This is a genomic window from Polaribacter cellanae (genome assembly GCF_017569185.1).
In the GTDB taxonomy this organism is placed as follows: domain Bacteria; phylum Bacteroidota; class Bacteroidia; order Flavobacteriales; family Flavobacteriaceae; genus Polaribacter; species Polaribacter cellanae.
In genome coordinates this window covers 3,017,817-3,248,502 of the sequence record NZ_CP071869.1, presented here as the reverse complement: position 1 = coordinate 3,248,502, position 230,686 = coordinate 3,017,817, and the positions used below count along the sequence as shown (strand labels likewise).

Genomic DNA, 230,686 nt, shown 5'->3' with positions numbered 1-230,686 from the left:
TAATTGAAAAAATAATTCCTATATGTAAACCTTCATGGTAATTGTTAAAAGGAATTGCCATATTCATGGAATCTAAAACGACACCTGCACTTGTAGGATATTCGTGATATTCCTTAAAAATACCAGCTTTATAATCTTCTTCTAAGGTATCTGGTAAACCTGTAAAAAGGTCTAAAACTTCATCAAATTCTTCTTGTGTGAAGTTTTTTGTTGGAAAAGTTCCTTTTCTGTGCGTTTCTATTAATTCATCTGGACATAAACAGTTTAAGCCCGATAATTTATAGTGCAATAATTGCTGTGTAACTACTAAATGTGCAATATTCCAAGCGATGTTATTTTTAAAACCTTCAGGAATTTTATGTAATTGTTCTAATGTTAAGCCTTCAATTGTTTTTAATGTTAAAGCTCTCGATTTTCTTAAAATATGGAATTGTTTCTTCATTTTTATTGTTAATTTTGGACTGTAAATATAATGATATAAATAATGAAGAAAGTCTATTTTTTGCAAACATGTGATACCTGTAAAAGAATTTTAAAAGAAGTAAATACAGCTGGTTTTGAGCAACAAGAAATAAAATCGAATCCTGTAAATGAACAACAATTGGCAGAAATGTATGCACTTTCTAATAGCTATGAAGCCTTATTTAACAAACGTGCAAGATTGTATAAATCTATGGAATTAAAGAGCAAATCTTTAACTGAAGAAGATTATAAAAAATACATTTTAGACGAATATACGTTCTTAAAAAGACCTGTTTTTATGGTAGATAACGAAATTTTTATTGGAAATAGTAAGAAAGTTGTGGAGGAATTGAAAGAGAAGATTGGGTAGTATTTGCGAATAAAAAAAGAGGCTATCTTAAAAGTATTAGAATTTCTTTCGACTGTAATAGAGAAATCTTATCTATTGAGTTTTCAATATTTTGGGTTTTTAGAATTCGCTCAAAACGACAGGTAAATTTACTTTTAAGACAGCCTCTTTTTTTTTAAAACGTCATAGAAATTCCCATAGACATTCCTTTTATATTTAAATTAAATTGTGGACGAAAATTAGAACTTACAGTTGACTGATTTGCATTGTACAATTCTACTGCTTTTTTAGTTTTTCTATTAAACCCTTTTATAATAGGTATTGTAGCAACAATAAAAGCTGCCCCAACTCCAGCTAAAACCCATTTAGGATTACCTCCTCCAATAGCTGTACCTATTGGATAACCTATTAATCCTCCACCAATTCCACTTAAAATCATACCCCAAGTTTGGTTCGATTTTGCAGATTTCACTAAATCGAAAGCTTCTTGATTATTTTTCATAACTTCTTGCATTTGGTTTAATGATAATTCTTTATCATTTTGAGAAAATTTGTAACCACCAAATACTTTTTTCATTTCAATTTTTTGAGCATTTATTGATGAAAATGCAATTACTGAAAGTAGGATTGTTAAAAATACTTTTTTCATTTTTTAAAAATTTTGAGTTATTAATTAATTTGATTTATAAACGCGTATTAAATTTTCGGCTTCTTTTTTTGCACTCCAACTTTTAAGAATTGTTTCTCTTGCTTCAGTTCCAAATAATGGCAATTCGCCTTTTATTTTTTGGAGCAAAATAGTTTCTAATTCAGCTATATTTCCTGCTTCAAATAAATAACCGTCTTTTTTATCTTGAATTAATTGAGAATGCACACCCACATTTTTAGTTGCAATTACAGAACAACCACAAGACATGGCTTCTGCTGTAACTAAAGAAAAACCTTCAGAAAAACTCGGTACAACCACAATTTTTGAGGCTTGGTAATAAGAAACAATATCCGCAGTTTCATCTATGAAATAAACTTGCTTTTCTATGGAATGTTTTTCTGCAATTGCTTTTAATTCCTTCAAAAAATCTGGTTTATCAACTTTCCCAACAATTAACAAAGCCCAATTTTCGTGGCCTTTTAAAATTTTGGAAGCTTCTAATAAAACAACTTGTCCTTTTGCTTTTCTAACTCTTCCTGCACATAAAATAATATTTTCTTGCGGGATATTTTTTAGCGAAACATTTTCCTTCGGAATAAATTCGGCTACATTTACTCCATGACCAACAATGGTATTTTTAATGCCTAAATTATCGCTCATCGATTTTATAAGCGTAACAACTTTATCTGCACTTTTTAATAATTTTAAAGTAAGATTCGAAGGTTTAGATTCTGCATGTCGAGTGGCAATCAGCTTAAATTTTGCGCCCAAAGCTCTAAAAATAAGCATCCGGATTATCTCATTATTTCTATGACAATGCACTACCACTTCTCTTTTTGAAAAAAGTATTTTCTTTAATTCCGTAAAAGAAATCTTTTTCCCTTTTGCAGTATTTCCATAAATATAAGCCTCATATTCATCAGAAAAAAAAGGAAAAACATTTTCGATGCTTCTGGTAACACCAGTTCTTCTTTTGTGAAAATGGGTATGAATTAAAACGGGCTTCAAAATTTTTGTGTAATTGTTTAAAGGTTTAATTGTGTAAAAGATTTCTCCATAAAGTCGAAATGACAAGTGTACATATTTTTTTTAGCTTTAACAAACTTACAATTACACTTTTAAGCAATTCAACATTTACACAAAATTATGCGAATTTTCGTTCTATTATTTCCATAAAACGCGCTTCTAATTCTTCGTGTTTCGTCCAATTATAATCTGGTTTTACCATTTTATTAATAAAGTTTTTAGCCTCTTTTTCTGTCTTGGTTGTGTTCAATTGAGAAACTACTCTATTAAAATCTTCTTGGCTACCTTCAAATAAATTCTTCACAAAAGCAATTCTATCATTTAACCCAATTTGAATGTTGCCAGATAATTTATCGTTTAAAGATTTTGGTTTTGCTGGCTCAAACAAATTCGCCATTACATCTACAGGAATGGTATCTTGCAATTCTTCTTCTAATGTTTTAGAAAAACGCTCGCCAACATCTTTTGGATCGTCTTTAAAACTGGTTGGAGAAGCACTATTTTCTTCATGGATTTTTTTTACATCTTCTAAGGTTAATGGTGCTTCTTCTTCAACTTCTTCTATTTTTTCTTCAACATTTACGGGTTCAGATGCTAATATTTCTTCCAACTCATCAAAAGGCTGCTCAATAGGTTCTTCTTTTTTGGTCTCTAAAGACTCTTGAAGTTTTTCAATTTTATCAATACCTTTTTCGTCCTCTTCATTAAATCCATCTCCAATTTCTGCCTTTAATTTTTCATTTTCAAGTTCTAAATAATCATCATCTAATTTATGGATAATTGATGGTTCTTCAGTTTTTACTTCAATATTATTTTCTTCAGCAATAAAATTCGCTTTCTTTTCGAATGCTTTTTCAACTGTAAAAAGTAATTCTTCTTTTGTTTCCTTTACGTTAACTGTGGAGTTTACATATTCTTCGACAAATGCTAAAACAGCTAATTTTTCGTAAATTTCTTTCGATTTTTGCTTTAATAAAAACACATTGTCTTTATTTTTCATCTGTAAAATGCTGTGTGCTAAACTTATTAAATCGGCTTCTAATTTTTTGTGCATAAGTTGTAAGTTGAATTTATTTTTTACTCGTAAATATTCCTAAATTTGTTGAAACTCAAAGTAACGTAAATTTACAAAAATATAACGCCTAAAATTACAAAATGTTTCTTGAAAATACAGTAAATCATACAGAACAATTTGGTTGGATAGAAGTAATTTGTGGTTCTATGTTTTCTGGTAAAACAGAAGAATTAATAAGACGTTTAAAGCGTGCTCAGTTTGCAAAACAGCGTGTAGAAATTTTTAAACCTGCTGTAGATACTCGTTATGACGAAGAGGAAGTTGTTTCGCATAACGACAATCGAATTCGTTCTACTCCTGTGCCTGTTTCTTCTAACATTCGTCTTTTGGCAAACGATGTAGATGTTGTTGGTATTGATGAAGCACAGTTTTTTGATGATGAAATTGTGGCTGTTTGTAACGATTTGGCAAATAGAGGTGTTCGTGTAATTGTGGCTGGTTTAGATATGGATTTTAAAGGAAATCCTTTTGGACCAATGCCAGCTTTAATGGCAACTGCAGAATATGTTACCAAAGTACACGCAGTTTGTACGCATACAGGAAATTTAGCACATTATAGTTTTAGAAAAACAAAAAGTGATAAAATTGTTATGCTGGGCGAAATGCAAGAATATGAGCCTTTAAGTAGAGCTGCATATTATAAAGCCTTGCAAAAACGAAAAGCAACATCTGTTTCTATAGAAAATGTTGAAGCTTCTAAAAAAAATGCTGATAATAATTTAGAAGATACTGAAATAAATTCAAATTAACAGATACTGAATCTAAATAAACAGATACTGAAACAAGTTCAGCATGAATCTAAATAATCACGTAACCGTTTTAGAAATTGATGGAAATGCTTTAGAGCACAACCTAAACTATTTTAAAGGAAAATTAAACCCAGAAACCAAAATTTTAGCAGTTGTAAAAGCGTTTGGTTATGGAAGTGATGCTGTGCAAGTTGCCCATTTTTTAGAAGATAAAGTAGATTATTTTGCGGTTGCTTATGCTAATGAAGGTATTGCTTTGCGTGAAACAGGTATTAAAACTCCTATTTTAGTTTTACATCCACAAACCATTAATTTACAAAATATTGTAGATTATCGATTGGAACCGAATTTGTATAATTTTAGCATTTTTGATGCTTTTTTAAAATTAGCAGACGAAGCTCCTTTGATGAATTATCCAATTCATATAAAGTTCAACACAGGATTAAATAGATTGGGTTTTTGGCATACAGATATCCCTAAAATAATTTCAGAATTAAAAGAAACGAATCACGTAAAAGTACAATCGTTATTTTCTCATTTGGCGGCAAGCGAAGACTTAGAAGAACAAGATTTTACCATTAACCAAATTAATAATTTCGCATACATAGCTAAAGAATTTTACAAACATTTGGGTTACGAACCAATGTTGCATATTTTAAACACTTCTGGTATTATAAATTTCCCACAAGCACAATTCGATATGGTTCGAATTGGAATTGGTTTGTATGGTTTTGGAAACGACGAAAAAGAAACTGTACAATTAAAAAATACACACAATTTAAAATCGATTATTTCTCAAATTCACCTTATAAAACCAGGAGAAACTGTTGGATATAATAGATCTTTTGTTGCAAAAAGACCTACAAAAACTGCTACAATTCCTGTGGGCCATGCAGATGGCTTGTCAAGAAAATTAGGAAATAAAAAAGGCTATGTTTTTATAAATAACCAAAAAGCACCCATTATTGGGAATGTTTGTATGGACATGATTATGGTAAATGTTACAAAAATTGATTGTAAAGAAGGCGATGAAGTTATTGTTTTTAATCATCAAAATACGATACAACATATTGCAAATGTTTCTGAGACAATTGTATACGAAACGCTCACTGCGATTTCACAACGTGTTAAAAAAGTGTTAAAGAAATGATTATTTTTAGTATTTTAGCAACTTAATTAACTAATTAAAAAACACAATAAAATGGGAAAGCTTAAGGAGTTTAAAGACTTTGCAATGAAAGGAAACCTTGTAGATATTGCAGTAGGTTTTGTTATGGGTGCAGCTTTTAAACAAGTTGTAACATCTTTTACTGGAGGAATTGTTTCTCCGCTAATTGGTTTAATATTTAATGCCGATTTTAAAGATTTAAAATACATCGCTAAAGAAGGTGTTGTAGATGAAACTGGCAAAGTTGTTGGAGAAGTTGCTGTTTTGTATGGAGATTTCTTAACAAATGTAATCGACTTTATTATTGTTGCTTTTGTAATGTTTATGCTTGTAAAAGGTATTAATGCAACTAAAAAGAAAGAAAAACCAGCACCAGAAGCTCCAAAAGGACCAAGCCAAGAAGAATTGCTAGAACAAATTAGAGATTTGTTAGCAAAACAAAAGTAATTCTTCCTTTTAAATACATCTAAAATCCTGAGTTAACGCTCAGGATTTTTTGTTTTTATATTTTTTAACTAAAAATGTAACCTTTTTGTAAATTGAAGGTTTTAATAATAGAAACCAACCAAAACAAACACCTTGAAGCATTTAACTGACGAGGAAATAATGTTACAAATTGCAGATGGTAAACTAGATTTGTTAACCATTCTGTTTAATAGATATCATGTACGTATCTATAATTTTTTCAATAAAATGACACATAATAAAATGGTGAGTGAAGATTTAACGCAAGATGTTTTTTTAAAAATAATTAAATACAAAGCATCTTATAAAAATGGAAATTTTGCAGCTTGGGTTTACACAATTGCAAGAAACATTTTTTCAACCCATTATCAAAAAACGAAAAAACAAAGAGCGAATGAAATTGGCGACGATCTATTAAAATCAGACGAAACAACAGTTTCCGAAAACAGAGAAGATGAATTAGACCATTTACAAAAAGCTTTGCAAAAGCTTAAAAGTTCCGAAAGAGAATTAATTGTAATGCATCGTTTTCAGGAAATAAAATACGACCAGATTGCACAAATTATTGGTAGTAGCGAAAATGCAGTAAAGGTAAAAACGCACAGAGCCATTAAGAAATTAAAAGAAATCTATTTTCAAATATAAGAGTATGAAATGTAACGACATTCAACATAAATTTACAGGATTTTTAGACAAATCTTTAACGGAAGTTGCAAATTCCGAAATAAAAAAGCATTTAAAATCTTGTACAAATTGTAACCAAGAATTAGAAGAACTAAAATCTTTTTTAGCAGTTCTAGACAGCCAAGAAATGGAAACTCCTTCTGCTAATTTGCGTAGCAATTTTAATAAGATGTTAGCCCAAGAAATAGAAACTGTAACCCCAAAAGTAATTCAATTAAAACTGCAACAAGATTGGAAATCTTATTTAAAAATTGCTGCAAGTATTGTTATTATAATTGGCGCATTTCTTTTTGGAAAACATCAATCTAACATCCCACAAATAGTAAGTATAAAAAACGAAAACCAAGAAGAAGTTTTGGCATTATTAGAAAACAGTTCTGCAAGCAAGAGAATTTTAGGAGTCTCAGATGCAGAAGAATTTACTAAAAAAGACACCAAAATTATTGAAGCTTTAATTAATAGATTGTTTTTTGATAAAAATGCAAATGTACGTTTAGCTGCAGCAGAAACGTTGTCTAAATTTTCTTCAGAAATTATTGTAAGAGATGCTTTAATTAAGTCTTTGGAAACCGATGAAAACTCTACTGTACAAATAGAGTTGATTCGAATTTTAGCAAAAATTCAAGAAAAAAGAGCGATTGAATCTATGCAAAAGTTGTTAAAAAACGAGGAAACTCCTCAATTTGTAAAACAACAAGTCGAATTAAATTTACCAAATTTATTATAAAAAATAAGAAACCATGAAAAAAATATCAATCCTATTATTATTTATTACAAGTATTCTATCTGCACAAAAAAAAGAATTTAAATACTCCTTGTCTGGCATTGAAAAAGTAGTTTTAGCAAGTGGAACAAAAATTGTTTTAACGGCTGGGAACACATCAGAATTAGTACTTACAGACAATAAAAAAGTACGAAAAAATCATTCTGCTCACGAAAATCATCAAAAAGAAAAAGCAGATAAAAGAAAAGGCTTAACAGCTGTGTATCCAAATGGAAGAGATAATTCAAATGGTTTTGGTTTCTCTATTACAAAAGAAGATGCCATTTTATATGTTACCGATTTAAAATCGATGTATCAAAGAAGTGGTATTAATTTAACGCTACCAAAATCGATAAATATTTCCGTAAATGCTGGGAGTTTAGGCTCTGTTTCTTTAGAAGGTTTTACTGGTGAAGTAGAAGTTGCTACAAATACTGGAAAGATAGAAATGAAAAACGTAACCGGCCCAATTACAGCAAATACAAGTGTTGGTGAAATTAATGTTGACTTCGATAAAGTAAGCCAAACTTCTCCGATAACTATTAGTTCTTCTGTTTCGGAAATTGATGTGGCAATTCCTGCAAATACAAAAGCCGATTTAGAATTAAGAACCCAAGGGACTGTGTATACAAATTTCGATTTCGACACTCCAAAAAAGAAAGGTTTGCCAAATGTTAGTGGTAACAAAAGCATTAACAGTAAACTGAATAATGGTGGAGTAAAAATTTACATTAAATCTTCTATGGGGAATATCTACCTGAGAAAAAAATAGTCATGTCATCCTATGTTTGTTAATTAATAAATCTAAATTAATTTTTTTTAAAACAAATATTAATAATTAACAAACATAGGATAGCCGCTTAACAATAATTTATTCAATTTAAAATACTAAGAATGAAAAGTTTACTCTTATTCATAGGATTGTTATTGACTTTTAACAACCTAACAGCACAAAAAAAAGTGACAGAAAATATCAATAGTAAAAACATTGAAAACGTTTACGCAAACCTAAAGTTTGCAAACAACATTATTATTAAAAACTGGAATAAAAACGAAATATCTGTTGAAGCCACAGTAAACATCGATGATAATAAACACAACAATTATTTTAATTTTAAAACCTATAAAATTGGTGGAACTTATAAAATAAGTTCTGATTATGGCGATTATTTTAAGAAATACAGAAGCTATTATTCTCATTCGCACAAACAAGGAGAAGAAATTAAAGATGATGAAGATTGTTGTAAACACCAACATTCTAACATTGTAAATTATGTGATTTACGTTCCAAAAAATATGGAACTAAAAATAAAAAGCATTTCAGGAAGTGTAGAAGCAGAAAACTATATTGGCGAATTAAATTTAGATTTAATTAGTGGAAACATCACCATTAAAAAACACTCTAAAAATATGCAACTAAAAACAATAAGTGGAGATATTGATATTTATGTTTCTGATGCAAAATTCGAAGCAAAAACCTTAACTGGAGCTGTATATTCCGATTTAGATCTCGATTTTGATAAGAAGAGAAAAAGTGGTTATGGTTCTAAAATTGTTGCCACAATTAATAAAGGAACTTCTTCTTTAAAACTAAATACCATTAGTGGAGATATTTTTCTTCGAAAGATTTAAAATCTTTATTTTAAATTAATTAGTAACAACCATTTTTATTTGAGAATGGTTGTTTTTGTTTGGTTTGTTTCTAAACCTAAAAAACATTAACTTCGTTATCGAATAATATAACAGATTGCAACTTGTTGTGTTATAACTTTAGAAAAGAAAAATTATTAACAAATAAATAAAATGAATCTTATAAAATTACTTTTTGCTTCATTAGTATTTTCATCACTAAGCTCATTCGCACAACAATCAATTTCTGAAAAAACTAAATCAGAATTATTAAAACAAAACACTGAACTGAATGTTCAAATTGAAAACTTAAAAAATGAAAATGAAAAACATAAAAGAATAGTTAATATTAAAGAAAATGAAATTTCCAAGTTAAAAAAGAAAATCAAATATTATAAAGAAACTCTAAGTTTGTTAAGCTCTAAAATTGAAGCAACCGATAAAAATGTTAACTTTAAAATTACTTCAGTAAATGGAAACACAAATACTGGGGAAATTGTAATTGAAGGAATAGCAATAAATAAAGGCATTTTAAGAACACTTCAAGGAAAATCAAGTATAATTTATGATCCAAAAGGAAATACAACAAGAGGTTATAAAATGTCTTTTGGAGAAGTTACACGAATAGAAAAATTTCATAAAGATATACCAACAAAATTTAAACTTCTAGTTAAGGAAATAGTTCCAAAAACACCAATGTTAAAATCTGTGAACATTGAGTTTTATTCAACAATAGGTTATAAAAATGATCATCTATATATTGTATTTAATAATTTAAGAATAAAATGGAAATAATATTACTAACAAAATTTATATAATTAATTGCTAGGATTTAGCCAATTTACGAAAGCCTCAAGGACTTTTTATCTGTGCTGGTTACTAACTTTAATGCTTAAAAAATCTAACAAACCATACACAAATCCAACAACAAAACTACCCTTTCAAAATCTCCAAAAACAACTCTCTATCAATTTCTTTCGCTCCTAAACTTGCCAAATGCTCGTTATAAATTTGGCAATCTATTAATTTGTAGTTTTTATTTTTAGCTAAATGTATAAAAGCCAATTTAGAAGCATTGGAAACATGGCTAAACATACTTTCTCCACAAAAAATAGTATTAATTTCCAAACCATACAAACCACCAACTAACTTCCTGTTAGATTGAGTGCAGCCAAAATCTTGCCAAACTTCAATAGATTTTGCAACTCCTTTTTTATGTAAATTGATGTAAGCTTGCTCCATATCATCTGTAATCCAAGTACCAAAACCATCTTTTCTTTCGATGTTTTTACAATTGTAAATCACTTCTTCAAAAGCGGTATTTTCTGTAATTGTAAACGCACATTTATTAATTATTTTTCGCATCGATTTAGAAATTTTTATTTCTTCAGGAAACAAAACCATTCTTTTAAAAGGACAATACCAAACAATTGGATCGTCTTCCGAAAACCAAGGGAAAATCCCGTTTTTGTAGGCATAAATTAATCTTTCTGCACTTAAATCTCCACCCAAAGCAATAATACCTTCTTTGGAAGTAAGTTCGTAGGGTGGAAAAACTATTTCGTTAGTAAGCCAAATCAATATAAAAATCCTTTAAATATTAGGCAAATTTAAAGAAATCATAAAAAATAGTTAATCTAAAATTCTACTATCTTTTTATTTAGAATTTGTTTCTATTTTTGTAGCTTCACAAAAACAAAAGTTTCTTGGAAAAAAAACAAAAAAAGAGAAAGAAAAACACGGCATTTATAGGCAAAAGACTCCATAATTATTATGGAAGAACTGGCTTTTATGTGTTTGTTTGGGAAAGTGTAAAAAAGGCATTTATCCCAATTGTTTTGGTGGTTTTAGGTTTGTTCCTATTCAATAGATATGTATATGACATTAATGAGGGTTTAGAAAACATTACTGAAACCTTTTCTAGATTGGGTATTTTAATAACCTTCTTTATTTCTGAAACCCTTTTAGGATTAATTCCACCAGAAATATTTATTGCTTGGACAAAAAAAACAGATGAGCCTATTTTAAACCTATCTCTTTTAGCCTTACTTTCTTATTCTGGAGGATTAATTTCCTATTTTTTAGGAAGAATGACACTAAAAATACATTCCGTAAAAATGTATTTAGAAGTTAAAATGGCTGCCAATTTAAAAAACACTCGTAAATGGGGCGGTTTTTTAATTTTAGTAGGTGCATTGTTACCTCTGCCTTTTTCGATTGCTTGTTTGGCTGCAGGTATGATTAAATATCCGTTTAAAAATGTAGTAATTTTTGGATTGTTTCGTTTGTTACGATTCGCAATTTATGGTTGGGCAATTTTTAAAGTAGTTACATAATAAAGTATATTTGCAGTATGGGATTAACAAATAATGATATTTTAAAAAAATTACGTGTCGCACATAAATTGCGTGATACAGATATTGTAGAAATTTGCGCTTTGGTAGATTTTAAAGTTTCTAAGGCAGAGTTAGGTGCTCTTTTTAGAAGTGAAGAACACGATAAATATGTAGAATGTGGCGACCAAATTTTACGAAACTTCTTAAATGGTTTAATTATTCACTTGCGTGGACCAATGCCTAAGAAAAAGATAGAAAAGAAGTAGTTGGAAGTTGGAAGTTGGAAGTTGGAAGTTGGAAGTTGGAAGTTGGAAGTTGGAAGTTGGAAGTTGGAAGTTGGAAGTTGGATAATAAATTTTCAAAATATAATTGCATAAAAAAAAGAGTGTAGATTAAATTTACACTCTTTTTTATTCTTAATTCTTGATTCTAAAAATCTTAATTCTTTTTTTAAAACGGTAAATCGTCTGGCTCTGCATCAGAAACATTAGATGCTTGTTGAAATTGATCTACTGGAGGTAAATTTCCTTGGTTTGGAGCAGATTGAGATAAGTTCTCGATTCTCCAACCTTGTATAGAGTTAAAATACTTCGCTTCTCCTTGTGGATTTATCCACTCTCTACCTCTTAAATTGATAGAAACTTTTACATCTTGCCCAACAGCATAATTGTTTAATAAATCGCACTTATCTTGTATGAATTCAATCATAATCATCTGTGGATATTGCTCGTCTGTAGTAACTACCAGCTCTCTTTTTCTAAAACCATTAGAACCAAATGTTTGAACCTCTCCAATTAATTTTATTTTACCTATAACTTCCATAATATAAACCTTAACTATTTAATTAAAAGCACTTTCCAAGCACTTTCTACATCATTTTTTTCTAAAAACTCTTGCGCAAATGTATGTTTTTTTGTGGTTTCTAACCCCATAAAATGCGGATGTTCTTTTGCAAAGTTATCAACATTTTTTTTATTTGGCAGTTCTTCTACATTGCCTAACATTCCTAAATTATTTCCTGTTAAAACAGTACTGTTTCTAATTTCTAATGGAATTGCGTCTACTCCAATTCCTAAAGTAGATATCGGTTTTGGAATTTCGAAAAAACCATCTCTGGCTCTCGAATAATAACTTCCTCCTGCTCTCGCTACTAAATCTATTTTATATTGATCGATGGCACCATTTTCGTCCAAAACATCCTCAGAAATATGAATTTTTACAACCTCGCAAACGATTAAATTTCCTGATCCACCTTTATCTCCAGTAAAAATAACATCATTTACCTTGCATTCGAATTGTACAGGAGATTCTGCAACTCTAAAAGGTTTTATTTGGTCGGATTTTAGCATGGTAAAACCTGCTTTTTCGAACTCATTTACGCCTTTTGGATATTCTGTAGAGCTCAAAGACATTTGTTGTACAATACTATAATTTACCATATTTATAACCACTTCTTTGGTTGCCAAGGCATTTTCTAACGTGTGTTTTATGGTATTATCTCGAACTCTTCTGGCTGGAGAAAAAATCATAATTGGCGGATTTGAGCCAAACACATTAAAAAAACTAAAAGGCGATAAATTTGCATTTCCATCTTCATCTATTGTACTCGCAAAAGCAATAGGTCTAGGAGCAACTGCACCTAATAAATAACCATGTAATTTGCTTGTAGAAATTTTATTTGGATCTATACTTAACATATTATATTAAAACTTTAGAGTGTCTGTTCGAGCGCAGTCGAAAACTAAAACCTTTCGTAAACTGCGTTTTATCTTCAAATTAAAATACTTTTTAATTTTTAATAATGCTCAAAGAGACATTTAGTTTATAAAAATTGTTTTGTAAAGATACTATCAAAATCTCAAATGAGTTATATAATGGAAACCATTATATTTGTTTTAATGAAATTTACAACCAACACACTTTTCTTTAAAAGAACCGCAATTATTATTTCTCTTGCGATTGTTTCTTTAATTCTTTGGAATACATATATGTTTTTTCAGAATTTTAAACACGAAGAACGTTCTAAAATGGAAATTTTTGGTGCTGCAATAAAGGAGTTTGCTACAAACCCAAATTTAGACGATAGTTTTTATATTGAAGGGATGATTATCGAAAACAACACAAATATTCCTTCTATTTTGGTCGACGAAAATGGAAAAATTTCCTCTTGGCAAAATTTAGATTCTGTAAAAGCCAAAAAACCTGCCTATTTACAAGCACAGTTAAAGAAAATGATGCGTGAAAACAATCCAATTGTTATTAACCTTTCAGACGATAAAACAAACAAAGTTTATTACAGAAATTCCGATTTATTAAATAGATTAACATATTATCCTCTTGCACTTATTTTAATTTTATTTCTTTTTTTAAGTGTTATTTACTTGTTCTACAATACCAATAAAATTGCTGAAACTAACAAATTATGGACAGGAATGGCAAAGGAAACTGCGCATCAAATTGGCACACCTTTATCTTCTTTATTAGGTTGGATTGCCATTTTAAAAATGGAAAAAGTAGAGGATAAATATGTGGAAGAAATAGAAAAAGATGTCCATCGATTAAATACCATTGCCAATCGTTTTTCTAAAATTGGTTCTGTACCAGAATTAAAAAAACAGAATATTGTAGAAATTACTAAAACTGCGTATGATTATTTGGAATCTCGAAGTTCTAAACAAATAACGTTTTCTTTTTCATCTTCAGAAAAAGAATTATTCGCAAACATAAATACCGAATTATTTGGTTGGGTAATCGAAAACTTAATTAAAAATGCGATTGATGCAATGTTAGGGAAAGGCGAACTAAAATTAGCCATAGAAACCAAGCAACAGAAAATAAAAATTACAATTACAGATACTGGAAAAGGAATGTCTAAAAAATTATTTAAACAAATCTTTAAACCTGGTTTTACCACAAAAAAGCGTGGTTGGGGCTTGGGTTTATCACTTTCCAAACGTATTGTAGAAGATTATCACAAAGGAAAAATTTTCGTAAAGAAATCAGAAATTGGAAAAGGGACTACGTTTCAGATTTTGTTGGATAAGGTTTAGTTTAAGAATATTGAAGCTAAAGAAATAACAAATATTGTAAAAAAGAACCACATTAAATTGTTCTTAAATTCTCGTATCAACTTGTTAGCATCTGATAAAAATGGATTTTCTTTTTGTAAATAACTCTCTATTAAATCCTTATCTTTATTTAAAATAAAAGCAGTTTTTATAAAAAAATAAGAAGCTAATAAACTTAAAGCTATATAAATTATTAATTTCATTAATTATTAAAGTTAGTCTCATTTGTCATTCCTGCGAAAGCAGGAATCCATAATTATAATTAAAATAAACCATCAATATTAAATAAAAAAACAACGTATCTTAAAAATTAACCACATAGAATCATAGAAAACATAGCTAATCTTTGCGAAAATCTAAACTAATTATATTCTATAAATTCTTTTACTTTTAGGAAATAAAAAAACTTAGTTTGGATTCCTGCCAGAGTTTATCTTGAGCGAAGACGAAAGACAGGAATGACAATTACTACTAAAATTTAGAAGCAATTTTTTCAGCCAAAACAACAAACTCGTCCTTTGTTAACTTTACTTTTTTATCGAACTGAATGTCTGCCATTTCATTTAAAGGAATTAAATGCACATGTACATGTGGTACTTCTAAACCAATAACACTCATTCCAACTCTTTTACAAGGAATCGCTTTTTCAATCGCTTTTGCAACATCGTAAGAGAAATCCATTAAGTTTTTATATTCGTCTTTAGACAAATCGAAAATTTTATTTTCTTCCTTTTTTGGAACAACCAAAGTATGCCCTTTTGCATTCGGGTTGATATCTAAAAAAGCAAAAAAATCGTCGTTTTCTGCAACTTTATAACTTGGAATTTCTCCTGCAATTATTTTTGTAAATATGCTCATGGTTTTTCAGTCTTCAATAATCAGTTCTCAGTCTTCAGTCAGTTTTAAAAATGTTTATCTAGAAATCTCAACAATTTCGAATTTCATAATTCCATTTGGAACCTGAATTTCCGCAATTTCTCCAACTTTTTTACCTAACAATCCTTTTCCAATAGGAGAATTAACAGATAATTTTCCATTTCTAACATCGGTTTCAGAATCTGCAACTAGTCTATATTTCATTTCCATTCCGTTAGTCGTATTTTTTATAACTACGTTCGAATGAATTAATATTTTTGAGGTATCTAATTGAGATTCATCTAAAATACGTGCCTTAGAAATTACATTTTTTAACTTCGCAATCTTAAATTCTAAGTGAGATTGTTCTTCTTTTGCTGCATGGTATTCCGCATTTTCACTTAAATCTCCTTTATCTCTTGCATCTGCAATTTCTTGTGTTACTCTTGGTCTTTCTACTTGTTCTAATTGAACCAATTCGTCTTTCAACTTCTTTAATCCTTCTGCTGAGTAATAAGATATTTCGCTCATAATAATTTATTTATGTTCTATTATTCTTCTGGTAAACTAAATTTATCAAAAAAAATTCATTTAATAGTACCTTTTTGGGGGTTAAATTTAAAAATCCCATTACCTTCACAGGAATGAGATTCAATTACAAATGTACAAAATATTTGTAACTTGCGAACGTTATTATAAATAATGAAAACTTTTTATGCTCAAAAAAATATTCTTTTTCTCAATTTTACTCGCTTTATTTAACTGCGAAAATAATGATATTTTACAAGGATGTATTAGACCTGCCCCTTTAAGCATAAGCTCCGATTTAAACAACCCACAATTAATAAATGCTTTAGTTCCTGGAGGTTTTGCAGAACTTAATGGTGGTTATAAAGGAATTCTCTTATTAAATGTAAATGGTAAAGATTTTGTTGCTTATGACAGAATTTGCCCTGCAAATGATTGTAAATCTGCAATGACTTACGAGAGAGGAATTGTTTTAAAATGCAAATGTGATGGTAGCGAATATGGTGTTGGAAAAGCAATTGGAGGCACTCCACAAACAGAAGGTTTTAATTGTGCTGCAATAGAATATAAAGTTACAAAAATTGGAAGCGTAATTAGAATCACTAATTTTTAGTAAAAATGATTTGAGTTGTGTATTTTTGCTGAAATACAACAATTTTTATCGTGAAAAACTATTTTTCTTCAAACTTTAAATTAGGCGTTCTTGGTGGTGGCCAACTAGGGAGAATGCTACTCGCAGAAACACAAAAATTCGACATCCATACTTCCATTTTAGAGAGTAATAAAAATGCACCTTGTGCAGTAATTTGCAACAGATTTGTTCTTGGAGATTTATTAGATTTCGATGCTGTTTACAACTTCGGAAAAACAGTAGATGTATTAACCATAGAAATAGAAAATGTAAATTTAGATGCTTTAGACAAGCTAGAAGCAGAAGGATTAACAATTTACCCAAAACCAAAAGATTTACGAATCATACAAAGTAAGGCAAGACAGAAAAATTTTTATGTAGACCATGAAATACCAACTGCAGAATTTTTGCATTATGCCTATTTAGAAGAATTAAAACATTCTATAGAAAACAATATTATTAATTTTCCTTTTGTATGGAAAGCTGCACGTTTTGGTTATGATGGAAATGGTGTTAAAATCGTAAGAAACTTCGAAGATTTAAAAAGTTTGCCAAATGTAGAATGTATTACAGAAAAACTAATTCCGTTTAAAAACGAATTGGCAGTAATTGTTGCAAGAAATGCAAGTGGGGAAACTACAACATATCCTGTGGTGGAAATGGAATTTCACCCTGAAGCAAACCAGGTTGAATATGTAATTTGCCCTGCAAGGATTGATGCAAATGTTGCTGAAAAAGCAAGAGAAACTGCTTTAAAAGTGGTCAATAAATTAGATTTTGTTGGTTTATTAGCTGTTGAATTGTTTCAAACCAAAAACGATGAAATTTTAGTAAACGAAGTTGCGCCAAGACCACACAATTCTGGCCATTATTCTATTGAAGCGAGTTATACCAATCAATTTGAGCAACATTTACGAAGTATTTTAAACCTTCCTTTAGGCAATACAGCAAGTAAAGTTGCCGGAATTATGGTGAATTTAGTGGGCGAAGAAGGATTTTCTGGAGATGTCGTTTACGAAAACATAGAAAATATTTTAAAAATTGATGGAGTAACGCCTCACATTTACGGAAAAAAGGAAACACGTCCGTTTCGTAAAATGGGTCATGTAACTATCGTTAATAAGAATATTGAAAAAGCGAGAGAGATTGCACAGAAAGTAAAGGAAACGATTCGCGTGATTTCGAAGTAATTTTTTTTAGTAGAAAATTAGAGAAAATTTGTTTGTTCGGAAATCCCTCATTAAAATTAAAACATCTTTTTCATGTATTTAAATATAGTAAAAAACAGATCTTAAATACGAGTATCAATTAAAATTTAAGAGTTAAAAATTAATAATGAATTCAGGAGAAGTTTTTTTATACAAAAATGAAAACGGAAAACCTTCTGTGGAAATAAATTTAGTAAAAAATACTTTATGGCTTTCTCAAAAGCAGATGTCTGAATTATTTGACAAAAATTCGGATACAATAGGACTTCACCTAAAAAATATATACTCCTCTAAAGAATTAGACAAAATAGCAACTACCGAGAAATCCTCGGTAGTTCAAAAAGAAGGTAACAGAAAAGTAAACAGAACAGTCACTTTTTACAATCTTGACGCAATAATTAGTGTTGGATATCGTGTAAACTCTAAAAAAGGAACACAATTTAGAATCTGGGCAACAAATATACTAAAAGAACATCTTACCAAAGGATATTCTATAAACGAAAAACGTTTAGAGCAACTTCAGAAGACAATACAGCTGATTCATAGAACCTCTAAATTAACTTCTGAAACTAAAGATTTATTAGATATTTTATCCGATTATTCTTCTGCTTTAGATATTTTAGATAAGTTCGATCATCAATCATTAACAAAAAATAAGGTTAATAATTCTGTTTCTTATCAAATTGAATATGATGAAGCAAAATATGCAATTGATAAATTAAAACTAAAATTTGGAGGCTCTAATTTATTTGGAAATGAAAAAGACCAATCTTTTAAGAGTTCAATTGCTATAATAGACCAAACTTTTGACGGTAAAGAGCTATATACAAGTATTGAAGAAAAAGCGGCACATCTTTTATATTTTGTTGTGAAAAACCATTCTTTTACTGATGGAAACAAACGAATTGCAGCTTGGTTATTTGTTTGGTACTTAGATAAAAATAATTTTTTATATAAAAATGATGGTTCTAAAAGAATTGAAAATAATACTTTAGTGGCTTTAACCTTAATGATGGCAGAAAGCAATCCAAATGAAAAAGAAATGATGATTAATGTAATTATCAACTTAATAAATTAAAATTAATTATGGTAGGAATAATAATGGGAAGCGATTCAGATCTTCCAATAATGGAAGAAGCAATCGATATTTTAGAGAGCATGGATATTCAAATTGAAGTAGATATTGTATCTGCTCACAGAACTCCAGATAAATTAGTAAAATATGCTAAAAATGCACATTTACGAGGCATAAAAGTAATAATAGCTGGTGCTGGAGGCGCAGCACATTTGCCAGGAATGGTCGCTTCTATGAGCCCTCTGCCAGTTATTGGTGTTCCAATAAAAAGTAGAAATTCTATAGATGGTTGGGATTCTGTTTTATCTATTTTACAAATGCCTGGAGGCGTTCCTGTAGCAACTGTAGCCTTAAATGGCGCAAAAAATGCAGGTATTTTAGCAACACAAATTATTGGAGCTGCAGACAACTGTGTTTTAGATAAAATTATTACTTACAAAGAAGGTTTAAAACTAAAAGTTGAACAAGCTTCTGAAAGAGTTAGAAAATAAATATATTTAGTAAATCAACACAATTAAACAAATAAATACACGATTAAACAATAGAATGAATCCACTTTTACAAGATTTTAATACTGCTCCTTTTTCTAAAATTACAAACGAACACTACAAACCTGCTATAAAAAAAGCCATAGAAATTGCAAAAAAAGAAATACATACGATTGTTGAAAATTTAGAAAAACCAACTTTCGAAAACACCACTGTTGCTTTAGATTTTACTGGCGAAAAACTAAACAGAATTACCAGTATTTTCTTTAACTTGAATTCTGCGGAAACCAATGACGAAATTCAAAAAATAGCACAAGAAGTTTCTCCTTGGTTAAGTGAATTTAGAAACGATATTACTTTAAATGAAGCACTTTTTAAACGAGTAAAAAATGTTTTTGAGGTTAAAGAAAGTTTAGAATTAACACCAGAACAAGAAATGTTGCTAGACAAACAGTACAAAAGTTTTGCTAGAAATGGTGCGAATTTAAACGAAAGCGATAAAACTGAACTTCGAAAAATAGATACGCAACTATCTAAACTATCATTACAATTTGGTGAAAATGTGTTGGCAGAAACCAATGCATTTGAAATGCACTTAACAGATGAAAAAGAACTTGATGGTTTGCCAAACTCTGCAAAAGAAGCTGCAAAACAATTGGCAAATGAAAAAGGTAAAGAAGGTTGGATTTTTACGTTAGATTACCCAAGCTACATTCCTTTTATGACGTATGCAGATAATAGAGAATTAAGGAAAAAACTGGCAATTGCAGCTGGGAAAAAAGGGTTTCAGGATAATAAAAATAATAACGAACAAATTGTTTTAGACATTGTGAACCTCCGCCATAAAAGAGCCAATTTATTGGGTTATAAAACACATGCACATTTTGTTTTGGAAGAAAGAATGGCTGAAACTCCTAAAAAAGTAATCGATTTTTCGAACGAATTGTTAGAAAAAGCAAAACCTGCTGCTACAAAAGAATTTGAAAACTTAGAAAAATACGCTAAAAAATTAGACGGAATCAATCAACTTCAAAAATGGGATGGCGCTTATTATTCAGAAAAACTAAAGAAAGAAATTTTTGATTTAGATCAAGAACTTTTAAAACCCTATTTTAAATTAGAAAATGTAATTGATGGCGTTTTTGAAATTGCAAATCGTTTATATGATTTACAATTCGAAGAAGTCACTACAATCGACACATATCACAAAGATGTAAAAACCTACAACGTAACTGATTCTAAAGGAAGTTTTGTCGCTGTTTTTTATGCCGATTTTCATCCTAGAAAAGGCAAACGAAATGGTGCTTGGATGACTTCTTATAAACCGCAACAAATTAAAGACGGAGTTAACGAAAGACCTCACGTTTCTATCGTTTGTAATTTTACGAAACCAACCCCAACAAAACCATCATTATTAACTTTTAATGAAGTTACTACCTTGTTTCATGAATTTGGGCACGCTTTACATGGAATGTTAGCAAATACAACCTATAATAGTTTGTCTGGAACTTCCGTTTCTTGGGATTTTGTAGAATTACCAAGTCAGGTTTTGGAAAATTGGTGTTACGAAAAAGAAGCCTTAGAATTGTTTGCCAAGCATTATGAAACTGGAGAAATTATTCCAATGAAATATGTGGAAAAAATAAAAGAATCTGCAAGTTTTCATGAAGGAATGCAAACGTTAAGACAATTGAGTTTTGGTTTGTTAGATATGGGTTGGCATTCTCAAAATCCATCAAAAATAAAAACTGTAAAAGAGTTTGAAAACGAAGCTTTTGCGAATACCAAGTTATATCCTGATGTTGCAGAAAACGCCATGAGTACTGCTTTTTCTCATATTTTTCAAGGAGGCTATGCTGCTGGATATTATTCTTACAAATGGGCAGAAGTTTTAGATGCAGATGCTTTTGAATATTTTTTAGAAAAGGGAATTTTTAATAAAGAAGTAGCTACAAAATTTAAAGAAAACATACTGTCTAAAGGTGGTACAGAAAAACCAATGATTTTATACAAACGCTTTCGAGGAAAAGAACCCAAGCCAGATGCACTTTTAAGAAGAGCGGGTTTATTATAGCAGTTTTTCAGTTTGCAGTAAAACAGTCTTCAGTAGGCAGTTAAAACCTGACTGAAAACTGCCAACTGAAAATTGAAAACTTTTTTTTAAAATCATGAAACAAAACCTCTCACTTTTATTCGTATTCATAACCAATTGTATCATCGCACAAATTACAATTACAGGAACTGTGTATGATAAAAATGGACCATTAGAAGGAACTGCTGTGTATTTTAACAATACAATGGTTGGCACAACTACGAATGCGAATGGCGAGTTTTCTATAAAAGCAAAAGAAGGCAAATATGAATTGATTGTTTCTTATTTGGGTTATAAAACCATAAATTATCCTTTAAATACTTCCAACTATACAGCCCCTTTAAAGTTTGCTTTGTTGGAAGATGAAAATATGCTGAATGAAATTGTAATTCGTAAAACGGTTTACGATAATGAATGGAAATACAATCTTATTCGTTTTAAACAAGAATTTATTGGACGCACAGAATTGGCTAAAGATTGTAAAATTTTAAACCCTAAAGTGTTGCATTTCGAGTTTGATGCAAAAAACAATGTTCTTACTGCTATTGCAAGAGAACCTTTAGAAATTAAACACACGGAATTAGGCTATAAAATTACGTTCGATTTGGAGAGTTTTATCATTAACAAAAATTACGTAACCTATTTAGGCTATTCTCGATACGAAAATTTAAAAGGTGGTAAAAGAAAACAACGCAAATGGAAAGAAAACAGATTGAAAGCTTACAATGGTTCTTTTACACATTTTTATCAATCTTTAATTAAAAATACGACGTACGAAGATGGTTTTATTGTGCACCAATTTAAAAGAGTTGCAAACCCAGAAATGCCCACTGAAAAACAAATTAAAAGAGCCAGAGAATTGGTGAAATTAAATCGTTCTCGAATCAATTTTTCAAAGGAAATTAAAGAACCTAAAACCAATTTAGATTCAGCTCTAGTGATTTTAAGAAAAACTAAATTACCAAAATTTAAAGATTATTTATACAAATCTAAAGTTCCTGTAAACGAAATAATCACCAAAGAAAATGGCACTTATTATTTAAGTTTCGAAAATAATATTAGTGTTGTTTACACAAAAGAATTAGAAGAAAAAGCCTATATTTTAAGAAAAGCTTTTAGCAAATTTAGAAAAGCATTGCCACAAACCTCTGCTGTAATTCCATTGAAAAGACCAATTGAAATAGACAAAAACGGACTTATGGCAAATCCATTAGACGTTTATTACGAGGGCTATTGGTCTTACGAAAAACTTGCAAACTCTTTGCCAATAGATTACGTTCCTATTTTAAATTAGTTCATAATCGGTCTATTTTTACATTACTAAATAAAAGTTAAATTAATAGTAATAACACATACCTTTAATTCTTTATATTTAATTTTGTAACTCTTAAAAAATACACCAATTATGAAAACGAAAATTTTAATATTATTTGTATCCACTATTTTTATAACTTTCTCTAGCTTTTCTCAACAAAAAACTTCTGATTTAAATCAAAATCCGAATTTTGCAAAAAGTATGAATTCTTATTTAGAAACAAATAAAGAAATTATTTTAACACAAGGCACCACAAGTCAAGAAACTTATAAGGCGATAGACCCTTTGCAAGAAAGAAGAGATTTAAGAAGTTTAAGAAGAAAACACCGCGCAAATAGGTTATTATGGAGACATCAAGAAAGATTAGAACGTGCTAAAAACACTCAGTTTATTGAATATGATTATCCGAATTATTATAACGGATACTACAATAATAATTGGAACAATTTTGGCTCTTTGCTAAGCTTAGGTTTATTTTACAATCACTTTTTTTAATTAACAAATAGAAACAACAACAAATAATGAAAAAATTAAATACAATCGCACTTATACTTACTGTAGGAGTTTTAACTTTAAATTCTTGTGCCAAAAAAGTTACACGTATTAACACAAATGAACAAGTAGATATTAGTGGAAGATGGAACGACACAGACTCAAGACTTGCCTCTGAAGAACTAACGCAAGAAATTCTAACAGGAAATTGGTTGACAGATTTTGTTCAACAAAATGGAAAAAAACCAGTAATAATTGTAGGATTGGTACGTAACAAATCTCACGAACATATAGAAGCAGAAACTTTTACAAAAGACATAGAAAAAGCATTTATAAAAAGACAAAAAGCACGTATTGTTTCTGGAGGAAAAATGAGAGAAGAATTAAGAGCAGAACGTGCAGACCAACAAGACAATGCATCTTTATCTACTGTTAAAAAATTCGGCTTAGAATCTGGCGCAGACTTCATGTTGCAAGGAAACATAAACTCTATCGTCGATGCACATGGAAGACAAAAAGTAGTTTATTATCAAATAGATTTAGAACTTACAAATATTCAAACCAACGAAAAAGTATGGATTGGTGATAAAAAAATAAAAAAATTCGTAAAGAATTAATTTTTTTTTACCCGAGTTATAATAAAAGCTTTCCTCTAACCAGGAAAGCTTTTTACAGCTAATTAGTTTAAAAATGTTGTATCAATAAAATAATTAAAGTTACATGCAACATTATTATACTAATTAGGCATTAATGCTAAATCTATGTTTAAAAATTTAAATTTATTTAAAATAACCTATTTTCTATTTTTGCTACTTCTTACCTATAGTTGTGGTACTACTTATAATGTTAAAAGTAAAGAATTTCAGCAAGAATTACAAAATGGAAACACTAAAGAAGCCCTTTTAAAAATTAATGAAAATAAATTCTTAAAAAAGAAAAAAAACTTATTATTATATTATTTCGAAAAAGGAAAAGTTGCTTATTTAGATAATGATTACGAATTAAGTAATACTTTTTTAAATAAAGCAGATAACTTTATCTTAGAAAATAAAAGAGATGTTGGTGGTAAAATCTTAGGAACTCTTTTAAATCCTGAACAAGAAACTTATTTGGGTGAAGATTTCGAAAAAGTAGCCATCCATTATTACAAAGCATTAAATTATACTTTTTTACGTAAATATGATGAGGCACTTGTTGAAGCTAGGAAAATAAATTTACAGCTTCAAAGTATAAATGAAAACTATCCAGATGATAAAAAAAACAGATATTCTACAGATGCATTTGCTTTAAGTTTACAAGGTATGCTTTACGAATCTTCCAAAAATATAAACGATGCATTTATATCTTATAGAAATGCTGTTGATTTATATTTAAAAAATAAAGGTCATTTTTTTGGGGTCGATATTCCAAATCAATTAAAAGAAGATCTATTAAGAACCGCAAAACACTTAGGCTTTACAAATGAATTTTTACGTTATAAAAAACTTTTAAACTTTAATTATAAAGAGAAAAATACTACAAATGGTGAAGTAATTATTTTTTGGGAAAATGGTTTGGTACCTTTTAAAGATGAAAATAATTTTGCTTTCACCATTTTGCCAGGAAAAGAAACAGGTGTAGCTACTATTTATAATAAAGAATTAAACTTAACTTTACCAATACCCATTAGCAACAAAAAAAATAAAGAAAGTAAATTTTCTGATATTAGTATTTTTAACGTAGCATTTCCTAAATATATAGCAAGAAAACCTTATTACACAGGTGCTTTAATTAAGAAAGACTCCACAGAAACCTACAATTTTCAATTAGCAGAAAACTACGAAGAAATCGCTTTTAAAACGTTAAAAGATAGAACACTTAGAGAAATAGGCAAAGTAGCTTTACGATTGGCTGTTAAGAAAACTTCTGAACACTTAGTAAGAGATAAAAATGAAGATTTAGGTGCACTTTTGGGTATTTTTAATTCTATTACAGAAGGGGCAGACACAAGAAACTGGCAAAGTTTACCTCAAAAAATTTATTACACTAGAATTCCTCTAAAAAAAGGAAAAAACACTTTTACCTTAGAATTATTAAAAAATGGAAATGTTGCTTCTGAGGAAAAGATAGAAGTAATGGGGACAGGAAATATTGTTTTCAGAAAAGTATCTAGTTTAAATTCTTATTAAACAACATTCTACTTTTAGCAACATTACTTCTATTTTATCTAAAAAAATATTTTAGATAAATATTAACAAAAAAAAACAATAGAAAAGTTTTTTAAATTTTATTTTCGTCACTTATACTCCAACTAATTAATTGTTTATAAAGTGATTAAATACACAACTGTTAAAAAAACATTTATAGTAATGCTTTTAGCATTTACGATACTGTTTCCATCAGTTTTTAAATTTTTTCATCATCATAAAACAGAACTTTCTCATATAACTTGTTCTTTAGAAGAAACTCACCTGCATGAAGGTTTTACAGATTTCTGTGACATCTGTTTTTTTTCAGTATCTAATTTTAGTTTCTCTGCATTTAAAAATGCTTATTTTATTCCTTCTTTTTTGCCTCATAAGATAGTTGCAGAAAAGTATACTGCAAAATATACAGCACTTGCTTTCTCGAACACTCAACTAAGAGCACCTCCATTTTTTCTTTCTTAAAAAAATAGTTTTTCAACTAACATATTAATCTAAATATTTAAAAAGACAGTGTAATTACTTCTATTTAAAATATTTAGATGCATCCTTATATATTACAAATTCAAAATAAAATGATTAAAACAACTAATTTAACCAAAAATTATGGCGATTTTACTGCCTTAAACAACTTAAACCTACATATAAAAGAGGGCGAAATTTTTTGTCTTTTAGGTGCTAATGGCGCAGGAAAATCTACCACAATTAACCTTTTATTAAATTTTATTGCGCCAAGTTCTGGAAATGCCTTTATTAATAATGTTGATGTTGCAAAACATTCTAAAAAAACCAAATCTTTTTTAACCTATATTCCAGAAAATTTAACACTTTACCCAACATTAACCGCTGTCGAAAACTTAGATTATTTCTTAGGAATTGGAGGTAAAACATTTTCTAAAGTAGAGTTAGAACATTTCTTAACAGAGGCAGGTTTACAGCAAGAAGCATTTTACAAACGCATTCAGTATTTTTCGAAAGGAATGCGTCAAAAAGTAGGTATTGCTTTGGCAATCGCAAAAAACTCTAAAGTACTTTTATTAGATGAACCTACTTCTGGTTTAGACCCAAAATCTAGCAACGAATTTGGTGCGCTCATTAAAAAAATGAGTTTAAACAAAGTAGCTATTCTAATGGCAACACACGATATTTTTAGAGCAAAAGAAATTGGAACACATATTGGAATTATGAGACAAGGTGTGTTAATACATTCTTTTTCTAGTGACGAAATCTCGCTTCAAGATTTAGAAAAACTATATTTAGAAACTATGAATTTAAACGAAGTAAGCAAATGATTTCTAAAATAATAACCAAAGAAATTAAAGAAATTTTACGTGATGGGCGTTTTAAAATTTCTATAATTATTGTACTTTTATTGCTAGCTGTTTCGCTTTTTGTAACGTCTAAACAATACAAAAGTATTTCGGAACAATATACAAATGCGCAAAAAAACGAGCGAAATGCTTGGGAATCACAAGGAGAAAAAAACCCACATTCTGCTGCACATTATGGTAATTATGTCTTCAAACCAAAATTTCCATTATCGCTTATAGACCAAGGTGTAGATAAATATACTGGAATTTCTATATTCTTAGAAGCACATAACAGAAATGAAGCGCAATATAGCGAAGCTACAGACCAAACTGCTTTGTCTCGTTTTGGAGAACTTACTCCCAATTTTATTTTATTCTTTATTATACCTCTAATAATTATTTTGGTGAGTTACAATACATTTACAAAAGAAGTTGAGGGAAAAACCCAATATCTTTTAAAAAGCCAAGGAATAGATGGCTGGAAATTAGTGCTCGGAAAATGGATTGCTTCTTTAATACCTACTTTAGTAATTACTACATTTCTATTTCTTATTGCTGGAATTATACTATCTAACCTTTCTAACTATGGAAGTTTTAGCTGGGCTTCTTTAGCCATTTTATATGTAGTGTATTTGCTTTATTATTTCATTTTTACAAATGTGATTGTACTTATTTCATCCATTTCAAAAAAATCGGGAATTGCTTTAGTAAGCAGTTTAACTTTTTGGGTTTTGGCATGTTTTATAGCTCCGAAAATCGCTAGTAATTTGGCAGATTCTAAATACCCATATCCAACAAATCAAGAATTTTCTGATAAAATTTCCGCAGAAAAAAAACAAGGTTTAGATGGGCATAATCCTTGGAATAAAGAATCTAAAAAGTTAGAAGAAGATGTTCTTAAAGAATATAATGTAGCCGATATTAAAGATTTACCTTTTAACTTTTACGCTTATCGAATGCAAAAAAGTGAAGAATATCAAGCCAAAATATATGCAAAACATTATCAGAAATTAAAAGAACAGTTTTATAAACAAGAAAATGTTTACAAAACCATTTCTATAATCTCACCTTTTTTATCTGCGCGTTTTTTGTCGATGTCTATCGCAAATACAGACTATCAAACACATTGGAATTTTACTGATGCAGCCGAAGATTACAGAATTAAAACACAAAAATTCTTAAATGGGAAAACGCAAAACAATTCTAAAATTGGCGAACGTTATATTGCTTCTGCAGATACTTGGAAAGAGCTTCCAAAGTTTAGCTATACCCCAAAAACAGTAACCCAAAAACTGAAAGGAAATATCTTTAATTTCTTAATTCTTTTTTTATGGTTTTCTGTTACAGGTGGTGCTTTATTTTTAATCAATAAAAAATATTAAAATGTTTACATATAATTTTAAATACGAACTAACCTCTTTACTAAGAAGTAAATGGTTGGTTATTTTAGCTATAATTCTATTAATTATAGTGCTTTTTGCAGGCAATAACGGACAAGAGAGAGTAGACAAACGTTTGGTGGATATTCAAAAAATTACTGCTAAAACAAATTTAGAAGATCAACACACTTTACAAATCTTAGATTCTATCGAAAGAGGTTTTACAGTAACTACAGATAGTTGGGATCTGCCCAACAATCCTATGAATTTTGCGATGGAAAATTCTCGGGTTGCAGCTCTGTATCCTAATTCATTCACGTTTATTTCTGTAGGACAAAGTGATTTATTTGCTCATTTTGTACAACCAAAAATATTTGGAGATAATTTTGCCCAAAACTATTCAGAATTGTCAAGTCCTGTTCAGTTATTGTTTGGTAGTTTCGATCTTGCATTTGTAATAATTTATATTTTACCGTTATTAATTATTGCTTTTAGCTACCATATTCTTTCTGAAGAAAAAGAATACGGTTCCCTAAAACTATTGGCATCGCAACCCATTTCTATTTTTAATTGGCTTCTACAAAAAGTAGGTTTTCGATTTTTCTGGCTTACCTTAATTACACTCTTTGTTTTAAGCATTACTTTTATTGTAAATGGTTTCGATTTTAGTACTAATTTAAGTGGTTTTTTATCCTTATTATTACTTGTAACTTCTTACATTTTATTTTGGTTTGTAATTGCCTTATTAGTGAATATTTATATTGGTAATTCTGCAAAAAATGCAGTAAGTTTATTGGGTATTTGGGTGTTTATTATCTTACTACTTCCTGCAACAATTAGCCAATTGAGTAATGTATTTTATCCGATTCCTTCTAGAGCAAAATTGTTAACTGAAGCCAGAAAGATTAAAGATGAAGCTGAAAAAAAACAAGATAAGATTTTAGATAATTTCTTAAGAGACCATCCTGAATATGCTTCTAAAGACGGACAAACAAATTACACTTTTTGGCATAAATACATTGCATCTAAAAAATTAGTTGATGAGGAATTGAGTCCGCTTTTGGAATCGTACAACAACCAATTACAAGAACAACAAAAATGGATTGGAAACTGGCAATATGTGTCTCCAACGATTATAATGCAACAAAGTTTTAATAATTTTGCAGGCACTTCAACAGCTCATTACCAAAATTATAGAACACAAGTAATTGAGTTTTCTAACACTTGGAAAGACTTTTTTATTCCTTTGGTGTATAACAATAAAAACTTTAAAAGTAGTACTTATAAAGATTTGCCGAAGTTTAATTATAAGCCACCAAAAAGTGCATCAGCAACTATAAATACAATTGTAATCCTTTTATTTTCGGGACTTATTATTGGTCTTAGCTATCTAATTTTTAATAAAAAGAAGAAAAAAGGAACGCTTATAGATTAATCAATAAAAATAAAGTGTATTGTTAGGCTTGAGTTTTCTGAAGTTTATTTTAGAAAACTCAAACTTTTTTAGTACCATAAAATATTTTTTTGTTATCGTTGACCTCTCGTATTTTTGATTCCATCTCATAAAGACAAAACTATAAACAAATTCAAAACCTTACAATATGCTGTTTGCCGAAGGCTTACATTAATTTATATTACCTATAATTATTTCTAATAAGCTCTTTTTTTGGTATATATCAACTTTAACAATACTTTTGTTTTCTAACATATCTAAATAATCAGGTGAGATTTTGATAATTATATTTTTTTTGTTTGTGATAATATTTAGGTTATTTATTTTAATTGGTTTTGAACCTCCTATAAGTATATATTCAATTTCCTCAATATCAATTTCGTTATTTTTACTGAAGGTCAAATACTCAGATTCAATATGAGCATTGGTACTAAATTTATATTGAAAGTGAACTAATTCAATGCTTGAAATAATAACTACAGATACAATTATAGCCATAATTAAAATTCCCCAACGTAGAATCCAACTGGGAATTGATTTAAGAACTTTAGCTGTCTCAGAATCTCTATTTTTTATCAATTTGTTATACTCCAAGCTCTAATTGGTTTTTTATTAGATTATAATATTTTCCTTTATTTCCAACGAGTTCTTCGTGCGTCCCTACTTCAACTACTCGCCCATTATCCATAACAATTATTTGATTTGCATTTTTCACAGTACTTAATCTATGTGCTACTATGACAACAGTTTTTCCTTTATAAACTTTTTCTAAGTTGTTAATTATTACTTTTTCGTTCTCTGCATCAAGTGAATTTGTAGCCTCGTCAAAAAACAAATAATTAGGATTCTTATATACAGCTCTAGCAATTAATAATCTTTGTTTTTGTCCTTGACTTAACCCAATACCGTATTGACCAATTTTTGTATCATATTTTAAAGGTAGTTGATCTATAAAATCATGAATATTAGCTATTTTGCAAGACTCAGTAAGTTTTCTATAATCAATGGACTGGAAATTACTTTCATTTAATCCTATATTATTTGCAATACTATCTGAAAAAATAAAGCTGTCTTGAAGTACAGCTCCACACTTATTTCTCCAATGAATACTATTAATGTTATCTAAATTTGTATTATCAATAAAAATTTTACCATGAGTTGGATTATAAAACTTCAATAACAGTTTTAGTAAAGTGGTTTTTCCACTACCACTAACTCCAACAATAGCTGTAACTTTCTCTTTAGGAATTATCAAGCTTATCTCATTGATAACTGATTCCTGAATTCTTCCAGAGTAAGAAAAACTTAATTTCTCGATTCTTATATTTTGAACTTCATTACCCTCAAAAGTGTTTTCAAAAACTTGCTTTTCATCTTCTTTTTCATGAATCTCTATGAGTCTATCTATACTTAATTTTGCTAATTGCCCTTGAAGAATAAAATTAATTAGTTGACCTATGGGAGCATTCATCTGACCGATTATAAAAATGATAGCCATCATAGAGCCTAAACTTAACTGTCCCTTAATTGTCAAAAATGCTGCAAAAAAGGTAATTAAAATAATTTGAAGATAACTGAAAAAACGTTGTCCTCCTTCTTGAAGTTGGTTCAATTTTAGTTTCTTTAATGAAACATTAAATCTGTTTAATTGGATTCTCTCCCATTCCCATCGCTTTTTGTCTTCAATATTATTTAGTTTTATATCTTGGATACCCGTAATAAGCTCAAATACCTTATTTTGATCTTCAGCATTTAAGGAAAAACTTTTTTGATCCAGAATAGCAACCTTTTTTAGAAAGAAAAATATCCAACTCAACTCTATGACAATACCAGTAAAGAATATTAGAAATATTATTTTACTGAAAACAAACAATACAGCACTAAAGACAAGTAAGCTAAAAACTGAGAATATACTTTTAAGTAGAGAATTTGATATGAACCTTTCTACTCTCTCATGATCTCTTATTCTTTGTGTCAAATCCCCTGTAACCTTATAAGTGAAAAAGCTTATTGGTAGTTTCATGATTTTTACAAAAAAATCAGAAATTATAAATATGTTTATTCTACTACTAATATGAATCAACAAATGCGCACGTAGAAACTCAATTCCAATATTAAGAAGAAATAACACAATCTGTACACCTAAAATAAAAACCAGAAAACTTATATTGCCATTATTAACACCAAAATCTACTATAGCTTTTGTTATAAATGGAAACGCAAACTGTAACAAGCTTCCCAAAAACAGACCTAAAATTAATTGAGAAAGGTGAAATTTATAGAATAAAAAATACTTTTTTATAAAATGAAAAGCATTAAATTTTTTCTGTTCTTTACCAGTGGAATTATTATTGAAAAAGGTTTCTGTTGGCTCTAGTAAAAGAATGATTCCTTTTTGCTCACCATTTAGTTCCTTATTAGGAAGCCAACCTGTTAAAAATTCATTATATGAGTATTTAGCTTTTCCGAATGCAGGATCCGCAACATAAACATACCTATTTGTAATTTTATATACAACAATATAGTGGTTTTGATTCCAATGAGCTATAAATGGGAATGGAGCTTTATTTTTTATTGACTCAAAGTCTGTTTTAACTATCAGAGCTCTATAATCTAGTTTGGTTGCAAGGTTATTTAGCTCGTCTATAGATAGTCCATTATAAGACAGTGTCTCTTTATCTAAATCTGTAAACGTTAATGTCCTTCCATAATATTTACTAATAATTCTTAAGCATGTAGGACCACAGTCTCTATTTGAAACCTGATGAAAAAATGGAAACTTACTTAATTTAATCACTTTTTTTGATATGCTTTAACTCGTTTAAAAAACAATTAGACGCAATATCAATATAATTAAAATAATTAACCGCATCATCCGACAAACTAAAAAAATATATCTCCAATGAGGTTAAACTTGGTCCATCATCTGTTTCGACTTTATCAACTTCTAAAGAGAGATATACATCACAATCCCTATAATTTTTAATTAAATTAATATTTGTCATTGTAATCAATTCAAAGAAAGTCTTTTTTAAAAAACAATACTCCTCATAATCTCTAGGTATAACGCCAATATTTCTAGGTTCATAATCGTTCTCATACTTATGGCCTTCACAACTGGAGTAAGTAATACAATTAAAGGTATTTATCAAGGCTTTAACCTCATTTTTAATTCCAGATTCAATAAAGTCATAAAAATTGATATCATTCACGGATAATAAATGAGACTCTGATACAGAATCACTCCCTACTTTGTTTATATTACCCGAATTTGATATAATAGGAACAACATTGCTTTTTGCATAATTTGATTTAGTGTCCCATTTCTTTATTAAACCCCATAATCCTTTAGCTTTATTCATAATTTATAACCTCACTCTTAACTTTATTAATAGCTTCTAATGTTATTTCTTCCAATTTAATATCTGAATCTAAATTTAGACCCTTAAATCCCTTATAAATGAAATTGATCCTATTTTTTATAAACTCGTTCGAAGTTTCATACGACTTCCAAAAAGTGAATAAACCGTACCAAACAAAGCAAGCTTGAAGAACATTCCGAATATTTAGCATATTACCTGTCCAAGGCGATTGAACATTATACTTTTGAGTAAAGTCTAATTCTGCAGACGGCATCCACGCATTTATCTCATCAATCATAAATAACAAACCATGAATAGCTTCATGTATTACAGCTTCTATGAGAAGTTCATCTCTATGGGATAATGCATTACCTATCAAAACTCGACCTATATATCCTCCACTTGTGCATGAAGAATACTGCTTTTTATTTTGAATTGCCTTAAAATGGATAACATTAATAAAAAGATTTATGAATTCTCGAATATTTTCTTTTGTGTTAATAAATAATTCTTCTAATTTATCTACAATTAATTCAGCTTCATCAAAATTATGAAGCTCTAATTCCTCGTTAGAGTTGTAAGTAAGATAGCTTTCTTTTCCTAAGGAATAATTATAAGAACTAAAAAAATCCAATACTACATTATCAAACAATAAAGGTGATTCATATCTCGAAAAAGTATTATCTTTCGTAAAACGAATACATCCTTTGCCATTTATTGCCCAAACAATATTGTTTTTACTGGAATCAAATCTTTCTTGTTTCCAAATAACTTCAGCATCTAAAAATCGATTAATAGTTGATAGTTGTTCTTCAATACTTCTAATACCAGGTCTATAAACTATATTTAAAAATTTAGGAGTTTTAATTAAATCGAATACTTCTTTATCAGAAAGTAAACTCAATTTGTGGTTTATCTCTTTAACTAAAGAAAATCCATTCTTAATTTCTTTATTCAATAAATCATTTAATTTTTCTTTTGTGTTACTTACAAAAAGTAAAACAATGTTTTTTAATTCCCTAGAATTATCATTTTCAAACTTTAATAATTCTACGGTATTTAGAATTGAATATTTGTTATCTTTTAAAAGTTTCATTTTCGATTTGATATGAATTTAATATTTTATCTTGAATTGCTAGAATCGTATTTTTTGTTTCAATTGGAAATACAATTGAAGTCATTTTTTCAATTTCATTCAATTTTAATCTCTCAAACCCTTTTGTAATGAAATTTAATCGGTTATTAATAAAACCTTCATCATAGAGGCTTTTATCTTTGCAGATTTTCCAAAAATTATATAAGCTATACCAAATAAAAACTGCTTGAGTAAAACTGCGAACTGAAATTAAGTTTCCAGTCCAAAAAGATGCCACCTGATTCCCAAACTTTCTTGAAGACTCAAAGTCAGGCATCCAAGGCTTTAAAACCTCTATCATATAGAGATAAGAGTGAACAGCTTCATGGACTAAAGCTTCAACAATTAACTCCTTAGAGGTAATATGAAGATTAGATAAAACAGTTCGGCCAATATACAAGCCATTTGAGCCAGAACTAAAATAGTTTTCTTTATGTTTTTTAGGAATTATTGTCAAGGTAAATTTTTGAATAAAGTCTAACACATTTTGACATGTGCCTTTTAGCGGACTAATACTAACTTCTAATTTTTGTATAATTGATTCAAATTCTTCATGATCATAATTTTGAATTTGTAGCGAGTCCTTTTCCCCCATTTCTTCATTGTTCATAAGAGAAGAAAAAGGGCTTAAAAAATCTATTGGTATTTTATTTAATAAAAGAGGAGATTCGTAAATAAAAAAATCTTTTTTTTCGTTATCATATGATATAAAAAAGGAGCCATCCGAAGTCCAAAGGTCTTTAAATTCAGGATTTAAAACTTTTTTTGTTTCCTTTGCAACTTCGGCATAGATAAGTTTTTCAACAAGAGAAAAGTTTTCTTTAATAGACTTCTTTTTATATAAAAGAATATGACTCATTTCTGGGGTCATAATAAAAGGATATCCTTTATTTAACAAATCATATTGTGTTATTAAGTTACAGATATTTTTATTATAAAAGACTTCTTTATCTATTTGGGTTTCTATATAGTCTTTGTATAAATAAAATACATTATACCCTTGCTCCTGCTTACCTTCATTAAAGGTAAGAATTTGTAGAATGTCAAAAATCATACTCATATAGTTATGTCTTTAGTGTAGTTTAATATATATTGGCAATTAGCACACGCCTGATATGATCTTTGACTAAACCATTGGCATTCATCTTGAATAACACATTTTTTTAAAGTATTTAATTCATCACCTTTGTTATTTAAACTGCTAAAACTCTCAGGAATTTGACATTTATTGTTCCAATGTTTGCAAGATGATTTCATACATGGATGAGTAAATCGAATATATTTCCTCACCTCATTTTCTTTATTTTTAATAATTGCCTTTAAATTCTTATCGACGTATACTTTTTCATTAAAGTATTCTACTTTTTCATTTTCAACATATCCCAAAACTAATGACCCCTTTAAGGCATCACTATTAGGGCAAAATCGAATATTTTTTTTCTTCTTCAAAATAAATCTTTAGTTTACTGCCTTAAATGGCTTATTTCAGCAGATCTTTCCCATCCTTGATTAACATGAGAACGTGAGTGTCCTTTCGAAGAAGACATATTGTTAATAAAACATTTTAAAGAAGTGTTCAACTCTTCATTGTCACACTTGTCAATGTATTTTTCTAGTAAATTAAAATCTTTTTGTGAAAATTTAAACGAATTCATACTATTATCTATAATTAAAAGTTCTCTAATTCTAACTTTATCGTGTTTCTTGTTTTTTGGAAAGTTTTCAGAAAAACATCATAATCCATTTTTTGGATACCACTTGAATTTATTAAATCAGGAGGAAGGGAGTTAAATAATTCATTTTGGATATGTATTATTAATTTAGCAAGAGTTTTGCAATAAACAGATGGATTGTTGAATCCACTTTCTGAACTATAACGATGAGGTAAATTTCCTCCTCCGCATACGCTCACCAATTCACAAGCTAAACATTGGTCGCATAAATTATTATGAGCCAAGTTATATAACTTAGCTAAATCTGAACTTAGTGCCTGGTCAAAAGAATGAGTTTTTACATGTGCATTATCTTTTGTAAATCCATCGCCACATATTTTTAATACGTCTAAAGCTTCAATAGAACCATCAGTCTCAATAACTAGAGCTTCATTGTTTTCAAGCCCTAAACTATCTAATGATGCTCTACCCCCAAACAACATATGTAATATGTATCGAAACATTCGAATTAAAGGTCTATTTTTTTTATCATGAAACCATTGGTCAAAAACTTTAATTAACCAATCTGCATAATATTCTTCGTATTTTTCTCCCTTACACTTATTCTTTGGAAGTGGGGGTAAACTGTGATAGTTAGAGTCTGGAAGGAGGAAATCTATAGAGGTTACATCTAAAGATTTGAGATGTTCATACGTTTTAATGGGATCAGCATCAATGTTAACAACAGATAAAGTCCCAATTCCATTTGCTACATTTTTTTGAGCAATCTTAAGTCCCTTCAATATTTTATCATAAGCTCCTTTTCCTGAATGATCTATCCTGTAGATATCATTATCATCTTTAGTTCCATCAATACTAATCCCTACAGATATATTTAATTCATTAAATAAGTTACACCAAGACTCATCAATTAAAACTCCATTTGTTTGAATTACAAACCTTAGATGTACACCTTCATTTTTAAATTTTTGTTTTGCTTTGGTAATGAAATACTGATAAAATTCTTTTTTAACTAAAAGCGGTTCTCCTCCATGAAAAATAAACATAAATTCATGAAGGTCATGGGCATGACAATGTTCTTGAATTCTATTTAATAAATCATTTACTATTTCATAGCTCATAGTTTTAGGCTGATTCCTATAAGTACCATCTCCCATATTATACATATAACAATATGTGCAATTCAGATTACATCTACTTGCTACTTTAATAATGACAGTTTTACACTTTAATAGATTATTCATATGCTCTTGCTTACTTCTTATATTGATTCTTCTTTTATAAATGAATATAGCCTCTTATTTATAGCTTTTGGATCAAAAACAGAGATAACATCTAGTGCCTCTTCATAAGTTATTTTTCTTACTTCTACTTGTTTCATCAAGTTACTAGGAATAAGGTCTAGTACAGTATTTTGGATATGGGTTATTAGACACATTAAATCTTCACAATAAACTGACGGGTTATCAAAACCATTTTTTTTAGAATATCTGTGGGGTAGATAGCCTCCTCCACAAACTTTTTGTATTAAACATTTCTGACATTTTTCATTCAAAATCTTATGGCTTTGATGATATAAATTAGCTAAATCTGTCTGAAGTGCTTCATCTACAGAACTATTAAATACATTAGCACCTTCTTTAGTAAATCCTTCTCCGCATATTTTTAAAACATCAACAGCTTCATATCCTCCATTAGTCTCAATTACTAATAGTTCGTTTCCCATTTCTCCTAACGTATCATTTGCAAAATCACCACCTAAAATTGCATCAATCATTCCATTGAAAAATCTAATTCTCGGTTGATCTCTATCTTTAATCCAATAATCAAACATCTTAATTAGCCAAGATGAATATGAAATATTCTTACTTTCTGTTTTGATTATTTCAATTTCATCATAGATGTAATCTGGTAGTAAAAAATCAAAACTTTTGATTCCAAGCCTTTTAAAATGAAGGTATGTTTCTATAGGGTCTGCTTCAAGATTTATTACTGAAAGAACCCCAGTCCTCAGTCCTAAATCCTTATAATTTAATACTCTGTTAAGTCCTTTTATTACATCATCGTAAGACCCTTTTCCAGAATGGTATATTCTATTTTCATCATTATTTTTTTTTTCTCCATCAATACTAATTCCAACAAAAATATTATTATCATGAAATAATTTACACCATTCATCGTCTATTAAAGTACCGTTAGTTTGAACTGTAAATACTGGTTGAATATTTACAGAAAGTAGCACTTCATTTGCCTTGCTTACAAAATATTTAAAAAAATCCTTACCAGCCAATAAAGGTTCACCTCCATGAAAAGAGAATATAGGATTATCATTTATATCTCTTTTAGTAAAATGATCTTTTACCCTATTTAGAAATTGATCAACCGTTTCTTTGGACATAACTTTAGGTTGATTTTTATAAGATGTATCTCCTTTATTGTACATAAAACAATACTTACAATTTAGATTACATCTACTGGCGATTTTTAACACAAATGATTTGCATATCAAAGAGTCTTGCATTTGCTTTAATTTGAATTAGTTGCAGTTTAAAGTAATAGAAAATAGAAGGGTTATTTATCTGTCTAAAGAAAATAATCCCTTCTGAATAGGTTACTTCGCCACCAAAATGGTGCCTCCTGAACTTCTATCCCATGAATCATTAACATGAGAACGAGAATGCCCAGCACCACAAATGGTAGTCAAAGAATCTTTAACAATTTCATTTTGAAAACTGTTAATTGAATTTCGAAGAAGATTTCTCTCTTCTTTAGAAAACTTGAATTTTCCTTTCATAATTAGAAAAATTAAAAATTAATAAATAAACTTTTGTTCCTTTTTGTGTCTTGAACAGAGGACAATATTTTTGATGGCTATAATCTGTTTTTTTCATCTTTAGATCCATCTTTTCTCTTTCTACCTTTAATCTTGGTATTTCCGAACCTATAAGTAAAAGAAAATCGAACATATTGATTTTCTGGATTCTCTCTAAAAATATGATTCTGGAATGCATAGTTAGACTCTAAAGTAAATTTATTCTGATCAAAAATATCGGCTACATAGACTGATAATGTAGATTTATTTTGAAACATTTTTTTCTTTATCCCTACTGAAACTTCAGACCTTCCCCTTATGTCAAATCCTCCTTGAACTTTTGGAGAAAAGTATTGTGCTGTTATTTCAAGCGAAAGGTTGTTTTCTTTTGAAATTGTAAATTCATTCCATAAGTAGGGGTCAAAATTCCAATTATTATTTTTTATAAGCTCATTAGAACTATCAGGTGCTATAAACTCATATTCTCTGTAGTAGACATTAAGATCAAAATAAAGACTCCACCATTTATTAATGTCGAACGAAGTCACAAAGGATAATCCATACCCAATATTGCTATCTAAATTTACAGCATTATACCTAAAAATCTGCTCTTGATTATCTTGTACTGATAATTGAGTAAATGGGTCTTTTGTATGATTAAAATAGCCCGTAAAAAAGTATTTGTTTCTTAAGCTATAAGATAATTCAATATTATCTGAAAAAGAAGGTCGTAAAAATGGATTTCCTTCTATTAAACTAAACGGACTTGAAAAAAATTGAAAGGGGTTTAGCAAAGAGTAATTAGGTCTTCTTATTCTTCGGCTATATGAAAATCCGAATGAATTATTGTCATTTAATCTATATTGTAAAAAAGTAGAAGGGAATAATTCAAAATAATCATTATCGGTAATTTGATTTAGAGTAATTGAATTCCCTAAAGTTTCTGTGTATTCAGCACGTAAACCTAATTTTACAAAAAACTTTTTAAAGTCTTTGTTGTAGGACAAGTAGGCAGCATAAGTATCTTCATCATATATAAATTGATTGCTCCTACTCTCATCAAAAATTAATGATCCAGAATTATCTCGATTAAAATAATCCAAATCATTATTTGTTCTTATAGAATTATACTTAATTCCCGTTTCAAAATAAGAAGTTGAATCAATTGGCTGTGTATAATCTAATTTAGAGCTATATATTTTGATGTCTTGCTTATTATCTGAGGTAAAAAACTCATTTCTATTAAAGCTGTTGCTAGAGTCAAAAAAGTCTGTATTAACGTTTTGATTACCTTCATTTTCGTAATCTGTATAATCAAAGTCAAGCACTAAAGATTGCCCCTTCTTTTTGAACTTTTGTGTAAAATTTAGATTGTATGATAAATTCTGAACATTCCTATCAGAGCTATTATTATTTACAAATAAGGAGTCTAATTCGTTTTGAGTATTAAATACATCCGTTTTAGTTTTGTTAATAACTTGTTGTTTAGGAGAAATATTCCCAACAATTTTCATCCCAATAACACTCTTTTCAGCGATATGGTAATCAAAAGAAGTCCTAAAATTATGAGATAAGTAACTTGTATTTCTGTCAGAATCTTCATTCCAAGAAGAAAAAATATCACCTTGAGTATTCAGAAAATTAATATTACTATTTTCTTGTACATTTCTTTTTCCAATACCAAAATTATAATTTGCAGAAATATTAATCTTATCATCTCTATAAACAACACCTCCACCATTATTTGATTTTGGAAAGACCCCTTGAGTATATCTAGAAAAAACATTCCCATTATAACCTAAACTTTTTTTCTTTTTTAGTGTAATATTTATTATCCCATTTCCTTCAGCATCATATTTAGCAGGAGGATTAGTTATGACTTCTATCGAATTAATTTCGTTAGCAGACATTCCTTCTAACATGTTTTTTAATTCATCAGATGAAAGTTGTACAGGACGTTCGTCTATCATTACTAATACTCCTGATTTCCCAAAAATTTGCAGAGAACCCGATGAAGAGGCTATTACACCAGGGGCTTTAATTAAAACACCCCAAGCATCTCCTTCTGAAAGAATCGTATTATTTACATTAAATTCTATTCTATCTACCTTTCTTTTAATTACAGGCTTCTTAGCAGTTACAACAACTTCATCTAAACTATTCTTACTTTCTTCAAGAATTATAATTCCAAAGTCAAAACTATCATCTAAAGTTATTTCTTTTACCCAATCCTTATACCCTAAAAAACTAATTGATAGTTTATATACTCCTTTTTTAGCTGATAAACTAAATTCTCCTTTTTCATCAGTAATGGTTCCTTTTATAATTTCATTTTTTTGATTGGTCAGTACAACATTGGCAAACTCTATGGCAACATTTGAAGAATCTTTTACAACTCCTTTTAATTCTATTTGAGCATAAGAAGAATAAGAAAAAAGTACAATGAAAAAAGTAGTTCTTAGTAGATTCATTTAAGTTCAATTTTTAGACTATGAATTTATCTTCTTATGTTTATACTTCTACTACACAAAAGTGTAGTTTTTATTAAAAGTTGTTTCTTCAAGAAGGCTTTGATTAGATATTAAGTGTTTGTTTTCTTCATAAAACCCTATAAGACCAGTATAAGGAAAGCTTACAGGAATAGTTTCAGAACCCAAGTAATTAATTGATTTACCAACTACTTTAGCTTTAATTCCTAATAAAGACATTACTCTTAATAATTTGCTATCGCATTCTGCAAAAGCAATATTTTCAGTATGGCTACATACTGGTGAAATTGCACAAACCATTAACTTTTTAAACAGATTGGTATCTTTTATTTCTTTTTTAATAGCAAACCTACCAATATGCCATATATCATTAAAAGGTCTATCTCCAATAGTTAGTAATGGATTTATTCCAAACAAACTCTGTATCGGCAGTTTATCTATAAAATTCCATCGTAAAACCCTAATAGATCCAGTAATTTTTCCTAAACTATCCCTACTAACAAATATTTTAGAATTTTGCGCATATTCAATTTCTTCTTCATAGACAGATAAAATATCTTTTTTAATGCTTTTAAAATCATCCTTTTTTGTGTGATGATTAAAGTTTTCTTCAACTATAAACTTTGATAAGTTATACACTTCATTTGTAGTTAATCTTTCTAAATAGTTTTTTGTGAGTATCATAGTGTAATGTTTTACTCTCAAAACTATATAGTTAACCCATTCAAAGCACTACACAAATTAGTAGTAGTAGTAGTAGTAGTAGAAATGTAATTAAAAACCGTATTTTAATTAAATAGAGACTCCCATTTTAGTTTAAAATGGCTACATTTGAATTTTAATCATTTAAGCTATGACGGATGTTAATGATTTTTTTTCTTCACGAAATACCGTGACCAACATTTCTGAAAATGAACGCAAGCAAACGGCTAATTATTTAGAAACAATTAAAGCCTTTGCTAGAACTACCTATAAAAGTATCTATGTAATAGATTATGAAAAAAAGGGATTCGAATATGTTTCTGAAAATCCTCTTTTTCTATGTGGACACACTGCTGAAGAAGTGCAAGAAATGGGATACCTTTTTTACTTCAACTATGTTATTCCTGAAGATGTAGAACTATTAATTAAAATAAATACTATTTGCTTTAACTTTTATGATAAGATACCTTTAAAAGAAAGAATATACCATTCTATTTCTTATGATTTCTATTTAAAAAATCAACAGGGAGAAACATTTTTGATCAATCAAAAACTAACTCCTATTTTCTTAACGGATGAAGGGAAAATTTGGAAAGCTATTTGTATTATTTCTCTTTCTAATGAAAAAGATTCAGGGAATATTAGAATATATAAAAGAGGAGCAAATAAAATTTTTAAATTTGATTTGAAAGGTAATTTTTGGAAAACAGAAGAGAAAATTAAGCTTTCTAAACGAGAAAAGGAAATTTTAAGATTCTCTGTAAGAGGATATACAATTAATGAAATGGCAGAACCTATGTGTGTGTGTCCAGATACTGTTAAGTTTCATAGAAGAAAATTATTTGAAAAATTAGAAGTTACCAATATTTCGGAAGCCATTGTATACGCCACCAATAATAAATTAATCTAATCTACATTAATAGAGGAAAAATAAAATTCTGGAAATCGTTTATATGCTTTATTTGTTGCTATTTTAAAAAGAAGATGCGTACACATACTTGCTACCATCCATGAACCAATAGATAACTGTGGAGGAGGCAATTTTTCCTTTTCACTTAAGTATTTATACAGTATTTTATCAATCCAAAATTGTGGTGTCCCCCAGAATTTCATATAACTAGAAACGTATTCAACTACTCGAAGTTCATTAATTTTTTGTCCGTTTTTTGCAATAGCTTTTAATGATAAACCTTTTGGAGATATTACTGTCACTAAACCTCCCCAACCTAAATTATAGGGATGCAAAACAGGTATATTATTTTGCTGGCAAATCTCATCAAAAAGTAATGGAACATCTGAAGTAAAATCTAAAGCATTAATTGCAATTTTATGTCCATTAATATAGCTTTCAACGTTATCTGTGGTTAAAAAGCAATTATGCACATTTATATTTGCTTCTTTATTAATTGATAGTAAGCGTTTCTTTACTGCGTTAACTTTATCTGTTGAAATGTCATCCTCGGTGTAGTTTTGCCTATTCAAATTTGAGAGTTCTACCTGATCTCCGTCAATAATCGTAATATTTTCAAAACCAAAGCGTAGAGCACACTCTGCTATAACACTACCAATTCCAGCTCCTCCTAATAAAATAGGATAATTTTTAATTAGTTCTTGTTCTTCTGGTTTAACATATATTCTATTTCGACTATATCTATCTTCCATCTTTAATTTAATCGATTATATTCAAATCAAATTTAGATGGAAAATAATAATATATTACTACACTAAAAGGTAGATTTTTTTTATTCAAAAGAAAAAATAGAACCTTGTTTTTAAAACTCTTTCGTTGAAAGCTTAATTTTTATAGTTTCATTTACATTGTATAAAACTTGCCATTTCCCCGAAATTTGAATTTTATTCCATTTATTTATTGAAATTACTGTAAAATAAAACGATAATTTTTCGCTCTACAGGAAATAAAAAATAAAGTGTATTGTTTAATTTGCAGTCTTCAGTAGGCAGTTAAAAAAACTTACTGATTACTGCCTACTGAAAACTGGTTTTACTGCTAACTACTTTTCGCCTCAATCCACTTACTCATATATTTTGTAGCTTGCATAGTTTGATGTTGCAACAAACTTCCCATAAAATTATTTGTCCTATGGTTTTCTAAATGATGTTGAATTTCTTCAACCTTATTAAAAAATAAGTATCCGTTTTTTCCTTTGCTATAAATCGAATTTATAATTTCTACACCATTTTTTTGCGCTTGTTCCCAAATAGATTTATCCGAATATAATTGAACTGCTTTTTTTGAAAAACAGGAATAATTATCTGCTACAAAACCATTCCAAGGCAAATTATTAGACATCCCTTCTACTCCAGTTGAAGTCGTAACACTTGGCGTTCCACAAAGCATGGCTTCTGTTAATTTTCCTTTAATTCCTGCTCCAAAATTTATGGGTGCTAAAACTACTTTTGCCTTGCCAACAACATCATTCGCATTTTCTGCAAAACCTTTAATAATAAAACCTTCTTTTTTATTGTGCAGTTGTTCTATTTGCAGATTTACATACGCGCCATAAATATGCATTTCAGCTTTTGGTAATTGCTTTCTAATCTCGCTCCAAACTTTATTTTTCAGAGTCAAAACAGCATCTACATTTGGTTTGTGGAAGAAATTTCCAATAAAAATAAAATGCGCTCTTTCTTCAAAATTTTTCCATTTATGTTGATGAGTCTCATCTATTTCATCAAAAAGAAAGGGTAAATACATTAAAATAGCATCATCAATTTTAAAAGTATTTTTCAACAACTCCATTTCAAAAGTAGAAATAATTAAAGATAAATCGCATCTTAAAATAGCTGCAATTTCTCTTTTTGTAATGTCTTGTTTTAGTAAAAAATCAGTGGAAAAATGAAGCTTTTTTTTATAAGCAAGTTCACGCGTTTTTCGCAAACAATGCAAATCTTCTGTATCTAAAATACGGATTGCTTTTGGGCAATTTTCTGTAACTCGCCAACCAAATTGTTCTTCCATCATAAAACGATCGAACAATACAATTTCTGGTTGCAACTTTTTTATAAAAGTGTCGAAAGAAGCATTATTTAATTCAATAGAAACCTCATTAATTCCCAAAGCATTTAAATCAATTGCCTTTTCATTTTTTATAGAGGGCGAAGCAAAAGTAATTTTACAATCTCGTTCTAAAAACTGATGGATTAACTGCAACATTCTCTTTCCTGCAGCAGAAGAATTGGGTTCTACCCAAACGTAACCAATTATTAAAAGTAATTTTTTCTGCAATTATTCAGGTTGCATTTTCAATTTATATTCCATCTGAACTCTTTTTCCCCAAGCCACAACAGCATCTATTTGTTCTTGGGTTAAATTGGCATTTGCATGCGTCCAAGTATAAGAATTTAAAGGCATTTCCCTTTCTTCTACTTCTTCATGTAACTCATCCATCTTATGCTCTTTTCTCTTCATCGAATATTCGTTCCATGTAGAAAAATTTAGGTGTTTTTTACCATCTTTAATATGGTCTGCCAACCAATAATTTACCGGCGTAATTTTATCGTACCAAGGATATATTGTTTTGTTACTATGGCAATCGAAACAGGTAGTTTTTAAAATCTCTTTTACATCTGCTGGCGGGTATGTTTCCATTAAAAATGGCTCTAAGGAAGCTAAATCTCCATCATTTTTTTCTGGTCCAAAAAATTGTGCAATTACAAACAACACAAGTAAAACCAAAAGTACTTTTTTAAGAATTTTCATTGGTAAGATATTAGAATAATTTATGGCGGTAAAACTACGTAATTCTCACTTTATTCTGTAAAAATATCCGTATTTTTGTCAACTATATTTAAAATTTGAACCGAAAGGTTATCAAAAAGTAAAAATAAAGGTACTTATGAAATACGATATTATTGTAATTGGTTCTGGTCCTGGAGGATATATTGCTGCAGTTAGAGCTTCTCAACTTGGAAAAAAAGTAGCAATTATAGAAAAATATGCAACTTTAGGTGGAACTTGTTTAAATGTGGGGTGTATTCCTTCGAAAGCGTTGTTAGATTCTTCGCATCATTATTACGATGCTGTACATCATTTCGAAGAGCATGGAATTACAGTAGAAACTCCGAAAATAGATTTCGGAAAAATGGTAGAAAGAAAAGCAAAAGTTGTAGAAACAACCACTGGAGGAATTAAATACTTAATGGACAAAAATAATATTGATGTTTTTGAAGGTTTGGGTTCTTTTGAAGATGCTACCCACGTAAAAATAACCAAAAACGATACTACTTCAGAAATTATTGAAGGAGCAAATATTATTATTGCAACAGGTTCAAAACCATCTTCGTTACCTTTTATAAAAATTGATAAAGAAAGAATTATTACGTCTACAGAAGCATTAAAACTATCGGAAATTCCTAAAGATTTATTGGTAATTGGTGGTGGTGTAATTGGTTTAGAATTAGGTTCTGTATATAAAAGACTGGGTGCAAATGTTACTGTAATTGAATATATGGATAAGATTGTGCCAGGAATGGATGCAGATGTTTCTAAAGAATTACAAAAGGTTTTAAAGAAGCAAGGAATTAAATTTGCAACAAGCCATAAAGTGAATGCTGTTGAAAGAAATGGCGATACGATTACTGTAAAAGCAACTGATAAAAAGGACAGAGAAATAGAATTTTCTGGAGATTATTGCTTGGTTTCTGTCGGTAGAAAAGCATACACTGCTGGTTTAGGTTTAGAGAAAGTTGGTGTGGAAGTAAACGAACGTGGACAAATTTCTGTAAACGACCATTTACAAACCAATATTAAGAATATTTATGCAATTGGTGATGTTGTAAAAGGTGCAATGTTAGCACACAAAGCAGAAGAAGAAGGTGTTGTGGTTGCTGAATTTTTAGCAGGAGAAAAACCACATATCGATTATAATTTAATTCCAGGAATTGTTTACACATGGCCAGAAGTTGCGGCTGTTGGTAAAACTGAAGACGAGTTAAAAGAAGCAAAAATTGACTATAAATCTGGTAAATTTTCGATGAGAGCTTTGGGTAGATCTCGTGCAAGTGGAGATATTGATGGATTTGTAAAAGTTTTAGCAGACAAAAACACCGATGAAATATTAGGAGTTCACATGGTTGGTGCACGTGTTGCAGATTTAATTATGGAAGCTGCAGTTGCCATGGAATACAGAGCATCCGCAGAAGATTTGGCAAGAATTTGTCATGGTCACCCAACCTATTCTGAAGCTGTAAAAGAAGCTGCAAAAGCGGCTTGGGATGGGAAACCTTTAAATGCATAATTTTAAATGTTTCTTTTTTAAAATGTTTAAAATAATATAAATGAGACCTTTTAAGTGATTCGCTTGAAAGGTCTTTTTTGTTTAGGATTTCGTGATTTTATGTATTTACTTTACTGATTATCAATTATTTAAATATAAAATGATTTTCAATATTTTTTTTAATTTCGAATCTTGAACTTTGAATCTAAAACCCAATCTTAATTCGAGATGTTCTTAATTCGAGATGCTCTTAATTCTTTGTTCTTAATTCTTGATTCTCCTTTCTTAATTCTCTTTCCTTAAACTTTGCTTATTTTTACATGATGCAGAAAATAATTTTCTCTTTTTTATTTTTAGTGACCTCTATTTTCTCTTTTGGTCAAAAGAAAGATTCTATCCAATTAAAAAACGGAATAGACAAACCGAGTATGTTGCCAATTCATCATTTTGGGTTGTTTTCTGCACGAATAAATCAGAATTTTAAAGTGCGTCCGCCAGAAAAAATTACGTTGAATTTTTCTTTGGCAAGCGCAAATACATTTCATCCATTTGTGGAAATGTATTTACCAAAAGATGAAGCTACAAGAAATCAGCTTCGTGAACAAATTTGGTTTAATAGAAATTTTTATAGAGACCAACAAACCACACCTGCAGCGTACGAAAATATTATTATAGATGCTGTTTTTAAAAATTTTAGAATCGATTTTAATACGAAAATTGGTAAAAATCATGAATTAGAAATTTCACTTCGCTCCTATTTGGTAACCAAAGGAAAATACCCGTTTTCATTTTTTACGAGTGATGAAGCTATTGAATGGTTTCATAGTAATGTTGCAGGTGGAGAAGATCCTTTTGGGCGAAAATATTACGGATTAAATCAAGTGAATGTTCGCTATCAAGATAGAAATGGAAGAAAATTAGCTTTAAAAGACGGACAGTTTATTTTTGCAGGAATTGAGGTAAATCACTTTTATTATCCAAATTTTATCAACCTAAAAAAAAGAAATATTTCTGTGAATTTTGGTTCGCATTTAGGTATTAATACTTCCAAAGACAATCCTTCTTTAGATTTTGGTTTTTCTGGAAATATTATAAAAAAATGGCGTTTAAAAAATACAAATGAAATTAGAACTTCTTTCGGTTCTGCTATTTTAAGAAGAAATATTGTCGATTTTAAAAAGAATGTTCAACTGGGAAACAACAACTATTTATTAAGTTTCGAAGGAATGTTAGAATACACAAAATACACTCGAAAGGGAAATTATCATTCAGTTGCTGCAAACTATCAAATTCAATCGAGCTACAGCAAAAAAGACGAAGCCAATTATTATCAATTAGTTGGTAAATGGAAAGAAATTCATGCTGGTTGGCAAAATGGTTTCGAGAAATTGTACGAATACCAATCTGCCTGGAGTTGGATTTACACTTATGGCAGAAAAAATTACAGTTTTTCCATCTATTTAAAGGAAGATTTATATGTAAATAATGCTCCAGATATACAAACAGGAATCAGTTTAAAAATTCCTATTTCTAACAAATAAGATTTGTATTTTTGCCACAAATATGCAAAGAACCGTTCGTACTTTTTCTATTGAGAATATTTCTAATTTCAAACAAAACCTTTTGTCTTGGAGTCAGCAATTTGAAACTGCAATTTGGTTAGATTCTAACAATTACGAACAACAATATTCTAGTTTCGATAGTGCTTTGGCTGTAGAAGAATTCACCTCTATAAAAACCGATTATCACCAAGCTTTCGACAAATTAAAAGAATACCAAACCATTACCAAAGATTATATTTTCGGTTATATTTCTTACGACGTAAAAAATGATGTAGAACAACTTTCTTCAAAAAATTTCGATGGCTTAGATTTTGCTGATTTGTTCTTTTTTCAACCTCAAAAACTCCTTTTTATCAAAGAAAACACCATCGAATTTCATTATTTAAAAATGGTAGATAATGAGATTGAAAGCGATTTTGAAACTATTTGTCAAACTGAGCTTGTCGAAGTTTCTTCTAAAACCGACATCAAAATAAAACTAAGAATTCACAAAGACGAATACCACCAAAAAGTCACTAAAGTTTTAGAGCATATTCACAGAGGCGATATTTACGAAGCCAATTTTTGTCAGGAATTTTATGCGGAAAATTCTACCATAAACCCAATCGAAGTTTACAAACATTTAAACCAAATTTCGGAGCCACCTTTTGCTACTTTGCTAAAAATGGAACATCAATACGCATTGTGTGCTTCCCCTGAAAGATACATTCGAAAAGAAGGTGGAAAAATTATTTCTCAGCCAATAAAAGGAACCGCAAAAAGATTGGTAAGCGCCATTGACGATGCCAAAATTGCATCCGATTTATCGAGAGACAGTAAAGAGCGTGCAGAAAATGTAATGATTGTCGATTTAGTTAGAAACGATTTATCTAAAACAGCCAAAAAAGGAAGTGTAAAAGTAGAAGAATTGTGCAAAGTGTATTCCTTTAAACAAGTACATCAAATGATTTCTACAGTGGTTTCCGAAATTGAAAAAAATATACATCCTGTAGAAGTTTTAAGAAGTACTTTTCCAATGGGAAGTATGACTGGCGCTCCAAAAGTTTCGGCGATGAAAATTATCGAAAACCTAGAACAAACCAAACGAGGGCTTTATTCTGGAACTGTTGGTTATTTTACACCAAATGGCGATTTTGACTTTAATGTAATTATTAGAAGTATTTTGTATAACGAAGAAAAAAAGTATATTTCCTACTCTGTTGGTGGTGCAATTACTGCAAAATCTAGCCCAGAAAAGGAGTACGAAGAATGCTTATTAAAGGCAAAAGCAATGCGTTTTGCTTTGTTGAATTCGGAATAAGAATGCCACAAATTCACCAATTATTTTTTAGTAAAAAATTCAAAATGACATCAAATCAAGAAGAACTTTTCCAAAAAGTTTTAGAAAGTTTAGAAGAAAAAACAACCGAACAAAATATGTTTAACGGTTATTTGGCGTTATTTCCAGAAGAGTGGAAACAACGAAAAATTTTATATTCTAAATTTAATAGAAGTAAGCAATTTGGCAAAACAATTCCCTTACCAAAACCAGAGGTTTCTTTGCGAAAAGAAATTCGTGTTTGGTTGAAAAAACAAGTTTTATGACACACGATACATTCAATTTTAATATTTACGAAATCAAATTTTTCGGACAATATTGGAAAGCAAAAGAAACAAAAGCTATTGTTGTTTTAGTACATGGAATGGGCGAACATTCTACACGTTATGTGCATGTTGCAAAGGAACTTACATCAAACAATTATTCTGTAATTACTTTCGATCATTTTGGTCATGGAAAAACAGCTGGAAAACGTGGACACAACCCCAATTTTGAAGCTGTTTTGGAAAGCATTTCTAAAACGATAGCAAAAGCGAAAGAACTATTTCCAAACAAACCTATTTTCTTGTATGGACATTCCATGGGAGGAAATGCAGTAATCAACTATACTCTAAAAAAACAACATTCTTTAAAAGGAGTTGTTGCTACAAGTCCGTTTTTAAAACTCGCATTTCAACCACCAAAATGGAAACTATTTATGGGTAAATTGCTTCAGAGAATTGCACCTTTTATTACTTTAGGAAATGAGTTAGATGCAAACCATATTTCAAGAGACAAAAATGAGGTTGAAAAATACGAGAACGATTCTTTGGTACACGATAAAATTAGCCCTAATTTTTCGATTACATTTATTAAAACTGGAAAATGGGCGATTAAAAATGCGCATCAATTAAAGGTACCTATGTTTATTTTACATGGAACTGAAGATAAAATTATCGATTATAAAGGGAGTGTAGAATTTGCTAAAAATACTAAAAACGCCACTTTAAAATTATTCGAAAACGGATATCACGAATTGCACAACGATTTATGCAGAGAAAAAATGCTTGCTGATATTGTTAATTGGTTAAATTCTGAACTTTAATATTGTTAGTATTTAACTCCAAAAGGGTTTTGAAACCCTTTTGGGGTTGTATCGTACTTTCTTTAATAATTCCTTACTTTTGAACTTGAAAATGCTTCAGAAATTCAAAGAACATATTAATAAAAATTTTCCTTTTTTAAAGGAGCAAAAAATATTAATCGCAATTTCTGGTGGTGTAGATTCTGTGGTTTTAACGCATCTCTTAAAACAACTAAATTTTAATATTTCTTTGGGACATTGTAACTTCAACTTACGAGAAAAAGAAAGCGATTTAGATGAAGAATTTGTAAAAAATTTATCAAAAAAACTGAATATTGATTGTTTTACAACATCATTCCAAACTACAAAAATTTCAGAGAAAAACAAAGAATCTACTCAAATAACTGCAAGAAATTTGCGTTATGAATGGTTTCAAAAATTAATAGAAACACATAATTTCGATGTTGTTTTAACGGCACATCATTCAGATGATAATTTAGAAACCTTTTTAATAAACTTAACTCGTGGAACGGGTTTGGAAGGTTTTACGGGAATTCCAGAAATTAACGGAAATATTGTACGCCCGCTTTTGGTATTTTCTCGTGAAGAAATTATCGATTTTGCAACCAAAAACAAACTCGATTGGCGAGAAGATAAAAGCAATGCTTCCACAAAATACACTCGAAATAAAATTAGGCACAAAGTAATTCCTGTTTTAAAGGAAATAAACCCAAGTTTATTAGAAACGTTTTCTAAAACTATTGAAAATTTAAAGGAAAGCAGGCATATTATCGACGATAAAATTGCTGATATTAAATCTGAAATACTTCAACCTTTCGACTACACTCAAAAAGACAGTGTTATGAAATATAATATTTCTAAAATCCAAGAATTATCAAATCCGAAAGCATATTTATATCAACTTTTAAAAGAGTATAACTTTACAGAATGGAAGGATGTTTTTCATTTAATTGTAGCACAAACTGGCAAACAATTGTTTTCTAAAACGCATGTTTTATTAAAAGATAGAGATTTTTTAATTCTTTCTAAAATCAATAATAAAAAAACGAAACCTAGTTATTTTATTGATAAAAACATTTCTAAAATTACAGCACCCCTTTATCTTACTCTTAAAAAAGTAGCCGAAATTTCCGAAGAAAACAAAAATACTATTTATGTGAATGAAGAAGCTTTGGAGTTTCCTTTAATTATTAGAAAATGGCAAAATGGCGATTATTTTTATCCGAAAGGAATGTTAGGCAAAAAGAAATTAAGTAAATATTTTAAAGACGAGAAAATGTCGCTCTTCGAAAAGGAACAAGCTTGGTTGCTTTGTAACAACAATAACGATATTATTTGGGTTATTGGCAAAAGACAAGATGGTAGATTTTATGTTAAGAATATGCCAAAAATCATGAAAATTAGTATTCTAAACTCTTTGTAAGAAAGGTTTTTGTATATTTATAGCTTCAATCTAAAACACCAAAATCTTATGAAGAAAGTTATCCTATTATTAGCCATTATTACAATGGTCTCTTGCGAACCTGAAAAGAAAGTAGATTACGCTCTAATTTCTGGAAAAATTGAAAATACTTCAGCAAAAAAACTAGCTATTCACAGTCAATTAAACTGGGGAAATAAAAAAGAAATTACACTATCTGAAGATGGTTCTTTTTCCGATACTTTAGATTTAGCAACAGACTTTTACGTGCTAAAAGAAAACAATAATATAGTTCCTTTATATCTTCCAAAAGGCTCTGAAATAACTATTACATACGATGCAAAAAAGAAAGATTCTACCATTCAATTAGCAGGTAACGCAAATACTGTTAATAATTACATCCTTGAAAAAGGGAAGTTAAGTTCTAAATTGATGGGAGATCAAAAAGATTTTTTCTCTAAAAACGAAGCCGATTTTAAAGAACATGCTTTAAAAATAAAACTTGGAGAAGAAGAGTTACTTAATAAAACAGATGGAATTCCAGAAGATTTTAAAGCCAGTGAATTAAAAAGCATCAAATACAATCATCTTTCTTTCTTAAAGAGCTATAAACCTGCTCATAGTTATTATATTAAAGATAGAAACTTTAAACCTTCAGAAGGTTTTCTAAGTGGTTTAGATACTTTAGAGCTTGAAAATGAGAGTGACTTCCTATTTTCTCAATCTTATAGAGCGCTAGTAGCTTCCAAACTTAAAGAAAAATCAAAGGAATTTATTGAAAAAGATTCTACTATTGCAAGAGACATTGCCTATTTAAAAACGATTGCAAACTTAAAAAATCAGAAAATTAAAAACAATTTATTGTATGCAGATGCGCAATATGGAATTAACTATACAGAAAATTTAGAGGATTATTATGCTATTTTCAGCAAAAACTCTACAGACGAAGCAAATAATGCAAAAATTGATGCTGAGTATAAAAAAATTAAGTATTTAGTAAAAGGAAATCCTTCTCCTAAATTTACAGATTACGAAAACAATGCTGGTGGTACAAAATCTTTAGACGATTTAAAAGGTAAGTATGTTTTTATAGATGTTTGGGCAACTTGGTGTGGACCTTGTATTGCACAAATTCCTTCTTTAAAAAAGCTAGAAAAAGAATTTCACGATAAAAATATCGAGTTTGTAAGCATTTCTATTGATACAAAAAAAGACTACGATAAGTGGAAAAAAATGATTGTTGATAGAGAATTAAGTGGTTTACAATTAATTGCAGATAATGATTGGGAATCTAAGTTTATACAAGATTATGGAATAAAAGGAATTCCTCGTTTTATATTAATTGATCCTCAAGGAATTATTGTAAATGCAGATGCACCAAGACCTTCAGACAAAAAATTAGTGGAGATTTTAAATGAATTAAACCTTTAATATTTCTTATATATTAAGTTATTTATGAAAAAAAAATTTTCCTTTTTCTTATTATTTCTAACACTTTCTATTTTTTCTCAAACCGAAGAAAACCCAGTTGTTTGGAAATCTTCCATTAATAAAGTTTCTGATACTGAATACGATGTTGTTTTTGAAGCAAATATTCTAAGAGAATGGCACCTGTATTCTCAACACAATCCAGAAGGCGCTTCTTTACCATTAGAAATTTCACTTTTTAATACAAATGAAAACAAAAACCAAGGCTATAAATTAATAGGTAAAGCCAAAGAAAGTGAAACCCATAAAGAATATACAGAAATTTGGGAAAAGGAAGAGATTTTTTTTAAAAATAATGCAACAATAACGCAAAGAGTTTTAATTACAGATCCTTCAATTTCTTCCATAAAATTAAGTTTAACTGGGCAAGTTTGTAAAGAAGCTTGTATACAAGTAGACGAGGTATTTACTTTTTCTCTTAAAGATAATAAAGAGATTATAGAAACTGTTTCTTTAGATGATAAAAGTAAACTTTTATCGAAAAAACTAAAATTAAATTTAAAAAATACAGCACTTTTAAAAACAGACTCCAAAGAAGAATCGGAATCTAATAGTTCTTTATTTAACATCTTCTTATTAGGCTTTGTTGGTGGTTTATTAGCACTTTTAACTCCTTGTGTTTTCCCTATGATTCCTTTAACGGTTTCATTTTTTACCAAACAATCTCAAAGTAAAAGAAAAGGAGTTTCTAATGCTATTTTATATGGCGTTTTTATTGTTGCCATTTACATCTTATTAAGTTTACCTTTTCATTTTTTAGATAGTTTGGATCCCGAAATTTTAAATACTATTTCTACAAATATTTGGTTAAACATTTTTTTCTTTGCTGTTTTAGTATTTTTTGCAGGCTCATTTTTTGGTTATTACGAAATTACATTGCCAAGCTCTTGGGGAAATAAAATGGATTCTGCCTCTAGCATTGGAGGTATAATTGGTATTTTCTTTATGGCATTAACGTTGGCGATTGTTTCCTTCTCTTGTACTGGACCCATTTTAGGTTCTTTATTAGCAGGCTCTTTAACATCAGATGGTGGAGCCATGCAACTTACAGCAGGTATGACTGGTTTTGGAGTCGCTTTAGCTTTGCCTTTTGCCTTATTTGCATTGTTTCCTAGTTGGTTAAATTCTTTGCCAAAATCTGGTGGATGGCTCAATACAACCAAAGTAGTTTTAGGTTTCTTAGAATTGGCATTGGCATTTAAGTTTTTATCAAACTCCGATTTAGTTGGACATTGGAACATCTTTAAACGCGAAATTTTTATTGGAATTTGGGTAATTATTTTCTTTGGACTTGGACTATATCTTTTAGGTAAAATTAAATTTCCACACGATTCTCCAATTAAAAAACTCTCTTTTTCTAGAGTTTCGTTTGGTGTTTTAGTAATGGCTTTTGTTATTTATTTAATTCCAGGAACTTTTAAAAATCCTACGTGGAATTTAAATGCGTTAAGCGGTTTTCCACCTCCGCAATTTTATAGTATTTACACGCAAGAAAGCGACTGTCCTTTAGGTTTAAACTGTTACAAAGATTTCGATGAAGGTTTAGCTGCTGCAAAAGAAACCAACAAACCTATTTTGTTAGATTTTACGGGTTGGGCTTGTGTAAATTGTCGTAAAATGGAAGAAAATGTTTGGAGCAATCCAGAAGTATATAACATTCTTAAAAATGAGTATATTTTAATTTCTTTATATGTAGATGATAATGAAAAGAAATTACCAAAAGACGCTCAATTCGATTTTAAGAAAGCTAATGGCAAAATTAAACAGATTAGAACTTATGGAGATAAATGGTCTACATTTCAAGTGGTAAACTTTAAAAACGCCTCACAACCTTATTACGTTTTAATGAATGCCGATTTAGAAATTCTAAATACACCTCAACAATATACAGACATTGAAACCTATAAAGATTGGTTGCAAAAAGGAATTGAAAATTTTAATAAAAAGTAAGTATTGGAATAGATATTGATAGTTGTGTTTGATATAGAAAACTTAAACTATGCAAAAAACTTTCCTACTTTTATTTATAATTATAATTTCTTCTTGTAACATTGAAGAAAAAAAAGGTCAATCGAAAATAACGTTTTAAAAAAAAAATTGATTCACTGACTGAATTAATTTCTAAAACCAAAAATAAAACTGGACTGAATTTTATAGAGTTATTGGAAAAAGAAACTCAAACTGCCTCTGACTCTATACTTATTTCTAAATACAAAGAGCTTTTAGGGCAAAACGAGATTTTTGATATTTATATTTGGGATAGAATCCAAACGATTTCGAATTTGAATAATTACAATCAAATTGTATCTGAATTTAGCGGAACATATCGTCTAAAACCAATTTATAATGATAAATACTCAAAAGTAAATATTATAAAAATTAAAAATGATAGCTGCTTTTTATTTAAAAATAAAGAATTAATTGCTTCAGAAAAATTAAAAGTTCGAAACTCTTCGAATAAATATGTCAAGGGAAAAATTTATATTAAAAACTATAGAATGTCATTACATTCATCTGGGTTTGGGGTTGAAATTTTCTTTAATGATAACCTTTGTATAGACTGTGAAAGATTACATTTTTATAAAACGAAATGAAAAAATACAAAACCGATATACATCAGTTAATCTTAACCTATTAGACTATAAAAACTGAACGTATTTTTGGTTTCAACAGTTATTTACCAGTATTGTTTTATCTGCACAAAAAATAGATTTTACAAAGAAAATAGAATCTTTATTTGATACAAACTAGAATGCATCCTTACTTCTTAAATATGTAATAATTACAGATTTTGTTATTTTACAAAAACACACCTTAAATTTATATCGTTTTCGTAATTAAATAGCTAATTATTACCATAAAGCTAAGTTCTGTAACTATCCTTTTTTGTAGCTTTACCATATAAAATTTATAAAAGATGTCTACATTACCAAAACTTTCACGATTTAATGAAAATGTGTTGTCTAAATATCAAATTTACAACAGTATTTTTATGACTTTACCATTCGATACGATTAGTAATACTGGTGTTTTCTTACCATTATTCCATAAAGTATGCAAAAAAGGGTTTCAAGAAGGTAAAAATCCTACAGAAATTGTAGAAACATTTTTTAGGAAGTATCAAGAAAATCCTTCAGAAAAAGAAAAAACCGATTTACTATTTCGCTTTATACAATATATAGAGCGTCAAGTTGTTTTATTTGATGCAATTGAAGACGCTGCATTTCCTATTGTAAATAATATGGATGGTGTTGGTACTTTAAGAAGTTCCGAAGAATTGGCAATTATTGGAAACAAAAAGGAAGAACTAAAATCGTATTTAGAAGAATTTAAAGTACGTGTAGTTTTAACTGCGCATCCAACACAGTTTTATCCAGGTTCTGTTTTAGGAATTATTACAGATTTAGACAAAGCAATACAAAACGACGATTTACTTTTAATTAAAAACTTGTTAGCTCAATTAGGAAAAACACCTTTTTATAAAAAAACAAAACCATCTCCTTTCGATGAAGCTGTAAGTTTAATATGGTATTTAGAGAATGTATTCTACCATTCTGTATCAAAAATCTACAACTATATTCAAAATAACGTTTACGATGGCAAACCAATAGATAACGAAATTATAGATTTAGGTTTTTGGCCTGGAGGAGATAGAGATGGAAATCCATTTGTAACCACGAAAATTACGTTAGATGTTGCAGAGAGATTGCGTCAAACTATTTTAAGAAACTATTATAGAGATGTAAGAAGGTTAAAAAGACGTTTTACGTTTGATGGTGTTCAAGAAATTTTATTAAAAGTTGAAAAAAGGCTTTACAAACATGTTGTTAGAAGTTATACAAAAGTAAACTTTAATCAAAAAATACTATTAGAAGAATTAGAAAAAGCGAGAGAAATAATCGAAACAAAACATCAATCTTTATTTATTGATGAATTGAATGATTTTATAAATAAAGTTAGAATTTTCGGTTTCCACTTTGCAACTTTAGATCTTAGACAAGATAGTCGAGTACATCATACAGCATTTACGCAAATCGTAAAAGATATGCAAGAAATGGGCGACACCACTTTCCCGAAAAACTATTTACATCTTTCAGAAGAAGAGCAAATAGAAATTCTTTCTTTGGTAAAAGGAAATATAGATCCTGCTAATTTAACGGACGAGATTTCAGTAAAAACGATCGAGTCTATGTACGCGTTAAAAGAAATTCAAACAAGAAATGGAGAACGTGGCGCAAATCGTTACATTATAAGTAATAACCAAACTGCTTTAAATGTAATGGAAGCTTTTGCGATGCTAAATTTATGTGGTTTCGAAAATGAATTGCCAGTAGATGTAATTCCGCTTTTTGAAACTGTAGAAGATTTAATAAATGCAGAAGATGTAATGCGAACCTTATATTCGAATAGAGTTTACAGACATCATTTATCGAAAAGAAAAAACAAACAAACTATTATGTTAGGTTTTTCTGACGGAACCAAAGATGGTGGTTATTTAATGGCAAATTGGGGAATCTTTAAAGCAAAAGAAGCACTTACAAAAGTTTCTAGAGAATTTGATATCGAAGTAATTTTCTTTGACGGACGTGGAGGACCTCCTGCAAGAGGAGGAGGAAAAACACATCAATTTTATGCATCTTTAGGACCAACAATCGAAGACAAAGAAATTCAATTAACGGTTCAGGGGCAAACAATTAGCTCTAACTTCGGAACAAAAAATTCTGCACAATACAACTTAGAACAATTATTAAGTTCTGGTATTAAAAATGAAGTTTTTACCAAAGATCAATTAAATAACAATCATAGAAAATTAATAGACGATTTAGCCTCTACAAGCTACCAAACGTATGTCGATTTTAAAAATCACCCAAAGTTTTTACCCTATTTAGAAAAAATGAGTACCCTAAAATACTATGCAAAAACCAATATTGGAAGTAGACCAAGCAAACGATCTTCGTCTGCAGAATTAGATTTTTCTGCACTAAGAGCCATTCCTTTTGTAGGAAGTTGGAGTCAATTGAAACAAAACGTTCCAGGTTTTTTTGGAGTTGGAACTGCTTTAAAAAAATACGAAGATGCCAATCGTTTCGATGAAATTGTAGCGTTTTATAACACTTCCGATTTCTTTAAAACCTTACTTGAAAATAGTATGATGAGTTTAACAAAGTCTTTTTTCGAATTAACAGCATATATGGCTAATGATAAAGAGTTTGGTGAATTCTGGAAATTAATTCACGAAGAGTATAAAACTACTAAAAGATTATTACTAAAATTAGCTGGTCATACAGAACTCATGGAAAATTTTCCTATTGGAAAAGCTTCTATTGAAATTAGAGAGCAAATTGTATTGCCTTTATTAACGATACAGCAATATGCTTTAAAGAAAATCCAAGAGTTACAAAAAACGGAAGGAAACGAAGAAGCATTAGAAATCTTCGAAAAAATGGTAATGCGTTCGCTTTTCGGAAATATTAATGCGAGTAGAAATTCGGCTTAAAATCGAATTATTATACCATGTATTAAAATCTGATTATTTTTTATTTAAAGATTAATCAGATTTTTTTTTATAATTGATTCACAATTATATATTTATATTTTAATTCAACAATCATTTTTTTTCTATCTTTAACGAAAGAGAAATAAAATATGCTCATTAAAGTTTTTGGCTCTGCTGTTTTTGGCATAGAAGCAACCACAATTACAGTTGAAGTAAATATAGATAAAGGGGTTGGTTACCATTTAGTAGGGTTACCAGACAATGCTGTTCGCGAAAGTTCTTTTCGAATTTCTGCAGCTTTAAATAACAACAACTACAAACTTCCAGGTAAAAAAATAATTATAAATATGGCACCTGCAGACATTCGTAAAGAAGGTGCTGCTTACGATTTAACTTTGGCAATGGGTATTTTAACAGCCTCTAACCAAATAAAATCTACCAATATTAATGAATATATTATTATGGGAGAACTTTCTTTAGATGGAAGTTTGCAACCTATAAGAGGTGTTTTGCCTATGGCAATAAAAGCACGTGAAGAAGGTTTTAAATATTTTATTCTACCAAAAGAAAATGCCAAAGAAGCTGCGATTGTTAGTGACTTAGGGGTCTTGGGTGTAGAGAATATTATGGAGGTGATTAATCATTTTAACGAAGACAAAAAAATTGAACCTACCATTGTAGATACAAGAGCAGAGTTTTATAAAAAAATCGATTTTCCAGAATTCGATTTTTCTGATGTAAAAGGGCAAGAATCGATAAAACGATGTATGGAAATTGCTGCAGCTGGCGGACATAATATTATTTTGATTGGTCCTCCAGGATCTGGAAAAACCATGCTAGCCAAAAGACTGCCCTCTATTTTACCTCCTATGACTTTGCATGAAGCTTTGGAAACCACGAAAATTCATTCTGTAGTTGGTAAAACTAAAAACGAAGGTTTAATGTACCAACGTCCATTTAGAAGTCCACACCACACAATCTCGAATGTAGCTTTAGTTGGTGGTGGACAATATCCAAAACCAGGAGAAATTTCACTTTCTCATAATGGTGTTCTTTTTTTAGATGAATTGCCAGAATTTAAAAGAGACGTTTTAGAAGTGATGCGTCAGCCTTTAGAAGATAGAGATGTTACGATTTCTAGAGCAAAATTTACAGTTACATACCCCTGTAGTTTTATGTTGGTTGCAAGTATGAATCCAAGTCCTAGTGGTTTTTTTAACGATCCAAACTCTCCAATGACCTCTACTCCACAGGAAATGCAACGTTATTTAAGTAAAATTTCTGGCCCACTTTTAGACAGGATTGATATTCATATTGAAGTAACACCAGTTCCTTTCGAAAAATTGTCTGAAGAACGAAAAGGAGAATCTTCTGTTGAAATTAGAAAACGTGTTACAGCATCTAGAGAGATACAAGCGAAACGTTTCGAGGAGTTTGAAAACATACATTACAATGCCCAAATGAATGTAAAACAAATAAGGAAATTCTGTAAATTATCTGACGAAAGTTTAACGCTTTTAAAAACAGCGATGGAAAAACTAAACCTTTCTGCAAGAGCGTACGATCGTATTTTAAAAGTTGCTAGAACCATTGCAGATTTGGCAAATGAAGAAGCCATTTCTCCAGACCATATTGCAGAAGCCATTCAATATAGAAGCTTAGACAGAGATGGCTGGTTGGGGTAAAATATTCTTCCAAAGTACTTAAAGATTAATTGAAATTACCCTTTCTTTAAATCTAATTTCTCTGCAAAATAATCGCTAAAATCTCTCATTGTTGCACCCATTTTAGCATCATCTGTAGCACGTTCGAAGTTATTTGCCATAGAAACTAAGGTTTGATGATAAAACTGCTTCATCTCATCTACAGGCATATCTTTAGTCCATAAATCCATACGCAAAGTATCTTTTTGTTTATGATCCCAAACAGAAATCATAATTGCTTTTGATGGTTCGTTATCTATGCCTCCATCTTTTGCGCTCCAAGACATTTCTTCTGGCACTTTATTTTCGTCTAAACCAATTTTAAAGTTTATTTCTGAATGATGTTTTACTGACATTATTTTCTAGGTTTGTAATTAGATTCTTTAAATAAATCTGTTGTGTTTTTATTTAATAATACCTGCAAAGATACATCATTATGTTTCATATACGAACGTACAATTTGCCAACCAACCCAAACCCCTACTCTTCCAGGAGACAAATTATCTTGTTCCATATAAAATTTAGAAAATGGTGCAACATCAATAAAACGTTTATTCAAATTCGTATCTGTGCTAAATAATAGTTTCTTTTCAATAAAATAAGCCCAAATTTGTTCTTCATTTTGGGTAATCCAATTAAATTTATCTTCTTCGTAACCAATTTTTTCTATATCAGAAACTGAAGGTAAATACATATCTAATAAATACATTTTTTTTCCTTCATGTATCATTTTGCCAACAAAACTTCTGTCTTTAGATGGTATAATTTGTTTTTCGATAATAGCATTGGCAACATCTACTATAATGTGTTCTTTTGTATTATTTTCTTTTATATACTTTGGGTAATCTGCATAAAACTCGTGGTTTTTTCCCAAATATACATCTAAAGAAATTATTAGTAAACTGTCTGCATATATAACTCTACTATCATAATCTATATTAGTTAACATGGTTACCACTTTAGGTGCAGTAAATTTAGGATTGTAAAATTTTACATGTTTAAATAGTAATTTTAATTCTTCTTTTAATGGAGAGAGGTCTTTATATATTTTTTGCGTTTCCGAAAATAGTTCCTGTTCGTCTTTATTAGTAATTTTTGATAAAGAAATACTATCTGTAATTTGCTTAGGAAAAAAATATGGGTATTTTTCCTTCAACTTTTGAAGATCTTTTTTTTCTGAAGTATAAAAATCAACATCAAACCGTTCTAAAGAAAACCGAATATTTACATTAGAAACATCTACTTTATGAATAGCCTCTTTTTTGCAAGAAACGAAACCTAATAAAACCATTAAAATGAATTGATAAAACCTCATAAACTTTGTATATTGCTGATAGAATTATAGAACGTTAAAAGTACTAAAATAGTTTATAAATGAATACTGAAAAAGTTGCAGATTATATTATAAAATGGCTAAGAGATTATGCTACAAATGCGAAAGTAAAAGGTTTTGTTGTGGGAGTTTCTGGTGGAATAGATTCTGCTTTAACTTCTACTCTGTGTGCAAAAACAGGTTTTCCTACTTTATGTGTAGAAATGCCCATTCATCAGGCACAAAGCCAAGTAACGAGAGCAGAAGAACATATTAAACAATTAAAAAATAAATATTCTAATGTTTCTGAAATAAGAGTTAATTTAACATCTACTTTCGAAGATTTTAAAAATGTGGTTCCTACTGCAAAATCTTCTCCAAAAGTAAATTTGTCTTTGGCAAACACTAGAGCAAGATTAAGAATGACTACTCTGTATTATTTTGCAGGATTATACAGTTATTTAGTTGCAGGAACAGGAAATAAGGTAGAAGATTTTGGTGTCGGTTTTTATACAAAATACGGAGATGGAGGTGTAGATTTAAGTCCTATTGCAGATTTAATGAAATCGGAAGTTTACGATTTAGCTGCTTATTTAGAAGTGCCAAATTCTATACAAAAAGCACAACCTACAGATGGTTTGTTTGGAGATAGCAGAACAGACGAAGACCAAATAGGAGCTTCTTACGACGAGCTAGAATGGGCAATGAATATGCAAGATACTGGTAAAACAGAAAATAATTTTACGGGCAGAGAAAAAGAGGTTTTTAAGATTTACGAAAGGCTAAACAGAATCAATCAACATAAAATGGTTCCAATTCCAATTTGCAAAATTCCTGAAAATTTAAAATAAGTATTAAGAACAAAAATGCCTTCAATTATATTGAAGGCATTTTAATTAGGTTTTAAGATTACTACAATAAATTAGCGGCAATCATCATTTTTTTAATTCTCATATAAGCCCTTTTTTTAGAACCTTTAGAGATTTCAAATGGTAAAAAAATAAATAACTGAACGATTTTTAATAATTGCAAAATTCTTTTCATAATAGTTTGGGTTTTTCTTTTTAGCGAGTGCAATATACATAAAAACTATTTATTATGGCAAAATTGTTATAGGGAAAAATACCCGTTTTTACAATTTAATAACATTAAACCACTCTATTTAGCTTTTCAAATAGTCTGATTTTTAAGCCTGTATAGTTTTTTATGATTTCCAAATCTATTGTAGCAGACGAATGTTCAGTGGTATTTTGAGTAGCATTTTTTACCAACTCATCAATTTTTCTTCCGATTAAAATTCTTCTTAAATTAAAAACAGCATCAATTACTAATTTTGGTAAAACCTCCACTTCTTTTTTAACTTCTATATTTTTACTTTCCCAATTACTTAATAAGTATTTCTCTTCATCCATTAAAATTGAAGTAACTGTACTTGCTATTTCTGGATTTTTATGATTTACCAAAGCATCTGTTTCAACCTTTTCTAATTGATTTAATTGATGAATTATTTCTGTATAAATCTCCTGAAAAACAACATTTGTAAATTCTGTTTCATCCTCTTGAAGATGCACATAAATTTCTGCAGAAACATTATTATTATATTTTCTAGGTGTTATTGTAATTCTACCTTCTTCGTCTTCTGTTTCTACTTCTTCGATAAATTCTGCCTCTTCATTTCCATATAAAAGTAAAATTCGAATAATTTCTTTCTCTAAAATAGAAAGCTGATCTACTTTTTCTGTAGTAATATTCCCTTTAACAACACCCATTTGAGCTTGTTCTTGCTCTAAAAAATATTCTGGAGGTGGTTCGTTTGGATCTTGTGATGGAGAATAACTCTGTTTTTTGGCAGCCTTACTTTTATCTTGTAAATCTTTTTTTAGTAACTGTGCCAATTCACTAAACAAAACACGCTCAGAAATATCCATAATCCTAGCACATTCTTGTACATAAACTTCTCTTTGAATGCCATCTGGTATTTTAGAAATACTCGTTACAATATCTCTAATCACCCCTGCTTTTTTTATAGGGTCGTTATCAGAATCTTTTAATAAAAGGGAAACTTTAAAGTTTATAAAATCTTGAGCAGAATTTTCTAGATATGCTTTTAACTCAGTATCTGAATGCGATTTTGCAAAACTATCTGGATCTTCTCCATCAGGAAATTGAACCACTTTTACATTCATTCCTTGTTCTAGAATTAAATCTATTCCACGAATGGAAGCTCTTATACCTGCTGCATCTCCATCAAATAAAACTGTGATATTTTTTGTTAACCTATTTACCAATCTAATTTGATCAGAAGTCAATGCTGTTCCTGAAGAAGCCACCACATTCTCAACTCCAGATTGATTGAAAGAAATAACATCTGTATATCCTTCTACCAAAAAACAATTGTCTTGTTTGGCAATTTCTTTTTTTGCTTGGTAAATTCCGTAAAGAATTTTACTCTTATGATAAATATCGCTTTCTGGTGAATTTAAATATTTTGCTGCTTTTTTATCTGCAGTTAAAATTCTTCCTCCGAAACCTAAAATACGACCAGACATGGAATGTATAGGAAACATTACACGCCCTTTAAAACGATCGAATTGTTTGTTTTCTTTTACAATGGTTAATCCTGTGGAAGCTAAATATTTTAAATTGTAACCTTTTGCCAAAGCTGCATTGGTAAAACCATCCCATTCGTCTAAACAATAACCTAATTCAAACTTTTCTATGGTTTCGTTTGTAAAATCACGTTCTTTAAAATAAGAAAGTCCTACTGCTTTTCCTTTGTTGGTATTCAGCATGGTTTCATGAAAATAATCTTTGGCAAATTTAGAGACCAAAAACATACTTTCTCGCTCATTCATCTGTGCTTTTTCTTCAGATGTTTGCTCGGTTTCCTCTATTTCTATATTGTATTTTTTAGCTAACCATCGTAAAGCTTCTGGATAGGTATAATGTTCGTGTTCCATTAAAAATGAAACAGCATTTCCTCCTTTTCCTGTGGAGAAATCTTTCCAGATTTGTTTTACAGGTGAAACCATAAATGAAGGCGATTTCTCATCTACAAACGGACTTAATCCTTTAAAGTTACTTCCTGCTTTTTTCAATTGTACAAATTCGCCAATTACCTCTTCTACTCTCGCAGATTCGAAAACGCGGTCTATGGTACTTCTTGAAATCATTTGTTATTGTTGTAGTTTAGACCTCACAGGTTTTAAAAACCTGTGAGGTCTGTTGTTCTATTTGGATTAACCCCTAAAGGGTTTTGAACCCTTTAGGGGTTTGTATTTTGTGTTAATTCTAAAGGTTGTTTTTACGAACTTCCTTTTTTAGTTTGCAATATGCGTTAAGGATTGAGCAATTGTTTGAGCTCTTTTTTGTTTTTCACAAAAAAAGCGAGTGCCTTTCGACTGCGCTCAAGATAAACTTTAGCCTAACCTGAAAAGGAATGCCCAAAAAAATTAAGAAGCGGCTCTCAACTTTTTTAACGTTGTATTCGTCAGTTTTGCTTCTGCGTATTCTTTGGTTACGTTAAATTCTTTTTCGTTTGAACTTGGTAACTCGAACATTGCATCTGTAAAAATCGCCTCACATAAAGAACGTAAACCTCTTGCGCCCAACTTATATTCTACGGCTTTTTCTACAATATAATTCAAAGCTTCTTCTTCTATGGTAAAAGCAACATCGTCCATTGTAAATAACTTGGAATATTGTTTAATTATAGAGTTTTTAGGTTCTGTTAAAATCGCTCTTAACGTATTCGCATCTAAAGGATTCATATAACTTAAAACTGGCAAACGCCCAATAATTTCTGGAATTAAACCAAACGCTTTTAAATCGGATGGAATAATATATTGCAACAAGTTTTCTTCGTCTACTTTATCGTCGTCTAAAGAAGCGCTAAAACCGACAGCCTGCATATTTAAACGCTTGCTAATAATTCTTTCGATTCCTGAAAATGCGCCTCCAGCAATAAATAAAATCTCTTTGGTGTTTACTTCTACGAATTTTTGTTCGGGATGTTTTCTACCACCTTTGGGAGCCACATTTACAACAGTTCCTTCTAATAATTTAAGTAATGCTTGTTGTACTCCTTCTCCAGAAACGTCTCTTGTAATGGATGGATTATCTCCTTTTCTGGCGATTTTATCGATTTCATCTATAAAAACAATGCCTCTTTGTGCTTTTTCTACATCGTAATCTGCAGCTTGTAAAAGTCGACTTAAAATGCTTTCTACATCTTCTCCAACATAACCTGCTTGTGTTAAGACAGTTGCATCTACAATTGAAAAAGGAACGTTTAACATTTTTGCAATTGTTTTTGCTACTAATGTTTTTCCTGTTCCTGTTTCACCCACTAAAACGATGTTCGATTTTTCGATTTCTACTTCATCGTCATCATCGTCTTTTGTTTGCAATAATCTTTTATAATGATTGTAAACAGCCACTGCCATAGAACGTTTTGTTTCATCTTGCCCAATAATATATTGATCTAAAAACTCCTTAATTTCTAAAGGTTTTTTTAGTGTTAAATCTTTCGATAAGTTACTTGTTTTCGCTTCAGAAATTTCTTCTTCTACAATTCCATGTGCTTGTTCGATACATTTATCGCAAATATGAGCATCCATCCCTGCAATTAGCAAATCGGTTTCTGCTTTTTTTCGTCCACAAAACGAACATTCTAAATTTTCTTCTTTTGACATTTGTTTTGGTTTGTGGTTTTTAGTTGGTGCTTTTAGGTATAAAATGCGACTAAAAAACATCAACTAAAAACCAAATCCTAAATTACTTCTTTCTTGCTAAAATTTCATCAATCATTCCATATTCTTTAGCTTCACTTGCTTTTAGCCAGTAATCTCTATCTGAATCGTTGTGAACTTTCTCTATTGTTTGTCCTGAATGATGTGCAATAATTGCATACAATTCATCTTTCAATTTTAAAATTTCTCTTGCAGTAATCTCAATATCAGAAGCTTGCCCCTGAGCACCTCCTAAAGGTTGATGAATCATAATTCTTGAATGTGGCAATGCAGAACGTTTTCCTTTTTCTCCTGCACACATTAGAACTGCACCCATAGAAGCTGCCATTCCTGTACAAATTGTGGCAACATCTGGCTTTATAAACTGCATTGTGTCATAAATTCCCAAACCTGCATACACACCTCCTCCTGGAGAATTAATATATATTGAAATGTCTTTATTAGCATCTACACTTTCTAAAAACAACAATTGTGCTTGAATAATATTAGCAACTTGATCGTTAATTCCTGTTCCTAAAAAGATAATTCTATCCATCATTAAACGTGAAAAAACATCCATTTGTGTGATATTCATTTGACGTTCTTCCATAATATATGGCGTTAAACTACTTGTTATTTTTGTATAATTAGTGCTACTAATTCCGTGATGTTTTGTTGCGTATTTTTCGAACTCTTTTCCGTAATCCATCATTGAGGTTTTTTATGTTTTAACTGTAAATATAAAAACTATTTTTTACAATCTTTAATTTAATGTTATGACTTTTCATTTCGAAAAAATTCTGATTAACTTAGAAAAGGAAATTACCGACACAAAAAAATATTAAAATTTAAAAAGCCTTAATAATCAAATGATTATCAAGGCTTTTGCGGTCTGGACGGGACTCGAACCCGCGACCCCCTGCGTGACAGGCAGGTATTCTAACCAGCTGAACTACCAGACCGTTGCTATTAGCGGTGGCAAATATATAACAGATTTTAATATCTACAAACAAAAAGATACTTTTTATTTGAATTTTTTTCTACTAATTAAATATTTCGTGAGAATTTGATTAAATCCTGCGTGGATATCTACAGGAACATAATCAATTTGATATTGTAAACATTTATTTTTCAATTCTTTAAAATAATTCTCTACAATTTCTTTGTATTTTTCTTGAACATTCTCTGCATACACATTTATTTCTTCTCCAGTCTCAACATCCACAAATTTTTTGGGTGCATTATCAAAATTGAAATTTAATTCTGTTTTTGCATCAAAAGTGTGGAACAAAACTACCTCGTGTTTGTTATATTTTAAATGACGTAAGGCTTCAAAAAGTGCTTCGTTGTCTTTTGAAGTTTGAAACATGTCTGTAAAAACAAATATTAAAGAACGTCTGTGAATTTTTTCAGCAATTTCGTGCAAATATTTATAAGTATCTGTAGTTGCATTCGATTCTGAAACTAACAATTGCTCTAATTGATGCAACAACATCTTTCTATGGCGCTCACTTCCTTTTTCTGGCGCGTAATATTCGTAAGAATCTGCATAAATACTTAAACCTACTGCATCTCTTTGTTTTCTGAAAATTTCCATTAATGTTGCTGCTGCAACTGCAGAAAAACCGACTTTATTTAAAGAATCTACCGTTTGTTTTTTTACAATTGGATAATGCATAGAAGCCGAATTGTCTATAATAATATGACAACGTAAGTTTGTCTCTTCTTCGTATTTTTTGGTGTATAATTTCTCTGTTTTTGCAAACAATTTCCAATCTATATGACGTGTACTTTCTCCTTTGTTATATAATTTATGCTCGGAAAATTCTACTGAAAACCCATGAAACGGACTTTTATGCATTCCTGTAATAAAACCTTCTACCACTTGTTTTGCAAGGATGTCTAAATTTTTAATTTCTGAAGATTGTACATTCGATAAATCCATACTTATTTTTTTATTTCTTGCGCTCTCGAAAGATTATCTGTCGTTTGTAATAATTTTTTCTCTAAAATAGGACTGTAATTCGGATTTTCATCTAAAAATTCGTTTAAAATTTCAAACGCTTCTCTTGACGAATAATTTCCTATAGAACTTGCCAACCAACCTTTAGGGAAGAAAATATCGCCTGTTAATTGCACTTCTTCTAATTTATTTAGAATCGATTTTAAATGTTTCGTGGAAGAACCTTGTCTTAATGGATGATGTATGTTGTTCAATGCGCTTTGCACCCAAGATTCTTTTTCTCTGTTTTCTTTTTGTAAAAGCGATTTCATAAATACATCTCTTACACTTGTATCATTAGAAAGTGATGGCAGTAACCATTTAAATCGATCCAAACGATCTGGATTCGAAATTCGGGTTTGTTGTTCATCTAATATTTCATTGGCTTTTGGATGCTTGAAAATTACCAATTGCATTGCTAAAGATGTGTAATCGTTTTCATTTAAAAAGAGATTTTTAACCTTCTTCTTTTTAGTCCAAATTTTATATAAATTACTTGCTCCAACTTCTGAAAAAGCGATGGATTTATACAATCCAAAAAGTGTTTTTTTAATATTTTTGGGCAGCTTACTTTCCAACATATTAAAAATTGTTGTTTCCGTTTTTCCTTGAATGTCTTTTTGCTCTTCATCATTTAAAAATGTCCAAAATATATGCTGAATTCTACCTGATAAATAGCCCGTAATTAATTCGTTTCCTTCTTTTTGAATTGCTTCCAAGCACACGTTATAAGTTTCTAATGGTGTTATTTTTCCATTTAACATATTTTCGTACAAATTAATGAATTGATACCCTCTTGAAACCTCATCTTTAATATCTTTATATGTATTTACCTCTTTTTTATAAATAGGAAAAACGCCATACCCAAAACCATTTGTATTGTATAAAACTTGCCCTGGTTTAAAATCTTCAGTGGCCGAAGTAATATCGAAAGATTTTCCCATATTTTTTACTTTTATAATTTTCTCATAACCTCTTTCATCAATCAATTTGATATGAAAAGACTGCGTCCAAATTTTATCTGAACCATCTTCTGCTTTTTGATGAATAACAAATTTGGTTACATTTCCTTTTTCATTCAGCTCAATTTCTTCATAAAAAACAGGTCTTCCAGCGGAATTTACCCAAACATCACTCCAATTTTTTATATCTCCAGTAGATTTTTTATCTAATATTGAAACTAGTTCGTTCCAATCTGCATTTGAGTTCTGGTATGTTTTTATGTATTCTTGAATTCCTTGTTGAAAAGCTTCTTCTCCCAATAAAAATTCCAACTGACGCATCATAATTGGTGCTTTATTGTAAATGATTCTTCCATATAAAGAACCTGCATTTTTTAGATTTCCTAAATATTGACGAATCGCATTTGTGCCTTTTGTTCTGTCTTCTGAATACGCACTTGGGTAGTGAGACATCATAAAACTTAATTTGTGATTTACTTCTGGAAAAACAGGATTCATGATTTTATCTGCCATAAAATTAGCAAAAACCTCTTTCATCCAAACATCGTTAAACCATTTCATAGTAACCAAATCGCCAAACCACATGTGTGAAGTTTCGTGTGCAATTAATTTCGCTCTTCTTAACTTGTTATTCTGAGTTGCGTTTTTATCTAAAAACAAAGAAGAAGCTCTATATTGAATTGCTCCAACATGTTCCATTCCTCCATATTGAAAAGGTGGAATTGCAGCGAAATCCATTTTTTGAAACGGAAATTTTACTTGTGTATAATCCTCTAAAAAATCCAACGAATTTTGATGAATTTTAAAAACTTCATCCACACTTTCATTAATTTTTTCTTGGTTATTTTCTCTGTATAAAAAACGCATATCAAAAGCGCCAGGGTTTTTACTTTTTTCTGTAAACTTACCAGCGACAAAAGAGAACAAATAGGTACTCATTAAATCGGTTTTGGCAAATGTATGTTCTGTAAAACCATCAATTTCTAAACTACTTTCTTCAAAAGCACCACACAACACTTTCCAGTCTTTTGGAGCTGTTATTCGTAATTTATAGTTGGCTTTTATATCTGGCTGATCGAAACAAGGAAACAACGTACTTGCTCTATCAGGAACTAATAATGTGTATAAAAATTCTTCATTTCTATTTAAAGAAACTTCTCCTGCATTAAAAAATATTTCGATTGAATTTTTTCCAGAATTCAATAATTTTTTATCAATAATTAAATGCTCTTTTTCATGCTTTATTTCTGAATTTTTGCCATTAACTTTCAACGATTTTAAATGTAATTTTGCTTCGTTAAAATCTAAAATTAAATCATTTTCAAGATTATTTAAAGACAATTCTAATAATAATTTAGAAGAAATTGGACTTGTTTTTTCTTTGGGAATTTTAAAATCTAAATGATAAGTAACATCCGAAATTTGTTGTTTTCTTAATTTTGCTAATTTTAAAGAAATTCCTTTTTCGAGAAAAGTTGTTTTATTGTTGGATTTATTGCAGGAAATAAGGATAAGGACACAGAATAGGTATAATAGATTCTTCATTAAATTGATTTTATTAGTTAAAAACATCTCGATACAATTCCGATGAAAAATCGGAATCACTCGATGTGACATTGCATATTGTTTGTTCGAGTGAATTTTTGAGGAACGAGAAAATTTGTATTGTAACCCCACCAAAAAAAGAGAGGGTTGGTTCAACTTGCAATTCTTAAAATTAGTTTTGCTAATTTTAAAAATTAAGTTTCACTAAAATAAAAAAAGGTTTGGCATTCGCCAAACCTTTTTAATATTATAAAATGTTAATTGCTACTATAAAGCAGCATCAATTTTTCCTGTATATGTATTTTTTGGAGCAACACCTACTTGCTTATCTACAACCTCTCCGTTTTTAAAGATTAAAACAGTTGGTATGTTTCTTACTCCGTATTTTGCTGCAAATTCTTGGTTTGCGTCTACATCTACTTTTCCAACTACAGCTTTTCCTTCGTATTCTGTATGAATTTCGTCTACAATTGGCCCAACCATTCTACAGGGTCCACACCAAGCTGCCCAGAAATCTACCAACACTGGCTTGTCTGATTTTAATACCACTTCTTCGAAATTCGCGTCTGTTATTTCTAATGCCATTTTTTATATTTTTTAATTGTTAATTCAAATAATTCTAACAAATTTAAACAAAAAATTTGCTTTTAAATATTTCGATTATATAATTTACTTATACTTATATGATAAAAACTTATTTTACATCCTTTTATCCACATTTTTGTGTCGTCTGTACTTTTTTTTGTTACAAAAAGTTAAGTTTTACTAATTTTATGGTAATATAAACTCCTAAAATTTTATTACTTATGAAAACATTAAAATTTATTGGCATTATAATGCTAATCTCCTTTTTGGCAATCTCTTGTTCTAGCGAAGATTATACAAATGAAAGCTCCACATATCTTGAAAACAGTTTAAAGGCCTCTAAAGTTTTAGCAAAATCTAAAATATCTCCTAGTAGTAGCACTACTACAGAACCTATTGTTTTAGGTTATTTTCCTTCTTGGTCAGAAAGTTGGGCTTCCTCTAATCAAGGTTCTAAATTAAGAGACATACCAGAACATGTAACACATGTATTTTTAGCTTTTGCGAAACCAAATTTAACATACACTAAAGGTTCTCTAGATATTACTGGAACAGGTATACAGACTCCTTATGGAGGTGCTACATTAAAAGAATCTGTAGCTATTTTAAAATCTAAAGGAATTAAAGTAATTTTATCTATAGGTGGAGAAACTTACTGGGGCACTAGTAATGCCTACAATATTAATTATCAACAAATAAAAGATTTGGTAGACGATTTAGGTTTTGAAGGCATTGATTGGGATTTTGAACCCAATGGAAGTTTTGCAAATATAGGAACCGCTGAAAATGTACAACACTTTATAGATTTCTTTAATAACTCGAGAGCCATAATGCCTAAAGGCGAATACCTATTAACTTGTGCTCCATCTGGTGTTGGTGCTCTTGGTGGCTTAAATAACGATGATCCGAACTCTACTTACGCTTATAGCAATAGAAACCAATTAACAGGTGAAACAGATACTAATTTATACAATGCTACAACACCTAATAATGGTATTAGCTTATTTGGTTTTGGGGCTACAGGACATATGATTCCTGTGATAAAAGCTGTTGGTAATAAAATTGACTTTATAGCATACCAAGGTTACAATGTTGGTGCTGCTACTAACAGAAAAATAATGTATGATTCTTATAGATACTATGCAGACCAATATGGTTTTGATATTGTTGCAGGTACACATTTTCCTAATGAACCTTGGGGACCTTACTACACGTTTTCTTATGATAAAATAGCAGATTTATCTGAACACATTAAATCAAAAAGCACTGTAGATGGTATTATGATATGGCAATTATTATTAAAAAATTCTTCTTCTTCTTCTTATGGGTATTTGTATGTTGCAAGTCAAGTTCTTAATGGCACTTCAACCTCTACAGCTATTGCTAATGCAGAAAACTATCCATTATCTCCATATACAGGAACAGGAGGAAGTGACTCTGGAAGCAACAATGGAACTGGCTGTGAAAATGCGCCTGAATGGGATAGTAAAACAGAATACAATGCTGGACAGCAGGTTAAATACAATAATATTCTTTACGAAGCAAAATGGTGGTCTAAAAATGATGTGCCTTCAAAAAACACAGGTAGTGGAAAACACTGGAAAATTATTACTAATTGTAATGGAAGTGGAAACGATGGTAATACCAATATAGCACCAACAACAAACATTACAAGCCCTAATTCCAATAGTAATTTCACCGAAAATGACAACATAATAATAACGGCAAGTGCTTCTGATAGTGATGGAACAATTACTCTTGTTGAATTTTATCAAGGAAATGTGAAAATAGGACAAGACACTAGCGCTCCTTATAACCTTACATGGACAAATGTTTCTTCTGGAAATTACACTTTAACAGTAGTCGCTACAGACAATAATGGTAGTTCTACAACGTCTTTACCAATAGCAATAAACGTAACTTCTCCTACAAATGGTGGAGGAAATGGAGGAAACACAGATTGTGACAATGTTTCAACTTGGCAAGCGTATCCAACAATTTACAATACTGGAGATGTAGTTAAATACCAAGGAGTACTTTATAAGGCACAAACTGGCCCAATATGGGTAACACCAGGAAGTGGAGAACACTGGTGGAAAACAATTGGTACTTGTAACTAATTTTTTGCTTAAAATAATAAAAAGGTATTTAAAGTAGTACAACTCTTTAAATACCTTTTTAATTTAAAAGAGTATTTTACAGAAAAAACCCTCTTTATATCATTTTTTTTAAATAGAAATATAGCATCGTTAAGGTGCTATCTAACATTAAAATATACACAAAAAAGAAATATAAAATGTAATATTTTAATGCTAATTTGATATTAAAATATTTCCGAAGCAATTGCATGAATATTATCGCTTTTACCCATGGAATAATAATGTAAAACAGGAACTCCTGCAGCTAATAATTCTTTAGATTGCTGAACCGCCCACTCAATACCCACTTGGCGAACGTCTTTATTTGTCTTACAATTTTCGACAGACGAAATTAAATTTTCTGGTAAATCGATTTTAAAAACCTGAGGCAACAATTGCAAATGACGCTTTACTGCAATAGGCTTAATTCCTGGAATAATTGGCACATGGATACCCTCTTTCTTAGCAGCTTCTACAAATGCAAAATATTTTTTATTATCGAAAAACATCTGTGTTACCACATAATCTGCGCCAGCATCTACTTTTTCTTTCAATCGTTTTAGATCGGTTTGTAAAGAAGGTGCCTCCAAATGTTTTTCTGGATATCCTGCAACTCCAATACAAAAATCTGCACAATTATTTGCCTCAATAACGTCGTGTAAATATTTTCCACAATTTAAATTTTGAATTTGTTTTACCAAATCTGTTGCATAATGGTTTCCACCCTTATTGGGCGTAAAATATTTTTGATGACTCATTGCATCTCCTCTCAAAGCCATTACATTGTCGATTCCTAAATAATGGCAATCTACCAACACATACTCTGTTTCTTCTTTTGTAAAACCTCCACACAACACATGTGGCACAGTATCTACATTGTATTTATGTTTAATTGCAGCACAAATTCCCACAGTTCCAGGACGCATTCTGGTTATTTTTCGGTCTAGTAAACCATTGCCTTTATCGATATAAATATACTCTTCTCTGGAAGTTGTAACATCTATAAAAGGTGGATTAAATTCCATTAAAGGATCTATATTATTGTATAAATCTTGAATGTTATTTCCCTTTTTTGGCGGAATAATTTCAAATGAAAATAATGTTTTTCCGTCTGCTTTTTTAATGTGTTCTGTAATCTTCATTATGCTGAATTTGTTTCAGTATTTTATTTATTTGGACGTTACCACAAGGGTCGCGCTTTACACTATATCTTTTTGCTGAAAAAGCAAAAAGGATGTCGTTTCAATCGCTAACGCAAAACTCACTCTTGCGAAAAGCCAATCAAACCCCTAGAGAGTTTTAAACCCTTTAGGGGTTATCCTCGAATTTATTTCATCCATATTTTTCCACAAAAAATAACACAAGAGTATCTCTTCCCTTTAGGAAGATTAAGATGGGATTTTATTCCTCTGCCAAAGTTGGGTGCAACCATTTTCTTGCTTTCTCTTTTGTAATTCCTTTTCTTGTGGAATAGTCTGTTACTTGATCGTCTGTAATTTTTCCTAAACCAAAATATTTTGCTTCTTTATTCGCAAAATAATAGCCTGAAACTGCTGCAGCAGGCCACATTGCCAAACTTTCTGTTAATGTAACTCCAATGTTTTCTTCAACATTTAATAAATTCCAAATAGTCTCTTTTTCTAGATGATCTGGGCAAGCTGGATACCCAGGTGCTGGTCGAATTCCTTTGTAATTTTCTTTAATTAAATCGTCGTTTGTTAAGGTTTCATCCGATGAATATCCCCAATGTTTTACTCGAATTTGTTTGTGTAAATATTCTGCCATAGCTTCTGCAAACCTGTCTGCAATTGCTTGCGCCATAATTGCGTTATAATCGTCTTCTTTTGCTCTGTAACTTTCTGCCAATTCTTGTGCTCCAAAAATACCAACACAAAATGCACCTATATAATCGGTTTTATTCGTTTCTTTTGGGGCAATAAAATCTGCTAAAGCGTGGTTTGGAATTCCTTCTCTTTTTTTTAATTGCTGACGTAAGGTTCTAAAAATTATTTTATCCTTTTGAGATTTCTCGATTCCGCTGGAAATGACATTTTTACTCCTTTTTGGTTTTAATGAAACTTCAATATCATCATCATTTATAGAGTTTGCTTCAAACAAACCAAAAACTGCTTTTGGTTTTAACGATTGTTTTGCTATAATTTCTTTCATCATTTTTTGGGCGTCTCCAAAAAGTTCGGTTGCTTGTTCTCCAACAACTTCGTCTTTTAAAATTGTTGGATATTTCCCATGTAAATCCCAACTTCTAAAAAACGGACTCCAATCTATAAAAGGCAACAATTCTTTTAAACTTAATTGTTTTAAAACTTGAATGCCTAATTCGTTCGGTTTTTTAATTTCCGAAGTTTCCCAATCTATTTTGTACTTTCTTCTTCTTGCTTCAATAATAGAAATATAAGATTTTTCTTTCCCTCGTTTTAGAAACTTGGTTCTAAATTCGTCGTAATCTTTCTTTAATTTTGCAGTGTATAAATGGCTCGATCTCTTATTCAATAAATCGCCAACAACGGTTACTGCTCTGCTGGCATCATTTACATGAACTACTGCATTTTTGTATTGTGTGTCTATTTTTACAGCAGTATGTGCTTTGGATGTTGTTGCACCACCAATTAATAAAGGCAACTCAAAATTTTGACGCTGCATTTCTTTTGCCAAATACACCATTTCATCTAAAGAAGGGGTAATTAAGCCTGACAAACCTATTGCATCTACTCGCTCATCAATGGCTGTTTGTATGATTTTTTCTGGTGGAACCATAACACCTAGATCTACTATTTCGTAGTTGTTACATGCCAAAACAACACTTACAATATTTTTTCCAATATCGTGTACATCTCCTTTTACTGTTGCCATTAGAATTTTTCCAACGGGTTCGGATTTATCTGACTTTTCTGCTTCTATAAAAGGGTTTAAATAAGCCACCGCTTTTTTCATTACACGTGCAGATTTTACTACTTGTGGCAAAAACATTTTTCCTGCTCCAAATAAATCTCCAACCACATTCATACCAATCATTAAATGGCCTTCAATAACTTCTATTGGTTTTGTGGCTTCTATTCTTGCTTGTTCGATATCTTCGAGAATAAAAGCGTCTATTCCTTTTACTAAAGCATGGGTAATTCTATCTTGTAACGGATTTTCTCTCCAAGATAAATCTACTGTTTTTTCTTTTTTTGAGCCTTTTACGGTTTCAGCAAAATCTAATAAACGTTCTGTTGCATCTTCTCTTCTATCTAAAATTACGTCTTCTACGTGTTCTAATAAGTCCTTTGAAATATCATCATAAACCTCTAACAAAGCAGGGTTTACAATTCCTATATTCATACCTGCTTGAATCGCATAATATAAAAAAACAGAATGCATTGCTTCACGAACGCCATTATTTCCTCTAAATGAAAACGACACATTACTTACACCTCCACTTACAGAAACGTTTGGTAAATTTTGTCTTACCCACCTTGTTGCTTCAATAAAATCGATGGCATTTCTTCTATGCTCATTCATTCCTGTTGCTACAGGAAAGATGTTTAAATCGAAAATTATATCTTCTGATGGAAAACCAACTTTATTTACCAAAATATCATAAGAACGTTTGGCAATTTCTATTCTTCTATCGTAATTATCTGCTTGCCCAATTTCATCAAAAGCCATTACAATTACTGCAGCTCCATAGCGTTTTATTTGTTTTGCTTCCCAAATAAATTTTTCCTCTCCTTCTTTTAAGGAAATAGAATTTACCACGCATTTTCCTTGTACCGCTTGTAAACCTGCTTCAATAATTTCCCATTTGGAGCTATCTATCATAATTGGGACTTTACAAATATCTGGTTCTGCAGCAATTAAGTTTAAAAAGCGAACCATGGCTTGTTTCCCATCAATTAATCCGTCATCGAAATTAATATCGATAATTTGTGCACCTCCATCTACTTGATGTCTTGCAATGTCTAAGGCTTCGTCGTATTTTTCTTCTTTTATTAAGCGAAGAAATTTACGAGACCCTGCAACATTTGTACGTTCTCCTACATTTATAAAATTGCTTTTTTCGTTTAAAACCAAAGGTTCTAAACCAGACAATTTCATAAAACGTGATTGTTTAACTTTCATCTTCTTTCTTACTTTTGGAGAGGCTTTTCAACTGCGTTTAAAGTGTTAACTTTTCTCGGTTTATATTTCTTTGCAATCTTCGCAATCTCACGAATATGTTCTGGACTCGTACCACAACAACCACCAATAATATTTATTAAATTTTTCTTTAAATATTCTTCTATTTGCTCTCCCATTTCTTCTGGAGATTCGTCATATTCTCCAAAGGCATTTGGTAAACCTGCATTTGGATGTGCAGAAATCGCAAAATCTGTTTTATTTGCAATTGCTTCTAAATGTGGTTGTAATAAATTGGCGCCTAAAGCACAATTAAATCCGATTGATAATAATGGAATATGGGAAACAGAAATTAAAAAAGCTTCTGCTGTTTGCCCAGATAAAGTTCTTCCTGATGCATCTGTAATTGTTCCACTTAACATTACAGGGATTTCTATATTTCTTTCTTCTTTTACTTGCTCAATTGCAAATAATGCTGCTTTTGCATTTAAAGTATCGAAAACGGTTTCTACCAATAATAAATCTGTTCCACCATCGATTAACGCTTCTGTTTGTTGTTTGTAAGCAATTCTTAATTCATCGAAAGTTACAGCTCTATAACCAGGATCGTTTACATCTGGAGACATGCTTGCTGTTCTATTTGTTGGTCCAATGGAACCTGCTACAAAACGTGGTTTGTGAGGTTCTTTTGCTGTAAACTCATCTGCAACTTCTTTGGCTATTTTTGCAGACTGGTAGTTTAATTCATACACCAAATCCTCCATTTGGTAATCTGCCATTGCAATGGTTGTTCCAGAAAAAGTATTGGTTTCTATAATGTCTGCTCCCGCTTCAAAATACTTTGCATGAATTGTTTTTATGGCTTCTGGTTGTGTTATAGACAACAAATCGTTATTTCCTTGTAATGGAATTGGATACTCTTTAAAGCGCTCGGCTCTAAAATCTTCTTCAGTAAATTTATAAGCTTGAAGCATTGTACCCATTGCTCCATCTAATATTAAAATTCGTTCTTGTAATGCTTTGTAAATGTTTGACATTTTTTGATGTTTTTATCAATATATGTCATCAGGAAAGGTGTTTTTTTCGCTGTTATCTTTCAAGCCTAAAGCTTGTAGAATGTAGCACCTTCTTTTAAAAAGATGCTGAAATAAATTCAGCATTTGCTTTGCAAAGGGTTGCCAAGGCTTCAATGGGTCTAATCCCTCTGCCTTTCGTGATAACGTAAATCGATAAGTTTATGAACTATTCTGCAAATAAACGGATTATTTTTTTATTTGCAGAATTATTGTTGCTAAATTTAACAAAGGATCGTCTTTTATTATTTCGCTTGTTTGTAAATTATTCTTTTTCAAAAAGTGAAGATGATAAATAACGGTCTCCTCTATCGCAAATAATTGCAACAACGACTCCTTTGTCTAATTTTTCGGCAACTTTAATTGCTGTTGCTACAGAACCTCCACTGCTCATTCCTGCAAAAATACCTTCTTGAGTTGCTAATCTTCTTGTCATTTCTGTAGCTTCTTCTACATTTACTTCTATCACTTTATCTACTTTTGAAGCATTAAAAATTGCTGGTAAGTATTCTTCTTTCCACTTTCTAATGCCCGGGATTTTAGCTCCATCTTTAGGTTGAGCTCCAATAATTGTAATGTTTTTATTTTGCTCTTTCAAATAATCTGAAACGCCCATAATGGTTCCTGTAGTTCCCATTGCCGAAACAAAATGTGTAACTTTACCTTCTGTATCTCTCCAAATTTCTGGCCCTGTCGTTTTGTAATGTGCTTTGGAATTGTCTGTATTATCAAATTGATTCAATCTAAAATAACCTTTTTTATACTTTAATTTTAAAGCATAATCAATTGAGCCTTCCATACCATCTTCTTGTGGAGTTAAGTGTACTTTTGCTCCATAAGCACGCATCGTTTTTACTCTTTCGATTGTGGAGTTTTCTGGCATTACCAACACCATATTTACACCTAAAACTTTTGCCATTAATGCCAACGCAATTCCTGTATTTCCACTGGTTGCTTCTACTAAAGTATCTCCTTTTTTAATATTTTTTCTTCTTAAAGCTTCAGAAATCATATTATAAGCAGCTCTATCTTTTACGCTTCCTCCAGGATTATTGCCTTCTAATTTTAGCAATAAAGTAACGCCGTCTTTTTTGAAAATTTGTTGTGCTTCCACCAAAGGTGTGTTTCCAACAAAATCTATAATACTTTTAGTTTTCATCTTAATTTCTTTGAAAAATTTTATTTTCTGCTTGTACAGTTACTACCGAATTTTCGGAAACCATTTCTGTAATACACACATTTGCTCCAATTATTGAATTTTCTCCAATAACAACATCTCCACCCAAAATAGTAGCATTTGCGTAAATAATTACATTATTTTCTATGGTTGGATGGCGTTTTGTAGATGCCAAACTTTTTTTTACTTGAATTCCGCCTAAAGTAACTCCCTGAAAAATTGTTACATTATTTTTAATGATGGTGGTTTCTCCAATTACAATTCCGGTTGCGTGATCTATAAAAAACGAATCGCCAATTTCTGCTCCTGGATGAATGTCTGTTCCTGTTGTGCTGTGTGCAAACTCACTCATCATTCTTGGTAAAACAGGAATTTCTTGTTTTAATAATTGATTGCTTAATCTATACACTGCAATTGCATAAAAACCAGGATATGCTAAATAGACTTCTCGTAAACTTTTTGCTGCAGGATCTAATTTTAAAGCTGCAAAAGCATCTAAATCTAATTTTCTTCTTATTTCTGGAAATGAATTTTCGAAAGCAATCCAAGAACAATCTTCATTATTAATAGCTAATCTTTCTAAAATTTTGAAGAATTTATTTTTAGTGTCCGCACTTTTTTCCTGCTGATAATTTTTATCAAACAGGCAATTTATCAATTCTTTGGTAAAAACTTCCACAGCATCTCTTAAACACATGCTATAATTTTCTACGGAAACGTTTTGTGCTACTTCTTTCATTTTTTAATTTAGGATTCTGGCGCCAATTCTACTTCTAAACCATTAATTTCTGGTGTAATTTGAATCTGACAACCCAATCTACTATTATCTTCTACATAAAATGCTTCTGCTAACATAGCGTCCTCATCATCAGACATTTCTGGTAATTCGTGGTTTGATTTTACATAACATTGGCACGAAGCACACATTGCCATTCCTCCACAAATACCAATGGTTCCTTCTTCTGCCAATTCGTACGAACGAACAACTTCCATTAGATTCATTGCCATATCTGTTGGTGCAACTATATCGTGTGTTACGCCATTTCTGTCTGTTATTTTAAGATTTACATCTAAACTCATTATATCTCTTTTATCAAACCCAAAAATAAGGATTTTGATTGATTAGACCTCACAGGTTTTAAAAACCTGTGAGGTCTTTTACTAATTATAATTTAATTGTTAAATATATTCGTTTGTCTATTTTCTGAAAAGTTTTTAAAAGATACCTACAAGGTTTTTAAAACCTTGCCGGAAAATTATTGAATCGCTTTAACTACTGCTTTTGGTGCTTCTTTTCTTGTTCCATCGAAACCATCTACTCCACCTACTGTTGTATATTTCATTACATATTTTTTATCTGGAAAAATTCTTTGAAACGCACTTTGACACATTAAAGTTGCTTCGTGAAATCCACATAAAATTAATTTTAATTTTCCTGGATACGTATTTACATCTCCAATGGCATACACTCCTGGAATATTTGTTTGATAATCTAAAGCGTTATTTACTTTGATTGCATTTTTCTCGATTTCTAATCCCCAATTTCCTATGGGACCTAATTTTGGCGACAATCCAAAAAGCGGAATAAAATGATCTGTATCTATAATAAAACCATCTTCGCCTTTTTTCTCTACCACAACTCCTGTTACTTTATCGGTTCCTAAAATTCCTTTTACTTCTGCAGGCGTTATTAAATTTATTTTTCCTAAATTTTTTAATTCTTGTACTTTTTCAACAGAATCTAAAGCGCCTCTAAATTCATTTCTTCTGTGAATTAAGGTAACTTCTGATGCAATATCGGACAAGAAAATTGCCCAATCTAAAGCAGAGTCTCCACCTCCAGAGATTACTACTTTTTTATCTCTATAAAGTTCTGGTTCTTTAATGATATATTCTACTCCTTTGTCTTCGAAATTGATAATGTTTTCAATTAATGGTTTTCTTGGTTCAAAAGACCCTAAACCACCTGCAATTGCAACGATTTTTGCATGGTGTTCTGTGCCTTTATTGGTGGTTACAATAAATGTACCATCTTCTTGTTTATCAATTGTTTCTGCTCTTTCACCCAAAGTAAAACCAGGCTCAAATTGTTTTATTTGCTCCATAAGATTTTTTGTTAAATCTCCTGCTAAAATTTCTGGATAGGCAGGAATATCGTAAATTGGTTTCTTTGGATAAATTTCTGAACATTGTCCTCCAGGTTGTGGTAAAGCATCTATTAAATGGCATTTTAGTTTTAATAATCCTGCTTCAAAAACGGTAAATAATCCTGTGGGTCCTGCTCCAATAATTAGTATGTCTGTTGTAATCATCTTTTTAAAAATTTGCTTTTAGCTACTTGCTTTTAGCCGTTTACTAATTGCAAAAAGCTAAAGGCTAATAACCACTTTATTTTTCTACCAAACTCTTTGTAAATTCGTTTAGTTTTTCTACTTTTTCTTCAAAGTTTCCTTTGATGGTTTTTCTGTATTCGTTTAAATTTTTGACTAAATCGTCTATGTTTTCTGGAATTACATCTTCAAAAAACTGACGTAATCTTTTCGCGGTTGTTGGTGATTTTCCGTTTGTAGAAATCGCAATTTTTACATTTCCTTTGGTTACAATTCCACCCATATAAAAATCGCAATATGGAGGGTTATCTGCAACATTTACCAAAATATTTCTTTCTTTACAATCTTTGTAAACTTTAATATTTACAGCTTCTTTATCGGTAGTTGCAATGACGATACTTTTGTTTGATAAATAGGTTTTATTGTATTTATCAACAATCATTTTTATTTCGAATTTATTTGCTAATTCTTGGGTTTCTTCTCTAAAAAATGGAGAAACCATGATTACTTTGGAATTCGGACTCGATTTCAACAAAAAAGATAATTTCTCTAATGCCACAAAACCTCCACCAACAATTAAGGTTTCTAATTGATTCGTTTTTAAAAAAATGGGATATAATTCGTTTTGTTCCATTATATTATTGTGTAATTGTTTATTCGTTGAATTGCAAAACCCTTTCTTGCGGTTGCGTGATATTGTCTTGGTTATTATCTCTAAAATTCTTGATTTCTGATAATTTTTCACGATGTTTTACAACTTCTCCCAAAACAATAATTGCAGGATTGCTTAATTCTTGCTTTTTAACCACCTCTAAAATAGTGTCTACAGTTCCAATTCCTACTTTTTCGTTGCTTCTTGTTCCATTTTGAATGATAGCAACTGGCAAATCGTTTTTATTTTCTTGTTGAAACAACTTGATAATCTCTGGCAATTTTCCCATTCCCATTAACACCACAACTGTTGCATTCGATTTTGCTGCCAAAGCAACATCATTCGATATTTTATGTTCTTTTGTAGTTCCTGTAATTACCCAAAAACTTTCTGCGCTTCCACGTTTTGTTACTGGAATATTTTGATATGCAGGAACTGCCAACGAAGACGAAATACCTGGAACCATAGCTGTTTCGATTCCAAAACTTGCTGCAAATTCCATTTCTTCTGCTCCTCTTCCAAAAATAAAAGGATCTCCACCTTTTAAGCGAACTACATGCCCATGTGTTTTTGCTCTGGCAACAATTAACTCGTTAATTTGTTCTTGTTGATATCTGTAACAACCTTTTCTCTTCCCCACAAAAATGATTTCTGCACTCGGATTTATAAAGTCTAATAATTCTTCGTTTACCAAAGCATCGTACAAAACAACATCTGCCTTTTTTAAAACTTTAATTGCTTTTAATGTAATTAAATCTACATCTCCAGGACCAGCTCCAACTACTGTTAATAACCTCCTTTTATCCCCCATTTCGACTTCGCTCAATGCAGGCTTTAGAGGAAATACAGATTCTGTTATTTTGTTATTATAATTATTCATTTTCTAACTAATTTATTTCAAACGTATGTTCGCAACAATCTTAAAGTCTTACGTCATAAGTCTTTTCTGTCTTGATACTTGATACTTGATACTAAATTCTTACCCCTCAACTTCAACAGTTCTAAACGCATCTGCTTTTTTATAAAATGATTTTGCATCATTTAAATAACTTTCTGCAAACGCTTTGGTGGGTGCTTCTTTTTTAATTTGATACACTAAATCTTCGAAAGAACCATTTATTTCGAATTTATTAGCATCTACGAAATGCTTCTGAAAATCAGAAATAATTCCTGCCTGTGTATTTGTTTTTACATTTTCTGCTATTAATAGTGCTTTTGCAGTATTTACCAAAGATGTGTATGTGTGATAAATGCTATCTGAAAATTGATTCTCATTTAGAGCTTCTTCTGAATTAGAGATTTTTTCTTCACTTTCGAATAAAAGTGTTGCAATTAAATCGATTACAACTCCTGCACATTCTCCTACTCCAATTGCTTTTACGTAGTTTTCTGAATGTCCCCAATCGATAAAATCGCTTGATTCTAAATTCGTAGTGTCTTGCAATCCTTTTAATAGATCGTAGAAATACGTTTTTCCTTGTCTGTCGTAATATTCTAAAAAAGTCTCTTTTTCTTGCTGATTTTTCTCAACATCATTTAATAAAATACGTAATGCTTCTGGTCCTCTTTTACTTGGTACTTTTACTAATTTATCTGAAAAACGACCTTTTCCATCGCCTAAAATTCCTCCACCTATTAAAATTTGTAAAGCTGGTGCCTGTAAATTAGCTACTTTAATAGACATTCCTTGAAAACCAATGTGTGCCATATTGTGTTGCCCACAAGCATTCATACAACCACTAATTTTAATGGCGATTTCTTTGTTATTTAAATATTTTGGGTACTCATTTTCCAATACTTTTTCTAATTCTACGGCTATTCCTGTACTACTCGCAATTCCTAAATTACAAGTATCTGTTCCTGGGCAAGCTGTAATATCTGATGCAGAATTATAACCTGCTTTTGCGAAACCTAATTTTTGTAATTCAATATAAAAGAATGGTAATAATGCTGCTCTTACATGACGAATTAAAATATTCTGTCTTAGGGTTAAACGTATTTCATTGGCTGCGTATTTCTTAACCAAATCTGCTAACAATCTTGCCTTTGGCGTATAAAAGTCTCCTAAATGTACTTTAATTCCAATGGCGAATAATCCTTTTTGTTTTTGTTGAATTACATTTATGTCTTTCCATTTTTGAAAAGCTGTTTCATCTTCAATTTTTACAGAAGGAATTTCGATTTCTTGAAAAACGATAGGTTTTTCAAATTCTGAAGTATCTACTTTAAAAGTTTTGTTTTCTAACGCATTTACTTCATCTGCAACTAAGTCTAAAAAGGCTTCAACTCCTAAATCTTTTACTAAAAATTTTAATCTTGCTTTGGCTCTTTTTGCACGTTCTCCAAATCTATCAAAAGTTCTTAAAACACCCTCTATGGTTGGTATTAAAATAGCTTCTTCTAAAAATTCATAAATAACATCTGCATGTCTTGGTTGCGATCCTAAACCTCCACCTAATAGAACTTTAAAACCTTTTTTCGTAATTCCGTTCTCGGTTTTTACCTTAGCGATAAAACCTAAATCGTGCATAAAACTAATAGCAGTATCGTTATCTGTTGCAGAAAAAGAAATTTTAAATTTACGACCCATTTCTTGACAAATTGGGTTTCTTAAAAAGAATTTAAACGTAGCATGTGCATAAGGTGAAACATCAAAAGGTTCGTTAATATCTATTCCTGCAGTTTCTGATGCTGTAATATTTCTAACAGCATTTCCACAGGCTTCACGTATGGTAATATCATCTTTTGCTAATTTTGCCCATAATTCTGGTGTTTTATCTAAACTTACATGATGAATTTGAATATCTTGTCTTGTAGTAATGTGCAGTCTTCCACGAGAATATTCATCTGAAACATCTGCAATTCTGTGTAATTGTTCACTTGTAACCCTACCAAAAGGTAATTTTATACGAATCATTTGAACACCAAATTGACGCTGGCCATAAACGCCTCTTGCCAAGCGTAAACTTCTAAAACGCTCTTCGTCTATTTCTCCTTCTTTAAAAAGTTGAATTTTTCTGTTTAATTCCAGAATGTCTTTTTCTACAACTGGGTTCTCTATTTCTGTTCTAAAACTTTGCATTTTTTTTTAGTATTGAGTAGTTAGTAAAAAGTATTGAGTATTAAGTAAAAAGTATTAAGAAAGCTACTTTGCTTAATACTATCTACTTTGTACTTAATTCTTATTTATCGGATAAAACCAACACCAACTGTATTATTTGTTTTTGGGTTGATTAAAATAAACGACCCATTTGATTTATTTTCATTGTAAGCATCTACCAGTAATGGTTTGCTTAATTTTAATTGAATATCTCCTATTTGATTCAATTCTAATGCTGATGGATTTTCTATTTTTCCTGAAAAATCGGTCTTAATAATTGTATTTAATTGAGTGATTTTTGCTTGCGCGTCATTTACACCATGTTTGATGTAATATTTTTGAGACGCTTGCAATGGGGCTGAATCCATCCAACAAATAGTAGCATTTAGTTGCTTTGTAATGGTTGGTTCTTCATTAATTTTTACTAACATATCTCCTCTACTTACATTTACATTATCTTCTAAAGTAATGGTTACAGAACTTCCGTTCTTTGCTCTTACAAACTCTTCGTTAAAAAAATGAATACTTTTTATGGTTGATTTTGTTTGCGATGGTAATACAGCTATTTTATCTCCAACTTTAAAATCTCCTCCATAAATTTTGCCTGCATACCCTCTAAAATCGTGATATGTTGAAGTTTTTGGCCTAATAACAGTTTGTACAGGGAAACGTGCTTGGGTTTCTTCTTGTACATCTTCTGCATCTAATCTTTCTAAATGATGTAATAACGTTTCTCCTTTATACCAAGGCATATTTTCTGATGTTGTAACTACATTATCGCCTTTTAAAGCTGATAATGGAATAAACGTTAAATTCTGATTTTTATATTCGCTTTTGCTCGCTAAATATTCGATCTCTCCTTTAATGATGTTGTATTTTTCTTCGGAAAAATCGACCAAATCCATTTTATTAATGGCGATTACAACATCTTTAATTCGCAATAAATTATTGATAAAAAAATGACGATACGTTTGTTCTACAACGCCATTTCTTGCATCAATTAAAACGATAGAAGCTTGTGCTGTTGAAGCACCAGTAACCATATTTCTGGTATATTCTATATGACCTGGAGTATCTGCAATAATGAAACTCTTTTTTCTTGTTGAAAAGTAAATATGAGCAACATCAATGGTAATTCCTTGTTCTCTTTCTGCTACCAAACCATCTGTTGCTAAAGAAAAATCTAAATAATCGAAACCTCTTTGTTTGCTCTTTTCTTCAATCGCTTCTAATTTATCATCCGTTAACGATTTTGTGTCGTATAATAAACGCCCAATTAAGGTACTTTTACCATCATCTACACTGCCTGCTGTTGCTATTTTTAATACGTTCATTCTTTTTTGGTTTTTTGTTATTGGTTGATTGTTTTTAGTGAGTGCGCAAACACCATCAACTAAATTTTAAAAATACCCTTGTTGTTTTCTTTTTTCCATTGCAGCTTCCGAACGTTTATCGTCTATTCTTGCGCCTCTTTCTGAAATGGAAGAATCTCTAATTTCTTCGACCACTTTTGCAATATCTACTGCATGCGATAAAACTGCGGCTGTACAACTCATATCGCCAACGGTTCTAAAACGAACCATTCTCTCCTCAACTTTTTCTTCTTTATCTCTAAAAACCACAGCATCGTCTGCAGACCAAATAAGACCATCTCTTAAAAATGTTTGTCTTTTGTGTGCGAAATAAATGGAAGGTATTTCGATATTTTCTTTTTCTATGTAAGACCAAACGTCTAATTCTGTCCAATTAGAAATTGGAAATACACGTACGTTTTGCCCTAAATCTATTTTTCCATTTAGCATATCAAACACTTCTGGTCTTTGATTTTTCTCATCCCATTGCCCAAAATCGTCTCTTACTGAAAAAATTCTTTCTTTTGCTCTTGCTTTTTCTTCATCTCTTCTTGCGCCTCCAATACAAGCGTCGAAACCAAATTCTTCAATGGCATCTAACAATGTTTCTGTTTGCAACATATTTCTACTTGCATATCTACCAGTTTCTTCTTTTACAGTTCCATTATCGATATTGTCTTGCACATTTCTCACGATTAATTCTACACCTAATTCTTGCGTTAAACGATCTCTAAATTCAATCGTTTCTGGAAAATTATGCCCAGTATCTATATGCATTAAAGGGAAAGGTATTTTTGCTGGAAAAAATGCTTTTTGCGCTAAACGAACTAACGTAATACTGTCTTTTCCACCAGAAAATAACAACACAGGTTTTTCGAATTGTGCTACTACTTCTCTAAAAATAAAAATCGCCTCACTTTCTAAAGCGTCTACTTGTATTGTTTTTTGACTCATAATATTTTTTTAGATATGCAAACCACATTCTCTATTACTTTCTACTTTTGTTGGATCGAAATAGGCAAACTCGTTTGGCAAATTATATTGTTTTAAATACGCATCTAAATCTTCGTCTAACCAATGGTAAAAAGGACTCACTTTTATAATGCCGTCTTTACTCTGTGAAACGATGTCTATACTATCTCTAAATGCTGTTTGCCCTTTTCTTAAATTTGTAAACCAAAGATCTGGTTGGTGCTCTTGCATAGCTCTTTTAAAAGGCTCCAATTTTACTTGTTCTGTAAAAAGCTGGTGTTTTTTGTCGTTTATTGAAGGAACTCCCAACACCACATTTCTATGTGCAACTGTTTGTTTTGGTACATATAATTTAATATTTAAAGCTAACTTTTCGATAATATCTTCTGCGTGTTTATAAGTTTGAACTGTGTTATAACCTGTGTCGCACCAAATAACTTTTATATTTTTTTTTACTTCTGTAACAGCATTTAAAATAGCTACTTCATAGGGTCTAAAATTGGTTGTAACAACAGGGTTTTTCGCAATTGAAATTGCCCATTTTATAATATCTAACGGATTTTTATTCGCTAATTCTTTATTTATTTTTTGAATATCTAAACTCATTATTTTCCCCATTTTACTTTGTTCCAAATTCTTTCATGAAAGAAATACAGCACTAATTTTGTTAAAAAATCTACTGATGCTATAGAAGCTGCCAGCACTATTTCTCCCGTTAAAAAGTAAGAAACCACTAAAGTATCTAACGTTCCAATAACTCTCCAACTCAATGCTTTTGCTATACTTCGCAAAGGTTTTTCTGAACTTTTATCTTGTTCGAAACTTACTTTTGCTTCACTTTTATTAAAAATCATCTGATCTAAAATCATAATAATTCACTTTCTTTTCTATTACCCTACTTAATTAATAGGGTATGCAAACATACTTTATTATTTAAAACTACAAAGCATAAAAAAGAAGAAATTTACAATTACCCTATAGAATTAGTAGATTAGTAAAATTTAGAAAAGAATTTTATGAATATCTAAATGAATTAACATTTAGTTTAAAAAATTAGACCAGAAAATAAACTTGATGAGAATAAGAAACAAATGTGCAATAAAAATTAGCATTTACACAAATCTGCCAATGAAGTATTTCTAAAAATTTCTAATGTATTATCTCTTACTTTTGTCATTAAATTATGAACAGCACAAGCATTTTCGTCTGGACAATCATCACATTTTTCGTAGAAATTTAAACTCACACAAGGCACCATAGAAATGGGACCTTCTAAAATTCGCATAATGGAAGTCATTTGGATTTCTGATGGTTCTTTTAGTAAATAATAACCACCACCTTTTCCTTTTTTGGAACCTAAAATTCCGTTTTTACGAAGCGTTAAGAGAATGCTTTCTAAAAATTTTAGAGAGATATTTTCACTTTTAGAAATCGTAGCAATTTGAACAGGCCTTTTATTTTCCTGTTTTGCCAAATAGGTAAGTGCCTTAATACCGTATTTTGTTTTTTTAGATAGCATAAGAAACAAATTTACAGAAATTTCTGTAATTTAAACGCTCAATGCTTGTTCTAAATCTGTAATAATATCTTCCACATTTTCTAATCCAACAGAAACCCGAACCAAGCCATTTGTAATTCCTACTTCTAATCTATCTTCTTCTGAAAGCCTACCATGTGTTGTAGATGATGGATGCGTAACAATGCTTCTAGTATCGCCTAAATTAGCAGAAAGTGAGCACATTTTAATGTTGTTCAAAAATTTTCTTCCAGCTTCTATGCCGCCTTTTACTTCGAAAGCAACAATGTTTCCACCTAATTTCATTTGATTTTTCGCCACATTGTATTGTGGGTGCGATTTCAAAAATGGGTATTTTACCAATTGCACGTTTTCATTTTTCTCTAAAAACTGCGCAACTTTTAGGGCATTTTCACAATGCTTTTCTACTCTAATTGACAGCGTTTCTAAGCTTTTTGATAAAACCCACGCATTAAAAGGAGACATTGCTGGACCAGTATTTCTTGCAAATAAATAAATTTCTCGCATTAATTCTTTATTTCCAACAGTTACGCCACCTAAAACTCTTCCTTGTCCGTCTATTAATTTTGTGGCTGAATGAATCACTAAATCTGCTCCAAATTTAATGGGCTGTTGAATGTAAGGTGTTGCAAAACAATTATCTACAATGAATATTAAATTGTGTTTTTTAGCAATTTTGCCAATCAGTTCTAAATCTAAAATATCTACAGCAGGGTTTGTAGGTGTTTCAATGTATAAAATTTTGGTGTTTGGTTGAATTAAACTTTCTACCAAATTTACTTCATCAACTTTAAAATAAGAGGTTTCTATATTCCATTTTGGCAAAAACTTGGTAAACATACTGTGTGTAGAACCAAAAACTGAACGACAAGATACCACATGATCGCCAGCATTTAACAAAGCTGCAAATGTTGAAAAAATTGCAGCCATTCCTGTTGCAAAAGCATAACCAGCTTCTGCTCCTTCCATTTGTACAATTTTATCGGTAAATTCTGTTGTATTTGGGTTTGTAAATCGACTGTATAAATTACGCTGTTTTTCTTCTGCAAAGGAAGCGCGCATTTCTTCTGCATCGTCAAAAACAAAACTCGATGTTATATATAATGGTGTAGAATGTTCAGAAAATTGTGTTCTTTCTGTCTGATTTCTAATGGCTTCTGTTTCGAAATGTTTTTTCATTTTAGTTGGTGGTTGGTCGTTTTTTGTTGGTAGTTTTAACTAATAACCAACAACTAAAAACTATTATTTTTTTTAATTATTATGTTTCGCTAATCTTAAAATATCTCCAAAAACGCCTCTGGCTGTTACTTTAGAACCTGCTCCTGCTCCTTGAATTACAATGGGTTGTTCTCCATAAGATTCTGTATAAATTTCAAAAATTGCATCAGATCCTTTTAAAGAACCTAAAGGAGAACTTTTAGAAACGGATACCAATTTTACGTCTAAATTTCCTGTTTCTTGTGATAAATCTCCTCCTAATTCTCCAATATATCTTAAAACATGGTCTTCTTTTTGATTTTCTTTTATTTGCTGATATTCTTCATTCAACGCCTCTAAATTAGATAAAAAATCGCTTACAGAACCTTCTCTTAAATTTTCTGGAATTAAATTCTGAATAGTTACATCTACAAACTCGTTTTCCAATTCTAATTCTCTTGCTAAAATTAGTAATTTTCTGGCAACATCATTTCCACCTAAATCTTCTCTTGGGTCTGGCTCTGTAAAACCTGCATTAATTGCGGCTTGTAAAACTTCAGAAAAAGGTTTGTTTTCTTTAGAAAACGTGTTGAATAAATAACTTAAACTTCCAGAGAAAACGCCTCTAATTTTTGTGATATTTTCTCCTGATTCGTGCAACAAACGAATGGTATCAATTAAAGGCAACCCTGCACCAACATTGGTTTCGTATAAGTATTGTTTCTTGTATTCTTTTAATTTTCTTCTTAATTCTTTATAAAAATCAAAAGACAACGTATTGGCTATTTTATTACAAGAAACCAAGTCGAAACCTGCTTCTATTAACGGAATATAATTGGCTACAAATGGCACACTTGCTGTATTATCTACCGCAATTAAATTCTCTAAATGATGTGTTCTTGCAAACGAAATAATAGCATTTACAGAAATATTTTCTTGTCCTTTTGATACTAAATCTTCTTCCCAATTTTTGGAAACTCCGTTTTTGTTTAGCAGTACTTTTTTAGAGTTGGCAACTGCAAAAACATTCAACTGAATTTTTCTTCTTTCTAAAACAGAAGCTGCATTTTCTAAAATTTGATGAATTAACGTTCCACCCACCAAACCTTTTCCAAAAATGGCAATATTTACTTTTTTAGCAACTCCAAAAACTTGACCATGAATTACATTTACAGCTTTGTGTAATTGTTCTTTTTTTACGACCAAACTTACATTTTTTCCTGTGATGGTATTGTTAAATAAAACAGGAACAATTTGGTTTTTAATTAAGGCATTATAAGGTAAATGAAATTCGCTTAAATCTTGCCCAATAATAGAAATTACAGCCACATTATTTACAATAGAAATTTGATTTACGTCTTGTGAATAAAAGTCGTTTTCGAACTCTTTTTCTAAGGCTAAAACAGCTTCGTTTGCTCTGTTGGCATCGATAATTAAACCAATTCCTCTTTCGGATGAACCTTGAGAAATAATACTAATACTAATATTTTTATCACTTAAAGCTCTAAAAATTCGTGCATCTACACCTACTTTACCCAGCAAACCTCTTCCCTCGAAATTTAATAAGGCAACATTGTTAATGGTAGAAATGGATTTTATTCCTTTTGTTGAAGACTCTGATGTGATTAACGTTCCTTTATCCTCTTTATGAAATGTATTTAAAATACGTAAATTAATGTTCTTTTCTAATAACGGAATAATGGTTTTTGCGTGCAAAATTGTTGCTCCGAAATTTGCCAATTCATTTGCTTCTGAAAACGATAATTGTTCAATTTTCTTTGCATCTGAAACCAAATCGGGGTTTGCCGTAAAAATTCCACTTACATGTGTATAATTTTGAAGCTCATCTGCATCTAAATAATTGGCAATTAAAGCGGCTGTATAATTACTTCCATTCCTACCTAAAGTGGTGGTTTCTCCTTTTTTGTTAGCTGCAATAAAACCTGTTACCACATTAATTGTATCAGAATTTTCTTTAAAATAAGATACTACATTTTCCGAAGAAACTGCCGAAATTGGCTGTGCATTTCCAAAATTATCGTCTGTAATAATTAATTTTCTTGCGTCTGTTGGGTTTGCTGAAATTCCTTTTTCTTCCAATAAACTTGCAACTAATTTTACTGATAATAATTCGCCTTGTGCTAAAACTTCATCTTTAATTTTTTCACTATAATCTCCCAAAAGATAAACACCTTCAAAAATTGTTGCCAATTTTAAAAACTCTTGTGTACAATTTAAATTTAGGTTCGGTTTTAATTGATATTCCTTAAAAGCATCAAACGCTTCTAAATAGGGTTTCTGTTGAGAAGCTAATGCCAACAAGTTTTCTAATTCGTCTGTCGTATTTCCTCTTGCAGAAGCAATTAAAGTTAATTTTTCTCCGTTTTTGTGTTTGTTAAGAATAATTTCTATGGCATTCTCCAATCCTTTTCCGTTGGCTAAAGATTTTCCTCCAAATTTTAATATTTTCATCTTTTTTGTGCTATAATCTTTATTGAAAATAGGTTCTATAATTTTCTGTAATTGGTCATATTCCATTAAAAATGCATCATGACCGTGCACAGAATTAATTTCGTTATACGTTACGTTTGCTTTTGTTAAAGCTAATTTTTTATGTGTTTCTCTGTTTTCTTCTGCCGTAAAAAACAAATCGGAATCCACACCAATAATGTGAATATTTGCTTCAATTTGGTCTAAAATATCTATATTTTTATCTCCATTTTTAGTAACATCAATACTTTTTAATAATTGATTCATTAATTTATAAGAAGCTAATTGATAGCGCTCTTGTAATTTTTTCCCATGATGCAACAACCAACTTTCCACATTAAAAATATCTGAGTTTTCTTTTTTAGAACGTTTAAAACGCGCCTTAAAAGATTCTGGCGTTCTGTAACACAACATCGCGTGCATTCTTGCATCGTGTACAGGATTGCTAGAGTTTACTAAAAACTGTTCCTGAATTTGGCAATTTCCAATCAACCAATCTGTAGATTTCCAATCGGTGGCAATTGGTAAAAAATGCTGCGTAATTTTGTTATTTAAAACAATCATTTCCCAAGCAATTCCACCACCTAAAGAGCCTCCAATTAAGGCAAAAAGTTGTTCAACTTTTAATTTTTTTAATCCCTCTAAAAAAATATTGGCTATATCTCTTGCAATAAAATCTTTGTAATTTTCAATTAAAAACCCATCAAAACCATTTCCGGGAATATTGAAGGACAAAATGGTATAAACAGCTGTATTTATAGCTTTGTCTTTACCAACAATATTTAACCACCAACCATTTTCACCAGCAACATCGCTGTTTCCAGTTAACGCATGGTTGATTAAAATTACAGGTGCAGTGCCTAGATCTTGACCAAAAACATGGTAACTTAAATTGATTTCTGCAATTTTTGCACCTAATTCTGTGGTAAAATTATTAATTTTAATATGTTGTAGTTTATCTTTCAATCTTTATTTATTTAAGCTAAATTATTTGTCTCCTTGAGCGCAGTCGAAAGGTTTTAAGTTCTCGACTGCGCTCGAACAGACATTCTTACTATATTTCTGAAAAAGCTGCTTTTAAATCTGCTTTTAAATCTTCTAAATCTTCAATACCAACAGACAAACGAATTAAATCTTGGCTTACTCCTGCTCCTGCTTTTGCAGCCTCATCTAATTGTTGATGTGTTGTGCTTGCTGGGTGAATAATCAACGATTTTGTATCTCCAATATTTGCTAATAAAGAAAATACTTTTGTTTTATCTGCAATTGCTTTTGCTGCTTCAAAACCTTTTTTTGCCCCAAAAGTTACAATTCCACTTTGTCCTTTTGGTAAATATTTATCTGCTAATTTTTTGTATTTGTTACCTTCTAAGCCAGGATAATTTACCCAAGCTACTTCGTCTTGTTGCTCTAACCATTTTGCTAATGCCAACGCATTTTCTGAATGTTTTTGAATTCTAACAGGCAAAGTTTCTAAACCTTGAATGATGTTAAACGCATTTGTAGGACTTAAAGCACCACCAAAATCACGTAATCCTTCTAAAATTAATTTAAAAGTATACGATGCTGCGCCTAAAGTTTCGTGGTATTTTAAGCCATGGTAACCTGCAGAAGGCTCTGTAAATTCAGGAAATTTCCCATTTGCCCAATTAAAAGTTCCAGCATCTATAATTGCGCCTCCAAGAGACGTTCCTTGTCCGCCAATGTATTTTGTTAACGAATGAATTACAATGTTTGCTCCGTGTTTAATCGGATTCAATAAAACAGGCGTTGCAACTGTATTATCAACAATAAAAGGTACTGCTGCTTTTTTTGCATGTGTTGAAATTGCTTCTAAATCCAACACATCTAATTTCGGGTTTCCTAAAGATTCTACAAAAAATGCTCTTGTGTTATCTTTAACTGCTTTACCAAAGTTTTCTGGTTCAGAAGCATCCACAAATGTTGTTGTAATTCCGAATCTTGGTAACGTAACACTTAATAAATTGTAAGTTCCACCATACAAACTGCTAGAAGCTACAATATGGTCTCCTGCTTTTAAAAGTGTTAATAAACCTGTTGCAATTGCTGCAGTTCCAGATGCAAAAACTACGGCTCCAATTCCACCCTCTACAGCTGCCAAGCGATCTTGTAAAATTTGGTTGGTTGGGTTGTTTAAGCGTGTGTAAATAAAACCTAATTCTTTTAACGAAAACAGGTTTGCTGCGTGTTCCGAATTGTTAAAAACATACGAAGATGTTTGGTAAATTGGAACCGCTCTTGTGCCTCCATTTGATTTTACATCGTGTCCTGCGTGCAACGCGTTTGTTGCTAATTTGTGTGTACTCATTTTTCTATTTTTTTGAGTTAATAAATAAGTCAAATACATCATTTTTTATGATGTTATTATTAGAAAAATGTTATTAAGAAAAATAGAAATTTCCAGAATGAGAAAATTCTTTTTTGTTATCTATCCAATTAAAAATAATTGAGTAGAATTTAGCACCTTCTTTATTTCTAAAGGGTTGCTAAGGTTTCAATGGGTCTAATCCCTCCACCTTTCTTGATAACATTTCAATAAGTTATTGAACTTTGTGAGTGCAAATATATGTTCAGAAAAATTTAATATCCAAATAAAAAGTGGTTTATTTTTATTTTATGTTGATTTCGCATTTTGGAATATGCTATATTCTTTATTCTATAAAAACAGTACTTTTTGTTCTCTAAAATTGATTTATTGATGTTGTCATCAAAAATAATTATCATTAAAAAATGTTGCTATTTCATTTTATAATGTAACTTTGCATTAGAATTAAGAGGAAAAATTTGAACTGATTGCAACCTCTTGTGCTGGACTTGTTTCAGCACCCTTTACTTAATTTAGGATACTTATTTAAAAGATCCTGAAACAAGTTCAGGATAAAATGCTAAAGCAGTAATTATCTACTTCTTATAGCGACTACGCAATCAACTTTTTATTTTTAGTCTCCTGTTTTACTAAATTATTTCAGCATAAAAACAGAAAAATTCATTTAAAAAAAATTCTCAGTATTGTAAATATTGAGGTCTATTTTCAACATTAAAAGAAAGAATATTATGTCATATTTATTTACGTCAGAAAGTGTTTCTGAAGGACATCCAGACAAGGTTGCAGATCAAATTTCTGATGCTTTAATTGATCATTTTTTAGCATTCGATAAAAATAGTAAAGTTGCTTGTGAAACTTTAGTTACAACAGGGCAAGTTATTTTGGCTGGAGAAGTAAAATCTAAAACTTATTTAGATGTGCAACAAATTGCAAGAGAAGTAATTAATAAGATTGGTTATACTAAAAGCGAATATATGTTCGATGGAAATTCTTGTGGAGTTTTGTCGGCAATTCACGAACAATCGCCAGATATTAACCAAGGAGTTGATAGATCTTCCCCAGAAGAACAAGGTGCTGGAGACCAAGGAATGATGTTTGGTTATGCTACTGATGAAACTGAAAATTACATGCCTTTGGCGTTAGAATTGTCTCATAGATTGTTAATTGAATTGGCTCTTTTAAGAAGAGAAAATAAAGACATTACGTACTTAAGACCAGATGCTAAGAGTCAGGTTACTATTGAATATTCAGACGATAATGTGCCACAAAGAATCGATGCAATTGTAATTTCTACACAACATGACGATTTTAACGAATCTGGTGCTGTGATGTTAGAAAAAATTAAAAAAGATATTGTTGAAATTTTAATTCCAAGAGTGGTTGCAAAATTACCTACTCATATTCAAAAATTATTTACAGATAATATTACCTATCACATAAACCCAACTGGTATTTTTGTAATTGGTGGACCTCATGGAGATACTGGTTTAACAGGCCGTAAGATTATTGTAGATACCTATGGAGGAAAAGGAGCTCATGGTGGAGGTGCTTTTTCTGGGAAAGACCCAAGTAAAGTAGATAGATCTGGAGCTTATGCTACAAGACATATTGCTAAAAATTTAGTTGCTGCAGGGCTTTGTAAAGAGGTTTTGGTACAAGTTTCTTATGCAATTGGTGTTGCAAAACCTACAAGTATAAATGTAGAAACTTATGGAACTGCTAATGTTAATTTAACAGATGGAGAAATCAGTAAAAAAGTAGCAACTATTTTTGATATGCGTCCGTATTTTATAGAGCAACGTTTAAAATTAAGAACACCAATTTATTCGGAAACTGCTGCTTATGGACACATGGGAAGAACTCCAGAAATTAAAACTGTAACATTTACAAATCCAATGGGAGAAACAGTTTCTAGGGAAGTAGAAACGTTTACTTGGGAGAAGTTAGATTATGTAGATAAAGTAAAAGAAATTTTTAATTTGTAATTCTTGTTTAAAAATAAAATTTGGCCTTTAAAATTTATTTTTTAAAGGCTTTTTTTAAGCTTAAAATTTAATATAAATCATCAATTCTCTTTAACAAAAGTTTAAGATTTCTCGAATAAGAGTTTGCGTAACTTCGAAGACTATAATTTTAATCAAATTTATTATGACAAAAAAAGTACTAACCAGTTTTCTTCTGGTTGCTTTTGTTTTCGGTTCTTCTACTGAAACCAACGCTCAATTTTGGAAGAAAAAGAAGAAACAAGTTGCAAAAACAGCTCAAAAACCGAAGTCAAATCCTAAAAAAGGTGATATTCAACCTTATGGAAAGGTGGTTACGAAAGAATACAAAACAGACGATGGTTTGTTTAAAGTGCATACAAAAGACCAAACTTACTTGTTCGAAATTCCAGATTCTCTTTTAAGAAGAGAAATGTTAATGGTAACAAGAATTGCTAAAACTGCTAGTGGAATTGGTTTTGGTGGAGGAAAAACAAATACCCAAGTATTACGTTGGGAGAAAAAAAATAAAAATATTTTATTAAGAATTGTTTCTCATAACGTTGTTGCAGACACTATTTTACCTGTACATGAAGCTGTTGTAAACTCGAACTTAGAACCAATCTTATTTTCTTTTCCAATAAAAGCATTTAGCAAAGATTCTACAGCAACAGTTATAGATGTTACAAAATTATTTACTTCAGATATTAAACCTCTAGGTTTTCCTGCGAAAGCTAGAAAAAGCATGCAAGTGAGTCGTTTAGACAATTCTAGATCTTATATCGAAAGAGTTAGTAGTTACCCTAAAAACATCGAAGTAAGACACATAAAAACTTACTTTGCAAATAAAGCACCATCAAACTCTGCTTTAGGTTCTATTACTTTAGAAATGAGTAACTCTATGGTTTTATTACCAAAAGTTCCAATGAAACGTCGTTATTTCGACGAAAGAGTTGGTTGGTTTACTCGTGGACAAACAGATTATGGTTTAAAAGATCAAAGAAGTAAAACGCTTACTTATTTAGACAGATATCGTTTAGAAGTGAAGGACGAAGATATCGAAAAGTTTAAAAGAGGAGAATTGGTAGAACCCAAAAAACAAATTGTTTATTATGTAGATAGAGCAACTCCAGAAGAATGGGTTCCATACATTATACAAGGAGTAAACGACTGGCAAGTTGCTTTTGAAGCGGCTGGTTTTAAAAATGCAATTATAGGAAAAAGAGCTCCAACAAAAGAAGAAGACCCAGAATACAGCCCAGAAGATGTACGCTATTCTGTAATTCGTTACTTAGCCTCTCCTATTCCAAATGCAAATGGACCTCACGTAAGTGACCCACGTTCTGGAGAAATCTTAGAATCAGACATTAACTGGTACCACAATGTAATGTCTTTATTACACAACTGGTTCTTTATCCAAACAGCAGCAATTAATCCAGATGCTAGAGGAAATAATTTTAAAACAGAAACAATGGGTCGTTTAATTCGTTTCGTTTCTTCTCACGAATTAGGGCACACTTTAGGACTGCCACATAACATGGGAAGTTCTGCTGCATATCCTGTAGATTCTTTACGCTCTGCAAGTTTTACTGCAAAATACGGAACAGCTCCATCTATTATGGATTATGCTCGTTTTAATTATATAGCACAGCCAGAAGATAAAGGAGTTGCTTTAATGCCTAACATTGGAACTTACGATAAGTATGCAATTTCTTGGGGCTATAGACCCATTTTAGACAAGTCTGCTGAAGATGAAAAAGAAATTTTAGATGGTTGGATTTTAAAACATGCTGGAGACCCAATGTATCGTTTTGGACACCAACAAGCAACTGGTGTTGTAGATCCAAGTTCTCAAACAGAAGATTTAGGAGACGATGCTATAAAAGCTTCTATGTATGGAATTAAAAACTTAAAAAGAATTTTACCGAGATTGGAAGAATGGACTTCTGAAAAAGGAGAAAATTACGACGAGTTATCTACAATGTATGGTCAATTATTAGGTCAGTTTAATAGATACATGGGGCATGTTTCTGCAAATATTGGTGGTGTTTATGAAAACTTTAAAGCATCTGACCAAGCAGGAGCTGTTTATACTTATGTCCCTAAAGCAAAACAAAAAGAAGCTTTACAATTTGTTATTAATGAATTATTTAAAACTCCAGAATGGATGTTAGATGAAAACATTTTTAGCAAAACTGAATTTTCTGGTTCTGTTGAAAGAGTTAGAAGTATGCAAGCAAGAACTCTTAATAACATTTTAGACGCTGGAAGAATGGCTAGAATGATCGAGAATGAAACTTTAAATGGATCATCTGCATATACTTTGGTAAATATGATGAGAGATGTTCGTAAAGGAATTTGGAGTGAAATTTACTCTGGACGTTCTATAGATACTTATAGAAGAAATTTACAAAGAGCACATTTAGATAGATTAGATTATTTATTAAACAAAGCAGGAAGTCAGAAAGGAATTAATCGTGGATACTTAAAAATAAGTGGAATTAACGTAAATCAATCTGACGTGAAATCTGTTGCAAGAGGAGAACTAAAGCGTTTACGAAGAGATGTTAAAGCAGCTTCTAACAGAGGTAACACACTTACACGCTACCACTTACAAGATGTTGTAGATAGAATTGATGCAATCTTAGATCCTAAATAAATTCTTATAAATTATATTGAAGAACCTCATCTTAATTGATGAGGTTTTTTATTTTACACAATCCTATCAAAAACTTGCACTAGCTTTTGAATCTAGGTAACAGCAAACACAAAATGAGGTATTACTTCTGTGGATACCTTTAAAAAGTTACAGGAACAATTTCCTTCAATAGATCATTGGATGATTGGTAGAAGCCTAATTGCAAGTCCTTTTTTACCCAATATGATTAAAAATAACTCGACAGAATACCCCAAAAACAGATTTGATATTTTCGAGGAATTTCACCACCAAATTTTTGAGCAATATGCTGCTACACTTTATGGATCCACTCCAATTAAAATGAAGATGCTTGGTTTTTGGGAATACTTCTCTAAAAGTTTTTCCAATCCTCAGAAAACCTATAAAAAGATTAAGAAAGCAAAAGACGTAAAAGCATGTAAAATTGCAGTAAGAGAGATTATTAAGGAAGCAAAAGGTGATTATAAAACTTTTTTTTACTTCAACTTAAATTTCATTTCTACAGGCAAATGGTCGGAAGATTCACCAAACTCTATCAACACTTTTCCTGAAATATATTCTATGGTATTTTTGGTGTAAAAAATATAATCGATTCTTTCAAAAGCATTTTTAGAATCGTAAGTGTTTTCAATATTTTCTTTATTAAAAGCTGCATTTCCAACACCTTTTTGTAAAAACATTTTTTTTATGATTCCTTTTTTATCTCTTGCCAAAGAATTAAAATCACCTAATAAAATAGTAGGATATTCTTCTTTATAATTATTGAATAGTTCTAAAACTTCTTCAAACTGATTGACTCTTGTCTGTTTATCGAAAGCTTCTAAATGCACATTTATCAATATAACTTCTTGCTTATTTAAAGTTACTTTTACTACTTGTGCCAAGCGTTCTAAATACAAAGCTTTTCTGTAAAATGCTGCGCTTAACACTTTTTCTAAAACAATTCTTTTGTGTTCTTTTAAAGGATATTTACTAAGAATAGATTGTCCAGAAACAATTTTTCCAAAATGCATTTTTGTTGGCCAATAAGGAAAAGGAACATAATTTTTGTCCCAATTTATAGCCTGAGCTACATAGTTATAACCCAATTTTGCAATTTCGTTTTGCTGATTTACAAAGTAACTCCTCTTAGAATTGTAGTCTATTTCTTGAAATGCTAAAATATCTGGGTTCAGCTTTTTGGTTTCTGCTAAAACTTTTTCTAAATTTTTATCAAACAATTCTTTTGGTTTAAAAATAGGAAGGTTATTCGTCATTCCACTTAAATAACCAATATTGTAGGTTACAATACTAAAAATTGAATCGTTTGCGACAACTTCATCATAAGTATTTAAAATTAACTTTGAATATTCTTTCTCGTTTAAAGTTGCGGATGATGCCCAAAAGAAAAATACGAGCAAAGCAGTTATCAACAATAATAAAACCCGAAATAAATATTTTAAAACTTTTCTCAATTATTAGATTGTGTTAGATTCTCATTCGTAAATTCTGTCAATACCTTTTCAATAGAATTGGCGATTCTCTCTTTATCTGTATTGTATTTTGGCAACAGTCCATTTTTCTCTGGAAACTGCTCGATTGTAACTGTGGTAGATGGAAATGCAAAATCGACACCTAATTCTTTCGCCAATTTTACAATGGCAATATGCAATCTATGTTTCGAAGATTGCTCTACACCCCAAGCCAAACTTTTAAAATAAACGTTTACCATTACTAACAATGCAGAGTCTCCAAAACCGGTAAATTCTACATTATAAGAATCGGATCTTGTTTCTGGATGCGCTATTACAATTTCGCGAATTCCTTTTACAAAAGCCTCAATTAATTCTGGTGGCGTGTCATAACGCAAACCTAAGTTGGTATTGTATCGTCTAAACAAGCGTAAACCCTTATTATTAATAACAATTTCCGATAATTTACTATTTGGTATTTTATAGACAGAGGTATCTGCAGCACGAACACTTGTAGATCGAAAACCTACTTTTTCGACAGTTCCAACCACTTCTCCTGCTTCTATCCAATCTTCTATATGAAAAGGTTTGTCTAGAAAAATCATTAAAGTTCCAATGAGATTTTTAACGGTGTCTTGGGATGCCAAAGCAACTGCCAAACCTCCAATAGTTGCTCCTGCCAAAATTGTGGTTGCATTTACACCAAACAAAGTAAGCAATTTAAAAATACCAAGTACAATAACTAAACCTGTAAAGAAATTATTTACAATAGGTACTAATTGATCGTCTAATCTACTGTGTGTTCTTTCTGTAAATTCGGCATAAATTTCCATAGCTACTTTTACTAATTTTAAGAAAACGTAAATCCAAAATACCGTTTTTGCAATGTTTAAAGCCAAAAACACCCAAGTGTTTGTTTCTAAACTAAACTGTAAAGACGGAAAAACTTTATCGATAAGAGCCACTGTTAAAAGCAAACTTATAGGATGAGCTAGTTTTTTAAGTACAGCATCTACTTTTAAATTAGTTGTTTTATTAATTAGATATTTTACTTTTTGTAAAACAAAAAAGGCCAGTTTTTTTGTAATTAAAAAAACAATATAAGAGATTCCTAAGAGTAGTAACAAAGCTACAAATTGCCATAATTCTACCCCTAAAAATTCTTTATGCCCAGCAACAGGAATTAGATTTTGCAATTTTTGAATGTACCATGGAAAAGTTGCTTTGTACAAATTGTCTATCTTAGCAACAGTTTCCGAAGAATAATACCATTTACTTCCTATTTTTTCGACATAAATTTCTGGCATTCTTTCTGGAAATATTACATATCTGTAATAAGAAGAATAACCAATAGTGTCTTTATAATTATTGCCTGTAGGAACTCTATTTAAATCGACATACAAACCCTTACCATCTAAAACTTGCTTAATTTTTATGGCTTTTTCTATGGCTTTTTCCTCAGAAAGACCTAGAATAGTTTTTGCTGCTTTTTTGGGCTCATAAGAATCGGATTGTAAGAAATACAAATGTGTATAAATAGTCGCATGTGGATTGCTCAAATCTACTTTAATGGAATCCTTTTCTTGTTCTTGAGAGACTAAAGAAGTTGTAATAAAAAATAAGAGTAAAAATAGGTTACGCATCACTAATTTGTTAAATAACTGTTAATCGATTTTGCAAATTTAAACCTTTTCATTTTCTATGAGTCAAAGAAATATAAATAAAAAAAGTAAGCATACTAATTTTGGTTTTAGCAGTTACATTTTCTGCTCAATCGTAAAAAATGTAAAAAGAGCACAAAAGGAAAAAACAAAAAAAGAAACAGTAACTAATTTTTTTTGGATTGATTGATTAGTTTATTGATAAGGCTCAGATTCTTAATTGAATCTGGGCTTTTTTTATAAAAAAAACTTAAACAACTATTAATTAAACACATACTGTTAAACCTTTTTTCTTTCTGAAGGTCTTAGTAGTATAAAAAATAACATTAAAATTTATAAAATATGAAAAAATTAGCAAGTATTTTAGTTTTGGTTTTCTCAGTTACTTTTGCAACACAAGCACAAAAAAACAGAAAACAAGAAAGACCACAATTAAGTGTAAAACAACATACAAATTTAGCCATTAAAAGAATGACCTTGGCTTTAGACTTATCTGAAAAACAGCAAAATAGAATTAAACCTATTATTGCTAAAAAGATGGCAGAAAGAAAAGCTCTTATAGAAAAAAGAAAAAAAGCTAGAAAAGAAAAAAAAAGACCAACTGCAAACCAAATTTATGCTGTAAAAAGCAAAATGTTAGACAACCAAATTGCTACAAGAAATAGTATGAAAGAAATCTTAAACAAAGAACAGTTTGAGAAGTTCGAAAAAATGCAAAAAAAAGAAACAGAAGAAAATAATTTTAGCTTTGGTTGATTAATTTATTGATAAAAACCCGATTTCTTAATTGAAAATCGGGTTTTATTTTAACAAATATATCAGGCTCACACTTAATTTACGGAGATTCAGGAAGTAATTTAGGCAAATTAAAGAGAAAAAAAGCGTGTTTTATTATGGTAATTTTAATGCAGAAATTGTATTATTTTTTTTCTCTCAAGAAAAAATACAAGACTGCTAAGATTACACAGGCAGGAAAAACTAAAAGAACCATTGGCAATCCAGCTGCTAATGCATCATTAGAAATTAGAACATTTACTAAGCCCAACCCAAGTATAATTGGATACAACCAAGCTGTAAAAATATATTTTTGTTTAAAATCTTCAATTAAAAACAATACAACTGCAGGTGCAATAAATAAAATAGTATTTGAAAACAGGATTTTAAGTTCAGGTAATAGAGACTCTTCGAAACTTAAACCTTCACTTATTCTAATAATGTGATAGCTATCGTAACAAAAGAATAATAATACTAGTATAGCTCCAAATAGACCTGCTTTTTTATGGGCTTTCATTATTAATTATTTTAAAATTATTCAGTCAAAGATAAAGCAAGTTACAGCTTGTAATAGTTAATCAATTGCCAAAATTACTCCTTAAACCATCCAGAATATTTCACATAATTATTTGCAATTCTGTCAATTTCTCCAGCAATTAATTCTTGTGAGATATCTTTTACTTTTTTAGCAGGAACTCCAGCATAAATACTTCCACTTTTTACGTGTGTATTTTTAGTAACTACTGCCCCTGCTGCAATAATCGAATTCGATTCTACAATACAATCGTCCATAATAATAGAACCCATGCCTACCAAAACATTATCGTGAATTGTACAACCATGTACAATTGCATTGTGCCCTATAGAAACATTATTGCCAATTGTTGTTGGCGATTTTTTATACGTTGCATGGATTACAGCTCCATCTTGTATGTTTACTTTATTTCCAATTTTAATGTAATGTACATCACCTCGAATTACAGCATTGTACCAAATGGAACATTCTTTACCTAGTAAAACTTCTCCAAGAATTGTGGCATTTTCTGCGACAAAACAGTCTTCTGGTATTTGTGGGGCTTTTCCGTTTATGGGTTTTATTATGGGCATATTTTATCGAATTTCTATTTTGTATTTTTCACTATTTATACTATGTGGTAAATCTCCAGACATAATGCTAAAACAAAGCCTATAAACTCCTTTTTTATTGGGTGTTACCACATTTAACTCTAACTCTTTTTCTAAGTCTTTATTGGTTAATTTTTTAACTATATTAGTTTTTATCGGGTATTTACCTTCTATAAATTGATAATACAAAACTGCTGGATACTTTTTATTTTTTTCTAAATCTATAAATTCTTTCTGAATATTACTAAAACGTATTTTAACGGAAATTGTATCTAAAGAATTTGCTTTCTCTATAATATTATTAGGTATAATTTTTATTTTTGAGTATGACTGAAAATTAGAAATTGTCTTATATTTTATTTTAGGAAAAGCTAAAATAGAATCGTAGCCAGTGGTTTTATAATTAGGAATTAAGAAGATTTTTTCACCTCTTAAACGTTGCTCGTAATTCCAAATATCAAACTGGTTTTTTCTTCCCCAAATATTATTTAAAGAAAAACTCGTAGCTTGTGTATAAAAACTATAGAGAGATGCTTTTTGATAAGAATTCATAAAAGCAACAGGCAGGTCTTTTGCTTCTTTTTTTATCGCCAACATAGATTCTTTTTGATGAAATTGCTTGGTAATTTTTGCTAAAACAGTATTATATTTATTTTCTACATCTAAAGAAATTAGAATTCTAACTAAAAAAATTAAAGCAATAGAAATGTAAAAAAGTTTGTAAATTATTTTTTTCTTTTTGGTAATTTCAGCTATATATTCATAACCAAAATATAATCCTGAAAAAACTACAAAAAGTGTCCAATGTGCTTCAACTCTTCCTTTAAAAGACATTAAGAAAAAGAAGAAATAACCACCCCAAAAAAGATATTTTAAAGATTTTTCAAACGAATCTTTACTCTTAATTTTAATGTGCGCTATAAAAAATAAAATTCCTGTAAATGGCCCTAAAATAAAAGGTTGTGTTAATAGGTACTCTAGTGTAAAGTTAATTTTATATGATGCTACACTTCTTTCAAAAAGATGGTATTTTACAGAAGGAAAATCGTTATGAATTTGCCATAAAATATGCGGAATTAAAAATAGTACAAAAGAAAAAACTACAAACCAAAAAGATTTCTTTTTAAGAAGAGATAAATTAGGTAACAAAGTAAAAACAAGAATAAGAATACCATGGTATTTACTAAGAATTAAGAGACTAGAAGCAAAACCTAGCAAGAGTCCGTTTTTTAAATTTGCAGTAACTAAAAATTGTTTTAAACATAAAAAGTAAAAAGCTGTTGCAAGTAATAAAGGATTGTCTGGCAATGCAAAAAAACCAATAAAATGCAAAATACCAACTGAAAGTATTAATAAATAAAATACTTTTAAATTTTTGGGTTTCATTATTTTTTCCCATAAAAAAAGGGTTAAAGTACTTGCGAATATTGGTAGCAATCTTACTCCTAATTCGTTTTTAAAAATTGAATACCCTATTTTTATCATCAAAGCAATTGCTGGTGGATGATCAAAATAACCCCAAGCCAATTCTTTAGAATACATCCAATAATAAGATTCATCAAAAGTTAACTCTGTAAAAAAAGCTTGTATAAGTAGGCTAGAAAACCAAAAGGAATAAAATAAAATACTACTATTTTTAATTACAAATTGTTTCATAAATTAATCTAAAAATAATCTTTTATGATTCTTTTAAAGCTAATTTTAAAAATTATTTAAAATACGACAACAAATTCGCTTTTTGAGAAGCAGAAACCAATATTTCTTTTCCATTAGAAACAATTACACTTCCTCCTTTGCCTTTTTTGTATTTTATAATCGCATTTACATTTACCAAATACGATTTATGAATCCTCGCAAATGTATATTCCTTTAAAGCTTCCTCGAAATATTTTAAAGTCTTACTGACTAATTTTTTAGAATTTGCTAAGTAAATTTCGGTATAATTATCGTCTGCTTTACAGAACAAAATATCATTAATATCTAAAACCTCGAAACCATCTTGGTGTGGAATTGTTATTTTTCCTGTGGCAGAGTTTGCTTTTGGTTTTAATATTCGATGTTGTAATTCGTTCTCTTTTTCCTTAATTTCTGAAACAATATTTACAGCTTTTATCAGCTCGTCTATAGAAATGGGTTTTAACAAATAATAACTTGCATGGTTATTTAAAGCCTCGATTGCATAATGGTCGTAAGCAGTTACAAAAACGGTTTCAAAACTTCTGTTTTCTACTTTTTCTAACAAATCGAACGCATTCCCAAAAGGCATTTCTACGTCTAAAAAAACCAAATCTAATTCGTGTTTTTGGATTAAATTGTAAGCCTCATCAATATTACTTGCTTCGCCTAACAAAGTTACATTTGGGCAGTATTTACCCAAGTAATTGCGAAGAATTTCTCTGCTTATTTGTTCGTCTTCTACTATGATTGCTTTTAATTTCATGTTTTTTTTAGTTGGGTGCTCGAAGCTCGAAGTTGGAGGTTTGGTCGCTCATAAACTTCCATCTTCCTACTTCAAACTTCAGGCTTTTTTTAAAATCAACTCCACTTTTGTTCCTTCTCCAGTTTCTAAAACATTCGAAATTTCTACAGAAATTCGGTCTTTGTACATATCGTTTAGAATTGCAATTCTATTTTGTATGGTACTTATTCCTTTCGACTTTTGTTTTAGTTGATTTTTTGTTTTTAATTTCTGAGAATGTTTTCGTCCTATTCCATCATCCATAATTAAAATTGAAATGGTTTCTACATCTTTTTGTTTGATAGATATTTTTAAATTTCCTTTCTCTTTTTTATATCTTAATCCGTGCCAAATTGCATTTTCTATGTAAGGTTGCAACAACATTGGCGGAATTGAAAATTGGTCTAATTTGATGTTTTTATCGACATTTATTTGATAATCGAACTTGTCTTTAAATCTATTGTGTTCTAATTTTACATACAATTCTAAGAGTTCTACTTCTTTGGTTAGTGGAATAAAATCTTCATCAGAATTTTCTAAAACAGAACGCATTAATACCGAAAATTCAGACAAATAACGGTTTGCATTTCGCTCGTCGTTTACTGCAATAAAACTATTTACAGAGTTTAAAGCATTGAATATAAAATGCGGGTTCATTTGCGAACGCATGGATTTTAAAGCCAATAAATTATTTGCCAATTTCTGTTGTTTGTTGGTTCTATACATAAAATAAGCCAACAAACACATCAGTAAAAACCCACCTATTAAAGAGTAAATAATTAATCGTTGTCTGCGATTATTTTCTTCGGCTAATTTCTGATCTACATATGCCAAGCTTATTTTACTCTGTGTTAATTCTTTGTCTTTTTCTAAACTTGCAATTCTATTTTGGTTGTCGGCAATTTTCTTCGACAAACGTTTTGCTTGTTGAATTTCTTGCTCTTTTCGAACATATAAAGAATCGACTAAAGATACATATTTTTCGTAGTTTTTTAGTGCTTTGTCATATTCTCCCAGATTTGCAAAAACTTCGGAAATTTTTCTGGTTGCATCTTTTTCGACAACAATATCGTTGTTTTCTTTAGCGTCTGTTCTACTTTTTTCTAAAAACGGAATTGCTTCTTTATACTCTTCTTTTAAAATATATGCATTGCCAATTTTATAGTTTATTTTTTGCGAGGTAATCGAATCTGCTTGGATATTTTCAACTTCGTTCGAAACTATTTTTTTAGATTTCGTTTTTTCTAAACTTTTTTTCCTGAGCGCTATTTCTTCATCGTATTTTTTATTAGAATTTAAGAAGTCTGCTACTTTTTCTTCTTCTTCTAAAACACGTGTTTCATTTTCTTTTTCGGCAAAATTTAAAGAGTTTTTAAAACTTAAATTTGCTTGTTTTAAATTTCCTTCAGCAGAAAAAACAGTTCCTAATTTAGAAGTTAAATCTGTAATTTTAGAAGTTACTCCATTGTCTCTTGCAACTTTAAATGCTTGTTGATATTTTTTTTTCGCTTCTTTATAATCTTTATTCTCAAAAGCAATATCTGCTAAACCTTCTAAAATTAAAATTTTTTGAAAATTTCGTAATTTTTCTTTTTCTAATTGCTCGTATGTTTTCTTACTACTTTCTAAATCCTTCAACAAGAATTGTGCTTCTGCTAATTTTATTCTGGTATCAATCGTTTGGTAAATTTGATTGCTTAACTTGTAATTATAAATCGCCAAATCGTACTGTTTCCAAAACAAATAAATGTCTGCCAACGTTTTATAGGTTGCTGCATTTCGCTCTCTACTATTGTTCGTTTTTAAGGCTTTTTCAATAAAAGTTAAACTTTTTTCAATGTCTTTTTTTGCATAATATTTTGCTGAGTCTAAATGTTGTAAATAAAAATTATCTGTTACACTTTTACTTTTACGAAGCCTAGAAGTAGAATATTTTTCATCTGGAAAATCTTTAACCAGAATCTTAATTTCTTCGTCTGATTTTATAATATGATAAACCGTTTCAAAATCGGGATGTGTAATTACCAACTCGTCATTTACTTTGGCTTTTACTCGATAATACCCATAAAAATCGGAATACCGAAACTGGTTTCCATTTATGGAAACATTTGCATTTGTAATTGAATTTCCAGAATTTTCTGATGCTACAACTACTTTTACAAAAAACTCTTTTCGGTTTATGAAATCTTCATTTTGCTGAGCAAAAAAGATTCCATTCAAAAAAAGAAATACTAATAGAATGTTTTTTTTCAAGATCATTTAAGATGTATAATTACTGTAAACATACACACAAAAAATCATCTAAAAAAACGACATTCCTTCATTATTCGTACATATTAAGTCCATTTAACATCGTTTACGAATGCATTATTCTTGTTTACTCAAAGAAATGCTAGGTTCGCTCATTATGTTTTTTTTCTTTAAAATATTGATTTTAGTTTTATGACATCTTAAAAAATCTTATCATGAAATATTACAAATTAATTGTTTTCCTTTTTTTAACATCTGTAAGTTATAGCCAAAATAATACACAAGAAAAATCTTTTATAGAAGTTATTGGTACTTCAGAAAAAGAAATAATACCAAACGAAATTTATTTAGACATTTTTTTAAAGGAAAGAATGGAAAAAGGAAATAAAATGAAGCTAGAACTATTAGAAAATGAATTAAAACAAGCGTTAAAAAACATTGGAATTCCAGAAAACAACCTATTTATTTCTGATGTAAATTCAGTTTTATCGAAAACAGGTTGGTTTTCAAAAGAGATATTAGCTACTGCTAAATATAATTTAAAAGTAAATAATTCCCAGAAATTAAAACAACTTTTCGACTGTTTCGAAGAACTTAAAATAACCAATGTAAATATTACAAAAGCGACACATTCTAAGATTGCAACATTTAAAAAAGAAAATCGAATTGAAGCCATAAAAGCGGCAAAAGCAAAGGCGAAATATTTATTAGATGCGATTGATGAAAAGGTTGGAAAACCTATTAAAATAAACGAAATTGAAACTCATAACAATAGTTTCGTCGCTGCAAATCACATAAATGCTGTTAGTTATGGAACCAGTTCTGGAATTTCTAAAGTTAGAGGTAATAAATCTATTGCTCAGTTTGAGAAAATAGTTTTAAAAACATCTATTTATATAAAATTTGAAATTAAGTAAACGTCTATTTTAAAAATTAGGTTTCGACTGCACTCAACCAGACATTATATCCTATTTCTCAATTAATAATTTTTGATCTATAGAAATGGTATTGTCTTTTAAATTATTTATTTCTTTTAAATTTGCCACAGAAATATTAAATTTTCTTGAAATGGAATATAAAGTATCTCCTTTTTTTACAGTGTAATATTTTCCTGCAGATTTTTCAATTACGATTGGTTTTTCGAAAGTTTCTCCGTCATTTAATTCCTTAATTTCTTCCGAGAATTCGTCTTTTTTTACTTTATCGAATTCGTGTAATTTATAGTCTTTTATAATTTTTAGCAGTTTTGCAGGATATCTTCTATCTGTTGCATAACCCGCTTTTCGCAAACCATAAGCCCATTTTTTATAGTCTGTTATTTTATAATTAAAGAGAAATGCATAGCGTTTTCTTTGGGTTAAAAATAACGAATGGTCGTTGTAAGAAGTTTCTGGATACACATATTTTCGAAAACATTCTCCTTTTTCATCATCATCGTGATAAACTCTTTCACCTTGCCAAAGTGTATGGCATTTTATACCAAAATGATTGTTAGATTTTAGTGCCAATTCACTTCTTCCTCTTCCAGATTCTAAAATTCCTTGTGCCAAAGTAATACTTGCAGGAATTTTATATTCGTGCATTTCTTTTACAGCAATTCGAGCGTATTTTCGAATGTAAGCAAGTGTGTGTTTATTTAATTTCGGGTTTTTCTCTCCGAGCTTTTTTGTGAGTTTATCTTCATTTACAGAAGGCAATTCTACTGGTTCTGGTTCTATAATTACAACTCCAGGATTTTTCTTATTTATTACCTTTTTCTTAGCTCCACAGCTATTTAATAATAATAAAAAAACACATCCAAGTAAAATTTTTAACTTCATAAATAATTAATAGTTTGCTGGTTCTTCTTTTCTAATTTGTTGTTAATTCCTGCAATTCCTTGGATGCCTCCTGTGTGAATAGCTAGTATTTTACTGTTTTCTGGAAAATAATCTTTTCCTATTAAATTTAAAATTCCAAATAACATTTTTCCAGTATAAATAGGGTCTAATAACACATTGGTTTTTTCTGAAAAATTATTTATAAACTGAATTAATTCTTCGCTATATTTTGCATAACCACCAAAATGGTAGTCTTTATTTAACGACCAACTATCGTTTTTAATTGCGTATTTTTTTATTTCTTCGACAATAAAACCTCCTTTTAAAGAAGGAAAACCAATTACTTTTTGTTTCTTTTTTTTAGATTTAATTAAACCTGCAATCGTACCACCAGTTCCAACAGCTACACAAATATAATTGAAATTGGCATCTTCTTTTGTTAAAATTTCTTGGCAACCTTCTACTGCTAAACCATTTGTACCACCTTCTGGAATTAAATAAAAATCGCCCCATTTGTTTTTCATCTTTTCTATAAAGCCAAAGGAATCTTTTTGTCTGTAAATTTCTCTAGAGACAAAATTAAACTTCATTCCGTTTTTATGCGCTTCTCTTAAAGTTGTATTTTCTTCTAAAGTTTTTTTAAGGTTTTTACCCAATTCATCTCCTCTGATAATGCCAAAAGTTTTTAAACCTGCTAATTTTCCAGCGACTGCAGTTGCTGCAATATGGTTAGAGTAAGCTCCTCCAAAAGTTAAAATTGCTTTTTTCTTTAATTTTTTAGCTTCTGCTAAATTGTATTTTAATTTTCGGAATTTGTTCCCAGAAACAAAAGGGTGAATTAAATCTTCTCTTTTAATAAAGAGTTCTACTTTTTTTTCTTCCAAAATTGGAAGGTGAATTTGTTGGTTTTCGGATATTATTTGTTTGTTGAAGTTCATATTTGTAAGACTTCACGAGTTTTAAAAACCTGTGAAGTCTGAATTTATTTAATTAAAATTAGAGACATCAGCTTCCACCTTTTCCCATTGTTCCATTAAAGCATCTACTTTTGCTTTTTTAGCTTTGTATTTTTCGAAGAAATTGGGTCTTGCAGCAACTTCGTCATAATTTTGCGCCAATTCTAAGTCAATTTTTTCGATTTCTTTTTCTAAACCTGCAATTTCAGTTTCTATATTAGAAAGTTTGTTGTTTAGTTTTTTTAGCTCTTTTTCTTGCTCTCTAGATAGTTGATGGGCTTCTTTTTTAGAAGTATCTTTATCTACCTTAACAACTGTTTTCTTTTCTGCTTCACGCAAACTTTCCATTTTATGTTGTTCCAAGAAATAATCGATATCGCCTAAATATTCTTTAATTTCTTTGTCTTTAAAACCATAAACAGTTGTGGTTAAACCTTGTAAGAACTCTCTATCGTGAGAAACGACGATTAAAGTTCCATCGAAATTATTTAACGCTTCTTTTAAAACAGTTTTCGAAGCAATATCCAAGTGGTTTGTTGGCTCATCCATTATTAGCACATTAAATGGTTGCAACAATAATTTACATAAAGCTAACCTGTTTCTTTCTCCTCCAGAAAGTACTTTTGCTTTTTTATCTACAGCATCTCCACCAAATAAGAAAGAGCCCAACATGTCTCGAACACGCATTCTATTTGTGTCTGTGGCTGCATCTTCCATAATTTCCAGGACTGTTTTTTCTGGTGGCAAATGCTCTGATTGGTTCTGTGCAAAATACCCAACTTCTACATTATGCCCGAGTTTTAAATGCCCTTTAAAAGGAATTTCGCCTACCATCATTTTTGCTAAAGTAGATTTTCCTTGTCCATTTTGCCCAACAAATGCAATTTTACTATTTCTTTCAATTAGCAAATCTACACCTTGCAAAACTTGTTTATCTCCATAACTTTTCGACAAATTTTCTGCTTCCACAATAATTTTACCTGGCTCTTTAGAAATGGCAAAACGTACATTCATGGCTTGGTTATCATCTTGGTCCACTTCAATTAATTCGACTTTATCTAGTTGTTTCATTAAAGATTGTGCCATAGAAGCTTTACTCGCTTTTGCCTTAAATTTGTTTATTAAATGTTGTTTTTGCTTAATTTCTTTCTCTTGATTCTTTTGAGCTTGTAATTGCTTTTCCTTAATTTCTCCTCTTAATAGTAAAAATTGAGAGTATGGTTTTTTGTAATCGTAAATTTGCCCTAAAGAAATTTCGATTGTTCTATTGGTTACATTATCTAAGAACATTTTATCGTGAGAAACCAATACAATTGCTCCAGAATAATTCTTTAAAAAATTCTCTAACCAAATAATAGATTCGATATCTAAGTGGTTGGTTGGCTCATCTAGCAATAAAATATCGTTGTTTTGGAGTAATAATTTTGCCAACTCGATTCGCATTCTCCATCCTCCAGAAAAAGTATCTGTTAACTTATCGAAATCTTCTCTTTGAAAACCTAAACCTTGTAGTATCTTTTCTGTATCTCCTTGGTAGTTATAGCCTCCTAGAAGCTCATAGCGTTCTGTTTTATCTGTTAAATCGTGTATTAATTGAGTGTAACCTTCACTTTCATAGTCTGTTCTTGTGGCTAATTGCTCGTTAATTTTATCTAATTCTAATTCTATGGCTTTTATTTCTTCAAAAGCTTGGTAGGCTTCTTCTAAAATGGTTCTTCCTTCTACAAAATCGATATCTTGGCGTAAGAACCCCATTCGAATATCTTTATCAAAAGCCATAGTTCCACCACTTGTTTCTATATCTTTAGAAAGTACTTTTAAAAGGGTAGATTTTCCAGCTCCATTTTTCCCAATCAATCCTATTCTATCTCCTTTATTCAACTTAAAAGTGATTCCTGAAAACAAGTCAGTTCCCATAAAGGAAACCGTTAAATTATGTACGTTTAACATGAAAATTTTGTAATTTTGTAAGACGCAAATCTACTTAAAAAAATAGAGTTATGATGTTTAAAAAAGGGACAAAAATATACAGCATAGTAAATGGAAAATGCCCAAGATGTCAAGAAGGAGATTTTTTCAAATATAAATTTACTTTTAATCCTTCTAAAATTACTCAATTACATGATAATTGCCCCAAATGTAATTTTAAATACATGATGGAACCTTCGTTCTTTTATGGTGCTATGTATGTAAATTATGGCATTACAGTTGGTTTATCTATTGTAGCTTTTTTAATTTCTAAGCTACTTTTTAATTTAACTCTACTACAATCTTTTACCGCAATTATTGTTGCTTTAGTTGTTTTAGCTCCTGTAAATTTACGTTTATCTCGAATTCTTTGGATAAATATGTTTGTGAGCTATAAAGGTGATGAATAATTTCTTATTTGTTTAATTCTAACCTTTTTTATTAAACACGCCAAAGTAAATTCTGCAAAAATAAGTTTAATTTACCTCACGAAACTGGTCGTTTACTTATACCATTTCTGCATTGAAATTACTGTAAAAGAAAATAATTTACCGAAAAAATCTTAAAACTGAGTATTTCTACGTATTTATAATCCAATATTTAATGTACTAACCAAGCTTTTTGAATGATACTACTACTAAGAATTATTTCAAGAAAAAATGAAAAATTAAAAGAGAAAAGGAATTACATAAGAGAACGAAGATTTGCAAACAGTCGAAAAAAAGGATATTATTATCTTAAAAAAGTGCTAAACTTAGAGCCAAACGACTTATTTGAATCTTTTAATATCTATTTCATCATCTAACTTTTCGTTATTGGTTATATGATGAAATAAATTTCTAGCTACTGTTGGGGCAATTATTACTCCACGAGTGCCTAAACCATTTAAAACTGCTAAATTTTTAAATTCTGGATGTATGCCAACCATTGGTCTTCTATCTTTTACGGTAGGTCTAATTCCAGCTGTTTGGTCGATAATTGTATAAGGCACTGAAATTACTTTTTGTAATTTCTCTACTAACTCTTCTCTTCCTTCTTGGGAAGGCTCAGAAGTTTTATCTAAATGATTAAAAGTCGCTCCAATTTTATAAGTATTGTTTCCTAAAGGCATTACAAATAAAGTTGATTTTAATAAAAAATCGATCTCTAATTCTGGGGCATAAATGGTAATTAATTCGCCTTTTACTTCTTCTAATGGCAAGTGTTTAAAATATGGATTCTCTTTTATTCCAAAACCTTCTGCAAATACAATTGTACTGGCTTCTATGTCTTGATATTTCACTAAATCTTCCTCTAAAATAATTTCTTTATGATTGAATTTCTCAAAACGAATGCAGTTATTTTCTTTTAAATAGTTTCTGTAAGTTTCTACTAATTTTAGAGTATTTATTCTTCCTCCTTCTTTTACATTTCCAAAGTAATGTTCTCCTATAACTCCTGAATATGTGTTTTTATCTAATTTTTCATCTAAAAAAGGGGCTACATTGGGTTTATCGAAAGCTACAAACCAATTATTTTGGTCTTTTATGGATTTAAAAACCTTTTTGATAACGAATTTTTCGTCGAACTTTATGTTAAATTTCTTTTCTAATCTTTCGTAAAATGGAAGTGCGACTGCTAATTGTTCTTTGGCGTTCCAAACTGGAGAAAATCTCTTTAAAATTACAGGATTATAAACTCCACCAGCAACTAAAGACGATGTTTGTGAGGCATCTTCGAAAACCATAAATGTTTTTTTTGCAGTTATTAATTCTTCTGCAAATGCTAATCCTGCCAATCCTAAACCAACAATAATATAATCTACTTTCATCTTACAAAAATAATTAAGTATTGCTGAAAAGTTATGGTTATTTTATGAAAAATATAGATAGGTTTATCCATAATTGTAGCATTTGTTTGAGTTCTTTTTTTATGCTAAACTCGATTAAGTATCTATTGTAATAATAAAATTACTTTTTAAAAAGATGAGATGCTGCAATAAATTCAGCATAAAAAAAACGAGTATCTTTCGACTTCGCTTAAGATAAACTACACGCAGGAAATAGCTCCAAATAAAAAACGCTTGCTTGCGCAAACGTTTTATTGTGTATTGTTGGTGTAGAATTAGTAGTTCCACATATCCATTTCTTTGTTTCTGATGTCTTCTTTGATTTTGTTCGCTTCTAAAAGTTGGAATAATGAGTTTCCTCGAACGTAATCTTCGATACCTCTATTTCCATAAATATTCTCTTCTCGAACAATTACTGAGCTAAATCTTCTTGCATTTAATAAATGGTCGAACGATATTGGGTGAGAGGCATTTTGTGGGTTAAACACCTTTGCATCGTGTAAAACACCTCTTGCAGATGGAAAGAAAATCCAGAATAATTCGTACAATTCTTCGTCTTCGATTTCTTGAACTCCTAAAGTTTGCACATCTTTACCCATTGGCGCTATTGCTAACAAACGATATTTTAATTCTCCTTGACGTTTATCGAAATACCACATTCCTTTGATCATATATCCTCCAATATCTTCAGATTGAATTCTATAAGTATCTGAATATCCATTTTCTTCACGAACGTTTACCAAACGAGAATTTATTTCTTCTGGCGTCATTCTAGAAGTAAAAAAAGAATCGGAATATGCTTCTTTAATTCTTCCTTGCTTAATTCCTTTAATTAAAGTGTCGAACAAAGATCTTCTATCTGTAGAAATATTGGTTGTATCTATTGGAAAATAGTAAGGTAAATTTATTTTCTGATTTAAATCTATAAATTCCCAAACAACTTTCGACCACATAACGTCTCTATCATCTACATAACCATAAGGTAATGGACCATCGTTATCTGCAGCTAGTTGTTGCTCGCTTTTTACACCAATTTGATCTACAGTTTTTGCGTTTAATAAGTTTGCTTGCGCACTTACCAAACCTGTTGTTAAAAAGGCGAAAAATAGTATTACAAAATTTTTCATCATTATATATTATTTTATTCTAGTGTTTCTTCTAGTTTGTTAACTCGATACTTACTGGTATTACTTTTTGCAATTTATAAGAAGAGTTTCCAACAATACTTGCATTGATATCGTAAATGGTAATTACATCTCCTCTTCTAGCTTTTCCTAATGCTTTTTTTGCTGCTGCATTAAATCTTGTTCCAGTTACTAAGACTGTTACTTGTCCAGGAACTTTAACTTTAAAGCTATTTACTTTTAATTTTAAATCAAATTCAAAATCTGGCAATCCAGCTCCAATTGGTGTGTTTGCTAAACTTCCTTTTGGCATTCTAACCACTCCAAATTGTCCACGAGCAGAACCCATTGCTGCAGGAATATCTTTAATTCTAAATATTGCTTTAGAATTTACCGTTTTTCCACTGCTTAGTTTTGCACTTACATTAATGGTTGCTATTTTACCTGAACCTGGGCTAAAACTGTATTTACTGTTACTTCCTGTTAATCTACCTCCTGTTGCAGAAACTTTTAAATTGTTTCCACTAACTCCTGGTAAGGATACCGAAATTGGATTTTGTAAACCTCTATAAACAACATTCATTTTATCTGCAGAAACTACTGCACTACTTGGCTCTGCAATTACAGAATATTTACTTTCGAAAGGGATAACCTCTGGTTTACCATCTTGCATAAAAGTAATTTCTCCTTTAATTGTTTTCTCTCCAACATTTCCTGCAGGAATATCTAACATTACTTGTCCATTTTGAACACTGCTCGTAATATCTCTACCATTTAATGTAACCTTATTTGGTACTAAATTAGAGTCATATCTACCTAAAACAACTTGTCCAGACACTTTCTCTCCTGCGAAATAAGCAGTTTTATTTAAAGAAACAATTCCTTTATAGTTGTTTGTTGTTAATTTACTATCTGCTTCTAATTGTCCTCCTAAAAGCTCCGTTAAAACATCGCTTTCGGTATTTTTAATATTTGCTTGTAATTGAGTTATATTTGTTAACGACGCAATTAAAGGAAAACCTTTATATCTTCTATCTAACCAATCTTGCTTAGTATCTGAAGTAGTATTAAACCTAAATTTAGTTCTTTCTATTAAATTATTAAATTTTGGACCTAAAGTTGCTATTACTTTCTCTCTGTAATTATTAATATTATCTACAAATTCTTGACCTTCTTTTGTATAATTATCTCCTTGAAAGAAATAAGAATCCAAAAAATCTGTCTTATCCATTACTTCATAATCTTCTTTGTCTTCTATATCTGCAGTCATTTTATTTTTTAGGTCTGCTAAATATGTGTAAAAAGTAGATGAAGCTGCTTTTATTTCTTTTGCTTTCTGGTTTAAAGGTCTAAATTTCTCTGGTTGATCGTCTGCCTTTAAAGCTAAACCTTCGTAACTGATATTGTTTTTCTTTGTAGTAGCTTGATTGCTAATTACAATTTCTTTATTCATAAAACCAAAAGCTGATAATACTTCTTTACTCATATTTAGTGCCAACATTGCAATAAACACAAGATACATTAAGTTAATCATCTTTTGTCTTGCGGACATTTTTGCTCCTGCCATTCTAATTAGTTTTTTAAGTTGTTATACATTTCGTTTTAACTAATTATTATTTTGTTGACATTGCCGAAAGCATTCCTCCATAAACTCCGTTTAAAGAAGACATGTTTTTAGCCAAAGCATCCATTTGTTCTTTTAATCGTTCTGTGTTTTGTACAACTTCTGTATTTAATTCTGTTTGTCTGCTAGAGTTTTCTACTTGAATTTTATATAAATTGTTTAAAGATTCCATTTGAAGCGCTGCTTTAGACATCTCTTCGTTGTATTTATTTGTAGAAGCTACAGAGCCAGATGCTGCAGACAAACCTTCTGCTGCATTTTGGAAATTTTTCATACTAGAGCCTAAGCTTTCCATTAAATTGGCGTCTATTTTTGCTTCTTGTAATAAATTGTCTAATTTTTGAGACAACATACCTTCTGCACCTAATTTCTTTTGCTCTTTTTCTGAAGAGATCCCATCTGCTAATTCTGGATATACTTTAGACCAGTCTAAATCTTCTTCTGGAGTATCGAAAGCAGAAACTGCAAATACTAATGCTTCTGCAATTAAACCAACAGTTAACATCATTCCTCCAGTGATACCAAAAAGTTCGATATGTTGAATTTTAAATAATGCTCCAATAATTACTACTGCTGCTCCAATTCCGTAAACGAAATTCATGTTTCTTTTGTAAGCTCTTGACTGTGCCATAATTTCTTAATTTTTAGGGGATTTTTATGTTATAAATTTTATTTGTTAGTTGTTCCTATATAATTTTGTACGGTTCTAAAACCAATGTAACTTCTTGCTGTATCTGCATATTCGTAATCTCTAGAAGCTACTTCTAAGAAATATGCTACATCTTTCCAAGAACCTCCTCGTACAATTTTTCTTTTATTTTTTCGATCCTCTACATTCGGGTTCATAGTTGAAGCCATATAATAAGAAGAAGGGTTATATGCTGTGTTTGTCCATTCTGAAACGTTACCAGCCATGTTGTATAAACCATAATCATTTGCATTAAAAGATTTTGCTTCCATTGTATATAAAGCACCATCTACTGCATAATTTCCTCTTACTGGCTTAAAGTTTGCTAAAAAGCAACCTCTGTCGCTTGTTGTACTTCCAGTTCCCCAAGGGTATGTTGCAAATTCCAAGCCACCACGTGCAGCATATTCCCATTCGGCTTCTGTTGGCAACCTAAAATCTGGAACTTGTGTTACGTTTTTTCTTGTTCTTAAATAATCGTTTTTCTTTTTTGTTCTCCAATTACAAAATGCATTTGCTTGCCCCCAAGTTACACCTACAACTGGATAATCGCCATAAGATTGGTGATAGAAATAATCTTGATGCATTGGGTCGTTGTAAGAATAATTAAAATCTTTTACCCAAACAGTGGTATCTGGATAAATATTTAATACTTCCGTTTGTACAAAGTCTTTTCTATTTCCTCCTTTTCTTGCTGCATTGTCTCTATCGAACCAAGAATATCTATATTTTAAGAATTTTGTATTAAAAGTTCTAATACCATCTACAGCTTCTTCTCTACTAATGTATAGAGAATCCATAACTTCTACATAATCTACATCTGGATATTCTTCTTTTTTCCAAACCAATTCTCTTTCCCAATTTAATGGTTTAATAGAATCGATACCATCTCCTAAACTCCAATAGTTTTCGTACATATACCTTTGGTATGGTGTTGCATTGGTAGTATCTACTGTTGCGAAAGCATAATCGTGAATTCCTCCAGAAGGCAATGCTCCTGTTGGATCTGGTGTAGAACTCATGGCAGCAAATTCTGCTTGATACCCCAACCTTGTTCTAATGATTGAGTCTCGAACCCAGTGTACAAACTCTTTATATTCGTTGTTTGTAATCTCAGTTTCGTCCATATAATAAGGTCTAACTGTTACCGTTTTTGTTGGCGAACTCAAAGTTCCAATAATATCTTGGTCTTGTTTTCCCATCGTAAAAGAACCTCCAGGAATTAATGCCATTCCAAAAGGCTTCTCTGAAAACCACTTCTTTTTGGCTTTTACTCCTACCAATTCTCCTCTATCATTAGAGCCACAACTGTAAATTACTGTTATTAAGAGTGCAAATATTGCTGCTTTCTTCATATTTTAAATATATCTTTACTAAAAAGTTCGTAAACCTATTATTTTTTTTGTTAATAAACAATGTTCAAATTGCATTTTAACTTAATTACTTTTCAATATTTCTAAAATTACACTAATTTTCTCATTGCTTTATACCACTTTTCTGGTATGATTTGTTTGGTTGCATCTAGGTAATCTTTATATGTACATGGTATTAACGCATGTCTTTTGTATTTATTATCTGACAGAATATTTATCTCTATCCACCATCTACCAGATTTGTTACTTTTATAGAACGTTATTGGGTCGTCGTCTTCTAACAATACTGTGAATTTTTGATAATTTTCTTTCCCAGAAAACGGATAATCTTTTACTCTAAAATTAACACCTTCTATAAAATACCATATCATTTGCGCAATTAAATGGGCTGTTTGATGGTTATTATCGTGTTTAGAATTGTATTCATACACTCCAAATGAAGAGACTTTATCGCTAATTCCTGCATATCTTGCAATTGCACAAATTTCTTCACCATAAAAACCATTTGGAGAGGCATTATTATTTGCAGGTGCCTCACTTTGTCGAATTGCTCCAATATCTATAGAAACAATATCTGCATTTCTAAAAGCAGGTTCTATACTTTCTAAATTTTTCGATTTCCCTAGACGTATTGTATCGAAATACAATGCATCTAAAAGTTCTATTTCGTCTTGTGGATTAAAATAAGTTTGATATCCAACATTTGTATAATTGAATAAATTATTAGGCTCTTGCATAATAATTTTACTCAAATAAGATTGTGAAGTAAGTTCGTCTTCTAAATGACCTAAATCGAAACGACTATCTACAGCTGCTAAATTTACGGTTTGCTCTAACGAATCGTATGCTCTATAATTTACGTAGGTAATATCTTGACCTCCACCAATAATAACTGGAATGATATTTTTTTTGAGTAAATAAGTAATAATTTCTGAAACTGCGAAATACGTATCTGAAACTGCATTTCCTTTTAGAACATTTCCTAAATCTGCAATATTTGTACTCCAATTTCCTGGAAAAAGCTGGTATAATTTTTTACGAATATGATGTAAATCTTCTCCACAACCAAAGTTATCTTGCGAATTTCTATCTTCTTGAACACCTAAAATAGCAATTTTTACATTTTCCAAATCTGGGAAACCTTCTTCTTGCGTATGAATGGCAATTTTATTTCCTAAAGAAAGTGAAGTTTGCGACGCTAAATGCGTTACAACAGCTTTTTTTACAGGGGTTAAAAAATCTATATTCATTAATTATTTTAAATAAAGTATGCAAGATACTAAAATCATTACTTTTTCTTAGTCGTTTTCTTGGTCGTTTTTTTGGCTGTGGTTTTCTTTTTTGTAGCTTTTTTCTTCGGCGTTTTTGCTTCGATCATCTTAACTGCTTCATCCTTAGAAAGTTTTTCTATTTCTGTGGTTTTAGGAAGCTCGATTTTAATTTTTCCTTTTAGAACATTGTATCTTCCCCAACGTGCTTTTTCTACGCGAATACCAACATCTTCCCAATTATGTATTACTTTATCAATCTCCTTCTGCTTCTTTACTTCAATCAATTCAACAATATCATCATCTGAAAGATTATCGAAATCGTATTTTTTATTTACGTTGATAAACATTCCGTTCCATTTTATAAAAGGCCCAAAACGTCCCACTCCTTTTTGCACTGGTAAATCTTCATAATAATAAATTGGCGCATCTGCTTTTTGTTTTGCCACAATTAATTCTTCTGCTCTTTCTAAATCTACCTCCATTGGATTTTCACCTTTATCCAACGAAACAAACATACTTCCGAATTTAATGTAAGGTCCAAATCGTCCGTTTGAAACGATTACTTCTTCACCTTCGTAAGTTCCTAACTTTTTTGGAAGCAAGAACAATTCTAATGCTTCTTCTAAGGTTATGGTTCCCAGATTTTGGTCTTTATTTAAGCTTGCAAATTGTTTTTCTTCGTCTTCTGGTGCACCAATTTGTGCAATGGGTCCAAATTTTCCAAGTCTCACTAAAACTGTTTTGCCAGATTCTGGGTGTTTTCCTAAAATACGTTCTCCACTTTCTCTGTCTGCATTTTCTTTTACATCTTCTACATTGTCGTGAAATTTGTGGTAGAAACCTTTAATCATTTCTGTCCAATTTTCATTTCCTTCAGAAATATCATCAAAAGAATTTTCCACTTTAGCTGTAAAACCAAAATCTAAAATATTGGAGAAATTCGCCACTAAAAAATCGTTTACAATGTTTCCAATATCTGTAGGCACTAATTTATTTTTATCTGAACCGGTTTTCTCTGTTAAGGTTTGTGTTTCTACATTTCCATTCGACAAAATTAATTGCTGATATGCTCTCTCCACTCCTTCATTCTGCCCTTTTTCTATATAACCTCTTCTTTGAACCGTAGAAATTGTTGGTGCATAGGTTGATGGTCTTCCAATACCTAATTCTTCTAATTGCTTTACCAAAGATGCTTCTGTAAAACGATAAGGAGGACTCGTAAAACGCTGTGTTGCGTTTATAAAATTGTATTCTAAAGATTCGTTTACCTTTAAGTTTGGCAACATTCCTGCTTGCTCTTCTTCTTCGTTATCCGTTCCTTCTAAATATACTTTTAGGAAACCATCAAACTTTATCATCTCTCCATTTGCAGTAAAAATTTTACTGTTTTCTGAGTTTTCTATTTTAATATTTGTACGCTCTAATTGTGCATCACTCATTTGTGAAGCCAATGTTCGCTTCCAAATTAAATCGTACAATCTTGTTTGGTCGTATTCTGTATCGATAGCATGCATTTTCATGTTGGTAGGTCTAATCGCTTCGTGCGCTTCTTGCGCTCCTTTCGATTTCGACTTAAAAACACGTTGTTTGCTATATTCTTTTCCGTAATAATTGCTAATTTCTTCTTCGGCAGCATTTCTTGCATCTACAGATAAATTAACACTATCTGTTCTCATATACGTAATTAAACCGGCTTCGTACAAACGTTGTGCGACTTGCATGGTTTTACCTACTGGAAAACCTAATTTACGTGATGCTTCTTGTTGTAATGTTGAAGTTGTAAATGGTGGTGCAGGAGATTTTTTTGCTGGTTTTTTGGTTAAATCTGCAATTGAAAAATTTGCTTTTGCGCACGATTTTAAAAAACTTTCTGCTACTTTTTTAGAATCGAAATTCTTTGGAATGGTTGCTTTAAAAGTTTTGCCTTCGTTATTTGCAAATTCTGCAACTACTTTATAATGTGTTTCTGCTTTAAATTCTTGAATGCTTCGTTCTCTTTCTACGATTAAACGCACTGCAACAGATTGTACTCTTCCTGCAGATAAGCCTCCTTTTACTTTACGCCATAAAACTGGCGATAATTCGTACCCAACAAGTCTATCTAAAACTCTACGTGCTTGTTGTGCATTTACCATATTATAGTCGATATCTCTTGGGTTTTCGACTGCTTTTAAAATGGCGTTTTTAGTAATTTCATGAAAAACGATACGTTTCGTATTCTCATCTTTTAAGTCTAATTGCTCTTTTAAGTGCCAGGCAATTGCTTCTCCTTCTCGATCCTCATCACTTGCTAACCAAACAGTGTCTGCTTTTTTAGAAAGTGTTTTTAATTTTTTTACGACTGATTTTTTATCGTCTGAAACAATGTATTTTGGGCTAAAATCACCCTCAACATCTATTCCTAATTCTTTGGAAGGCAAGTCTGCAATATGCCCATAACTCGATTCCACTTGAAAATCTTTTCCAAGAAACTTCTCGATTGTTTTTGCTTTTGCTGGTGACTCTACAATTACTAAATTCTTTGCCATGTATCTTTCTTTTGTTGTAATTCTCGCAACCGAAATTGCAAGTTTTTGGATTGCAAAAGTATGTAGTTTTTTTTTATTAATATTTTTTTAAGTGTTTTTACTTCAAAAAAAGTATAGAAAAACCACTTTACTATACCTTTTCTCTTGAGTTTTTTTACTGTTTTTTTGCTTAAATAATTAGATGTTTTACAAATTCTTCTTCCTTTTTTATGAATGGTGTATAATTGACGTTTTCTGTATAAAAAAATGCTATTTGATTTTTAGTTACTCTTAATTATTTTTTAAATCCTTATGCTATTATTTATTTATTAAAATTGATAAGCAAGCTGCTAAAACAGCTCCAATAATTGGCCCAACAACAGGAATCCAAGAATAACTCCAATCGTTGGAAACCTTATTTTTTATCGGTAAAATTGCGTGTACAATTCTTGGCCCTAAATCTCTTGCAGGATTAATGGCATAACCAGTTGTACCTCCCAAAGACAAACCAATTACCCAAACTAAAATAGCAACAGGCATTGCTCCTAAGGAACCTAAACCTATTGGTATTTGTCCATTATTTACATCGTTTAAATTGGCATTTGTAAAATACAAAACCACAAAAACCAACACAAAACAACCCACAATTTCACTAATTAAATTACTCGAAAAATTTCGAATTGCTGGCGAAGTACAAAAAACTGCTTTTTTTAAATCTCCATTTGTTGTTGCTTTAAAATGATCTCTATAAACTACCCAAACTAAAAAAGAACCCAACATCGCTCCAATAAATTGAGCAATCACATAACTAAAAACTAAGTTCCATTCGAATCTCCCTGCAATAGCCAAACCAATACTAACTGCTGGGTTTAAATGTGCTCCACTATAAGGTCCTGCAACACAAACTCCTACAAAAACAGCAAAACCCCAAGCTGTGGTTATTACCATCCAACCTAAATCGTTTGATTTTGTTTTTTCTAAAACTACGTTTGCAACTACGCCTCCGCCTAAAAGAATTAATAAAAAAGTACCTATTAATTCTGCTATAAATGCTGTCATATAAATGTTATTTAGTTTTTGTCCAATATTCTAAAGCGGCAATTGCTCTGTACCAATCTTTTATATTCTTATCAATTTTTTCTCTTTTTTCTGAAGGGGTAAAAGTTTCATCAATTTGCCAAATTTCTTGAATTTCTTTTTCATTTTCCCAGAAACCAACTGCCAAACCTGCTAAAAACGCAGCACCCATTGCTGTAGTTTCTACCACTTTTGGTCTTACAGTTTTTGTATTTAAAACATCCGATTGAAATTGCATTAATGTATTGTTTACAGTTGCTCCACCATCAACTCGCAGTTCTTTAATTGTAGTTTCTGCATCTGCTTCCATCGCTTTTAAAATGTCCATAGATTGGTATGCAATTGCATCTAAAGTTGCTCTTGCAATATGTGCATCTGTAGAACCTCTTGTTAAACCAAATAGGGTTCCTTGTGCTTTTTGGTTCCAATGTGGAGCGCCCAAACCTGCAAAAGATGGCACAAAATAAACACCATCTGAATCTTCCACAGAATTTGCCAAACCTTCTACTTCCGATGATTTTCTAATAATTTTTAAACCATCTCTTAACCATTGAACAGCTGCTCCTGCAATAAAAACACTTCCTTCGAAAGCGTAGGTTGTTTTTCCATTGATTTTCCAAGCAACTGTGGTTAATAAATTATTTTTTGACACAATTGGTTTGTTACCAATATTCATCAACATAAAACAACCTGTTCCATAAGTGTTTTTTACCATTCCTTTTTGGGTACACATTTGTCCGAAAAGTGCAGCTTGTTGGTCTCCTGCAATTCCTGCAATAGGAATATTACAATCGAAAAAAGTAGATTTTGTATGTCCGTAAATTTCGCTGGATTGTTTTACTTTTGGCAACATCGATTTTGGGATTGTTAGTAAATCTAATAATTCATCATCCCAAGCCATAGTATTAATATTAAACAATAAGGTTCTAGATGCATTGGTTACATCTGTAATGTGTTTTTGTTTTTTTGAAAAATTCCAAACCAACCAAGAATCGATAGTTCCTAATAGTAAGTCTCCATTTTCTGCTTTTTTCCTAGCTCCTTCTACATTATCGAGAATCCATTTTACTTTTGTTCCAGAAAAATAAGAATCGATTACCAAACCTGTTTTTTCTTTAATCATTTTAGATTTTCCAGCTGCTTTTAGCTCATCACAATAATCGGAGGTTCTTTTGTCTTGCCAAACAATCGCGTTATAGACTGGCTTGCCCGTGTTTTTATCCCAAACAACAACAGTTTCTCGCTGATTTGTAATTCCAATCGCAGCAATACTATCCATATCTAAACCTTTACTTGCAATTGCTTCTGCAGCAACACCTGCTTGTGTAGACCAAATTTCTACAGCATCGTGTTCTACCCAACCTGGTTTTGGAAAAATCTGCGTAAATTCTTTCTGAGCAACAGATTTTATGTTTCCTTCTTTATCAAAAACAATAGCTCTTGAGCTTGTAGTTCCTTGGTCTAATGCTAAAATATATTTGCTCATAATCTGTGGGGTTAAAAGTTTTGAAATTAAAATTTAAAGTTTTTATTCGAATGAATATTCTTTACTTGTGTTGTTTTATTTCATTTTAAAATTAAAAATAAAAGAATTTCTAAAATTTTCCAAAGTTATTTTTATACCATTTTGTATATTCTGCCTCCAATTCTTTTACAATTCAATAGATGCTTTGTAGTTGAATCTAGTCGTTCTGCTACCTCCACTAAAATTGGTAAAACATTGTTGTAAACAACATAAGTATCTTGGGTTTAATTTACCTCCATTTTTTCATCCCAAACCAATAACTTTTTCCCATATTATAAATTATTATCTCAAGTAAAGCGCCGGCTCCAAAAGAATCTGGAATGGTGTAAAACCAGCATATGCTTGGTCGTCTAACAATAAATAAGATATTATTTTTAGCTTTTTTGTTTTTTTCTTTTACAAAAAACTATAGGCATTAAAAGTACTAAAACAAGAAGCTTCTTCATCTTTAAAATTTTGTTGTATTCTAAAATCTATAAATAATTATGTAAAAAATAACAAATCCTTTAAATATATCTAAGATTTTACACCTATTTATCAATAAAAATTACATTTGTTTTCTGCCAATTTGTCACTAAATTTCAATTTTGGTTGTATATTTGCAATTCATTTTTTTTGAATATGGAACCAATCGAAAAAGTTATCGACGAAAGAATACAAGGAAAAGCCCTTGTAACCGAAAATAAAATAGAAAATACCAAGAAATTATTCATAGAAAGTTATGGCTGTCAAATGAATATGAATGACAGTGAAATTGTTGCTTCAATCTTAGATAAACAAGGGTATAATACCACGCAAATTTTAGAAGAGGCAGATTTAGTTTTGGTAAATACTTGCTCTATCCGCGAAAAAGCGGAAACTACAGTTCGTAAACGTTTGCAAAAATACAACAAGGTAAAACGCATAAACCCAAAAATGAAAGTTGGAGTTCTAGGTTGTATGGCAGAACGTTTGAAAGAGAAATTTTTAGAGGAAGAAAAAATTGTTGATTTAGTTGTTGGACCAGATGCATACAGAGATATTCCCAATTTATTAGAAGAAGTTAGCGAGGGTAGAGACGCTGTAAATGTAATTTTATCGAAAGAAGAAACCTATGGAGATGTTTCGCCTGTTCGTTTAAATACAAACGGAGTTTCTGCATTTGTATCGATTACAAGAGGTTGCGATAATATGTGTACTTTTTGTGTAGTGCCTTTTACTCGTGGACGTGAAAGAAGTCGTGACCCAAAGAGTATTTTGGAGGAAATACAATCTATGGTCGACCAAAATTACAAGGAAATTACGTTGCTTGGACAAAATGTAGACAGCTTTCTTTGGTATGGAGGTGGTTTAAAAAAAGATTTTAACAAAGCTTCTGAAATAGCACAAGCAACTGCTGTAGGTTTTGCAGAATTGTTAGATATGTGTGCTACAAAATTTCCAAAAACACGTTTTCGCTTTTCTACATCTAACCCACAAGATATGAGTTTAGATGTAATTCATGTAATGGCAAAACACAAAAACATTTGTAAGTACATTCATTTACCCGTACAAAGTGGTAGTAATACCATGTTAAAAGCCATGAACAGACAACATACGCGTGAAGAATACATGGAATTGGTAGATAATATCTTTAAAATTGTGCCAGGAATGGCTTTATCGCAAGATATGATTGTTGGTTTTTGTGGTGAAACAGAGCAAGACCATCAAGATACTTTAGAGTTGATGAGGTATGTAAAATACGATTTCGGTTTTATGTTTGCTTATTCTGAAAGACCTGGAACTTTAGCAGGAAAAAAGATGGAGGATGATGTTCCTCCTGCTGTTAAAAAACGCAGATTAAAGGAAGTTATCGACTTACAACAAGAACATGCTTTATACAGAACACAACAACATTTAGGAAAAATAGAAGAGGTTTTAATCGAGGGAACTTCTAAGAAAAACCCAAATGAATGGAAAGGTAGAAATACACAAAATACAGTTGTTGTTTTTGAAAAAGGAAATTATAAATTGGGAGATTTTGTAATGGTTAAAATTGAAGATTGTACTTCTGCGACTTTAAAAGGAGTTGCTGTTGGGTATTCTGATAATAATTAAATCCCATCCCTAACACTTTCTAAAAGGGAGAGAACTGTTGAGGAAAAAATGATGGTAGTTCAATTAGTAAAGAAAAAAACAAGAGTGTTTTCGCTCTTTGGAGGAAATTAAAAGGAAGCTTTTTATGGAAAACTTACAAGCAATAAAACAACGTTTTGGAATTATCGGAAACGATATTCAATTAAACAGAGCCATAGAAAAAGCGGTGCGTGTTGCGCCCACAGATATTTCTGTTTTGGTCACTGGAGAAAGTGGTGTTGGTAAAGAAAGTATTCCGAAAATAATTCATTCTTTATCACATAGAAAACATGCAAAATACATTGCTGTAAACTGTGGTGCAATTCCAGAAGGAACCATTGACAGTGAGCTTTTTGGACACGAAAAAGGTGCTTTTACAGGAGCAACACAAGACAGAAAAGGGTATTTTGAAGTTGCAGATGGTGGAACCATTTTTTTGGATGAAGTTGGAGAATTACCACTAACCACTCAAGTAAGATTATTAAGAGTTTTAGAAAATGGTGAATTTATAAAAGTAGGTTCTTCCACAACACAAAAAACGAATGTTAGAATTGTTGCGGCCACGAATGTTAACATGCATCAAGCAATTGAAAAAGAAAGATTTAGAGAAGATTTATATTATCGTTTAAGTACAGTAGAAATTCATTTACCTGCTTTAAGAGAACGTAATGAAGATATTCATTTATTGTTCCGAAAATTTGCTTCGGATTTTGCTCAAAAATACAGAATGCCTTCCATTCGTTTAGATGAAAATGCTGTAAAAGAATTATTAAATTATCGTTTTCCTGGAAATATTCGTCAGCTTAAAAATTTAGCAGAACAAATTTCTGTAATTGAAGAAAGTAGAAATATTTCTGCTGCAAAATTAAAACAATACTTGCCCGACAATTCTGGGAATTTACCTGCAATTGTTGGTGGTAAAAAAGAAAATGATTTTTCCTCTGAAAGAGATATTATGTATAAAATTCTTTTTGATATGCGTAACGACATTAACGATTTAAAGAAACTAACTTTAGACTTGATGAAAAAAAATGGCAATATTGAAGAAATCGAAGAAGAAAATCATCATTTATTAGAAAAAATTTACAGCGATAAAGAGTTAAAAGAACACGATATCGAAGTTTTAAATATTCCACAAAATACACCACCTAAAAAAGATTATGATTTTATTGAGACCATAGAAGAAGACGAAAGTTTATCTTTACAGGACAAAGAAATAGAAATGATTAAAAAATCTTTAGAGAAAAACAACAATAAACGTAAATTAGCCGCTAAAGAATTAGGAATCTCAGAAAGAACACTTTACAGAAAAATTAAACAATACGATTTGTAAATTCAAGATTTCATATTTAAAGTTAAAAATTTACCGAACTTGAAACCCTGAATTTTAAATAAATGAATATGAAAAAAATTCTTTACATAGTAGCTTTTATAGTTAGCTCTACACTATTAATTTCTTGTGGAGCTTATTCGTTTACAGGCGGAAATGTTGGAAACGCTAAAACAATACAAGTAGATTATTTTCAAAATCAAGCACAGTTAATCGAACCCGAACTAAGTCAACAATTAACACAAGAACTACAAGATTTATTTACAAGACAAACGAATTTAACACCAACATCTTCCAATGGAGATTTATATTTTAGCGGAGAAATAACAAGTTACAGAATTACACCTATGAGTGCTACTTCGCAACAAACGGCTGCACAAAATAGATTAACAATTACTGTAAATGTTCGCTATGTAAATAAGTTAGAAGAAAAAGACAATTTCGAAAAACAATTTTCTTTTTATTCTGATTATCCCGCAAGACAACAACTAACAGGCGGCGTGAAAGAAACTGCTTTTAAAGAGATTCTAGAAAGAGTAACACAAGATATTTTTAATGCATCTGTTGGGAAATGGTAGATTTGGAAGTTGGAAGTTGGAAGTTAGAAGTTAGAAGTTAGAAGTTAGAAGTTAGAAGTTGGAAGTTAGAAGTTAGAAGTTGGAAGTTAGAAGTTAGAAGTTAGAAGTTAGAAGTTAGAAGTTAGAAAAAAATGCGACTTTGCTAGGAAAAATCTCACAACTTTGCGAGAAATAAAAATTTAAAATTGAAAGAAGATACGTTTTTAGACATATTAGAAAACAAAAAGGAAATTCAGCAATTAGAAACTGTTGAGTTAAAATCTATTGTCGAAAAACACCCGTTTTTTCAATCTGCAAGGGTTTTATATTTAAAAGGATTAAAGAATTTAGATAGTTTTAAATATAACAACGAATTAAAAGTTACTGCTGGTTACACCACTGACAGAACTGTATTATTCAATTATATTACAGCTTCCAATTTTAGTTCGCAGAAAGAAAATATACATCAACAAATTTCAGAAAAAATTTCAGAAAAAAATCCCGAAGAAAAATCAATTTTAAATATTGAAGAAAATGTTACTTCGATTTCTAAAGCAGCAGAAAAAACCTTAAAAATTGGAAAACCAATTGCTTTTTCTCCAAACGAAAATCATTCTTTTAACCAATGGTTGCAACTTTCAACAAAAAAACCAATCGTTAGAGAAGAGAAATCTACAATAAAAAAACTTCCTAAAAAAGAAGAATTAATAGACAAATTTATTCAGAATAACCCTAAAATAGAACCACTTCCTAAAGATAAAAAATTTGCTGTTCCTATTACTAAAAACGAGCAAGATGCAGCTTTAATGACAGAGACTTTAGCAAAAGTTTATTTAGAACAAAAAAAGTACAATAATGCCATACAAGCTTATAGAATTTTAAGTTTGAAATATCCAGAAAAAAGTGGTTTCTTTGCAGACCAAATTAAAAGAGTACAAATTTTACAAAAAAATAAATCATGAGTTATACAGCATTTTTAATTCTAATTTTGATTGTAGCAATCGCTTTAATCTTAATAGTTATGGTACAAAATCCTAAAGGTGGAGGTTTGTCTTCTTCTTTTGGTGGTGGTGGAGCACAGTCTTTAGGAGGTGTGCAAAACACAAATAAATTTTTAGATAACACAACCTGGACCTTAGCAATTGCAATGTTTGCTTTAATTTTATTAGCAAATGTAGCGATTCCAAGAGGTGGAGACAATAACTTTAAATTAGACAATACACTAGATGGTATTGAGAGTACAACTCCTGCTCCAACAAATTCTACAACAACCACAAACGACAGCTTATAAAAATTTTATTCTAGCTTTCTCTCAGGTAAGTGACTTTTACTCGGGTTCGAAAACTTTTTAAAGAGTTAGAATTTTAGGATACTTAAAATGCCAATGTGAATGACACGTTGGCATTTTTTTTGTTCCATATTTTAATCAAAAAAAGAATCAGCGAAAAATTGTCAGTTTTCTTGTAATGGCATAATTTCTGACTATGTAACAACTATAAAAATTATTTAATTAATCAAAATTTATAAAAAAATGGGATTAAACATTAAACCTTTAGCAGACAGAGTTCTTGTAGAACCTGCTCCAGCAGAAACAAAAACAGCGTCTGGATTAATTATACCAGATAATGCAAAAGAAAAACCGCAACAAGGAACTGTTGTAGCCATTGGAAATGGTAAAGTAGACGAGCCTTTAACTGTAAAAGTTGGCGACACTGTTTTGTATAGCAAATATGGTGGTACAGACTTAAAATTAGAAGGAAAAGATTATTTAATGATGCGTGAAAGCGACATCTTAGCAATTATCTAATCCTAACCTTTCCAAAAAAAAGGAAAACTAACTGAAAAAATAAAATAACTATTTATTCCTAGTGAAAAACTTGGAATCTTAAACAAAAAATCATGGCAAAAGATATAAAATTTGATATTGAAGCAAGAGACGGATTAAAACGTGGAGTTGATGCTTTAGCAAATGCAGTAAAAGTAACTTTAGGACCAAAAGGAAGAAATGTAATTATTTCTAAATCTTTTGGTGCACCAACAGTAACTAAAGACGGTGTTTCTGTTGCAAAAGAAGTAGAATTAGAAAACGAGCTTGAAAATATGGGAGCTCAAATGGTAAAAGAAGTTGCTTCTAAAACCAACGATTTAGCGGGTGATGGAACAACTACTGCAACCGTTTTGGCACAAGCAATCGTAAAAGAAGGATTAAAAAATGTTGCAGCAGGCGCAAATCCAATGGATTTAAAACGTGGAATTGATAAAGCTGTTGCTACAATTATTTCTGATTTAGAAAAACAAACTCAAAAAGTAGGTAATTCTTCTGAAAAAATAAAACAAGTTGCTGCAATTTCTGCAAATAACGACGATACTATTGGAGAATTAATTGCAACTGCTTTTACCAAAGTTGGTAAAGAAGGTGTTATTACTGTAGAAGAAGCAAAAGGTATGGAAACATATGTAGATGTTGTGGAAGGTATGCAGTTTGACAGAGGTTACTTATCTCCATACTTTGTTACAGATGCAGATAAAATGATTGCAGATTTAGAAAATCCATACATCTTATTATTCGATAAGAAAATCTCTAACTTAAACGAGATTCTTCCAATTTTAGAACCTGTTGCTCAATCTGGAAAACCTCTTTTAATTATTGCTGAAGATGTAGATGGACAAGCATTAGCAACTTTAGTAGTTAACAAATTGCGTGGTGGTTTAAAAATCGCTGCTGTAAAAGCACCTGGTTTTGGAGATAGAAGAAAAGCAATGTTAGAAGACATCGCTATTTTAACTGGTGGAACTGTAATTTCTGAAGAAAGAGGTTTTTCTCTTGAAAATGCAACCTTAGATTTATTAGGAACTGCAGAAACTGTAACTATCGATAAAGATAATACTACAATTGTAAATGGCTCTGGTGATGCGAAAGCAATTAAAGCTAGAGTAAACCAAATTAAAACGCAAATCGAAACGACAACGTCTGATTATGATAAGGAAAAACTACAAGAACGTTTGGCGAAATTAGCTGGTGGTGTTGCAGTTTTATATGTGGGTGCTGCTTCTGAAGTAGAAATGAAAGAGAAAAAAGACAGAGTAGATGATGCTTTACATGCTACAAGAGCTGCTGTAGAAGAAGGAATTGTTGCTGGTGGTGGTGTTGCTTTAGTGCGTGCTAAAAAAGTTTTAGAGAAATTAGCAACTGAAAATTTAGATGAAACTACAGGTGTACAAATTATTAATAAAGCAATTGAAGCTCCATTAAGAATTATTATTGAAAATGCTGGTGGTGAAGGTTCTGTGGTTTTAAATAAAGTTTTAGAAGGTAAAAAAGACTTTGGTTACAATGCAAAATCAGATGAGTATGTAGATATGCTAAAAGCAGGAATTATAGATCCTAAAAAAGTAACTCGTGTGGCTTTAGAAAATGCAGCTTCTGTTGCTGGAATGATTCTTACTACTGAATGCGCTTTAATAGATATTAAAGAAGATGCTCCTGCTGGTGGAATGCCTCCAATGGGTGGTGGTGGAATGCCAGGAATGATGTAGGCAACGAATCGTTGCAGATAATTTATTTCATTTTTGTGTGAAATAACTATTTTTACTCTTTCTTTTGTAATTTCGACTTATGGAGAAACCTCAAAAAAAGGTTAAATATAAAAATCCGTTAGAAAAATAATTCTAACGGATTTTTTTCTTTAAAATATGCCTAAATAATTAGGTATTGATTTGTATTTACTTTCCTTGTAACGCAAGGCAAACACACCACCACCAACTGATTGCTAGTTGTTTAAATATTTTTATTTTAAGTAATTATTTCATTTTACTAATCTAAAGAATAACGCAGGAAGAGGAATTTTACAAATTGCGGTTATAAATTATAAGATTTCTCCTATCGTCGAAATAACACAAAAAAAATAGATAACTATATTTAAATCTATATTTTAAATTGAAGCACAACAGCTGTCGTTTCTAATAAAGAATAGCCATATGTAAACTATTAGATAGATATAAATTTAACTAAAAATTATCAAATATTTATTACCATTTTATATTTTTTCATTTTATTTTTGCCGAAAATTAATCTATATTAAATTAAAATTATGAAAAAAATAGCATTTATATTATTCGCGTTTGTAGCCACATTTAGCTCTTGTAGTTCAGATAATAATAATGAAGATAATGAAATTACCATTATTGGGTCTTGGGAACTAAAAGCCGATAAACCAGCAAATCCTAAAGACACCTATATTAGTAAACAAAAAGTAACCTTTTTACCAAATGGCACTTTATCTTCAGAAGCAGAAATTCTAAGACAAGGAAAAAAAATTATACAAAACACAAATGGTAAATATACTACATCTGGTAATAAATTAACAGTTATTACAGTTACAAGTGATGGGAAAGAAAATACTACTGAGTCTGTATACAAAATTGATGGTAATAAACTTACAATTACTACAGAAGGTAAAACACAAGTTTATACACGTGTATAATTAACATTAGAAAACTTAACAAAAAAATAAGGGTAATCTTAATCTGAAAAGATTATCCTTATTTTTTTTGTGATAAAGTTAAAAATCTGTGGAGTAAAAGCTACATTTTCTGTAACCAAGTTTTTACATCTACTGCTGCTTTTATAAGCTCTTTTAAATCGGCAATAGCAACACGTTTTTGCTCCATAGTATCTCTATGACGAATTGTTACAGAATTATCTTCTAAAGTATCGTGATCTACAGTAATACAAAATGGTGTTCCTGCTGCATCTTGTCTTCTGTAACGCTTTCCAACTGCATCTTTTTCATCATAAAATACATTAAAATCCCATTTAAGATCATTCATAATCTTACGTGCAACTTCTGGCAAACCGTCTTTTTTAACTAACGGAAAAATAGCTACTTTAAAAGGTGCTAAAACTGCTGGCAATTTTAAAACAGTTCTTGTTGTTCCGTTTTCTAATGTTTCTTCTTGTAAAGAATTAGAGAAAACAGCTAAAAACATTCTATCTAAACCTATTGAAGTTTCCACTACATAAGGTACATAACTTTTGTTTTCTTCGTGATCGAAATATTGCAATTTCTTTCCTGAATATTCTTCGTGCGCTTTTAAATCGAAATCTGTTCTTGAATGAATCCCTTCTAATTCCTTAAAACCAAATGGAAATTTAAACTCGATATCTGCTGCTGCATCTGCATAATGTGCTAATTTATCATGGTCGTGAAAACGATAATTCTCTGCTCCCATTCCTAATGATAAATGCCATTTTAACCGTGTTTCTTTCCACTTATTATACCACTCTTTTTGCGTTCCTGGTTTTACAAAAAATTGCATTTCCATTTGTTCGAATTCACGCATTCTAAAAATAAATTGTCTTGCAACAATCTCATTTCTAAAAGCTTTACCTGTTTGCGCGATTCCAAAAGGAATTTTCATCCTTCCCGTTTTTTGAACATTTAAGAAATTTACAAAAATACCTTGCGCAGTTTCAGGTCGTAAATATACTTGTGTAGAATTTTCTGAGGATGCTCCAATTTGAGTTCCAAACATTAAATTGAATTGCTTTACTTCCGTCCAATTTTTTGAACCAGAAACTGGGCAATTGATTCCTAAGTCTATAATTAATTCTCTAAAACCAACCAAATCACCTTCTTCCTGAACTCTCGTTAATTCAGCAGTAATCTCGTCCATTTGTTTTTGACGACGCAAAACATTTGGGTTCGTATTTCTAAACTCCTCCTCGTTAAAAGCATCTCCAAAACGTTTTTTAGCTTTATCGATATCTTTTTGAATTTTCTCAGATATTTTCTCTCTAAAATCTTCCACTAAAACATCTGCTCTGTAACGTTTTTTAGAATCTTTATTATCAATTAAAGGATCGTTAAAAGCATCTACATGTCCAGAAGCTTTCCAAGTAGTTGGGTGCATTAAAATTGCAGCATCTATTCCCACAATATTTTCGTGCATTTGCACCATTGCTTTCCACCAGTAATCTCTTATATTTTTCTTTAATTCTACTCCATTTTGAGCGTAGTCGTAAACTGCACTTAATCCGTCGTAAATTTCGCTCGATTGAAATACATACCCATATTCCTTCGCATGCGATAATACCTTTTTAAATTGATCTTCTTGTTTTGCCATAATGCCGACAAAGATAAACGTTTACAAAACTTTTTCAATAAAAAAACAACGTGTTTTTAAGGTTGATAACCTTATGATTATTAAAATGCCACAAATTCACGAATTTTTCTATTATTTAACGATTATTTAAAAATGAAATATTGCTAATTTCTTTTAAAATTGAAAAATTTTAGTGACTCTATTTTATCTTTTATATCTGAAAAAAATGAGTGAAAAAATTTCTTTATTTTTAGAATTTACGAAATCATCAATTATTAAAAATACCACGAATTCACGAATTTTCACCTTAAAAAGAGATTATTTCAAAAAAAAATCAACAAACTATAAATTTTATAGTATCTTTAAAATGAATCATTTACATTAAAATGAATATATTAACAGATTTTTTTCAACTTTTTTATCCTAGGTTATGTGCAAATTGCGATGCTCAGTTAATTGAAAACGAATCCATTTTATGTACGTTTTGCAGACATGATTTACCGCTAACAAACTTCAACAATTATAGAGAAAATAAAGTAGCAAAAATCTTTTATGGAAGAATTGCTGTGGAAAAAGCATATTCTTTATTATTTTATAGAAAAGAAGGGATTTCTAAAAAATTAATTCACGAATTAAAATACAAAGGAAACGAAGATATTGGTGTTTTCTTTGGTAATTGGCTAGGAGAAATGTTAAAAGAAAACAAAAAATTTAGTGATGTAGATTGTATTATTCCTGTGCCTTTACATCCCAAAAAAAAGCGCGAAAGAGGTTACAATCAAGTAAGTAAATTTGGACAAACTGTTGGTAAATACTTACAAATTCCTTTTAACGAACATGTTTTAACAAGAATATCGTCTTCTAAAACACAAACCTTACAATCTCGTTTTGAAAGATTTACAAATAACGATACCAAATTTTTGTTAACAGATTACAATTCGTTAAGAAACAAACATGTTTTAATTGTAGATGATGTTATTACTACTGGTGCAACTTTAGAAGCGTGTGCGAAAGAACTTCAAAAAACAGAAAATATTAAAATTAGTTTTTTAACAATTGGTTATACAGAGTTAAATTTATAATTTTTAAATAAAAAATAAATTGTTAATTTGTACAAAATTTATTGTTTGTGATATTTTCTAAAAAAATTATTTTTTTACTTTTTTTTGCTGTCTTAATTAGTAGTTGTGCAAAAACTGGAAGACCAGATGGTGGTCCTAAAGATGAAGATGCTCCTTTGTTTGTAACCTCAAATCCGCCTTACAAATCCATCAATTTTAAAGCAAAAGAAGTAGAATTATACTTTAATGAGTTTATAAAGTTAAAAGACTTAAATAAACAATTGGTGGTTTCTCCTCCTTTGAAAAATCCGCTTTTGGTAACTCCACAAGGAGCCGCTAGTAAATTTTTAAAAATTGAAATTTTAGATACTTTAGCTTCTAACACAACTTACATTTTTAATTTCGGAAATGCTGTTGAAGACAATAATGAGAGTAATGTTTTAGAAGGTTTTAAATATGTCTTTTCTACAGGTACTTATATAGATTCTTTGAAAACTTCAGGAGAATTAAAAGATGCTTTCTTTAAAGAAAAGCCTAAAAAAACGAATATTGTTTTATATAGAATTGATAGCACTTATACAGATTCTCTTATTTATAAGCAAAAACCAAATTATGTAACATCTGCATTAGATACAACTGTTTTTAATTTTAGTAATCTTAAAGAGGGCAAATATCGATTAATGGCATTACAAGAAAGTTCTAGCGACTACCTATTTAACCCTAAATTAGATAAAATTGGTTTTTATAACGATACAATTTCTTTACCTAAAGATAGTATTCTTTCGGAACCTATTACTCTTTTTAAGGAAGTACAACCCTATCAATTTAGGCGAGGAAAAGAGGTTACAAAAGGTAAAATTCAGTTTGGTTACGAAGGAAAAATTAAAGATTTAAAAGTAAATTTATTATCTAAAGTTCCAGATTCTTTTAAAAGTATTTCTCGTTTTGAAGTTGATAAAGACACTCTTAATTATTGGTTTACACCCATTGATGTAGATTCTCTAAATTTTACAATTACCAACGATATTTTTATAGACACAGTAACTGTTCGATTAAGAAAAAAAAAGATAGATTCTCTATCTGTTAGTTTTCCTTCAAGTAGGTTATTACATTTTAGAGACACCCTATTTCTTAAAACAAACAATCCTCTAACAAAAATAGATACGAGTAAAATATCTTTAATAGATTCCGATACTTTAAAAGTTCCTTTTACTATTTTCAATTCTAAAAAAGAGAATAAATTAGGAATTATTTTTGACAAAAAACAAAAGAATACCTACAATTTAAAGTTACTCCCAAAAGCTGTAACCGACATTTATGAAACATCTATAGATACTTTAAAATTTAATTTTAGAACGCAAGAAATAGAAGACTATGGAAAAATAACATTAAACGTAGTAAATTCTAATAACGAGAACTTAATAATAGATCTTATTTCTATAAAAGAAAAGAATAAAATTATAGAAAGACGCTATATAAAAAGCTCCGAAAATTTAGTTTTCGATTTATTAGAGCCTAAATCTTATATTTTTAGAGCAATTATCGATCGTAATAAAAACAATATCTGGGATACAGGTAACTTCCTAAAAATGAAACAGCCAGAGAAAGTTATTTATTACGAAACTCAAATAGATTTAAGAGCAAACAACTATGTTTTCGAAACATTTTCTGTAAAATAACTTAACATTATATAATTACTTAATTTTTTTTTATCTTTGAGTCTATACTTAAGACCCCTGAATCTTGAAAAAACCCTCAACAATTCTATTTGTAATTGTTTTTTTTCTAGAAATAAAGGCTCAACATTACACACACGATATTGGTGGTTTTGTGGGCTCTACTAGTTTACAAACCGATTATGGAGAGAGAAATGATTTTGGTAGCGAATTAAAAAACCAAGGAATATCCTTTTCAGTGGCTCATTACCTTAGTTTTTACAATAGAACTTTACGTTGGGACCCCAACAATGTTTTGCACAATTACTTAATGGTAAAAACCAGTTTGCAGTATTTAACTAAAACAAAGATGAAGCATCATGGAATTTATGCTTCTAAGCAAAGTTATGCTGGAGAGCAATTAAGATCTATGAAAGGAACTGTTCGAATGATAAATCTTGGTGTACATTTAGAGTACTTTTTACATTCTTTAGAAGAGTTTGTGTATCCTTATTCCGATATTTCTTTCAACCCTTATTTTACATTCGGATTTGAATACTCCTTTTTTAACAACACAGTAACTTCCGATTTAGGAGATTGGCAAAACGATATAACTGTATTTCCAGAGAAATATCAAAAAAAAGGACATATAGAAGTTGGTGCCAATGAATCTTTTGTATTTTCTATAGGATTTGGAACTCGTTATAAACTAACAAAAAATATAGATTTAGCGACTCAAATAAATTATCAATATTTCTTTTCGGATAAAGTAGATGGATTGCAAGCTGCCGTTTTTGAAAATAAAAATAACGAATGGGCATTAAACATACAAGTTGGTTTAATATATCACTTAAACTTTAGTTTGCCTCTATTCTATTAAAATTCGTCCGTTTTTTTTCCAATAAAAAAATCTGTAAGTGTTTTTGGATATTTAAGAACATATTTATCTGCAACATCTAACGTGCGTTTTACCATACTTGTGTCTAAAAGTACTTTCTTCTTTACGATTGGAGAAGCTTTGTGATTTGGGAGAATTTTTTTAAACGGATTGCTCATTACTTTACAACTCTTCGTATAATTTAACTACTTTTTGTTTTGCTCTTTTAATTCGCATTTTAACGGCACTCTCGCCAATATTTAAAATATCTTTAATCTCTTTAATGCTTTTTTCATCTTGGTATTTCATTAATAAAATCATTTTATCTGATGGTTCTATTAAGGCTAATGCCTTTGCTAATTTTTTAGATTTTAATTCAAATAAACTATTGTCTTCAATTTCTTCAAAAGAGTTTTCTTCTTTAATTTGATCTGTTACAACTGTTATTCTTTCTCTTTTTTTATGATGATCTCTCTGAACATAATTCACACAAAAATTATAAGTAAAAGAATATAACCAAGTAGAAAATTTAGAATTTCCTTTAAAGGTTCTTAATTTCACAAACAATCTTACAAAAACATCTTGCATTAAATCTTCTGCTTCCTGCCTATTTTTAGAAAAACTATAACATTTGTTATAAACTACAGTAGAAAATCGATCATATAAAGTTGCAAACAACTCTGTATTGTTGGTTCTTACTATTTCAAATACTAATTCTTCGTCGGTAACTCTGGCTGTTAATGTTTTCAATGTTCTTAATTTTGACACTAAGTAACAAATTAAGTCACACTTAAATTAAACAAAAAAGATAAGCAGTCGTATTCTTTCGTTAAATGGTAACTTTTTGTCTTTTTATAAAACCCCATTTTATTTATTTAAAAAAAATAAAAATTTTTGTAACATAAAGTAGTTTTCTTACGTATAAGTAATTGTAAGCCTCTCGATAATCTTAAAAAGCTTACAGTTTACAATACATGAGACAACTTAAAATTACCAAGCAGGTTACCAATAGAGAAACTGCTTCCTTAGACAAATATTTACAAGAAATTGGTAAAGTAGATTTGATTACTGCAGATGAAGAAGTAGAATTAGCGCAGTTAATTAAAGCAGGAGACCAAAGAGCTCTAGAAAAATTAACAAAAGCAAATTTGCGTTTTGTAGTTTCTGTGGCAAAACAATACCAAAACCAAGGATTAACCTTACCAGATTTAATTAATGAAGGTAATTTAGGCTTAATTAAAGCTGCAAAACGTTTCGACGAAACTAGAGGTTTTAAATTTATATCATACGCAGTTTGGTGGATTCGTCAATCGATCTTACAAGCATTAGCAGAACAATCTCGTATTGTACGTTTACCGTTAAATAAAATTGGCTCTATCAATAAAATTAATAAAATGTACGCTTTCTTAGAACAAGAAAACGAGCGTCCACCAAGTGCCGAAGAAATTGCGAAGAAACTAGACATGACTGTAAACGACGTAAAAGAATCGATGAAAAATTCTGGACGTCACGTATCTATGGATGCTCCATTAATTGAAGGTGAAGACTCGAATTTATACGATGTTTTAAACTCTGGAGAATCTCCAAATCCTGATCGTAAATTATTACACGAATCTTTACGAATCGAGATTAACAGAGCCTTAGAAACATTAACACCTCGTGAAGCAGATGTTGTAAAATTATATTTCGGTTTAGGAGAACACCAACCAATGACTTTAGAAGAGATTGGAGAAACTTTCGATTTAACAAGAGAAAGAGTTCGCCAAATTAAAGAAAAAGCAATTCGTAGATTAAAACATACTTCTAGAAGTAAAATTTTAATGACATACTTAGGATAACAACAAAGAAGCATGCTTCCTTGTTACTTTATATTTAAACTCTCAAATTAATTTTTGAGAGTTTTTTTTTTTGGAGCTATTTCCTGCTTTCCACTATATCTTTTTGTTAAAAAACAAAAAGGATGCCGTTTCAATCAGGGCTAAGTGTACTTGCAAGCTATTTCAATTACCACATACTTATTTCTTATTCATTTTACCCACAAAATTCCCACCCAATCTGTCATTACTAAAGGAATTTCACTATATATTATTCACTCTTGGATGAGATGTTTCCAGCATGACAAACTTTATGGTTTCCAGTCACAGTTTAAGTCTCATTTAAAGCATTCAACTTTGAGGCTTTGCAACATTTCGAGCAAAAATTTAATTACCTTTGTAAAAAATAACATTACAATCAAAAAAAAATAATGAGTAATCTAATTGCACCTTCAATTTTAGCGGCAGATTTCGCCAACTTACAAAGAGACATCGAAATGGTAAACAATAGTGAAGCAGATTGGTTTCATATTGATATTATGGATGGTGTTTTTGTACCCAACATTTCTTTTGGAATGCCCGTTTTAAAAGCAATTTCTAAACACGCTAAAAAAACAATAGATGTGCATTTAATGATTGTAAATCCAGACCAATACATACAAACATTTGCAAATTTAGGTGCGAATGTTTTAACAGTTCATTACGAAGCTTGTACACATTTACACAGAACAGTACAAGCCATAAAAGCAACAGGAATGAAAGCAGGAGTTGCATTAAACCCACATACTCCAATTGCTGTTTTAGAAGATATAATTGCAGATTTAGATTTGGTTTGTATCATGAGTGTAAACCCAGGTTTTGGCGGACAATCTTTTATCGAAAATACCTACAAAAAAACATCTCAATTAAAACACTTAATCGAATTCTCTAAATCTGCTTGTCAAATAGAAATTGATGGTGGAGTTACCAACAAAAATGCTAACGAATTAATTGAAGCTGGAGCCAATGTTTTAGTCGCAGGAAGTTACGTTTTTGGCGCAGAAAACCCAACAGAAACCATTGCCGATTTAAAAAACATAATCACATAATTGTTATACGCTGTTGTAGACATAGAAACCACAGGAAACGGATATAAAGGCCAAAAAATAACCGAAATATCTGTTTTAATTTTTGATGGAAAAACTGTGGTAAATGAGTTTACATCTCTAGTAAATCCCGAACAAAACATTCCGCCTTTTATAACCAATCTTACTGGCATAACAAATGCTATGGTAAGAAACGCACCTAAGTTTTGCGAGATTGCAAAACAAGTGGAAGAAATTACACAAGACACCATTTTTGTTGCACATAATGTAAATTTCGATTACAATATTATAAAAGAAGAATTCAAGCGATTGAGTTTCGATTTTAAACGAAAAAAGCTCTGTACAGTTCGTTTGTCGAGAAAAATAATTCCTGGTTTGCGTTCTTATAGTTTGGGTAATATTTGCAGTGTAGAAAACATTTCAATTAATGGAAGACACAGAGCAAAAGGCGATGCAGAAGCAACAGTAGAATTATTTCGAAGAATTATAGAAAGAGATACCAATTTTACAATTAATTCTTTTTTAAACCCAAAATCGAGACAAGCTACTCTACCTCCACTTTTAGATAAAAAAATAGTAGACAATTTACCTGAAAAACATGGCGTTTATTATTTTAAAAATGATAAAAAGGAAGTTATTTATGTTGGAAAAGCCAACAACATCAAACAGAGAGTAATTAGTCATTTTTACGACCGAAAGAAAAAAGAACAAGAAATGTGTATAGAAACTGCACATATTTCTTGCACAGAAACTGGAAGTGAATTATTGGCTTTATTATTGGAATCTGCTGAAATAAAACATCGCTATCCAAAATACAATCGAGCACAAAAACACAATAGAGAAGCAATAGGGCTTTTTACCTACGAAGACCAAAAAGGAATTATCCATTTGGCTTTTAACAAGATAAAGTTAACTCCAAACCCAATTATGAGTTTCTTCTCGTTAACAGCTTGTAGAACGTTTTTAGAAAATCTGTGTCAGGAATTTGAATTGTGTCCTAAGTATTGTCATTTACAAACCAATGTTGCCAGTTGTTTTCATCATAAAATTAAAGAATGTAGAGGCGTTTGTTGCGATAAAGAAACCGCAGAAAATTATAATAAGCGAGTACAAGAAGCCATTATTTCTGCAAGTATTGGTTCTAAAAATATCGTTTTAAAAGAAACTGGAAGAACACCAAATGAAATTGGTTTTGTACTAATTTTAGATGGAAATTACAAAGGTTTTGGGTATTTAGATGTAAACCAAGATGCACAATTAGAAAGTCCAGAAGATTATCAATTTTTTGTACAACCACAGAAAGACAATAGCGATATTCAAAAAATATTGACTGCTTACATCCGTAAAAAAGAAGATTTAAAAGATTTAGAAAATGAAGAAATCAAGATATAAAATACATATTATTGGAGCAGGAATTAGTGGTTTAATCGCTGCTCAGATTTTAGAAAACCATGGTTACTACCCAACAATTATTGAAGCTTCAAATTCTGTTGGTGGTCGAGTAAAATCGGATGTTGTAGATGGTTATACTTTAGATCGTGGTTTTCAAGTATTGCTTTCTTCTTATCCTGCAGCTAAAAAATATTTAGATTATAATGCTTTAGAACTGCAAGAATTTTTATCGGGAGCTACTATTTTTAAAGATGGAAAATTGCAAACTATTGGAGATCCTTTAAGAAACATCTCTTTATTATTTTCAACATTAACAGCTTCTGTTGGTACTTTTTCTGATAAAGTAAAAATCTTAAAATTAAATACTCTCTTAAAGAAAAAGAAAATTGCTTCCATTTTTAAAACTGAGGAAACAACAACGTTAAACTATTTACAAAATTTTGGTTTTTCTGATGAAATTATCGAAGATTTCTTCAAACCTTTTTTTAGCGGAATTTTCTTAGAAGCTAAATTAGAAACTTCAAGTAGAATGTTTGAATTCGTTTATAAAATGTTTGGTAATGGTATGGCTGTAATTCCCAAAAACGGAATTCAAGCAATTCCAAATCAATTAAAAGATAAATTAAAAAACACCACTTTTAAATTTAATTCGCCAGTAAAAGAAGTAAAAGACAACCAAATTATTTTAGAAAACGAAGAAATTGTAGAAAGCCATATTACCATTATCGCAACTGACGCTGGTCCATTAATTTCTAACCTAAAAAACCAAGAAACCAATTGGAAAAGTTGCGAAACCTTATATTTTGAAACAGATAAAAGGGTTATTAAAAAACCTTTAATTGGTTTAATTGCAGATAAAAATACACTAATTAATAATATATTTTATCATACAAGTGTTGCCACTTCAAATAAAGGAAATAAAGAATTACTATCTGTAACTGTTGTAAAAGAACATAATTTAAACGATTTAGATTTTATTTTAAAAGTAACCGAAGATTTGAAAATACGCTGTAATATTGATGTGAAAAAGTTTATAAAACGCTATCAAATTAAAAAAGCATTACCCAAATTAACGAATCTTCAATATGAAATTTCAAGTACAGAAACCAAATTAAAATCTACCATATTTTTAGCGGGAGACCAATTGTTAAATGGCTCTTTAAACGCAGCCATAATTTCTGGAGAACGAGCTGCAATGGGTGTTATACAAACTTTAGAAGACGGGTTAATTGTAGATGAGTTGACTTCTGAATATAAATAGAGAGAAGCTAAAAAAGCCTCTCTCTTTCTAATTTTTAAAAACTAAAATTGTGCTATTAAGTAATTAATTAAATCTGTAGTTGTAACCATACCTACCAACTCTCCATCTTCTACTACAGGAAGTGCGTGAAACTCTTTTTTAGATAATAATTCTGACACTTCTTTAATTGTTGTATCTGGAGAGACCATACAAACATCTTTAGCCATTACTTGGTTAATTGTAAACATGTCGTATACGAACGTATCCACATTTTTCTCATCTTCGGTAATATCCGCGAAACTAATTCTTAAAATATCGGTATAGCTTAACATTCCTATTATTTCTTTATTTCGAACTACAGGTATGTGTCTAATTTTTTTCTCTTTAAATAATTTCTCTGCTTTTTCTAGACTATCTGTACTACTTATAGTAACTAATTCCCTAGTCATAATTTCTGATATTGGTGTTCTTTTTTTCATTTCATTTGTTTTAAAGTTATTTAACAAATTTCAAAAAAAAGAAAAAAAATATGTATGATTTTTATCATTAAAAAAAGTTTTTTAAAGTTGTATTGCATAATAAAAAAACCATCAAGAAATTTTTAAAAAAAAATCTTAATGGTAGTTTATTAGTGACTCCAGCAGGATTCAAACCTGCAACCCTCAGAGCCGAAATCTGATATTCTATTCAGTTGAACTATGGAGCCAAATTTTAATTTATATAAAAATTCTTGTCATTTTAAACAAAGTTTAAAAAAATCTATATTTTGGTTTAGATTTCTCCACAAGCTCGAAATGACATTAAAATTATTTCGATAAATGCTTTTTAACTAATATAGAGGTGGTTTTTCCATCTGCTTTGCCTGCTAATTCTTTAGAAACAATTCCCATTACTTTCCCCATATCTTGCATTCCAGAAGCACCTACTTTTTCTATAGTTTCTAAAACAACTTTTTCAATCGCTTCTTCAGACATGGCTTCTGGTAAAAATTGTTCTAAAACTGCAATTTCTGCTAATTCTGGTGCTGCCAAATCTTCTCTACCTTGTTTTATAAAAATTGCTGCACTATCTTTTCTTTGTTTTACTTGTTTTTGGATAATTTTTATTTCTTGGTCTTCTGTCAAGTCTGCTTGAACACCTGTTTCTGTTTTCGCCAATAAAAAAGCCGATTTTACTGCTCTTAAGGCTTGTAAAGCAACTGTGTCTTTTGCTTTCATTGCTTCTTTCATTTTATCCATTACTTGTTTTTGCAAACTCATATTTTTAGTTTTTTTAACCCTGAATTTGTTTCAGTATCTTATTGTTTATTTCAGAATTTTATTAATTATTTACTTATTCTTCTTCAACTTTTTTAAATACAAAACATTCTTATTATAATCTATAAATGCTTTTCCGTTTTGTAAAATATCTGCGCCAATAATACCATCTACTTCTTTGGCATTGTGTTGCGTTAAAGCTGTATTTACATGAGATAAATCAAACAAAACCAAATTAAACTTCTTGGTTTTCCAACTGCCAATTTTTAGTGAATTATTTTCAGAAAGTTGTGTTTCCATATCTGTTGCTCCTGCTCCAGCAGCTTTTGTTTCACTTTCTTCTGCTATTAATTTAAAGCTTTCTACTGCATTTAAACCCACACAAGAATTAGATGCTCCTGTATCTAAAATAAAACGTCCCTTAACTCCGTTAATTTTTGCTTTTAATTCTAAATGATTTGTCGCAATCTTTTTTAATGAAATCTTTATGTATTTATTCTTTTTTAAAATCTTTTCTAAACGTTTCATATAAACTTATAAGATTTTCAAAAATACGATTTATAAAATTTAGAAAACACTATTGCTCTAAAATTTCTCTGTAAATTTTAAAGATTTTAAATAGAAACTTTAACATTATTGGGTTTGAGATACTCTTAAATAATTACTACTTTTAGTTAATTGTAAATGTAATGATATGAAAACTTCCAAAAGATTAGAGCAAGCCTTAATAAAATTGTATAATGCTTTTCACAACAACAGGCTAAATCCTGAAGATTGTACTGCTTGTGCTGTTGGAAATATTTTAGACAATTTAGATAGTTGGAAGCATCTTTCTAACGATCATGGTTCTTTAGAATTAAGTTATGTTGGAAGAGTTCACGAAAATCTGGGTAGAAAATTTAATGGCTATTCACCTTTAGAAATTTTACAAATCGAAAAGATTTTTTTAGAAACTTGTGGTTTTAAAACACCTTTGTGTCATTATAACTCCAAACCCAAAAACGCGACAGATAAAGAAGTTTTATTTAAAGGTTTGTGTAATGTTGTGGCTTATTTATGTAAGTTGGATAATATACCAAATGTAATGGATTATTCGAAATTATTTGAATATGAAAGAGATGAACCTGTATATCATCTCGAAACATTTTTAAACTAGTTGTAAATGGAATAATAATTAATTTTAATAGGCTAAAAGTAATAGGTAAGTTTTAATGTGACCCAGAAGTAGAAGCAAAAAAGAAAGTAAATGTTGAAACTTCAAAGAAAGTGTAAAAGCTGATGATAAAGGAAATGTTGACATTAAGGTGAAAGACAAAAATTAAATATATTACCCGAAAAGCACTTTAATTTCTATTAAAGTGTTTTTTTTACATCAAATTTATAATAATGATTTTCTTTTCAGAAAATAGTTTTACGAGCAAAGTTTTTTTCTTCAGTTAAAGCATTTTTTTATTTTACAATTGAAAAAAAAACCGATTCATTTCTGAATCGGTTTTAGTATTTATAGTTTTATTACTTTGTAAGTTCTCGACTTCACTCGAACTAACAAATAACAATTTTAATTCTATCCTCCAAAGTCGTCAAAACGGATGTTTTCATCTGGCATACCAAAATCTTCTCCCATTTTTTGTACTGCTTTGTTCATTAATGGAGGTCCACAGAAGTACAATTCTAAGTCTTCTGGTGCTTCATGATGGTTCAAGTAATTATCGATTACACAATTGTGAATAAATCCTACAAAACCATCTCCACTTTCGTCATTAATATCTTTTTTAACTTTCCAATTATCCGATTCTAAAGGGTCTGATAATGCAATAAAAAATTTAAAGTTTGGAAAATCTTTTTCTAATGCTCTAAAGTGGTCGATGTAAAACAATTCTGCTTTCGAACGTCCACCATACCAATAAGTTACTTTTCTACCTGTTTTAAGAGTTCTAAATAAGTGATACAAGTGAGAACGCATTGGCGCCATTCCTGCTCCACCACCAACGTATAACATTTCTGCATCCGATTCGTTAATGAAGAACTCTCCATAAGGACCAGAAATTACACATTTGTCTCCTTTTTTTAAGTTGAAAATATACGAAGAGGCAACTCCTGGATTTACATCCATCCAACCACCTTTTGCTCTATCAAATGGAGGTGTTGCAATACGAACGTTTAACATAATTTCTCTTCCTTCTGCTGGATAAGAAGCCATAGAATAGGCTCTTTCTACAGTTTCTGTATTTTTCATTACTAATGGACGTAGTTTAAACTTGTTCCATTCTGCTTCGAATTTATCTGGAGTATCGTGCTCTTCTGGGTGTGCAGTAATGTCCATATCTTCGAACTTTACTTCACAAGGAGGAATTTCAATTTGAATATATCCACCAGCTTTATAACCCATATCTTCTGGAATTTCTACTACAAATTCCTTAATAAAAGAAGCAACATTATAATTTCTTACGACAACTGCATCCCATTTCTTAATCCCAAAAACTTCTTCTGGAATAGAAATATTCATATTTTGTTTTACTTTAACTTGGCAAGCCAAACGTGCTCCTTCTTTTAATTCTTTTCTTGAAAAATGAGGAATTTCCGTTGGTAAAGCTTCACCTCCACCTTCTGTTACGTGGCATTCGCATTGAATACATGTTCCACCTCCACCACAAGCAGATGGTAAGAAAATTTTATTATTCCCTAAAGTAGATAATAAAGAATCTCCTGAAGCTACTTCTATTTCTCTTTCTCCATTAATCATAATTTTTACGGGTCCAGATGGCGATAATTTTTGTTTTACAACTAATAATAATGTAATTAATAATAAAGCTATTATTAAAAATGCTACTACTGTTGCGATTACAGTTCCTGTTGTTCCTGCTGCTAAAATCATATTAATTTATAGTTTTAGTATTTTTTGCTATTTCTTCTTTTTCTAAATCTTTTTTTACCACCTTTTCAGTAACAACTTGTGGCTCTGTAGAAGGTTCTCCTTCTTCATCTCCACCAGTTAACATTCCTCCAAAACTTAAAAAACCTATTCCCATTAAACCAGTAATTATAAAAGTAATTCCTAAACCTCTTAATGCTGGTGGAACATTTGAATATCTAATTTTCTCACGAATTGCAGCAATTGCTAAAATTGCTAAAAACCAACCAATTCCAGAAGAAATTCCGTAATTAAATGCCAAACCTAAAGACTCTATTTCTCTTGCTTGCATAAATAAAGAACCTCCTAAAATTGCACAGTTTACTGCAATTAATGGTAAGAAAATACCTAATGAGTTATATAATGATGGTGAAAATTTCTCTACAATTATCTCTACCAATTGTACCATTGTTGCAATAGTTGCGATAAACATAATAAAAGAGAGAAATCCTAAATCGTAATCTGCAAATTCGTCACCCAACCAAACTAATGCACCTGGTTGTAATAAATATTGGTCTAACAACCAGTTTAAAGGAACTGTTATTGCCAATACAAAAATTACTGCAGCTCCTAAACCAACTGCTGTTGCTACTTTTTTAGATACGGCTAAGTATGAACACATACCTAAGAAAACCGCAAACACCATATTATCAATAAAAATTGATTTGAAAAATAATTCTACGTGCTCCATATTTTTTAGTTTATGCTGAACTTGTTTCAGCATCTTATTAATATATTTTCAATTTTACTAATAGATCCTGAAATAAATTCAGGATAACACTTATGCGTTAATCTTCTATTAATGCTTTGTTTCTACTTCTTTGTACCCAGATAATTAACCCTACAACGATTAACGCCATTGGAGGCATTAACATAAATCCGTTGTTTTCGTAACCAGTAGCATACAATCCTGTTTTTTCAATGGGATCTCCTAAAACTGGAATTCCGAATAAAGTTCCAGAACCTAATAATTCTCTAAAGAAACCAACGATTAATAAAATAACTGCGTATCCTAAAGCGTTTCCAATTCCGTCTAAGAAAGATTTCCAAGGTCCGTTTGCCAAAGCAAAAGCTTCAAAACGCCCCATAATAATACAGTTTGTAATAATTAAACCTACGAATACTGCCAACGTTTTACTTAACTCGTAAGCGTATGCTTTTAAAACTTGATCTACAATAATTACCAAAGAAGCAACTACAATTAGCTGTACAATAATTCTAATTTTAGAAGGAATAATGTTTCTCATTAAAGAGATTACAACATTACCAACCCCTAATACAAATAATACTGCAACACCCATTACTAAAGAAGCTTTTAACTCTGCAGTAATTGCTAATGCAGAACAAATACCTAATACCTGAATTGTAATTGGGTTATTATCTGCTAATGGATCTGTGATTAACTTTGTGTCTTTTTTTGAAAGTAGTGCCATCTTAGTTTTTATTTTTTAATTTTTGGAAGTATGGTAAGTACAACTTTAAATCCTTTTTTATCATTGCAGCAACACCATCTCCTGTAATTGTTGCACCTGCTAAAGCATCTACTTCGTGGTCGTCTTTATCTTTATTTAATGGGTCGTTATTTCCTTTTGCAACTGTAATTCCTTTGAACACTCCTGCATCTGTTAATAATTTTTCACCATAAAAATCGTCCATAAAGTAGCGTTGTTTTATGTTGGCTCCTAAACCAGGAGTTTCTCCTGCATGATCGAAAAATGCTCCTCTTACAACCATATCTGTATCTAAAGCAACATAACCCCAAATGGCATCCCAAAGACCTTTACCTCTTATTGGTGCTACATAAACGGTTTTTCCTTCTTGTTCTCCTTTAAATAAAGGTAAGAATCTCGATTTTCCGTTTTTTGCTCTAGTTTGTTGTTTTTTAATATCTATTAAATAAGGTTCTTTTTTATTATTGGCTGCCATGAATTCTTCGCGATTCATTTCTTTAATAATTTTACCATCTTTAACCTCTATTACAATTTGTTCTGTAATTTTTTCTGCAAAAACATCTGCTACTTTATCTGTAGAAATAAAGGTAATGCTTCCTTCTTCATTTTCATTAACACCCATAGCGTACAAAATATTTTGTTGCTTTTCCATTCGCTCATTTTCCTTAATTGTAGGTTTTAATGACGATGCTGTAAATGCTAATAACGAACCTACTATTACCACCATTATAATGGCAAAAATAATTGTATAACTATTACTATCTGTTTTATTACTCATAATTAAGCTGTTTTAGCTTTTAAACGTTTTCTTCTTTTCTTAATGTTTCCTTGCACAACATAGTGGTCTATGGTTGGTGCAAATACATTCATTAATAAAATTGCTAAGAATACTCCTTCTGGATATGCTGGGTTAAATACACGAATCATAATTGATAAGAAACCAATTAAGAAACCATAAATCCATTTTCCTTTATTTGTTTGTGATGCTGTTACAGGATCTGTTGCCATATAAACTGCACCAAATGCCAAACCACCAATTATTAAATGTTCCCACCAAACAGTACTCATTAATCCATAAAATTTACTGGATTCTGTAATAATATCTGCTGCAACCACTTGATTGAAAATTAAGCCCATTACTGCTGCTCCAATAAAAGTTGAAAGAATAATTCTCCAACTTCCAATTTTTGTGAAAATTAAAAAAGCGGCTCCTAATAATATTAATAATGTTGATGTTTCTCCTACAGAACCTGGGATGAATCCCATAAATTTGTCCCACATAGAATAAACAACTTCGTGCCCTTGTGCGTAACTTCCCAGAATTGTTTCTCCAGAAATTGCATCTGCAGTTCCTGTTCTTTCTACTGCATCATACACCCATACTTTATCTCCAGACATCCAAGTTGGATAGGCAAAGAATAAAAATGCTCTAATGGTTAGAGCAGGGTTTAAGATATTCATTCCTGTTCCTCCAAATACCTCTTTACCAATTACCACCCCAAAAACTACTGCAACTGCTAACATCCATAAAGGTGTATCTACAGGTACAATTAATGGAACTAACATTCCTGTTACTAAATACCCTTCTTCTACTTCGTGCCCTTTTATAACTGCGAAAATAAATTCTACTAAAAGACCTACTCCATAAGAAACAATTACTAATGGTAAAACTTTTATAATTCCTATCCAAAGGTTATCCCAAGTTAAAAAAGACCCCAATAAAGAAAACTCTGAAGTAATTCCTTGTGCTCTTTCTATAGCTGCATAATGTTGGTAACCTGCATTAAACATTCCAAAAATCAAACAAGGAATTAAAGCCATAATTACAATATTCATTGTACGCTTTAAATCGTCTGCTGCTTTAATGTGAGTTTCTCCTTTGTGAGTAACTTCGTTCGGTAAATATAAAAAAGTATGGATTGCGTTAAACGCAGGTGCCATTTTCGTTCCTTTATATTTCTCTTTTAAATTGTGTAAGTTTTGTTTTAAGCTCATAACCTTATCCTAATTCTTCTCTCATTAAATCTAAACCTTCACGAATTATCTTCTGATGAGGCTGTTTAGATACACAGATAAATTCTGTAAGCGCAAAGTCTTCTGGTGCTACTTCGTAACCACCTAAAGCTTCCATTTCATCTAAATCTTTATACATAAATGCTTTTAACAGTTGCATTGGATAAATATCTAAAGGAAACACTTGTTCGTAAGCACCTGTAACCACAAATGCTCTGTGCTCTCCATTTGTATTTGTATTTAAATCGTACTTTTTATTTGGTGTTAACCAAGAAAAAGTTAAAGCTCTTGAGGCAGAGATTTTATTGAAAATTGGTTTGTTCCAACCAAAAAATTCATAATCGTCTCCTTCTGGAATTGCTGTTATTTGATTGTCGTAATAACCTAAGAATTCGTCTTCTTTTACTTGCTTTCCAGAAAGTACGTTTCCGCTAATAATTCTTGTATTATCGTTTTGTAAATTCCCTTGTGTAAAATCTGCAACAGTTGCCCCTGCAATTGCAGTTACATATTGTGGGTTTTTAAATTGAGAACCTGTTAAAGCCACAGTTCTTGTTAAGTTTAATTTTCCAGTTAATAATAACTCTCCAATAACTACTAAATCTTGTGGTGTAACTACCCAAACAACTTCACCTTTATTAATAGGGTCTATTTTTGCAATTTGAGTTCCTACATTTCCTGAAGGATGTGGGCCTGAAACCTTATGCAATTCTACTCCTTGTAAACCTGATAAAGGAGAACTAGAATTTGCGCCAACAGAAACATGTACTTTACCTTCTGTTAATTTAGAAATTGCATCGATTGCTGCTTGCAATTGTGTTTCTTTACCAGCCAAAGTATAATCTAAGTCTGCAGCTAGAGGTGCACTTGCATACCCAGATACAAAAATAGCTTTTGGAGCCTGATTTGGATTTGCAACCACATCGTAAGGACGCTGTTTTATAAATGGCCAACAACCTGCTGCTAATAAATAATTTATCACTTCTTCTGAGGACATAGAGCCCGCATTTTTAGTTCCAAAATCTTTATAAGTTTGTGTTGCATCTGCAGAAATTTTAACTGCTAACACCTTTCTTCTTGCTCCACGAACAACCTCTATTACTTTACCAGAAACGGGACTTGGAAATAAAAGACGCTCGTCGTTTTTCGAATGAAAAAGTGCTTCTCCAGCTTTTACTTCTGTACCTTCTTTAGCAATAAGTTTAGGTGTTATTCCGTGAAAATCTTCTGGCTTAACTGCATAAATACTACTTTGAGTACTATTCGTTGTAGTTTTATCTGCAATGCCAACAAGCTTAATATCTAAGCCTTTTTTAATACGAATGTCTTTTGACATAGTAAATTGGAATATTTAGTTATCTAAAAAAATCATGCAAATTTAAAGATTTTGAGAGTTAAGAGTGATATAATTTGAAAGTAATCTTACTGAATTAATCTTATTTATAACTGTTCTAAATAAATATTTTTGCGATAACGTTGTCGAACTATTTTTTTTGGCTCAAAAATTGATTATTCTAAGAAATGATTGATATTTTTGTAAATATGTTTAAAAATACACTTTTTCTTTTTTTTCTAATAACGATTCAATTTCTGAACGCACAGAATATTAAAACCATTCAACTAAGACCTTTGCAAGAAAATAATTTTTCTGCAATTGTACCTTTAGGAACTGTTTTAGAATTGTCTTTTGACGATTTAGATGCAGATAGTAAAAGCTATCAATATAAAATAGAACACATGACCCACGATTGGCAAAAAAGCAGGTTACTTTCCAGCCAATATATAGATGGTTTCGACCAAAACACCATTATAAATGTTACCAATTCATTCAATACTGTTCAAAATTATACGCATTATTCTGTTCAAATTCCGAATACAAACTCCATAATTACCAAAAGCGGGAATTATCTTTTATCGGTTTTAGATTCTTATGATGATGTTGTTTTTACAAGACGATTTGTTTTGTATGAAAATGCAGCAATTATTGGGGTTTCTGTTGCCAGAAGCAGAAATACAAAAACTTTAAACACACAACAAACTGTTCAGTTTTCGGTAAATCATCCAGATATTCGTATAACCAATCCTAGTCAAGAAATTAATGTTTCGATTATAAAAAACTATAATTGGAACGAAACAATTACAGATTTACAACCTACTTTTTTTAAACCTAACCAGCTTTTATATACCTATACAAATAAAACAAATTTTTGGGGAGGAAACGAATATTTAAACTTCGACAGTAAGGTAATTAGAAGTAGAAGTGTAAATATTGTAAAAATTACGAACAACAATCTTTTTAACCTATACATTTATCCTTTTACCTACAACCCTTTTAGAGAATACACTTATAACCCAGATATTAATGGACAGTTTGTAATTAGAACTTTAGAAGCGAACGATCCAAAAACCGAAGCAGATTATGCAGTAATGCATTTTATCTTAGAAGCAGAAGTTCCTTTTAAAGACAAAGAAGTATATGTATATGGCGCTTTTAATAATTTTGAAATCTCAGAAGAAAACAAAATGTATTATAATGAAGAAAGCCAAACTTACAATGCAAGTATTTTACTAAAACAAGGTTTTTACAACTATACATTTGCCACTTTAGGAAAAGATAATTTTGTAAACACCAACGAAATTAATGGTACTTTTTTCGAAACTGAAAATGTTTACAATGTTCTGGTGTATTACAAACCATTTGGAAGTTTGTATGACAGAGTTATTGGGGTAGGTACTGGATTTTTCAACCAGAACCGCTAATTATTTAGTTCATTTTATGTTTAGCACAAATTAAAAAGTAAAAATTACAGCTTCTAATTTGCTTGTTTTCATCAAAAAAACTACATTTACTATGCATGATTCAACAAATTACAAAAGGAATTAAAATTTCTGTAGCAATAGAATATAATGGTACTAGTTTACGGAATACGAAACTGTATTATATTTTTGCATACGAAATAACAATTGAGAATAAAAGCAATAACACTGTTAAACTTACAGATCGTTTTTGGAAAATATACGACTCTTTAAACCCTACAGAAATTGTAAGTGGCGAAGGTGTTGTTGGCCAAACCCCCATCTTAAAGCCAAATGATGTTTATACTTACACTTCTGGTTGTTTTTTACAATCTAACATGGGTGCTATGAAAGGGTTTTACACGATGATTAATCTAGAAAATTACGAGCAATTTAAAGTTTTTATTCCTACATTTCAACTAACAACACCTGTTTTATCAAACTAACAAAATCTAAAAAGAACCTCGTAAAAATTAAAGATCCAGAATGTTTAAATTGTGGATATCCATTTAATGGACAGGAGAAGTTTTGCCCAGATTGTGGACAAGCTAATAAAGGAAACAATATTACTTTCAAGAATTTTATTCACGAAGTTTTTAACGGGTTATTTAATTTTGATGCAAAATTTTGGAATACGTTTATTCCTCTTTTAATTAACCCAGGTTCTGTTTCACGAAATTATATCGAAGGGAAAAGACAAAGATATTCGAATCCGTTTCGCTTTTATTTAACGGTATCTATTATTTTCTTCCTAATTGTGGGTATTTTTAATACGAAAGAAAAATACAAGTCTCTTGTAAAAGAAAACAAGGCAGATATTGCAGAAGCCATTAAAAAAGAAAACTCTAAATCAAATAAAAAACTAACTGAAAAAGACCTAGATTCAATTAAAAAAGAATTAAACAAAAAACTTAAAAACTCTTATATTCCTATTCCTGAAAAAACGCGAGAAAAAATTCTAAATGAAATAGAAAAAGAGGCAAGAGATTCTGCGAATACAAAATACAAAAAAGGAAATATAAACATAAATTTAGGAGGTGATTCTAAAATAGAAAAATTTATAAATTATGATAAAGAACACCCAAACTCCAACATAGATGTTGCCTTACATTCTTTGGGCTACGAAAAGACTTTTTTAAATAGATTTATGTACACTAGAGCTGCTACTGCAAATTCTCTTGTTAAGAAAGACAATAGAGAGCAATTTTTAAGTCAGTTATTGTCTTATGGTTCTGTTGCATTGTTTGTGTTCTTACCACTTTTTACACTATTTTTAAAACTGTTTTATATTCGAAGAAAATACACTTATGTAGATCATTTAATATTTGTATTTCATGTTCAAACTGTATTTTTTATGCTTTTTTCAATTTATTTCTTATTAGAAATATTTGGTGCAAGTCCAGCATTATGGGTATTTACAATTCTCTTTTTAGTGTACTTATTTATTGCGATGAAGAAATTTTACCAACAGGGGTATTTTAAAACCTTTATAAAATTTTTATTACTGAATTTAAACTATTCCATAATAGCAATTATTGGTATCGTAATTGTTTTTCTTCTTTCTTTTGCAATGTATTAACTTTTATTTTTCAAGAAAATCTATATAACTCATCTCAATTTCTGAAGCGTTTTTTATAACTGAAGTAATACTTACAGTTTCCACAAATTCTCGTTTTATTTTTGGTGAAGTCTCAACTGTTCCTAATTCTTCATTATTATGAAATGCTATAATTTCTTGTTGCTTAAATTCAGTATTATTTTTTAAAAATTCGGCAAACCACTCTTTTCTTAATTGTTTCATTTCTTCAGTATATAAAGTAGAAGAAGACCAAATTTTAGGTTCTTGTGGTAATTTTCGAAAATGTTTTTCCTCTCCATCCCAAACCAATTCATACGTTTCTAAAGTTTGGTTCCAATCTACAAAAACTAAGGTAAAAGGCTCTATATCTGTAAAATCGAAATTTTTAATATACTCAAGAGCATTCTCATTTGTAAGAATATTTTTTACGATAATTCCACGACTCATTTTATAAGAAATTTTTCTTTTATGAATTGTAAAACCACCATTTAGCAAACAAACTAGGCGTTTTTTTTCACTGAACCCAATCCATGTTCCTCCTGCTAAAGCATCTTTAGGATACGTTATTTCCACCCCATTTTCAACATATTTTTTAGGTGGAATTGTTTTTCTTAATGGAGTTTCGTCTCTATTAGATGTTAAAATAAAATTATTATTCTCAAGAGGTAAATAGGTAACTGTACACATTTATAATAGCTTAAAAAAATCATTGCAAAAGGAACAAAATCGTTTGATTAAAATTGTAACTTTGTAACTTCAAAATTAGTAGATTAAAATTTAAAAATAGACAAAATGGCAAGAGGATTTTTTAATGTTCCAAAAGCAGTTAACGAACCAGTAAAAGGATACGCTCCTGGTTCTCCTGAAAGAGAAGAGTTGTTAGCAACTTATAAAGAAATGTACAAAAGTAATGTTGATGTGCCAATGCATATTAATGGAGAAGAAGTAAGAACAGGAAATACCAAAAACATTACACCTCCTCATGACCATAAACATATTGTTGGGCAATACCATGTTGCAGAAAAATCGCATGTAGATACTGCAATTTCTACAGCTTTAGCTGCAAGAGAAGCTTGGTCTAGCGTAAGTTGGATGGAAAGAGCCTCTATCTTTTTAAAAGCTGCAGAATTATTAGCAGGACCTTACAGAGCTAAAATGAATGCTTCTACAATGATAGCGCAATCTAAAAATGTTTACCAAGCAGAAATTGATGCTGCTTGCGAAATGATTGACTTTTTCCGTTTCAATGTAGAGTATATGACAGATATTTTTAAAGACCAGCCAGCATCTGCACCAGGAATTTGGAACAGAGTTGAGTATAGACCTTTAGAAGGTTTTGTATATGCAATTTCTCCTTTTAATTTTACTTCTATTGCAGCAAATTTACCTGCAGCAGCCGCTTTAATGGGTAATGTTGTGATTTGGAAACCCTCTGACCACCAAGCATATTCTGCACAAGTAATTGTAGATTTATTTAAGGAAGCTGGTTTGCCAGATGGTGTTATAAATGTAGTTTACGGAGATCCTGTTATGATTTCTGATACTGTTTTAGCATCTCCAGATTTCTCTGGTTTACATTTTACAGGCTCTACAACTGTTTTTAAAAATTTATGGAAACAAATAGGAAATAACATTCACACCTATAAAACATACCCAAGAATTGTTGGAGAAACTGGTGGAAAAGATTTTATTTGGGCACATAATTCTTCGAACCCTTTACAAGTTGCAACTGCAATAACAAGAGGTGCTTTTGAATATCAAGGGCAAAAATGTTCTGCAGCTTCACGTGCATACATTCCTGCTTCTATTTGGAATGCTGTTAAAAAACATTTAACTGCACAAGTAAACGAATTAAAAATGGGATCTCCAGAAGACACTTCGAACTTTGTAAATGCAGTAATTCATGAAGGTTCTTTCGATAAAATTGCAAAATATATAGATGCCGCAAAAGCGGATAAAGATGCAGAAATTATTTTAGGTGGAAACCACGATAAATCTGTTGGGTACTTTATTGAACCAACTGTAATTTTGGCAAAAACACCAAAATATGCAACAATGACAACCGAATTATTCGGCCCAGTAATTACGATTTATATTTATGAAGATGCAAACTGGGAAGCTTCTTTAAAATTAGTAGACGAATCTACAGAATACGCTTTAACAGGTGCCATTTTTTCTACAGATAGGTATATTGTTGAAAAAGCTTCTAAAGTATTAGAAAATGCCGCTGGAAATTTTTACATTAACGACAAACCAACAGGAGCAGTTGTTGGGCAACAACCATTTGGTGGAGCAAGAGCTTCTGGAACAAATGACAAAGCTGGTTCTGCACAAAACTTGTTACGTTGGACTTCTGTTAGATTGATAAAAGAAACATTTGTATCTCCTCAAGATTACAAATATCCTTTTCTAGGGTAAGAAAACAGATATATTAAAACATAAAAAAACCTCAACTAAAAATTATAGTTGAGGTTTTTTGTTACTTTTTGTCATCAAAATTATTTAAGTATCAATTTTTTGGTGGTGTACTTAGAGCCATTTGTAATCTTTAATAAATACAATCCTTTAGAAGCATTTTTAAAAGAAATTTCTTTAGAAAATCTATTCTTTATATTGTTGAATTTTTTCTGATCTACCAACCTCCCTCTCACATCAAATAACTGCAGAGAAACTTGATTAGAATCTTCGAGATTGAACTTTAAATTAACAACACCTGTAGACGGATTTGGATATAAATTAAATTCTTCGAAAACATTATTAGGAATCGAAGCAACACTATCTACAACAATCGTATAATCTTCCACTTCTCCATCTGCTCCCATTTCACAGGAACTTGGGTTTCCATCATCTGCATATTTTGTAGAAACCCTCATAATAGTGCTTCCTAAATTTGCGTTCGATGGCACAGTAATTGACAATGGACTTAATGATGTTGTTCCATTTTTGCTTGAGGTTGTGGTTCCTAAATCGTATTGCTCTCCTGGATCTGTAAAATCGCAATTTTGGTTCCAATCTATCCAAACTAAAGTTTGGGTTGTATAAGTTCCTTCAGAATCGTTTGCTGTGTTTGTGTTTACTGTTAAATCGTAAGAAGTATTAACTTCTAAATTTGTACTTATTTCAGTAAAATCACTATAACCAGAAGTTTTTATAAGAGTCTCATTATTTATGGTATTAAATTTAACCAAGGTTGTACTTGTCTTATAAGTTGTACTTGCTACAGAAGCACAAACTGAACACAATTCTGTACTAAAACTAAACACATTTGAAAAAGCACCTTCGTCACAACTATTTTTAGGTTTTACCCTCCAATAATAAGTGGTGTTTGAAGTCAAATTATTAGGTCTAAAGGTACTTTTTGCTGTATTTGAACTCGCTATAATATTCGAAAAACCATTGTCTGTTGCAATTTCAATATCGTAAGTAACTGCATTTTTATCTACATTCCAACTGAATTCCTGAGAAACTGGCACATTTGTAGCTCCATTAGAAGGAGATACCAAAGTTAACGCATTAAAACCTGCTTTTGTAAGTACTAATTGAGTATCTAAATTTTGTGTAACTGTGTTTGAAGAAGCCACCACATTTATAGTATAAGATTGGGCCGTTTTTCCATCCAAGTTAGAGACTGTCATCATTACTTTTCCATCAGCATTTATGGAGGTTGGATTAAAAGAAATATTTGTTCCAGAAGGTTGTCCTGTGGTTGTAAATGTTACATTTTCCGAAAAACCGTTTACAAAATCTAAATCTAAGGTATAAACTGCAGTATTTCCACCTGAATTACAAACAAACTGAGTACCACTTTCATTTGTAAATAGAAAAGTAGGCACAGTAGAATTAATTGTAAAATTAGATGCGTTTACATTGTAAAAAATATTATCTACAGCTTCTACCATAATTCTTGCAGATGTTGTTGCGTTATTAGGAATTATTACTTCTTCAGAACCATCATTTGGTGTGTTACTTTTTAAAGTAATTGGGTATGTAAAACCTCCATCCGTAGATAATTTAATATTTACATTTGCACAATTAATGGGTGCTACATCTGTAGTTCCTTTATTCCAAGTTATAGTTTGTGTAGATCCTGTATCCCAAACAACAGCAGAATTTGGTGCAGAAACTGTAAATGCATCTGCATCTGTTACTGTAACTTTCATATTGTCTCTTGCACTGCTTCCTCCACCAGCATTATTATCTCTTACAACCAAAGAAAAATTTAATTCTCTAGCTACAGAAGGAACTACTTCCCAAGTAGATTGTGTACTTCCAGAAAGCACTGTTGGTAAAGCTGGCATATATCTGTTTGGCGAAAAAGAAATTGGCAAAGATCTAAAAACAGCACCTCCTGTACTTGTAGGAGAGGGTGGAATTGCAACACCTACTTCATTATCTATTTGTTCCCAACTATAAGTTAATATTGTTCCTGGATCTACATCTGCTCCAGTTCCTTTTAAAATAAATGGTGTAGATTTTGGGATGGAGTAATCGAGACCAGCATTTGCGGTTGGAGCTGTATTTCCTGTTGGTGTTTGTGCTGCACAATTTCCAGTAGTGGTAATAATATTCCACATTTCGTCGATACTTACTGCATGAAAATGATCGTCGCTATCGTTTTGGATATTTTGTGGAGCACAAATTCCTGCATATCCCATAATTGTAGAACCACTTCCTGGTTCTACAGCAGTTAAATTGTTTCTATTATTTCCAGAGCAATTAGAACTTGTTCCATTAAACGTGTGGTGAGCTCCAAATTGATGCCCAAACTCATGTGCTACATAATCGATATCGAATTGGTCGCCAAATGGTTGTTCTGTTCCTGTAACACCAGAGGCTTTCCTGCCTGTTACACAAATAACACCACCTCCTGCAAAACCTCCTGCAGAAGTACTAAAAGTATGTCCAATATCGTAATTATCATTTCCTATTTTACTGTCGCAAATTGCTTGACTCTCTTCTATTAAATCATCTGCACTATCATTTGTTAAATTATCTGTAGCTGGGTCTAAAAATATAATAATATCGTTGTTTGCTACAATTTCCATTCTTACAGATAAATCTCTTTCGAAAACGCCATTAACTCTTGTAATAGTTGTATTCATAGCAGATAAAACTGCTGCTTTCTTTACTTGGTCTGATGCTGTTGAAGCAATTCTCAAACGATTTATATGAAACTGTGCATATTCTCCTGTACAAGCCAGTGCCAATCTATAAGTTCTTAGTAAACCATCGTTTGCATTTTTAGATTGAAAAGAAGGTGCTTCTTTATTAAATCCTTTTACTTGACAGGTAAAATCTTTAGCTTCTTGCGTTAAATCTTTTCTATCATAAGCAATTAACTTTTTATTGTCTCTTGTGTAAGAATCTACATAAAAAGTATTTTTCCCTGGCTCGTAAACAGAAAAATGAAATCCATCTAATCCTTTAGAGAATTTCACTTTTATAGATGAATCGTCTACTTGAACTCCAGAATAGGAAACAATATTATTATATTTTGTTGCCAATTCTTTATTAAAATTCGAAGTTTCTTCTATGTAAAACTTCTTTAATCCGTTTCTTGTTGGAATTTCTATGGTTTCTTTTATGGAACTTTTTACAGTTCTCATTTTCTTATTAAAACTCTGTGTTTTTAAGGAGTAAAGCTGATATTCTTTAGGCATATCATTTCTAACCATTAAATCTTTCTCAGAAATTTCTTCTACATTGTCAGATATTTTTGACCATTGTTTTTCTTGTCCCAAAAATGTGATGGAAGAAAAACAAAATAGGAGTATAAAAGTGATTTTTTTCATGAAGTAATTTTAGTTATTCTGTTACTTATGTGACATCAAATATAATCAATTATTTATCTTTGTAGTCGCAATTATGAATAGAAACATACTTTTAAAAGACCTAAATAGAAGAGATTACAAGGAAACTTGGGATTATCAAACAAAACTGCTTCAAGAAATTGTAGATGTTAAAATTAATAATCGAAGAAATAACAGCTCTCAAACTACAGAAAATCACTTTCTTTTTGTAGAACATCCTCATGTGTACACTTTAGGAAAAAGTGGCGATTTAAGTAATTTATTATTAAATGAAAAACAACTTGAAGAAAAAGGAGCTACTTTTTATAAAATTAACAGAGGTGGCGATATTACCTATCATGGTCCAGGACAAGTGGTTGGGTATCCTATTTTAGATCTTGAAAATTTTTTTACAGATATTCATAAATACTTGCGTCTTTTAGAAGAAACCATTATTCTAACCATTGCAGAATATGGTTTAAAAGGCGAACGAAGTGATGGCGAAACTGGGGTTTGGTTAGATGTTGGAACACCATTTGCTCGTAAAATTTGTGCAATGGGCATTCGTTCTTCACGCTGGGTAACTATGCATGGTTTTGCACTAAATGTAAATACCAATTTAGGTTATTTCGACAATATTATTCCTTGTGGAATTCGTGGAAAAGCAGTGGCTTCTATGGAAGCTGAATTGGGCAAAAAGTTAGATTTAGAGGAAGTGAAAAAAAAGATTTTAAAGCATTTTAAGCATCTTTTTGAGGTAGAGAAGTTTATTTAGTTTGTGGAAATAAAAACACAACTAACAACTAACAACTAACAACCCTACTTCTCTTCGTTAAAATACACTTTATAATACTTCATTTTCTTTTCCTCGTCATAACCTCTTTCTAAATATTCTGAAGCGGCTTCTGGTGCATCTACATCTAATTTAATATTGATGTTTGTATCGAGTTTTATTTCTGTTTTAAGTTTGCTTTTTTCTTTCTTTAAAACCACTCCAGAAACATCGAAATTGTTGCGAATTAACACATCGTTTAAGTTTTCGAAATGCTTTTTATATTCGTCGAATTGTTCTTTGTGCTTTTCGTCTTCGAAAACTTCGTCTTTAAAATCGTGATAATCTACAGCTTCATGCTCTTTAAAATAATCTACTGTGTTTGCCAAGAAATTTCCTTGTTGCTGCATGCCCAACTCTGGCTTAATTACTTCTTCCGAAAATTCTTTACACATTTCTAAATAACTCTGTGTATGTGAATTATAATCATCTGCCAATTTTACACTTAGAAAATTCTTAATCCAATATTGGGCATCGTAATTGTTATTATCTACAGAAAAAACTACAGTTCCTTCTACATCTGATGTGTTTAAAATTAAACATCCTTTATCGATTCTTTTTGTTGAAATTCCTTTTTGAACCACCACATCGAAACTCTCATTATCATCTAAATACGTCTGAAAGAAATCTACTTTATTCTCAATTTTAAAAATACCAACAGCTTCTGTTAACACATCTTTATATTCAATTCCTTCTATAAAAACAACAATTACATCTCCAGTTTTTATTTGTGCCGAATTTGATTGCTCGAATAAATGATTCACAATATTTTTAGAGTATTCTACAAAAGTTGCTTCCTCTTTAAATACTTCTGATGCGTAATTGTTCAGCTCGTTTAAACGAACGTCTGCATGATGCGTAAAACGATAGCTTTGTGTTAAACTGCCAAATGGTTTTAGTAAAAAATTCTTCATTAAATCGTAACTTTCTTGGTCGAAACGTATTAAATCTTCCGAAAAAACATTCTGTCCACTATTAAACTTATTTGCTACTTTATGAAGAATACATTTGGTAATTTCTGCGCGTGTCTTTTTAATCATCTTATAAAATTGAGAGCGTAAAAATAGAAAAAGTTTGGATAGAATTTAGATATAAATTGGTATTCTATTGAAATATTTTTTAATGCAAATTTTGTGGGTTGTTACTCAGAGATTCACAGAAAATGCACAAAGTTACACGGAGTTTTTTTATTGTATTCTTTATTTTGTAAATTAAAAAGACACAGATTTAACGGATAAGCTCTGACAGTATTTTCTTATTTTTTCTAAAAACTAGCAGACAAGTTTAGCCCAACCAAAATTTCGGCAGAATGCTCTATTTGAACTCTTTTTTAGTGGTCAGTTCGAGTGAATTTGCTTTTTCAGCAAAATTTGTATCGAGAACAAAACTAAAAAAGCAAGTAAAGAAAGCTGTAAACGGATTCAAATAAAACAATTATATTTTCAACTTTAATTGTTCTGGCAACAGCTTAAAGGTCTTTCTATGATAATCTGTAGCTCCAAATTCGCGAATTGCATTTCTGTGTTCTTTGGCTGGATAACCTTTATTTCTTGCCCAATTATACATTGGAAATTCTTTATGAATTTTCGCCATATATTCGTCTCTGTACGTTTTCGCCAACACAGAAGCAGCTGCAATACTTAGGTATTTTGCATCGCCTTTTACAATGGTTTCGTGTGGAATATCTTTATAATTACGAAACTTATTACCATCTACAATAATAAATTCTGGCACAATTCTTAAAGCTTCTATAGAACGATGCATTCCTGTAATGGAAGCTTGCAATACATTAATTTTGTCCACTTCTTGTTGCCAAACGAAAGAAACTGCAAAAGCAAGGGCACTTTCTTCGATAAAAAGCCTTACTTCGTCTCTCTTTTTTTCTGATAATTGTTTGGAATCATTTAAAAAAGGATGTGAAAAATTTTCAGGTAAAATTACTGCTGCTGCAACCACTGGCCCAGACAAACAACCTCTACCAGCCTCGTCTGTACCTGCTTCTAATAGAAAACCACTGTAATTTAATTTTAACATTTTACAAAGAAAAGAAATCTTTCTCTTTTTAGAATTAACAACCCAAAATAATTAACAATTTTCGAAGTAATTATTGACTATTATTTTCGTTTTATTATTTTACATTTGTTGTTGCACATTTTATCTATGAATAAACAAACGTTTTTCTTTTTTATATCTATTCTGTTATCTGTTAGCTCCCTTTTTTCTCAAAGAGATTTTGGGAGAGATTTAGGTGTTGGGCAAAACGAAAATGATCCTTTTACAATTAGAGACTCTTTAAACACCGGAAAAATAAATGTTACTCTTTCTGGAAAAACAAAATATACAGATTATAAAGTTTTTTTCTCATAAAGGAGATACTACCTATATAGACACCACTTTAAATATAAAAAAAGAATATAAGTTTAATTTTTTAAGAAAAGATCTTTTCGAGTTTTTACCCTTTCATAACCAAGGACAAACTCTAAATAATTTAAGCTATAGTTTTAGCTCTATTAATAGGCTTCCAGATATTGGTTTTACCGCAAAACAAGTAAGTTATTTAGAGGTTGAAGATATTAAATATTACGAAGTTCCTACAGCAACTACAGAGATTTTATACAGAACTGGCTTGGAACAAGGGCAAGTTTTAGATGCTTTATATACATTAAACTTTTCTAAACGACTAAATGTTTCTCTTTCCTACAAAGGCCTTCGCTCTTTAGGAGCTTACAGACGAGCTTTGGTAAGCAATGGAAATTTTAGAGGAACTTTTCATTATAGCACAAAGAAAAATCAATACCAAATTCGAGGGCATTTAACTACGCAAGATTTTTTCCATCAAGAAAGTGGTGGTTTAACTGAAGAATCGTTGGGAAATTTTAAAAATGAAGATCCTAATTTCGATAACAGGGCACGATTAGATGTTAATTTAAACGAAACTGAAACTAAGTTTGATGGGAATAGAGTGTATATAGAGCATAGCTATAAATTACTCGCCAGCAAAGACACTATTAATAATAAAGATTTTAGCAATTTAAAAATTGGACATATCTTTAATAGTGAAAATAAAACCTACGATTTTATTCAAACAAAACTTACACCTGGCTTTTTTGGAACACAGAATTCTTCTCTACCAAGAAATTCGGAGGTTACTAATAAGGTTACCAATAACGAATTGAATTTAGAGTTTAATTCTAAATACGTTTTAGGAAAATTTAAAGCAAAAACAAATATTACGTATTATTCTTATAGTTACGATACGATTTTAAACAGTAAAAGTAATATCAATAAATTAAAATTAGAGGGAAAAGCAATCTCTTTTGGGGCAGATTGGAATGCTAAAATTAAAAACTTTCAATTGAATGCAGATGCTTCTATAACTCCAGGTTCTGGAAGACTTTCTGGTAATTATTTAAAAGGTGAAGCTGTCTATGCAAAAGACAGTCTTTTTAGTGTGAAAGGAACTTTATTAATTAGCTCTAAATCGCCAAATTTTAACACACTTTTACACCAAAGCGAATATGACAATTACAATTGGCAAAATGATGATTTTAGCAATGTAAACACTAGAGATTTAGGTTTCGACTTTGCTTCTAAATGGCTAAATGCATCTTTAAACTTTACAAACATAGACAATTATACCTTTTTTAATAAAAATAGTAAAGCACAACAATTCTCAGGGCAAATTACTTACTTGAAAGTAAAAGCTAACAGGGAGTTTAAATTGGGGAAATTTGCTTTAGACAATACTTTAATGTACCAAAATGTTAGTAGTGGAAGTTCCGTATTTAGAGTACCTGAATTTGTTACGAGAAACACACTTTATTATACAGATTATTGGTTTAAAGGGAAGCCAATGTTGGTAAATATTGGTATTACTTTTAAATATTTTACAAAGTATAATGTTAATGCCTATGACCCTTTATTATCGGAATTTAGAATACAGAATGAAGAGCAAATAGGCTTCCCTACTTTCGATGTTTTCTTTAACGCACAAGTTCGAAGAACTCGTTTGTATTTAAAGATTGACAATGCAACTTCGAGTTTTTCTAAAAAGAACTATTTTTCTGCACCAAATTATCCTTACAGAGATTTTGTAATCCGTTTTGGATTGGTTTGGAATTGGTTTATTTAATCCCATCCTAAATCCTTCCCAAAGGGAAGGACTTTTAGCTAGTTTGAGGATATATATTTAGTAAACTTGTTTAATTCGTAGGAATCTTTCTGTAAACAGTATTTTCTCAATCGTACGTAACGCTTACAGCGAGACAAACTGAATGAAAAAAAACTTAAAAAGCAATGAAAAATCAACTTAAAAATAATTGGAAACTTTTTCTTTTAGCAAGTTTAACATTGGGTTTAGCTCCTTTTAATCCGCCACATATTTGGGGTAAAGTTCAATGGATTTTAGGAGGAAACGCTTTTTCTCCAGAAAATGGAATGAAATTCGCAGATTGGTTTGATGTTTTACTGCATGGAACTCCTTGGGTTTTATTGCTGATTTCAGTTATTTTGAATCTTTTTTCTTCTAAAATAAAAAAGTAAAATTGTTTATGATTGAATGATGTTTCGTAATAAAATAGCTGAAATATGAATATTATAAACAATATAAATGGGATTTAGCCGAAATATTCATTTTGAAAACAGTTTGGCTAAAGCCAACATTTTTTAAAATATTTTTACTATTGAAATAACGTTTTTGAATCTCTTTTAAATACTTTTAAAAGATTCAGTAATAAAACACAGAAAATAAACAAAAAAGCTCTGCGAAGTTCTGTGTTTTACTCTTTGTATCTCCAAGAAACAACGTGTAAAATCTACTTCTTTACCAACTGCCTAATCTTAATATTTAAAGCCGCAAAAAGCAACGTCATAAACGGACTTAAATAATTAAAAATAGCATACACAAAATAATCTGCTACAGAAACGCCTAAAACGCTACTTTGGTAAGCACCACAAGTATTCCAAGGAATTAAAACCGAAGTTACTGTTCCTGAGTCTTCTAAAGTTCTACTTAAATTTTCTGGAGCCAACCCTTTATCTTCATACGCTTTTTTAAACATTTTACCAGGAATTACAATTGCTAAGTATTGGTCGGATGCAATTGCATTTAAACCTAAACAACTTACAACTGTACTTGCAAAAAGACCAAAAACGGAACTTGCAACAGACAATAAACTCTTTGTAATTTTTGCCAAGGCTCCAATAGCATCCATAATTCCGCCAAAAACCATGGCACAAATTATTAATAGAATCGTCCAAATCATTCCACTCATTCCTCCAGAAGAAAATAATTCTGATAATTTTTCATTATCCGTTTCAATATTTGTGTCTGTTAAAACGGAATTAATTATCGAAGAAAATTTAGAGTCAGATAAATTTGCCAATACATCTCCTTGAAAAATAAATGCAAAAACCGCCGCAAAAACAACTCCTATCCCCAAAGCTAATAATGGTTTTGTTTTTAGTAAAATCATGGCAATTACAATTCCTGGCACTAAAAATAACCAAGGCGAAATATAAAATGTATTATCTATGGAAGCCAATAAATTAGTAATATCTGCACTTCCTGTTGTATCTATATTTCCACTAATAATTGCAAAAACAGTTAACGTAACTATAATAGTTGGCACTGTTGTAATTGCCATATATTGTATATGTGTAAATAAATCTGTACCAGCCATTGCTGGTGCTAAATTTGTTGTATCGGAAAGTGGAGACATTTTGTCGCCAAAATAGGCTCCAGAAATTACGGCTCCTGCAATCATTCCAGGATCGATTCCTAGAGCACTTCCAATGCCTACCAAAGCAATGCCAACTGTAGCAGAAGTTGTCCAAGAACTTCCTGTTGCAATAGAAATTATTGCTGCAATTATTACAGATGCTGGTAAAAATATTTCGGGACTTAAAACTTGCAATCCATAATAAACCATTGCTGGAATAATTCCGCTAACTAACCAAGTTCCTGCTAATGCTCCAACTAAAAATAAAATTATAATGGGTATAAAAACACTTTTCCAGTTTTCCCAAACTTCTGCAATCATGCTCGAAAAAGAAACTTTATTAAAAAAGCCAACTGCTACTGCAACCAAACCTCCCATTAATAAAATATACTGATTTGTATATCCTCCAAACCACTCTTGCCCTTCTACAAAAAAGATATTATATGCCAATAAACACATTAATATTATAACAGGAATTAAGGATTCAAACAAATTTAACTCCTTATTGTCTATAATTTTCTGATTTTCAATATTTATTTCTGAGAGATTTTTTTCGTCTGGCATTTTATAAGTTTTTGTCCTGTAATGTTACGATTTTAGAAGAAATTATGCAAATTGAATTGGAAAATCGCTTTTTGATGTAATTTTTCTTGAAATGCTAAGAATTCACGAATTTTTATTTTTTGTAGTTTTTAAATATAATTAGCGTGTTTTTATCTCTGAAAAAAATAAATCTCACAGTTTTAAGCCTGTGAGGTCTAGAAATCTAGTTGTACTTTTAAATTACTTCCTTTTAGGACTTGCAATATGCGTTAAGGATTGAGCAATTGTTTGAGCTCTTTTTTGTTTTTCTCAAAAAAAGCGAGTGCGAAAGCCTGACCAAGCTTTTTTGCTTGGGAACGCCCTAATAATTTTACAAAATGCCAACTTCTTTCATGCAAGATTTCATCATCTTGTAAGTTCGCTCAATATCGTTATCTAAACCAATTGAAAAACGAATTAAACCGTCTGAAAGCCCCATTTCTTTTTGCTCTTCTTCTGGAATTTCTGACGATGTAGAACTTCCTGGTGCAGAAAACAAGGTTTTATAGAAACCTAAACTTACGGCTAAATAACCCAAATTTTTGTGTTGCATTAACTCCATTAATTCGTTGGCTTTGTCTAAAGAACCAACATCGATGGTTAACATTCCTCCAAAACCGTATTCTGGATTCATCATTTTTTTGAATAAATTATGCGAGGGATGAGATACCAAACCTGGATAGACCGTTTTTAGTCCATCTTTTTCGAACTTTTCTGCTAAAAAAGTAGCGTTAAAACTGTGCTGCTTCATTCGAATATGCAAAGTTCTCATGTTTTTGAGTATGGATGCTGCTCGCAAACTATCCATTGTAGCACCCAACAACATACAAGCGCCATCGTTTACATTTCGTAAATCGTTGATTAATTCTTGCGAACCGCAAACCACGCCACCAACTGTATCTGAAGAGCCATTTATAAATTTGGTTAAACTGTGGCAAACGATATCGGCTCCTAGTTTTGCAGGAGAAATTGATAATGGAGAAAACGTATTATCTACTACCAATTTTAAATTGTATTTTTTCGCTAAAGCTGATAACCCTGCAATATCTGCAACTTCTAATAGTGGATTGCTAACGGCTTCGCAATACAAAACTTTCGTATTTTTTGTAATTGCAGCCTCTACAATAGCTAATTTTGTAATATCTACAAAAGTAGTTGCTACATGAAATTTTGGTATAAAATTCTTTAAGAAAGCATAGGTTCCTCCATAAATTGTTCTGCTAGAAACAATATGGTCTCCTGCTCCACATAATTGCATTAAAACCGGTGTAATTGCACCCATTCCAGAGGCAGTAACATTGGCGGTTTCTGTACCTTCCATTGCTGCTAATGCTTCTCCTAAATATAGGTTAGAAGGTGTTGAATGACGAGAATATAAGTAACAACCATCTGCATTTCCTTCAAAGGTATCGAACATTGTTTTTGCGGATAAGAAGGTATAGGTTGATGAATCTGAAATGGATGGGTTTACGCCTCCGAATTCGCCAAAATATTGTAAATCTTGAATTTTATCTGCGGGATTGAATTTCATACTATTTGTTTTTAATTTGAATCAAAATTAAAAGTAAATAGATTATTAATCAATATAAAACAGTAATTATAGTTTTTATTTCTATTTTTGACTTATTAAATAGTTTTTAAAACTAAAAGATATTCAGTTATAACCTATTTTTAGAAAATTTTTAATTTATATGTTAGATAAAATTGATAAAAAGTTGATTAATTTATTGCAAGAAGACAGTAAACAAACCACAAAACAGCTTTCTTTACAGTTAAATTTATCTGTAACTGCTGTTTATGAACGGATTAAAAAGCTGGAAAAAGAAAAGGTGATTGAAAAGTACGTGGCAATTATTAACAAAAACAAAATTGAAAAGTCTTTTTTGGTTTTTTGTCATATTAAATTGGTGCAACATTCTAAAGAATATGTAACTACTTTTGAGCGTGAAATTTTAAAACTCGAAGAAGTTTCGGAATGTTTTCACGTAAGTGGAGATTACGATTATATTCTAAAAATTTATGCAAAAGATATGGACGAATACCGGGATTTTATGGTTACTAAATTAACTGCCATAAGATATATTGGAAGTACACACAGTATTTTTACCATCGAAAAAGTGAAGAATACAACTGCTATAAATCTTAGTTAAAATGCAAACGACCAACTATAAACTTACCGAACTTTTTATCATTTTTATATTAATTCCAATTAGTTTTTGCTTTGAATATTCGCCAATTATAAAATTGATGATTGGTGTTTTGGGTTTTGGATATATTCTTTATGTTGTTTTAAAGGTAGAAAAAATTCAATTTAAAATAAAAAAGAATATCAATTGGAAAAACTTTTGGAGAACAACACTTTTAAAATTTCTTGTAATTGTTATTCTTACAACTGTTTTTGTTTGGCTTACAGACGCAGCAAATCTTTTTGCAATCGTTTTAAACAAACCTATTAAATGGCTAATATTTCTGCTTATTTACGCTGTCTTTTCTGTCTATCCACAAGAAATTTTATTTAGAACTTTCTTTTTTAAACGTTATAAAAGCCTATTTAAAGATGAAACACTATTTCTTTTTATAAATGCCATTTTATTCTCTTTAGCACATTTATTTTTTAGGAATACAATTGTAATAATTATCGCTTTTATTGGTGGACTTTTATTTGCGATTACTTACAAAAAAACGAAATCTACCTCTTTAGTTTCTATTGAACACGCCATTTATGGTTGTTGGTTGTTTACGGTTGGCATGGGTAGCATGTTAGGTTTTCCTTCTTAGAATAAATAAAAAAATTAAATTTTAACAAACACAATTTTTTCTGACTCTTTTTTTACCAATTGAGAATAAAATTGTTTTAAAGCTGCATAATATTGTGGAGCAATAATTGCACTATTAAATTGTAAAATACAAATGGTAGTAATTTTACCAAATTTTTCTGTAGTTTGAAACCTAAAAACACCTAAGTTCTCTGGTAAACCAATGGCTAAGCTTTCTGGTAAAGTTTCTACTTTATAGCCTTCAGGAATTTTTATAGATACCGTATTTTTAAAAACTCGAGGTGTTGTAAAGTCTACTGGAAATTTTCGCTCTTCTAATTTAAACGGATTTTTATGTTGCGATAAAAACAATAATGGTTCTATATAAATTTTACCATTGATACTTTCTATTAAATCTTCACTACTAAATTTAACGTTTCTTACAATAGACTTACCAATAAAATTTTCATTAACTACCTTAAAGTCTTCAATTTCGATATTGTGACTCTCTTCCATTGAAGTAATTACATCTTCTTCTTCTAAATGATTGTTATTTCTTCTGTAACTTAAAGCATCTAATTTGTAAAATTTTGTTCTTATGAGTCCATTTACCATCATATCTTCAGAAATGTTTACCATAACAGTATTTTCTTGTGTTGCTGGTTGAGAAGGCATTAACTTTACCCACGAAGAAATACCATCTTTAGAAATTCTTCTACCATTCCAATTTAAAGCTCTTTTGGGTAAAATATTTGGTGAACTATAAGGTTCTGTTGCATCTAATAAAATATAACCTCCAGAAGACAATTCTACCATAGAAACTACATAATTAAAACCATCTATTGTAGGAAAAAAAGGAATTCCATTTGCTCTAGTACTTACCAAAACTGGGTCTGCGTTTAAGTTTGCCGATCGTAACATAGACGTTAGCATTAAATTGATATCTGCAACGTTACCAACTCTTTCTTTATAGGCTTTTCTAACTCCATTGTCTGAGTAGATTCCATAATAGTTATTCCATTTTACTTTATTTTTTACAAACTCAAAAATAGCAGTTATTTTTTCTGACTCTGTTTTGTTTGTTTCTAAAATAGTTTCTAAATCGTCTTTATAATAACTAGATTTATCTAACTCATTTCCAAAGCTACTGGTTCTGTATATTTGTTTACTTACGCTTTCCCAAGAGTTAGAATATGTTTTAATACGTCCACCGATACTTAAAAAATTTGTTTGTGTTAGCTCAAACTTCATTCCTCCTCTATAATTATTTATATTACCAACAAAAGGTTCATTGTCTTTTAAAGCAGGTATGTTTTTATCTTCAAATTTAAAAACTTCTATTTTATAATTTGATTTCCCAATTATACCATTTTTTGTATCAGATTTCATTTTAACACTATAATATCCTTTAGATAATTTATTAAAAATAAAATATTCTGGCACTTCTATTTGATACTCTATTTTTTTAATTGGAATACCTGTCTGGAAATCTAAATCTTCTATATTTTGTATGTATGGAGAAACTAACATATACCTTAACTCAATTACAGAACCTTCTGTTATATTAGGCATTGTAATTTTTTTTATATCTCTAAACTTATTCAACCTTTCTTTAAAAATATTTTTTTTTGATAATTTTGCTTTTATAATTTTACCTTCTTTGAGGTTAAAAGTATATCCTTTTATGGAAGATACTCTTTCTGAAGTTCCAGATTCTGGACTATAATAAGAAATGGCTTTTGTGGCCATGTTAAAACCTTCTTTGGTATAAATTTTAATTCTATCGTGGTATTCTGTTACTAGTTGAAAGCCACTATTTCTAACAAAATTATAGTAAGTTCTCCTTTTCCTGTATAAGTAAGCTGCATCTGCAGTAGAATCTAGTGGATAAAATTTTTCTTGTAATTCTTCTTTACTTACTTTTCCAAATTTATAATTTTGGGCAATTAGCGAAAACTGACTAATTAAAAGTACAGTTAAAAGTAGTTTTTTCATCTTATAGTTTTTTGGTGATTGCAATTCTAAGGCCTTCGTATTTAGCAATACTTCTTCTAAAACTTCTATAAGCCCTGTAGTCTTCCTTTGGATATACTCCTTCTTTTATAGAAAGAACTCTATTGTACATAAATGAAGTATCGTTAATTTTAGTGATGCTAACTTTGTAAGTACCAAATTTTGTGTTTATGAACTTTTCTGGAGGAAGATTTCCTAAAATATAGCCTTTAGGTAAGGTTATTTTAAAGATATCTTCATTTTTATAACCGCGATATATTTTTAATGGTAATTTTCTTTTTCGATATCTTTTTGGAACATACGTATTTCTATTAAAAACATTTACTCTAAAAAGGTATTCCGCATTATTTACAGTTGCATAATTCTTAATTGAAGCTTTTATTTCTTCTGTAAAAATAATGTCATCTTTATTATTCGTAAGTGCTACAGATTCAATTTCTAAATTATTGTTGTAACTCCAATCTTTAGATTTATAATTTTTATAAAGCTCTTGTTCAGTAAAACCAGTGTAACCAAACTTATCGTCGTACTGCAAACCCTCCGAAATTCTTTTAAAACTCGCTGTTAAAGAACCATCTTTTTTAAGCGTAATTTCTCCTGCTGTTTTTTGAAGATTTTTCTCGTCTTTATAAACAGTTGTTCTCTTTATAACACCACCTTCTGGAGTTATAACCAATACATTTCTATCGTCTGTAAAATCGCCTAAAAACCCAAAAGGCATGGTTTGACTTGTACATTCTAACCAAATATCATTTCCTTTATTTGGTATATTTAAAATTACGTGGTTTCCTTGAATAGAAGAGAAATCTTTATCGATATCTCTTTTTTCATCAGCATAAACAACGGTATAATAAGAAGTAACATCCACAGCATCTAGTAACGCTTTTGTATAATTTGTTAATCCTTTACAATCGCCATAACCCACTTTATCTACTTGATTTGCAGCTATTGGCTCCCAACCTCCAATACCCACTTGAACACTTATATAGCGAGTTTTATCTTGCATATACTTATAAATAATTTTCGCTTTCTCTATAGGATCTTCAACTCCTTCAACTAATCTTTTTACTTTTGCAACAGTAGCAGGTTCTAATTCTGTTCTTCCACGAAGTAATTTCGCATTCATCCAGACACCAAATTCTTTCCAGTTTGTGTATTGCCCAGCAACTCCTTTTAAGGAAAATTTATTTAAACTTACTACAGCTTTGGGTAGAATTTCCCTATAATGAACTGTAGAATTTTCGTATTTGTAAGCAGGTTGGTTTTTTATTGAATAGAAAATTTCTGTATCAGATTCTTTTGCTTCGATAGGGAATCCTTTAAAGTTTGTTTTTTTGTATCTCCAAGGAATTTTATTAGGATTGTTAATTTTGTAAGAACTATTCTCCACAGAAACATAATACCCATTTACAGGAAACCACCAAGGAATAAAACCTGTTGAAGACGTTTTATATTTCGACTCGAAAACAACTGTATATGGATACGAAATTGGTATATAATTTACATATTTAACACGAGAATCGGAATATAATGTTCCTCCACCTACAGCACTTACATCTAAAAAGTCTCTTTCTTTATACTTTTTTATTCGTTTTCCAGAAGCATCATAAATTATTGCAGATAAATCCTTTATCTTCGTATCATTATCATAACCCTCTGCAATTCTTGCATCTACATTTCCTAATTTATTAAGTACGGTTACAACTTCTCTTTTATAAACGGTCATTTCATCAATATCTTCAATAGTAATTTCTATGGAAGTATTTTTAACAACTGCGTTTGCATTTTCTGTTAACTTTTTTGGTATCGAAAAGCTACTATACTCTATATCTTGTGAGTAAATAAATAAACTAACCAAAAAAAACAGAAAAAATAAGGTTGATTTTTTTATCATAATTTACAAATATAGAAAAACCCAGAACTTTCGTTCTGGGTTTTATTAAAAACTTAATATTTTCTTAATATTTATTATTTTGTTACCACCGTAAATTGTAGTTCCATAATATCGTCGATAAACTTATCTTTTAAGGCTGCATCTAATTTTTTAGACTTATATGTAACTCCAAAATCTGTTCTATCTACATTAAATGTTTCACTTGTAAAAGTTGTAACATCTCCTTCTGTAGAAATCGTTGCAGGGATAGTAATACTTTTTGTAATATCTCTTAAAGTTAAGTTTCCTGTTACTGCTAATTTACCTTCCTTTTCTTCTACACTTGTAATTACAAATTTAGATGTTGGGTATTTAGCAACATCAAAGAAATCTGGAGAAGACAAATGACCTGTTAACTTGCCATTTCCTTCTTCACTTTCAGGTATATCTAAAACTTTTATAGAAGTCATATCTATAACAAAAACACCTTTTGTTGGTTTTCCATCTTCTATAACTAAACCTCCGCTTTTTAGAGCTACTGTTCCATTGTGCGAACCTGTTGGTTTTGTTCCTTTCCAAGATATTACAGATGCTTGTGTATTTACGTTATTTAAATCTGCAGCATTAACTTCTACTTTTACAGCTTCTTTTACTTCTACTTTTTCTTTTTTGCCTTTACATGCAGTTAAAACTGATGCTGCAACTACTATTGATAAAACTATTTTTTTCATTTTTTTCTAATTTAATTCTTTTTTTTAATTTTTATTTTCCATGGCAAATATATAATTAATTTATTTTCCTTGGAAACTGTTTTTTACTTTTTTATTAAAAAATTAATTACATGAGCTGCAGCTTGCAAGCCAAAAGCAGCAGGCATATAACTAATCGTACCATAGTACGATTTTTTAAAGTTCGTTCCGTCTGTTATTTTTACACTTTCTGCTATTTGAACCTCGTCTGAATACACCGCTTTTACACCTTTATCTACCTTTCGTTCTTTTAAACGCTTCCTTAAAACTCTTGCCATGGTACAATTCTTTGTTTTTGCAATGTCTTTTACTCTAATTTTAGTGGCATCTAACTTTCCTCCTGCTCCCATGGAAGAAATAATTTTGACTTTCTTTCTCCTAGCAGCCACAATTAAATTTATTTTTGGCGTAATAGAATCTATACAATCCAACACATAATCGAACTCTTTTGAAACAATTTCATAAGCTCTTTCTGGTGATAAAAATTCTTTTAAAACCGTTAATTCCAAATCTGGGTTTACATCTTTTAATCTTTCTGATAAAACCTTGGTTTTTGCTTTCCCAATTGTAGATTGTAATGCTGGTAATTGCCTATTGATGTTTGTTTCATCAAAAACATCGCCATCTACAATGGTTATTTTTCCTACACCTGCTCTTGCAATAAATTCTGCTGCGTAACTACCAACTCCTCCTAAACCAACAACTAAAATATTGGCTTTTTGTAATTTTTCAATGCCTTCTTTTTGCACCAATAATTCGGTTCTTTCTAACCAACTCATACTATACTAATAAAATTAATGTCTATTCGAGCCTTTCGTCTTCGCACAAGACAGGCTAAAGTCGAGAACAAATTTAAAATTTGTTAAAATTATAAGCTCTCTAAAACTGCGTTCGTTACTTTCAATAAAAACATCTTTTTATTTCAGTAATGCTCGAGGAAGACAGATTTGTGAAATTTTCTTTTATTATTTTCTGAAGCTCTTTAACTTCGATACTTTTTATATTTGCTACTTTTTGATAAATCTCTTGAATTTCTACTTCTGAATCGTCTGTTTCTAAAAACAATGCATCTAAAGGAATTTCTAAAACCACTTTTTGCAATTTTTCATTTTTGATGATTGCTGCTCCAAATGATACTAGAATTCCATTTTTTAATAAACTTTTGGCAACTTGTATGTTTTTATTGAAACCGTGTAAAATCCATTTTTGTCTTGGTTTTATTTCTTTTTTAATTTCAATAATTTCTTGAAATGCTTTTACACAATGAATAATAACAGGTTTGTTGTATTTTTCTGAAAGCCGCACTTGTTTTCTAAAAACTTCTTCTTGAAGTTCAAAATCTGCTTCTGTAACTTTGTCTAAACCACATTCGCCTAAAGCAAGACAGCTTTTATGTTGAAGTTGCTTTTCAACAATTAAAAGTTCTTCTTCAATTTTATTTTTATTGATAAACCAAGGATGCATACCCATTGAAAATGGCAAGGAAAAATCTACTGAAGTTGGATATTTATTTTCGATAGAAAATACATTTTCAGCTGATGATTTTTTATGAGTATGGATGTCGATAAAATACAAAATAGTTATTCTTTGTTTTTAGAATCGATAATAATAGTTACTGGACCATCGTTTAATAACTCGACTTTCATATCTGCCCCAAATTCGCCAGTTTGTACTTTTTTACCCAATTCGTTTTCCAAGGTTTTAACAAAATTCTCATATAAAGGAATCGCAATATCGGGTTTTGCCGCTTTTATATAACTGGGTCTATTCCCTTTTTTGGTGGAAGCTTGCAACGTAAACTGACTCACAACAATCGCTTCTCCATTACTTTCTAATAAAGATTTGTTCATGACTCCATTTTCGTCATTAAAAACCCGAATATTTGCTACTTTTCTTACCAACCAGTTAATGTCTTCTTGAGCATCTTCATTTACAATTCCTAATAACACTAAAAGTCCGTTTTTAATGTCTGCAACTTTTTGTTTGTTAATAGTTACACTTGCTTTTGAAACTCTTTGAATTACGATTTTCATAACCTACTCATTATCTTCTTCGTTCCAAATATCGGTTCTAAAATGCTCTGATTCTTCTTCGCCTTCTAAAATTTGCAAATAACTTTTATAACGAGACCAAGAAACCTCCTCTTCTTCTAAAGCTTCTTTTACAGCACATTTCGGTTCTTTTGTATGGATACAGTTATTAAATTTACAGTCTTGCTTTAAGGCAAAAAACTCTGGAAAATAATCTCCTAATTCGTATTTATCGATATCTACCACTCCAAAACCTTTAATTCCTGGTGTGTCTATAATTTTTGCATCGTTTTTAGTCTCAATACTTAAATCGAACATTTCTGCAAAAGTTGTGGTATGTTTTCCTTGATTGTGTTGGTCGGAAATTTCTTTGGTTTTTAAGTTTAACGTTTTGTCTATTGCATTTACCAAAGTTGTTTTTCCAACACCTGAATGCCCAATAAACATAGAGGTTTTGCCTACCATTATTTCTTTTACTTGGTCTACGTTTTTATTTTTAGTAGATGAGACCTCTAAGCATTTATAACCAATGGCTTCATAAATATCTTTTAAATATAAAATTTCTGCTCTTTCTTCTATTTCGTAGGAATCTATTTTATTGAAAACTAAAATTACATCGATTCTATAGGCTCTTGCTGAAACTAAAAAACGATCTATAAAGGTGGTAAATGTTGGTGGGTTGTTTATGGTAATCAACAAAAAAACTTGGTCGATATTCGAAGCAATTATATGTGTTTGCTTGGAAAGATTTACAGATTTACGAACGATAAAATTATCTCTGTCTATAATTTTTTTTATGACTCCTGTTTCTTCGTCGTTCTTCGATTCTAAATCGAACATAACTTTGTCGCCAACCGCAATTGGGTTGGTACTTTTAATGTCTTTTATCCTGAATTTTCCTTTGATTCTACATTTGTAAAATTCGCCACTATCAGCTTTTACTTGATACCAACTTCCTGTAGATTTGTAAACGATTCCTGTCATTAGTACAAAGATGCAGAATTTTAAGTAATTATAATAATGTCAGTTCGAGTGATTTTTTATTTTTTTTTAGAAAATTGTATCCAAAACTTGTGAGAACGAAGAAATCTTCTCGATATAAAATTTCTGAAGAAGAAATTTCACTCGAAGTTGACTGGGTTAAAAAAAAACTATTTTTAATACATAGGAATATAGAAAATATAGAGTTGTTGTGGGAATTACCACGAATTCGCGAATTAAAATGGTTTAATGGAAATTAACCCCAAAAGGGTTTGAAACCCTTTTGGGGTTGGAGTTTTAAACATGCAAAAAGACCTCACAGTTTTTAAAATCTGTGAGGTCTTAAAATATATCTAAAAGTTATTTTTTATAACTTCCTTTTTAGGTTTGCAATACGCGTTAAGGATTGCAGTGGAAATCCTTTTGCCTTTTTTAAGGCAAAAGATTGTAGCGAAAAGCCTGACCAAGCTTTTTTGCTTGGTAACGCCCAAAAACTACCCTTTTATAATTTTTTCTTGATGATTGATAGATTCTTGGTGAATTGCCTTGAACATTTTCAATACAAATTCTTCACTTAAACCTCTGCTTTCGCCTTCTAAAATCATGTTTCCAAGAATTTCGTTCCAACGTCTTGATTGTAAAACTGCCACGTTTTTCTCTTTTTTAAGTTCGCCAATTTTATCGGCAACACTCATTCTTTTCCCTAACATTTCAATTAACTGACCATCTACAACGTTAATTTGAGCTCTTAAATTTTCTAAAGAATCTCTGTAACCAGAATCGGTTTCCGTTTCTTTTCTAATTTTTAAATCTTCCATGATTTGCTTCAATTTTGTTGGTGTAACTTGCTGTGCAGCATCACTCCAAGCGTTGTCTGGATCGAAATGAGTCTCGATCATTAATCCATCGAAATTCAAATCTAACGCAGTTTGCGAAACGTCGAAAATCATTTCTCTGTTTCCTGTAATGTGCGAAGGGTCGCAAATTAATGGTAAGTCTGGAAATTTATTTTGAAACTCAATGGCTAATTGCCATTCTGGAATGTTTCTATATTTCGATTTTTCGTAGGTTGAAAACCCTCTGTGAATGGCTCCTAAATTTTTAATTCCTGCTGTGTACAATCTTTCGATTCCACCCAACCAAAGAGCCAAATCTGGATTTACCGGATTTTTAACCAACACAATTTTGTCTGTTCCTTCTAACGCATCTGCAATTTCTTGCATTATAAAAGGCGAAACTGTAGAACGTGCACCAATCCATAATAAATCGACATCGTTTTCTAACGCTAATTTAACGTGTGCTGCGTTTGCAACTTCTGTACAGGTTTTCATGCCTGTTTCTTCTTTTACCTTTTTAAGCCATCCTAAACCTAAAGCACCTACACCTTCGAAGTTTCCTGGTCTTGTTCTTGGTTTCCAAATTCCTGCTCGGAAATAATTTACATCAGAATCTTTTAATTCGTGTGCAATTTTTAAAACCTGTTCTTCGGTTTCTGCACTACAAGGCCCTGCTATTACTAGTGGATGATCTAATTTCATATCGTCCAACCATGTTCTTAATTCTTTTGTATTCTTCATTTTTCTACTTGTTTTGGCTTATTAGTTTATGCCGTTTAAAATTTGTTTTATATAATTTGTATTCTCCATTTCGTTAAAAATTTCCGAGAAATTATCTTGTTGCATCAACTCTTTAAAATGTTGTAAATTATTGATGTATTCTTCTAATGTTTCTATTACATTTTCTTTATTCTGCTCGAAAATTGGTGTCCACATGGCTGGCGAGCTTTTTGCCAAACGAACTGTAGATTCGAAACCAGAACCTGCCATATCGAAAATATCTCGCTCGTTTTTTTCTTTATTGATAACTGTTTTTCCCAACATAAACGCACTAATGTGAGAAAGGTGCGAAACATACGCAATATGTTTGTCATGCGAAACAGGATCCATGTAACGAATACGCATTCCAATGTCCATAAAAAGCTTTAACGCTTTCTCTTGCAATTTAAAAGTTGTTTTTTCGACTTCGCAAATAATGTTTGTTTTTCCTTTATATAAGCCAGAAATCGCTGCTGTTGGCCCAGATTTTTCTGTTCCTGCAATTGGGTGACAGGCTAAAAAATTGCGTCTTTTTGGATGATGCTCAACTGCTTTACAAATTGCATCTTTTGTAGAGCCTGCATCTACAACCAAGGTATTGTCTGATATTTTATCTAAAATTGTTGGCAATAATTTTACGGTTGCATCTACTGGAATGGATACGATTACCAAATCTGCATTTTCTAAATCGTTTAAAATTGCTTTCTGTTGAATGATCCCTAATTTTTGTGCTTCTTTTAGATGGTTTTTATTAGTATCTATTCCATGAATTACAACTTTTGAATTGCTTTTTTTAATATCAATTGCAAAACTACCACCAATTAAACCAATGCCAATAAAAAATATATTTTTCATTTTATTTCTCTTTCCTGCGAGGTCTTTAAGACCTTGTAGGTATTATTATATTTTATTCTTTTATACTTACAAGGTTTTTGAAACCTTGTAGGATGTTTCTGAAACCTTGCAGGAAGCTTTTGAAATCGCCTTACTTTTACTGTAAACTGACTGCCAACCGCCAACTTTAATTTAATAAGTTAAAAATTCATTGCTACTCAATTATTACCTACAAAAAATTGACTGACAACTGCTAACTGAAAAACTGCCTACTTTTTAAGAAAATCTACTAATCGCTTCTTTAATTACTTTAGATGTTACACACAATGAAAATCGTATATAGCCTTCACCTTGAGAACCAAAAATAGTTCCTGGCGTTATAAAAATGTCTTTCTCGTATAAAATTGCATCTGTAATTTCTTCAGACTTTTTTCCTTCTGGAATTTTCGCCCAAACAAATAATCCTGTTGTGTTTTTACTATAAACACAGCTTAATTTATCTGCCAATTGCCAAATTAAATTTCTACGTGCTTCGTATGTTTTATTTTGTTCTAAAAACCACGAATTTGACAAACGTAATGCTTCTATAGCTCCTTTTTGAATTCCGTAGAACATTCCAGAATCCATATTCGATTTTACTTTTAATATTTCGTTTATAAAATTTGCATTTCCTAAAACCATTCCAACTCGCCAACCAGCCATATTAAAGGTTTTACTTAACGAATTTAACTCTAAAGCAATATCTTTTGCTCCTTCCACTTGTAAAATACTAATGGGTTTATCGTTTAAAATAAAACTATAGGGATTGTCGTTTATAATTAAAATATGGTGCTTTTTTCCGAAAGAAACTAACTTTTCGAATGTTTCTAAAGTTGCATTTGTTCCTGTTGGCATGTGTGGGTAATTTACCCACATAATTTTAACATTACTTAAGTCTTGTTGTTCTAACTCTGTAAAATTTGGTTGCCAATTATCAGTTGCTCTTAAATTGTATAAAAGTGGCTCTGCTCCCACTAATTTCGTAACAGATGTATATGTTGGATATCCTGGATTCGGAATTAACACTTTATCTCCTTCATTTAAAAAAGCCATAGAAATATGCATAATTCCTTCTTTGCTTCCCATTAATGGCAACACTTCATTTGCTGGGTTCGTTTCTACAGAAAACTTGTTTTTATAGAAGTTCGAAATTGCACTTCTTAATTCTGGTAAACCTTGGTAAGATTGGTATTTATGTGCAGAAGCATCACCTAAGCTTCCCTGAATTGCTGCTAAAACTTTTGTTGGTGGTTGCAAATCAGGAGAGCCAATTCCCATATTAATTATTGGTTTTCCAGCAGCCATCAAGCTCCTTACTTCTCTTAATTTTTTAGAGAAATAATATTCTTTAACAGTGTCTAATCTTTTTGCAGGTTGTATCATCTTGATATTATTAAAGTTCTGAAACAAGTTCAGAATTAGGCTAAAGCCTACCATTTTTATAAGTTCCTAAAATTTTGAATTCTTCTGCCATTATTTCTATAATTGCTTTTACTTTTTCGTATTCTTTATAAGCATCAAAAGTTACATCTACGAAAAAAGAATATTTCCATGGTGTTTCTATTACTGGTAAAGATTGAATTTTGGTTAAGTTCATTTTACAATCGCTTAATACATTTAAAATGGCTGCCAAACTTCCTCTTTTATGATTCAGTTGAAATTTTAAGGAGGCTTTATTTACTTCTTCATTAATTGCTGGTTCCTCTGTTTGTACAATTACAAATCGTGTGGAATTGTCTTTTATCGTTTGAATTCCATCTTCAACAATTGCTAAATCGAAAATTTCTGCGGCTATTTTTGGTGCAATAGCAGCAATTCCTTTTAAATTTTCTTTGGATATTCTTTTGGCAACTTCTGCAGTATCTACATCTTCTACCAACTTTATATGAGGGTAATTTTTAAAAAACTCTTTACATTGTAATAACGCCATTGGATGCGACCAAACTTCTTTTATATCTTCAATCGTTTGATTTTTTAAACACATTAAATGATGATGAATATTTAAATACTCTTCTCCTATTATATGTAAGTTGTTATTATCGATTAACGCATAATTAGGAATTATGGAACCTGCAATGGTATTTTCCAAAGCCATAACTCCTAAATTGGCAGTTTTATCCAACAAGCTATCCACCAGAATATCAAAAGACATACATTCTTTTAACTGAATATCATTTCCATAAAAGTCGCGTGCAACTTTATGATGGTTAGAGCCTTTTGCTCCTTGGATGGCGATTGTTTTTTTCATTATTTATGCTAAAAAAATATCAAAAAAAAAGCCTCGAAGTAAATTCGAGACTTTATATATATTTTATGTTTCCTAACAACATAATACAAAGTCTCTGCTCTTACTAAAAAAGTAAAAGTAAAAATAGAAACGTGTAAAATTGTTGTGTAACATTTTGTGCTCTTTATTTGCGAGACAAATCTAAAGATTAATTTTAGATATACAAATTATATTGTGTTTTTTACAACAAATTTCAGAAATCATTAAAAATAGTAATATAAAACTATTCGTTTTTATGAATTTCTTTGCTAAAATTGAAGTCAATAGTAAATATCAAAAAAACATCTTAAAATTCAATTTCGAAAACAATTGTAACTATTTTTTAGTTGCAATTATTCTTTATACATTTACACATGAGTAAAATTGAAAAATTAATTACTAAATTTTTAAATATTCCAAAAGATTTAACTTGGGATGAATTAATAAAAATATTAGCTCATTTTGGTTTTACAGAAATAAAGAAGAAAGGAAAATCTGGTGGTTCAAGGGTGAAGTTTATAGACTTAAAAAACCAAATTATAAACTTACACAAACCGCATCCTGGAAATATTGTGAAACAATATGTGATTAGACAAATAATAGAAAAATTAAGATTATGGAAAATTATTTAAAACATAAAAATTATATTGGTTCTGTAGAATTTAGCGCAGAAGACGATATTTTATTCGGCAAAATTATAGGTATTAATGATTTAGTTACTTACGAAGCAGCATCTGTGAAAGAACTAAAAAAATCTTTTATTGAAGCTGTTGATGATTATCTTGAAACCTGTAAATCGATTGGTAAAAATCCTGATAAATTTTTCAAAGGGGTATTTAATGTTAGAACTCCTAACACTGTTCATAGACGTTTAGCAATTTTAGCAGAAAAAAATAAAATGAAACTAAATGAAGTAGTAAATAAAGCATTCGACTTTTTAATAAATAATGAAGATCAGGTGTTAAACTAACCTATTAATAACTTATATATACTGATTATCAACTTTTATAAACAGCATTTATATGTAAATATCTTTTTACAAGGTTAATTAAATAAATAAAATAATAGTATATTTGCAACTTCATTGAAAAAAATCAGTGAAATACATAAAAATCATTTAAATAATATTGGCATGTACTTAACAAAAGAAGTAAAAGAAAGCATCTTCGAAAAACACGGTAAAGGAAAAAACGATACTGGTACTTCAGAAGGGCAAATTGCATTATTTACACACAGAATTAACCACTTAACAGAGCATTTAAAAAGAAATCGTAAAGATTTTAACACAGAGCGTTCGTTAGTAAGAATGGTAGGTAAAAGAAGAAGTTTATTAGACTACTTAAAGAAAAAAGATATTTTAAGATATCGTGCAATTATTAAAGAATTAGGAATTAGAAAATAATTCTTACATAAAAAGAGGTACTATAAACGTGCCTCTTTTTTATTAAAAAAAATTCTTGAAGCTTTTTAACTTCAACAAAGTAAAATTATCTTTGCCATGAAAATGGGAATCTAAAAAGTTCATTTTTTTTTACAGCCTAACAAACTTTAAAAAAATTTAAAAGCTGTTGCCAACAACATCAGTAACCATATAAAAGATCGGAATTACCAACAATAATTCTGTATTTCCATTGCAACTACAAACAACAACACAACAACAAACAGTAATTAAAAATTAGAATTAAATTTTATGATTCCAAAAGTATTTAGAGAGGTTATAGACCTTGGAGATGGAAGAACCATCTCGTTAGAAACCGGTAAATTAGCAAAACAAGCACACGGTTCTGTTGTTGTTCAAATGGGAAAAGCAATGTTATTATGTACTGTAGTTTCTAACTACAAACAAAGTGATGTCGATTTTTTACCACTTACAGTAGATTATAGAGAAAAGTTTGCAGCTGCAGGAAGATATCCAGGAGGGTTCTTTAAAAGAGAAGCAAGACCAAGTGATGGCGAAGTTTTAACAATGCGTTTGGTAGATCGTGTTTTGCGCCCATTATTTCCAAAAGATTACCACGCAGAAACACAAGTTATGATTCAGTTAATGTCTCATGACGAAGATGTTATGCCAGACGCTTTAGCAGGTTTAGCAGCATCTACAGTAATACAATTATCAGATATTCCTTTTGAAACTCCAATTTCTGAAGCACGTGTTGCAAGAGTAAATGGAGAGTTTGTAATTAACCCTACAAGAACCCAATTAGAAGCATCTGACATTGATATGATGATTGGTGCATCCGCAGATTCTGTAATGATGGTAGAAGGTGAAATGGATGAAATTTCTGAAGAAGAAATGGCAGACGCAATTAAGTTTGCACACGAAGCTATTAAAGTACAATGTGCTGCACAAGTTCGTTTGGCAGAAGCTTTTGGTAAAAAAGAAACTCGTGAATACGAACCAGAAAGAGAAGATGAAGATTTAGCTAAAAAAATTGAAGCTTTAGCATACGATAAATGTTATGCAATTGCAAAACAAGGAACCTCTAAAGCAGAACGTTCTGCTGCATTTGCAGAAGTAAAAGAAGCAATTACAGCTACTTTTACAGAAGAAGAATTGGCAGATTTTGGTGGGTTAATTGGAAAATATTTTAACAAAGCCCAAAAAAATGCTGTTAGAGAATTAACTTTAGCAGAAGGTTTGCGGTTAGATGGACGTAAAACTACAGATATTCGACCAATTTGGTGTGAGGTAGATTATTTACCATCTACACATGGTTCATCAATATTTACTCGTGGAGAAACACAAGCATTGGCAACTGTAACTTTAGGTACATCTAGAGAAGCCAACCAAATAGATATGGCCTCTTACGAAGGTGAAGAAACATTCTATTTACACTATAACTTCCCTCCTTTTTGTACAGGTGAGGCAAGACCATTAAGAGGTACTTCTCGTAGAGAAGTTGGTCATGGAAACTTGGCTCAAAGAGCTTTAAAAGGAATGATTCCTGCAGACTGTCCTTACACAGTAAGAGTCGTTTCTGAAGTTTTAGAATCTAATGGTTCTTCTTCTATGGCAACTGTTTGTTCTGGTACAATGGCACTAATGGATGCTGGTGTACAATTAAAGAAACCCGTTTCTGGTATTGCAATGGGGTTAATTTCCGATGGAGAACGTTACGCAGTTTTATCTGATATTTTAGGTGATGAAGATCATTTAGGAGATATGGACTTTAAAGTAACTGGAACTGCTGATGGAATTACAGCTTGCCAAATGGACATTAAAGTAAAAGGACTTTCTTACGAGATTTTAGTAAACGCATTAAAACAAGCAAAAGACGGTCGTTTGCATATTTTAGAGAAACTTACAGATACAATTGCAACACCAAATGCAAATGTAAAAACACATGCTCCTAAAATGATTACCAGACGTATTCCTAATGACATGATTGGTGCATTTATTGGGCCAGGAGGAAAACATATTCAAGAATTACAAAAAGAAACTGGAACCACCATTGTAATTACAGAAGATGCCACTACAGAAGAAGGAATTATCGAAATCTTAGGTACAAAACCAGAAGGAATAGAACAGGTTATTGCTAGAATCGAGTCGATGTTATTTAAACCACAAGTTGGTAGCGTTTACGAAGTAAAAGTAATTAAAATGTTAGATTTTGGTGCTGTTGTAGAATATGTGGAAGCACCAGGAAATGAAGTTTTATTACATGTTTCGGAATTAGCTTGGGAGCGTACAGAAAACGTATCTGACGTTGTAAACATGGGTGATGTTTTTGATGTGAAATACTTTGGTTTAGACCCAAGAACTCGTAAAGAAAAAGTTTCAAGAAAGGCATTGTTACCAAAACCAGAAGGTTATGTAGCAAGACCACCAAGAGATAATAACCGTTCTGGAGGTAGAGATAATCGCGGACGTGATAACAGACGTGATGATAGAAAACCAAGAGCACCAAGAAAAGAAAATTAATTTTTTCTTAAAAAAATAATAACCAGCCTGTTAAGCTTAAAAACTTAACAGGTTTTTTTTGTATATTTATGGGAAATATTTTTATAATTGTTATTATTTATGACGAATGTCTCACTAGAAGCTTTTACACACAATTCTAAACACTGTATTGCTATAAAATTTCCTTATAATTTTGAAATAAAAGAGTATATAAAAAAATTTAATGGTGTTCGATGGACCAAGACACACAGTACATTTTATATTTATTATAATGAAGTACGAATTGAAAATTTAAAAATATATTTAGCAAAAGGAAACATTCAAATTATTACAAAAAATAAGAGCGAATCTGCGCAAAGAACCACCAATAAAGTAGTAAAAAAGGAACAAAAAACTTTAAATAAAGAAAAAACAATAGTGTATCGACATTATTTGGAGTTTTTAAAAGGAAAGCGATTTAGCAAAAGCACCATAGCCAGTTATAGTAATTTTATTTTAGATTTTTTACGTTTTACAGAACAAAAACCAGTAGGCGAGCTCAACGAAAACGATGTTAGAAATTATATTGAATGGGCAGTTACCTCATTAAATTATGCTGTAAGTACACATAGACAAATGGTTAGTGGCTTTAAGCATTTTGCGCATTTTTACCCAGCTTGTTCTATAAATACAGAAAAAATTTACATGCCTAAAAAAGATCGAAAACTACCTGTTGTTTTAAGTATAGAAGAAGTAATATCTCTTTTACAAGCGACTAAAAATTTAAAACATCGAGTTATATTGGCCATATTATATTCTTCGGGGCTAAGAATTAGCGAAATTATAGATTTAAAATTAAGCGATTTCGATTTTAAACGTAAGCAACTTCACATTCGAAATAGCAAAGGACGTAAAGATAGATATGCTACTATTGCCGAAAGTACATTTCCTTTGATTAAAAACTACTATAATACTTATAAACCTAAAAAATATTTTATAGAAAATCCAAAAGGTGGTAAATATAGTGCTGAATCTATTCGCTCTTTCTTTAAAAAAAACTTAAGAGTAGCAAAAATTACCAAAAATGCCACACCTCACACCTTAAGACACAGCTATGCAACACATATGTTGGAACAAGGAATTGGCATAAGACATATTCAAGAGCTATTAGGGCATAGCAGACCAGAAACTACGATGATTTATACACATGTAACCAGAAAAGATTTAGAGCAAATAAAAAGTCCTTTGGATATTGCTATAAATAATTTATCTTTACAGGGATATAACAATAAAAAAAATTCGATATTCTAACTTATTTACGGGATATCGTTAATAAAATTTATTATATAACGAGTTAGCAAATATTGTTCTCACTCAAACGCTGAAAAATAGTGAATTAAAACTAATCGGTTTTATCACAAAAAAGGAATTTCAAAATGCTGAGCACTCGCTCGCTCGTAAGGTTTTGCGTAGGAATTTACTCAAATGTGGAATTATAAAACGTGAGAATTTTCTCAAACTCGAAAAACCAAAATTGCGGAATTTCCAATCAATCGTGAAATTTAGAAAGTTTGAGAAATTGAGCAGAGAATGAAAAATATAAATTGCGGAATTCTTACTCAAAAGCTGAATTTTAGGATTTAATTAATGAGCTAAGGAGAATGAAAAAAACAACATTTGCTAACAAAGTATAAAAATAATTGCTAATTTTAGCTAAATTAAAGGTCGTTGCAATTTTGCACACTTCTGAATTTCATGCTGAAATTCCTCGCGCACAAAATCGCAACTATTCTTATACAAAAACGTTAGCAAATATTGTTCTCACTCAAACGCTGAAAAATAGTGAATTAAAATTAATAGATTTTATCACAAAAAAGGAATTTCAAAATGCTGAGCACTCGCTCGCTCGTAAAATTTTGCGTGGGAATTTACTCAAATGTGGAATTATAAAACGTGAGAATTTTCTTAGACCCGAAAAACCAAAATTGCGGAATTTACAAGGAATCGTAAAATTGAGCAAGTTTGAGAAATTGAGCAGAAAATGAAAAATTGTGGAGTTCTTACTCAAAAGCTGAATTTTGGGATTTATTAATGAACAAAGAAGAATGAAAAAAAACATTTGCTAACAACGCATAAAAATAATTGCTATTTTAGCTTAACCGAAGGCAGTTGCAGTTTTGCACACTTCTGAATTTCATGCTGAAATTCCTCGCGCACAAAATCGCAACTATTCTTATACAAATCCGTTAGCAAATATTGTTCTCACTCAAACGCTGAAAAATAGTGAATTAAAACTAATCGGTTTTATCGCAAAAAAGGAATTTCAAAATGCTGAGCACTCGCTCGCTCGTAAGATTTTGCGTGGGAATTTACTCAAATGTGGAATTATAAAACGTGAGAATTTTCTCAAACTCGAAAAACCAAAATTGCGGAATTTTCAAGGAATCGTAAAATTGAGCAAGTTTGAGAAATTGAGCAGAAAATAAAAAATATAAATTGCGGAATTCTTACTCAAAAGCTGAATTTTAGGATTTATTAATGAACAAAGGAGAATGAAAAAATAACATTTGCTAACAACGCATAAAAATAATTGCTATTTTAGCTTAACCAAAGGTCGTTGCAATTTTGCACACTTCTGAATTTCATGCTGAAATTCCTCGCGCACAAAACCGCAACTATTCTTATACAAACACGTTGCCAAATATAGCTCACTCACTCAAAACCTGAATTGAAAATTGAGTTTTTAAAGCTAAAAAAGGAATTTAAAAATTGTGAAACACTCTCTCGATAATCGGAATTTTAGCAAAATGTTGAGTTTATAAAATGTGAAAAACTACTCTTTCGAAGTTTCGGAATTGAAAACTAAATGGTGGAATTATCACTCAATCCCAAAATTTCGGAAACTGAATTTAGAAAATTAGCGGGATTCTTACTCAAACTTGAAAAATAAAAAATGAGGAATTGACAAAAACTCAAATTAACAATGAAAAAAACTACATTTGGCAACAAAGTATAAAAATAATTGCTAATTTTAGCCTAACCAAAGGTAGTTGCAATTTTGCACACTTCTGAATTTCATGCTGAAATTCCTCGTGTACAAAATCGCAACTATTCTTATACAAAAACGTTGCAAAACATTGTCGAGCAAGTTTGTGAAAATCACTCAAACTGAATAAATAATTTTGAGATTTTATTTTTTAAAATTTAGAAAAAATGAAAATTGTGGAACACTCTCTCGCTCGAAAATTTTAGAAATAATCAGAAAATTTGGAATTTAAAATGTTTGAACTTACTCGAATTCTGAAAATAAGTTTGGCGGATTTCTTACTCAAAATCTGAATATAGGAAGTTTTCGAATTGAGGAAAGACAAAAAATCTAAACTGTGGAATTTACTCAAACTCTGAATAAAAAATAGTGAGAAAATTACTCAAAAGTTGAAATTTTAAAGAGAGAAAAAGGAAAATAAGACGGAATTATAAACTGAAAAAACAACGATTTTGCAACAAAGTATAAAAATAATTGCTAATTTTAGCTTAACCAAAGGTAGTTGCAATTTTGCACACTTCTGAATTTCATGCTGAAATTCCTCGTGCACAAAATCGCAACTATTCTTATACAAAAACGTTGCCATTAATTAAAAAATCAGAACGCTGAATGAAAAAATTGACATTAATTTTACTTGTAGTTTGCACACTAACAAGTTGCGGAATTTTAATTCCATTTCCCGAAAGTAAAAAATATCCAACAACAACATTTTATGTGAAAAACAATTCAGAAAAAACTGTGAATTTTCAATCAACTGTTTTGAAACGCTCAACAAATGGACCTTATGAAGTTACAGTCCCATTTAGTGTTCAACCTAAAGATAGTGTTTTAGCAAGAAAAGCAATGTTTAAAAGAGACGGAGAAAATCCACAAAATTGGTTTACTAAATTTATAATATTTCCTGTTGATGGCATAAATATCAACGACCCAAATAAATCAGAAAACTGGAAAAAATGGATTAATAATGAAAATAGACCTTGTTATACTTTTATAATTGCCGAATAATATGAAAAAACTATTTACAATTATTTCAGTTTCAATTTTTACAATTTCATTTGCTCAAAAAGATAGTATTTTTAATAGGTTACAAGCAATTAATAACAATGGAATATCATTTTATAATATTGACGGTTTTACAATTACAAGTCAAACACTAAATTATCCATTTACAGAAAAAGGACTTAAAAAAGTTTATAGAAAATATTCAATAAAAAAGAAAGTTAAAAAAACGAAAGACGAGCAAATTTCTTATAATAATTATTACGTTCAAAATAATGAGAATATTACTGAAAATTTAGTTCAAAATAATTCATATTATTTTATCGAAAACCAAGAAAAACGAATCACAATTATTCAATTTAGTTCAATTAATAAAAGAGATAAGGAATTTGAACGAACGATTATAAGACAAATAATTGAAAAGAAGATACCTAAAGAAAATTTTGCCTCAATAAGAATTGATAGCATCAATTTTGCTGGTAGAAAAATAAAATTAGGAAATAGTTGTAATTGGATGGGTGTAAATAATGTTCAGTGTCCATATTACGGACAAATGAACTGGTCTGTTCATAAAGAATTACAAGATGCAAAAAATACAGTTGAGCAACAATTTGAAATTACAAAGTCTCAAAAAGGAGGAAAAGTGATTTCGGAAGAAATAGTTGATTTAGAATTTGAAGGTTTAGAAACTAAAGCTAAAAGAGTAATTTATGACTTTACTGGAGTTAAATCGCTTTTGATTGGTATGTCTGGAGGAAAAACACTAACTATCTATTACATTGCAACTGAAGTTAGAGGAAATTATGTTAGCTGTGTTTTGAGTTTTTGGAATAACGACACAATAACAGAAAACGGACTTTCACCATTGTTGGAAAAAGTAATGAAACTGAAAAAATAACTAATGGCAACACCGTATATAGTTTATTGCTAGCTTATTGCCTACTTACGAAAGTCCTCGCGGACTTTCTTGGTCGGTAATTATTTACTAAATTAGTTGCTTAAAGCACGCAACAAACCATATACAAACACGTTGTAACACATTTGAGGAAACGCGATGAACAGAGTTAAATATGATTAAAGACAGTTCACTTGATGAAGTAAAAAAACTATTTCAACATATTAGTATTTCCTCATTTATAAAATACTTTGAGGTATTTGAAAAACATTATGAATCACGAGATAATTCTTTCATTTTTGAGAATTTTGATAAACATAAAGAATACGAATCTTGGACGGATAAATCATATAAATCAAGAGCAACAAAAGGAAAAAAAATCTTTAGAGATAAATTAGATATTGTAGCGTTGGAATATGTTACAAAATTTGCAAATAAGAACAGACTAACATCTGAAACAATTGAGAAAGCTAATCGATTATTAAAAAACAGAAAAAATTCGATTGTCGAGATTGAGCCAATTGTTTTAAAGCAAATAAAGGAAATTGAGAATAATAATGAATTACTAAAAGCCGAAAAGACAGCTTTAGTCAAAATCCGATTAGGACAGTCCAATTATCGAAAAGAATTGATTGAGTATTGGGAAAAATCTTGTGTTACAAAAATTGAGATGCAAGAAATATTAATTGCATCGCATATTAAACCATTTAGTGAATGTAACGAAACCGAAAAGTACGATTTGTATAATGGACTTTTATTGACGCCAAATTATGATAAACTATTTGACAAATTTCTAATTTCATTTGACCAGAATGGAGAAATATTAATCTCTACTTTGCTCACAAAAACGGACTTGGAAAAGTTAGGTATTAGCAGAAAAGACAAACTGAATTCGGAAAAATTATCGCCAAATCATTATATCTATTTAAAGTATCATAATGACAAGTTTAACGAACGAGAACGGAATAAAAACGTGTTACAACAACGTATATAAAACATAGCTATAACAGGCTTTCCGAGAGGTTTTTGCTTATTTTCGAAGCCCGCCAAATTTTTAAATTTGGCTTTTTGAGAATATTAAGATAAAAAGAAAAATTTAAAAATTCGGCTAGTGTATAATCCGAAAAGTTAGCGTCTTTTTACACGCTACGTTTCATATACAAGACCGTTAGCAAATATTGTTCTCACTCAAACGCTGAAAAATAGTGAATTAAAACTAATCGGTTTTATCACAAAAAAGGAATTTCAAAATGCTGAGCACTCTCTCGCTCGTAAGATTTTGCGTGGGAATATACTCAAATGTGGAATTATAAAACGTGAGAATTTTCTTAAACTCTAAAAACCAAAATTGCGGAATTTCCAATCAATCGTGAAATTTAGAAAGTTTGAGAAATTGAGCAGAAAATGAAAAATATAAATTGCGGAATTCTTACTCAAAAGCTGAGTTTTAGGATTTAATTAATGAACTAAGGGGAATGAAAAAAACAACATTTGCTAACAACGCATAAAAATAATTGCTATTTTAGCTTAACCAAAGGTCGTTGCAATTTTGCACACTTCTGAATTTCATTCTGAAATTCCTCGCGCACAAAATCGCAACTATTCTTATACAAACACGTTAGCAAATATTGTTCTCACTCAAACGCTGAAAAAATAGTGAATTAAAATTAATAGATTTTATCACAAAAAATGAATTTCAAAATGCTGAGCACTCTCTCGCTCGTAAAATTTTGCGTGGGAATTTACTCAAATGTGGAATTATAAAACGTGAGAATTTTCTTAGACTCGAAAAACCAAAATTGCGGAATTTCCAAGGAATCGTGAAATTGAGCAAGTTTGAGAAATTGAGCAGAAAATGAAAAATATAAATTGCGGAATTCTTACTCAAAAGCTGAATTTTGGGATTCAATTAATGAACAAAGGAGAATGAAAAAAAACATTTGCTAACAACGCATAAAAATAATTGCTATTTTAGCTAAACCAAAAGCAGTTGCAATTTTGCACACTTCTGAATTTCATGCTGAAATTCCTCGCGCACAAAATCGCAACTATTCTTATACAAACACGTTGGCAATAATTAAAACGAAGTGCAAAACGACAAACTATTTTACGGAAAATTATTTTTGATTTCTGTTGGTTTACTTCTTGTAAACGACTTTTATTTAAAATATCAGTTTCATAATTATCTGACTGGAAAACTATCTGATTTCGTCGGACTTTTTGCCTTTCCTTATTTTGTTAGTTTATTATTCAAAAGTAAAGTCAAAACTATTTACATTCTGACTGGAATTTTATTCGTTTTTTGGAAAAGCAGTTCTTCTCAATTTGCTATTGACTTTCTGAATAATATCGGAATTGGAATAAATCGTGTCGTGGATTATTCTGATTTAATTGCACTTTTAATTTTACCACTTTCTTATCGTTACAGAACAAAAAACACAAGCGGAATTAAAAAAATAAATTTCCTTCCAAAAGAATTTATAATTGGAATTTGCTCGTTTGCATTTATAGCAACTACTCTTCCAAAAGAGAGAGGAGAAATAAATTTAAAATCGACTTACGAAACAGAATTTGAAATGCAAAAAGATTCTGTATTGAGAAAAATGTTTAAATATTATCAAAGTGATAATGACCCAAAATATCAAGCAGTAATCGAATTACCAGAAAAAAGGTCGAGAATAATTGTATCAACCATAATTTCAGAAACCGAAAATGACAGAACAAAAGTTCAGCTTGACAGTATATTATTTTTTGTGACTGAAGCAAGAGGCTTTTTTGGAGTTCAGAAAAAGAATGTGGATTATGTTAAGGAATTGAAACTAAAAGATTTTGAACAATTATTTACAGAACAAATTATAAACGAACTGAATAAAAAATAACTATTGCCAACACCGTGTAAAATTAATTGCTGGTTTTAGCCGATTTACGAAAGTCCTCGCGGACTTTCTATCTGTGATTTATTTGCTAACTTTAGTGCTTAAAACACGCAACTAATCTTACACAAATACGTTGCCAAATATAGCTCACTCACTCAAAACCTGAATTGAAAATTGAGTTTTTAAAGCTAAAAAAGGAATTTAAAAATTGTGAAACACTCTCTCGATAATCGGAATTTTAGCAAAATGTTGAGTTTATAAAATGTGAAAAACTACTCTTTCGAAGTTTCGGAATTGAAAACTAAATGGTGGAATTATCACTCAATCCCAAAATTTCGGAAACTGAATTTAGAAAATTAGCGGGATTCTTACTCAAACTTGAAAAATAAAAAATGAGGAATTGACAAAAACTCAAATTAACAATGAAAAAAACTACATTTGGCAACAAAGTATAAAAATAATTGCTAATTTTAGCTTAACCAAAGGTAGTTGCAATTTTGCACACTTCTGAATTTCATGCTGAAATTCCTCGCGCACAAAATCGCAACTATTCTTATACAAACACGTTAGCAAATATTGTTCTCACTCAAACGCTGAAAAATAGTGAATTAAAACCAATCGGTTTTATCACAAAAAAGGAATTTCAAAATGCTGAGCACTCTCTCGCTCGTAAGATTTTGCGTGGGAATATACTCAAATGTGGAATTATAAAACGTGAGAATTTTCTTAAACTCAAAAAAAACAAAATTGCGAAATTTCCAATCAATCGTGAAATTTAGAAAGTTTGAGAAATTGAGCAGAAAATGAAAAATTGTGGAGTTCTTACTCAAAAGCTGAATTTTGGGATTCAATTAATGAACAAAGGAGAATGAAAAAAATAACATTTGCTAACAAAGTATAAAAATAATTGCTAATTTTAGCTTAACCAAAGGTAGTTGCAATTTTGCACACTTCTGAATTTCATTCTGAAATTCCTCGCGCACAAAACCGCAACTATTCTTATACATAAACGTTGCAAAACATTGTCGAGCAAGTTTGTGAAAATCACTCAAACTGAATAAATAATTTTGAGATTTTATTTTTTAAAATTTAGAAAAAATGAAAATTGTGGAACACTCTCTCGCTCGAAAATTTTAGAAATAATCAGAAAATTTGGAATTTAAAATGTTTGAACTTACTCGAATTCTGAAAATAAGTTTGGCGGATTTCTTACTCAAAATCTGAATATAGGAAGTTTTCGAATTGAGGAAAGACAAAAAATCTAAACTGTGGAATTTACTCAAACTCTGAATAAAAAATAGTGAGAAAATTACTCAAAAGTTGAAATTTTAAAGAGAGAAAAAGGAAAATAAGACGGAATTATAAACTGAAAAAACAACGATTTTGCAACAAAGTATAAAAATAATTGCTAATTTTAGCCTAACCGAAAGTAGTTGCAATTTTGCACACTTCTGAATTTCATGCTGAAATTCCTCGCGTACAAAACCGCAACTATTCTTATACAAACACGTTAGCAAATATTGTTCTCACTCAAACGCTGAAAAATAGTGAATTAAAACCAATCGGTTTTATCACAAAAAAGGAATTTCAAAATGCTGAGCACTCTCTCGCTCGTAAGATTTTGCGTGGGAATATACTCAAATGTGGAATTATAAAACGTGAGAATTTTCTTAAACTCAAAAAAAACAAAATTGCGAAATTTCCAATCAATCGTGAAATTTAGAAAGTTTGAGAAATTGAGCAGAAAATGAAAAATTGTGGAGTTCTTACTCAAAAGCTGAATTTTGGGATTCAATTAATGAACAAAGGAGAATGAAAAAAATAACATTTGCTAACAAAGTATAAAAATAATTGCTAATTTTAGCTTAACCAAAGGTAGTTGCAATTTTGCACACTTCTGAATTTCATTCTGAAATTCCTCGCGCACAAAACCGCAACTATTCTTATACATAAACGTTGGCAACCATTTAAGAAAAATCCGTAAACATTTGAAATATCCAGCCAAATAGAACCGAAAAAAATATTGTGGGCGGAATTGAATTGCGGAATTGACAAACTGAACTGAATACAAAACCGAATGAAAACGGATTTTTTGCCGACTAAAAGCTGAACCGAAAATTTTTGAGTTTTAAGCCGATTTCTGACAAGTGAAACGCATAAGAAACGTGAAAATTATTGCGGAATAAAAAACTGAACCGAAAACTATTGCGCCGAATTTTACTCGGACGGAAAAAATCAGCGGAAAAAGAATCGAATTTTTTTTTTGATTTTTAAGTAATAATCCGAAAAGTTTGTGTTTATCTACGAAAATGAATCTGAAAAGGAAAAAGCAGAATCGGAATGTGGAAAACCGTAAAAAGAATTAAGCAGAATTGACTAAATTGGTCGTTTAAAGAATAAAAACGACTGAATTAAAGCTGACATGAAAAAGCAAAGCGACAAAGGAAAAACGGTTGCCAACAAAGTATAAAAATAATTGCTATTTTGGCTAAACCAAAGGTAGTTGCAATTTTGCACACTTCTGAATTTCATGCTGAAATTCCTCGCGCACAAAACCGCAACTATTCTTATACAAACACGTTAGCTTTAATGCTCGGGACATTGCAGAACCGAAAATTTCAGGTTTAAATCAAAAGTCATTTAAAGCGGAATTTAAAAATAAAATGCGGAATATTGAGCTGAATAATCACTCAAACTCTGAATTGAATTGCGTCTGACTTTTTAGCTCGTTTGCGGAATCGAAAACTGAATTGAAAAGTGGAATTTCACTCAATCGGAATTTAGCAAGTTGCGGAATTGCCCACTCGAAATCTGAACTAAAAATATAGCGGAATTTGAGCAAGTTTGCGGAATGAAAGTAGAGCTGAATAAAAAATAAAATGCGGAATTAAAAAGCCAACCGAAATATAATATTGACTAAAAAATAAACGGACAAAAAAGCACTAAAGCTAACAAAGTATAAAAATAATTGCTAATTTTAGCCTAACCGAAAGTAGTTGCAATTTTGCACACTTCTGAATTTCATGCTGAAATTCCTCGCGCACAAAATCGCAACTATTCTTATACAAACACGTTCTACGCAATTTGAGAAAAACGCTTTACATATTAACAATCTTTCTGCTGACAATCAATGCTCAAGCTCAAAATGGAAAATCCGAATTTATCGGAACATATGGAGATATGATTTTGGCTAATGGAGAATTTGGAGGAACTGAATTGGAATTAAAAGCGGACTGGACTTTTCGATTACGAACAACTGATTATGTTTACCCACAAACCTTTAAAGATTATACAAACGAAGGAAAATGGATTTTAAAAGATGGAGAAGTTATTCTAAATCCAGATTTACAAAGACGAGAGCCAACTGTGAATATAATCGAAAAGCAAATTGGACTTAAAGACTCAATTGAAATTAAAGTCAATCATTATATTGAACTTTACGAAAACCAAAACTTGATTGAAAAACAAAAAACGGAATTTGAATTATTAACTCTGTACTTTAATAAAAGAAGAAAATACAAGCATTTAACGAGAGAATGGTTGAAAGAAGGAAGTTGCGCTTGGGCACCTCGAATAAGAAATAGAGTGAATTTGGATTCAACAAATACTTTTAGAATAGCAAAAAAAGACATTAAGAAAATCGGAATTTACACTTATGGTTTTACAGATTTTATAGAACTCAAAACTGAAAACAAAAATTCTGACTATTACGAATTAGATGTTGTAATTCCCATCGACAAAGAAAGAATGCCGAGAAATAAAAAAGTAATTATCAAAGGAAATAGAGCATATTTTTATGAAATTAAAGGGAAAGTAAAAAAGTCTCTGAACCATTTATGGAAAAAAACTGCGTAGAACAACGTGTATAATTCATTGCTAGTTATAGCCTACTTACGAAAGTCCTCGCGGACTTTCTATCTGCGATTTATTTGCTAACTTTAGTGCTTAAACACGCAACGAAATCATACACAAAACCGTTACCCAACATTTGAAAAAAACCTTTGAACATAACAACAAACTTCTGAAAATCCTCTTGAGGGAGAATATTTATTTTGTTATTGGTTTAATAATAATAACGCCTATTTATTATTATCTGAAAAAAGGAGAGCAATTTGTTTTGGACTTTTTGTTTATCAAAATAATGTCTGTGATTTTCTTAATCTATAATCTACCGAATTTCATTATTTATTTTAACTATTACAAAGAAAATAAGAATACGAAAATTAAAATTGACACAAAAAATAATAGCATCGGAATTGTCAAAAACGGAGTATTAAAACAATACAAAATAACGGAAATAAAATCTTCAATTTATCATTTAGGAATTTATTACAAAAATCGGATTGACAATGCAATGCGTTGGAAAATGATAAACTCTGACCTTGCATACTGGGATTTGGAATTTAATAATGGAGACAGATATTATATTTCAAACTTAATTGTGGACTTTCTGCACGACGAACCAATTGTGGAGAATACAAAGTATAGGTTTAGAATGTTTCAATACATTAACAAATCCGACTCTAAAGAAGCTTTAACTTTAAAGCAAGAATTGGAAAGGAAAAAAGAAAAAAGTCAAACGGAAAAGTTTGTGGAAAAATTTAAAACAAAATCTGAAACGGAATTGAATGAAATTTTGGCTAACAAATCAAAATATCAGAAAGAAGCTGTCAAAGCAGTTAAAATAATAATGGGAAATAAAAACGTTGGGTAACAACGTGTATAATTAATGGCTGGTTATAGCCTACTTACGAAAATCCTCACGGATTTTCTATTCGGTTTTTATTTGCTAAATTAGGTACTTAAACACGCCACTAATCATACACAAAACCGTTGGCAACCATTTAAGAAAAATCCGTAAACATTTGAAAAATCCAGCCAAATAGAACCGAAAAAAATATTGTGGGCGGAATTGAATTGCGGAATTGACAAACTGAACTGAATACAAAACCGAATGAAAACGGATTTTTTGCCGACTAAAAGCTGAACCGAAAATTTTTGAGTTTTAAGCCGATTTCTGACAAGCGAAACGCATAAGAAACGTGAAAATTATTGCGGAATAAAAAACTGAACCGAAAACTATTGCGCCGAATTTTACTCGGACGGAAAAAATCAGCGGAAAAAGAATCGAATTTTTTTTTATTTTTAAGTAATAATCCGAAAAGCTTGTGTTTATCTACGAAAATGAATCTGAAAAGGAAAAAGCAGAATCGGAATGTGGAAAATCGTAAAAAGAATTAAGCAGAATTGACTAAATTGGTCGTTTAAAGAATAAAAACGGCTGAATTAAAGCTGACGTGAAAAAGCAGAGAGACAAAGGAAAAACGGTTGCCAACAAAGTATAAAAATAATTGCTATTTTAGCTTAACCAAAGGTCGTTGCAATTTTGCACACTTCTGAATTTCATGCTGAAATTCCTCGCGCACAAAATCGCAACTATTCTTATACAAACACGTTGGCAACCATTTAAGAAAAATCCGTAAACATTTGAAATATCCAGCCAAATAGAACCGAAAAAAATATTGTGGGCGGAATTGAATTGCGGAATTGACAAACTGAACTGAATACAAAACCGAATGAAAACGGATTTTTTGCCGACTAAAAGCTGAACCGAAAATTTTTGAGTTTTAAGCGAATTTCTGACAAGCGAAACGCATAAGAAACGTGAAAATTATTGCGGAATAAAAAACTGAACCGAAAACTATTGCGCCGAATTTTACTCGGACGGAAAAAATCAGCGGAAAAAGAATCGAATTTTTTTTTTGATTTTTAAGTAATAATCCGAAAAGTTTGTGTTTATCTACGAAAATGAATCTGAAAAGGAAAAAGCAGAATCGGAATGTGGAAAACCGTAAAGTGAATTAAGCAGAATTGACTAAATTGGTCGTTTAAAGAATAAAAACGGCTGAATTAAAGCTGACGTGAAAAAGCAGAGCGACAAAGGAAAAACGGTTGCCAACAAAGTATAAAAATAATTGCTATTTTAGCTTAACCAAAGGTCGTTGCAATTTTGCACACTTCTGAATTTCATGCTGAAATTCCTCGCACACAAAATCGCAACTATTCTTATACATAAACGTTGGCAACCATTTAAGAAAAATCCGTAAACATTTGAAAAATCCAGCTAAATAGAACCGAAAAAAATATTGTGGGCGGAATTGAATTGCGGAATTGACAAACTGAACTGAATACAAAACCGAATTAAAACGGATTTTTTGCCGACTAAAATCTGAACCGAAAATTTTTGAGTTTTAAGCCGATTTCTGACAAGCGAAACGCATAAGAAACGTGAAAATTATTGCGGAATAAAAAACTGAACCGAAAACTATTGCGCCGAATTTTACTCGGACGGAAAAAGAATCGAATTTTTTTTTTTTTGATTTTTAAGTAATAATCCGAAAAGTTTGTGTTTATCTACGAAAATGAATCTGAAAAGGAAAAAGCAGAATCGGAATGTGGAAAATCGTAAAAAGAATTAAGCAGAATTGACTAAATTGGTCGTTTAAAAAATAAAAACGGATGAATTAAAGCTGACGTGAAAAAGCAGAGCGACAAAGGAAAAACGGTTGCCAACAAAGTATAAAAATAATTGCTATTTTAGCTTAACCAAAGGTCGTTGCAATTTTGCACACTTCTGAATTTCATGCTGAAATTCCTCGCGCACAAAACCGCAACTATTCTTATACAAACACGTTAGCAAATATTGTTCTCACTCAAACGCTGAAAAATAGTGAATTAAAACTAATCGGTTTTATCACAAAAAAGGAATTTCAAAATGCTGAGCACTCGCTCGCTCGTAAGATTTTGCGTGAGAATTTACTCAAATGTGGAATTATAAAACGTGAGAATTTTCTTAAACTCGAAAAACCAAAATTGCAGAATTTTCAAGGAATCGTGAAATTGAGCAAGTTTTAGAAATTGAGCAGAAAATAAAAAATATAAATTGCGGAATTCTTACTCAAAAGCTGAATTTTGGGATTTAATTAATGAATAAAGGAGAATGAAAAAAACAACATTTGCTAACAACGCATAAAAATAATTGCTATTTTAGCTAAACCAAAAGCAGTTGCAATTTTGCACACTTCTGAATTTCATGCTGAAATTCCTCGCGCACAAAATCGCAACTATTCTTATACAAAACCGTTAGCTTTAATGCTCGGGACATTGCAAAACCGAAAATTTCAGGTTTAAATCAAAAGTCATTTAAAGCAGAATTTAAAAATAAAATGCGGAATATTGAGCTGAATAATTACTCAAACTCTGAATTGAATTGCGTCTGACTTTTTAGCTCGTTTGCGGAATCGAAAACTGAATTGAAAAGCGGAATTTCACTCAATCGGAATTTAGCAAGTTGCGGAATTGTCCACTCAAAATCTGAACTAAAAATATTGCGGAATTTGAGCAAGTTTACGGAATAAAAGTCGAGCTGAATAAAAAATAAAATGCGGAATTAAAAAGCCGACCGAAATATAATATTGACTAAAAAATAAACGGACAAAAAAGCACTAAAGCTAACAAAGTATAAAAATAATTGCTAATTTTAGCCAAACCGAAAGTAGTTGCAATTTTGCACACTTCTGAATTTCATGCTGAAATTCCTCGCGCACAAAACCGCAACTATTCTTATACAAAAACGTTATGCCACATTTTGTCCTTCAAGTAACAATCTAGATAAACGAACGTCTTAAGAGAAACCAAGACCTAAATGGAAAAAATAAAATTTATCCTAGTTTTAACTATTCTTCTCGCTTCAAGCATCCAAGCACAGAACAAAGAACAACCTTCACAAACAGAATACGCAAAGGACATTCTAACAAAGGAAATAAAAAGAATGATTGAGGAGACTGGAATCCCTTCAATCTCAATTGCTTTGATAAGAGATGAAAATGTAGTTTGGGCGGAGGCATTTGGTTATGCCAATGTAAAGACCAAAACACCTGCAACAACTTCAACGACCTATTCAACCGGCTCGACAGCTAAACCATATATGTCGATGGCAATTATGCAGTTAGTGGAAAAAGGACTTGTCGACTTGGACAAACCGGTAAACGATTATCTCGAAAACCCGATTACATCATTTTCAGAAAACAGCAAACCGATTACGATAAGACATCTTCTATCGCATCAATCTGGATTGCCCGCTTCAGCTAATTTTGTACCCCTGTGGAGCAAGGAAAAACGTAAATCGCTAAAAGAAATAGCCAACAATGTCAAACCTGTCAGAGAACCCGAAAAGCAGTTTGAATATTGCAATGATGGATTCGTGATTTCTGCTTTGGTTATTCAAAATATAACGGGTAAAAACTATGGAGACTATGTAAACGATAATATTTTAAAGCCATTAGGCTTAGATAACTTAAATTTTACCCAACCAACCCCCGAAACCGTTGAGGAAATGGCTCTACCCTACAAATTAGCTTATAATAACTCATTCCCCATCGCTCAACAATATTCCGAACCCTACCCAGCTGGTGGACTAACGTATTTGACACCAACTCAAATGTCTCGATTTTTAATTGCGCATCTAAACAAAGGAAAATATCTGGAAAATAGACTTTTGAGCGAAGAATCGATGGGAGTTTTTCACGAAACAAGTTTTGGACACGAATATTACGGCTTGGGAATCGGAGTTGAAAAAAAGAATGATAAAACATACTTGTTCCATAGTGGGCTACAAGATGGTTATGTAGCAACTTTCAATATAAATTTGAACTCAAGGACAGGAGTTTATCTTATGGCAAACACTATAGCAGAAAGGCATTTAGCCGTACTTTCCGCTCTCGCCACGGAACTTATGGACGGAAATAAAGACTATAAACCAATTCCGTCTTTTGTGTCAAAAGAATTCAAAGAAATAAAAATAACTGAAAATGATTTGCACAAATTTATCGGCACATACAAAATTGACGGAACGAATTTTGACCTGACCATTTTAAAAAAGAAAGACAGACTATATTTGAAAAATCCGACAAATGTCGAATATGAAATAATACCTTATGAAAAAGACAAGTTTTACCTAAAAACGGAAGAGGAACAAATAGAATTCAAGAAATCCAAGAATAAAATAAGTGGAATGGTCTTACGCTCGAAAAATCAGGAAATAATTGCCAAACGAACGGAATAAAACGTGGCATAACACTGTATATAGCCAATTGCTTGCTTTTCCGATAAATGGGAAATTCTACCACGATTTACTATAGACACACACCTGAAAACCGATGACCGGTAAACGCAACTGGCCATATACTTTACCGTTAGCAAATATTGTTCTCACTCAAACGCTGAAAAATAGTGAATTAAAATTAATATATTTTATCACAAAAAAGGAATTTCAAAATGCTGAGCACTCTCTCGCTCGTAAGATTTTGCGTGGGAATTTACTCAAATGTGGAATTATAAAACGTGAGAATTTTCTCAAACTCGAAAAAACAAAATTGCGGAATTTCCAAGGAATCGTGAAATTTAGAAAGTTTGAGAAATTGAGCAGAAAATGAAAAATATAAATTACGGAATTCTTACTCAAAAGCTGAATTTTAGGATTTAATTAATGAACTAAGGAGAATAAAAAAAACAACATTTGCTAACAACGCATAAAAATAATTGCTAATTTTAGCTCAACCAAAGGTCGTTGCAATTTTGCGCACTTCTGAATTTCATGCTGAAATTCCTCGCGCACAAAATCGCAACTATTCTTATACAAACACGTTAGGCAACATTAGAACAAACCCATTGGAAAGGCAACAAGCAATAGAAAAATATTCAACAATCAAATTGACCGAACTTTCAGAAAAAGAAAGAGCGGAACAGTTAGAAGTTATGACTTTAGAAGATTGGAGCGATTCCATAGGTTGGAATTCTTTACCAAAACCTGTTCGGAATGAATTTGAGTCTGGGAAAGAAATTAAAAACCCTGAATTGGAAAAGTATGATGCAGTTTTAATGATTTGGTTAAGATATCGACTGGAATCTGTAACAAACGAATTCTTATGCGAAAAACTTAATCTTGACAGGATAATAGGCGAACCGATTAAACTCGAATCGTGTCCTTGTTGTGGTTACAGAACAATTGAAGAACGTGGTAATTATGATATTTGTAAAGTTTGCTGGTGGGAAGATGATGGACAAGACAATCAGCATTCTGAAAAAATAATGGGCGGACCGAATTACGGAATTAGTTTAGTTATAGGTAGATACAACTATCTGATTTATGGACTTTATGACCCAAAACGAACTGACCTGATGGAATTAAAAGCGGAACAAAACGAATTTGAAAAAGGCAGAATATTTGAAATAATTGACAATGAGTATCTGATTGAAAAAGGAACTGATTGGAAATGGAAAATAACGTTGCCTAACACCGTATAAAATTAATTGCTGGTAATAGCCTACTTACGAAAGTCCTCGCGGACTTTCTATACGTGATTTATTTGCTAATTTTAGTACTTAAAACACGCAACTAATCTTATACAAACACGTTGTGCGTAATCCCCCATAGAAACCTTCTTTCCTCATTACGTTGGCTAACGTAAAAATCGTATCTTTCTAAATAATTAATTTGAGCTCTTTGCAAGGCCGTTTTTCAAAGTGTTGCTACTGCGTGTAAGCACGTGCGCAATCCTGGTTGAAATGTTTGCCATCAGTACATTGGCGATCCCGATAGCTATCGGGAATCCCGTTCAGAATAATCTCTTTGCCTAAAGCACATTTCCTTAGAGCTTTTTAAAATCTTTAAGTATGAAAGAACAAATTAGCTTAGATGTAGTCAATAAAAATGCAGCAGGCATTGATATTGGTAGTAGAAGTCATTGGGTGGCAGTTGGTCAGAGCGATGACTTAATCAAAGAGTTTGGCGTCTACAATGAAAATCTATACCAACTTGCCGATTGGTTGACCTCACACAAGATTAAGCATGTTGCTATGGAGAGTACCGGAAACTACTGGCAAAATTTACATGCCGTACTGCTCTCAAGAGGATTTGAGGTAACCCTGTGCAATGGTAAATTTACCAAAAACATCAAAGGAAAGAAAACAGATGTCAAAGACTGTCAATGGATCCAAAAACTACACAGTTTAGGACTGCTCTCGGGTAGTTTTTTACCCGATGAAGACACCGAAATACTCAGGACATACACAAGACACCGATACAATCTGATAAAACAAGCTGCCTCGGCAACAAAGAAGATGCAGAAATACCTTAGACTTATGAATATTCGCCTCGATGTAGTGGTCAAAGATGTGGTGGGACTTACAGGACTTAAAATTATTCGTGCCATTGCTCTAGGCGAAACCGATCCAGAAAAACTAGCAAGTTTACGTCATTACAACTGCAAGAAAAGCGAAGAAGAAATTGCCAAAGCATTGCACTCCAACGGAAGAAAAGACTTCCTTTATGCACTAAAAGATGAGCTAGACACCTACGATTTCGTGCAAAAGAAGATAAGAGAATGTGACGACCAGATTGCCGCAAAACTCGACGAAATAATAGGTAAAGACCCTGAAAAACAAGAACATTATATCGATAAGAAACCGTATAAACGCGTTAACAAAAACACTCCTAAAGACATAGACATCAATTTAAAATCCTACCAAATGTTCAAAGGTGTAGACCTTTTAGCCATAGAAGGTATGAGTTACAATACCGTCCTTACCATTATGAGTGAAGTAGGTTTTGATGGAATCAAAAAGTTTAATTCCGCAAAACAATTTACATCTTGGCTTAGGCTGGCGCCCAACAACAAAGTAAGTGGTGGAAAAGTGCTATCCAGCAAAATAGGGAAAGGAAGCAACAGACTCAAAATTGCTCTGCGAAATGCAGCAAACTCCATTGGTAATTTAAAAGACAGCACACCACTGCGGGATTTTTTCCATAGAATCAACTTCAGAAAAGGCCGTGTCTCGGCCATCACTGCAACAGCAAGAAAATTAGCAGTCATCATTTGGAATATGGTCACAAAAGGAATCCCATACCAAAACCCAGAAGGCTATCTCTACCTTGACCAAAAAAGAAAATTAGGTATCGTTAAAAGAATGAAGAAACAAATCACTAAATTTGGAATAACAAATGACGATTTAGAGCTAAACACAACCCCTTGAAAAACAAGAATTTAATTTTACGTTAGTCAGAAGCAAAAACGACAACAGAACATAAAACAAACATTAGGAAATTAATGGAAGCAGGAAAAAGAACAATTAGAGATATATTTAACAGAGGTAGAAATTTAGAAATACCTTTTTTTCAAAGAGCATACGTTTGGGATACTGAACAATGGCAAAGATTTTTAGAAGATATGATTATGGTTTCGACAACGAAAAGACCATATTTTTTAGGTTCTGTAATTTTAAAACAGCAAGAAACTTCTTCAAATAAAGATTCGATTTTAACAGTCATTGACGGACAACAAAGACTTACGACCTTAAATATCTTTCTAAAAGTTCTGTGTTTAAAAAATAATGCCGACAACGATTTTACCGAAACTTTTAAAAAACAGCGAGATAAATCTATCATTTTACTTCATAATCACAACGACCAAGAATCATTCAATAAAGTTGTAAATCTTGAAAGTTCAACAGTTTTTAAAGACGTTTCTGAAAATGACAATATTCTTTCGGCTTATAATTTTTTCAACGAAAATATAACAGCAGAGGATTTAGAAAACTCAATTGATTTTTTCAATATTTTAGACAACATACTTTTTGTTGGGATTGACCTTGGTTACGAAGAGGACGAACAACAAATCTTTGACACAATCAATTCACTTGGAGTTAGGTTAACAACAGCAGAATTGCTGAAAAACTACTTTTTCAAACGTGACGAAATAGAAAGCTACAATAAGTATTGGAAGCAAGTATTTGAAAAAGATGACGACACCAAAATATATTGGGACAGAGAAATAACAACAGGTCGTTTAAGAAGAACATTCATAGACCTTTTCTTTTACTCGTATCTACAAATCAAAATACAAGAACCTGAACTGAAAGTAAATACCGAAGATAAAATTGAGTTTTCAAAAGTTGAGAACTTGTTTGAGTCTTACAAAAGGTTTATAAGAGATTATAAATTGGATAAAACCAAAATCCTTGACGAACTAAAAGAATACGCAGATTTATTTAAAGAAAATTTTGATTACGATATTGTTAATAATGAATTGAGTTCAGAAAGCGGAATTGAACGTATAAATGCAATTATCTTCGGACTTGACACTTCTACACTAATTCCCTACTCTCTTTATATTCTCAAAAATGTTGAGGATGAAACTCAACGAAACGAGCTTTTTGCATTTATAGAAAGTTATGTAATGCGTAGAATGGTTGTAAAAGCAACGACTAAAAACTACAATCAACTATTTACAGACCGATTAATATCTAATAAAATATTATCTAAACAGCAGTTTGTTGAATATTTAGAAGGCAGAAATGACAAGGTAAATTATTTACCAAATGACACCGAATTAAAACAAGGTTTTGAAAATTCAATTTTAATCAACAAACAAACCGCAGGAATTATATATCTAATTGAATCTAAAATTAGAAATAGAAATAAACAAGCTACCCAGCTTTTAGGAATTAGCAAATATAGTTTAGAGCATTTAATGCCAAAAAAATGGGAAAATAAATGGAATAGCGTTCCTACAAAAGAAGCCAAAGATTATAGAAATTTCAAACTAAAGACTTTGGGAAATTTAGCGATTATTACACAATCTTTAAACGCTTCAATTAGAGATTCCAATTGGCCAAAAAAAAAGAGAGGTAGCGGAAATAAAGAAGGCTTAAAACATTATTCGGGCGGAATTGAAACTCTTGCACCTTATCTTGAATTAAACGATTGGAACGAAACAGAAATTGAAAATAGAGCCGGATTTTTACTCGAAAAAGCGAAAGAAATATGGACAGCTGAAACAATGCCAGTGGCTAACAATGTATAAAAATAATAGCGGTTTAATCGCTAAAATGAAAGTAAGAAAATTAAAAAAAGGTCTGTGTTTAACCGAAAAATTAGTGTGTAAAAATCCGCCACTATTCTTATACTAGACCGTTGCCAAATATAGCTCACTCACTCAAAACCTGAATTGAAAATTGAGTTTTTAAAGCTAAAAAAGGAATTTAAAAATTGTGAAACACTCTCTCGATAATCGGAATTTTAGCAAAATGTTGAGTTTATAAAATGTGAAAAACTACTCTTTCGAAGTTTCGGAATTGAAAACTAAATGGTGGAATTATCACTCAATCCCAAAATTTCGGAAACTGAATTTAGAAAATTAGCGGGATTCTTACTCAAACTTGAAAAATAAAAAATGAGGAATTGACAAAAACTCAAATTAACAATGAAAAAAACTACATTTGGCAACAAAGTATAAAAATAATTGCTAATTTTAGCCTAACCAAAGGTAGTTGCAATTTTGCACACTTCTGAATTTCATTCTGAAATTCCTCGTGTACAAAATCGCAACTATTCTTATACAAACACGTTGGCAGTAATCCCCCATAGAAAGCTTCTTTCCTCATTACGTTGGCTAATGTAAAAATCGTATCTTTCTAAATAATTAATTTGAGCTCTTTGCAAGGCCGTTTTTCAAAGTGTTGCTACTGCGTGTAAGCACGTGCGCAATCCTGGTTGAAATGTTTGCCATCAGTACATTGGCGATCCCGATAGCTATCGGGAATCCCGTTCAGAATAATCTCTTTGCCTAAAGCACATTTCCTTAGAGCTTTTTAAAATCTTTAAGTATGAAAGAACAAATTAGCTTAGATGTAGTCAATAAAAATGCAGCAGGCATTGATATTGGTAGTAGAAGTCATTGGGTGGCAGTTGGTCAGAGCGATGACTTAATCAAAGAGTTTGGCGTCTACAATGAAAATCTATACCAACTTGCCGATTGGTTGACCTCACACAAGATTAAGCATGTTGCTATGGAGAGTACCGGAAACTACTGGCAAAATTTACATGCCGTACTGCTCTCAAGAGGATTTGAGGTAACCCTGTGCAATGGTAAATTTACCAAAAACATCAAAGGAAAGAAAACAGATGTCAAAGACTGTCAATGGATCCAAAAACTACACAGTTTAGGACTGCTCTCGGGTAGTTTTTTACCCGATGAAGACACCGAAATACTCAGGACATACACAAGACACCGATACAATCTGATAAAACAAGCTGCCTCGGCAACAAAGAAGATGCAGAAATACCTTAGACTTATGAATATTCGCCTCGATGTAGTGGTCAAAGATGTGGTGGGACTTACAGGACTTAAAATTATTCGTGCCATTGCTCTAGGCGAAACCGATCCAGAAAAACTAGCAAGTTTACGTCATTACAACTGCAAGAAAAGCGAAGAAGAAATTGCCAAAGCATTGCACTCCAACGGAAGAAAAGACTTCCTTTATGCACTAAAAGATGAGCTAGACACCTACGATTTCGTGCAAAAGAAAATAAGAGAATGTGACGACCAGATTGCCGCAAAACTCGACGAAATAATAGGTAAAGACCCTGAAAAACAAGAACATTATATCGATAAGAAACCGTATAAACGCATTAACAAAAACACCCCTAAAGACATAGACATCAATTTAAAATCCTACCAAATGTTCAAAGGTGTAGACCTTTTAGCCATAGAAGGTATGAGTTACAATACCGTCCTTACCATCATGAGTGAAGTAGGTTTTGATGGAATCAAAAAGTTTAATTCCGCAAAACAATTTACATCTTGGCTTAGGCTGGCGCCCAACAACAAAGTAAGTGGTGGAAAAGTGCTATCCAGCAAAATAGGGAAAGGAAGCAACAGACTCAAAATTGCTCTGCGAAATGCAGCAAACTCCATTGGTAATTTAAAAGACAGCACACCCCTGCGGGATTTTTTCCATAGAATCAACTTCAGAAAAGGCCGTGTCTCGGCCATCACTGCAACAGCAAGAAAATTAGCAGTCATCATTTGGAATATGGTCACAAAAGGAATTCCATACCAAAACCCAGAAGGCTATCTCTACCTTGACCAAAAAAGAAAATTAGGTATCGTTAAAAGAATGAAGAAACAAATCACTAAATTTGGAATAACAAATGACGATTTAGAGCTAAACACAACCCCTTGAAAAACAAGAATTTAATTTTACGTTAGTCAGAATGGAAAAAACCATATCAAGACAAGTAAAATTTAAGCAATGTCGGACAAATTTTATAAATACATCAACACCGTTTTAGTTACAGTTCCAATGAGACTGATTATGGCATTTGTTGGAATATCCCATAATTATGGATTCAAAGAAGGGTGGGTTCAAAAATTCATAGAAACAACTATTTTTATGTTCCCAATAGCATATCTATCTGTTCTTATTTTAGTGCCAATTGCCAGAAAATTAACGGATAAGATTGTTGGCAAAAAGGACAGCGATTAATTAAAGACATTTTTATGAAACACAAAACAATAAGCAAAAAAGTGCATATTCAAGTCAAGGGTAGCACTTCCAAAATGAGTGGTTATTTAGCTCAACCCGAAACTGATGGGAAATTTCCGAGCGTGATTATCGGAATGGAGATTTTTGGCGTAAATGGACACATAAAGGACATAACAAACAAAATCGCCAAGCTTGGTTACATAGCAATCGCTGTTGACTTTTATCATCGGACAGAACCAAATTTGGAACTTTCTTTTGACACAGAAGGTCGGAATAAAGGAATGGAATTGATGAACCAACTTTCACGTGAAGAAGTACTTAAAGATGTAAAAGCCACAATGGATTTTCTTAAATCAATGGAAAAAAGTACCAAAAAAATTGGTTTTATTGGATTTAGTATTGGAGGCCATATTGCTTACTTGGCTGCAACAAAACTTGACCTTTCAATTACAATTTGTTTTTACGCAGGTTGGATAGTGAACAAAGATATTAAATTAAGTCAACCAGAGCCAACAGTAACGCTGACTTCAGGTATTGCAAAAAACAATGGACAACTATACTATTTTGTTGGAGGGCAGGATAGCCTTATAACAAAAGAACAATTGGAATTAATGACAGAGGCTTTGACTTCCAACAACGTTCGTCACGAGATAATAGTTTATCCACAAGCAAAACACGGATTCTTCTGCGAACAGCGACCTTTAACTTTTGATAAGTCTTCGAGAGACAATGCTTGGGAACGAATACAAAAAATATTGAAAAACAAACTTTGAGACACTACGCACAACACAGTATATAAGCTATGGCTTGGTTAGTCCTCACTTGGAAAATCCTACGGGTTTTCCAAAGCCAGTTTTTATTTGGAAAGGTCTGTGCCGAGGCACGCCACAGCTCATATACAAACCCGTTGGCAACCATTTAAGAAAAATCCGTAAACATTTGAAAAATCCAGCCAAATAGAACCGAAAAAAATATTGTGGGCGGAATTGAATTGCGGAATTGACAAACTGAACTGAATACAAAACCGAATGAAAACGGATTTTTTGCCGACTAAAAGCTGAACCGAAAATTTTTGAGTTTTAAGCCGATTTCTGACAAGCGAAACGCATAAGAAACCTGAAAATTATTGCGGAATAAAAAACTGAACCGAAAACTATTGCGCCGAATTTTACTCGGACGGAAAAAGAATCGAAATTTTTTTTTTGGATTTTTAAGTAATAATCCGAAAAGCTGTGTTTATCTACGAAAATGAATCTGAAAAGGAAAAAGCAGAATCGGAATGTGGAAAACCGTAAAAAGAATTAAGCAGAATTGACTAAATTGGTCGTTTAAAGAATAAAAACGACTGAATTAAAGCTGACGTGAAAAAGCAAAGCGACAAAGGAAAAACGGTTGCCAACAAAGTATAAAAATAATTGCTATTTTGGCTAAACCAAAGGTAGTTGCAATTTTGCACACTTCTGAATTTCATGCTGAAATTCCTCGCGTACAAAACCGCAACTATTCTTATACATAAACGTTAGCAAATATTGTTCTCACTCAAACGCTGAAAAATAGTGAATTAAAACTAATCGGTTTTATCACAAAAAAGGAATTTCAAAATGCTGAGCACTCTCTCGCTCGTAAGATTTTGCGTGGGAATTTACTCAAATGTGGAATTATAAAACGTGAGAATTTTCTTAAACTCAAAAAAAACAAAATTGCGGAATTTCCAATCAATCGTGAAATTTAGAAAGCTTGAGAAATTGAGCAGAAAATGAAAAATATAAATTGCGGAATTCTTACTCAAAAGCTGAGTTTTAGGATTTAATTAATGAACTAAGGAGAATGAAAAAAACAACATTTGCTAACAACGCATAAAAATAATTGCTATTTTAGCTTAACCAAAGGTCGTTGCAATTTTGCACACTTCTGAATTTCATGCTGAAATTCCTCGCGCACAAAACCGCAACTATTCTTATACAAACACGTTGCCAGTAATATGAAAAAAACAAACATCGTACTAAAATTATTTATTATCACTTTGATTTTTACATCTTGTAATAGTCAAGTGAACCACATTGAAATTGACAAAATTGCGCATATTGACATATTTGAGAATTACGAAGACAATGTTAAGTTGAGTAAAGATATTGTCAATCAGAATTGGAATGAATTTTTAAAAACAAAAATTAGTGGATTTGACTCAAAAGACACTAAAGAATTGAAGTTCTTTACGAATACAAGACCAGAAGAAAACAAACTAATAATACAATTCAGATATCCGAAATTTGACAAACCAAAGAATTTGGAAAAAATCCGAGAAGTAACTATTGAGCAGATAGAGGAAATAAAAAAACAGCAGAAAAAAAATGAAACATTAATTTTGGAATCAACTAAAAAAGTTGAGGAACTAATTGAGATGTTGAACAACGAAAACTATTCTGAATTTTATAAAAACTTACATTCGAATATAACTAAAGAGTTTACTTACGAACAGTTTTTGAGTTTTTTAGAGCAAATAAAAGAATTAGGATTTGAAAATAAACAACGTGAATATCTTAATAAAGCATTAGTTAAATTCAATGATTCCCCAAACGAATTAACAGATATTATTGAATATAGATATTGGCAGAAAAATAATCGTGCGAAATATGAATCTTTCAATTTTCAGAATTTTAACGGAAAAATGGAATTAGTTGGCTATCGAGTATATTAAAAAATACTACTGGCAACAATGTGTATAATTCATTGCTAGTTATAGCCTACTTACGAAAGTCCTCGCGGACTTTCTATCTGTGATTTATTTGCTAACTTTAGTGCTTAAACACGCAACGAAATCATACACTAGACCGTTGTGGTGCATTTGAAAAAACATCGTGCTGACATTAGAAATCGTGCAAAATGAAAGAATTCTTTAAAGACATATTTGAATATCATAATCATTTTAATCAAAAGCTAATTGAGCAACTTGCTGAAAACGAAAACGCAATAACAAAACGTACGATTCCGCTTTTATCACATTCAATAAACGCACAACAAATATGGAATGCAAGAATAACCAATGGCCAAACATTTGGCGTTCACGAAAACCATACTTTAGATGAATGCAAGCGGATTGATACTGAAAATTATAAACAAACTCTGAAAATAATTGATGAACGTGAATTGACTGAAATAATAATTTACGCTAATTCTAAAGGAGCTGAATTCAGAAATTCAATACAGCAGATTTTATTTCATATCGCAAATCATTTTAGCCATCATAAGGGTCAAATTATATCTGATTTAAGACAAAGCGGAATACATCCAATCGTTACGGATTACATTTTTTATAAACGCTGAACTGAATAAAAAAGGAAAAACTGAATGAAGAAAAAACGCACCACAACAACGGCTATAAGTAATGCGGGATTAGGTGCTTAACCCAAAAATAATGGCTAATTTGCAATGACCGCCAAAACCTTGTTTTGGCTCATTAAAAAAGAAAAAATAATAAGCAAGAAACAAGGTTTTGGCTCTGTGCTCAACCGAAAGGAAAGTGCGTGTTTGCGCCCGCACTACTCATAGCCACGACCGTTGCCAAATATAGCTCACTCACTCAAAACCTGAATTGAAAATTGAGTTTTTAAAGCTAAAAAAGGAATTTAAAAATTGTGAAACACTCTCTCGATAATCGGAATTTTAGCAAAATGTTGAGTTTATAAAATGTGAAAAACTACTCTTTCGAAGTTTCGGAATTGAAAACTAAATGGTGGAATTATCACTCAATCCCAAAATTTCGGAAACTGAATTTAGAAAATTAGCGGGATTCTTACTCAAACTTGAAAAATAAAAAATGAGGAATTGACAAAAACTCAAATTAACAATGAAAAAAACTACATTTGGCAACAAAGTATAAAAATAATTGCTAATTTTAGCTTAACCAAAGGTAGTTGCAATTTTGCACACTTCTGAATTTCATGCTGAAATTCCTCGCGCACAAAATCGCAACTATTCTTATACAAAAACGTTGGCAACCATTTAAGAAAAATCCGTAAACATTTGAAAAATCCAGCCAAATAGAACCGAAAAAAATATTGTGGGCGGAATTGAATTGCGGAATTGACAAACTGAACTGAATACAAAACCGAATGAAAACGGATTTTTTGCCGACTAAAAGCTGAACCGAAAATTTTTGAGTTTTAAGCCGATTTCTGACAAGCGAAACGCATAAGAAACGTGAAAATTATTGCGGAATAAAAAACTGAACCGAAAACTATTGCGCCGAATTTTACTCGGACGGAAAAAATCAGCGGAAAAAGAATCGAATTTTTTTTTTGATTTTTAAGTAATAATCCGAAAAGTTTGTGTTTATCTACGAAAATGAATCTGAAAAGGAAAAAGCAGAATCGGAATGTGGAAAATCGTAAAAAGAATTAAGCAGAATTGACTAAATTGGTCGTTTAAAGAATAAAAACGGCTGAATTAAAGCTGACGTGAAAAAGCAGAGCGACAAAGGAAAAACGGTTGCCAACAAAGTATAAAAATAATTGCTATTTTTAGCTAAATTAAAGGTAGTTGCAATTTTGCACACTTCTGAATTTCATGCTGAAATTCCTCGCGCACAAAACCGCAACTATTCTTATACAAACACGTTAGCAAATATTGTTCTCACTCAAACGCTGAAAAATAGTGAATTAAAACTAATCGGTTTTATCACAAAAAAGGAATTTCAAAATGCTGAGCACTCGCTCGCTCGTAAGATTTTGCGTGGGAATTTACTCAAATGTGGAATTATAAAACGTGAGAATTTTCTCAAACTCGAAAAACCAAAATTGCGGAATTTCCAATCAATCGTGAAATTGAGCAAGTTTGAGAAATTGAGCAGAAAATGAAAAATATAAATTACGGAATTCTTACTCAAAAGCTGAGTTTTAGGATTTAATTAATAAACTAAGGAGAATGAAAAAAACAACATTTGCTAACAACGCATAAAAATAATTGCTACTTTTAGCTTAACCAAAGGTAGTTGCAATTTTGCACACTTCTGAATTTCATGCTGAAATTCCTCGCGCACAAAATCGCAACTATTCTTATACAAAAACGTTAGCAAATATTGTTCTCACTCAAACGCTGAAAAATAGTGAATTAAAACTAATCGGTTTTATCACAAAAAAGGAATTTCAAAATGCTGAGCACTCTCTCGCTCGTAAGATTTTGCGTGGGAATATACTCAAATGTGGAATTATAAAACGTGAGAATTTTCTTAAACTCGAAAAACAAAATTGCGGAATTTCCAATCAATCGTGAAATTTAGCAAGTTTGAGGAATTGAGCAGAAAATGAAAAATATAAATTGCGGAATTCTTACTCAAAAGCTGAGTTTTAGGATTTAATTAATGAACTAAGGAGAATGAAAAAAACAACATTTGCTAACAACGCATAAAAATAATTGCTATTTTAGCTTAACCAAAGGTCGTTGCAATTTTGCACACTTCTGAATTTCATGCTGAAATTCCTCGCGCACAAAATCGCAACTATTCTTATACAAAAACGTTAGCTTTAATGCTCGGGACATTGCAAAACCGAAAATTTCAGGTTTAAATCAAAAGTCATTTAAAGCAGAATTTAAAAATAAAATGCGGAATATTGAGCTGAATAATTACTCAAACTCTGAATTGAATTGCGTCTGACTTTTTAGCTCGTTTGCGGAATCGAAAACTGAATTAAAAAGCGGAATTTCACTCAATCGGAATTTAGCAAGTTGCGGAATTGCCCACTCGAAATCTGAACTAAAAATATAGCGGAATTTGAGCAAGTTTACGGAATAAAAGTCGAGCTGAATAAAAAATAAAATGCGGAATTAAAAAGCCGACCGAAATATAATATTGACTAAAAAATAAACGGACAAAAAAGCACTAAAGCTAACAAAGTATAAAAATAATTGCTAATTTTAGCTTAACCAAAGGTAGTTGCAATTTTGCACACTTCTGAATTTCATGCTGAAATTCCTCGCGCGCAAAACCGCAACTATTCTTATACAAACACGTTACCCAACATTTGAAAAAAACCTTTGAACATAACAACAAACTTCTGAAAATCCTCTTGAGGGAGAATATTTATTTTGTTATTGGTTTAATAATAATAACGCCTATTTATTATTATCTGAAAAAAGGAGAGCAATTTGTTTTGGACTTTTTGTTTATCAAAATAATGTCTGTGATTTTCTTAATCTATAATCTACCGAATTTCATTATTTATTTTAACTATTACAAAGAAAATAAGAATACGAAAATTAAAATTGACACAAAAAATAATAGCATCGGAATTGTCAAAAACGGAGTATTAAAACAATACAAAATAACGGAAATAAAATCTTCAATTTATCATTTAGGAATTTATTACAAAAATCGGATTGACAATGCAATGCGTTGGAAAATGATAAACTCTGACCTTGCATACTGGGATTTGGAATTTAATAATGGAGACAGATATTATATTTCAAACTTAATTGTGGACTTTCTGCACGACGAACCAATTGTGGAGAATACAAAGTATAGGTTTAGAATGTTTCAATACATTAACAAATCCGACTCTAAAGAAGCTTTAACTTTAAAGCAAGAATTGGAAAGGAAAAAAGAAAAAAGTCAAACGGAAAAGTTTGTGGAAAAATTTAAAACAAAATCTGAAACGGAATTGAATGAAATTTTGGCTAACAAATCAAAATATCAGAAAGAAGCTGTCAAAGCAGTTAAAATAATAATGGGAAATAAAAACGTTGGGTAACAACGTGTATAATTAATGGCTGGTTATAGCCTACTTACGAAAATCCTCACGGATTTTCTATTCGGTTTTTATTTGCTAAATTAGGTACTTAAACACGCCACTAATCATACACAAAACCGTTGGCAACCATTTAAGAAAAATCCGTAAACATTTGAAATATCCAGCCAAATAGAACCGAAAAAAATATTGTGGGCGGAATTGAATTACGGAATTGACAAACTGAACTGAATACAAAACCGAATGAAAACGGATTTTTTACCGACTAAAAGCTGAACCGAAAATTTTTGAGTTTTAAGCCGATTTCTGACAAGTGAAACGCATAAGAAACGTGAAAATTATTGCGGAATAAAAAACTGAACCGAAAACTATTGCGCCGAATTTTACTCGGACGGAAAAAATCAGCGGAAAAAGAATCGAATTTTTTTTTTGATTTTTAAGTAATAATCCGAAAAGTTTGTGTTTATCTACGAAAATGAATCTGAAAAGGAAAAAGCAGAATCGGAATGTGGAAAACCGTAAAAAGAATTAAGCAGAATTGACTAAATTGGTCGTTTAAAGAATAAAAACGACTGAATTAAAGCTGACATGAAAAAGCAAAGCGACAAAGGAAAAACGATTGCCAACAAAGTATAAAAATAATTGCTAATTTTAGCTTAACCAAAGGTAGTTGCAATTTTGCACACTTCTGAATTTCATGCTGAAATTCCTCGCGCACAAAACCGCAACTATTCTTATACAAGACCGTTATGCCACATTTTGTCCTTCAAGTAACAATCTAGATAAACGAACGTCTTAAGAGAAACCAAGACCTAAATGGAAAAAATAAAATTTATCCTAGTTTTAACTATTCTTCTCGCTTCAAGCATCCAAGCACAGAACAAAGAACAACCTTCACAAACAGAATACGCAAAGGACATTCTAACAAAGGAAATAAAAAGAATGATTGAGGAGACTGGAATCCCTTCAATCTCAATTGCTTTGATAAGAGATGAAAATGTAGTTTGGGCGGAGGCATTTGGTTATGCCAATGTAAAGACCAAAACACCTGCAACAACTTCAACGACCTATTCAACCGGCTCGACAGCTAAACCATATATGTCGATGGCAATTATGCAGTTAGTGGAAAAAGGACTTGTCGACTTGGACAAACCGGTAAACGATTATCTCGAAAACCCGATTACATCATTTTCAGAAAACAGCAAACCGATTACGATAAGACATCTTCTATCGCATCAATCTGGATTGCCCGCTTCAGCTAATTTTGTACCCCTGTGGAGCAAGGAAAAACGTAAATCGCTAAAAGAAATAGCCAACAATGTCAAACCTGTCAGAGAACCCGAAAAGCAGTTTGAATATTGCAATGATGGATTCGTGATTTCTGCTTTGGTTATTCAAAATATAACGGGTAAAAACTATGGAGACTATGTAAACGATAATATTTTAAAGCCATTAGGCTTAGATAACTTAAATTTTACCCAACCAACCCCCGAAACCGTTGAGGAAATGGCTCTACCCTACAAATTAGCTTATAATAACTCATTCCCCATCGCTCAACAATATTCCGAACCCTACCCAGCTGGTGGACTAACGTATTTGACACCAACTCAAATGTCTCGATTTTTAATTGCGCATCTAAACAAAGGAAAATATCTGGAAAATAGACTTTTGAGCGAAGAATCGATGGGAGTTTTTCACGAAACAAGTTTTGGACACGAATATTACGGCTTGGGAATCGGAGTTGAAAAAAAGAATGATAAAACATACTTGTTCCATAGTGGGCTACAAGATGGTTATGTAGCAACTTTCAATATAAATTTGAACTCAAGGACAGGAGTTTATCTTATGGCAAACACTATAGCAGAAAGGCATTTAGCCGTACTTTCCGCTCTCGCCACGGAACTTATGGACGGAAATAAAGACTATAAACCAATTCCGTCTTTTGTGTCAAAAGAATTCAAAGAAATAAAAATAACTGAAAATGATTTGCACAAATTTATCGGCACATACAAAATTGACGGAACGAATTTTGACCTGACCATTTTAAAAAAGAAAGACAGACTATATTTGAAAAATCCGACAAATGTCGAATATGAAATAATACCTTATGAAAAAGACAAGTTTTACCTAAAAACGGAAGAGGAACAAATAGAATTCAAGAAATCCAAGAATAAAATAAGTGGAATGGTCTTACGCTCGAAAAATCAGGAAATAATTGCCAAACGAACGGAATAAAACGTGGCATAACACTGTATATAGCCAATTGCTTGCTTTTCCGATAAATGGGAAATTCTACCACGATTTACTATAGACACACACCTGAAAACCGATGACCGGTAAACGCAACTGGCCATATACTTTACCGTTAGCAAATATTGTTCTCACTCAAACGCTGAAAAATAGTGAATTAAAACTAATCGGTTTTATCACAAAAAAGGAATTTCAAAATGCTGAGCACTCGCTCGCTCGTAAGATTTTGCGTGAGAATTTACTCAAATGTGGAATTATAAAACGTGAGAATTTTCTTAAACTCAAAAAAAACAAAATTGCGGAATTTCTAATCAATCGTGAAATTTAGAAAGCTTGAGAAATTGAGCAGAAAATGAAAAATATAAATTGCGGAATTCTTACTCAAAAGCTGAGTTTTAGGATTTAATTAATGAACTAAGGGGAATGAAAAAAACAACATTTGCTAACAACGCATAAAAATAATTGCTATTTTAGCTTAACCAAAGGTCGTTGCAATTTTGCACACTTCTGAATTTCATGCTGAAATTCCTCGCGCACAAAATCGCAACTATTCTTATACAAACACGTTAGCAAATATTGTTCTCACTCAAACGCTGAAAAATAGTGAATTAAAACTAATCGGTTTTATCGCAAAAAAGGAATTTCAAAATGCTGAGCACTCGCTCGATCGTAAGATTTTGCGTGGGAATTTACTCAAATGTGGAATTATAAAACGTGAGAATTTTCTCAAACTCGAAAAACCAAAATTGCGGAATTTCCAATCAATCGTGAAATTTAGCAAGTTTGAGAAATTGAGCAGAAAATGAAAAATATAAATTGCGGAATTCTTACTCAAAAGCTGAATTTTTGGATTCAATTAATGAACAAAGGAGAATGAAAAAAACAACATTTGCTAACAACGCATAAAAATAATTGCTATTTTAGCTTAACCAAAGGTCGTTGCAATTTTGCACACTTCTGAATTTCATGCTGAAATTCCTCGCGCACAAAATCGCAACTATTCTTATACAAACACGTTAGCAAATATTGTTCTCACTCAAACGCTGAAAAATAGTGAATTAAAATTAATATATTTTATCACAAAAAAGGAATTTCAAAATGCTGAGCACTCTCTCGCTCGTAAGATTTTGCATGGGAATTTACTCAAATGTGGAATTATAAAACGTGAGAATTTTCTTAAACTCAAAAAAAACAAAATTGCGGAATTTCCAATCAATCGTGAAATTTAGCAAGTTTGAGGAATTGAGCCGAAAATGAAAAATATAAATTACGGAATTCTTACTCAAAAACTGAGTTTTAGGATTTAATTAATGAACTAAGGAGAATGAAAAAAACAACATTTGCTAACAAAGTATAAAAATAATTGCTAATTTTAGCTTAACCAAAGGTAGTTGCAATTTTGCACACTTCTGAATTTCATGCTGAAATTCCTCGCGCGCAAAACCGCAACTATTCTTATACAAACACGTTGCCAAATATAGCTCACTCACTCAAAACCTGAATTGAAAATTGAGTTTTTAAAGCTAAAAAAGGAATTTAAAAATTGTGAAACACTCTCTCGATAATCGGAATTTTAGCAAAATGTTGAGTTTATAAAATGTGAAAAACTACTCTTTCGAAGTTTCGGAATTGAAAACTAAATGGTGGAATTATCACTCAATCCCAAAATTTCGGAAACTGAATTTAGAAAATTAGCGGGATTCTTACTCAAACTTGAAAAATAAAAAATGAGGAATTGACAAAAACTCAAATTAACAATGAAAAAAACTACATTTGGCAACAAAGTATAAAAATAATTGCTAATTTTAGCCTAACCAAAGGTAGTTGCAATTTTGCACACTTCTGAATTTCATTCTGAAATTCCTCGTGTACAAAATCGCAACTATTCTTATACAAACACGTTGTGCATAATTGAAGAAAAATGTGGTTCCAAAAGAAAATTAAACCAGAAAAAATAAAGGATAGAAATACAAAGCAATTGCGTTCGAACGGAATTGAGGTGATTGAACATTTACCTTATTTGGACAATCCTGAATTTAGAGAACCAGGAGAAATTGCACGTAGAACAATGGTTCTAACTGCATTATTTCAGTTACACCTTCAAGCACCAAGAGACATAATCAAAAAATGGCTGGAGGAAAATAGACTTATAGACTATTTGAACGAAGAAGAATTAGAATATTTGGAAACGGAATATTCGGAATTACCCGAACAGACTCAAATAGATATTTATTGGTTTGTAGAAGCCATTTGGACTTTTGCTTGGGTTGGCGGAATTCACAATAATTTGACTTTAAACACTGGTGTGGAAGATTCACTTGCTTCATTAATTCCGAACATAGCGAAAAATGAACCAGCGGAAAAATTTATATCTGAATTCAAATTGAGAAATCAAATAGAAATCTTTGAAATGTTGGACAAGTTCTATCGTGCTCATTGGTTTGCTCGAAATAACAATTTGACTGGAAAACAATCGGACAAAGTTGATTTGGACATAATAATGGAAAGAAGAAAAGCATTGGAATATACAGTTTACAAAGAAATTGACTGGAATGAGATTTCACTTGATACGTAAAAAACAACTATGCACAACAACGTGTATAACGCATTGCTACTTCTAGCCTACTCGGAAAATCCTACGGATTTTCCTCTGGTTCGTGATAGTTTATTATCTTTAAGCTAACCAACGCAACACATCATACACAGAGACGTTAGCTTTAATGCTCGGGACATTGCAAAACCGAAAATTTCAGGTTTAAATCAAAAGTCATTTAAAGCAGAATTTAAAAATAAAATGCGGAATATTGAGCTGAATAATTACTCAAACTCTGAATTGAATTGCGTCTGACTTTTTAGCTCGTTTGCGGAATCGAAAACTGAATTAAAAAGCGGAATTTCACTCAATCGGAATTTAGCAAGTTGCGGAATTGCCCACTCGAAATCTGAACTAAAAATATAGCGGAATTTGAGCAAGTTTTCGGAATGAAAGTAGAGCTGAATAAAAAATAAAATGCGGAATTAAAAAGCCAACCGAAATATAATATTGACTAAAAAATAAACGGACAAAAAAGCACTAAAGCTAACAAAGTATAAAAATAATTGCTAATTTTAGCCTAACCAAAAGTAGTTGCAATTTTGCACACTTCTGAATTTCATGCTGAAATTCCTCGCGCACAAAATCGCAACTATTCTTATACAAAAACGTTGCCAAATATAGCTCACTCACTCAAAACCTGAATTGAAAATTGAGTTTTTAAAGCTAAAAAAGGAATTTAAAAATTGTGAAACACTCTCTCGATAATCGGAATTTTAGCAAAATGTTGAGTTTATAAAATGTGAAAAACTACTCTTTCGAAGTTTCGGAATTGAAAACTAAATGGTGGAATTATCACTCAATCCCAAAATTTCGGAAACTGAATTTAGAAAATTAGCGGGATTCTTACTCAAACTTGAAAAATAAAAAATGAGGAATTGACAAAAACTCAAATTAACAATGAAAAAAACTACATTTGGCAACAAAGTATAAAAATAATTGCTAATTTTAGCTTAACCAAAGGTAGTTGCAATTTTGCACACTTCTGAATTTCATGCTGAAATTCCTCACGCACAAAATCGCAACTATTCTTATACAAAAACGTTGTAGCACATTTGAATGACGAACATTAATCAAATATCTGAAAAGCCTGAACTTCCTCTAATTTGTATCTACAAAAACAGAGGAATTGAAATTATCAATGATGAAACCATTAAGTTTTTTAACAAAGCAAGTGCATACAGCTTGATACAAGAAAATGATGATTCGGAAATGTATTCTAGCGATATGAAAATATTGACTTTGGAGCAAAAAACTGATAAATTCAAAAACACTAAATGGAATAGATTCTTGGCGAAAACAATTTACAACCCATCATTTGATGTAAATCTGAATTGGAAACAAATAGGAACTTATAATCTGACTGACCTCAAAGCAAAAATTAAAAATTGTATTGATAAGGATGATGACATTTTAACACAGTTTGTAGATGCCGATTTTTTCAAACATAAGATTGAGGAATCTTCCAATTTTACCCTACTAATTGACAATCTGAACAAATACCGTTTAGAAATTAAAGACGAAAAAAGCATATTGAAAGAAAATGACGAGTGGAATAACAAAAAATAAAAACGTGCTACAACACCGTGTATAATTCATTGCTAGTTATAGCCTACTTACGAAAGTCCTCGCGGACTTTCTATCTGTGATTTATTTGCTAACTTTAGTGCTTAAACACGCAACGAAATCATACACAAACACGTTAGCAAATATTGTTCTCACTCAAACGCTGAAAAATAGTGAATTAAAATTAATAGATTTTATCACAAAAAAGGAATTTCAAAATGCTGAGCACTCGCTCGCTCGTAAAATTTTGCGTGGGAATTTACTCAAATGTGGAATTATAAAACGTGAGAATTTTCTTAAACTCAAAAAAAACAAAATTGCGAAATTTCCAATCAATCGTGAAATTTAGAAAGTTTGAGAAATTGAGCAGAAAATGAAAAATATAAATTACGGAATTCTTACTCAAAAGCTGAATTTTGGGATTCAATTAATGAACAAAGGAGAATAAAAAAAATAACATTTGCTAACAAAGTATAAAAATAATTGCTAATTTTAGCTTAACCAAAGGTAGTTGCAATTTTGCACACTTCTGAATTTCATGCTGAAATTCCTCGCGCACAAAACCGCAACTATTCTTATACAAACACGTTGTGAGCAACCTTTGACAAACTGAACGTATAAACCAAAATATATTACAAATGAAAACATTAACTATTTTAATAATCTCAGTTACTATTTTTAGTAATTTGAATAACCAATTAGGAAATAGCAATAATTGCTTAATAGATGGCAAGAAAAATTTAGACATTTCAAAATCAAGTAGAAATATTACTCAAAGAGTCGAGGGAACAAATATTACACTAAGAACTACTAAGACAATTGGAGGAAATGACGACATTCTCAAAGAATTATAAAATAAACTCCTGTAGAGCCTTGTGTGGGAGAATAAAAACTGTTCAAGGATTTATTAACATAAAATCTAAAGATATGAATTTAGTAAAATCATTGGTTTTAAGTGGAGTATTGGGTGTTGCTACTTTAGCAGGGTTCAATTCGTCTGTTGGCGAAAGTGTAGACACTTCAGTTTCTGGTTCAAATTCTACTGCAATATTTGATGCAAGTAGAAATAGAACAACAACTACAAGAACGACTACAACAACCACTACTACTACAACGAGAACAAGTGCCTCTAAATTAGAAGCTGCTCTGTAGTTATTAAAAAGTAGAGCGTTTATAACGCTCTACTTTACTATTATAAATGAATAGATTTATGAAGAAATTAAAAATTTTAATAATATCAGTGATAGTTTTACACTTTTTGCTAATTAGTATTGGACAATTAAGAGATTTAGGGTATATAAACAATTCTTTTGCTAAGCATATTAATGACAGTTACATTATACCGTATTTTGAGCAAAGTTGGAGTATGTTTGCTCCGAACCCGCCAAAAGGGAATCAATATTTTGTTGTAAAATATAAAATTAATAATGATAGTTTAACTTTAGACATTCATGAACAAGTAAGAAAAGGAAGTGTTTTAAGTTTATTCAATATCAATCAGCGT

At 30.8% G+C, this 230,686-nt stretch carries 203 protein-coding genes, 2 tRNA genes, 2 pseudogenes and 2 riboswitches (2 of these 209 only partly in view); of the genes and pseudogenes, 107 read left to right on the top strand and 100 right to left on the bottom strand.

Annotation, left to right across the window (positions count from 1 at the left end; all coding sequences use genetic code 11):
- Nucleotides 1-442 carry the 5' portion of a DinB family protein gene (locus J3359_RS14590; protein WP_208077659.1) on the bottom strand. The gene continues 14 nt to the left of window position 1, outside the view, so the window shows 442 of its 456 coding nt (coding positions 1-442); the start codon lies at nucleotides 440-442; its stop codon lies off the left edge, out of view.
- A 42-nt stretch (nucleotides 443-484) separates the two neighbouring features.
- On the opposite strand from J3359_RS14590, the gene J3359_RS14585 reads away from it, so the two are divergent.
- A complete protein-coding gene (locus tag J3359_RS14585) occupies nucleotides 485-832 on the top strand; it encodes an arsenate reductase family protein (protein ID WP_208077658.1) in 348 nt (115 codons plus the stop codon).
- 154 nt (nucleotides 833-986) lie between these two features.
- On the opposite strand, the gene J3359_RS14580 is transcribed toward J3359_RS14585, so the two are convergent.
- From J3359_RS14580 to J3359_RS14570, 3 genes are all read right to left on the bottom strand, one after another.
- Nucleotides 987-1,460, bottom strand: coding sequence for a hypothetical protein (locus tag J3359_RS14580; RefSeq protein WP_208077657.1), 474 nt, complete (start codon nucleotides 1,458-1,460; stop codon nucleotides 987-989).
- Between the two features lie 24 nt (nucleotides 1,461-1,484).
- Nucleotides 1,485-2,468: a glycosyltransferase family 4 protein gene (locus tag J3359_RS14575; protein WP_208077656.1), complete on the bottom strand. Its 984-nt coding sequence runs from the start codon at nucleotides 2,466-2,468 to the stop codon at nucleotides 1,485-1,487.
- A gap of 136 nt (nucleotides 2,469-2,604) precedes the next feature.
- A complete protein-coding gene (locus tag J3359_RS14570; protein ID WP_208077655.1) occupies nucleotides 2,605-3,540 on the bottom strand; it encodes a DUF8457 domain-containing protein in 936 nt (311 codons plus the stop codon).
- A 101-nt stretch (nucleotides 3,541-3,641) separates the two neighbouring features.
- On the opposite strand from J3359_RS14570, the gene J3359_RS14565 reads away from it, so the two are divergent.
- The 8 genes from J3359_RS14565 (at nucleotide 3,642) to J3359_RS14530 (ending at nucleotide 9,814) form a co-directional block, all read left to right on the top strand.
- On the top strand, nucleotides 3,642-4,310 hold the full coding sequence (locus J3359_RS14565; RefSeq protein ID WP_208077654.1) for a thymidine kinase: 669 nt from the start codon (nucleotides 3,642-3,644) through the stop codon (nucleotides 4,308-4,310).
- A 43-nt stretch (nucleotides 4,311-4,353) separates the two neighbouring features.
- The gene (alr, locus tag J3359_RS14560) at nucleotides 4,354-5,460 is read left to right on the top strand and encodes an alanine racemase (protein ID WP_208077653.1); all 1,107 of its coding nucleotides are present in this window, start codon (nucleotides 4,354-4,356) and stop codon (nucleotides 5,458-5,460) included.
- Between the two features lie 51 nt (nucleotides 5,461-5,511).
- Nucleotides 5,512-5,925 (top strand): large conductance mechanosensitive channel protein MscL, encoded by a 414-nt coding sequence (mscL, locus tag J3359_RS14555; protein WP_208077651.1) that lies wholly within the window; start codon nucleotides 5,512-5,514, stop codon nucleotides 5,923-5,925.
- Nucleotides 5,926-6,057: 132 nt separating this feature from the next.
- Nucleotides 6,058-6,588 (top strand): RNA polymerase sigma factor, encoded by a 531-nt coding sequence (locus J3359_RS14550; RefSeq protein WP_208077649.1) that lies wholly within the window; start codon nucleotides 6,058-6,060, stop codon nucleotides 6,586-6,588.
- Nucleotides 6,589-6,592: 4 nt separating this feature from the next.
- Entirely contained in the window at nucleotides 6,593-7,354 is a 762-nt protein-coding gene (locus J3359_RS14545) for a HEAT repeat domain-containing protein (protein WP_208077647.1), read from the top strand.
- A gap of 13 nt (nucleotides 7,355-7,367) precedes the next feature.
- Complete coding sequence (locus tag J3359_RS14540) at nucleotides 7,368-8,162, top strand: DUF4097 family beta strand repeat-containing protein (RefSeq protein WP_208077646.1); 795 nt, start codon at nucleotides 7,368-7,370, stop codon at nucleotides 8,160-8,162.
- 122 nt (nucleotides 8,163-8,284) lie between these two features.
- Nucleotides 8,285-9,022, top strand: coding sequence for a DUF4097 family beta strand repeat-containing protein (locus J3359_RS14535; RefSeq protein WP_208077644.1), 738 nt, complete (start codon nucleotides 8,285-8,287; stop codon nucleotides 9,020-9,022).
- Between the two features lie 171 nt (nucleotides 9,023-9,193).
- The gene (locus J3359_RS14530) at nucleotides 9,194-9,814 is read left to right on the top strand and encodes a hypothetical protein (protein WP_208077643.1); all 621 of its coding nucleotides are present in this window, start codon (nucleotides 9,194-9,196) and stop codon (nucleotides 9,812-9,814) included.
- Nucleotides 9,815-9,952: 138 nt separating this feature from the next.
- Here the strand turns inward: J3359_RS14530 and aat are convergent, their stop codons facing one another.
- On the bottom strand, nucleotides 9,953-10,600 hold the full coding sequence (aat, locus tag J3359_RS14525) for a leucyl/phenylalanyl-tRNA--protein transferase (RefSeq protein WP_208077641.1): 648 nt from the start codon (nucleotides 10,598-10,600) through the stop codon (nucleotides 9,953-9,955).
- A 125-nt stretch (nucleotides 10,601-10,725) separates the two neighbouring features.
- On the opposite strand from aat, the gene J3359_RS14520 reads away from it, so the two are divergent.
- Nucleotides 10,726-11,355, top strand: coding sequence for a YqaA family protein (locus J3359_RS14520; protein WP_208077639.1), 630 nt, complete (start codon nucleotides 10,726-10,728; stop codon nucleotides 11,353-11,355).
- Between the two features lie 17 nt (nucleotides 11,356-11,372).
- Nucleotides 11,373-11,621: a DUF1456 family protein gene (locus tag J3359_RS14515; RefSeq protein ID WP_208077638.1), complete on the top strand. Its 249-nt coding sequence runs from the start codon at nucleotides 11,373-11,375 to the stop codon at nucleotides 11,619-11,621.
- Between the two features lie 184 nt (nucleotides 11,622-11,805).
- On the opposite strand, the gene J3359_RS14510 is transcribed toward J3359_RS14515, so the two are convergent.
- Together J3359_RS14510 and J3359_RS14505 are read right to left on the bottom strand one after the other, a co-directional pair.
- Nucleotides 11,806-12,177 carry a DUF3127 domain-containing protein gene (locus tag J3359_RS14510; protein ID WP_208077636.1) on the bottom strand — a complete coding sequence of 124 codons (372 nt, stop codon included), beginning with the start codon at nucleotides 12,175-12,177 and terminating at the stop codon, nucleotides 11,806-11,808.
- 14 nt (nucleotides 12,178-12,191) lie between these two features.
- Nucleotides 12,192-13,052 (bottom strand): flavin reductase family protein, encoded by an 861-nt coding sequence (locus J3359_RS14505; RefSeq protein ID WP_208077634.1) that lies wholly within the window; start codon nucleotides 13,050-13,052, stop codon nucleotides 12,192-12,194.
- Nucleotides 13,053-13,253: 201 nt separating this feature from the next.
- On the opposite strand from J3359_RS14505, the gene J3359_RS14500 reads away from it, so the two are divergent.
- Nucleotides 13,254-14,405 (top strand): sensor histidine kinase, encoded by a 1,152-nt coding sequence (locus J3359_RS14500; RefSeq protein WP_208080494.1) that lies wholly within the window; start codon nucleotides 13,254-13,256, stop codon nucleotides 14,403-14,405.
- Here the strand turns inward: J3359_RS14500 and J3359_RS14495 are convergent.
- The 3 genes from J3359_RS14495 to greA all read right to left on the bottom strand — a co-directional run bounded on the left by J3359_RS14495 (nucleotide 14,402) and on the right by greA (nucleotide 15,809).
- Complete coding sequence (locus tag J3359_RS14495; protein WP_208077632.1) at nucleotides 14,402-14,626, bottom strand: hypothetical protein; 225 nt, start codon at nucleotides 14,624-14,626, stop codon at nucleotides 14,402-14,404. The genes J3359_RS14500 and J3359_RS14495 overlap by 4 nt on opposite strands.
- Before the next feature lie 268 nt (nucleotides 14,627-14,894).
- On the bottom strand, nucleotides 14,895-15,281 hold the full coding sequence (locus tag J3359_RS14490) for an HIT family protein (RefSeq protein ID WP_208077630.1): 387 nt from the start codon (nucleotides 15,279-15,281) through the stop codon (nucleotides 14,895-14,897).
- A 54-nt stretch (nucleotides 15,282-15,335) separates the two neighbouring features.
- Nucleotides 15,336-15,809: a transcription elongation factor GreA gene (gene greA / locus J3359_RS14485; RefSeq protein WP_208077628.1), complete on the bottom strand. Its 474-nt coding sequence runs from the start codon at nucleotides 15,807-15,809 to the stop codon at nucleotides 15,336-15,338.
- 184 nt (nucleotides 15,810-15,993) lie between these two features.
- On the opposite strand from greA, the gene J3359_RS14480 reads away from it, so the two are divergent.
- From J3359_RS14480 to J3359_RS14420, 13 genes are all read left to right on the top strand, one after another.
- Complete coding sequence (locus J3359_RS14480) at nucleotides 15,994-16,419, top strand: Rieske (2Fe-2S) protein (RefSeq protein ID WP_208077626.1); 426 nt, start codon at nucleotides 15,994-15,996, stop codon at nucleotides 16,417-16,419.
- Between the two features lie 50 nt (nucleotides 16,420-16,469).
- Nucleotides 16,470-17,627, top strand: coding sequence for a 5-(carboxyamino)imidazole ribonucleotide synthase (locus tag J3359_RS14475; RefSeq protein ID WP_208077625.1), 1,158 nt, complete (start codon nucleotides 16,470-16,472; stop codon nucleotides 17,625-17,627).
- A gap of 145 nt (nucleotides 17,628-17,772) precedes the next feature.
- On the top strand, nucleotides 17,773-18,723 hold the full coding sequence (locus J3359_RS14470; RefSeq protein WP_208077623.1) for a virulence RhuM family protein/type II toxin-antitoxin system death-on-curing family toxin: 951 nt from the start codon (nucleotides 17,773-17,775) through the stop codon (nucleotides 18,721-18,723).
- Nucleotides 18,724-18,731: 8 nt separating this feature from the next.
- Nucleotides 18,732-19,211: a 5-(carboxyamino)imidazole ribonucleotide mutase gene (gene purE, locus J3359_RS14465; protein ID WP_208077621.1), complete on the top strand. Its 480-nt coding sequence runs from the start codon at nucleotides 18,732-18,734 to the stop codon at nucleotides 19,209-19,211.
- Nucleotides 19,212-19,266: 55 nt separating this feature from the next.
- Nucleotides 19,267-21,282, top strand: coding sequence for a M3 family metallopeptidase (locus J3359_RS14460; RefSeq protein ID WP_208077620.1), 2,016 nt, complete (start codon nucleotides 19,267-19,269; stop codon nucleotides 21,280-21,282).
- Between the two features lie 94 nt (nucleotides 21,283-21,376).
- Nucleotides 21,377-22,594, top strand: a complete 1,218-nt coding sequence (locus tag J3359_RS14455; protein ID WP_208077619.1) for a carboxypeptidase-like regulatory domain-containing protein — start codon at nucleotides 21,377-21,379, stop codon at nucleotides 22,592-22,594.
- Between the two features lie 111 nt (nucleotides 22,595-22,705).
- Nucleotides 22,706-23,110: a hypothetical protein gene (locus J3359_RS14450; protein WP_208077618.1), complete on the top strand. Its 405-nt coding sequence runs from the start codon at nucleotides 22,706-22,708 to the stop codon at nucleotides 23,108-23,110.
- A gap of 26 nt (nucleotides 23,111-23,136) precedes the next feature.
- Entirely contained in the window at nucleotides 23,137-23,724 is a 588-nt protein-coding gene (locus J3359_RS14445) for a penicillin-binding protein activator LpoB (protein WP_208077617.1), read from the top strand.
- Between the two features lie 144 nt (nucleotides 23,725-23,868).
- Nucleotides 23,869-25,275, top strand: a complete 1,407-nt coding sequence (locus tag J3359_RS14440) for a COG3014 family protein (protein ID WP_208077616.1) — start codon at nucleotides 23,869-23,871, stop codon at nucleotides 25,273-25,275.
- 141 nt (nucleotides 25,276-25,416) lie between these two features.
- Nucleotides 25,417-25,755: a hypothetical protein gene (locus J3359_RS14435; RefSeq protein WP_208077615.1), complete on the top strand. Its 339-nt coding sequence runs from the start codon at nucleotides 25,417-25,419 to the stop codon at nucleotides 25,753-25,755.
- Between the two features lie 110 nt (nucleotides 25,756-25,865).
- Nucleotides 25,866-26,582 carry an ABC transporter ATP-binding protein gene (locus J3359_RS14430; protein WP_208077614.1) on the top strand — a complete coding sequence of 239 codons (717 nt, stop codon included), beginning with the start codon at nucleotides 25,866-25,868 and terminating at the stop codon, nucleotides 26,580-26,582.
- Entirely contained in the window at nucleotides 26,579-27,982 is a 1,404-nt protein-coding gene (locus tag J3359_RS14425; RefSeq protein ID WP_208077613.1) for an ABC transporter permease, read from the top strand. The genes J3359_RS14430 and J3359_RS14425 overlap by 4 nt, the downstream gene beginning before the upstream one ends.
- A 1-nt stretch (nucleotide 27,983) precedes the next feature.
- Complete coding sequence (locus tag J3359_RS14420; RefSeq protein ID WP_208077612.1) at nucleotides 27,984-29,414, top strand: DUF3526 domain-containing protein; 1,431 nt, start codon at nucleotides 27,984-27,986, stop codon at nucleotides 29,412-29,414.
- A 189-nt stretch (nucleotides 29,415-29,603) separates the two neighbouring features.
- On the opposite strand, the gene J3359_RS14415 is transcribed toward J3359_RS14420, so the two are convergent.
- The 11 genes from J3359_RS14415 to J3359_RS14365 form a co-directional block, all read right to left on the bottom strand.
- Nucleotides 29,604-30,011: a hypothetical protein gene (locus J3359_RS14415; RefSeq protein ID WP_208077611.1), complete on the bottom strand. Its 408-nt coding sequence runs from the start codon at nucleotides 30,009-30,011 to the stop codon at nucleotides 29,604-29,606.
- Nucleotides 30,012-30,015: 4 nt separating this feature from the next.
- Nucleotides 30,016-32,229 carry a peptidase domain-containing ABC transporter gene (locus J3359_RS14410; protein ID WP_243765930.1) on the bottom strand — a complete coding sequence of 738 codons (2,214 nt, stop codon included), beginning with the start codon at nucleotides 32,227-32,229 and terminating at the stop codon, nucleotides 30,016-30,018.
- Nucleotides 32,222-32,794 carry a hypothetical protein gene (locus J3359_RS14405; RefSeq protein ID WP_208077610.1) on the bottom strand — a complete coding sequence of 191 codons (573 nt, stop codon included), beginning with the start codon at nucleotides 32,792-32,794 and terminating at the stop codon, nucleotides 32,222-32,224. Before J3359_RS14405 ends, J3359_RS14410 begins: the two co-directional genes overlap by 8 nt.
- Nucleotides 32,787-33,890 carry a hypothetical protein gene (locus tag J3359_RS14400; protein ID WP_208077609.1) on the bottom strand — a complete coding sequence of 368 codons (1,104 nt, stop codon included), beginning with the start codon at nucleotides 33,888-33,890 and terminating at the stop codon, nucleotides 32,787-32,789. The genes J3359_RS14405 and J3359_RS14400 overlap by 8 nt, the downstream gene beginning before the upstream one ends.
- On the bottom strand, nucleotides 33,871-34,983 hold the full coding sequence (locus tag J3359_RS14395) for a hypothetical protein (protein ID WP_208077608.1): 1,113 nt from the start codon (nucleotides 34,981-34,983) through the stop codon (nucleotides 33,871-33,873). Before J3359_RS14395 ends, J3359_RS14400 begins: the two co-directional genes overlap by 20 nt.
- 2 nt (nucleotides 34,984-34,985) lie before the next feature.
- Nucleotides 34,986-35,378: a hypothetical protein gene (locus tag J3359_RS14390; protein ID WP_208077607.1), complete on the bottom strand. Its 393-nt coding sequence runs from the start codon at nucleotides 35,376-35,378 to the stop codon at nucleotides 34,986-34,988.
- Between the two features lie 220 nt (nucleotides 35,379-35,598).
- Complete coding sequence (locus J3359_RS14385) at nucleotides 35,599-36,846, bottom strand: radical SAM protein (protein ID WP_208077606.1); 1,248 nt, start codon at nucleotides 36,844-36,846, stop codon at nucleotides 35,599-35,601.
- 17 nt (nucleotides 36,847-36,863) lie between these two features.
- Nucleotides 36,864-38,123: a radical SAM protein gene (locus J3359_RS14380; protein WP_302850188.1), complete on the bottom strand. Its 1,260-nt coding sequence runs from the start codon at nucleotides 38,121-38,123 to the stop codon at nucleotides 36,864-36,866.
- A gap of 90 nt (nucleotides 38,124-38,213) precedes the next feature.
- On the bottom strand, nucleotides 38,214-38,396 hold the full coding sequence (locus J3359_RS14375; RefSeq protein ID WP_208077599.1) for a hypothetical protein: 183 nt from the start codon (nucleotides 38,394-38,396) through the stop codon (nucleotides 38,214-38,216).
- 77 nt (nucleotides 38,397-38,473) lie between these two features.
- Nucleotides 38,474-40,885, bottom strand: a complete 2,412-nt coding sequence (locus tag J3359_RS14370) for a TonB-dependent receptor domain-containing protein (RefSeq protein ID WP_208077597.1) — start codon at nucleotides 40,883-40,885, stop codon at nucleotides 38,474-38,476.
- Between the two features lie 51 nt (nucleotides 40,886-40,936).
- A complete protein-coding gene (locus J3359_RS14365; RefSeq protein ID WP_208077595.1) occupies nucleotides 40,937-41,587 on the bottom strand; it encodes a hypothetical protein in 651 nt (216 codons plus the stop codon).
- A gap of 169 nt (nucleotides 41,588-41,756) precedes the next feature.
- On the opposite strand from J3359_RS14365, the gene J3359_RS14360 reads away from it, so the two are divergent.
- Entirely contained in the window at nucleotides 41,757-42,515 is a 759-nt protein-coding gene (locus J3359_RS14360) for a helix-turn-helix domain-containing protein (protein ID WP_208077593.1), read from the top strand.
- Here J3359_RS14360 and J3359_RS14355 read toward each other — a convergent pair.
- The 3 genes from J3359_RS14355 to J3359_RS14345 all read right to left on the bottom strand — a co-directional run bounded on the left by J3359_RS14355 (nucleotide 42,512) and on the right by J3359_RS14345 (nucleotide 45,326).
- Nucleotides 42,512-43,267: a ThiF family adenylyltransferase gene (locus J3359_RS14355; protein WP_208077591.1), complete on the bottom strand. Its 756-nt coding sequence runs from the start codon at nucleotides 43,265-43,267 to the stop codon at nucleotides 42,512-42,514. The genes J3359_RS14360 and J3359_RS14355 overlap by 4 nt on opposite strands.
- A gap of 346 nt (nucleotides 43,268-43,613) precedes the next feature.
- The gene (locus tag J3359_RS14350; protein WP_243765928.1) at nucleotides 43,614-44,852 is read right to left on the bottom strand and encodes a glycosyltransferase; all 1,239 of its coding nucleotides are present in this window, start codon (nucleotides 44,850-44,852) and stop codon (nucleotides 43,614-43,616) included.
- Entirely contained in the window at nucleotides 44,853-45,326 is a 474-nt protein-coding gene (locus J3359_RS14345) for a heme-binding domain-containing protein (protein WP_208077589.1), read from the bottom strand.
- 136 nt (nucleotides 45,327-45,462) lie between these two features.
- On the opposite strand from J3359_RS14345, the gene lpdA reads away from it, so the two are divergent.
- From lpdA to J3359_RS14290, 11 genes are all read left to right on the top strand, one after another.
- Nucleotides 45,463-46,863 (top strand): dihydrolipoyl dehydrogenase, encoded by a 1,401-nt coding sequence (gene lpdA / locus J3359_RS14340; RefSeq protein ID WP_208077587.1) that lies wholly within the window; start codon nucleotides 45,463-45,465, stop codon nucleotides 46,861-46,863.
- 299 nt (nucleotides 46,864-47,162) lie between these two features.
- A complete protein-coding gene (locus J3359_RS14335; protein WP_208077585.1) occupies nucleotides 47,163-48,383 on the top strand; it encodes a hypothetical protein in 1,221 nt (406 codons plus the stop codon).
- A 22-nt stretch (nucleotides 48,384-48,405) separates the two neighbouring features.
- Entirely contained in the window at nucleotides 48,406-49,704 is a 1,299-nt protein-coding gene (gene pabB / locus J3359_RS14330; protein WP_208077583.1) for an aminodeoxychorismate synthase component I, read from the top strand.
- A gap of 44 nt (nucleotides 49,705-49,748) precedes the next feature.
- A complete protein-coding gene (locus J3359_RS14325) occupies nucleotides 49,749-49,988 on the top strand; it encodes a hypothetical protein (protein ID WP_208077581.1) in 240 nt (79 codons plus the stop codon).
- A complete protein-coding gene (locus J3359_RS14320) occupies nucleotides 49,985-50,806 on the top strand; it encodes an alpha/beta hydrolase (protein WP_208077579.1) in 822 nt (273 codons plus the stop codon). The genes J3359_RS14325 and J3359_RS14320 overlap by 4 nt, the downstream gene beginning before the upstream one ends.
- Before the next feature lie 91 nt (nucleotides 50,807-50,897).
- Nucleotides 50,898-52,229, top strand: coding sequence for a tRNA lysidine(34) synthetase TilS (tilS, locus tag J3359_RS14315; RefSeq protein WP_208077577.1), 1,332 nt, complete (start codon nucleotides 50,898-50,900; stop codon nucleotides 52,227-52,229).
- A gap of 48 nt (nucleotides 52,230-52,277) precedes the next feature.
- The gene (locus tag J3359_RS14310) at nucleotides 52,278-53,657 is read left to right on the top strand and encodes a TlpA family protein disulfide reductase (RefSeq protein WP_208077575.1); all 1,380 of its coding nucleotides are present in this window, start codon (nucleotides 52,278-52,280) and stop codon (nucleotides 53,655-53,657) included.
- Nucleotides 53,658-53,681: 24 nt separating this feature from the next.
- Nucleotides 53,682-55,664, top strand: coding sequence for a protein-disulfide reductase DsbD family protein (locus tag J3359_RS14305; RefSeq protein WP_208077573.1), 1,983 nt, complete (start codon nucleotides 53,682-53,684; stop codon nucleotides 55,662-55,664).
- Between the two features lie 212 nt (nucleotides 55,665-55,876).
- Nucleotides 55,877-56,308 (top strand): hypothetical protein, encoded by a 432-nt coding sequence (locus J3359_RS14300; RefSeq protein ID WP_208077571.1) that lies wholly within the window; start codon nucleotides 55,877-55,879, stop codon nucleotides 56,306-56,308.
- 323 nt (nucleotides 56,309-56,631) lie between these two features.
- A complete protein-coding gene (locus J3359_RS14295; RefSeq protein WP_208077569.1) occupies nucleotides 56,632-59,211 on the top strand; it encodes a phosphoenolpyruvate carboxylase in 2,580 nt (859 codons plus the stop codon).
- A gap of 149 nt (nucleotides 59,212-59,360) precedes the next feature.
- Nucleotides 59,361-60,896: a YifB family Mg chelatase-like AAA ATPase gene (locus J3359_RS14290; RefSeq protein ID WP_208077567.1), complete on the top strand. Its 1,536-nt coding sequence runs from the start codon at nucleotides 59,361-59,363 to the stop codon at nucleotides 60,894-60,896.
- 35 nt (nucleotides 60,897-60,931) lie between these two features.
- Here the strand turns inward: J3359_RS14290 and gldC are convergent, their stop codons facing one another.
- Both gldC and gldB read right to left on the bottom strand, forming a co-directional pair.
- The gene (gldC, locus tag J3359_RS14285; protein WP_208077565.1) at nucleotides 60,932-61,270 is read right to left on the bottom strand and encodes a gliding motility protein GldC; all 339 of its coding nucleotides are present in this window, start codon (nucleotides 61,268-61,270) and stop codon (nucleotides 60,932-60,934) included.
- Nucleotides 61,270-62,229, bottom strand: a complete 960-nt coding sequence (gldB, locus tag J3359_RS14280) for a gliding motility lipoprotein GldB (RefSeq protein WP_208077563.1) — start codon at nucleotides 62,227-62,229, stop codon at nucleotides 61,270-61,272. The genes gldC and gldB overlap by 1 nt, the downstream gene beginning before the upstream one ends.
- A gap of 59 nt (nucleotides 62,230-62,288) precedes the next feature.
- Between gldB and nadE the strand changes: the two genes are divergently transcribed.
- Complete coding sequence (gene nadE, locus J3359_RS14275; RefSeq protein WP_208077561.1) at nucleotides 62,289-63,077, top strand: NAD(+) synthase; 789 nt, start codon at nucleotides 62,289-62,291, stop codon at nucleotides 63,075-63,077.
- A 297-nt stretch (nucleotides 63,078-63,374) separates the two neighbouring features.
- On the opposite strand, the gene dnaG is transcribed toward nadE, so the two are convergent.
- The 7 genes from dnaG to trxA all read right to left on the bottom strand — a co-directional run bounded on the left by dnaG (nucleotide 63,375) and on the right by trxA (nucleotide 72,050).
- The gene (gene dnaG / locus J3359_RS14270; protein WP_208077559.1) at nucleotides 63,375-65,399 is read right to left on the bottom strand and encodes a DNA primase; all 2,025 of its coding nucleotides are present in this window, start codon (nucleotides 65,397-65,399) and stop codon (nucleotides 63,375-63,377) included.
- 279 nt (nucleotides 65,400-65,678) lie between these two features.
- Nucleotides 65,679-66,920, bottom strand: a complete 1,242-nt coding sequence (clpX, locus tag J3359_RS14265; RefSeq protein WP_208077557.1) for an ATP-dependent Clp protease ATP-binding subunit ClpX — start codon at nucleotides 66,918-66,920, stop codon at nucleotides 65,679-65,681.
- An 82-nt stretch (nucleotides 66,921-67,002) separates the two neighbouring features.
- Nucleotides 67,003-67,665, bottom strand: coding sequence for an ATP-dependent Clp endopeptidase proteolytic subunit ClpP (gene clpP / locus J3359_RS14260; RefSeq protein WP_208080491.1), 663 nt, complete (start codon nucleotides 67,663-67,665; stop codon nucleotides 67,003-67,005).
- A gap of 179 nt (nucleotides 67,666-67,844) precedes the next feature.
- Nucleotides 67,845-67,918: transfer RNA gene (locus tag J3359_RS14255), tRNA-Asp, on the bottom strand.
- 62 nt (nucleotides 67,919-67,980) lie between these two features.
- Complete coding sequence (locus J3359_RS14250; RefSeq protein ID WP_208077555.1) at nucleotides 67,981-68,901, bottom strand: DUF58 domain-containing protein; 921 nt, start codon at nucleotides 68,899-68,901, stop codon at nucleotides 67,981-67,983.
- 2 nt (nucleotides 68,902-68,903) lie between these two features.
- The gene (locus J3359_RS14245) at nucleotides 68,904-71,465 is read right to left on the bottom strand and encodes a M1 family metallopeptidase (RefSeq protein ID WP_208077553.1); all 2,562 of its coding nucleotides are present in this window, start codon (nucleotides 71,463-71,465) and stop codon (nucleotides 68,904-68,906) included.
- Between the two features lie 267 nt (nucleotides 71,466-71,732).
- Nucleotides 71,733-72,050 carry a thioredoxin gene (gene trxA, locus J3359_RS14240; RefSeq protein ID WP_208077551.1) on the bottom strand — a complete coding sequence of 106 codons (318 nt, stop codon included), beginning with the start codon at nucleotides 72,048-72,050 and terminating at the stop codon, nucleotides 71,733-71,735.
- 221 nt (nucleotides 72,051-72,271) lie between these two features.
- On the opposite strand from trxA, the gene J3359_RS14235 reads away from it, so the two are divergent.
- A complete protein-coding gene (locus J3359_RS14235; RefSeq protein ID WP_208077549.1) occupies nucleotides 72,272-74,170 on the top strand; it encodes an Ig-like domain-containing protein in 1,899 nt (632 codons plus the stop codon).
- A 203-nt stretch (nucleotides 74,171-74,373) separates the two neighbouring features.
- On the opposite strand, the gene metF is transcribed toward J3359_RS14235, so the two are convergent.
- From metF to J3359_RS14145, 18 genes are all read right to left on the bottom strand, one after another.
- The gene (gene metF, locus J3359_RS14230) at nucleotides 74,374-75,330 is read right to left on the bottom strand and encodes a methylenetetrahydrofolate reductase [NAD(P)H] (protein WP_208077547.1); all 957 of its coding nucleotides are present in this window, start codon (nucleotides 75,328-75,330) and stop codon (nucleotides 74,374-74,376) included.
- A gap of 259 nt (nucleotides 75,331-75,589) precedes the next feature.
- Entirely contained in the window at nucleotides 75,590-78,310 is a 2,721-nt protein-coding gene (metH, locus tag J3359_RS14225; RefSeq protein WP_208077545.1) for a methionine synthase, read from the bottom strand.
- A gap of 8 nt (nucleotides 78,311-78,318) precedes the next feature.
- Nucleotides 78,319-79,344, bottom strand: a complete 1,026-nt coding sequence (locus tag J3359_RS14220; RefSeq protein WP_208077543.1) for a homocysteine S-methyltransferase family protein — start codon at nucleotides 79,342-79,344, stop codon at nucleotides 78,319-78,321.
- 49 nt (nucleotides 79,345-79,393) lie between these two features.
- Nucleotides 79,394-79,530, bottom strand: a riboswitch (SAM riboswitch).
- A 115-nt stretch (nucleotides 79,531-79,645) separates the two neighbouring features.
- Nucleotides 79,646-80,539, bottom strand: a complete 894-nt coding sequence (gene cysM / locus J3359_RS14215; protein ID WP_208077542.1) for a cysteine synthase CysM — start codon at nucleotides 80,537-80,539, stop codon at nucleotides 79,646-79,648.
- A gap of 1 nt (nucleotide 80,540) precedes the next feature.
- A complete protein-coding gene (gene epsC / locus J3359_RS14210) occupies nucleotides 80,541-81,296 on the bottom strand; it encodes a serine O-acetyltransferase EpsC (protein ID WP_208077540.1) in 756 nt (251 codons plus the stop codon).
- Between the two features lie 8 nt (nucleotides 81,297-81,304).
- Nucleotides 81,305-81,637 carry a 2Fe-2S iron-sulfur cluster-binding protein gene (locus tag J3359_RS14205; RefSeq protein ID WP_208077538.1) on the bottom strand — a complete coding sequence of 111 codons (333 nt, stop codon included), beginning with the start codon at nucleotides 81,635-81,637 and terminating at the stop codon, nucleotides 81,305-81,307.
- A 176-nt stretch (nucleotides 81,638-81,813) separates the two neighbouring features.
- Entirely contained in the window at nucleotides 81,814-82,869 is a 1,056-nt protein-coding gene (locus J3359_RS14200) for an NAD(P)/FAD-dependent oxidoreductase (RefSeq protein WP_208077536.1), read from the bottom strand.
- A gap of 76 nt (nucleotides 82,870-82,945) precedes the next feature.
- On the bottom strand, nucleotides 82,946-83,521 hold the full coding sequence (locus J3359_RS14195; protein ID WP_208077535.1) for a precorrin-2 dehydrogenase/sirohydrochlorin ferrochelatase family protein: 576 nt from the start codon (nucleotides 83,519-83,521) through the stop codon (nucleotides 82,946-82,948).
- Between the two features lie 19 nt (nucleotides 83,522-83,540).
- The gene (gene cobA / locus J3359_RS14190) at nucleotides 83,541-84,350 is read right to left on the bottom strand and encodes a uroporphyrinogen-III C-methyltransferase (RefSeq protein WP_243766023.1); all 810 of its coding nucleotides are present in this window, start codon (nucleotides 84,348-84,350) and stop codon (nucleotides 83,541-83,543) included.
- A 168-nt stretch (nucleotides 84,351-84,518) separates the two neighbouring features.
- On the bottom strand, nucleotides 84,519-86,621 hold the full coding sequence (locus J3359_RS14185; protein ID WP_208077531.1) for a ferredoxin-like domain-containing protein: 2,103 nt from the start codon (nucleotides 86,619-86,621) through the stop codon (nucleotides 84,519-84,521).
- 104 nt (nucleotides 86,622-86,725) lie between these two features.
- Nucleotides 86,726-87,973: a sulfate adenylyltransferase subunit 1 gene (locus J3359_RS14180; protein WP_208077529.1), complete on the bottom strand. Its 1,248-nt coding sequence runs from the start codon at nucleotides 87,971-87,973 to the stop codon at nucleotides 86,726-86,728.
- Nucleotides 87,974-88,039: 66 nt separating this feature from the next.
- Nucleotides 88,040-88,945: a sulfate adenylyltransferase subunit CysD gene (gene cysD / locus J3359_RS14175; protein WP_208077527.1), complete on the bottom strand. Its 906-nt coding sequence runs from the start codon at nucleotides 88,943-88,945 to the stop codon at nucleotides 88,040-88,042.
- Nucleotides 88,946-88,954: 9 nt separating this feature from the next.
- Nucleotides 88,955-89,569 carry a phosphoadenosine phosphosulfate reductase domain-containing protein gene (locus J3359_RS14170; RefSeq protein ID WP_208077525.1) on the bottom strand — a complete coding sequence of 205 codons (615 nt, stop codon included), beginning with the start codon at nucleotides 89,567-89,569 and terminating at the stop codon, nucleotides 88,955-88,957.
- Nucleotides 89,569-89,832: a DUF2061 domain-containing protein gene (locus tag J3359_RS14165; RefSeq protein WP_208077524.1), complete on the bottom strand. Its 264-nt coding sequence runs from the start codon at nucleotides 89,830-89,832 to the stop codon at nucleotides 89,569-89,571. Before J3359_RS14165 ends, J3359_RS14170 begins: the two co-directional genes overlap by 1 nt.
- Before the next feature lie 236 nt (nucleotides 89,833-90,068).
- Nucleotides 90,069-90,482 (bottom strand): RrF2 family transcriptional regulator, encoded by a 414-nt coding sequence (locus tag J3359_RS14160; protein ID WP_208077523.1) that lies wholly within the window; start codon nucleotides 90,480-90,482, stop codon nucleotides 90,069-90,071.
- Between the two features lie 30 nt (nucleotides 90,483-90,512).
- Nucleotides 90,513-91,679 carry an O-succinylhomoserine sulfhydrylase gene (locus J3359_RS14155; protein ID WP_208077522.1) on the bottom strand — a complete coding sequence of 389 codons (1,167 nt, stop codon included), beginning with the start codon at nucleotides 91,677-91,679 and terminating at the stop codon, nucleotides 90,513-90,515.
- 72 nt (nucleotides 91,680-91,751) lie between these two features.
- Complete coding sequence (gene thrA, locus J3359_RS14150) at nucleotides 91,752-95,153, bottom strand: bifunctional aspartate kinase/homoserine dehydrogenase I (protein ID WP_208077521.1); 3,402 nt, start codon at nucleotides 95,151-95,153, stop codon at nucleotides 91,752-91,754.
- A gap of 88 nt (nucleotides 95,154-95,241) precedes the next feature.
- Nucleotides 95,242-96,516 carry an O-acetylhomoserine aminocarboxypropyltransferase/cysteine synthase family protein gene (locus tag J3359_RS14145; RefSeq protein WP_208077520.1) on the bottom strand — a complete coding sequence of 425 codons (1,275 nt, stop codon included), beginning with the start codon at nucleotides 96,514-96,516 and terminating at the stop codon, nucleotides 95,242-95,244.
- A gap of 113 nt (nucleotides 96,517-96,629) precedes the next feature.
- Nucleotides 96,630-96,739, bottom strand: a riboswitch (SAM riboswitch).
- Between the two features lie 523 nt (nucleotides 96,740-97,262).
- Between J3359_RS14145 and metK the strand changes: the two genes are divergently transcribed.
- From metK to J3359_RS14130, 3 genes and pseudogenes are all read left to right on the top strand, one after another.
- Complete coding sequence (gene metK / locus J3359_RS14140; protein WP_208077519.1) at nucleotides 97,263-98,519, top strand: methionine adenosyltransferase; 1,257 nt, start codon at nucleotides 97,263-97,265, stop codon at nucleotides 98,517-98,519.
- Nucleotides 98,520-98,682: 163 nt separating this feature from the next.
- Nucleotides 98,683-101,175: a zinc-dependent metalloprotease gene (locus tag J3359_RS14135; RefSeq protein WP_208077518.1), complete on the top strand. Its 2,493-nt coding sequence runs from the start codon at nucleotides 98,683-98,685 to the stop codon at nucleotides 101,173-101,175.
- Between the two features lie 120 nt (nucleotides 101,176-101,295).
- A pseudogene (locus J3359_RS14130) lies at nucleotides 101,296-101,643 on the top strand (tRNA-dihydrouridine synthase family protein); the annotation flags it as partial.
- A 26-nt stretch (nucleotides 101,644-101,669) separates the two neighbouring features.
- Here the strand turns inward: J3359_RS14130 and J3359_RS14125 are convergent.
- Nucleotides 101,670-102,647, bottom strand: a complete 978-nt coding sequence (locus tag J3359_RS14125; protein ID WP_208077517.1) for an endonuclease/exonuclease/phosphatase family protein — start codon at nucleotides 102,645-102,647, stop codon at nucleotides 101,670-101,672.
- Nucleotides 102,644-104,287, bottom strand: a complete 1,644-nt coding sequence (locus J3359_RS14120) for a mechanosensitive ion channel family protein (protein ID WP_208077515.1) — start codon at nucleotides 104,285-104,287, stop codon at nucleotides 102,644-102,646. The genes J3359_RS14125 and J3359_RS14120 overlap by 4 nt, the downstream gene beginning before the upstream one ends.
- A 360-nt stretch (nucleotides 104,288-104,647) precedes the next feature.
- Here J3359_RS14120 and J3359_RS14115 point away from each other — a divergent pair, with 360 nt between their 5' ends.
- Nucleotides 104,648-105,061, top strand: a complete 414-nt coding sequence (locus J3359_RS14115; RefSeq protein WP_208077513.1) for a DUF4890 domain-containing protein — start codon at nucleotides 104,648-104,650, stop codon at nucleotides 105,059-105,061.
- A gap of 163 nt (nucleotides 105,062-105,224) precedes the next feature.
- Here the strand turns inward: J3359_RS14115 and J3359_RS14110 are convergent, their stop codons facing one another.
- The 5 genes from J3359_RS14110 to J3359_RS14090 form a co-directional block, all read right to left on the bottom strand.
- Complete coding sequence (locus J3359_RS14110; RefSeq protein WP_208077511.1) at nucleotides 105,225-105,596, bottom strand: hypothetical protein; 372 nt, start codon at nucleotides 105,594-105,596, stop codon at nucleotides 105,225-105,227.
- 74 nt (nucleotides 105,597-105,670) lie between these two features.
- Entirely contained in the window at nucleotides 105,671-106,186 is a 516-nt protein-coding gene (locus tag J3359_RS14105; protein ID WP_208077509.1) for a gamma carbonic anhydrase family protein, read from the bottom strand.
- Between the two features lie 3 nt (nucleotides 106,187-106,189).
- Nucleotides 106,190-107,860 (bottom strand): ArnT family glycosyltransferase, encoded by a 1,671-nt coding sequence (locus J3359_RS14100; protein ID WP_208077508.1) that lies wholly within the window; start codon nucleotides 107,858-107,860, stop codon nucleotides 106,190-106,192.
- A gap of 52 nt (nucleotides 107,861-107,912) precedes the next feature.
- Nucleotides 107,913-108,644: a LytR/AlgR family response regulator transcription factor gene (locus J3359_RS14095; RefSeq protein WP_208077506.1), complete on the bottom strand. Its 732-nt coding sequence runs from the start codon at nucleotides 108,642-108,644 to the stop codon at nucleotides 107,913-107,915.
- A 78-nt stretch (nucleotides 108,645-108,722) separates the two neighbouring features.
- Complete coding sequence (locus J3359_RS14090; protein WP_243765927.1) at nucleotides 108,723-110,882, bottom strand: tetratricopeptide repeat-containing sensor histidine kinase; 2,160 nt, start codon at nucleotides 110,880-110,882, stop codon at nucleotides 108,723-108,725.
- Nucleotides 110,883-111,127: 245 nt separating this feature from the next.
- Here J3359_RS14090 and J3359_RS14085 point away from each other — a divergent pair, with 245 nt between their 5' ends.
- A complete protein-coding gene (locus tag J3359_RS14085; RefSeq protein ID WP_208077503.1) occupies nucleotides 111,128-111,829 on the top strand; it encodes an SIMPL domain-containing protein in 702 nt (233 codons plus the stop codon).
- A 51-nt stretch (nucleotides 111,830-111,880) separates the two neighbouring features.
- Here the strand turns inward: J3359_RS14085 and J3359_RS14080 are convergent, their stop codons facing one another.
- The 3 genes from J3359_RS14080 to J3359_RS14070 are packed head-to-tail and all read right to left on the bottom strand — an operon-like array spanning nucleotide 111,881 to nucleotide 115,638.
- Nucleotides 111,881-112,732: a glucosaminidase domain-containing protein gene (locus J3359_RS14080; protein ID WP_208077502.1), complete on the bottom strand. Its 852-nt coding sequence runs from the start codon at nucleotides 112,730-112,732 to the stop codon at nucleotides 111,881-111,883.
- Nucleotides 112,729-113,670: a 1-aminocyclopropane-1-carboxylate deaminase/D-cysteine desulfhydrase gene (locus tag J3359_RS14075; RefSeq protein WP_208077501.1), complete on the bottom strand. Its 942-nt coding sequence runs from the start codon at nucleotides 113,668-113,670 to the stop codon at nucleotides 112,729-112,731. Before J3359_RS14075 ends, J3359_RS14080 begins: the two co-directional genes overlap by 4 nt.
- Before the next feature lie 48 nt (nucleotides 113,671-113,718).
- On the bottom strand, nucleotides 113,719-115,638 hold the full coding sequence (locus tag J3359_RS14070) for an ABC-F family ATP-binding cassette domain-containing protein (RefSeq protein WP_208077500.1): 1,920 nt from the start codon (nucleotides 115,636-115,638) through the stop codon (nucleotides 113,719-113,721).
- Nucleotides 115,639-115,688: 50 nt separating this feature from the next.
- Between J3359_RS14070 and J3359_RS14065 the strand changes: the two genes are divergently transcribed.
- The gene (locus J3359_RS14065; RefSeq protein ID WP_367890377.1) at nucleotides 115,689-116,066 is read left to right on the top strand and encodes a DUF983 domain-containing protein; all 378 of its coding nucleotides are present in this window, start codon (nucleotides 115,689-115,691) and stop codon (nucleotides 116,064-116,066) included.
- A 359-nt stretch (nucleotides 116,067-116,425) separates the two neighbouring features.
- Here the strand turns inward: J3359_RS14065 and J3359_RS14060 are convergent, their stop codons facing one another.
- From J3359_RS14060 to glpK, 9 genes are all read right to left on the bottom strand, one after another.
- Nucleotides 116,426-117,466: an NAD(P)/FAD-dependent oxidoreductase gene (locus J3359_RS14060; RefSeq protein WP_208077499.1), complete on the bottom strand. Its 1,041-nt coding sequence runs from the start codon at nucleotides 117,464-117,466 to the stop codon at nucleotides 116,426-116,428.
- A gap of 293 nt (nucleotides 117,467-117,759) precedes the next feature.
- Entirely contained in the window at nucleotides 117,760-118,614 is an 855-nt protein-coding gene (gene porN, locus J3359_RS14055; protein ID WP_208077498.1) for a type IX secretion system ring subunit PorN/GldN, read from the bottom strand.
- A 28-nt stretch (nucleotides 118,615-118,642) separates the two neighbouring features.
- A complete protein-coding gene (gene porM, locus J3359_RS14050) occupies nucleotides 118,643-120,175 on the bottom strand; it encodes a type IX secretion system motor protein PorM/GldM (RefSeq protein ID WP_208077497.1) in 1,533 nt (510 codons plus the stop codon).
- Between the two features lie 46 nt (nucleotides 120,176-120,221).
- Nucleotides 120,222-120,863: a type IX secretion system motor protein PorL/GldL gene (porL, locus tag J3359_RS14045; protein ID WP_208077496.1), complete on the bottom strand. Its 642-nt coding sequence runs from the start codon at nucleotides 120,861-120,863 to the stop codon at nucleotides 120,222-120,224.
- Nucleotides 120,864-120,901: 38 nt separating this feature from the next.
- Nucleotides 120,902-122,275: a T9SS ring complex lipoprotein PorK/GldK gene (gene porK, locus J3359_RS14040; RefSeq protein ID WP_208077494.1), complete on the bottom strand. Its 1,374-nt coding sequence runs from the start codon at nucleotides 122,273-122,275 to the stop codon at nucleotides 120,902-120,904.
- Between the two features lie 107 nt (nucleotides 122,276-122,382).
- Nucleotides 122,383-123,543 carry a formimidoylglutamase gene (locus J3359_RS14035; RefSeq protein ID WP_208077492.1) on the bottom strand — a complete coding sequence of 387 codons (1,161 nt, stop codon included), beginning with the start codon at nucleotides 123,541-123,543 and terminating at the stop codon, nucleotides 122,383-122,385.
- A 38-nt stretch (nucleotides 123,544-123,581) separates the two neighbouring features.
- On the bottom strand, nucleotides 123,582-126,092 hold the full coding sequence (gene topA, locus J3359_RS14030; protein ID WP_208077490.1) for a type I DNA topoisomerase: 2,511 nt from the start codon (nucleotides 126,090-126,092) through the stop codon (nucleotides 123,582-123,584).
- A 297-nt stretch (nucleotides 126,093-126,389) separates the two neighbouring features.
- The gene (locus tag J3359_RS14025) at nucleotides 126,390-127,130 is read right to left on the bottom strand and encodes an MIP/aquaporin family protein (RefSeq protein ID WP_208077488.1); all 741 of its coding nucleotides are present in this window, start codon (nucleotides 127,128-127,130) and stop codon (nucleotides 126,390-126,392) included.
- Between the two features lie 7 nt (nucleotides 127,131-127,137).
- Nucleotides 127,138-128,634 carry a glycerol kinase GlpK gene (gene glpK / locus J3359_RS14020; protein WP_208077486.1) on the bottom strand — a complete coding sequence of 499 codons (1,497 nt, stop codon included), beginning with the start codon at nucleotides 128,632-128,634 and terminating at the stop codon, nucleotides 127,138-127,140.
- 660 nt (nucleotides 128,635-129,294) lie between these two features.
- Here glpK and miaB point away from each other — a divergent pair.
- The 8 genes from miaB (at nucleotide 129,295) to J3359_RS13980 (ending at nucleotide 137,138) form a co-directional block, all read left to right on the top strand.
- Nucleotides 129,295-130,749, top strand: a complete 1,455-nt coding sequence (miaB, locus tag J3359_RS14015; RefSeq protein ID WP_208077484.1) for a tRNA (N6-isopentenyl adenosine(37)-C2)-methylthiotransferase MiaB — start codon at nucleotides 129,295-129,297, stop codon at nucleotides 130,747-130,749.
- A 124-nt stretch (nucleotides 130,750-130,873) separates the two neighbouring features.
- Nucleotides 130,874-132,100, top strand: a complete 1,227-nt coding sequence (locus J3359_RS14010) for a sigma-54 interaction domain-containing protein (RefSeq protein ID WP_208077482.1) — start codon at nucleotides 130,874-130,876, stop codon at nucleotides 132,098-132,100.
- Nucleotides 132,101-132,168: 68 nt separating this feature from the next.
- Nucleotides 132,169-132,675: an LptE family protein gene (locus tag J3359_RS14005; RefSeq protein ID WP_208077481.1), complete on the top strand. Its 507-nt coding sequence runs from the start codon at nucleotides 132,169-132,171 to the stop codon at nucleotides 132,673-132,675.
- 185 nt (nucleotides 132,676-132,860) lie between these two features.
- The gene (locus tag J3359_RS14000; protein WP_208077479.1) at nucleotides 132,861-133,616 is read left to right on the top strand and encodes a DUF8458 domain-containing protein; all 756 of its coding nucleotides are present in this window, start codon (nucleotides 132,861-132,863) and stop codon (nucleotides 133,614-133,616) included.
- Entirely contained in the window at nucleotides 133,613-133,945 is a 333-nt protein-coding gene (secG, locus tag J3359_RS13995; protein ID WP_208077478.1) for a preprotein translocase subunit SecG, read from the top strand. The genes J3359_RS14000 and secG overlap by 4 nt, the downstream gene beginning before the upstream one ends.
- A gap of 240 nt (nucleotides 133,946-134,185) precedes the next feature.
- The gene (locus tag J3359_RS13990) at nucleotides 134,186-134,461 is read left to right on the top strand and encodes a co-chaperone GroES (protein ID WP_088355328.1); all 276 of its coding nucleotides are present in this window, start codon (nucleotides 134,186-134,188) and stop codon (nucleotides 134,459-134,461) included.
- Between the two features lie 92 nt (nucleotides 134,462-134,553).
- Nucleotides 134,554-136,191, top strand: coding sequence for a chaperonin GroEL (gene groL, locus J3359_RS13985; protein WP_208077476.1), 1,638 nt, complete (start codon nucleotides 134,554-134,556; stop codon nucleotides 136,189-136,191).
- A gap of 554 nt (nucleotides 136,192-136,745) precedes the next feature.
- Nucleotides 136,746-137,138, top strand: a complete 393-nt coding sequence (locus tag J3359_RS13980) for a lipocalin family protein (protein WP_208077474.1) — start codon at nucleotides 136,746-136,748, stop codon at nucleotides 137,136-137,138.
- Nucleotides 137,139-137,238: 100 nt separating this feature from the next.
- Here the strand turns inward: J3359_RS13980 and J3359_RS13975 are convergent, their stop codons facing one another.
- Nucleotides 137,239-138,780: a glycine--tRNA ligase gene (locus J3359_RS13975; protein WP_208077472.1), complete on the bottom strand. Its 1,542-nt coding sequence runs from the start codon at nucleotides 138,778-138,780 to the stop codon at nucleotides 137,239-137,241.
- A 365-nt stretch (nucleotides 138,781-139,145) separates the two neighbouring features.
- On the opposite strand from J3359_RS13975, the gene J3359_RS13970 reads away from it, so the two are divergent.
- From J3359_RS13970 to J3359_RS13960, 3 genes are all read left to right on the top strand, one after another.
- Entirely contained in the window at nucleotides 139,146-139,841 is a 696-nt protein-coding gene (locus J3359_RS13970; protein WP_208077470.1) for a ComF family protein, read from the top strand.
- Nucleotides 139,842-139,888: 47 nt separating this feature from the next.
- A complete protein-coding gene (locus tag J3359_RS13965; protein ID WP_243765926.1) occupies nucleotides 139,889-141,499 on the top strand; it encodes an Ig-like domain-containing domain in 1,611 nt (536 codons plus the stop codon).
- 64 nt (nucleotides 141,500-141,563) lie between these two features.
- Nucleotides 141,564-142,355, top strand: a complete 792-nt coding sequence (locus J3359_RS13960; protein ID WP_208077469.1) for a THC0290_0291 family protein — start codon at nucleotides 141,564-141,566, stop codon at nucleotides 142,353-142,355.
- Here the strand turns inward: J3359_RS13960 and J3359_RS13955 are convergent.
- Nucleotides 142,352-142,531, bottom strand: a complete 180-nt coding sequence (locus J3359_RS13955; RefSeq protein WP_208077467.1) for a hypothetical protein — start codon at nucleotides 142,529-142,531, stop codon at nucleotides 142,352-142,354. The genes J3359_RS13960 and J3359_RS13955 overlap by 4 nt on opposite strands.
- Before the next feature lie 4 nt (nucleotides 142,532-142,535).
- A complete protein-coding gene (locus tag J3359_RS13950) occupies nucleotides 142,536-143,102 on the bottom strand; it encodes an RNA polymerase sigma factor (RefSeq protein WP_208077466.1) in 567 nt (188 codons plus the stop codon).
- Nucleotides 143,103-143,326: 224 nt separating this feature from the next.
- Here J3359_RS13950 and J3359_RS13945 point away from each other — a divergent pair, with 224 nt between their 5' ends.
- The 4 genes from J3359_RS13945 (at nucleotide 143,327) to J3359_RS13930 (ending at nucleotide 147,904) form a co-directional block, all read left to right on the top strand.
- Nucleotides 143,327-144,190 (top strand): sigma-70 family RNA polymerase sigma factor, encoded by an 864-nt coding sequence (locus tag J3359_RS13945; protein WP_036827110.1) that lies wholly within the window; start codon nucleotides 143,327-143,329, stop codon nucleotides 144,188-144,190.
- 407 nt (nucleotides 144,191-144,597) lie between these two features.
- Nucleotides 144,598-145,254 (top strand): ribulose-phosphate 3-epimerase, encoded by a 657-nt coding sequence (gene rpe, locus J3359_RS13940; protein WP_208077465.1) that lies wholly within the window; start codon nucleotides 144,598-144,600, stop codon nucleotides 145,252-145,254.
- Nucleotides 145,255-146,643 (top strand): 3'-5' exonuclease family protein, encoded by a 1,389-nt coding sequence (locus tag J3359_RS13935; RefSeq protein ID WP_208077464.1) that lies wholly within the window; start codon nucleotides 145,255-145,257, stop codon nucleotides 146,641-146,643.
- Nucleotides 146,624-147,904, top strand: a complete 1,281-nt coding sequence (locus J3359_RS13930) for an FAD-dependent oxidoreductase (RefSeq protein ID WP_208077463.1) — start codon at nucleotides 146,624-146,626, stop codon at nucleotides 147,902-147,904. Before J3359_RS13935 ends, J3359_RS13930 begins: the two co-directional genes overlap by 20 nt.
- 41 nt (nucleotides 147,905-147,945) lie before the next feature.
- On the opposite strand, the gene J3359_RS13925 is transcribed toward J3359_RS13930, so the two are convergent.
- From J3359_RS13925 to J3359_RS13910, 4 genes are all read right to left on the bottom strand, one after another.
- Nucleotides 147,946-148,362 carry a CBS domain-containing protein gene (locus J3359_RS13925; protein WP_208077462.1) on the bottom strand — a complete coding sequence of 139 codons (417 nt, stop codon included), beginning with the start codon at nucleotides 148,360-148,362 and terminating at the stop codon, nucleotides 147,946-147,948.
- Nucleotides 148,363-148,515: 153 nt separating this feature from the next.
- A tRNA-Arg gene (locus J3359_RS13920) sits at nucleotides 148,516-148,589 on the bottom strand.
- A gap of 100 nt (nucleotides 148,590-148,689) precedes the next feature.
- Complete coding sequence (locus J3359_RS13915) at nucleotides 148,690-149,142, bottom strand: GatB/YqeY domain-containing protein (protein WP_208077461.1); 453 nt, start codon at nucleotides 149,140-149,142, stop codon at nucleotides 148,690-148,692.
- Nucleotides 149,143-149,211: 69 nt separating this feature from the next.
- Entirely contained in the window at nucleotides 149,212-149,667 is a 456-nt protein-coding gene (locus J3359_RS13910; RefSeq protein WP_208077460.1) for a retropepsin-like aspartic protease, read from the bottom strand.
- A gap of 166 nt (nucleotides 149,668-149,833) precedes the next feature.
- On the opposite strand from J3359_RS13910, the gene J3359_RS13905 reads away from it, so the two are divergent.
- Nucleotides 149,834-150,295, top strand: coding sequence for a Na(+)-translocating NADH-quinone reductase subunit F (locus tag J3359_RS13905; protein WP_208077459.1), 462 nt, complete (start codon nucleotides 149,834-149,836; stop codon nucleotides 150,293-150,295).
- Between the two features lie 408 nt (nucleotides 150,296-150,703).
- Here the strand turns inward: J3359_RS13905 and nqrF are convergent, their stop codons facing one another.
- The 6 genes from nqrF to J3359_RS13875 all read right to left on the bottom strand — a co-directional run bounded on the left by nqrF (nucleotide 150,704) and on the right by J3359_RS13875 (nucleotide 156,850).
- A complete protein-coding gene (gene nqrF, locus J3359_RS13900) occupies nucleotides 150,704-152,014 on the bottom strand; it encodes an NADH:ubiquinone reductase (Na(+)-transporting) subunit F (protein WP_208077457.1) in 1,311 nt (436 codons plus the stop codon).
- A gap of 1 nt (nucleotide 152,015) precedes the next feature.
- A complete protein-coding gene (gene nqrE / locus J3359_RS13895; protein WP_208077455.1) occupies nucleotides 152,016-152,741 on the bottom strand; it encodes an NADH:ubiquinone reductase (Na(+)-transporting) subunit E in 726 nt (241 codons plus the stop codon).
- A gap of 97 nt (nucleotides 152,742-152,838) precedes the next feature.
- On the bottom strand, nucleotides 152,839-153,483 hold the full coding sequence (locus tag J3359_RS13890; protein WP_208077453.1) for an NADH:ubiquinone reductase (Na(+)-transporting) subunit D: 645 nt from the start codon (nucleotides 153,481-153,483) through the stop codon (nucleotides 152,839-152,841).
- A 1-nt stretch (nucleotide 153,484) separates the two neighbouring features.
- Complete coding sequence (locus tag J3359_RS13885; protein ID WP_208077451.1) at nucleotides 153,485-154,279, bottom strand: Na(+)-translocating NADH-quinone reductase subunit C; 795 nt, start codon at nucleotides 154,277-154,279, stop codon at nucleotides 153,485-153,487.
- Nucleotides 154,280-154,281: 2 nt separating this feature from the next.
- The gene (locus tag J3359_RS13880) at nucleotides 154,282-155,496 is read right to left on the bottom strand and encodes an NADH:ubiquinone reductase (Na(+)-transporting) subunit B (RefSeq protein ID WP_208077449.1); all 1,215 of its coding nucleotides are present in this window, start codon (nucleotides 155,494-155,496) and stop codon (nucleotides 154,282-154,284) included.
- A 4-nt stretch (nucleotides 155,497-155,500) separates the two neighbouring features.
- Nucleotides 155,501-156,850 (bottom strand): Na(+)-translocating NADH-quinone reductase subunit A, encoded by a 1,350-nt coding sequence (locus tag J3359_RS13875; protein WP_208077447.1) that lies wholly within the window; start codon nucleotides 156,848-156,850, stop codon nucleotides 155,501-155,503.
- A gap of 206 nt (nucleotides 156,851-157,056) precedes the next feature.
- On the opposite strand from J3359_RS13875, the gene J3359_RS13870 reads away from it, so the two are divergent.
- The 4 genes and pseudogenes from J3359_RS13870 to J3359_RS13860 all read left to right on the top strand — a co-directional run bounded on the left by J3359_RS13870 (nucleotide 157,057) and on the right by J3359_RS13860 (nucleotide 159,889).
- Entirely contained in the window at nucleotides 157,057-158,274 is a 1,218-nt protein-coding gene (locus tag J3359_RS13870; protein ID WP_208080488.1) for a type IX secretion system plug protein, read from the top strand.
- Nucleotides 158,275-158,369: 95 nt separating this feature from the next.
- A complete protein-coding gene (gene apaG / locus J3359_RS13865; RefSeq protein WP_208077446.1) occupies nucleotides 158,370-158,756 on the top strand; it encodes a Co2+/Mg2+ efflux facilitator ApaG/CorD in 387 nt (128 codons plus the stop codon).
- Nucleotides 158,723-159,049, top strand: a pseudogene (locus J3359_RS18550) (DUF3667 domain-containing protein); the annotation flags it as partial. The gene apaG and the pseudogene J3359_RS18550, both read left to right, overlap by 34 nt.
- A gap of 18 nt (nucleotides 159,050-159,067) precedes the next feature.
- Nucleotides 159,068-159,889 carry a hypothetical protein gene (locus tag J3359_RS13860; RefSeq protein ID WP_243765924.1) on the top strand — a complete coding sequence of 274 codons (822 nt, stop codon included), beginning with the start codon at nucleotides 159,068-159,070 and terminating at the stop codon, nucleotides 159,887-159,889.
- A 3-nt stretch (nucleotides 159,890-159,892) separates the two neighbouring features.
- Here the strand turns inward: J3359_RS13860 and J3359_RS13855 are convergent, their stop codons facing one another.
- On the bottom strand, nucleotides 159,893-160,576 hold the full coding sequence (locus J3359_RS13855; RefSeq protein WP_208077444.1) for an NRDE family protein: 684 nt from the start codon (nucleotides 160,574-160,576) through the stop codon (nucleotides 159,893-159,895).
- Nucleotides 160,577-160,681: 105 nt separating this feature from the next.
- Here J3359_RS13855 and pruA point away from each other — a divergent pair, with 105 nt between their 5' ends.
- Nucleotides 160,682-162,307 carry an L-glutamate gamma-semialdehyde dehydrogenase gene (gene pruA, locus J3359_RS13850; protein WP_208077443.1) on the top strand — a complete coding sequence of 542 codons (1,626 nt, stop codon included), beginning with the start codon at nucleotides 160,682-160,684 and terminating at the stop codon, nucleotides 162,305-162,307.
- Nucleotides 162,308-162,387: 80 nt separating this feature from the next.
- On the opposite strand, the gene J3359_RS13845 is transcribed toward pruA, so the two are convergent.
- On the bottom strand, nucleotides 162,388-165,681 hold the full coding sequence (locus J3359_RS13845; protein WP_208077441.1) for a reprolysin-like metallopeptidase: 3,294 nt from the start codon (nucleotides 165,679-165,681) through the stop codon (nucleotides 162,388-162,390).
- Between the two features lie 73 nt (nucleotides 165,682-165,754).
- Here J3359_RS13845 and lipB point away from each other — a divergent pair, with 73 nt between their 5' ends.
- Entirely contained in the window at nucleotides 165,755-166,453 is a 699-nt protein-coding gene (lipB, locus tag J3359_RS13840; protein ID WP_208077439.1) for a lipoyl(octanoyl) transferase LipB, read from the top strand.
- A 44-nt stretch (nucleotides 166,454-166,497) separates the two neighbouring features.
- On the opposite strand, the gene J3359_RS13835 is transcribed toward lipB, so the two are convergent.
- Nucleotides 166,498-167,550, bottom strand: coding sequence for a nucleoid-associated protein (locus J3359_RS13835; protein ID WP_208077437.1), 1,053 nt, complete (start codon nucleotides 167,548-167,550; stop codon nucleotides 166,498-166,500).
- Between the two features lie 394 nt (nucleotides 167,551-167,944).
- Nucleotides 167,945-168,544 carry a ribonuclease HII gene (gene rnhB / locus J3359_RS13830; protein ID WP_208077435.1) on the bottom strand — a complete coding sequence of 200 codons (600 nt, stop codon included), beginning with the start codon at nucleotides 168,542-168,544 and terminating at the stop codon, nucleotides 167,945-167,947.
- Between the two features lie 126 nt (nucleotides 168,545-168,670).
- Between rnhB and J3359_RS18345 the strand changes: the two genes are divergently transcribed.
- From J3359_RS18345 to J3359_RS13820, 3 genes are all read left to right on the top strand, one after another.
- Nucleotides 168,671-168,877, top strand: coding sequence for a hypothetical protein (locus tag J3359_RS18345; protein ID WP_243765923.1), 207 nt, complete (start codon nucleotides 168,671-168,673; stop codon nucleotides 168,875-168,877).
- The gene (locus tag J3359_RS13825; RefSeq protein ID WP_243765922.1) at nucleotides 168,822-170,642 is read left to right on the top strand and encodes a putative porin; all 1,821 of its coding nucleotides are present in this window, start codon (nucleotides 168,822-168,824) and stop codon (nucleotides 170,640-170,642) included. The genes J3359_RS18345 and J3359_RS13825 overlap by 56 nt, the downstream gene beginning before the upstream one ends.
- A 164-nt stretch (nucleotides 170,643-170,806) precedes the next feature.
- Complete coding sequence (locus J3359_RS13820; RefSeq protein ID WP_208077433.1) at nucleotides 170,807-171,052, top strand: hypothetical protein; 246 nt, start codon at nucleotides 170,807-170,809, stop codon at nucleotides 171,050-171,052.
- A gap of 272 nt (nucleotides 171,053-171,324) precedes the next feature.
- Here J3359_RS13820 and nhaC read toward each other — a convergent pair whose 3' ends face one another.
- Both nhaC and J3359_RS13810 read right to left on the bottom strand, forming a co-directional pair.
- The gene (gene nhaC, locus J3359_RS13815; RefSeq protein ID WP_208077431.1) at nucleotides 171,325-172,794 is read right to left on the bottom strand and encodes a Na+/H+ antiporter NhaC; all 1,470 of its coding nucleotides are present in this window, start codon (nucleotides 172,792-172,794) and stop codon (nucleotides 171,325-171,327) included.
- Nucleotides 172,795-173,143: 349 nt separating this feature from the next.
- Nucleotides 173,144-174,343: an aminotransferase class V-fold PLP-dependent enzyme gene (locus J3359_RS13810; RefSeq protein ID WP_208077429.1), complete on the bottom strand. Its 1,200-nt coding sequence runs from the start codon at nucleotides 174,341-174,343 to the stop codon at nucleotides 173,144-173,146.
- Nucleotides 174,344-174,503: 160 nt separating this feature from the next.
- On the opposite strand from J3359_RS13810, the gene J3359_RS13805 reads away from it, so the two are divergent.
- Complete coding sequence (locus J3359_RS13805) at nucleotides 174,504-174,962, top strand: Lrp/AsnC family transcriptional regulator (RefSeq protein ID WP_208077427.1); 459 nt, start codon at nucleotides 174,504-174,506, stop codon at nucleotides 174,960-174,962.
- 1 nt (nucleotide 174,963) lies between these two features.
- Complete coding sequence (locus tag J3359_RS13800) at nucleotides 174,964-175,590, top strand: CPBP family intramembrane glutamic endopeptidase (RefSeq protein ID WP_208077426.1); 627 nt, start codon at nucleotides 174,964-174,966, stop codon at nucleotides 175,588-175,590.
- A gap of 14 nt (nucleotides 175,591-175,604) precedes the next feature.
- Here J3359_RS13800 and J3359_RS13795 read toward each other — a convergent pair whose 3' ends face one another.
- The 11 genes from J3359_RS13795 to J3359_RS13745 all read right to left on the bottom strand — a co-directional run bounded on the left by J3359_RS13795 (nucleotide 175,605) and on the right by J3359_RS13745 (nucleotide 187,930).
- Complete coding sequence (locus J3359_RS13795; protein WP_208077424.1) at nucleotides 175,605-177,563, bottom strand: transglutaminase family protein; 1,959 nt, start codon at nucleotides 177,561-177,563, stop codon at nucleotides 175,605-175,607.
- A gap of 1 nt (nucleotide 177,564) precedes the next feature.
- Complete coding sequence (locus J3359_RS13790; RefSeq protein WP_243765921.1) at nucleotides 177,565-179,475, bottom strand: DUF3858 domain-containing protein; 1,911 nt, start codon at nucleotides 179,473-179,475, stop codon at nucleotides 177,565-177,567.
- Nucleotides 179,476-179,549: 74 nt separating this feature from the next.
- Complete coding sequence (locus tag J3359_RS13785; protein WP_208077422.1) at nucleotides 179,550-180,185, bottom strand: YceI family protein; 636 nt, start codon at nucleotides 180,183-180,185, stop codon at nucleotides 179,550-179,552.
- A gap of 83 nt (nucleotides 180,186-180,268) precedes the next feature.
- A complete protein-coding gene (locus J3359_RS13780; RefSeq protein ID WP_208077420.1) occupies nucleotides 180,269-180,982 on the bottom strand; it encodes a tRNA threonylcarbamoyladenosine dehydratase in 714 nt (237 codons plus the stop codon).
- Between the two features lie 121 nt (nucleotides 180,983-181,103).
- A complete protein-coding gene (locus J3359_RS13775; RefSeq protein WP_243765920.1) occupies nucleotides 181,104-181,778 on the bottom strand; it encodes a TatD family hydrolase in 675 nt (224 codons plus the stop codon).
- Nucleotides 181,779-181,783: 5 nt separating this feature from the next.
- Nucleotides 181,784-182,236 carry a D-aminoacyl-tRNA deacylase gene (dtd, locus tag J3359_RS13770; protein WP_208077418.1) on the bottom strand — a complete coding sequence of 151 codons (453 nt, stop codon included), beginning with the start codon at nucleotides 182,234-182,236 and terminating at the stop codon, nucleotides 181,784-181,786.
- Between the two features lie 3 nt (nucleotides 182,237-182,239).
- A complete protein-coding gene (rsgA, locus tag J3359_RS13765) occupies nucleotides 182,240-183,217 on the bottom strand; it encodes a ribosome small subunit-dependent GTPase A (RefSeq protein ID WP_208077417.1) in 978 nt (325 codons plus the stop codon).
- 491 nt (nucleotides 183,218-183,708) lie between these two features.
- The gene (locus tag J3359_RS13760) at nucleotides 183,709-184,791 is read right to left on the bottom strand and encodes a bifunctional 3-deoxy-7-phosphoheptulonate synthase/chorismate mutase type II (RefSeq protein WP_208077416.1); all 1,083 of its coding nucleotides are present in this window, start codon (nucleotides 184,789-184,791) and stop codon (nucleotides 183,709-183,711) included.
- Between the two features lie 21 nt (nucleotides 184,792-184,812).
- The gene (locus J3359_RS13755; RefSeq protein ID WP_208077415.1) at nucleotides 184,813-185,664 is read right to left on the bottom strand and encodes a prephenate dehydrogenase; all 852 of its coding nucleotides are present in this window, start codon (nucleotides 185,662-185,664) and stop codon (nucleotides 184,813-184,815) included.
- A 255-nt stretch (nucleotides 185,665-185,919) separates the two neighbouring features.
- Nucleotides 185,920-187,065 (bottom strand): pyridoxal phosphate-dependent aminotransferase, encoded by a 1,146-nt coding sequence (locus J3359_RS13750; protein ID WP_208077414.1) that lies wholly within the window; start codon nucleotides 187,063-187,065, stop codon nucleotides 185,920-185,922.
- A gap of 40 nt (nucleotides 187,066-187,105) precedes the next feature.
- Nucleotides 187,106-187,930, bottom strand: coding sequence for a prephenate dehydratase (locus J3359_RS13745; protein WP_208077413.1), 825 nt, complete (start codon nucleotides 187,928-187,930; stop codon nucleotides 187,106-187,108).
- Nucleotides 187,931-188,322: 392 nt separating this feature from the next.
- Here J3359_RS13745 and J3359_RS13740 point away from each other — a divergent pair, with 392 nt between their 5' ends.
- The 35 genes from J3359_RS13740 to J3359_RS13570 all read left to right on the top strand — a co-directional run.
- Nucleotides 188,323-188,580: a type II toxin-antitoxin system HicA family toxin gene (locus J3359_RS13740; protein WP_208077412.1), complete on the top strand. Its 258-nt coding sequence runs from the start codon at nucleotides 188,323-188,325 to the stop codon at nucleotides 188,578-188,580.
- Nucleotides 188,565-188,918: a type II toxin-antitoxin system HicB family antitoxin gene (locus J3359_RS13735; RefSeq protein ID WP_208077411.1), complete on the top strand. Its 354-nt coding sequence runs from the start codon at nucleotides 188,565-188,567 to the stop codon at nucleotides 188,916-188,918. Before J3359_RS13740 ends, J3359_RS13735 begins: the two co-directional genes overlap by 16 nt.
- Before the next feature lie 162 nt (nucleotides 188,919-189,080).
- A complete protein-coding gene (gene rpsO, locus J3359_RS13730; protein ID WP_208077410.1) occupies nucleotides 189,081-189,350 on the top strand; it encodes a 30S ribosomal protein S15 in 270 nt (89 codons plus the stop codon).
- Nucleotides 189,351-189,638: 288 nt separating this feature from the next.
- Complete coding sequence (locus tag J3359_RS13725) at nucleotides 189,639-191,870, top strand: polyribonucleotide nucleotidyltransferase (protein WP_208077409.1); 2,232 nt, start codon at nucleotides 189,639-189,641, stop codon at nucleotides 191,868-191,870.
- A 99-nt stretch (nucleotides 191,871-191,969) separates the two neighbouring features.
- Nucleotides 191,970-193,139, top strand: a complete 1,170-nt coding sequence (locus tag J3359_RS13720; protein ID WP_208077408.1) for a tyrosine-type recombinase/integrase — start codon at nucleotides 191,970-191,972, stop codon at nucleotides 193,137-193,139.
- 425 nt (nucleotides 193,140-193,564) lie between these two features.
- Nucleotides 193,565-193,873 carry a hypothetical protein gene (locus J3359_RS13715; RefSeq protein WP_208077407.1) on the top strand — a complete coding sequence of 103 codons (309 nt, stop codon included), beginning with the start codon at nucleotides 193,565-193,567 and terminating at the stop codon, nucleotides 193,871-193,873.
- Between the two features lie 132 nt (nucleotides 193,874-194,005).
- On the top strand, nucleotides 194,006-194,314 hold the full coding sequence (locus J3359_RS13710; RefSeq protein WP_208077406.1) for a hypothetical protein: 309 nt from the start codon (nucleotides 194,006-194,008) through the stop codon (nucleotides 194,312-194,314).
- Between the two features lie 1,169 nt (nucleotides 194,315-195,483).
- Complete coding sequence (locus tag J3359_RS13705; RefSeq protein ID WP_208077405.1) at nucleotides 195,484-195,879, top strand: fimbrial biogenesis chaperone; 396 nt, start codon at nucleotides 195,484-195,486, stop codon at nucleotides 195,877-195,879.
- 1 nt (nucleotide 195,880) lies between these two features.
- Nucleotides 195,881-196,771, top strand: a complete 891-nt coding sequence (locus J3359_RS13700; protein ID WP_208077404.1) for a hypothetical protein — start codon at nucleotides 195,881-195,883, stop codon at nucleotides 196,769-196,771.
- Between the two features lie 172 nt (nucleotides 196,772-196,943).
- Complete coding sequence (locus tag J3359_RS13695; RefSeq protein WP_208077403.1) at nucleotides 196,944-197,762, top strand: HNH endonuclease; 819 nt, start codon at nucleotides 196,944-196,946, stop codon at nucleotides 197,760-197,762.
- A 1,093-nt stretch (nucleotides 197,763-198,855) separates the two neighbouring features.
- Entirely contained in the window at nucleotides 198,856-199,647 is a 792-nt protein-coding gene (locus tag J3359_RS13690) for a hypothetical protein (RefSeq protein ID WP_208077369.1), read from the top strand.
- A 494-nt stretch (nucleotides 199,648-200,141) separates the two neighbouring features.
- Nucleotides 200,142-200,423, top strand: coding sequence for a hypothetical protein (locus J3359_RS13685; RefSeq protein WP_208077402.1), 282 nt, complete (start codon nucleotides 200,142-200,144; stop codon nucleotides 200,421-200,423).
- Between the two features lie 662 nt (nucleotides 200,424-201,085).
- Nucleotides 201,086-201,367 carry a hypothetical protein gene (locus J3359_RS13680; RefSeq protein ID WP_208077349.1) on the top strand — a complete coding sequence of 94 codons (282 nt, stop codon included), beginning with the start codon at nucleotides 201,086-201,088 and terminating at the stop codon, nucleotides 201,365-201,367.
- A gap of 1,361 nt (nucleotides 201,368-202,728) precedes the next feature.
- Nucleotides 202,729-203,499: a hypothetical protein gene (locus tag J3359_RS13675; protein ID WP_208077401.1), complete on the top strand. Its 771-nt coding sequence runs from the start codon at nucleotides 202,729-202,731 to the stop codon at nucleotides 203,497-203,499.
- Between the two features lie 133 nt (nucleotides 203,500-203,632).
- A complete protein-coding gene (locus J3359_RS13670; protein ID WP_496559658.1) occupies nucleotides 203,633-204,358 on the top strand; it encodes a PH domain-containing protein in 726 nt (241 codons plus the stop codon).
- 1,910 nt (nucleotides 204,359-206,268) lie between these two features.
- Nucleotides 206,269-206,559 (top strand): hypothetical protein, encoded by a 291-nt coding sequence (locus J3359_RS13665; protein ID WP_208077400.1) that lies wholly within the window; start codon nucleotides 206,269-206,271, stop codon nucleotides 206,557-206,559.
- Nucleotides 206,560-207,349: 790 nt separating this feature from the next.
- Nucleotides 207,350-208,768, top strand: a complete 1,419-nt coding sequence (locus J3359_RS13660; RefSeq protein WP_208077392.1) for a serine hydrolase domain-containing protein — start codon at nucleotides 207,350-207,352, stop codon at nucleotides 208,766-208,768.
- A gap of 605 nt (nucleotides 208,769-209,373) precedes the next feature.
- Nucleotides 209,374-210,009, top strand: coding sequence for a CPCC family cysteine-rich protein (locus J3359_RS13655; RefSeq protein WP_208077399.1), 636 nt, complete (start codon nucleotides 209,374-209,376; stop codon nucleotides 210,007-210,009).
- A gap of 369 nt (nucleotides 210,010-210,378) precedes the next feature.
- Nucleotides 210,379-211,737 carry an IS110 family RNA-guided transposase gene (locus J3359_RS13650; RefSeq protein WP_208077362.1) on the top strand — a complete coding sequence of 453 codons (1,359 nt, stop codon included), beginning with the start codon at nucleotides 210,379-210,381 and terminating at the stop codon, nucleotides 211,735-211,737.
- A 74-nt stretch (nucleotides 211,738-211,811) separates the two neighbouring features.
- Entirely contained in the window at nucleotides 211,812-213,566 is a 1,755-nt protein-coding gene (locus tag J3359_RS13645) for a DUF262 domain-containing protein (protein ID WP_208077361.1), read from the top strand.
- An 802-nt stretch (nucleotides 213,567-214,368) separates the two neighbouring features.
- Nucleotides 214,369-215,727, top strand: coding sequence for an IS110 family RNA-guided transposase (locus tag J3359_RS13640; protein ID WP_208077360.1), 1,359 nt, complete (start codon nucleotides 214,369-214,371; stop codon nucleotides 215,725-215,727).
- A 69-nt stretch (nucleotides 215,728-215,796) separates the two neighbouring features.
- The gene (locus J3359_RS13635) at nucleotides 215,797-216,030 is read left to right on the top strand and encodes a DUF2798 domain-containing protein (RefSeq protein WP_208077398.1); all 234 of its coding nucleotides are present in this window, start codon (nucleotides 215,797-215,799) and stop codon (nucleotides 216,028-216,030) included.
- A 14-nt stretch (nucleotides 216,031-216,044) separates the two neighbouring features.
- A complete protein-coding gene (locus J3359_RS13630) occupies nucleotides 216,045-216,803 on the top strand; it encodes a dienelactone hydrolase family protein (RefSeq protein ID WP_208077397.1) in 759 nt (252 codons plus the stop codon).
- A gap of 1,208 nt (nucleotides 216,804-218,011) precedes the next feature.
- Complete coding sequence (locus J3359_RS13625; RefSeq protein WP_208077396.1) at nucleotides 218,012-218,728, top strand: hypothetical protein; 717 nt, start codon at nucleotides 218,012-218,014, stop codon at nucleotides 218,726-218,728.
- Nucleotides 218,729-218,913: 185 nt separating this feature from the next.
- Nucleotides 218,914-219,354 carry a DinB family protein gene (locus tag J3359_RS13620; RefSeq protein WP_208077395.1) on the top strand — a complete coding sequence of 147 codons (441 nt, stop codon included), beginning with the start codon at nucleotides 218,914-218,916 and terminating at the stop codon, nucleotides 219,352-219,354.
- Between the two features lie 1,674 nt (nucleotides 219,355-221,028).
- Nucleotides 221,029-221,301, top strand: a complete 273-nt coding sequence (locus J3359_RS13615) for a hypothetical protein (RefSeq protein WP_208077394.1) — start codon at nucleotides 221,029-221,031, stop codon at nucleotides 221,299-221,301.
- Between the two features lie 749 nt (nucleotides 221,302-222,050).
- Nucleotides 222,051-222,776, top strand: coding sequence for a PH domain-containing protein (locus J3359_RS13610; protein WP_496559658.1), 726 nt, complete (start codon nucleotides 222,051-222,053; stop codon nucleotides 222,774-222,776).
- An 813-nt stretch (nucleotides 222,777-223,589) separates the two neighbouring features.
- Complete coding sequence (locus J3359_RS13605) at nucleotides 223,590-225,008, top strand: serine hydrolase domain-containing protein (protein WP_208077392.1); 1,419 nt, start codon at nucleotides 223,590-223,592, stop codon at nucleotides 225,006-225,008.
- A gap of 94 nt (nucleotides 225,009-225,102) precedes the next feature.
- Nucleotides 225,103-225,351 (top strand): hypothetical protein, encoded by a 249-nt coding sequence (locus J3359_RS13600; RefSeq protein WP_208077391.1) that lies wholly within the window; start codon nucleotides 225,103-225,105, stop codon nucleotides 225,349-225,351.
- 619 nt (nucleotides 225,352-225,970) lie between these two features.
- Nucleotides 225,971-226,252, top strand: a complete 282-nt coding sequence (locus tag J3359_RS13595; RefSeq protein ID WP_208077390.1) for a hypothetical protein — start codon at nucleotides 225,971-225,973, stop codon at nucleotides 226,250-226,252.
- Between the two features lie 692 nt (nucleotides 226,253-226,944).
- On the top strand, nucleotides 226,945-227,598 hold the full coding sequence (locus tag J3359_RS13590; RefSeq protein ID WP_208077389.1) for a DUF4272 domain-containing protein: 654 nt from the start codon (nucleotides 226,945-226,947) through the stop codon (nucleotides 227,596-227,598).
- Nucleotides 227,599-228,675: 1,077 nt separating this feature from the next.
- Entirely contained in the window at nucleotides 228,676-229,185 is a 510-nt protein-coding gene (locus J3359_RS13585) for a hypothetical protein (protein ID WP_208077388.1), read from the top strand.
- A gap of 635 nt (nucleotides 229,186-229,820) precedes the next feature.
- Nucleotides 229,821-230,036, top strand: coding sequence for a hypothetical protein (locus tag J3359_RS13580; protein ID WP_208077387.1), 216 nt, complete (start codon nucleotides 229,821-229,823; stop codon nucleotides 230,034-230,036).
- Nucleotides 230,037-230,109: 73 nt separating this feature from the next.
- On the top strand, nucleotides 230,110-230,334 hold the full coding sequence (locus tag J3359_RS13575; RefSeq protein ID WP_208077386.1) for a hypothetical protein: 225 nt from the start codon (nucleotides 230,110-230,112) through the stop codon (nucleotides 230,332-230,334).
- Between the two features lie 58 nt (nucleotides 230,335-230,392).
- Nucleotides 230,393-230,686, top strand: partial view of a DUF5819 family protein gene (locus J3359_RS13570; protein ID WP_208077385.1) — the 5' portion only. The gene runs 303 nt beyond the window's last position; only the first 294 of its 597 coding nucleotides appear in the window; it begins with the start codon at nucleotides 230,393-230,395; its stop codon lies beyond the right edge, outside the window.

Bases quoted from the DNA above. Each gene is read 5' to 3' on its own strand.
- J3359_RS14585 (WP_208077658.1), top strand. From the start codon at position 485: ATGAAGAAAGTCTATTTTTTGCAAACATGTGATACCTGTAAAAGAATT.
- J3359_RS14580 (WP_208077657.1), bottom strand. From the start codon at position 1,460: ATGAAAAAAGTATTTTTAACAATCCTACTTTCAGTAATTGCATTTTCA.
- J3359_RS14570 (WP_208077655.1), bottom strand. From the start codon at position 3,540: ATGCACAAAAAATTAGAAGCCGATTTAATAAGTTTAGCACACAGCATT.
- J3359_RS14565 (WP_208077654.1), top strand. From the start codon at position 3,642: ATGTTTCTTGAAAATACAGTAAATCATACAGAACAATTTGGTTGGATA.
- alr (WP_208077653.1), top strand. From the start codon at position 4,354: ATGAATCTAAATAATCACGTAACCGTTTTAGAAATTGATGGAAATGCT.
- mscL (WP_208077651.1), top strand. From the start codon at position 5,512: ATGGGAAAGCTTAAGGAGTTTAAAGACTTTGCAATGAAAGGAAACCTT.
- J3359_RS14545 (WP_208077647.1), top strand. From the start codon at position 6,593: ATGAAATGTAACGACATTCAACATAAATTTACAGGATTTTTAGACAAA.
- J3359_RS14540 (WP_208077646.1), top strand. From the start codon at position 7,368: ATGAAAAAAATATCAATCCTATTATTATTTATTACAAGTATTCTATCT.
- J3359_RS14535 (WP_208077644.1), top strand. From the start codon at position 8,285: ATGAAAAGTTTACTCTTATTCATAGGATTGTTATTGACTTTTAACAAC.
- J3359_RS14530 (WP_208077643.1), top strand. From the start codon at position 9,194: ATGAATCTTATAAAATTACTTTTTGCTTCATTAGTATTTTCATCACTA.
- J3359_RS14515 (WP_208077638.1), top strand. From the start codon at position 11,373: ATGGGATTAACAAATAATGATATTTTAAAAAAATTACGTGTCGCACAT.
- J3359_RS14510 (WP_208077636.1), bottom strand. From the start codon at position 12,177: ATGGAAGTTATAGGTAAAATAAAATTAATTGGAGAGGTTCAAACATTT.
- J3359_RS14505 (WP_208077634.1), bottom strand. From the start codon at position 13,052: ATGTTAAGTATAGATCCAAATAAAATTTCTACAAGCAAATTACATGGT.
- J3359_RS14500 (WP_208080494.1), top strand. From the start codon at position 13,254: ATGAAATTTACAACCAACACACTTTTCTTTAAAAGAACCGCAATTATT.
- J3359_RS14495 (WP_208077632.1), bottom strand. From the start codon at position 14,626: ATGAAATTAATAATTTATATAGCTTTAAGTTTATTAGCTTCTTATTTT.
- J3359_RS14490 (WP_208077630.1), bottom strand. From the start codon at position 15,281: ATGAGCATATTTACAAAAATAATTGCAGGAGAAATTCCAAGTTATAAA.
- greA (WP_208077628.1), bottom strand. From the start codon at position 15,809: ATGAGCGAAATATCTTATTACTCAGCAGAAGGATTAAAGAAGTTGAAA.
- J3359_RS14480 (WP_208077626.1), top strand. From the start codon at position 15,994: ATGCTCAAAAAAATATTCTTTTTCTCAATTTTACTCGCTTTATTTAAC.
- J3359_RS14470 (WP_208077623.1), top strand. From the start codon at position 17,773: ATGAATTCAGGAGAAGTTTTTTTATACAAAAATGAAAACGGAAAACCT.
- purE (WP_208077621.1), top strand. From the start codon at position 18,732: ATGGTAGGAATAATAATGGGAAGCGATTCAGATCTTCCAATAATGGAA.
- J3359_RS14460 (WP_208077620.1), top strand. From the start codon at position 19,267: ATGAATCCACTTTTACAAGATTTTAATACTGCTCCTTTTTCTAAAATT.
- J3359_RS14455 (WP_208077619.1), top strand. From the start codon at position 21,377: ATGAAACAAAACCTCTCACTTTTATTCGTATTCATAACCAATTGTATC.
- J3359_RS14450 (WP_208077618.1), top strand. From the start codon at position 22,706: ATGAAAACGAAAATTTTAATATTATTTGTATCCACTATTTTTATAACT.
- J3359_RS14445 (WP_208077617.1), top strand. From the start codon at position 23,137: ATGAAAAAATTAAATACAATCGCACTTATACTTACTGTAGGAGTTTTA.
- J3359_RS14440 (WP_208077616.1), top strand. From the start codon at position 23,869: ATGTTTAAAAATTTAAATTTATTTAAAATAACCTATTTTCTATTTTTG.
- J3359_RS14430 (WP_208077614.1), top strand. From the start codon at position 25,866: ATGATTAAAACAACTAATTTAACCAAAAATTATGGCGATTTTACTGCC.
- J3359_RS14425 (WP_208077613.1), top strand. From the start codon at position 26,579: ATGATTTCTAAAATAATAACCAAAGAAATTAAAGAAATTTTACGTGAT.
- J3359_RS14420 (WP_208077612.1), top strand. From the start codon at position 27,984: ATGTTTACATATAATTTTAAATACGAACTAACCTCTTTACTAAGAAGT.
- J3359_RS14405 (WP_208077610.1), bottom strand. From the start codon at position 32,794: ATGAATAAAGCTAAAGGATTATGGGGTTTAATAAAGAAATGGGACACT.
- J3359_RS14400 (WP_208077609.1), bottom strand. From the start codon at position 33,890: ATGAAACTTTTAAAAGATAACAAATATTCAATTCTAAATACCGTAGAA.
- J3359_RS14395 (WP_208077608.1), bottom strand. From the start codon at position 34,983: ATGATTTTTGACATTCTACAAATTCTTACCTTTAATGAAGGTAAGCAG.
- J3359_RS14385 (WP_208077606.1), bottom strand. From the start codon at position 36,846: ATGAATAATCTATTAAAGTGTAAAACTGTCATTATTAAAGTAGCAAGT.
- J3359_RS14380 (WP_302850188.1), bottom strand. From the start codon at position 38,123: ATGCAAGACTCTTTGATATGCAAATCATTTGTGTTAAAAATCGCCAGT.
- J3359_RS14375 (WP_208077599.1), bottom strand. From the start codon at position 38,396: ATGAAAGGAAAATTCAAGTTTTCTAAAGAAGAGAGAAATCTTCTTCGA.
- J3359_RS14370 (WP_208077597.1), bottom strand. From the start codon at position 40,885: ATGAATCTACTAAGAACTACTTTTTTCATTGTACTTTTTTCTTATTCT.
- J3359_RS14365 (WP_208077595.1), bottom strand. From the start codon at position 41,587: ATGATACTCACAAAAAACTATTTAGAAAGATTAACTACAAATGAAGTG.
- J3359_RS14360 (WP_208077593.1), top strand. From the start codon at position 41,757: ATGACGGATGTTAATGATTTTTTTTCTTCACGAAATACCGTGACCAAC.
- J3359_RS14355 (WP_208077591.1), bottom strand. From the start codon at position 43,267: ATGGAAGATAGATATAGTCGAAATAGAATATATGTTAAACCAGAAGAA.
- J3359_RS14345 (WP_208077589.1), bottom strand. From the start codon at position 45,326: ATGAAAATTCTTAAAAAAGTACTTTTGGTTTTACTTGTGTTGTTTGTA.
- lpdA (WP_208077587.1), top strand. From the start codon at position 45,463: ATGAAATACGATATTATTGTAATTGGTTCTGGTCCTGGAGGATATATT.
- J3359_RS14335 (WP_208077585.1), top strand. From the start codon at position 47,163: ATGATGCAGAAAATAATTTTCTCTTTTTTATTTTTAGTGACCTCTATT.
- pabB (WP_208077583.1), top strand. From the start codon at position 48,406: ATGCAAAGAACCGTTCGTACTTTTTCTATTGAGAATATTTCTAATTTC.
- J3359_RS14325 (WP_208077581.1), top strand. From the start codon at position 49,749: ATGACATCAAATCAAGAAGAACTTTTCCAAAAAGTTTTAGAAAGTTTA.
- J3359_RS14320 (WP_208077579.1), top strand. From the start codon at position 49,985: ATGACACACGATACATTCAATTTTAATATTTACGAAATCAAATTTTTC.
- tilS (WP_208077577.1), top strand. From the start codon at position 50,898: ATGCTTCAGAAATTCAAAGAACATATTAATAAAAATTTTCCTTTTTTA.
- J3359_RS14310 (WP_208077575.1), top strand. From the start codon at position 52,278: ATGAAGAAAGTTATCCTATTATTAGCCATTATTACAATGGTCTCTTGC.
- J3359_RS14305 (WP_208077573.1), top strand. From the start codon at position 53,682: ATGAAAAAAAAATTTTCCTTTTTCTTATTATTTCTAACACTTTCTATT.
- J3359_RS14295 (WP_208077569.1), top strand. From the start codon at position 56,632: ATGTCTACATTACCAAAACTTTCACGATTTAATGAAAATGTGTTGTCT.
- J3359_RS14290 (WP_208077567.1), top strand. From the start codon at position 59,361: ATGCTCATTAAAGTTTTTGGCTCTGCTGTTTTTGGCATAGAAGCAACC.
- gldC (WP_208077565.1), bottom strand. From the start codon at position 61,270: ATGTCAGTAAAACATCATTCAGAAATAAACTTTAAAATTGGTTTAGAC.
- gldB (WP_208077563.1), bottom strand. From the start codon at position 62,229: ATGAGGTTTTATCAATTCATTTTAATGGTTTTATTAGGTTTCGTTTCT.
- nadE (WP_208077561.1), top strand. From the start codon at position 62,289: ATGAATACTGAAAAAGTTGCAGATTATATTATAAAATGGCTAAGAGAT.
- dnaG (WP_208077559.1), bottom strand. From the start codon at position 65,399: ATGATTTCAAGAAGTACCATAGACCGCGTTTTCGAATCTGCGAGAGTA.
- clpX (WP_208077557.1), bottom strand. From the start codon at position 66,920: ATGTCAAAAGAAGAAAATTTAGAATGTTCGTTTTGTGGACGAAAAAAA.
- clpP (WP_208080491.1), bottom strand. From the start codon at position 67,665: ATGGATTACGGAAAAGAGTTCGAAAAATACGCAACAAAACATCACGGA.
- J3359_RS14250 (WP_208077555.1), bottom strand. From the start codon at position 68,901: ATGGATTTATCGAATGTACAATCTTCAGAAATTAAAAATTTAGACATC.
- J3359_RS14245 (WP_208077553.1), bottom strand. From the start codon at position 71,465: ATGAAGAATCTATTATACCTATTCTGTGTCCTTATCCTTATTTCCTGC.
- trxA (WP_208077551.1), bottom strand. From the start codon at position 72,050: ATGGCATTAGAAATAACAGACGCGAATTTCGAAGAAGTGGTATTAAAA.
- J3359_RS14235 (WP_208077549.1), top strand. From the start codon at position 72,272: ATGAAAACATTAAAATTTATTGGCATTATAATGCTAATCTCCTTTTTG.
- metF (WP_208077547.1), bottom strand. From the start codon at position 75,330: ATGAAGATTACAGAACACATTAAAAAAGCAGACGGAAAAACATTATTT.
- metH (WP_208077545.1), bottom strand. From the start codon at position 78,310: ATGAAAGTTAAACAATCACGTTTTATGAAATTGTCTGGTTTAGAACCT.
- J3359_RS14220 (WP_208077543.1), bottom strand. From the start codon at position 79,344: ATGTCAAACATTTACAAAGCATTACAAGAACGAATTTTAATATTAGAT.
- cysM (WP_208077542.1), bottom strand. From the start codon at position 80,539: ATGAAAACTAAAAGTATTATAGATTTTGTTGGAAACACACCTTTGGTG.
- epsC (WP_208077540.1), bottom strand. From the start codon at position 81,296: ATGAAAGAAGTAGCACAAAACGTTTCCGTAGAAAATTATAGCATGTGT.
- J3359_RS14205 (WP_208077538.1), bottom strand. From the start codon at position 81,637: ATGAGTTTAGATGTAAATCTTAAAATAACAGACAGAAATGGCGTAACA.
- J3359_RS14200 (WP_208077536.1), bottom strand. From the start codon at position 82,869: ATGATTACAACAGACATACTAATTATTGGAGCAGGACCCACAGGATTA.
- J3359_RS14195 (WP_208077535.1), bottom strand. From the start codon at position 83,521: ATGGAACAAAACGAATTATATCCCATTTTTTTAAAAACGAATCAATTA.
- cobA (WP_243766023.1), bottom strand. From the start codon at position 84,350: ATGGGGGATAAAAGGAGGTTATTAACAGTAGTTGGAGCTGGTCCTGGA.
- J3359_RS14185 (WP_208077531.1), bottom strand. From the start codon at position 86,621: ATGCAAAGTTTTAGAACAGAAATAGAGAACCCAGTTGTAGAAAAAGAC.
- J3359_RS14180 (WP_208077529.1), bottom strand. From the start codon at position 87,973: ATGAACGTATTAAAAATAGCAACAGCAGGCAGTGTAGATGATGGTAAA.
- cysD (WP_208077527.1), bottom strand. From the start codon at position 88,945: ATGAGTCAAAAAACAATACAAGTAGACGCTTTAGAAAGTGAGGCGATT.
- J3359_RS14170 (WP_208077525.1), bottom strand. From the start codon at position 89,569: ATGAGTTTAGATATTCAAAAAATAAATAAAGAATTAGCGAATAAAAAT.
- J3359_RS14165 (WP_208077524.1), bottom strand. From the start codon at position 89,832: ATGATTTTAGATCAGATGATTTTTAATAAAAGTGAAGCAAAAGTAAGT.
- J3359_RS14160 (WP_208077523.1), bottom strand. From the start codon at position 90,482: ATGCTATCTAAAAAAACAAAATACGGTATTAAGGCACTTACCTATTTG.
- J3359_RS14155 (WP_208077522.1), bottom strand. From the start codon at position 91,679: ATGAAAAAACATTTCGAAACAGAAGCCATTAGAAATCAGACAGAAAGA.
- J3359_RS14145 (WP_208077520.1), bottom strand. From the start codon at position 96,516: ATGAGTACACACAAATTAGCAACAAACGCGTTGCACGCAGGACACGAT.
- metK (WP_208077519.1), top strand. From the start codon at position 97,263: ATGTCATATTTATTTACGTCAGAAAGTGTTTCTGAAGGACATCCAGAC.
- J3359_RS14135 (WP_208077518.1), top strand. From the start codon at position 98,683: ATGACAAAAAAAGTACTAACCAGTTTTCTTCTGGTTGCTTTTGTTTTC.
- J3359_RS14120 (WP_208077515.1), bottom strand. From the start codon at position 104,287: ATGCGTAACCTATTTTTACTCTTATTTTTTATTACAACTTCTTTAGTC.
- J3359_RS14115 (WP_208077513.1), top strand. From the start codon at position 104,648: ATGAAAAAATTAGCAAGTATTTTAGTTTTGGTTTTCTCAGTTACTTTT.
- J3359_RS14110 (WP_208077511.1), bottom strand. From the start codon at position 105,596: ATGAAAGCCCATAAAAAAGCAGGTCTATTTGGAGCTATACTAGTATTA.
- J3359_RS14105 (WP_208077509.1), bottom strand. From the start codon at position 106,186: ATGCCCATAATAAAACCCATAAACGGAAAAGCCCCACAAATACCAGAA.
- J3359_RS14100 (WP_208077508.1), bottom strand. From the start codon at position 107,860: ATGAAACAATTTGTAATTAAAAATAGTAGTATTTTATTTTATTCCTTT.
- J3359_RS14095 (WP_208077506.1), bottom strand. From the start codon at position 108,644: ATGAAATTAAAAGCAATCATAGTAGAAGACGAACAAATAAGCAGAGAA.
- J3359_RS14085 (WP_208077503.1), top strand. From the start codon at position 111,128: ATGAAATATTACAAATTAATTGTTTTCCTTTTTTTAACATCTGTAAGT.
- J3359_RS14080 (WP_208077502.1), bottom strand. From the start codon at position 112,732: ATGAAGTTAAAAATTTTACTTGGATGTGTTTTTTTATTATTATTAAAT.
- J3359_RS14075 (WP_208077501.1), bottom strand. From the start codon at position 113,670: ATGAACTTCAACAAACAAATAATATCCGAAAACCAACAAATTCACCTT.
- J3359_RS14070 (WP_208077500.1), bottom strand. From the start codon at position 115,638: ATGTTAAACGTACATAATTTAACGGTTTCCTTTATGGGAACTGACTTG.
- J3359_RS14065 (WP_367890377.1), top strand. From the start codon at position 115,689: ATGATGTTTAAAAAAGGGACAAAAATATACAGCATAGTAAATGGAAAA.
- J3359_RS14060 (WP_208077499.1), bottom strand. From the start codon at position 117,466: ATGAAAGTAGATTATATTATTGTTGGTTTAGGATTGGCAGGATTAGCA.
- porN (WP_208077498.1), bottom strand. From the start codon at position 118,614: ATGATGAAAAATTTTGTAATACTATTTTTCGCCTTTTTAACAACAGGT.
- porM (WP_208077497.1), bottom strand. From the start codon at position 120,175: ATGGCAGGAGCAAAAATGTCCGCAAGACAAAAGATGATTAACTTAATG.
- porL (WP_208077496.1), bottom strand. From the start codon at position 120,863: ATGGCACAGTCAAGAGCTTACAAAAGAAACATGAATTTCGTTTACGGA.
- porK (WP_208077494.1), bottom strand. From the start codon at position 122,275: ATGAAGAAAGCAGCAATATTTGCACTCTTAATAACAGTAATTTACAGT.
- J3359_RS14035 (WP_208077492.1), bottom strand. From the start codon at position 123,543: ATGAATATAGATTTTTTAACCCCTGTAAAAAAAGCTGTTGTAACGCAT.
- topA (WP_208077490.1), bottom strand. From the start codon at position 126,092: ATGGCAAAGAATTTAGTAATTGTAGAGTCACCAGCAAAAGCAAAAACA.
- J3359_RS14025 (WP_208077488.1), bottom strand. From the start codon at position 127,130: ATGACAGCATTTATAGCAGAATTAATAGGTACTTTTTTATTAATTCTT.
- glpK (WP_208077486.1), bottom strand. From the start codon at position 128,634: ATGAGCAAATATATTTTAGCATTAGACCAAGGAACTACAAGCTCAAGA.
- miaB (WP_208077484.1), top strand. From the start codon at position 129,295: ATGGAACCAATCGAAAAAGTTATCGACGAAAGAATACAAGGAAAAGCC.
- J3359_RS14010 (WP_208077482.1), top strand. From the start codon at position 130,874: ATGGAAAACTTACAAGCAATAAAACAACGTTTTGGAATTATCGGAAAC.
- J3359_RS14005 (WP_208077481.1), top strand. From the start codon at position 132,169: ATGAAAAAAATTCTTTACATAGTAGCTTTTATAGTTAGCTCTACACTA.
- secG (WP_208077478.1), top strand. From the start codon at position 133,613: ATGAGTTATACAGCATTTTTAATTCTAATTTTGATTGTAGCAATCGCT.
- J3359_RS13990 (WP_088355328.1), top strand. From the start codon at position 134,186: ATGGGATTAAACATTAAACCTTTAGCAGACAGAGTTCTTGTAGAACCT.
- groL (WP_208077476.1), top strand. From the start codon at position 134,554: ATGGCAAAAGATATAAAATTTGATATTGAAGCAAGAGACGGATTAAAA.
- J3359_RS13980 (WP_208077474.1), top strand. From the start codon at position 136,746: ATGAAAAAAATAGCATTTATATTATTCGCGTTTGTAGCCACATTTAGC.
- J3359_RS13975 (WP_208077472.1), bottom strand. From the start codon at position 138,780: ATGGCAAAACAAGAAGATCAATTTAAAAAGGTATTATCGCATGCGAAG.
- J3359_RS13970 (WP_208077470.1), top strand. From the start codon at position 139,146: ATGAATATATTAACAGATTTTTTTCAACTTTTTTATCCTAGGTTATGT.
- J3359_RS13955 (WP_208077467.1), bottom strand. From the start codon at position 142,531: ATGAGCAATCCGTTTAAAAAAATTCTCCCAAATCACAAAGCTTCTCCA.
- J3359_RS13945 (WP_036827110.1), top strand. From the start codon at position 143,327: ATGAGACAACTTAAAATTACCAAGCAGGTTACCAATAGAGAAACTGCT.
- rpe (WP_208077465.1), top strand. From the start codon at position 144,598: ATGAGTAATCTAATTGCACCTTCAATTTTAGCGGCAGATTTCGCCAAC.
- J3359_RS13930 (WP_208077463.1), top strand. From the start codon at position 146,624: ATGAAGAAATCAAGATATAAAATACATATTATTGGAGCAGGAATTAGT.
- J3359_RS13925 (WP_208077462.1), bottom strand. From the start codon at position 148,362: ATGAAAAAAAGAACACCAATATCAGAAATTATGACTAGGGAATTAGTT.
- J3359_RS13915 (WP_208077461.1), bottom strand. From the start codon at position 149,142: ATGAGTTTGCAAAAACAAGTAATGGATAAAATGAAAGAAGCAATGAAA.
- J3359_RS13910 (WP_208077460.1), bottom strand. From the start codon at position 149,667: ATGAAACGTTTAGAAAAGATTTTAAAAAAGAATAAATACATAAAGATT.
- J3359_RS13905 (WP_208077459.1), top strand. From the start codon at position 149,834: ATGAAAACTTCCAAAAGATTAGAGCAAGCCTTAATAAAATTGTATAAT.
- nqrF (WP_208077457.1), bottom strand. From the start codon at position 152,014: ATGATTTTAGCAGCAGGAACAACAGGAACTGTAATCGCAACAGTAGTA.
- nqrE (WP_208077455.1), bottom strand. From the start codon at position 152,741: ATGGAGCACGTAGAATTATTTTTCAAATCAATTTTTATTGATAATATG.
- J3359_RS13890 (WP_208077453.1), bottom strand. From the start codon at position 153,483: ATGGCACTACTTTCAAAAAAAGACACAAAGTTAATCACAGATCCATTA.
- J3359_RS13885 (WP_208077451.1), bottom strand. From the start codon at position 154,279: ATGAGTAATAAAACAGATAGTAATAGTTATACAATTATTTTTGCCATT.
- J3359_RS13880 (WP_208077449.1), bottom strand. From the start codon at position 155,496: ATGAGCTTAAAACAAAACTTACACAATTTAAAAGAGAAATATAAAGGA.
- J3359_RS13875 (WP_208077447.1), bottom strand. From the start codon at position 156,850: ATGTCAAAAGACATTCGTATTAAAAAAGGCTTAGATATTAAGCTTGTT.
- J3359_RS13870 (WP_208080488.1), top strand. From the start codon at position 157,057: ATGTTTAAAAATACACTTTTTCTTTTTTTTCTAATAACGATTCAATTT.
- apaG (WP_208077446.1), top strand. From the start codon at position 158,370: ATGATTCAACAAATTACAAAAGGAATTAAAATTTCTGTAGCAATAGAA.
- J3359_RS13855 (WP_208077444.1), bottom strand. From the start codon at position 160,576: ATGTGTACAGTTACCTATTTACCTCTTGAGAATAATAATTTTATTTTA.
- pruA (WP_208077443.1), top strand. From the start codon at position 160,682: ATGGCAAGAGGATTTTTTAATGTTCCAAAAGCAGTTAACGAACCAGTA.
- J3359_RS13845 (WP_208077441.1), bottom strand. From the start codon at position 165,681: ATGAAAAAAATCACTTTTATACTCCTATTTTGTTTTTCTTCCATCACA.
- lipB (WP_208077439.1), top strand. From the start codon at position 165,755: ATGAATAGAAACATACTTTTAAAAGACCTAAATAGAAGAGATTACAAG.
- J3359_RS13835 (WP_208077437.1), bottom strand. From the start codon at position 167,550: ATGATTAAAAAGACACGCGCAGAAATTACCAAATGTATTCTTCATAAA.
- rnhB (WP_208077435.1), bottom strand. From the start codon at position 168,544: ATGTTAAAATTAAATTACAGTGGTTTTCTATTAGAAGCAGGTACAGAC.
- J3359_RS18345 (WP_243765923.1), top strand. From the start codon at position 168,671: ATGAATAAACAAACGTTTTTCTTTTTTATATCTATTCTGTTATCTGTT.
- J3359_RS13825 (WP_243765922.1), top strand. From the start codon at position 168,822: ATGTTACTCTTTCTGGAAAAACAAAATATACAGATTATAAAGTTTTTT.
- J3359_RS13820 (WP_208077433.1), top strand. From the start codon at position 170,807: ATGAAAAATCAACTTAAAAATAATTGGAAACTTTTTCTTTTAGCAAGT.
- nhaC (WP_208077431.1), bottom strand. From the start codon at position 172,794: ATGCCAGACGAAAAAAATCTCTCAGAAATAAATATTGAAAATCAGAAA.
- J3359_RS13810 (WP_208077429.1), bottom strand. From the start codon at position 174,343: ATGAAATTCAATCCCGCAGATAAAATTCAAGATTTACAATATTTTGGC.
- J3359_RS13805 (WP_208077427.1), top strand. From the start codon at position 174,504: ATGTTAGATAAAATTGATAAAAAGTTGATTAATTTATTGCAAGAAGAC.
- J3359_RS13800 (WP_208077426.1), top strand. From the start codon at position 174,964: ATGCAAACGACCAACTATAAACTTACCGAACTTTTTATCATTTTTATA.
- J3359_RS13795 (WP_208077424.1), bottom strand. From the start codon at position 177,563: ATGAAAAAACTACTTTTAACTGTACTTTTAATTAGTCAGTTTTCGCTA.
- J3359_RS13790 (WP_243765921.1), bottom strand. From the start codon at position 179,475: ATGATAAAAAAATCAACCTTATTTTTTCTGTTTTTTTTGGTTAGTTTA.
- J3359_RS13785 (WP_208077422.1), bottom strand. From the start codon at position 180,185: ATGAAAAAAATAGTTTTATCAATAGTAGTTGCAGCATCAGTTTTAACT.
- J3359_RS13780 (WP_208077420.1), bottom strand. From the start codon at position 180,982: ATGAGTTGGTTAGAAAGAACCGAATTATTGGTGCAAAAAGAAGGCATT.
- dtd (WP_208077418.1), bottom strand. From the start codon at position 182,236: ATGAAAATCGTAATTCAAAGAGTTTCAAAAGCAAGTGTAACTATTAAC.
- rsgA (WP_208077417.1), bottom strand. From the start codon at position 183,217: ATGACAGGAATCGTTTACAAATCTACAGGAAGTTGGTATCAAGTAAAA.
- J3359_RS13760 (WP_208077416.1), bottom strand. From the start codon at position 184,791: ATGAAGAATACAAAAGAATTAAGAACATGGTTGGACGATATGAAATTA.
- J3359_RS13755 (WP_208077415.1), bottom strand. From the start codon at position 185,664: ATGAAAAATATATTTTTTATTGGCATTGGTTTAATTGGTGGTAGTTTT.
- J3359_RS13750 (WP_208077414.1), bottom strand. From the start codon at position 187,065: ATGATACAACCTGCAAAAAGATTAGACACTGTTAAAGAATATTATTTC.
- J3359_RS13745 (WP_208077413.1), bottom strand. From the start codon at position 187,930: ATGAAAAAAACAATCGCCATCCAAGGAGCAAAAGGCTCTAACCATCAT.
- J3359_RS13740 (WP_208077412.1), top strand. From the start codon at position 188,323: ATGAGTAAAATTGAAAAATTAATTACTAAATTTTTAAATATTCCAAAA.
- J3359_RS13735 (WP_208077411.1), top strand. From the start codon at position 188,565: ATGGAAAATTATTTAAAACATAAAAATTATATTGGTTCTGTAGAATTT.
- rpsO (WP_208077410.1), top strand. From the start codon at position 189,081: ATGTACTTAACAAAAGAAGTAAAAGAAAGCATCTTCGAAAAACACGGT.
- J3359_RS13725 (WP_208077409.1), top strand. From the start codon at position 189,639: ATGATTCCAAAAGTATTTAGAGAGGTTATAGACCTTGGAGATGGAAGA.
- J3359_RS13720 (WP_208077408.1), top strand. From the start codon at position 191,970: ATGACGAATGTCTCACTAGAAGCTTTTACACACAATTCTAAACACTGT.
- J3359_RS13705 (WP_208077405.1), top strand. From the start codon at position 195,484: ATGAAAAAATTGACATTAATTTTACTTGTAGTTTGCACACTAACAAGT.
- J3359_RS13700 (WP_208077404.1), top strand. From the start codon at position 195,881: ATGAAAAAACTATTTACAATTATTTCAGTTTCAATTTTTACAATTTCA.
- J3359_RS13695 (WP_208077403.1), top strand. From the start codon at position 196,944: ATGATTAAAGACAGTTCACTTGATGAAGTAAAAAAACTATTTCAACAT.
- J3359_RS13660 (WP_208077392.1), top strand. From the start codon at position 207,350: ATGGAAAAAATAAAATTTATCCTAGTTTTAACTATTCTTCTCGCTTCA.
- J3359_RS13650 (WP_208077362.1), top strand. From the start codon at position 210,379: ATGAAAGAACAAATTAGCTTAGATGTAGTCAATAAAAATGCAGCAGGC.
- J3359_RS13645 (WP_208077361.1), top strand. From the start codon at position 211,812: ATGGAAGCAGGAAAAAGAACAATTAGAGATATATTTAACAGAGGTAGA.
- J3359_RS13640 (WP_208077360.1), top strand. From the start codon at position 214,369: ATGAAAGAACAAATTAGCTTAGATGTAGTCAATAAAAATGCAGCAGGC.
- J3359_RS13635 (WP_208077398.1), top strand. From the start codon at position 215,797: ATGTCGGACAAATTTTATAAATACATCAACACCGTTTTAGTTACAGTT.
- J3359_RS13630 (WP_208077397.1), top strand. From the start codon at position 216,045: ATGAAACACAAAACAATAAGCAAAAAAGTGCATATTCAAGTCAAGGGT.
- J3359_RS13625 (WP_208077396.1), top strand. From the start codon at position 218,012: ATGAAAAAAACAAACATCGTACTAAAATTATTTATTATCACTTTGATT.
- J3359_RS13620 (WP_208077395.1), top strand. From the start codon at position 218,914: ATGAAAGAATTCTTTAAAGACATATTTGAATATCATAATCATTTTAAT.
- J3359_RS13605 (WP_208077392.1), top strand. From the start codon at position 223,590: ATGGAAAAAATAAAATTTATCCTAGTTTTAACTATTCTTCTCGCTTCA.
- J3359_RS13600 (WP_208077391.1), top strand. From the start codon at position 225,103: ATGACCGGTAAACGCAACTGGCCATATACTTTACCGTTAGCAAATATT.
- J3359_RS13590 (WP_208077389.1), top strand. From the start codon at position 226,945: ATGTGGTTCCAAAAGAAAATTAAACCAGAAAAAATAAAGGATAGAAAT.
- J3359_RS13585 (WP_208077388.1), top strand. From the start codon at position 228,676: ATGACGAACATTAATCAAATATCTGAAAAGCCTGAACTTCCTCTAATT.
- J3359_RS13580 (WP_208077387.1), top strand. From the start codon at position 229,821: ATGAAAACATTAACTATTTTAATAATCTCAGTTACTATTTTTAGTAAT.
- J3359_RS13575 (WP_208077386.1), top strand. From the start codon at position 230,110: ATGAATTTAGTAAAATCATTGGTTTTAAGTGGAGTATTGGGTGTTGCT.